This window comes from Devosia sp. Root105 (assembly GCF_001424865.1).
Taxonomy (GTDB): Bacteria; Pseudomonadota; Alphaproteobacteria; order Rhizobiales; family Devosiaceae; genus Devosia_A.
On the sequence record NZ_LMCR01000001.1, the window covers coordinates 461374 to 683388 of the forward strand.

At 65.1% G+C, this 222015-nt stretch carries 230 protein-coding genes and 2 tRNA genes (2 of these 232 cut by a window edge); 124 read left to right on the forward strand and 108 right to left on the reverse strand.

Annotated elements, in window-relative coordinates; all coding sequences use genetic code 11:
• Both ASC68_RS02030 and ASC68_RS02035 read left to right on the forward strand, forming a co-directional pair.
• On the forward strand, window positions 1–344 hold the 3' portion of the coding sequence (locus ASC68_RS02030; protein WP_055873986.1) for a TIGR02301 family protein. 28 nt of this gene lie to the left of the window's left edge; the window shows 344 of its 372 coding nt (coding positions 29–372); its start codon lies beyond the left edge, outside the window; its stop codon occupies window positions 342–344.
• 157 nt (window positions 345–501) lie between these two features.
• The gene (locus ASC68_RS02035; RefSeq protein WP_055873989.1) at window positions 502–783 is read left to right on the forward strand and encodes a hypothetical protein; all 282 of its coding nucleotides are present in this window, start codon (window positions 502–504) and stop codon (window positions 781–783) included.
• Between the two features lie 165 nt (window positions 784–948).
• Here ASC68_RS02035 and ASC68_RS02040 read toward each other — a convergent pair whose 3' ends face one another.
• Window positions 949–2271 (reverse strand): dihydroorotase, encoded by a 1323-nt coding sequence (locus tag ASC68_RS02040; protein WP_055873992.1) that lies wholly within the window; start codon window positions 2269–2271, stop codon window positions 949–951.
• Between the two features lie 45 nt (window positions 2272–2316).
• Here ASC68_RS02040 and ASC68_RS02045 point away from each other — a divergent pair, with 45 nt between their 5' ends.
• From ASC68_RS02045 to ASC68_RS02055, 3 genes are all read left to right on the forward strand, one after another.
• A complete protein-coding gene (locus ASC68_RS02045; RefSeq protein ID WP_055873995.1) occupies window positions 2317–3135 on the forward strand; it encodes a folate-binding protein YgfZ in 819 nt (272 codons plus the stop codon).
• A 165-nt stretch (window positions 3136–3300) separates the two neighbouring features.
• Entirely contained in the window at window positions 3301–3915 is a 615-nt protein-coding gene (locus ASC68_RS02050) for an HD family hydrolase (RefSeq protein ID WP_082527829.1), read from the forward strand.
• Between the two features lie 113 nt (window positions 3916–4028).
• A complete protein-coding gene (locus tag ASC68_RS02055; protein WP_055873998.1) occupies window positions 4029–4544 on the forward strand; it encodes a hypothetical protein in 516 nt (171 codons plus the stop codon).
• 240 nt (window positions 4545–4784) lie between these two features.
• Here the strand turns inward: ASC68_RS02055 and ASC68_RS02060 are convergent, their stop codons facing one another.
• Window positions 4785–5990 carry a penicillin-binding protein activator gene (locus tag ASC68_RS02060; RefSeq protein ID WP_197421010.1) on the reverse strand — a complete coding sequence of 402 codons (1206 nt, stop codon included), beginning with the start codon at window positions 5988–5990 and terminating at the stop codon, window positions 4785–4787.
• Between the two features lie 124 nt (window positions 5991–6114).
• Here ASC68_RS02060 and rsmI point away from each other — a divergent pair, with 124 nt between their 5' ends.
• The 5 genes from rsmI to ASC68_RS02085 are packed head-to-tail and all read left to right on the forward strand — an operon-like array spanning window position 6115 to window position 9636.
• Window positions 6115–6999, forward strand: coding sequence for a 16S rRNA (cytidine(1402)-2'-O)-methyltransferase (rsmI, locus tag ASC68_RS02065; protein WP_055874004.1), 885 nt, complete (start codon window positions 6115–6117; stop codon window positions 6997–6999).
• Window positions 7000–7359: a hypothetical protein gene (locus ASC68_RS02070; protein WP_055874007.1), complete on the forward strand. Its 360-nt coding sequence runs from the start codon at window positions 7000–7002 to the stop codon at window positions 7357–7359.
• Entirely contained in the window at window positions 7349–7714 is a 366-nt protein-coding gene (locus tag ASC68_RS02075; RefSeq protein ID WP_055874010.1) for a YraN family protein, read from the forward strand. The genes ASC68_RS02070 and ASC68_RS02075 overlap by 11 nt, the downstream gene beginning before the upstream one ends.
• Before the next feature lie 42 nt (window positions 7715–7756).
• On the forward strand, window positions 7757–8701 hold the full coding sequence (gene gshB / locus ASC68_RS02080; protein WP_082527915.1) for a glutathione synthase: 945 nt from the start codon (window positions 7757–7759) through the stop codon (window positions 8699–8701).
• Window positions 8702–8706: 5 nt separating this feature from the next.
• Window positions 8707–9636, forward strand: coding sequence for a serine hydrolase domain-containing protein (locus ASC68_RS02085; RefSeq protein WP_055874016.1), 930 nt, complete (start codon window positions 8707–8709; stop codon window positions 9634–9636).
• Here ASC68_RS02085 and ASC68_RS02090 read toward each other — a convergent pair whose 3' ends face one another.
• On the reverse strand, window positions 9637–10335 hold the full coding sequence (locus ASC68_RS02090) for a DUF930 domain-containing protein (protein ID WP_055874018.1): 699 nt from the start codon (window positions 10333–10335) through the stop codon (window positions 9637–9639).
• A 115-nt stretch (window positions 10336–10450) separates the two neighbouring features.
• Between ASC68_RS02090 and ASC68_RS02095 the strand changes: the two genes are divergently transcribed.
• Window positions 10451–11095, forward strand: a complete 645-nt coding sequence (locus ASC68_RS02095; RefSeq protein ID WP_055874021.1) for a MarC family protein — start codon at window positions 10451–10453, stop codon at window positions 11093–11095.
• Between the two features lie 343 nt (window positions 11096–11438).
• Here ASC68_RS02095 and ASC68_RS02100 read toward each other — a convergent pair whose 3' ends face one another.
• Window positions 11439–12269, reverse strand: coding sequence for a GH25 family lysozyme (locus ASC68_RS02100; protein WP_055874025.1), 831 nt, complete (start codon window positions 12267–12269; stop codon window positions 11439–11441).
• Between the two features lie 166 nt (window positions 12270–12435).
• Here ASC68_RS02100 and ASC68_RS02105 point away from each other — a divergent pair, with 166 nt between their 5' ends.
• The 3 genes from ASC68_RS02105 to ASC68_RS02115 all read left to right on the forward strand — a co-directional run bounded on the left by ASC68_RS02105 (window position 12436) and on the right by ASC68_RS02115 (window position 14663).
• Window positions 12436–13404, forward strand: a complete 969-nt coding sequence (locus ASC68_RS02105) for a glycosyltransferase (RefSeq protein WP_055874027.1) — start codon at window positions 12436–12438, stop codon at window positions 13402–13404.
• A gap of 150 nt (window positions 13405–13554) precedes the next feature.
• A complete protein-coding gene (locus ASC68_RS02110; protein ID WP_055874030.1) occupies window positions 13555–14070 on the forward strand; it encodes a hypothetical protein in 516 nt (171 codons plus the stop codon).
• 80 nt (window positions 14071–14150) lie between these two features.
• Window positions 14151–14663 (forward strand): GNAT family N-acetyltransferase, encoded by a 513-nt coding sequence (locus tag ASC68_RS02115; protein WP_055874033.1) that lies wholly within the window; start codon window positions 14151–14153, stop codon window positions 14661–14663.
• Here ASC68_RS02115 and ASC68_RS28180 read toward each other — a convergent pair.
• The 3 genes from ASC68_RS28180 to ASC68_RS02130 form a co-directional block, all read right to left on the reverse strand.
• A complete protein-coding gene (locus ASC68_RS28180; protein ID WP_082527831.1) occupies window positions 14617–15018 on the reverse strand; it encodes a helix-turn-helix domain-containing protein in 402 nt (133 codons plus the stop codon). The two genes, ASC68_RS02115 and ASC68_RS28180, sit on opposite strands and share 47 nt — an antisense overlap.
• Window positions 15019–15126: 108 nt before the next feature.
• Window positions 15127–15531 (reverse strand): GFA family protein, encoded by a 405-nt coding sequence (locus ASC68_RS02125; RefSeq protein ID WP_055874039.1) that lies wholly within the window; start codon window positions 15529–15531, stop codon window positions 15127–15129.
• An 84-nt stretch (window positions 15532–15615) separates the two neighbouring features.
• The gene (locus tag ASC68_RS02130) at window positions 15616–16530 is read right to left on the reverse strand and encodes a LysR substrate-binding domain-containing protein (protein WP_197421012.1); all 915 of its coding nucleotides are present in this window, start codon (window positions 16528–16530) and stop codon (window positions 15616–15618) included.
• 147 nt (window positions 16531–16677) lie between these two features.
• Between ASC68_RS02130 and ASC68_RS02135 the strand changes: the two genes are divergently transcribed.
• A complete protein-coding gene (locus ASC68_RS02135) occupies window positions 16678–17340 on the forward strand; it encodes a glutathione S-transferase N-terminal domain-containing protein (protein ID WP_055875916.1) in 663 nt (220 codons plus the stop codon).
• Between the two features lie 290 nt (window positions 17341–17630).
• Here the strand turns inward: ASC68_RS02135 and ASC68_RS02140 are convergent, their stop codons facing one another.
• The 6 genes from ASC68_RS02140 to ASC68_RS02165 all read right to left on the reverse strand — a co-directional run bounded on the left by ASC68_RS02140 (window position 17631) and on the right by ASC68_RS02165 (window position 23772).
• Entirely contained in the window at window positions 17631–18527 is an 897-nt protein-coding gene (locus ASC68_RS02140) for an NAD(P)-dependent oxidoreductase (protein ID WP_055875919.1), read from the reverse strand.
• A 127-nt stretch (window positions 18528–18654) separates the two neighbouring features.
• On the reverse strand, window positions 18655–19122 hold the full coding sequence (locus ASC68_RS02145; RefSeq protein ID WP_055874041.1) for a VOC family protein: 468 nt from the start codon (window positions 19120–19122) through the stop codon (window positions 18655–18657).
• 230 nt (window positions 19123–19352) lie between these two features.
• A complete protein-coding gene (locus ASC68_RS02150) occupies window positions 19353–20600 on the reverse strand; it encodes an ABC transporter substrate-binding protein (RefSeq protein WP_055874044.1) in 1248 nt (415 codons plus the stop codon).
• Between the two features lie 287 nt (window positions 20601–20887).
• Entirely contained in the window at window positions 20888–21985 is a 1098-nt protein-coding gene (locus ASC68_RS02155) for an ATP-binding cassette domain-containing protein (RefSeq protein ID WP_055874047.1), read from the reverse strand.
• A gap of 6 nt (window positions 21986–21991) precedes the next feature.
• Window positions 21992–22909 carry a carbohydrate ABC transporter permease gene (locus ASC68_RS02160; protein WP_055874050.1) on the reverse strand — a complete coding sequence of 306 codons (918 nt, stop codon included), beginning with the start codon at window positions 22907–22909 and terminating at the stop codon, window positions 21992–21994.
• A complete protein-coding gene (locus tag ASC68_RS02165) occupies window positions 22906–23772 on the reverse strand; it encodes a sugar ABC transporter permease (protein WP_244488384.1) in 867 nt (288 codons plus the stop codon). Before ASC68_RS02165 ends, ASC68_RS02160 begins: the two co-directional genes overlap by 4 nt.
• Window positions 23773–24184: 412 nt before the next feature.
• On the opposite strand from ASC68_RS02165, the gene ASC68_RS02170 reads away from it, so the two are divergent.
• From ASC68_RS02170 to ASC68_RS02185, 4 genes are all read left to right on the forward strand, one after another.
• A complete protein-coding gene (locus ASC68_RS02170; RefSeq protein ID WP_055874056.1) occupies window positions 24185–24631 on the forward strand; it encodes a VOC family protein in 447 nt (148 codons plus the stop codon).
• A 132-nt stretch (window positions 24632–24763) separates the two neighbouring features.
• Window positions 24764–25756, forward strand: coding sequence for a LacI family DNA-binding transcriptional regulator (locus ASC68_RS02175; RefSeq protein ID WP_244488383.1), 993 nt, complete (start codon window positions 24764–24766; stop codon window positions 25754–25756).
• A 12-nt stretch (window positions 25757–25768) separates the two neighbouring features.
• Window positions 25769–26725 carry an aldo/keto reductase gene (locus ASC68_RS02180; protein WP_055874059.1) on the forward strand — a complete coding sequence of 319 codons (957 nt, stop codon included), beginning with the start codon at window positions 25769–25771 and terminating at the stop codon, window positions 26723–26725.
• Window positions 26726–26836: 111 nt separating this feature from the next.
• The gene (locus tag ASC68_RS02185; protein WP_055874062.1) at window positions 26837–28357 is read left to right on the forward strand and encodes a YifB family Mg chelatase-like AAA ATPase; all 1521 of its coding nucleotides are present in this window, start codon (window positions 26837–26839) and stop codon (window positions 28355–28357) included.
• Between the two features lie 137 nt (window positions 28358–28494).
• Here the strand turns inward: ASC68_RS02185 and ASC68_RS02190 are convergent, their stop codons facing one another.
• Complete coding sequence (locus ASC68_RS02190) at window positions 28495–29397, reverse strand: LysR substrate-binding domain-containing protein (RefSeq protein ID WP_055874066.1); 903 nt, start codon at window positions 29395–29397, stop codon at window positions 28495–28497.
• Window positions 29398–29539: 142 nt separating this feature from the next.
• On the opposite strand from ASC68_RS02190, the gene ASC68_RS02195 reads away from it, so the two are divergent.
• The 3 genes from ASC68_RS02195 (at window position 29540) to ASC68_RS02205 (ending at window position 31638) form a co-directional block, all read left to right on the forward strand.
• A complete protein-coding gene (locus tag ASC68_RS02195) occupies window positions 29540–29872 on the forward strand; it encodes a nuclear transport factor 2 family protein (protein WP_055874069.1) in 333 nt (110 codons plus the stop codon).
• Window positions 29869–30648 (forward strand): SDR family oxidoreductase, encoded by a 780-nt coding sequence (locus ASC68_RS02200; RefSeq protein WP_055874080.1) that lies wholly within the window; start codon window positions 29869–29871, stop codon window positions 30646–30648. Before ASC68_RS02195 ends, ASC68_RS02200 begins: the two co-directional genes overlap by 4 nt.
• Before the next feature lie 147 nt (window positions 30649–30795).
• The gene (locus ASC68_RS02205; RefSeq protein WP_055874083.1) at window positions 30796–31638 is read left to right on the forward strand and encodes a catalase family protein; all 843 of its coding nucleotides are present in this window, start codon (window positions 30796–30798) and stop codon (window positions 31636–31638) included.
• Window positions 31639–31800: 162 nt separating this feature from the next.
• On the opposite strand, the gene ASC68_RS02210 is transcribed toward ASC68_RS02205, so the two are convergent.
• From ASC68_RS02210 to ASC68_RS02230, 5 genes are all read right to left on the reverse strand, one after another.
• Window positions 31801–33474, reverse strand: a complete 1674-nt coding sequence (locus tag ASC68_RS02210) for a glycoside hydrolase family 32 protein (protein ID WP_055874086.1) — start codon at window positions 33472–33474, stop codon at window positions 31801–31803.
• Window positions 33471–34883: a NosD domain-containing protein gene (locus tag ASC68_RS02215; RefSeq protein WP_197421065.1), complete on the reverse strand. Its 1413-nt coding sequence runs from the start codon at window positions 34881–34883 to the stop codon at window positions 33471–33473. The genes ASC68_RS02210 and ASC68_RS02215 overlap by 4 nt, the downstream gene beginning before the upstream one ends.
• A 13-nt stretch (window positions 34884–34896) precedes the next feature.
• A complete protein-coding gene (locus tag ASC68_RS02220) occupies window positions 34897–35733 on the reverse strand; it encodes a carbohydrate ABC transporter permease (RefSeq protein ID WP_055874093.1) in 837 nt (278 codons plus the stop codon).
• The gene (locus ASC68_RS02225; RefSeq protein ID WP_055874097.1) at window positions 35726–36604 is read right to left on the reverse strand and encodes a sugar ABC transporter permease; all 879 of its coding nucleotides are present in this window, start codon (window positions 36602–36604) and stop codon (window positions 35726–35728) included. Before ASC68_RS02225 ends, ASC68_RS02220 begins: the two co-directional genes overlap by 8 nt.
• A 67-nt stretch (window positions 36605–36671) precedes the next feature.
• The gene (locus ASC68_RS02230; protein WP_055874100.1) at window positions 36672–37913 is read right to left on the reverse strand and encodes a sugar ABC transporter substrate-binding protein; all 1242 of its coding nucleotides are present in this window, start codon (window positions 37911–37913) and stop codon (window positions 36672–36674) included.
• 172 nt (window positions 37914–38085) lie between these two features.
• Here ASC68_RS02230 and ASC68_RS02235 point away from each other — a divergent pair, with 172 nt between their 5' ends.
• Window positions 38086–39144 carry a LacI family DNA-binding transcriptional regulator gene (locus ASC68_RS02235; protein WP_055874103.1) on the forward strand — a complete coding sequence of 353 codons (1059 nt, stop codon included), beginning with the start codon at window positions 38086–38088 and terminating at the stop codon, window positions 39142–39144.
• A 184-nt stretch (window positions 39145–39328) separates the two neighbouring features.
• On the opposite strand, the gene ASC68_RS02240 is transcribed toward ASC68_RS02235, so the two are convergent.
• Window positions 39329–40357 carry a LacI family DNA-binding transcriptional regulator gene (locus ASC68_RS02240; RefSeq protein WP_055874107.1) on the reverse strand — a complete coding sequence of 343 codons (1029 nt, stop codon included), beginning with the start codon at window positions 40355–40357 and terminating at the stop codon, window positions 39329–39331.
• 204 nt (window positions 40358–40561) lie between these two features.
• Here ASC68_RS02240 and ASC68_RS02245 point away from each other — a divergent pair, with 204 nt between their 5' ends.
• From ASC68_RS02245 to ASC68_RS02270, 6 genes are all read left to right on the forward strand, one after another.
• Window positions 40562–42925 (forward strand): family 78 glycoside hydrolase catalytic domain, encoded by a 2364-nt coding sequence (locus tag ASC68_RS02245; protein WP_349236234.1) that lies wholly within the window; start codon window positions 40562–40564, stop codon window positions 42923–42925.
• A gap of 187 nt (window positions 42926–43112) precedes the next feature.
• On the forward strand, window positions 43113–44402 hold the full coding sequence (locus ASC68_RS02250) for an extracellular solute-binding protein (protein ID WP_055874110.1): 1290 nt from the start codon (window positions 43113–43115) through the stop codon (window positions 44400–44402).
• A 76-nt stretch (window positions 44403–44478) separates the two neighbouring features.
• Window positions 44479–45381 carry a sugar ABC transporter permease gene (locus tag ASC68_RS02255; RefSeq protein WP_055875924.1) on the forward strand — a complete coding sequence of 301 codons (903 nt, stop codon included), beginning with the start codon at window positions 44479–44481 and terminating at the stop codon, window positions 45379–45381.
• A complete protein-coding gene (locus ASC68_RS02260) occupies window positions 45378–46205 on the forward strand; it encodes a carbohydrate ABC transporter permease (RefSeq protein ID WP_055874113.1) in 828 nt (275 codons plus the stop codon). The genes ASC68_RS02255 and ASC68_RS02260 overlap by 4 nt, the downstream gene beginning before the upstream one ends.
• Before the next feature lie 254 nt (window positions 46206–46459).
• Complete coding sequence (locus tag ASC68_RS02265) at window positions 46460–46699, forward strand: hypothetical protein (RefSeq protein ID WP_156387216.1); 240 nt, start codon at window positions 46460–46462, stop codon at window positions 46697–46699.
• A 218-nt stretch (window positions 46700–46917) separates the two neighbouring features.
• Complete coding sequence (locus ASC68_RS02270; RefSeq protein ID WP_055874120.1) at window positions 46918–47658, forward strand: alpha/beta hydrolase; 741 nt, start codon at window positions 46918–46920, stop codon at window positions 47656–47658.
• A gap of 67 nt (window positions 47659–47725) precedes the next feature.
• Here ASC68_RS02270 and ASC68_RS02275 read toward each other — a convergent pair whose 3' ends face one another.
• The 6 genes from ASC68_RS02275 to ASC68_RS02300 form a co-directional block, all read right to left on the reverse strand.
• Complete coding sequence (locus ASC68_RS02275) at window positions 47726–48238, reverse strand: tetratricopeptide repeat protein (protein WP_055874123.1); 513 nt, start codon at window positions 48236–48238, stop codon at window positions 47726–47728.
• Between the two features lie 75 nt (window positions 48239–48313).
• On the reverse strand, window positions 48314–48829 hold the full coding sequence (locus tag ASC68_RS02280) for a GNAT family protein (protein WP_248310473.1): 516 nt from the start codon (window positions 48827–48829) through the stop codon (window positions 48314–48316).
• Between the two features lie 69 nt (window positions 48830–48898).
• Window positions 48899–50014: a cyclopropane fatty acyl phospholipid synthase gene (gene cfa / locus ASC68_RS02285; protein ID WP_055874128.1), complete on the reverse strand. Its 1116-nt coding sequence runs from the start codon at window positions 50012–50014 to the stop codon at window positions 48899–48901.
• 101 nt (window positions 50015–50115) lie between these two features.
• On the reverse strand, window positions 50116–51030 hold the full coding sequence (locus ASC68_RS02290) for an esterase (protein ID WP_055874132.1): 915 nt from the start codon (window positions 51028–51030) through the stop codon (window positions 50116–50118).
• Window positions 51031–51129: 99 nt separating this feature from the next.
• Complete coding sequence (locus tag ASC68_RS02295; RefSeq protein ID WP_055874135.1) at window positions 51130–51363, reverse strand: helix-turn-helix transcriptional regulator; 234 nt, start codon at window positions 51361–51363, stop codon at window positions 51130–51132.
• Window positions 51363–51926: a hypothetical protein gene (locus ASC68_RS02300; protein ID WP_055874137.1), complete on the reverse strand. Its 564-nt coding sequence runs from the start codon at window positions 51924–51926 to the stop codon at window positions 51363–51365. The genes ASC68_RS02295 and ASC68_RS02300 overlap by 1 nt, the downstream gene beginning before the upstream one ends.
• Window positions 51927–52036: 110 nt before the next feature.
• Here ASC68_RS02300 and ASC68_RS02305 point away from each other — a divergent pair, with 110 nt between their 5' ends.
• Window positions 52037–52420, forward strand: coding sequence for a hypothetical protein (locus ASC68_RS02305; protein ID WP_055874140.1), 384 nt, complete (start codon window positions 52037–52039; stop codon window positions 52418–52420).
• Window positions 52421–52475: 55 nt separating this feature from the next.
• Here ASC68_RS02305 and ASC68_RS02310 read toward each other — a convergent pair whose 3' ends face one another.
• Window positions 52476–53426 carry a phytanoyl-CoA dioxygenase family protein gene (locus ASC68_RS02310; RefSeq protein ID WP_055875927.1) on the reverse strand — a complete coding sequence of 317 codons (951 nt, stop codon included), beginning with the start codon at window positions 53424–53426 and terminating at the stop codon, window positions 52476–52478.
• Between the two features lie 167 nt (window positions 53427–53593).
• Between ASC68_RS02310 and ASC68_RS02315 the strand changes: the two genes are divergently transcribed.
• Entirely contained in the window at window positions 53594–54463 is an 870-nt protein-coding gene (locus ASC68_RS02315) for an AraC family transcriptional regulator (RefSeq protein ID WP_055874144.1), read from the forward strand.
• Here the strand turns inward: ASC68_RS02315 and ASC68_RS02320 are convergent.
• Entirely contained in the window at window positions 54460–54945 is a 486-nt protein-coding gene (locus ASC68_RS02320) for a hypothetical protein (protein ID WP_055874147.1), read from the reverse strand. The genes ASC68_RS02315 and ASC68_RS02320 overlap by 4 nt on opposite strands.
• A gap of 140 nt (window positions 54946–55085) precedes the next feature.
• On the reverse strand, window positions 55086–55676 hold the full coding sequence (locus ASC68_RS02325; protein ID WP_055874149.1) for a hypothetical protein: 591 nt from the start codon (window positions 55674–55676) through the stop codon (window positions 55086–55088).
• Window positions 55677–55881: 205 nt separating this feature from the next.
• On the opposite strand from ASC68_RS02325, the gene ASC68_RS02330 reads away from it, so the two are divergent.
• From ASC68_RS02330 to ASC68_RS02345, 4 genes are read left to right on the forward strand one after another with little or no spacing between them, the layout of a single operon-like run.
• A complete protein-coding gene (locus ASC68_RS02330) occupies window positions 55882–56322 on the forward strand; it encodes a MarR family transcriptional regulator (protein WP_055874153.1) in 441 nt (146 codons plus the stop codon).
• Window positions 56319–56876, forward strand: coding sequence for a DinB family protein (locus ASC68_RS02335; RefSeq protein WP_055874156.1), 558 nt, complete (start codon window positions 56319–56321; stop codon window positions 56874–56876). Before ASC68_RS02330 ends, ASC68_RS02335 begins: the two co-directional genes overlap by 4 nt.
• 2 nt (window positions 56877–56878) lie before the next feature.
• A complete protein-coding gene (locus ASC68_RS02340; RefSeq protein ID WP_055874159.1) occupies window positions 56879–57508 on the forward strand; it encodes a DUF1294 domain-containing protein in 630 nt (209 codons plus the stop codon).
• A 58-nt stretch (window positions 57509–57566) separates the two neighbouring features.
• Entirely contained in the window at window positions 57567–58013 is a 447-nt protein-coding gene (locus ASC68_RS02345) for an SRPBCC domain-containing protein (protein ID WP_055874162.1), read from the forward strand.
• A gap of 29 nt (window positions 58014–58042) precedes the next feature.
• On the opposite strand, the gene ASC68_RS02350 is transcribed toward ASC68_RS02345, so the two are convergent.
• From ASC68_RS02350 to ASC68_RS02360, 3 genes are all read right to left on the reverse strand, one after another.
• Entirely contained in the window at window positions 58043–59272 is a 1230-nt protein-coding gene (locus ASC68_RS02350; RefSeq protein WP_156384475.1) for an epoxide hydrolase family protein, read from the reverse strand.
• Window positions 59273–59413: 141 nt separating this feature from the next.
• Window positions 59414–60301 carry a CocE/NonD family hydrolase gene (locus tag ASC68_RS02355; RefSeq protein ID WP_055874167.1) on the reverse strand — a complete coding sequence of 296 codons (888 nt, stop codon included), beginning with the start codon at window positions 60299–60301 and terminating at the stop codon, window positions 59414–59416.
• 290 nt (window positions 60302–60591) lie between these two features.
• On the reverse strand, window positions 60592–61305 hold the full coding sequence (locus tag ASC68_RS02360; RefSeq protein WP_055874169.1) for a YafY family protein: 714 nt from the start codon (window positions 61303–61305) through the stop codon (window positions 60592–60594).
• A 144-nt stretch (window positions 61306–61449) separates the two neighbouring features.
• Between ASC68_RS02360 and ASC68_RS28540 the strand changes: the two genes are divergently transcribed.
• Both ASC68_RS28540 and ASC68_RS28545 read left to right on the forward strand, forming a co-directional pair.
• Entirely contained in the window at window positions 61450–61800 is a 351-nt protein-coding gene (locus ASC68_RS28540; RefSeq protein WP_055874172.1) for a VOC family protein, read from the forward strand.
• A 29-nt stretch (window positions 61801–61829) separates the two neighbouring features.
• On the forward strand, window positions 61830–62093 hold the full coding sequence (locus ASC68_RS28545) for a helix-turn-helix domain-containing protein (protein WP_055874174.1): 264 nt from the start codon (window positions 61830–61832) through the stop codon (window positions 62091–62093).
• On the opposite strand, the gene ASC68_RS02375 is transcribed toward ASC68_RS28545, so the two are convergent.
• Window positions 62090–63217: an epoxide hydrolase family protein gene (locus tag ASC68_RS02375; RefSeq protein ID WP_055874177.1), complete on the reverse strand. Its 1128-nt coding sequence runs from the start codon at window positions 63215–63217 to the stop codon at window positions 62090–62092. The genes ASC68_RS28545 and ASC68_RS02375 overlap by 4 nt on opposite strands.
• Before the next feature lie 152 nt (window positions 63218–63369).
• Here ASC68_RS02375 and plsY point away from each other — a divergent pair, with 152 nt between their 5' ends.
• Window positions 63370–64041 carry a glycerol-3-phosphate 1-O-acyltransferase PlsY gene (gene plsY / locus ASC68_RS02380; protein WP_055875933.1) on the forward strand — a complete coding sequence of 224 codons (672 nt, stop codon included), beginning with the start codon at window positions 63370–63372 and terminating at the stop codon, window positions 64039–64041.
• Between the two features lie 2 nt (window positions 64042–64043).
• On the opposite strand, the gene ASC68_RS02385 is transcribed toward plsY, so the two are convergent.
• Window positions 64044–64577 carry a DUF1697 domain-containing protein gene (locus tag ASC68_RS02385; RefSeq protein WP_055874179.1) on the reverse strand — a complete coding sequence of 178 codons (534 nt, stop codon included), beginning with the start codon at window positions 64575–64577 and terminating at the stop codon, window positions 64044–64046.
• Window positions 64577–65578 carry an aldose epimerase family protein gene (locus tag ASC68_RS02390; protein ID WP_055874182.1) on the reverse strand — a complete coding sequence of 334 codons (1002 nt, stop codon included), beginning with the start codon at window positions 65576–65578 and terminating at the stop codon, window positions 64577–64579. Before ASC68_RS02390 ends, ASC68_RS02385 begins: the two co-directional genes overlap by 1 nt.
• A gap of 100 nt (window positions 65579–65678) precedes the next feature.
• Here ASC68_RS02390 and ASC68_RS02395 point away from each other — a divergent pair, with 100 nt between their 5' ends.
• From ASC68_RS02395 to murJ, 9 genes are all read left to right on the forward strand, one after another.
• Window positions 65679–66713, forward strand: coding sequence for a LacI family DNA-binding transcriptional regulator (locus ASC68_RS02395; RefSeq protein WP_055874185.1), 1035 nt, complete (start codon window positions 65679–65681; stop codon window positions 66711–66713).
• A gap of 68 nt (window positions 66714–66781) precedes the next feature.
• A complete protein-coding gene (gene xylB, locus ASC68_RS02400) occupies window positions 66782–68245 on the forward strand; it encodes a xylulokinase (RefSeq protein WP_055874187.1) in 1464 nt (487 codons plus the stop codon).
• Window positions 68242–69549 carry a xylose isomerase gene (gene xylA, locus ASC68_RS02405; RefSeq protein WP_055874190.1) on the forward strand — a complete coding sequence of 436 codons (1308 nt, stop codon included), beginning with the start codon at window positions 68242–68244 and terminating at the stop codon, window positions 69547–69549. Before xylB ends, xylA begins: the two co-directional genes overlap by 4 nt.
• A gap of 4 nt (window positions 69550–69553) precedes the next feature.
• Window positions 69554–69859, forward strand: a complete 306-nt coding sequence (locus ASC68_RS02410; RefSeq protein WP_055874193.1) for a hypothetical protein — start codon at window positions 69554–69556, stop codon at window positions 69857–69859.
• Between the two features lie 13 nt (window positions 69860–69872).
• Window positions 69873–71501 (forward strand): glycoside hydrolase family 43 protein, encoded by a 1629-nt coding sequence (locus tag ASC68_RS02415; RefSeq protein WP_055874196.1) that lies wholly within the window; start codon window positions 69873–69875, stop codon window positions 71499–71501.
• A 453-nt stretch (window positions 71502–71954) separates the two neighbouring features.
• Window positions 71955–74630: a DNA mismatch repair protein MutS gene (mutS, locus tag ASC68_RS02420; RefSeq protein ID WP_055874199.1), complete on the forward strand. Its 2676-nt coding sequence runs from the start codon at window positions 71955–71957 to the stop codon at window positions 74628–74630.
• Complete coding sequence (locus ASC68_RS02425) at window positions 74611–77412, forward strand: [protein-PII] uridylyltransferase (RefSeq protein WP_055874201.1); 2802 nt, start codon at window positions 74611–74613, stop codon at window positions 77410–77412. Before mutS ends, ASC68_RS02425 begins: the two co-directional genes overlap by 20 nt.
• 141 nt (window positions 77413–77553) lie before the next feature.
• A complete protein-coding gene (locus ASC68_RS28195; protein ID WP_248310474.1) occupies window positions 77554–78063 on the forward strand; it encodes a DUF559 domain-containing protein in 510 nt (169 codons plus the stop codon).
• The gene (gene murJ / locus ASC68_RS02430) at window positions 78060–79622 is read left to right on the forward strand and encodes a murein biosynthesis integral membrane protein MurJ (protein WP_055874203.1); all 1563 of its coding nucleotides are present in this window, start codon (window positions 78060–78062) and stop codon (window positions 79620–79622) included. Before ASC68_RS28195 ends, murJ begins: the two co-directional genes overlap by 4 nt.
• 164 nt (window positions 79623–79786) lie before the next feature.
• On the opposite strand, the gene ASC68_RS02435 is transcribed toward murJ, so the two are convergent.
• Window positions 79787–80356: an XRE family transcriptional regulator gene (locus tag ASC68_RS02435; RefSeq protein ID WP_055875936.1), complete on the reverse strand. Its 570-nt coding sequence runs from the start codon at window positions 80354–80356 to the stop codon at window positions 79787–79789.
• A 105-nt stretch (window positions 80357–80461) separates the two neighbouring features.
• Between ASC68_RS02435 and ASC68_RS02440 the strand changes: the two genes are divergently transcribed.
• The 3 genes from ASC68_RS02440 (at window position 80462) to trpS (ending at window position 84185) form a co-directional block, all read left to right on the forward strand.
• Window positions 80462–81646 (forward strand): glycine C-acetyltransferase, encoded by a 1185-nt coding sequence (locus tag ASC68_RS02440; RefSeq protein WP_055875938.1) that lies wholly within the window; start codon window positions 80462–80464, stop codon window positions 81644–81646.
• Window positions 81647–81788: 142 nt separating this feature from the next.
• Window positions 81789–82814 carry an L-threonine 3-dehydrogenase gene (gene tdh, locus ASC68_RS02445; protein ID WP_082527920.1) on the forward strand — a complete coding sequence of 342 codons (1026 nt, stop codon included), beginning with the start codon at window positions 81789–81791 and terminating at the stop codon, window positions 82812–82814.
• Between the two features lie 327 nt (window positions 82815–83141).
• Complete coding sequence (gene trpS / locus ASC68_RS02450) at window positions 83142–84185, forward strand: tryptophan--tRNA ligase (protein ID WP_055874209.1); 1044 nt, start codon at window positions 83142–83144, stop codon at window positions 84183–84185.
• A 129-nt stretch (window positions 84186–84314) separates the two neighbouring features.
• Here the strand turns inward: trpS and ASC68_RS02455 are convergent, their stop codons facing one another.
• Window positions 84315–84962, reverse strand: a complete 648-nt coding sequence (locus ASC68_RS02455; protein WP_055874212.1) for a cysteine hydrolase family protein — start codon at window positions 84960–84962, stop codon at window positions 84315–84317.
• Between the two features lie 101 nt (window positions 84963–85063).
• Here ASC68_RS02455 and ASC68_RS02460 point away from each other — a divergent pair, with 101 nt between their 5' ends.
• The 7 genes from ASC68_RS02460 to ASC68_RS02490 all read left to right on the forward strand — a co-directional run bounded on the left by ASC68_RS02460 (window position 85064) and on the right by ASC68_RS02490 (window position 89905).
• Window positions 85064–86026, forward strand: coding sequence for a helix-turn-helix domain-containing protein (locus ASC68_RS02460; RefSeq protein WP_055874215.1), 963 nt, complete (start codon window positions 85064–85066; stop codon window positions 86024–86026).
• 63 nt (window positions 86027–86089) lie between these two features.
• Window positions 86090–86575: a universal stress protein gene (locus tag ASC68_RS02465; RefSeq protein WP_055874218.1), complete on the forward strand. Its 486-nt coding sequence runs from the start codon at window positions 86090–86092 to the stop codon at window positions 86573–86575.
• Window positions 86576–86655: 80 nt separating this feature from the next.
• Window positions 86656–87213 carry a NifU family protein gene (locus tag ASC68_RS02470; RefSeq protein ID WP_055874221.1) on the forward strand — a complete coding sequence of 186 codons (558 nt, stop codon included), beginning with the start codon at window positions 86656–86658 and terminating at the stop codon, window positions 87211–87213.
• 291 nt (window positions 87214–87504) lie between these two features.
• Window positions 87505–88110, forward strand: coding sequence for a tRNA (adenosine(37)-N6)-threonylcarbamoyltransferase complex dimerization subunit type 1 TsaB (gene tsaB / locus ASC68_RS02475; protein ID WP_055874224.1), 606 nt, complete (start codon window positions 87505–87507; stop codon window positions 88108–88110).
• Entirely contained in the window at window positions 88107–88583 is a 477-nt protein-coding gene (gene rimI / locus ASC68_RS02480) for a ribosomal protein S18-alanine N-acetyltransferase (protein WP_055874226.1), read from the forward strand. Before tsaB ends, rimI begins: the two co-directional genes overlap by 4 nt.
• 87 nt (window positions 88584–88670) lie before the next feature.
• The gene (locus ASC68_RS02485; RefSeq protein ID WP_055874230.1) at window positions 88671–89108 is read left to right on the forward strand and encodes a Fur family transcriptional regulator; all 438 of its coding nucleotides are present in this window, start codon (window positions 88671–88673) and stop codon (window positions 89106–89108) included.
• Window positions 89105–89905, forward strand: a complete 801-nt coding sequence (locus tag ASC68_RS02490) for a lysophospholipid acyltransferase family protein (RefSeq protein WP_055874233.1) — start codon at window positions 89105–89107, stop codon at window positions 89903–89905. Before ASC68_RS02485 ends, ASC68_RS02490 begins: the two co-directional genes overlap by 4 nt.
• A 14-nt stretch (window positions 89906–89919) precedes the next feature.
• On the opposite strand, the gene ASC68_RS02495 is transcribed toward ASC68_RS02490, so the two are convergent.
• Together ASC68_RS02495 and ASC68_RS02500 are read right to left on the reverse strand one after the other, a co-directional pair.
• Window positions 89920–90291: a VOC family protein gene (locus ASC68_RS02495; protein ID WP_055874237.1), complete on the reverse strand. Its 372-nt coding sequence runs from the start codon at window positions 90289–90291 to the stop codon at window positions 89920–89922.
• Window positions 90288–91475, reverse strand: coding sequence for an aminotransferase class I/II-fold pyridoxal phosphate-dependent enzyme (locus ASC68_RS02500; RefSeq protein WP_055874240.1), 1188 nt, complete (start codon window positions 91473–91475; stop codon window positions 90288–90290). The genes ASC68_RS02495 and ASC68_RS02500 overlap by 4 nt, the downstream gene beginning before the upstream one ends.
• Window positions 91476–91713: 238 nt before the next feature.
• Here ASC68_RS02500 and miaB point away from each other — a divergent pair, with 238 nt between their 5' ends.
• The 4 genes from miaB to ASC68_RS02525 all read left to right on the forward strand — a co-directional run bounded on the left by miaB (window position 91714) and on the right by ASC68_RS02525 (window position 95755).
• Complete coding sequence (gene miaB, locus ASC68_RS02505; protein ID WP_055874243.1) at window positions 91714–93126, forward strand: tRNA (N6-isopentenyl adenosine(37)-C2)-methylthiotransferase MiaB; 1413 nt, start codon at window positions 91714–91716, stop codon at window positions 93124–93126.
• Between the two features lie 39 nt (window positions 93127–93165).
• Entirely contained in the window at window positions 93166–94188 is a 1023-nt protein-coding gene (locus ASC68_RS02510) for a PhoH family protein (RefSeq protein WP_244488381.1), read from the forward strand.
• Entirely contained in the window at window positions 94188–94661 is a 474-nt protein-coding gene (gene ybeY / locus ASC68_RS02515; RefSeq protein WP_055874250.1) for an rRNA maturation RNase YbeY, read from the forward strand. Before ASC68_RS02510 ends, ybeY begins: the two co-directional genes overlap by 1 nt.
• A gap of 182 nt (window positions 94662–94843) precedes the next feature.
• Window positions 94844–95755 (forward strand): hemolysin family protein, encoded by a 912-nt coding sequence (locus tag ASC68_RS02525; protein WP_156384473.1) that lies wholly within the window; start codon window positions 94844–94846, stop codon window positions 95753–95755.
• A gap of 93 nt (window positions 95756–95848) precedes the next feature.
• Here ASC68_RS02525 and ASC68_RS02530 read toward each other — a convergent pair whose 3' ends face one another.
• Window positions 95849–96898: a serine hydrolase gene (locus tag ASC68_RS02530; RefSeq protein ID WP_055874256.1), complete on the reverse strand. Its 1050-nt coding sequence runs from the start codon at window positions 96896–96898 to the stop codon at window positions 95849–95851.
• A gap of 210 nt (window positions 96899–97108) precedes the next feature.
• Here ASC68_RS02530 and lnt point away from each other — a divergent pair, with 210 nt between their 5' ends.
• The 4 genes from lnt to ASC68_RS02550 all read left to right on the forward strand — a co-directional run bounded on the left by lnt (window position 97109) and on the right by ASC68_RS02550 (window position 101611).
• Window positions 97109–98722, forward strand: a complete 1614-nt coding sequence (gene lnt, locus ASC68_RS02535; RefSeq protein ID WP_055874259.1) for an apolipoprotein N-acyltransferase — start codon at window positions 97109–97111, stop codon at window positions 98720–98722.
• A 131-nt stretch (window positions 98723–98853) separates the two neighbouring features.
• A complete protein-coding gene (metK, locus tag ASC68_RS02540; protein ID WP_055874262.1) occupies window positions 98854–100119 on the forward strand; it encodes a methionine adenosyltransferase in 1266 nt (421 codons plus the stop codon).
• Between the two features lie 106 nt (window positions 100120–100225).
• Window positions 100226–100936, forward strand: coding sequence for a tRNA (guanine(46)-N(7))-methyltransferase TrmB (locus ASC68_RS02545; protein WP_055874265.1), 711 nt, complete (start codon window positions 100226–100228; stop codon window positions 100934–100936).
• A 267-nt stretch (window positions 100937–101203) separates the two neighbouring features.
• Window positions 101204–101611 carry a helix-turn-helix domain-containing protein gene (locus ASC68_RS02550; protein ID WP_055874268.1) on the forward strand — a complete coding sequence of 136 codons (408 nt, stop codon included), beginning with the start codon at window positions 101204–101206 and terminating at the stop codon, window positions 101609–101611.
• Window positions 101612–101743: 132 nt separating this feature from the next.
• Here ASC68_RS02550 and ASC68_RS02555 read toward each other — a convergent pair whose 3' ends face one another.
• A complete protein-coding gene (locus tag ASC68_RS02555) occupies window positions 101744–102094 on the reverse strand; it encodes a hypothetical protein (protein ID WP_055874271.1) in 351 nt (116 codons plus the stop codon).
• A 293-nt stretch (window positions 102095–102387) separates the two neighbouring features.
• On the opposite strand from ASC68_RS02555, the gene ASC68_RS02560 reads away from it, so the two are divergent.
• Complete coding sequence (locus tag ASC68_RS02560) at window positions 102388–103065, forward strand: hypothetical protein (RefSeq protein ID WP_055874274.1); 678 nt, start codon at window positions 102388–102390, stop codon at window positions 103063–103065.
• A gap of 213 nt (window positions 103066–103278) precedes the next feature.
• Here the strand turns inward: ASC68_RS02560 and ASC68_RS02565 are convergent, their stop codons facing one another.
• Complete coding sequence (locus tag ASC68_RS02565) at window positions 103279–104496, reverse strand: MFS transporter (protein WP_055874277.1); 1218 nt, start codon at window positions 104494–104496, stop codon at window positions 103279–103281.
• A 126-nt stretch (window positions 104497–104622) separates the two neighbouring features.
• Here ASC68_RS02565 and ASC68_RS02570 point away from each other — a divergent pair, with 126 nt between their 5' ends.
• The gene (locus ASC68_RS02570; protein ID WP_055874280.1) at window positions 104623–105228 is read left to right on the forward strand and encodes a TetR/AcrR family transcriptional regulator; all 606 of its coding nucleotides are present in this window, start codon (window positions 104623–104625) and stop codon (window positions 105226–105228) included.
• Between the two features lie 36 nt (window positions 105229–105264).
• Here ASC68_RS02570 and ASC68_RS02575 read toward each other — a convergent pair whose 3' ends face one another.
• Window positions 105265–105549 carry a hypothetical protein gene (locus tag ASC68_RS02575; protein WP_055874285.1) on the reverse strand — a complete coding sequence of 95 codons (285 nt, stop codon included), beginning with the start codon at window positions 105547–105549 and terminating at the stop codon, window positions 105265–105267.
• Window positions 105550–105707: 158 nt separating this feature from the next.
• Between ASC68_RS02575 and ASC68_RS02580 the strand changes: the two genes are divergently transcribed.
• Window positions 105708–107228: an MFS transporter gene (locus tag ASC68_RS02580; protein WP_055874288.1), complete on the forward strand. Its 1521-nt coding sequence runs from the start codon at window positions 105708–105710 to the stop codon at window positions 107226–107228.
• A 202-nt stretch (window positions 107229–107430) separates the two neighbouring features.
• Here the strand turns inward: ASC68_RS02580 and pnp are convergent, their stop codons facing one another.
• The 6 genes from pnp to ASC68_RS02610 form a co-directional block, all read right to left on the reverse strand.
• Entirely contained in the window at window positions 107431–109563 is a 2133-nt protein-coding gene (gene pnp / locus ASC68_RS02585; protein WP_055874291.1) for a polyribonucleotide nucleotidyltransferase, read from the reverse strand.
• A 345-nt stretch (window positions 109564–109908) separates the two neighbouring features.
• Entirely contained in the window at window positions 109909–110178 is a 270-nt protein-coding gene (gene rpsO / locus ASC68_RS02590) for a 30S ribosomal protein S15 (protein WP_055874294.1), read from the reverse strand.
• 132 nt (window positions 110179–110310) lie between these two features.
• A complete protein-coding gene (locus ASC68_RS02595) occupies window positions 110311–112035 on the reverse strand; it encodes a sensor histidine kinase (protein ID WP_055874299.1) in 1725 nt (574 codons plus the stop codon).
• A 90-nt stretch (window positions 112036–112125) separates the two neighbouring features.
• Entirely contained in the window at window positions 112126–113022 is an 897-nt protein-coding gene (truB, locus tag ASC68_RS02600; RefSeq protein WP_055874304.1) for a tRNA pseudouridine(55) synthase TruB, read from the reverse strand.
• 154 nt (window positions 113023–113176) lie between these two features.
• A complete protein-coding gene (rbfA, locus tag ASC68_RS02605; protein WP_055874307.1) occupies window positions 113177–113584 on the reverse strand; it encodes a 30S ribosome-binding factor RbfA in 408 nt (135 codons plus the stop codon).
• A 140-nt stretch (window positions 113585–113724) separates the two neighbouring features.
• Window positions 113725–114525 carry a TetR/AcrR family transcriptional regulator gene (locus ASC68_RS02610; protein WP_055874310.1) on the reverse strand — a complete coding sequence of 267 codons (801 nt, stop codon included), beginning with the start codon at window positions 114523–114525 and terminating at the stop codon, window positions 113725–113727.
• A 204-nt stretch (window positions 114526–114729) separates the two neighbouring features.
• Here ASC68_RS02610 and ASC68_RS02615 point away from each other — a divergent pair, with 204 nt between their 5' ends.
• The 4 genes from ASC68_RS02615 (at window position 114730) to ASC68_RS02630 (ending at window position 119241) form a co-directional block, all read left to right on the forward strand.
• A complete protein-coding gene (locus ASC68_RS02615; protein WP_055874313.1) occupies window positions 114730–115677 on the forward strand; it encodes an ATP-binding cassette domain-containing protein in 948 nt (315 codons plus the stop codon).
• Between the two features lie 241 nt (window positions 115678–115918).
• Window positions 115919–116668, forward strand: a complete 750-nt coding sequence (locus ASC68_RS02620; protein WP_055874316.1) for an ABC transporter permease — start codon at window positions 115919–115921, stop codon at window positions 116666–116668.
• Window positions 116669–116724: 56 nt separating this feature from the next.
• Window positions 116725–116937: a hypothetical protein gene (locus ASC68_RS02625; RefSeq protein WP_055874319.1), complete on the forward strand. Its 213-nt coding sequence runs from the start codon at window positions 116725–116727 to the stop codon at window positions 116935–116937.
• A 60-nt stretch (window positions 116938–116997) separates the two neighbouring features.
• The gene (locus tag ASC68_RS02630) at window positions 116998–119241 is read left to right on the forward strand and encodes an excinuclease ABC subunit UvrA (protein WP_055874322.1); all 2244 of its coding nucleotides are present in this window, start codon (window positions 116998–117000) and stop codon (window positions 119239–119241) included.
• Window positions 119242–119391: 150 nt separating this feature from the next.
• Here ASC68_RS02630 and ASC68_RS02635 read toward each other — a convergent pair whose 3' ends face one another.
• Entirely contained in the window at window positions 119392–120039 is a 648-nt protein-coding gene (locus tag ASC68_RS02635) for a hypothetical protein (protein WP_055874325.1), read from the reverse strand.
• A 97-nt stretch (window positions 120040–120136) separates the two neighbouring features.
• On the opposite strand from ASC68_RS02635, the gene ASC68_RS02640 reads away from it, so the two are divergent.
• From ASC68_RS02640 to ASC68_RS02650, 3 genes are read left to right on the forward strand one after another with little or no spacing between them, the layout of a single operon-like run.
• Window positions 120137–120448, forward strand: a complete 312-nt coding sequence (locus ASC68_RS02640; protein ID WP_055874328.1) for a metalloregulator ArsR/SmtB family transcription factor — start codon at window positions 120137–120139, stop codon at window positions 120446–120448.
• The gene (locus tag ASC68_RS02645; RefSeq protein WP_055874330.1) at window positions 120445–120786 is read left to right on the forward strand and encodes an SRPBCC domain-containing protein; all 342 of its coding nucleotides are present in this window, start codon (window positions 120445–120447) and stop codon (window positions 120784–120786) included. The genes ASC68_RS02640 and ASC68_RS02645 overlap by 4 nt, the downstream gene beginning before the upstream one ends.
• A gap of 43 nt (window positions 120787–120829) precedes the next feature.
• Window positions 120830–121465, forward strand: coding sequence for an ATP-dependent Clp protease proteolytic subunit (locus ASC68_RS02650; protein ID WP_055874332.1), 636 nt, complete (start codon window positions 120830–120832; stop codon window positions 121463–121465).
• A 188-nt stretch (window positions 121466–121653) separates the two neighbouring features.
• Here the strand turns inward: ASC68_RS02650 and ASC68_RS02655 are convergent, their stop codons facing one another.
• The 7 genes from ASC68_RS02655 to rimP all read right to left on the reverse strand — a co-directional run bounded on the left by ASC68_RS02655 (window position 121654) and on the right by rimP (window position 130454).
• A complete protein-coding gene (locus ASC68_RS02655; RefSeq protein WP_248310493.1) occupies window positions 121654–123402 on the reverse strand; it encodes an ABC transporter ATP-binding protein in 1749 nt (582 codons plus the stop codon).
• A 240-nt stretch (window positions 123403–123642) separates the two neighbouring features.
• Window positions 123643–124161 (reverse strand): hypothetical protein, encoded by a 519-nt coding sequence (locus ASC68_RS02660; protein WP_055874336.1) that lies wholly within the window; start codon window positions 124159–124161, stop codon window positions 123643–123645.
• A gap of 78 nt (window positions 124162–124239) precedes the next feature.
• The gene (locus ASC68_RS02665) at window positions 124240–124719 is read right to left on the reverse strand and encodes a hypothetical protein (RefSeq protein ID WP_055874339.1); all 480 of its coding nucleotides are present in this window, start codon (window positions 124717–124719) and stop codon (window positions 124240–124242) included.
• A gap of 3 nt (window positions 124720–124722) precedes the next feature.
• Window positions 124723–127419 (reverse strand): translation initiation factor IF-2, encoded by a 2697-nt coding sequence (infB, locus tag ASC68_RS02670; protein WP_055874342.1) that lies wholly within the window; start codon window positions 127417–127419, stop codon window positions 124723–124725.
• A 121-nt stretch (window positions 127420–127540) separates the two neighbouring features.
• A complete protein-coding gene (locus ASC68_RS02675) occupies window positions 127541–128158 on the reverse strand; it encodes an RNA-binding protein (protein WP_055874346.1) in 618 nt (205 codons plus the stop codon).
• Between the two features lie 19 nt (window positions 128159–128177).
• The gene (gene nusA, locus ASC68_RS02680) at window positions 128178–129779 is read right to left on the reverse strand and encodes a transcription termination factor NusA (RefSeq protein ID WP_055874349.1); all 1602 of its coding nucleotides are present in this window, start codon (window positions 129777–129779) and stop codon (window positions 128178–128180) included.
• Window positions 129780–130454, reverse strand: coding sequence for a ribosome maturation factor RimP (gene rimP, locus ASC68_RS02685; RefSeq protein ID WP_055874352.1), 675 nt, complete (start codon window positions 130452–130454; stop codon window positions 129780–129782). It lies immediately after the preceding gene.
• A gap of 193 nt (window positions 130455–130647) precedes the next feature.
• Here rimP and ASC68_RS02690 point away from each other — a divergent pair, with 193 nt between their 5' ends.
• Window positions 130648–131775 (forward strand): S-(hydroxymethyl)glutathione dehydrogenase/class III alcohol dehydrogenase, encoded by a 1128-nt coding sequence (locus ASC68_RS02690; RefSeq protein ID WP_055874354.1) that lies wholly within the window; start codon window positions 130648–130650, stop codon window positions 131773–131775.
• 207 nt (window positions 131776–131982) lie between these two features.
• Here the strand turns inward: ASC68_RS02690 and ASC68_RS02695 are convergent, their stop codons facing one another.
• Window positions 131983–132954 carry a 2-dehydropantoate 2-reductase N-terminal domain-containing protein gene (locus ASC68_RS02695; protein ID WP_055874357.1) on the reverse strand — a complete coding sequence of 324 codons (972 nt, stop codon included), beginning with the start codon at window positions 132952–132954 and terminating at the stop codon, window positions 131983–131985.
• Between the two features lie 123 nt (window positions 132955–133077).
• The gene (locus tag ASC68_RS02700; protein ID WP_197421016.1) at window positions 133078–134652 is read right to left on the reverse strand and encodes an MFS transporter; all 1575 of its coding nucleotides are present in this window, start codon (window positions 134650–134652) and stop codon (window positions 133078–133080) included.
• A gap of 439 nt (window positions 134653–135091) precedes the next feature.
• Here ASC68_RS02700 and ASC68_RS02705 point away from each other — a divergent pair, with 439 nt between their 5' ends.
• From ASC68_RS02705 to ASC68_RS02725, 5 genes are all read left to right on the forward strand, one after another.
• Complete coding sequence (locus ASC68_RS02705) at window positions 135092–136081, forward strand: aldo/keto reductase (protein WP_055874359.1); 990 nt, start codon at window positions 135092–135094, stop codon at window positions 136079–136081.
• A 293-nt stretch (window positions 136082–136374) separates the two neighbouring features.
• Window positions 136375–137808: a HAMP domain-containing sensor histidine kinase gene (locus ASC68_RS02710; protein ID WP_055874362.1), complete on the forward strand. Its 1434-nt coding sequence runs from the start codon at window positions 136375–136377 to the stop codon at window positions 137806–137808.
• On the forward strand, window positions 137805–138476 hold the full coding sequence (locus tag ASC68_RS02715; protein WP_055874365.1) for a response regulator transcription factor: 672 nt from the start codon (window positions 137805–137807) through the stop codon (window positions 138474–138476). The genes ASC68_RS02710 and ASC68_RS02715 overlap by 4 nt, the downstream gene beginning before the upstream one ends.
• A 257-nt stretch (window positions 138477–138733) precedes the next feature.
• Window positions 138734–138934, forward strand: coding sequence for a hypothetical protein (locus ASC68_RS02720; RefSeq protein ID WP_055874368.1), 201 nt, complete (start codon window positions 138734–138736; stop codon window positions 138932–138934).
• Between the two features lie 98 nt (window positions 138935–139032).
• On the forward strand, window positions 139033–139461 hold the full coding sequence (locus ASC68_RS02725; RefSeq protein ID WP_055874371.1) for a YciI family protein: 429 nt from the start codon (window positions 139033–139035) through the stop codon (window positions 139459–139461).
• A gap of 4 nt (window positions 139462–139465) precedes the next feature.
• On the opposite strand, the gene ASC68_RS02730 is transcribed toward ASC68_RS02725, so the two are convergent.
• Window positions 139466–139723: a hypothetical protein gene (locus ASC68_RS02730; protein WP_055874375.1), complete on the reverse strand. Its 258-nt coding sequence runs from the start codon at window positions 139721–139723 to the stop codon at window positions 139466–139468.
• A gap of 213 nt (window positions 139724–139936) precedes the next feature.
• Between ASC68_RS02730 and ASC68_RS02735 the strand changes: the two genes are divergently transcribed.
• Together ASC68_RS02735 and ASC68_RS02740 are read left to right on the forward strand one after the other, a co-directional pair.
• Window positions 139937–141001 carry a LacI family DNA-binding transcriptional regulator gene (locus ASC68_RS02735; RefSeq protein WP_055874378.1) on the forward strand — a complete coding sequence of 355 codons (1065 nt, stop codon included), beginning with the start codon at window positions 139937–139939 and terminating at the stop codon, window positions 140999–141001.
• Window positions 141002–141037: 36 nt separating this feature from the next.
• A complete protein-coding gene (locus tag ASC68_RS02740; RefSeq protein WP_055874381.1) occupies window positions 141038–141322 on the forward strand; it encodes a hypothetical protein in 285 nt (94 codons plus the stop codon).
• A 174-nt stretch (window positions 141323–141496) separates the two neighbouring features.
• Here ASC68_RS02740 and ASC68_RS02745 read toward each other — a convergent pair whose 3' ends face one another.
• On the reverse strand, window positions 141497–143308 hold the full coding sequence (locus ASC68_RS02745; RefSeq protein ID WP_082527843.1) for a GGDEF domain-containing protein: 1812 nt from the start codon (window positions 143306–143308) through the stop codon (window positions 141497–141499).
• Between the two features lie 202 nt (window positions 143309–143510).
• On the opposite strand from ASC68_RS02745, the gene ASC68_RS02750 reads away from it, so the two are divergent.
• Window positions 143511–143885: a YciI family protein gene (locus tag ASC68_RS02750; RefSeq protein WP_055874387.1), complete on the forward strand. Its 375-nt coding sequence runs from the start codon at window positions 143511–143513 to the stop codon at window positions 143883–143885.
• A gap of 29 nt (window positions 143886–143914) precedes the next feature.
• Here ASC68_RS02750 and ASC68_RS02755 read toward each other — a convergent pair whose 3' ends face one another.
• The 3 genes from ASC68_RS02755 to ASC68_RS02765 form a co-directional block, all read right to left on the reverse strand.
• Window positions 143915–144415 carry a RidA family protein gene (locus ASC68_RS02755; protein WP_055874390.1) on the reverse strand — a complete coding sequence of 167 codons (501 nt, stop codon included), beginning with the start codon at window positions 144413–144415 and terminating at the stop codon, window positions 143915–143917.
• 84 nt (window positions 144416–144499) lie between these two features.
• Window positions 144500–144892, reverse strand: coding sequence for a cytochrome c (locus ASC68_RS02760; protein ID WP_055874393.1), 393 nt, complete (start codon window positions 144890–144892; stop codon window positions 144500–144502).
• A 25-nt stretch (window positions 144893–144917) separates the two neighbouring features.
• A complete protein-coding gene (locus ASC68_RS02765) occupies window positions 144918–146504 on the reverse strand; it encodes a flavin monoamine oxidase family protein (RefSeq protein WP_248310475.1) in 1587 nt (528 codons plus the stop codon).
• Window positions 146505–146756: 252 nt separating this feature from the next.
• Here ASC68_RS02765 and ASC68_RS02770 point away from each other — a divergent pair, with 252 nt between their 5' ends.
• Window positions 146757–147995, forward strand: a complete 1239-nt coding sequence (locus ASC68_RS02770; RefSeq protein WP_055874399.1) for an RNA polymerase sigma factor — start codon at window positions 146757–146759, stop codon at window positions 147993–147995.
• Between the two features lie 429 nt (window positions 147996–148424).
• Here ASC68_RS02770 and ASC68_RS02775 read toward each other — a convergent pair whose 3' ends face one another.
• Window positions 148425–149378 (reverse strand): D-glycerate dehydrogenase, encoded by a 954-nt coding sequence (locus tag ASC68_RS02775; protein WP_082527921.1) that lies wholly within the window; start codon window positions 149376–149378, stop codon window positions 148425–148427.
• A gap of 154 nt (window positions 149379–149532) precedes the next feature.
• Between ASC68_RS02775 and ASC68_RS02780 the strand changes: the two genes are divergently transcribed.
• Window positions 149533–150105: an SH3 domain-containing protein gene (locus ASC68_RS02780; RefSeq protein WP_082527922.1), complete on the forward strand. Its 573-nt coding sequence runs from the start codon at window positions 149533–149535 to the stop codon at window positions 150103–150105.
• 166 nt (window positions 150106–150271) lie between these two features.
• Here ASC68_RS02780 and irrA read toward each other — a convergent pair whose 3' ends face one another.
• Window positions 150272–150718 carry an iron response transcriptional regulator IrrA gene (irrA, locus tag ASC68_RS02785; protein ID WP_082527844.1) on the reverse strand — a complete coding sequence of 149 codons (447 nt, stop codon included), beginning with the start codon at window positions 150716–150718 and terminating at the stop codon, window positions 150272–150274.
• A gap of 189 nt (window positions 150719–150907) precedes the next feature.
• On the opposite strand from irrA, the gene fabA reads away from it, so the two are divergent.
• Together fabA and fabB are read left to right on the forward strand one after the other, a co-directional pair.
• Window positions 150908–151411 carry a 3-hydroxyacyl-[acyl-carrier-protein] dehydratase FabA gene (gene fabA / locus ASC68_RS02790; protein WP_055874410.1) on the forward strand — a complete coding sequence of 168 codons (504 nt, stop codon included), beginning with the start codon at window positions 150908–150910 and terminating at the stop codon, window positions 151409–151411.
• Window positions 151412–151515: 104 nt separating this feature from the next.
• A complete protein-coding gene (gene fabB / locus ASC68_RS02795; RefSeq protein WP_055874414.1) occupies window positions 151516–152739 on the forward strand; it encodes a beta-ketoacyl-ACP synthase I in 1224 nt (407 codons plus the stop codon).
• A gap of 168 nt (window positions 152740–152907) precedes the next feature.
• On the opposite strand, the gene ASC68_RS02800 is transcribed toward fabB, so the two are convergent.
• From ASC68_RS02800 to ASC68_RS02810, 3 genes are read right to left on the reverse strand one after another with little or no spacing between them, the layout of a single operon-like run.
• Window positions 152908–153477, reverse strand: coding sequence for a nucleoside 2-deoxyribosyltransferase (locus tag ASC68_RS02800; RefSeq protein ID WP_055874418.1), 570 nt, complete (start codon window positions 153475–153477; stop codon window positions 152908–152910).
• Between the two features lie 20 nt (window positions 153478–153497).
• Complete coding sequence (gene guaD / locus ASC68_RS02805) at window positions 153498–154871, reverse strand: guanine deaminase (protein ID WP_248310476.1); 1374 nt, start codon at window positions 154869–154871, stop codon at window positions 153498–153500.
• Entirely contained in the window at window positions 154868–156727 is a 1860-nt protein-coding gene (locus ASC68_RS02810) for an adenine deaminase C-terminal domain-containing protein (RefSeq protein ID WP_055874421.1), read from the reverse strand. The genes guaD and ASC68_RS02810 overlap by 4 nt, the downstream gene beginning before the upstream one ends.
• A gap of 183 nt (window positions 156728–156910) precedes the next feature.
• Here ASC68_RS02810 and ASC68_RS02815 point away from each other — a divergent pair, with 183 nt between their 5' ends.
• Entirely contained in the window at window positions 156911–157888 is a 978-nt protein-coding gene (locus ASC68_RS02815) for a ribose-phosphate pyrophosphokinase (protein ID WP_055874424.1), read from the forward strand.
• Between the two features lie 199 nt (window positions 157889–158087).
• Here ASC68_RS02815 and hemW read toward each other — a convergent pair whose 3' ends face one another.
• Genes hemW through rph form a run of 3 tightly spaced genes read right to left on the reverse strand, consistent with a single transcriptional unit; the run spans window position 158088 to window position 160708 of the window.
• Complete coding sequence (gene hemW / locus ASC68_RS02820; RefSeq protein ID WP_248310477.1) at window positions 158088–159278, reverse strand: radical SAM family heme chaperone HemW; 1191 nt, start codon at window positions 159276–159278, stop codon at window positions 158088–158090.
• Window positions 159268–159936 (reverse strand): non-canonical purine NTP pyrophosphatase, encoded by a 669-nt coding sequence (locus tag ASC68_RS02825; RefSeq protein ID WP_055874431.1) that lies wholly within the window; start codon window positions 159934–159936, stop codon window positions 159268–159270. Before ASC68_RS02825 ends, hemW begins: the two co-directional genes overlap by 11 nt.
• Window positions 159937–159994: 58 nt before the next feature.
• Window positions 159995–160708, reverse strand: coding sequence for a ribonuclease PH (gene rph / locus ASC68_RS02830; RefSeq protein ID WP_055874434.1), 714 nt, complete (start codon window positions 160706–160708; stop codon window positions 159995–159997).
• 115 nt (window positions 160709–160823) lie between these two features.
• On the opposite strand from rph, the gene hrcA reads away from it, so the two are divergent.
• The 3 genes from hrcA to ASC68_RS02845 all read left to right on the forward strand — a co-directional run bounded on the left by hrcA (window position 160824) and on the right by ASC68_RS02845 (window position 163438).
• Window positions 160824–161909, forward strand: a complete 1086-nt coding sequence (hrcA, locus tag ASC68_RS02835) for a heat-inducible transcriptional repressor HrcA (RefSeq protein WP_055875946.1) — start codon at window positions 160824–160826, stop codon at window positions 161907–161909.
• 106 nt (window positions 161910–162015) lie between these two features.
• Window positions 162016–162639 (forward strand): nucleotide exchange factor GrpE, encoded by a 624-nt coding sequence (grpE, locus tag ASC68_RS02840; RefSeq protein ID WP_055874437.1) that lies wholly within the window; start codon window positions 162016–162018, stop codon window positions 162637–162639.
• A gap of 100 nt (window positions 162640–162739) precedes the next feature.
• Window positions 162740–163438, forward strand: a complete 699-nt coding sequence (locus tag ASC68_RS02845; RefSeq protein WP_055874440.1) for a class I SAM-dependent methyltransferase — start codon at window positions 162740–162742, stop codon at window positions 163436–163438.
• A gap of 116 nt (window positions 163439–163554) precedes the next feature.
• Here ASC68_RS02845 and ASC68_RS02850 read toward each other — a convergent pair whose 3' ends face one another.
• Genes ASC68_RS02850 through ASC68_RS02860 form a run of 3 tightly spaced genes read right to left on the reverse strand, consistent with a single transcriptional unit; the run spans window position 163555 to window position 164956 of the window.
• Window positions 163555–163908: a hypothetical protein gene (locus ASC68_RS02850; RefSeq protein ID WP_055874443.1), complete on the reverse strand. Its 354-nt coding sequence runs from the start codon at window positions 163906–163908 to the stop codon at window positions 163555–163557.
• 24 nt (window positions 163909–163932) lie between these two features.
• Complete coding sequence (gene pncA, locus ASC68_RS02855) at window positions 163933–164565, reverse strand: bifunctional nicotinamidase/pyrazinamidase (protein WP_055874445.1); 633 nt, start codon at window positions 164563–164565, stop codon at window positions 163933–163935.
• Window positions 164566–164581: 16 nt separating this feature from the next.
• Complete coding sequence (locus ASC68_RS02860) at window positions 164582–164956, reverse strand: hypothetical protein (RefSeq protein WP_055874448.1); 375 nt, start codon at window positions 164954–164956, stop codon at window positions 164582–164584.
• A gap of 292 nt (window positions 164957–165248) precedes the next feature.
• Here ASC68_RS02860 and ASC68_RS02865 point away from each other — a divergent pair, with 292 nt between their 5' ends.
• The 7 genes from ASC68_RS02865 to ASC68_RS02895 all read left to right on the forward strand — a co-directional run bounded on the left by ASC68_RS02865 (window position 165249) and on the right by ASC68_RS02895 (window position 172323).
• On the forward strand, window positions 165249–165581 hold the full coding sequence (locus ASC68_RS02865) for a hypothetical protein (RefSeq protein WP_055874450.1): 333 nt from the start codon (window positions 165249–165251) through the stop codon (window positions 165579–165581).
• A gap of 269 nt (window positions 165582–165850) precedes the next feature.
• Window positions 165851–167758: a molecular chaperone DnaK gene (dnaK, locus tag ASC68_RS02870; protein ID WP_055874453.1), complete on the forward strand. Its 1908-nt coding sequence runs from the start codon at window positions 165851–165853 to the stop codon at window positions 167756–167758.
• 97 nt (window positions 167759–167855) lie between these two features.
• Window positions 167856–168308 (forward strand): hypothetical protein, encoded by a 453-nt coding sequence (locus ASC68_RS02875; RefSeq protein ID WP_055874456.1) that lies wholly within the window; start codon window positions 167856–167858, stop codon window positions 168306–168308.
• Between the two features lie 302 nt (window positions 168309–168610).
• A complete protein-coding gene (locus ASC68_RS02880; RefSeq protein ID WP_055874458.1) occupies window positions 168611–169636 on the forward strand; it encodes an alpha/beta hydrolase in 1026 nt (341 codons plus the stop codon).
• Window positions 169637–169808: 172 nt separating this feature from the next.
• Window positions 169809–170930, forward strand: coding sequence for a molecular chaperone DnaJ (dnaJ, locus tag ASC68_RS02885; RefSeq protein WP_055874461.1), 1122 nt, complete (start codon window positions 169809–169811; stop codon window positions 170928–170930).
• 207 nt (window positions 170931–171137) lie between these two features.
• The gene (locus ASC68_RS02890; protein WP_055874464.1) at window positions 171138–171713 is read left to right on the forward strand and encodes an NAD(P)H-dependent oxidoreductase; all 576 of its coding nucleotides are present in this window, start codon (window positions 171138–171140) and stop codon (window positions 171711–171713) included.
• A 1-nt stretch (window position 171714) separates the two neighbouring features.
• Window positions 171715–172323, forward strand: coding sequence for a histidine phosphatase family protein (locus tag ASC68_RS02895; RefSeq protein WP_055874467.1), 609 nt, complete (start codon window positions 171715–171717; stop codon window positions 172321–172323).
• A 198-nt stretch (window positions 172324–172521) separates the two neighbouring features.
• On the opposite strand, the gene ASC68_RS02900 is transcribed toward ASC68_RS02895, so the two are convergent.
• A complete protein-coding gene (locus ASC68_RS02900; RefSeq protein ID WP_055874470.1) occupies window positions 172522–172974 on the reverse strand; it encodes a MarR family transcriptional regulator in 453 nt (150 codons plus the stop codon).
• 125 nt (window positions 172975–173099) lie between these two features.
• Here ASC68_RS02900 and pyrF point away from each other — a divergent pair, with 125 nt between their 5' ends.
• The 3 genes from pyrF to ASC68_RS02915 are packed head-to-tail and all read left to right on the forward strand — an operon-like array spanning window position 173100 to window position 175281.
• Complete coding sequence (pyrF, locus tag ASC68_RS02905; protein ID WP_055874473.1) at window positions 173100–173798, forward strand: orotidine-5'-phosphate decarboxylase; 699 nt, start codon at window positions 173100–173102, stop codon at window positions 173796–173798.
• A gap of 48 nt (window positions 173799–173846) precedes the next feature.
• Entirely contained in the window at window positions 173847–174653 is an 807-nt protein-coding gene (gene dapB / locus ASC68_RS02910; RefSeq protein WP_055874476.1) for a 4-hydroxy-tetrahydrodipicolinate reductase, read from the forward strand.
• 13 nt (window positions 174654–174666) lie between these two features.
• Window positions 174667–175281: a 2,3-bisphosphoglycerate-dependent phosphoglycerate mutase gene (locus tag ASC68_RS02915; protein WP_055874478.1), complete on the forward strand. Its 615-nt coding sequence runs from the start codon at window positions 174667–174669 to the stop codon at window positions 175279–175281.
• A gap of 243 nt (window positions 175282–175524) precedes the next feature.
• Here the strand turns inward: ASC68_RS02915 and ASC68_RS02920 are convergent, their stop codons facing one another.
• Together ASC68_RS02920 and ASC68_RS02925 are read right to left on the reverse strand one after the other, a co-directional pair.
• Complete coding sequence (locus tag ASC68_RS02920) at window positions 175525–176388, reverse strand: methylated-DNA--[protein]-cysteine S-methyltransferase (RefSeq protein WP_082527924.1); 864 nt, start codon at window positions 176386–176388, stop codon at window positions 175525–175527.
• 214 nt (window positions 176389–176602) lie between these two features.
• Window positions 176603–177082: a DUF2244 domain-containing protein gene (locus ASC68_RS02925; RefSeq protein ID WP_162247890.1), complete on the reverse strand. Its 480-nt coding sequence runs from the start codon at window positions 177080–177082 to the stop codon at window positions 176603–176605.
• Between the two features lie 39 nt (window positions 177083–177121).
• Between ASC68_RS02925 and nth the strand changes: the two genes are divergently transcribed.
• Window positions 177122–177793 carry an endonuclease III gene (gene nth / locus ASC68_RS02930; protein WP_248310478.1) on the forward strand — a complete coding sequence of 224 codons (672 nt, stop codon included), beginning with the start codon at window positions 177122–177124 and terminating at the stop codon, window positions 177791–177793.
• 74 nt (window positions 177794–177867) lie between these two features.
• On the opposite strand, the gene ASC68_RS02935 is transcribed toward nth, so the two are convergent.
• Entirely contained in the window at window positions 177868–178317 is a 450-nt protein-coding gene (locus ASC68_RS02935) for a DUF2214 family protein (RefSeq protein WP_055874488.1), read from the reverse strand.
• A gap of 146 nt (window positions 178318–178463) precedes the next feature.
• Here ASC68_RS02935 and ASC68_RS02940 point away from each other — a divergent pair, with 146 nt between their 5' ends.
• Window positions 178464–179063, forward strand: a complete 600-nt coding sequence (locus tag ASC68_RS02940; protein WP_055874491.1) for a TetR/AcrR family transcriptional regulator — start codon at window positions 178464–178466, stop codon at window positions 179061–179063.
• Window positions 179064–179141: 78 nt separating this feature from the next.
• Window positions 179142–180143: an adenosine kinase gene (locus ASC68_RS02945; protein ID WP_055874493.1), complete on the forward strand. Its 1002-nt coding sequence runs from the start codon at window positions 179142–179144 to the stop codon at window positions 180141–180143.
• A gap of 137 nt (window positions 180144–180280) precedes the next feature.
• Here the strand turns inward: ASC68_RS02945 and coaA are convergent, their stop codons facing one another.
• The 7 genes from coaA to ASC68_RS02980 all read right to left on the reverse strand — a co-directional run bounded on the left by coaA (window position 180281) and on the right by ASC68_RS02980 (window position 184482).
• Complete coding sequence (gene coaA, locus ASC68_RS02950; protein ID WP_055874495.1) at window positions 180281–181231, reverse strand: type I pantothenate kinase; 951 nt, start codon at window positions 181229–181231, stop codon at window positions 180281–180283.
• Window positions 181231–181560 carry a phosphoribosyl-ATP diphosphatase gene (locus tag ASC68_RS02955; RefSeq protein ID WP_055874498.1) on the reverse strand — a complete coding sequence of 110 codons (330 nt, stop codon included), beginning with the start codon at window positions 181558–181560 and terminating at the stop codon, window positions 181231–181233. The genes coaA and ASC68_RS02955 overlap by 1 nt, the downstream gene beginning before the upstream one ends.
• On the reverse strand, window positions 181557–182363 hold the full coding sequence (gene hisF, locus ASC68_RS02960; protein WP_055874501.1) for an imidazole glycerol phosphate synthase subunit HisF: 807 nt from the start codon (window positions 182361–182363) through the stop codon (window positions 181557–181559). Before hisF ends, ASC68_RS02955 begins: the two co-directional genes overlap by 4 nt.
• Window positions 182360–182584, reverse strand: a complete 225-nt coding sequence (locus tag ASC68_RS02965) for a hypothetical protein (protein ID WP_055874504.1) — start codon at window positions 182582–182584, stop codon at window positions 182360–182362. The genes hisF and ASC68_RS02965 overlap by 4 nt, the downstream gene beginning before the upstream one ends.
• Complete coding sequence (gene hisA, locus ASC68_RS02970) at window positions 182584–183318, reverse strand: 1-(5-phosphoribosyl)-5-[(5-phosphoribosylamino)methylideneamino]imidazole-4-carboxamide isomerase (RefSeq protein WP_055874507.1); 735 nt, start codon at window positions 183316–183318, stop codon at window positions 182584–182586. The genes ASC68_RS02965 and hisA overlap by 1 nt, the downstream gene beginning before the upstream one ends.
• Before the next feature lie 166 nt (window positions 183319–183484).
• Window positions 183485–184135: an imidazole glycerol phosphate synthase subunit HisH gene (gene hisH, locus ASC68_RS02975; RefSeq protein ID WP_055874510.1), complete on the reverse strand. Its 651-nt coding sequence runs from the start codon at window positions 184133–184135 to the stop codon at window positions 183485–183487.
• On the reverse strand, window positions 184132–184482 hold the full coding sequence (locus ASC68_RS02980; RefSeq protein ID WP_055874514.1) for a DUF2628 domain-containing protein: 351 nt from the start codon (window positions 184480–184482) through the stop codon (window positions 184132–184134). The genes hisH and ASC68_RS02980 overlap by 4 nt, the downstream gene beginning before the upstream one ends.
• A 123-nt stretch (window positions 184483–184605) precedes the next feature.
• Here ASC68_RS02980 and ASC68_RS28550 point away from each other — a divergent pair, with 123 nt between their 5' ends.
• Window positions 184606–184764, forward strand: coding sequence for a hypothetical protein (locus ASC68_RS28550; RefSeq protein WP_156387220.1), 159 nt, complete (start codon window positions 184606–184608; stop codon window positions 184762–184764).
• Window positions 184765–184991: 227 nt separating this feature from the next.
• Here ASC68_RS28550 and hisB read toward each other — a convergent pair whose 3' ends face one another.
• On the reverse strand, window positions 184992–185579 hold the full coding sequence (gene hisB, locus ASC68_RS02985; RefSeq protein WP_055874516.1) for an imidazoleglycerol-phosphate dehydratase HisB: 588 nt from the start codon (window positions 185577–185579) through the stop codon (window positions 184992–184994).
• 178 nt (window positions 185580–185757) lie between these two features.
• On the opposite strand from hisB, the gene hslV reads away from it, so the two are divergent.
• The 5 genes from hslV to ASC68_RS03010 all read left to right on the forward strand — a co-directional run bounded on the left by hslV (window position 185758) and on the right by ASC68_RS03010 (window position 190100).
• Window positions 185758–186318 carry an ATP-dependent protease subunit HslV gene (gene hslV, locus ASC68_RS02990; protein WP_055874518.1) on the forward strand — a complete coding sequence of 187 codons (561 nt, stop codon included), beginning with the start codon at window positions 185758–185760 and terminating at the stop codon, window positions 186316–186318.
• Complete coding sequence (locus tag ASC68_RS02995; protein ID WP_055874520.1) at window positions 186305–186823, forward strand: GNAT family N-acetyltransferase; 519 nt, start codon at window positions 186305–186307, stop codon at window positions 186821–186823. The genes hslV and ASC68_RS02995 overlap by 14 nt, the downstream gene beginning before the upstream one ends.
• A complete protein-coding gene (locus ASC68_RS03000) occupies window positions 186820–187329 on the forward strand; it encodes a GNAT family N-acetyltransferase (protein ID WP_055874524.1) in 510 nt (169 codons plus the stop codon). Before ASC68_RS02995 ends, ASC68_RS03000 begins: the two co-directional genes overlap by 4 nt.
• 6 nt (window positions 187330–187335) lie before the next feature.
• The gene (gene hslU, locus ASC68_RS03005; RefSeq protein ID WP_055874527.1) at window positions 187336–188646 is read left to right on the forward strand and encodes an ATP-dependent protease ATPase subunit HslU; all 1311 of its coding nucleotides are present in this window, start codon (window positions 187336–187338) and stop codon (window positions 188644–188646) included.
• A gap of 260 nt (window positions 188647–188906) precedes the next feature.
• On the forward strand, window positions 188907–190100 hold the full coding sequence (locus ASC68_RS03010) for a pyridoxal phosphate-dependent aminotransferase (protein ID WP_055874530.1): 1194 nt from the start codon (window positions 188907–188909) through the stop codon (window positions 190098–190100).
• On the opposite strand, the gene ASC68_RS03015 is transcribed toward ASC68_RS03010, so the two are convergent.
• The 13 genes from ASC68_RS03015 to ASC68_RS03070 form a co-directional block, all read right to left on the reverse strand.
• Window positions 190097–191068 (reverse strand): phosphotransferase, encoded by a 972-nt coding sequence (locus tag ASC68_RS03015; RefSeq protein WP_055874533.1) that lies wholly within the window; start codon window positions 191066–191068, stop codon window positions 190097–190099. The genes ASC68_RS03010 and ASC68_RS03015 overlap by 4 nt on opposite strands.
• Window positions 191069–191096: 28 nt before the next feature.
• Window positions 191097–192839 carry an ABC transporter ATP-binding protein gene (locus ASC68_RS03020; RefSeq protein WP_055874536.1) on the reverse strand — a complete coding sequence of 581 codons (1743 nt, stop codon included), beginning with the start codon at window positions 192837–192839 and terminating at the stop codon, window positions 191097–191099.
• 118 nt (window positions 192840–192957) lie between these two features.
• Window positions 192958–194910 carry an EAL domain-containing protein gene (locus ASC68_RS03025; protein WP_055874538.1) on the reverse strand — a complete coding sequence of 651 codons (1953 nt, stop codon included), beginning with the start codon at window positions 194908–194910 and terminating at the stop codon, window positions 192958–192960.
• Between the two features lie 3 nt (window positions 194911–194913).
• The gene (locus ASC68_RS03030) at window positions 194914–195987 is read right to left on the reverse strand and encodes an FIST N-terminal domain-containing protein (RefSeq protein ID WP_197421023.1); all 1074 of its coding nucleotides are present in this window, start codon (window positions 195985–195987) and stop codon (window positions 194914–194916) included.
• Window positions 195988–196292: 305 nt separating this feature from the next.
• The gene (locus ASC68_RS03035) at window positions 196293–196616 is read right to left on the reverse strand and encodes a low molecular weight protein tyrosine phosphatase family protein (RefSeq protein WP_055874544.1); all 324 of its coding nucleotides are present in this window, start codon (window positions 196614–196616) and stop codon (window positions 196293–196295) included.
• On the reverse strand, window positions 196613–197338 hold the full coding sequence (locus ASC68_RS03040; protein WP_248310479.1) for an alpha/beta fold hydrolase: 726 nt from the start codon (window positions 197336–197338) through the stop codon (window positions 196613–196615). Before ASC68_RS03040 ends, ASC68_RS03035 begins: the two co-directional genes overlap by 4 nt.
• A gap of 139 nt (window positions 197339–197477) precedes the next feature.
• Window positions 197478–197948, reverse strand: a complete 471-nt coding sequence (locus ASC68_RS29090; RefSeq protein WP_248310480.1) for an SPFH domain-containing protein — start codon at window positions 197946–197948, stop codon at window positions 197478–197480.
• Complete coding sequence (locus ASC68_RS29095; protein ID WP_248310481.1) at window positions 197945–198625, reverse strand: SPFH domain-containing protein; 681 nt, start codon at window positions 198623–198625, stop codon at window positions 197945–197947. Before ASC68_RS29095 ends, ASC68_RS29090 begins: the two co-directional genes overlap by 4 nt.
• 454 nt (window positions 198626–199079) lie before the next feature.
• Window positions 199080–199147 (reverse strand) — tRNA-Thr (locus tag ASC68_RS03050).
• Between the two features lies 1 nt (window position 199148).
• Window positions 199149–199222, reverse strand: a tRNA-OTHER gene (locus tag ASC68_RS03055).
• Between the two features lie 234 nt (window positions 199223–199456).
• A complete protein-coding gene (locus tag ASC68_RS03060) occupies window positions 199457–199816 on the reverse strand; it encodes a helix-turn-helix transcriptional regulator (RefSeq protein WP_055874547.1) in 360 nt (119 codons plus the stop codon).
• Window positions 199813–200394 carry a Smr/MutS family protein gene (locus ASC68_RS03065; RefSeq protein ID WP_055874560.1) on the reverse strand — a complete coding sequence of 194 codons (582 nt, stop codon included), beginning with the start codon at window positions 200392–200394 and terminating at the stop codon, window positions 199813–199815. Before ASC68_RS03065 ends, ASC68_RS03060 begins: the two co-directional genes overlap by 4 nt.
• 24 nt (window positions 200395–200418) lie before the next feature.
• A complete protein-coding gene (locus ASC68_RS03070) occupies window positions 200419–201126 on the reverse strand; it encodes a Tim44/TimA family putative adaptor protein (protein WP_055874565.1) in 708 nt (235 codons plus the stop codon).
• Window positions 201127–201285: 159 nt separating this feature from the next.
• On the opposite strand from ASC68_RS03070, the gene ASC68_RS03075 reads away from it, so the two are divergent.
• Together ASC68_RS03075 and secB are read left to right on the forward strand one after the other, a co-directional pair.
• The gene (locus tag ASC68_RS03075; RefSeq protein ID WP_156384465.1) at window positions 201286–201735 is read left to right on the forward strand and encodes an FxsA family protein; all 450 of its coding nucleotides are present in this window, start codon (window positions 201286–201288) and stop codon (window positions 201733–201735) included.
• Between the two features lie 73 nt (window positions 201736–201808).
• Window positions 201809–202306, forward strand: a complete 498-nt coding sequence (gene secB / locus ASC68_RS03080) for a protein-export chaperone SecB (RefSeq protein ID WP_055874567.1) — start codon at window positions 201809–201811, stop codon at window positions 202304–202306.
• 213 nt (window positions 202307–202519) lie between these two features.
• On the opposite strand, the gene dnaQ is transcribed toward secB, so the two are convergent.
• The 4 genes from dnaQ to ASC68_RS03100 are packed head-to-tail and all read right to left on the reverse strand — an operon-like array spanning window position 202520 to window position 205252.
• Window positions 202520–203230 (reverse strand): DNA polymerase III subunit epsilon, encoded by a 711-nt coding sequence (gene dnaQ, locus ASC68_RS03085; protein WP_055874569.1) that lies wholly within the window; start codon window positions 203228–203230, stop codon window positions 202520–202522.
• Window positions 203227–203823: a dephospho-CoA kinase gene (gene coaE / locus ASC68_RS03090; protein ID WP_055874572.1), complete on the reverse strand. Its 597-nt coding sequence runs from the start codon at window positions 203821–203823 to the stop codon at window positions 203227–203229. The genes dnaQ and coaE overlap by 4 nt, the downstream gene beginning before the upstream one ends.
• A complete protein-coding gene (locus ASC68_RS03095; protein ID WP_055875952.1) occupies window positions 203823–204647 on the reverse strand; it encodes a shikimate dehydrogenase in 825 nt (274 codons plus the stop codon). Before ASC68_RS03095 ends, coaE begins: the two co-directional genes overlap by 1 nt.
• Window positions 204648–204652: 5 nt before the next feature.
• Complete coding sequence (locus ASC68_RS03100; RefSeq protein ID WP_197421071.1) at window positions 204653–205252, reverse strand: Maf family protein; 600 nt, start codon at window positions 205250–205252, stop codon at window positions 204653–204655.
• Window positions 205253–205668: 416 nt separating this feature from the next.
• On the opposite strand from ASC68_RS03100, the gene hemE reads away from it, so the two are divergent.
• From hemE to ASC68_RS03140, 8 genes are all read left to right on the forward strand, one after another.
• Window positions 205669–206703 (forward strand): uroporphyrinogen decarboxylase, encoded by a 1035-nt coding sequence (gene hemE, locus ASC68_RS03105; RefSeq protein ID WP_197421025.1) that lies wholly within the window; start codon window positions 205669–205671, stop codon window positions 206701–206703.
• Between the two features lie 3 nt (window positions 206704–206706).
• A complete protein-coding gene (gene hemJ, locus ASC68_RS03110) occupies window positions 206707–207132 on the forward strand; it encodes a protoporphyrinogen oxidase HemJ (protein ID WP_055874578.1) in 426 nt (141 codons plus the stop codon).
• 177 nt (window positions 207133–207309) lie between these two features.
• Window positions 207310–208575 carry a transcription termination factor Rho gene (gene rho / locus ASC68_RS03115; protein WP_055874583.1) on the forward strand — a complete coding sequence of 422 codons (1266 nt, stop codon included), beginning with the start codon at window positions 207310–207312 and terminating at the stop codon, window positions 208573–208575.
• 12 nt (window positions 208576–208587) lie between these two features.
• Entirely contained in the window at window positions 208588–209910 is a 1323-nt protein-coding gene (gene mnmE, locus ASC68_RS03120) for a tRNA uridine-5-carboxymethylaminomethyl(34) synthesis GTPase MnmE (protein ID WP_082527848.1), read from the forward strand.
• Between the two features lie 85 nt (window positions 209911–209995).
• Window positions 209996–211858: a tRNA uridine-5-carboxymethylaminomethyl(34) synthesis enzyme MnmG gene (gene mnmG, locus ASC68_RS03125; protein ID WP_055874588.1), complete on the forward strand. Its 1863-nt coding sequence runs from the start codon at window positions 209996–209998 to the stop codon at window positions 211856–211858.
• Window positions 211858–212508 (forward strand): 16S rRNA (guanine(527)-N(7))-methyltransferase RsmG, encoded by a 651-nt coding sequence (gene rsmG / locus ASC68_RS03130; protein WP_055874591.1) that lies wholly within the window; start codon window positions 211858–211860, stop codon window positions 212506–212508. Before mnmG ends, rsmG begins: the two co-directional genes overlap by 1 nt.
• A gap of 23 nt (window positions 212509–212531) precedes the next feature.
• Complete coding sequence (locus tag ASC68_RS03135; RefSeq protein WP_055874594.1) at window positions 212532–213332, forward strand: ParA family protein; 801 nt, start codon at window positions 212532–212534, stop codon at window positions 213330–213332.
• 10 nt (window positions 213333–213342) lie between these two features.
• Window positions 213343–214215: a ParB/RepB/Spo0J family partition protein gene (locus ASC68_RS03140; protein ID WP_055874597.1), complete on the forward strand. Its 873-nt coding sequence runs from the start codon at window positions 213343–213345 to the stop codon at window positions 214213–214215.
• 258 nt (window positions 214216–214473) lie between these two features.
• Here ASC68_RS03140 and holA read toward each other — a convergent pair whose 3' ends face one another.
• From holA to leuS, 3 genes are read right to left on the reverse strand one after another with little or no spacing between them, the layout of a single operon-like run.
• A complete protein-coding gene (gene holA, locus ASC68_RS03145; RefSeq protein ID WP_055874600.1) occupies window positions 214474–215493 on the reverse strand; it encodes a DNA polymerase III subunit delta in 1020 nt (339 codons plus the stop codon).
• A complete protein-coding gene (gene lptE / locus ASC68_RS03150) occupies window positions 215493–216005 on the reverse strand; it encodes an LPS assembly lipoprotein LptE (protein WP_082527849.1) in 513 nt (170 codons plus the stop codon). The genes holA and lptE overlap by 1 nt, the downstream gene beginning before the upstream one ends.
• A complete protein-coding gene (gene leuS / locus ASC68_RS03155; protein WP_055874606.1) occupies window positions 215992–218625 on the reverse strand; it encodes a leucine--tRNA ligase in 2634 nt (877 codons plus the stop codon). Before leuS ends, lptE begins: the two co-directional genes overlap by 14 nt.
• Window positions 218626–218725: 100 nt before the next feature.
• On the opposite strand from leuS, the gene ASC68_RS03160 reads away from it, so the two are divergent.
• The 3 genes from ASC68_RS03160 to ASC68_RS03170 all read left to right on the forward strand — a co-directional run bounded on the left by ASC68_RS03160 (window position 218726) and on the right by ASC68_RS03170 (window position 221875).
• Window positions 218726–219391, forward strand: a complete 666-nt coding sequence (locus ASC68_RS03160; protein WP_055874609.1) for a YggS family pyridoxal phosphate-dependent enzyme — start codon at window positions 218726–218728, stop codon at window positions 219389–219391.
• Window positions 219388–219915: an HD domain-containing protein gene (locus ASC68_RS03165; RefSeq protein WP_055874612.1), complete on the forward strand. Its 528-nt coding sequence runs from the start codon at window positions 219388–219390 to the stop codon at window positions 219913–219915. The genes ASC68_RS03160 and ASC68_RS03165 overlap by 4 nt, the downstream gene beginning before the upstream one ends.
• A gap of 253 nt (window positions 219916–220168) precedes the next feature.
• Window positions 220169–221875: a phospholipase D-like domain-containing protein gene (locus tag ASC68_RS03170; RefSeq protein ID WP_055874615.1), complete on the forward strand. Its 1707-nt coding sequence runs from the start codon at window positions 220169–220171 to the stop codon at window positions 221873–221875.
• A 53-nt stretch (window positions 221876–221928) separates the two neighbouring features.
• On the opposite strand, the gene ASC68_RS03175 is transcribed toward ASC68_RS03170, so the two are convergent.
• Window positions 221929–222015: the end of an AraC family transcriptional regulator gene (locus ASC68_RS03175; RefSeq protein WP_248310482.1), read on the reverse strand. It continues 768 nt past the right edge of the window; the window shows 87 of its 855 coding nt (coding positions 769–855); its start codon lies beyond the right edge, outside the window; it ends in the stop codon at window positions 221929–221931.

Below are 222015 nucleotides of genomic sequence, written 5' to 3' on the forward strand. Positions count from 1 at the left end.
TGATTGCCCTGCTGCTGGCGGCGGCGCCGGCGCGCGCCATCGATCCGCCCTACCAGGCCGAGATGGAGCGGCTCTCCGAGATCCTCGGCAGCCTCTATTTCCTCAATCCGCTGTGCAAGCCCAGCGCCAGCTCCGACTGGCGCGGCGAAATGGCCGACCTGATCGCGCTCGACGAGCCGGACGACGACCGCAAGCAACGGCTGACCGGCGCCTTCAACTCCGGCTACGAGGCCTATGCGCGGCTCTACCGGGTGTGCACGGTGTCGGCGGAGCAGGCGATGTCGCGCCTGCTGGTCGAAGCCGAGAAAACCGCCCGCGATATCCATTCGCGCTACGCCGAATAGCGCCTGGCGCCCTAGTTTTTGTCGCGCGTTCGAGGGAGAAAAGTCTCACAACTTTTCCTGAAGCGCGCTGCCGGTTAACAATAATTGCAGAGTGCATATTAACCTTTTGGAGACGGATGGGGCGCGCCGTCGGTCGGGTCGTGCTAGGGCCGAGACTATGAAACTCTCGAAGACCCTCAAGGGCGACAATGGCAGCATCGAGCGTCTCGCCGAGGCGGAGCGCGAAGAGCGCCAGGTGGCGCTCGAGTACATCGCCGAGGCCTGGAACACTGCCGAGGATGACGGCATCGCCACGCAGGCGCTGGCGCATGCTTCGCTGTTCGCCGCGATCACCTCGCTGGTCGAGCACCATGGAGAGACGGCGATCGCCGAGCTGATCGCCACCCTGCCCGACCGTATCCAGGCCGGCGAATACAGCCTCAGCCGCTCGCTGCAGTGACGTTCGCGAGGGCCCGGCACCACGGTGCGGGGATGGTGCCAACGCCCCGACGGGGTCGCGCCGGCGCACGGACGACGCTCCGCAAGTTCCTCAAACTCGGTGGGTGGGCTCGCCCGTATGCATCTGTGGGCTCCGCGCCGAGATGACGACGGCAGGAGCGTCCGCCTAAAGCGCTTCCAGAAACCGCATCGGCTGGCCGATGCTCGGGGTCACCAGCTCGCCCTGCCACATCACTTTGTTGCCGCGCACGATCGTCCCCACCGGCCAGCCGGTGACGGTCACGCCATCATAAGGCGTCCAGCCGGCGCGGCTTTTCACCCAAGCGTTGGTGATGGTTTCGCGCCGCTTCAGGTCGACCACCGTCAGGTCGGCATCATAACCCACGGCGATCCGTCCCTTATTGGCGATGCCGAACAGCCGGTTCGGCCCGTGGCTCGACATATCGACGAAGCGTTCGAGGCTCATCCGCCCGGCATTGATATGGTCGAGCATGATCGGCACCAGCGTCTGCACGCCGGTCATCCCGGAGTGCGACTGCGGGTAGGGATGGTCCTTTTCCTCGCGGGTGTGCGGTGCATGGTCAGAGCCGAGCACGTCGGCAACGCCATTGTGCACCCCGGCCCAGATGCCGTCGCGATGCGCCTTGTCGCGCACCGGCGGGTTCATCTGCGCGTAGGTGCCGAGGCGGGTATAGGCGGTCTCATCCAGCGTCAGGTGGTGCGGGGTCACCTCGACGCTCGCCACGTCCTTGTGCGCGGCCAGAAACACCATCTCCTCGGCGGTCGAGATGTGGAGGATGTGGACGCGCTTGCCGGTCTTGCGCGCCAGGGCCACCAGCCGACGGGTTGAGAGCAGCGCCGCCTCTGGGTCGCGCCACACCGGGTGCGAAGAGGGATCGCCGGGCACGCGCAAGGGTTTGCGCTCCTCGAGCCGATACTCATCCTCGGAATGGAAGGCAGCGCGGCGAGAGATGGCGGTGAGGATCGCCTCGACCCCGTCATCATCAGGCACCAGCAGCGAGCCGGTGGAGGACCCCATGAACACCTTCACCCCGGCGCAGCCGGGCAGGCGCTCCAGTTCGGGCAGCTGCGCCACGTTGTCGTGGGTGCCGCCGATATAGAAGGCGAAATCGCAATGCATGCGGCGGGTGCCGAGGCGGATCTTTTCCTCAAAGGTTTCGCGTGTGGTGGTCAGAGGGTTGGTGTTGGGCATCTCGAACACCCCGGTGACGCCGCCCATCACCGCCGAGAGCGAACCGGATTCGAGATCTTCCTTATGGGTCAGACCCGGCTCGCGGAAATGCACCTGGGTATCGATGACGCCGGGGAGGACATGGAGGCCCGTACAGTCGATCGCTTCGCCGGCCGACGCCGCGCCGAGATCACCCAGCGCGACGATGCGCCCGTCGCTGACTGCGATGTCGGTCTGGTGCACCCCGTCATGGTTCACCACCGTGCCGTTCTTGAAGATCGTCTCGTACTGCGCCATGTCTCTAGTCCGCCTGCCTTTCGGCGGGTGTAGCGGAACCATCCCATGCCCACAATCCTCCGTCCGTCCCGTGCCGCCTTCCGGTTTTCCGGTCCCGAGGCGCAGAAACTGCTGTTCGACGTGGTGACCGGGCGATTGCTGGCCGAACCGGGTCCCGCCGTGTGGTGGGCGCTGCTGTCGCCGCAGGGCAAGGTGCAGGCCGAGGGGCTGAGCGGCTGGGCCGAGGACGCCTTCTGGCTCGATGTCGATGCCTCGGTGGCCGATGCGTTTTTGAAGAAGATGAAGCTCTACCGGCTGCGTGCCCAGGTGGAGATCGACGACCTCAGGCAAACACACGCGGTGGGCTGGAGCTTTGACGGCTGGGCCGAGGGGATCGTCCATGCCGACCCGCGCGGGCTCGGCGAACGGGTTATCGCCGAGACTACCGCCACGACCGGCTGGCTGCCGGCCGACGACAGGTTCGCGGCGCATCGGATCAGCGCCGGCATTCCGGAAGAGGGCCCGGACTTCGGCATCGACCAGAATTTTGCCCACGATATCGGGCTCGACCTGCTCGACGGCATCGACTTCATCAAGGGCTGCTATATCGGCCAGGAAGTGGTGAGCCGAATGAAGCACCGCGGCACCGCCCGCCGCCGCCCGGTGATCGTTACTGGCATCGATGCCCCGGCCGGCACGGCGGTGGTTGCAGGCGGGCGCGATGCCGGCCCGATCGGCGAGGTGGTCGATGGTCGCGCCGTCGCCATTCTGCGGCTCGACCGCATTACCGATCCCGCTGCTGTGACCGTCGACGGCAAGCCGGTGACGGTCACCCTGCCGCCCTGGGCCAACTATCAGTTCGGCGAAACGTCGGCCGAGGACTAGAGCAGGATTGCGTTTCGTTGAATCGCACTCCTGCTCCAAGTCGTTTGTTTTGCCGCGAGATCGAACCGGAAAGGTCTGCAACCTTTCCTGATCTCGCTCTAGCCATCCAACTCGCGAATCAGCCCCGTTCCCACTACGTTCCCTTGCTTCGGAACACGGGGAACGATGATGGCGCGTGGCAAGGAGCGGGCGTGGCAGCGTATGCTGTCGGGCAGGCGACTCGATATCCTCGATCCGTCGCCGCTTGATGTCGAACTGAGCGACATCGCGCATGGCCTCGCCCGCGTCGCTCGCTGGAACGGCCAGACCATCGGCGACTATCCGTTCTCGGTGGCGCAGCATTCGGTGCTGGTGCTGGAGCTCTATCGCGCGCTGAACCGCGATGCCGAGCCGCGCGCCCTGCTCTACGCGGTGCTGCATGATGCGCCCGAATATGTGATGGGCGACATCATCTCGCCGTTCAAGGCGGCGATGGGCGGCAATTACAAGGAGGTGGAAAACCGGCTGCTTGGCGCGGTCTATCTGCGCTTCTCCCTGCCGGCGACGCCCCCGGCGGCGCTGCAGAAGCAGATCAAGCGCGCCGACCGCGAGGCGGCTTTCCTCGAGGCGACGCACCTTGCCGGGTTCGAGGCCGAGGAGGCCCGCCGCTATTTCGGCGAGCCGACATTCCCGGTGTTCGAGTTCGAGCCGTTCGAAAAGCTGATCCGCCCGTGGCCCACCCGCGAGGCCTATGACCGCTTCGTCGAGGTCGTCGAAAAGCTGGCCGCCGAGCTGCCCTGAGGGCCGGTCCGGCGGATTGCCCTGGTTAAATTTACCTTAATCACTGTTCCATTTTGACACGCCTTCCGGCGTCATGGTTGATGGTTGGTTAACAAACCGACCGGAGAACGGCCATGGACGCGACCAAGACGATCATGCTTGGGGGAGCAATCGGACTGGGGGCGGCATTGCTGCTGTTGCTGCCGAACGTCCTGCCGCGGGCAGTGGCGGAAGAAGAGCCGATGAAGACGCTGCTCAGCACGCCCAACGAGGTATGGCCGCCAGCCTTCGACCCCGACCGGCTGATGCGCTGGAGCTACTATGTTCAGCCGGGCGTTTCCGTCGAGCCGATCCGGGAAACCGTGGTCCGCAAGATCGGCTACGGGCACAGCACCTTCGTCAATGTCATGGAAACGGCGACCGGCGTCTATTCCACCGACGGGCTTGCCAGTCCGCATATCCAGTATCCCGGGATCATCAAGGAACCCAGGCCGTCGCCAACGGCGCTCCTGTGGTACTGGAGCGGCCGCCAGTGGGTGTCGAGTGCGCCTGATGGAGCCGACTCGTTCATCTCGATCATCCCGCTCGATGGCCTGCCGACCAGCGAGGACGGCAACTGCGTGACGCTCAAGGACAGCGTTTATTGCTGAGCATCCTCACCGTTGGCTGCGTCGGCAGCCGTCCCTTCTCCCCTCAGGGGAGAAGGTGGCCGAAGGTCGGTTGAGGGGTGAGGCGGCCCAACGCGCGCTCACTGAGACGCTGAACCCCTCACCCAAGTTCCGCTAGGGACCTTACGGTCCTAGCTCCACTACCCTCTCCCCTGAGGGGAGAGGGGTCGACTGCCACTCTGGCACGGCCCCCCCGAGCTGGCGATAGAACGTCGCACCGAGCTAAAGCTTGGCGCCCTCGGCGACGCTGGCAGCGCCGATCGACACCTGCTTGATCACCAGCGCGTATTCGCTTCGCCCATCGGGCAGGAAGCGGAACACGCCGTCGCGGCCGTTAAAGCCGGCCGGCAGGGTCAGCTGCGCCCGATCGTATTTCGGCGTGCCATTGGCGAGCGAGCCGGCATTGGCGAGGATGGTCGCGGTATAGGCGATGGTGGCGAACTTGTGCGGCGCCGAGCCGAACTTGGCCTGGTACTCGGGCAATAACGCGTTATAGCCAGTGTCATCGATCGCCGGGAAGATCGCCCCGGCCAGCGTCGTGGTGTTGAGGATCGACGGGTCGCCATCCCAGTCGGCCGAGCCGATGAGCTGCACCTTACCCGGCGCGATGCCGGCCTCGTTGAGGAGGTTGGCAAAGCTCGGCGCCGTCGCCCGGTCGGGGATGAACAACGCATCGATCTGCCCCGCCTGCAGCATCGGCACCAGTTGGGTGACGACGTTGCGGGCTTCCTCTTCCGAGGAGAAATTGTAGACGGCGCGGGCATTGAGCCCGAGGTCGGCAGTCGCCTGGCGGAAGGCGCCTTCCTGGATGCGGCCAAAATCGGTGGTCGGGAACACGCCGGCAAAAGCCTTCTTGCCAAGCTTTTTGGCATAGCCCATCGAGCGCTTCACTTCGCTCTCGGGCAGGATGTTGAGCAGGTAGACACCGGGCGAGGCGGCGCCGGAATTATTGGAGAAGCCGATCACCGGCACGCCGGCGGCCTTCGCCACCTGGCCCGCCGCCGTCACCTGGTCGGCGCGCAGCGGCCCGAGAATCAGGCTCGCGCCTTCGCTCAGCGCCTGCTGCGCCGCCTGCGTGGCGCCGCTGGCGGTGGCGCCGGTATCCTTCAGCACCACGGTGATGTTCTCACCGATATTGGGGTTGGTCTCGACGAAGCTGATCGCCAGTTCCGAGGCATTGGCCATCGAGGTGCCGACGCCGGCGAGGTTGGGATCGCCCGACAGCGGCAGCAACAGCGCCACCCGCACCGGCCCTTTGCCGAAGGTCTTGCCGGTGGCGAGCGGCTGCGACGCGCCGCCGCTTGTGCCGCCACCCGGTCCGAAGTTGAAGTTGCCGGCCGAACAGGCCGACAGCAGCGCCGCCGTGGCAAGGCCGAGGCCCATAAACCTGAGCCCAGTCAGCACGCCCGCGCTACCAGCAATTCTCACTTGCCCAACCTTTATCGAGTCCCGCACTGTGGCGCGCGAGGCGCCACTCCAAGGGTGGTCTATACAGAATCGAGCCCGGCTCATAAAGACCGAGCTTAACCTGGGTTTAACTTTCGGGGGTGGCGTGGACGATCGCCAGAAGAGCTATTTCATTGCTGGGACTGAGTTTCCGGCGCCGCCGCTGGCGGCGGGGCTCTATGTGGTCGCTACCCCGATCGGCAACCTCAAGGACATCACGCTGCGCGCCCTCGAGACGCTGGCGGCTGCCGACCTGGTGCTGTGCGAGGATACCCGTCACTCAGCCACCCTGCTCGATCACTACGGCATCCGCACCCCGCGCAAGTCGCTGCACGAGCACAATGAGCGGGCCCGGATCGGCGAGGTGATCGCTTCGATCGAGGCCGGCCGCGCCATCGCGCAGATTTCCGATGCCGGCACGCCGCTGCTCTCCGATCCCGGCTTTCCGCTGGTCCGCGCGGTGCGCGAGGCGAACCTGCCGGTATTCGCCAACCCCGGCGCATCGGCGCTGCTCGCGGCGCTCGCCAGTGCGGGCCTCCCCACCGATGCCTTCGGCTTTGTCGGGTTCCTGCCCGCCAAATCGGGCGCCCGGGCCAATGCGCTCGCGGCGCTGAAGGCGCGTGCCGATACGCTGGTGTTCTACGAATCGCCGCGCCGCCTCGGCGACAGCCTCGCGGCGATGGCGGAAGCGTTGGGCGATCGGCCCGCCGCCGTGGCGCTCGAACTCACCAAGCGCTTCGAGCGAGTCGAACGCGGCACGCTCAGCGAACTCGCCATGCATTTCGGCGCGGGCGACACCAAGGGCGAGGCAGTGATCTTGGTCGGCGGCGCCGAGGGAGTGGTGGTCGAAGCCGCCGACTGGCAGGCGGCCCTCGACGAAGCGCTGGCAGCCGGACCGCTGCGCGCCGCCGTCGACGACATCACCGCCCGCTTCGGCCTGAAGCGCAAGGAGGTGTACGATGCGGCGCTTGCCAAGAAGGCAGACGATTGAATGGCCTCACGCAGGTACTTCGTCGAGTATACGGACGCACCAAGCGTCGACCTCGATCGAAGGGTGGTACATCTCAACCGCCGCCGGGACCCGCCCCGCGCCCATTTGACAGCGATCGACACGGACCGCCTAGGGCTGAAAGTCGGCGGCCGATACCGATGCCGGGCCATGTTGGTCTACGGCGACGGCAGTGATATCGCGGTCGAAACGACCATGGAGGTATTCGAGTTCGACACCGAACCCGGCTTTCCTCCGTATACGATCACCCTCGCGATCACCCCAATGCTTGATGCGAGTGAGGACTTTGAGCGACTGATACTGACCGAGTTCGTTCCGGAGAGCGACTTCGGTGAGGAGTGAGCGTCGCCTTGCCGCCGAGCTGTTCGGTCGACGGGGCGAAGACCTCGCGGCGTGGTATCTGCGGTTCAAAGGCTATCGCATCGTCGCGACGCGGGTGAAAACGCCGGTGGGCGAGATCGACTTGATCGCCCGCCGCTTCGGCACCACCGCCTTCGTCGAGGTGAAGGCCCGGCAGCACCGCGGCGAGGAGGCCGTGGCGCTCGAGGCGGTCAACACCAGCCGCATTTCGCGCGCCGCGCAGTACTATGTTGCGCGCCACCCGGCCCTCGCCGAAACGCCGCTCCGCTTCGACGTGATTTTCCTTGCGCCCGGCACCTGGCCGCGCCATGTCATGGACGCTTTTCAGGGCGAGTGAGGCACTCCGTCCCGGTGGGTGTTTGAGCGTCGGAGCGTGACCGTGACTTTGAAAATCGCCGTGCAGATGGACCCCATCGCTTCGATCAATCCCAAGGGGGATTCGACCTTCGCGCTGATGCTCGAGGCGCAGGCGCGCCAGCACAAGGTCGACTATTACGTGCCGCAGACCCTGGCGCTGCGCGACAACCGGGTCTCGGCCGAGGTCGCGCCGATCACCCTGTTCGACAAGCCCAAGGGCGAGCATTACGCGCTGGGTGAATTCGCCCGCGTCGACCTCGCCACTTACGACGTGGTGCTGATGCGGCAGGATCCGCCGTTCGACATGAACTACATCACGCTCAGCCACCTCTTGGAGCGCATCCACCCGAAAACCTTCGTGGTGAACCCGCCGGCGGCAGTACGAAACGCGCCGGAGAAGATCCTCGTCACCGAATTCCCCGAGCTGATGCCGCCGACGCTGGTGACGCGCGACCGCGGTCTCATCCATGCCTTCCGCAAGGAGCACGGCAACATCATCGTCAAGCCGCTCTACGGCAATGGCGGCGCCGGAGTGTTCCTGATCCAGGAGGCCGACCAGAACCTCAACTCGCTGATCGAACTGTTCGAGCAGAGCTTTCGCGAGCCGTTCATGGTGCAGAAGTACCTGCCTGATGTGCGCAAGGGCGACAAGCGCATTATCCTCGTCGATGGCGAGCCGGTGGCCGGGCTCAACCGCATTCCGGCCGAGGGCGAAGCGCGCTCCAACATGCATGTCGGCGGCCGTCCGGAACTGTCGCCGCTCACCGACCGCGAGCGCGAGATCTGCGCCACCATCGGGCCGGCGCTGAAAGAGCGCGACATGATCTTTGTCGGCATCGATGTGATCGGCGATTACCTCACCGAGATCAACGTCACCTCGCCCACCGGCATCCGCGAGATCAAGCGCTTCGGCGGGCCGGATATCGCGATGCTGATCTGGGACGCCATCGAGAAGCGGCGGGCCTAGCGCCAATGACCCCGCTCGCGACGCTGGTCGAGCGAGCGGGTTTTGCGGCGGGCACGCCGGTGGCGGTGGCGCGGGTTGCAGGCGACGCCGTCGAGAAGTGCGTGACCGGTGCCTGGCCCAACGGCCAGCCGGTGACGCCGAGCGACCGGTTCTACGTCGCAAGCCTCGCCAAGCAAGTCACCGGCGCGGCGCTGGCGCTGCTGGTGCGTGACGGCCGCATCGATCCGGACCGGCCGGTCTCCGACCATGTCGGCGGCCTGCCACCGTGGTCGGCAGCTGTTACACCGCGCCAGCTTGCCCATCACATCGGCGGTCTGCCTCCTGCCGGCGAACTGGAAGCGCGAATAGCCGGCGACTGGACCGATGCACCCGCGTTCGAAGCGCTGGGCGATCTCGCCGAACTGCCCTCGCTGCCGGGCGGCACCTACAGCTACTCCAACCTCGGCTATATCCTGCTCGCCCGCGTTATCGCGAACGCCAGCGACGTGCCGTTCGCCGAGTTCGCCGCGACGCGGCTGTTCGGTCCGCTCGACCTCGACGGCATCGGCTTTCTCAGCACTCCCGTCGGGCAGCCGCAATTGCCGCTGCTTGGTGCGCGCCTGCCGCTCACCCACGGCGATGGCGGCCTGTGGTCCACCGCCCGCAGCTTCGCGCAGTGGTTGCAGCACCAGAACGCCGATGCGCTCGGTATCGCTGACCTCGTCACCGCGGCCGGCCGCCTCAACGACCACGCGCCGGTCGACTATGGCTGGGGCCTCGGTCTACGCGCGCATCGCGGCGCGGCGCTGCTGATCCATGGCGGCGAATGGACGGGCGCTGCAGCGAAAGCGATGCGCAGCCCGGCATCGGGGATCGCGGTGGTCGGCATGGCGGCGGGCGCACCGTTCGAGACATTGAACCGGCTGGTCAGCGCGGTGCTCGAGGATATCGCCTGATCACTCGTCGCTCTCGGCCGCGGTGAGATAGTGCTCCTCCCACTTATCGTGCGGGATGAAATTGCCAACCGAGAACTCGAAGCGCTGAACCGCCGAGTAGTCTGCCGCCGCGACGCAGCTGAACTTTACCTCGTACCATTCGCGCCGGCTGCGGAAGGCCCCGCCATCGGCGATCAGCGCGCCATCACGGGTCGCCATCTCGGCCATGGCATAGGCGACGACGGTGTCGGGGTCGAACTCCGGTCGGGCGCGGCGGATCTGTTCGATCGCCTCGATGCTGCACAGCTGCACCAGCCGTTCGCTGCCATCGAGCGTCGTCATCGCCGCCCTGAGGTTGGCGCTTTCAGGTTCGGCCAGCAGGCTTCCGGCAAAGAACTCGGTGGCGCGAACGGTACCGCCGGGGACAGACTTTGCAGCAGGCGACGTGTTGCTGGAACTGGGAGAGGCCGCCGCCATCGGCGGAGCGGTGGCGACAGGCGGCGGCACTTCCGCTGGCGCAGTGAGCGCGGCAAACTGCGCGGCGGTCATCAGCTCCACAGCGATGGCCGGCGGTAACAGCGGCTTTGGCTTGTCCTGGTTTGGTCCGAGCAGCAGCAGGCCAAACAGGACCGCGTGAAACCCCAGAGATAGGACCGTGCTCCACGCCGATCGCTGCATCGGCGGCACATCGATCGGGCTGTCGTCTAGGGTGATGGACATGGCGGTGTCCAGTCAGTCGGGCGGCTTTGCGGCTGATTTGCGGAGCTGTGGCGAGGCGGGATGAAATCCTTGCCACCCTCTCGCCTTTCGGCGCCGGCTCAGCCATTGTCCGGCCATGCCGATCGACACGTTCCTGCTTGCGCTGACCACCTTTTTCGCCACCCTCGGGCCGGCGGACCTGCTGGTCGTCTATGCAGCGCTGACGCAGAAGAACACCCAGGCCGAGCGACGCGTCATGGCACTGCGCGGCACCGTCATCGCGGCGGTGATCCTGTTATTCTTCGCGGTGTTCGGCGAAGTACTGCTGCGGCTGTTCGGCATTACCCTGCCGGCGCTGCGTATCGCCGGCGGTATCCTGTTGCTGTTGATCTCGATCGACATGGTGTTCGCCCGCCATTCCGGCGGCACCGGCACGACGCCCGAGGAAGAGAACGAAGCGCAAAGCCGCGCCGACATTTCGGTGTTCCCGCTGGCGACACCGCTGCTCGCCGGCCCCGGCGCGATCAGCGCGGTGATCCTGCTCACCACCGGCTCGGGCGGCTTCAACCTCGAATGGGTGGTGGTGGTGCTGGCGCTGCTGGCAATCCTGTTGCTCTGCTACGTGGTGATGCTGGTCGCTATCCCGATCCAGCGCCTACTCGGCATTACCGGCCTTGCCGTGGTCAGCCGCGTCGTCGGCGTATTGCTCGCGGCACTGGCGGTGCAGTTCCTGCTCGATGGACTGAAATCCAGCGGGCTGATCCCGGGTCTTACGGGCTAAGAGCAAAGGCCGCGGCGGATGCCACGGCCTTCACCAAATTCACGCTAGTCGCCCGGTTACTTCTTCTTGGCCGGTGCGGCGGTGGCGGGGGTCATCCCGGCCGTTGCCAGCACTTTCGGCTTTTCCTTCTTGGGCTTCTTGGCTTCCTTGTTGGATCTGATCTGACCTTTGGCCATCGGCATCCCCTTCCATTGTTGGCCGGCAGCAACTCCGGCAAATCACTACGTGAGGCTAGAACCAAGGCAGAATCCTGACAAGATCACTGCCCTGGTCGAGTCTTTGATTTGTCGCGCTTTCGAACCGGAAAAGTCTGCAACTTGTCCTGAAGCGCTCCGGCGCACCACTACTTGTGGCTCTGGCAGCGGCCTTGCGGGCCCAGCCGGTCGACGGCGCGCGGATCGCAGCCGGTGAGCAGGAACGTCACCCAATCGCCCTCGCTGCCGTAAAAGGCGTTGCGGTCGACCTCGGTGCGAATACCCGACATGGTGCCGGTCTGCGTCCATTGCCAGAAGATCCACGGCCGATCGCCATACTTGGTGTGCGGCTCGGCGGCGGTCGAGCGCAGCCAGAACGAGGAGTCGAAGTGCTCGCCGGCGAGGATGTCGTTGTAGAAGTTCATGTCGGTATAGATGATCGGCACCTTGCCGGTATGCCGCTCCATCTCGGCCAACATGACCCGCACCTTCTCCAGCACATCGGTGCGGTTGAACTTGTTCTTGCAGCTCGACTGGTTGTTCCATTCGAGATCGAGCACCGGCGGCAGCGCGTCGGGATCGTTGGGAACCATGCGCTTGAACCAGGCGGCCTGCTGCGAGGCAAGGCTGCACCAGGTCATGAAATGGTAAGCGCCCCGCGCCATGCCGGCCGCCTGCGCGCCGCGCCAGTTGTCGTAGAAATTGGGGTCGATGTAATCCTTGCCCTCGGTCGACTTGATATAGACGAAGTGCACGCCACCACCACGCGCCGCGTTGAAATCGATGCGGCCCTGGTAGCGCGCCACGTCGAGCCCCTGGATCGGCAGGCCCCAGGCGCGGCGCACCCCGTCATGCGGGTCATTGTCGCCGGGGATGCCGCGATAGTCATGGGTGGGCGAGCGCCCGCAGGCGGCAAGCAGCAGGGTCAGCCCGACCAGCAGCAGGGTTTTGGCAAACGGGAAGGCGGGCGCGGCAAACATGCTGGACGTCTGGCTTTCGGACGGAGTTCTGAAGCCTTTGAATCAACATGGCGCGCTTAACGAAACCTTGCGCTAACCCTTTGTTATTCCAGCATGGTTAACGCGGGGGCTGGATTCGAGCCGGCCGATTGGATAGCTTCGTGCAGCAATCGGTCGGGGGCCAGAATTGCCGGCAAGTGTCGCCATCGTGGTCGAGTGGGAGAACGCGCTGCTGGCCGACGCCGCGCGGGCGCGCCGGATGCTGTCGACGCTCGGTAAGCAGGCGCAGGCCTTTGCCCGCTCGCACAACACGCGCTTCGAACTGCTGATCGCCTATGACCCGGATGAAATCGACGTCGCCGTGCCCCGCTCGTGCGTCGATGACGAGCTCGATCCGACCAACTGGCCGGGAGAGATCCGGTACATCGCCGCTCGCGGGCTGCATTATTATGAGCAGAAGGCTCTTGGCGCCGCATCGAGCGACGCTGAAACGGTCATCTTCCTCGACAGCGACGTGATCCCGGATGCCGGCTGGCTCGGCCACCTGCTCGACGCGATGGACCGGGCAGAGGTGCAGGTGGTCGGCGGCCACACTTACCTCGCCGCGGAACACCTGCTCGATCGCCTGTTCTCGGGCTTCTGGTTCTTCGAGCCCAACCCCAAGCGCAGCGGCGTCAATCCGGCTGGCCATTTCTACGCCAACAACGTCGCCTTCAAGCGGGGGCTGCTCGAGCGCTACGGCTTCGATCGAGCCGACAGCTATCGCGGGCAATGCGTCGAGCTGGCGCGGCGCCTCAGGGCTGACGGAGTACCGATCTGGCGAGCCGCCGAGGCCGCGGTCAGTCATCCGGCGCCCGACGGCCTGCGACACGCCTTCTTCCGCGCTGTCTGCCAGGGCCACGACAATGTCTATTGGCGACGCCGGCGCCCTCTGGGCTGGCTGCACGCCAGCCCGCTCGGCGGCGCCGTCCGACTGCTGCGCAGCATCGGCAAGACGGGAACGACAGTGCTGTCGCGGGCTCGTCCGCTGGGGCTCGACCCACTGACGGCGATCGGCTCGTTCGCTTTTGGCGCAGTTTTTGCGTTGGTGATCTACGGCTCGGAGATCGTCGCTTACGTCGCGCCGGGGCTGATCAGAAACCACGTTCGAATGTAGGCTGATGGCCCTTGGCTGAGTGGCAAGCGGCACCTCGGTTGCGGGGGTGGTGGGCTTTCGCGTATCCGGGCCACCCGTTTCCGCTCCGGCATAGTTGTTGTATTACGGCGCCCGCCAGCGCTAGATATTCGACATTGTGAGGGGGTCGCGATGCGCTTTATTTTGAAACTGCTTCTGGCGGCGGTCGCCATGTCCGTGCTGTTCGCGGCTCCAAGCCACGCCGGAGAGGCCGAAACTGCCCTGCTACGCTCGTATATCGGAAACTGGAGCGGCAGCAGCGTTCTGCGTGGCGGTGACCAGCCCGAGGCCTTTACTTGCCGCCTGAAAGTGACCCAGGGCAGACTGGTCAAGATCAACTACGCCGGGCGCTGCAGCCTGGTGAACATGAACCTGTCCGTATCGGGTACGATCTTTTTCAACGACAACGCAAACCGCTTCGAAGCGACGATGCGCTCCAACGTTGGCCTCTCGGCCGCCGCGGTGGGGGCTAAGCAAGGCAACAGCATCACGTTCAAACTGAGTGAAAAGCAGAGCGACCGGGTCGGCACGCCCATCCAGATCAACTCGGTCCTCGAACTCAGCGGCAAGCAGATTACTGTCGACTTCACGGTCGAACTCAATCGATCCGGACAAACGCTGACGACGACCGTGCCTTTCCAGCGGTAGTGAATTGCCTGCCGCGTCTCGAACGGTAACGTCGTTGCCGAGGTAAGATTCGCCGGTGACGGGGGAGCACTTCAGCCGAAATGACCCCGCGTCTGGTTCTGAGGCCGAGCAGCGCAGGCGATGCCGAGCGGGCCTTCGAGATCCGCTCCGAATGGGAGGTGGCGCGCATGCTGAGCAAGGCGACCTACCCGCCGGATCTGCGGGCGCTCGGCGACTGGTTCGCCGATCACCCGCGCCAATGGGCAGCCGGGGAGGCCTATCGCTTTGCCGTCGAACACGAGGCGCGGTTCGTCGGCCTCGTCGATATCGACGGCATCAGCGACGCAGAGGGCAAGCTCGGCTACTGGTTCGACCGAAGCGTCTGGGGCCGCGGGTTTGCAAGCGAGTCAGCGGCGGCGGTGATGCGCTTCGCCTTTGCCGAGGTCGGGCTCAGGCAGCTGCGGGCCGGGCACGCGGCCGACAACCCCGCATCGGCCAGGGTGCTGCTCAAACTGGGCTTCGAACCGCTGGATGCAGTCGAACTGATGTCGCACTCGCGTGGTGAGCTTATCCAGCAGCGGCGCTATGTGCTGGACCGGCCAAACGCCGGCTGAGGTCGTCGCCTTGCCCGATCTCGCCGAGGGCAAGCATGCGGTGTTCCTGGGCCTTGCCCCAGCGGGACATGACGCCCACGGCCTCGTTGAGGCTCCTGCCCCAAGGGGTCACCGCATACTCGACGTGCTTGACCGCGCTACCGTGGTGTTCCGTGCGGAGGATCAGCCCGTCGGCGACCATTTCGGTCAGCTGGGCGTTGAGAACCTTCTCGCTGATGCCGGCCAGACGGCGGCGCAACTCGCCGAAACGCCGGGGCTGCTCGTTGATTTCCCACAGAATGGCAGTTTTCCATTTACCGCCGATCGCGTTGAGGGCGGTGCCGAAGCCGCAGGAATCGGCGGGATGTCGCTGCATGGCGAACTCCAGACTGGGTAGGGTGCGAAGCGTGGCGGGGGACGTGGTAGGGCGGCCGACCGAAGTCAACCGCCCGGCACCGGTCCGACAGCGAGGGGCGCGAATCGCTCAGCCGGTGACCGGCACGGACAGGTTCAGCCAATGGTGCTTGCGCGAGGCGAAATACAGCATGACCGGGGCAGGGAAAGCCTGATCGCCGAAGCAGCCGACCGAAACCGAGAGGCGGTCGCCCAGTGCCTCACCCTGCTGGTAGACGAGGGTACCGCAATCGGGGCACCTCACATGCTCGATCCAGCGACCCGGACCTTCGCTGCGGTGCCAGCTGAGGGTGCTGCCGTTCCGCGCGACGATGGCGCCTGCTTCAAACATGGCGCGATAGGCGAAGGCCGAGCCGGTGATCCTCTGGCACTCCCGACAGGCGCAGGCATAGGTTCTGATCGGTTCGCCGCGCAGCTCGATCCGCAACTGCCCGCAAGCGCAGCGGGCCGTTCGGGTGGCCGACTTGTCCGCCATGGTGCATCTCCTCAAGACTTGGCGGCACGCTAGTTGGCGGAGGCGAGCGCTGTAAATTACGCACCTTGAGGTGCGTGCTCTGGGTCATGCGAATCGACCCCGTTCACGCGGCGCAATGTCAGCCAGCCACCGGGTGACCTCATCGAGCAGCCAGGTGCGCAACTTGCCGATCGCGGCGAGGCGGCGGCTTGAGGTCGGCCAGACCAGATAGTGGGCATGTACGTCGACGATCTCGTGCGTCCAGAGGCGGCGCAACCGGCCTGAGCGGAGTTCATCCTCGACGATGGAGCGCCGCGCCAGGAGGATCCCCCGTCCGGCGAGGGCGGCCTCTACCGCCAACAAAGTGTCCGAAAACAACACGCCTGCCTGCGGCTCGACGAGATCGAGCCCGGCGGCCTGGAACCAGGGGGTCCACGGTTGGACCGACTGCCGCAGCAGCACGCAATCCGCCAGATCCGCGGGCAGTACCGGGAGGTTGCCGCCGCAATGATCGGGGCTCGCTACAGGAAACACCACCTCGTCCATCAGATGCTCGGCAGCCATGCCCGGCCAGGCGCCACCGCCATAGCGGATGGCGGCATCGATCCCGTCACTGGCGTCCAGCCGGGCGAGCGTGGCGGATGTCTCGATCTCGAGCTCAATTTCGGGGTGGAGGCGCGCGAAGGCGTCGAGCCGCGGCATGAGCCACCTTGCGGCGAAAGCCGGGAGGGTGCTGATGACCAGCCGCTCGCGCCTCTCTGCCGCGCTGCCATGGTCGGTTCGCCGCGGCATCTGGTCGAAAGCCCGGTCGAGCACGGTCAGGCCCTGTCGTATCTGCAACGCCAGCGCCTGCGATATGGGGTTTGGTTCAACACCGCTCGCCGTGCGGACGAACAGTGGGTGCCCCAGGCGCTGTTCCAGTGCCCGGATATGCTGGCTCACCGCCCCCTGGGACAAGGCGAGTTCGGTAGCGGCCGTGGTGAAACAGCGGAGCCGCACCGCGGCTTCGAGGGCACGCATCGTCTGAATGCTGGGAAGCCGCTTTCCGACCATCGGCCATTAGTATCACTAATGGCTGCGGTGGCAAAACAATGGTTTGAGCTTGGAGGCGGGTTCATCGACCCTTGGCTGGAGATCGAACGCAAGCGGCCCCAGGGGCGCGAAGGCATGCAAACAATGTACCAGCTGTTCTACTCCCCGGGCGCCTGCTCGATGGCCGTCCATATCATTCTCGAACAGGTGGGAGCCGAGTTCGAACTGTTCGCGGTATCGGTCGCCGACCGCGACACGCAGCGCGAGCCATACCTCTCGATCAATCCCAAGGGCCGCGTCCCGGCGCTGCGCATCCCCGGCGAAGCGAGGATCCTCACCGAGCTCCCGGCGATCCTTCGCTACCTGGCGAGCCGCTACCCGGAGCACGCACTTGGCCAGGCGGGGGATCCACTGCTCGAGGCGCGCATCACCGAGTGGCTGGCCTGGCTCAGCGGCTGGGTGCACAGCGTTGGCTATGGGCTGATCTGGCGGCCGGAGCGGTTCGACCCGGATCCCCGGCATGCCGCAGCGCTGGGGGCGCAGGGAAACCGGATCGTCGAGGCTGCCAATCAGGACATCGAACGGGCCCTTGCCGACACCCCCACGTGGAGTGTCGGGGAGCGCTTCTCGATCGTCGATCCGTTTTTGCTGGTGCTGTATCGGTGGGGCAGCTCGATCGGCCTTTCGATGCGAGCTCGCTATCCGGCCTGGACCAGGCATGCACAGCTGACGCTGCAGCGGCCCGCGGTGCAGCGAGCCATGGCGCGCGAAGGTCTCTCGCTGCCGGCCGAGGTGTGAAACCTTCCAGCGATAGCAGACCTCCTGCTGAGCAGGTCGCGAGGGAGGGAATGGTCAAGCGTAACCTGCTGCGGCCAGTCTGCACAGCCGGCTGAAATGGAGCGCCTCCTAGTAGCCCGCCGACCGCAGACAGACGTCCATGGCAAGCGCTGCGTACTGATAGTCGGTCGACGCCACTCTAGGCAGATTACAATACTGGCTTGAGTGTGCGTCAGGGCGCCGCTAGCCCGCCCAGCCGCTGGCGTCTCCCATGAGGGCAGGACCGCCTGGTGATCTGGCACCTGGGCGGTTCAGGCACTTGGGAGATACTTGCGCCAGTTGTGCTGTTCCTTGAACCCGAGAATGGTGCGGATCTTGCGGTTCGAGAGGGGGGCTTCGCGCTCGCCCATCGGGCGTGTGATCGGCGTGTTCGGCGCGTATTTGCGCAATATGGTCTCGGTCGGCTCGTTGGCGACGATCTCGTCATTGACCGCGTTGAAGACCTGAAACCCCAGCCCATCCTTGCCAATGCAGAGATCGACGATCTGGCCGAGGTCGCGCGCGTCGATATAGCTCCAGGCATTGCGTTTGCGCGATGGTGGATTGGCGAGATAACCGGGGAAGTTCGCGTAGTCCTCTGGCGACATCACGTTGCCGATGCGCAGGGCGTAGATGTCGGCGCCGGTGCGCGCGGCAAAGGCGCGCGCGGTCTTCTCGTTGACCAGCTTGGAAAGGCCATAGCTGTCCATCGGGTCGATGTCGTAGTCTTCCTCGAGCGGGAACGAGTGGTAGTCCCGGTCGCCTTCTGCAAAGCATACGCCATAGGTGGTCTCGCTTGAAGCGATGACGATCTTCCTGATCCCGAGCTTGGTCGCAGCCTCGATCACATTGTACGTCGAAACGACATTGGTCTTGAACGTCTCGTTGTCGGGCTGCAGGAGCACACGGGGAACGGCACCGAAGTGTACGACGGCATCGACCGGGGCTGGCCCCCTTCCGGTCCTGAAGCCATCGAAGTCGAAATGCATCGAAAGCGCGTTGAACACCTGGCCGCTGTCCGTGAGATCGGCGTTGAGCGTGTTGACGCCCTCGATGTCGAGCGGCTTGAGGTCCAGGTTGAAGACGCTGTGACCCTGGGCAAGAAGATAGGCAACGGCATGCCGCCCGGCCTTCCCACTGCCGCCGGTGAATACTATGCGTTTGCTCACTTGGTTTCCTTGCAGCTGCAGCCCGCGGGTCATCGGCTGATCGGCCTTCCCACTCGGACGATGATGTAGTCTTCCAGCAACGCCGCGGCCAAACCTGTTGCTAGAGCGCTTTCAGCGGTGAAATGCCCTAGATGGGACGGGACAGCGTGGTGGCCCGGCCCGTGTCGCGGAAGGTGTTGATCGCAGCATACTGATCGCAGCTGGGAGCCATCTCCATGATTTCGATCCGATTGCCGTCGGGATCGACAATCCACATGCCGCGATTGCCGTCCACACCGCGTCTGGTGGGATCAAGCGGCGAAACGAGAGCAATGCCGACGCTCGCCAGGTGCGCGGCGGTGTCCTCGATGTTCGTCGTGGTCAGGCAGAGGTGATTGAGGCCGGCGGCCTGCTGGTCACCGGCGCGGCCGGTGCCCCCCGGCAGCAGCTCGATATAGAGCTCATCGGTGATGCGCAGGTAGACGATCCAGGTGCGGCCGTCGGCTTGGGTCAGGCGCAGGAATTCGGGAAAGCCGAGTTTGGCATAGAAGTCGATCGAGGCCTGAAGATCGTTGGTCTTGAGGTTGAAGTGACCGAGGCTGGTGAAAGGCTGCACGTTGTTCTCCAAATCTTGGGGGCGCGAGGCTCAGGCCGCCTTACGCATCGGGTAGGCCACATAGGCGAAGCGCCGGCTGCCGGGGGCCCAGCTGTTGACGTTGATGGTGCCCTATCCGCCGAGGAACGCGACGATGTCGCGCTGCCCGGCGGACCTTGGGGCGCCGGAGCGCCGGTCGAAACAGGGAGGACCGGCAGGGAGTTGGGAGTTCTCCCCGCCGGCCCCCACGGTCAGTTGAACGTCAGGTCGTAGGCGTCCTTGAGGGCAGCGACGGCATCGTCCGTCGTCTGATTCTTGTCACTCCAGAAGTTGTACATTGCCGTCCAGATGCCGTTGTTCCAGTCGCCGGTGATGACGTTGAAGGGGTTCTTCACTGCGCCGTCTGGCTTGTTCATGGCGTCCATGGCCACCTGGTTGCAAGCATCGCGGAACTCGGTCGGAGCGTCGGCACGCGGGCTGGTCGAACCCTTCTGCTGATTGGCCTTGGCCGAGACGATCGGGTCGACGAAGGCAGCGACGAGGTCGAGTTCGGCCTTGTCCTTTTCCGGCGGCTGGCCGCCGAGGATGCCCATGGCGTCGGAGGTCACCGGAACGGCGAGCGCGCCGGGAATGACTTCACAGCCGAAGTCGACCCCCGGGACCTTGCCGGCGGCGAGCCATTCGCCCTTCATCCAGTCGCCCATGATGTGGAACAGGGCTTGGCCGGCGATCACCGTATTGGTGGTCTCGTTCCAGGGACGATTCTCGCTTTCGGGGGTGGCTTCGTTGGAGAAGGCCCGTACGACTTCGATGGCCTTGCGCACTTCGGGCGTATCGAAGGCGGTCGGGTCGGGGGTTTCCGAGTAGATGCGGTCGTAGATGTCCGGCCCGGCTATGGCAGCGACCATGGCATGGAACAGATATCCGACCTGGAAGGCTTGCCCACCGACGGCGGCAGGCACGAAGCCAGCGGCTTTGACTTTGGGGAAGTCGGCGATCATGTCGTCGACGCTCTTCCAGGCTGTCGGATCGACACCGGCTTTTTTGGCGACGTCCATGTTCCAGTAGACCATGCCGTCGATGTGGAGGAAGAGCGGCACCTTCACCATCTTGCCGTCGACCGTGGAGAGTTCCTGCACGATCGGGAAGAAATTGTCGGCCGCGCCGATTTCCTTGTAGTAGTCGGTCAGGTCACGCTCGAGGCCGAGACCGGCAAGGTCGCGGAAGATATGCGGATCGGAGGTGACGAAGGCGTTCGGCGGATCGCCACCAGTCACCATGTTGACGATGGAGACGTTGACGCCGGAGTTGTGCGGAATCGCCAGATCCTTCCAGGTGTGACCCTTTTCGTTAAGGGCAGCCTGGAGGATGTTGAGGGCCGCGACTTCGGCCTTGGACGACCAGCCGTGATAGACGATCAATTCTTCGGCGGTCGCAGCGAGCGGCGCGGCGCTGAGCAGCAGTGTGGCCGCCATGGTCGCCAATGATTTCATATGCATTCGTGTCTCTCCCTTTTGGCTCGCCTTCGGCGAGTCGACGTTTCACGTCCCTGTCTTGCGGCAGGGCCTGCCGGAAGATCCGGCCATCGGTCACGCCCAAGCCCTTCATCAGAACGGCCGCTGACACGGCTCCCCTTCCTCCAAGGCTCGCGTGCGGTCCGCCCGTTACCCGGGAGAACCTGGGTAGGCCGGGCCGGTGAGCCCGGGCATTGGCGTCCCATTACCTTCGGCGGGGTCGCCGCATCGATCACCGCCACCCTCAGCAAGATCGGGGTGCGATGCTCGACCTAGAGTCGGCGCCCGCTCTGGGCGTCGAAGACGTGCAGCTTCCCCTGCGGGAAGGAAATGTTGACCGTATCGCCCTGCTTGAAGCGGCCGATCTGTTCGGGGTCGACACGGGTGGCGATCAGGCCATCGCCGAATTTGAGATAGGCGGTGGCGTCGCTGCCGGTTTTTTCGCTGTGCTGGACGGGGAGCGAGAAATTTCCAGCAGGATCGGTCACGGCCGCGTCGGGCTCGCCGAAATGTTCCGGGCGCAAGCCGATGACGACGCTCTGGCCATCGCGCGGCGAGGTGAGAAAACCATAGTGGCTGACGTCGAGGTCGACGCCGGCGGCACGCGCGGCAACCTTGCCGCCGGCCACCGAAAGGGTGGCGGGGCGCAGATTCATGGCGGGGGAGCCGATGAAGCCGGCGACGAACAGATTTGCCGGGCTGCCGTAGATCTCGTCGGGCGTTCCGAACTGCTGGATGACGCCGGCATCCATGACGGCGATGCGCGTCGCCATGGTCATGGCCTCGATCTGGTCGTGCGTCACGTAGACGATGGTCGACCTGAGCTCGTCATGGAGCTTTTTGATCTCGAGCCGCATCTCGGTGCGCAGCTTGGCATCAAGATTGGAGAGCGGTTCGTCGAAGAGGAACACGCCGACCTTCTTGACCAGCGCCCGGCCGATGGCGACGCGCTGGCGCTGGCCGCCCGAGAGTTGGGCCGGCTTGCGATCGAGCAGCGGCTCGATCTGTAACAAGCGGGCGGCCCAGGCGATGCGTTGCTCGATCTCGGCAGCCGGCAGCTTGTGAGCAGCCAAACCAAACTTCAAGTTTCCGCGCACGGTCTTGGTGGGATAGAGCGCGTAGGACTGGAAGACCATGGCGAGACCACGGTCCTTGGGGTCGAGGTCGGTGACGTCGCGGTCGCCGATGGTAATCCGGCCCGCAGTGACGTCGAGCAGCCCAGCCAGCAGATTGAGCAGGGTGGTCTTGCCGCAACCCGAGGGGCCGAGCAGCACGAGGAACTCGCCGTCGTCGATGGCCAGATCAAGGTTCTTGAGAACCGTCAGCTTTCCGTAGCTCTTGATGATGTCTTCGAAGATGACCCGTGGCATGCCCGCTTACCCCTTGATTGCGCCGGCAGTGATGCCTTGGACGAAGAACTTGCCGAGAATGAAGTAGATGACGAGTGGCGGGATGGCGGTGAGCAGCGCTGCCGCCATGTTCTCGTTGTAGGCCGCCTCGCCGGTGGTGGTGATGACCACATTGGCGAGTACGACACTCATCGGCTGGGTACCGAGGCCGCCAAAGGTCAGGCCGAGCAGGAAGTCGTTCCAGATCGAAGTGACCTGCAGGATCAAAACGACGATGAAGATGTTGCCGCTCATGGGCACTATGATCTCGCCGAAGACGCGCCAGAAGGAGCCGGAGTCCATCATCGCGGCGCTCATGATCTCCTGCGGAATGCCCTTGTAGTAGTTGCGGAAGACCAGCGTCAGGAAGGGCATGGAGAGCACCGCGTGGATGATGGCGATGCCCCAGATGGTGCCGTAGACCTTGAGGCCCGAACTCAGAATGATGAGCGGGATCATGATGATCTGGAACGGCACGAAAGCGCAGATGAAGAGGATGAAAAGGAAGGTGCCGGCCCAGCGCACCTTCCACAGCGCCAGCGCGTAGCCGGTGATCGACGACAGCGTCAGCGACAGCACCAGGCTGGGGAAAAGGATCGCCACCGAGTTCCAGAAGCCGACCTTGAGACCCTCGCAGCGGATGCCGGAGCAGGCATGATCCCAGGCGTTGACCCAGGGCTCGAAGGTGATGGGTGAGGGCAGCGAGAAGATCGCGCCTTCGCGGATCTGTTCCATCGTCTTGAAGGAGGTGGTGACGATGACATAGAGCGGCACGCAGAAGAAGGCAGCGCAGATGCTCAGGAAAACCAGGATGGCGATTGAGCGCCCCGAGATTGACTTACGCTTGCGGGGGAACCGCGGCGCGGCCTCGACGCGGGCGTCGCCCGATAGGAGAGCGGTGCTCATGACGTCCTCGCCCGTTCGCGCCAGGCGGTGAGCAGCACCAGCGGCAGGAAGATCAGCGCCGTGATGCCCAGCATCAGAGCGGCGGCGGCGGAGGCATAGGCGAGGTTGGACTTCACCCAGTAGGCGTTGATGGTGAAGTAGCCCGGCACCCAGGTGGCCTGCCCCGGCCCGCCATTGGTCATGGCCACGACAATGTCGTAGGCCTTGACCACGCCCAGCGAGAGCAGAATTGCGCAGGTGAGGAAGGTAAACTTCATCATCGGGATGATGATCTCGGCGTAGAGCCGCCAGAAGCTGACCCCATCGAGACGGGCAGCGCTCCAGATCTCGGTGTTGATGGATTTGAGGCCCGAGAGCATCAGCGCCATGTAGAAGCCGGCCCCCTGCCAGACCGAGGCGAGGATGATGCCATACATGGCGGTCTCGGGCTTGGAGAGCCAATCGAAGCTGATGAAGGTGAGGCCGATGGAATGCAGCGCACCCTGCAGGCCGAAGCTGGGGTTGAACATCCAGCGCCACGCCACGCCGGTGACGATCAGCGAGACCGCCAGCGGATAGAGGAACACCGTCCGGAAAAAGCCCTCGCCGCGCTTCTCGCGATCGATCAGGGCAGCAAGAATGAATCCGAAGACAATGGCCAGAAAACTGCCGATGCCGAGCACCAGCATGTTCTTGAGCGCAATGGTCCAGCCTTTGTCCTTGAACAGCCGTTCGTACTGGCGGGCCCAGTCGGAAAAATCGATGCCGTAGGTCGCAAAGGCCTTTGATGAGGTGAACGAGACGTAGATCGTCCACAGGATCGAACCGATGAAGGCGACGACCGTTATCGCCACCGCCGGTGTCAGCGCGAGCTGCGGCGACATTCGGCTCCACCGAAAGGCCATGCTTCCCTCCCTGCAGCGCCACCCGGCCTCTGGACCGTGGTGGCGCCTCCCTGACCGTTGAGGTCGTATTATCGCTAATCTAGATACGCGCTGCCGATCTCGTCAATGGTCAATAATCTGAGGAGAGCAGGTCCCCTCGGGTGGGAACGATCGCGCCGTACGACGAAACTTGGCGATATGCGCCGGAATAGTCACCTTGAATATTAAGTAATATCAATATCTTATCCGTACGTTCCTCTGGAGGGCCGACACGAGAGCGGTCTGGCGGCGAAGAAATGCTGATTGACAGGCCCCATGGTTTGGATGATCCATTCGTATTAGCGTTCATACAAATTGCGCGGACGATCGGTTTCAGCCGGATCGACAAAGTCGCTTGAGGGGGAGAAAAATCATGCACGGAATCAATGGTGTCGGCCATGTGGCGATCAAGGTCACCGACCTCGATCGCTCGCTCGACTACTACATCAACAAGCTCGGCTTTCCCGAGATGCTGCGGCTCCACAAGGACGACGGAAGCGTCTGGCTGGTCTATCTGCGGATCACCGACGCACAGTATCTCGAAGTTTTCCCGGGAGCCGAAAACGATCGTGCACCAGGCTGGAACGCCAACGGCATGAACCATATGTGCCTTACCGTTGAGAACATCGACGATACGCTGGCGCAAGTGGCGGCCGCTGGGCTCGAGCTGCTGTTGCCGCTCAAGACAGCGATCGACGGCAACCGCCAGGCGTGGCTGGAAGACCCGGACGGCAACCGGATCGAACTGATGGAGATGGCCGAGGACAGCCTGCAGCTTCAGGCGATCCGCCGGCTGCAGGAAACGGGAGCGATCGCCTGATCGCGATGTCCGTTCCTATGGACGATCGAGCCACGGTGACCAGCGCGACACCGGCATGCTATCGGTGTTGCATAGCGACGGGCGAAGTATCGCCGGTGCAAGAATCGGGTGCCGAACTTGGGTAAGGGGATCGTGCGGTTACGGGACATTGCTGCGCGCACCGGGTTTTCACTTAACACCGTGTCTCTGGCGCTGCGCAACAGCGAGCGAATTCCCGTCGAAACCCGGAACAAGATCCAGTCGGCGGCGCTTGAGCTGCGCTACGTTCCCAACCACGTGGCGCAGTCGCTGGTGAGCCGAGCGACCCGCACCATTGGCCTGGTGCTGACCGACATTCTCAACCCGACGCTGACGCAGACCGCCCAGTCGGTCGAGATCGCGCTGGCGGAGAGGGGTTACGGCACGCTGTTCGCCACCTCGAACAACACGCTCGAGGAGGAAATCCGGGTCGTCGACATGTTCCGCTCCCGCCAGGTGGATGGCATCCTGATCTACCCGGCGCGGCATCGCGACCTCGAACACCTCAGGCCGTTACGCAGCGCCAATTTTCCGCTCGTCCTGCTGATTGCCGATCCTGACGCTGGCATTGACGGGGTAAGCGTCAACGATCGCAGCGGCGGCTACCAGGCGACGCGCTACCTGATCGGCCGGGGCCACAAGCGGATCGGCTTTCTCGACGCCTCGCATGCCAATGGCAATGACGAAAAGCTCGAAGGCTATCAGCAGGCCCTGCTGGAGGCCGGCATCGGCGTCGATGCGGAGCTGATCGCGCCGACCAATGGCCACTATGCGCGGCACGGCTATTTCGCGCTCGACATGCTCATGAACGGGCCGAAGCGGCCGACCGCGGTGCTGACCGACAACGACTCGCTGGCGTTGGGGGCGCTGCGCTGGTGCCACAAGCAGGGCGTGCGCATTCCCGACGACCTCGCCATCATGGGTTATGACAACATCGCCTTCACCGAATTCGGAGAGCCGCCGCTGTCGACGGTGAACTACGACGCCCAGGCCGTCTCGCAAATGGCCGTCGATCGCCTGATGCACCTGATCGCCGCTGGCGAGAAACTACCGCCGCCGCGGGTTACCTTGATCGATCCCGAGCTCATCATTCGCGAAAGTACCTGACCGATCGTGACGATGCTCTCGCCCGCCCTCCGCCCTGCCCCGCTCGCCAATAATCCGTTGCCCCTGCTGCCGATTGCGCAAGGCGGCTCGTGGTACGCTAAAGACGCGACGGACACCGATCTGCTCGGCGCACTGCATGCCGCCTATCTGGCGGGAATACGGCACTTTGATACCGCCGCGGGCTACGGCAACGGCAGGTCGGAAACTCTGCTCGGCCAGTTCCTTGAGGGCAAGCGGGAGAGTGTCTTTCTCGCATCCAAGTCGCACACAGATGACCTGACGGCAGCCGCCGCAATTGCCGAAGTCGAAGGCAGCCTCAACAGGCTCAGTGTGGACTTCATCGACCTCTACTACATTCACTGGCCCCGTGCCGGCAGGGACATGCGCCCGGTCATGGAAGGTCTCGAAACCGCACGCGCTCAGGGCAAGATCGGTGCTGTCGGGGTGAGCAACTTCAGCGTTGCGCAAATGGAGCAGGTTTCTGAGGTCGGCAGCATCGAAGTCCATCAACTGGGCTACAACCTGCTGTGGCGGTATGCTGAAGCTGAAGCCATTCCGTACTGCCTCGCCCACGATATCGCCGTGGTGGCCTACAGCCCGCTGGGTCATGGGATCCTTACCGGCAAGTTCGGCCGCGATCCGGGTCTGATTGCCGGTGACCAGCGTCACTCGATCCTGCCATTCAGGGCTGACATCTGGCCGCATGTGCATGCCGGCGTGGAGCAAATGAAGCGGCTCGCCGCCGAGCTCGACCTGCCGCTTTCGACCCTCTCGATCCGCTGGATCCTCGGTCAGGTCGGCGTCAATTCGGTCGTCGCCGGAGGCCGGACGAGGGAGCAGGTGGCAAGCAACGCGGCGGCACTCGAGGCGGCAATCCCGGCCACGGCGTTCGAAGAGCTTACCGATATCAGCGATGCGATCATGGCGCACATCCCGGACGCCGGAAATCTCTTCAACCACTATCCGTAGGCACTGTGGCAGCCAGCGGGACCCCTGTCATCGCCGATCTGTTCCCTAAATGTTCTTGCTTCGCCCGCAGACCTCCTGCTAGCGTGCCGCGCGGATGTTGGGGGCATAACGATGGTCACGCGGGTCGCCACCGTGGCGTTTCAGGGGATCGAGGCGGTGCCGGTGGATGTGCAGGTGCAGATTGCGCCTGGCCTGCCAAAATTCTTCCTCGTCGGGCTGCCGGACAAGGCGGTGAAGGAATCGGGCGAGCGGGTGCGGGCGGCGCTCTATGCCTCGGGCCTCAGCCTGCCGCCCAAGCGCATCACCGTGAACCTCGCCCCGGCGGACCTGCCCAAGGAGGGCAGCCATTACGACCTGCCGATTGCGCTCGGGCTGATGGCGGCGATCGGCGCCATCCCGTCCGATGCGCTCGAAGGCTACCTGGCGCTCGGGGAACTCGGGCTCGACGGCCAGCTCGCCCCGACCGCCGGAGTGCTGCCGGCAGCGATCGCCGCACTGTCGCGCGACATGGGGATCATCTGCGCCGAGGCCTCGGGGCCGGAGGCGGCATGGGCCGGTGAGGACCTCGAGATCGTCGCGCCACCAACGCTGTTGGCGCTGGTCAACCATCTCGGTGGCTTTCAGCTCTGCAGCCGCCCTGTGGCGCGGCGGCGGGCCGAGCCGGCCGGGCTGCCCGATCTCAGCGAAGTGCGCGGCCAGCAGGTGGCGCGCCGAGCGCTCGAAGTCGCGGCGGCGGGCGGCCATAACCTCTTGATGATCGGCCCGCCCGGCGCCGGCAAATCCATGCTGGCGGCGCGACTGCCCTCGATCCTGCCGCCGCTCAACCCGCGCGAACTGCTCGATGTGTCGATGATCCAGTCGATTGCCGGCGAACTGGCAGGCGGCGCGCTCAGCGATCGCCGGCCGTTCCGCGCCCCGCATCATTCGGCCTCGATGGCGGCGCTGGTCGGCGGCGGCCTGAAGGTCCGGCCGGGGGAAGCCAGCCTCGCCCATAACGGCGTGCTGTTCCTCGACGAGTTGCCGGAGTTCTCGCCCTCGGTGCTCGACAGCCTGCGCCAGCCGCTCGAAGCGGGCGAGACGGTGATCGCCCGCGCCAACGCGCATGTCAGCTTTCCTGCCCGCTTCCAGCTGATTGCGGCGATGAACCCCTGCAAATGCGGGCTCGCCGGCACACCCGGCCATGTCTGCAAGCGCGGCGACCAATGTGCGCTCGACTACCAGGGTCGGGTCTCCGGGCCGTTCCTCGATCGCATCGATCTGCGCATCGACGTGCCCGCTGTCTCGGCCGCCGAGATGATCGGCCCGGCGACGGCCGAACCCTCAGCCGCCGTCGCCGCCCGCGTCGAAACGGCGCGCGAGCGGCAGCGCCGGCGCTACATCGAAGCCGGCCACCCCGATGTCTTCACCAACGCCGCCGCCGGCCCGTCGCTGATCGAAAAGCTGGTCAATCCCGACAAGGACAGCCAGACCTTGCTGCTGCAGGCCTCGGAGCGCTTCAACCTCTCGGCCCGCGCCTACCACCGGGTGCTGAAAGTGGCGCGCACCCTCGCCGACCTCGCCGGCGCCGACAAGGTTACCCGCCCGCATCTGGCCGAGGCGTTGAGCTATCGGCTGAACCTGGCCTTGGGATAGGTTGAGCGCATCACGGTAACCTGGCGCTGTCGGACCTGCCCTAGCCAGCAGCCGCTACGACCCGGCGATCGCGCGAGGGCTGTTTCGCTGGCGGCACGGCCGCTTCTGGCCCGAAGCGGCCATTGCTCCAGGAGCGACTAACTATTGGCGGATGCGAACTCTCTCGCGGCACGCATGAAGGCGCTGAAGGCTGCGGGAGGATTCTTTCGGCCCGGATAATACAGCGCCAGCGGAGCCAACGGAGGGGTCCAATCCTCGAGGACGCGCACCAAGCGCCCGGCCCCAATGTCATCGCGCACGTCCGCTTCCATCACATAGCCCAGCCCAATACCATTCTGCGCGGCTATCTTAACAAGGCTCGACTCGTCGAGGGTAATTGCGCCCTGCACGTCGATCTGAACCGCGCTCCCATCCTTTTCAAATCGCCACCGAAACAGGGCGTTATTGGGAAGACGCGAACGGATGCACCTGAACCGATAGAGGTCCGCCGGGACCAATGGCCTGCCATGTGTCCGGAGAAAGTCTGGTGACGCGACGACAGCGTTGCTGCGCTCTCGGCCGAGCGGCAAGGCTATCATGTCGCTGGGCACTAAATCTGCTGGCCTCAGGCCCAAGTCGAAGCCGGCCGCAACTATATCTACCAGTCGTCCCTCGGTAACCAGATCGATATGCACCCGAGGATATTGCCGCAGGAACAATAGGATGAGGGGTGCCATCACTTCTCTGGCGGCCGACGCAAATGCATTGATGCGCAAGGTACCGGTCGGCGTCTCCTGGAGCGACTGAGCGGCCAGCATGGCGTCGTGGATATCTGTCATCGCGGGCCCAACCCGCTCGACAAAAGTCTTCCCCGCGTCGGTGAGCGAAACGCTGCGCGTCGTTCGGTTGAACAGGCGAATGCCGAGGCGCTGTTCAAGCTTGGCGATGGCATTGCTCAGGGCCGTCGTGGACATGCCGAGCTCAAGCGCTGCGGCTCTAAAGGAGCCTTGGCGGGCAATGCCGAGAACGGCGTCGAGGTCGGCAAGCACAGATCGCGTCATTGTCCCGATTTTCGAAATTCCTCATCCCTATTTGTCCCTGTTATCGGGGCATTCGTCCAGCCCTAGATTATCCCCGCCGGGCCCAAAAGGGGATCGGCCTCGCAGCCGGCAAGGCTGCACAGACCGAGCTGGAGAGCTGAAAATGACTGTTAAGCTGCCTAGGGCCATTAAGGCCTATTTTGCTGCCGACCGTGACGGCGGCCCTGACGAACTCGCCGCTTCCTTCACCGAAAACGCCAAGGTCAAGGATGTCGGCGAAACCATCGTCGGCCACGAAGCCATCCGACAGTGGAAGATCGATTACAGCGGAAAATTCGGTCCCACCACCATCGAGCCGTTCTTCATCACCACTCAGAACGACAAGATCCAGGTGATGGCTCATGTCGCCGGTGACTTCCCCGGCAGCCCGGTCGATCTGAAGTACTTCTTCGTCCTCGCCGGGGACAAGGTTGCTGAGCTGGAAATCACGGTATGACCCCGTTCCTCACATTGCAGGGGCGACGGGCGCTTATCACCGGGGGTACTTTGGGCGCCGGCGCCGCAACGGTGGCGCTCTTCCGGGAGCTAGGCGCGCACGTTCTGACAACAGCGCGACACGAGCCGGCGGATCTTGACGGTGAAGCGTTCGTCGCCGCCGATCTGACCACCCAAGCCGGGGTAAAGGCTGTCATCGATGCGGTGGATGGTGAGCTTGGTGGGCTCGACATCCTCGTCAACGTTCTGGGTGGCTCGTCCGCGCCATCGGGTGGTTTCGTCGCGTTGGACGATGTTGAATGGAACAAGGAGTTCGACCTCAACTTCTTTCCCGCTGTCAGGCTCGATCGCGCTCTGATCCCCGGCATGATCGCCCAGGGCAGTGGCGTCGTCATCCATGTGACCTCGATCCAGAACCGCCTGCCGCTACCGGAGGCGACGACGGCCTACGCGTCGGCCAAGGCTGCGCTCAATACCTATAGCAAGAGCCTTTCCAAGGAAGTCTCGCCCAAGGGCGTGCGAGTGGTACGGGTTTCGCCCGGCTGGATCTCCAGCCCGAACGCCAGTGGTCTCGCACTCCGCATCGCCGAAGAAGCCGGCATCGGCTATGACGAGGCAGTGCAGGTGATTATGAACTCGCTCGGCGGTATCCCGCTGGGACGACCGGCCGAGCCGAAAGAGGTTGCCGACCTGATCGCATTTCTGGCGTCGGATCGCGCAACGTCCATAACCGGGACCGAGCATGTGATCGACGGCGGGACTGTTCCGACAACGTAGTCAGCCGATACGCAGACTCTGAATTATCAACTACCGTTACCACTACGCCGTGAGGTGAAGCCTCACGGTCGCCCTTCCCGAGCCCCGCGCCTAAGAGCGCTTCCACGGGAAGCCGAGAACGATGCGCATCAATGTCATTGAACCCGAGTGGCTACCAATCTCGGTCCCGGGGACATCCGGCCCGACTGGCTGCTCGCTCACTTCGGCATGGCCATCAAGGTACTCGGCGTGGAAGGCCAGCGCGCGATCGGGGATGGTCTGGACACGCAGGATTTCCTCCTCGTCAACTCACCAACCCTGCCGTTCGGAACCGTCAGCGAGTACTTCAAGCTGCAGAAGGCGCTCGAGCAGCAGCCGACCAAGACGGACGATGAGCTTGCCTCGATCGGCAGGAAGGCGCGTCTGGCCGCCAGGGTGCTCAAGGCGCTGGGCCGCCCATTGCCGGCGCCGGTCGAGATCCTTTCACCGGAGAATGCCCATCCGCTCGGCGAGACCTTCCACTCGATGGCCGCTCTGCGATTCGGGGACTATGTCGGCAAGTTTAGCGTGACACCGCTTTCCGACAATGTGCGTGCTTTGACGGGCCATGAAGTCGATCACGCTGGCCGGCCCAGTTCGCCGGTCCGCGACTTGCTGGAGGAGTTCTTCGCGCACAACTCGGCTGACTTCGCCCTGCGCGTGCAGTTGTGCGCGGACATCGGCCGGATGCCGATCGAGGATGCCTCGGTGCTATGGCGCGAGGACCTCTCGCCTCATCAGACGGTGGCGACCCTTCACCTTGCACCGCAGAACGCCGCGAGTGACGCGCGCCGCATCTACGCCGATGATGTGATGTCCTATGCGCCCTGGCACGCCCTGGAGGCGCATCGGCCACTCGGAGCGATCATGCGGTCCCGCAGACCGGCATATCCAGCCTCGAGCGACTTCCGCCATAGCGTGAACAATGTCGAGGCGGCTGAACCGCGCTCGCTCAGCGACCTGCCGGCCTGAAATGAGGGTTCTAGCCGGGAGCCTGGCTCTGCCAGTGGGCGAGCTCGGTCGAAAGGACGATTGGAGTCCCGGAGAGCGCAGCCAAGCAGTCTAGACGAGCCGTCCGGGGTCGTCTGGCGCGTTCGTGCGGGATGAGGGCGGTAGGCCACAGCTGCCCTTGGCTCAGGGTAGTTGAACCGCTCGCCGCTCGGACACGGTGAACCGGGCGGCGGATATCACCTCAACCCGGTCCGGGGCGATGTTGGTGTAGCCGCGCCGCGTGCCGCAGACGGCCCCGTAGTCGGCGAAGATCTCAACGATGCCGCGGTCGTAGACGATGCGGAGATCGGTGGCCGACCCACACCTGGCCTGGTAGCGGATCTTCCCGTCATCCCCAGCCAGTCGAACCGCAAGGCGACCGCCCGATACCGATAGCTCGAAGCAGAGGGCGCCGCTCTCCGTCGCGACGATGCTGGTGCCGTCGAGGTTGCCATCCAGGCGGAGCTCGAACGGCGCGTCCCGCAGCAGGACGCTCCCATCCGGCTCCTGGGCCAGGGGATGAGCCTGCCAGGCGCTATCCAGCTCGGTCACCGGGTGCATGCACAGCCGCCCGGAGCCATCGAGGCTGAGTTCGCGCGGCAGCGACATCTCGCCCGAATAGGGCGAGCCGGCAGGCTTGCGGGATTCCCAGTTGAACAGCCAGGCCAAGGCGATCTGTCGGCCCTCGGCCTCAAAACTCTGCATGGCGTAAAAGTCGGTGCCGAAGTCGAGGACCTGCAAGTCGTCGGCATCAGGCACGAAACGATCGCCCTTGAACTCACCAACCCGGGCGAACAACAGGTTATGACGGCCAGTCGCCGGTTCGGTATAGCCGACAAAGCCCATGACCATCACCCACTTGCCATTTAGCGGGAAGAAGTCGGGGCACTCGACCGCCCGGGCGCCGTTTTCCCGGTAGTGCGCCGGCGCCCGATAGAGCGGGCCCAGATAGGTCCAGTCGCTGAGGTTGTCCGAACCATAGAGCAGCACGGCGGGGTCGCCGTAGAGCGCCGCACCCAGCACCATGCGGTAGGCGCCTGCCGCCTCGTCCCACCAGACCTTGGGGTCGCGGAAATCGTGCTCGACGCCATCGGGGCGCAGTGTAAGCACCGTCTCGGAGCCGGTGGCGTGCAGCACATCCCGCCCCGGCCGGGCCAGCTTCTGCACCTCGCGATAGCCCTGGAACAGGTCATAGGCCGGCAGGCGCTCGGTATAGAAGAATATGCGGCTGCCGTCGCGGTCGGCAAATGCCGAGCCGGAAAAGGCGCCGCCGCTGGCTCCGAGCCGCCAGAGGTTCTGCTCGGGGTGGAGGAACACCGGCAGGTGGGTCCAGTTGAACAGGTCGGTGCTGACCGCGTGCCCCCAGTGCATCGGGCCCCACTCGGTGCTTGCAGGGTGAAACTGGTAGAACAGGTGCCAGGTCTCGCCGATCTTGCAGAGGCCGTTCGGATCGTTCATCCACTGGCGGGGTGGCGAGAAATGCATTGCCGGCCGCGCCGGATCGGACCGCATCGAGGCACCGATCTCAGCCTTGGTGCTGAGCGTCAGCCCGGCGTCGTCGAACTCCCAGAGGGTGATGCCGGCCTCGGCGACATCAGCCGGATCGTAGCCATAAGCCCAGAGGATCGCCTCGGGCCTCTGCCATTCGACGGTGACGCTGCCGGCCTCGCGGTGCTGGTAACCGAAGAAATCCACGTGACCGGAGAATGCCGGGACCTGCCACAGCACGGCATCGGCCTCAGAAATGCGGATCGACCCCGGCCCGCGCGCCCAGAATTCGAGCCGGTAGCCGGCAGGGAGGCTGAGGGAGGATTTCAACTGTCGATCCGAGAGCTGTCTTGCGCTCGGGCCTGCCCCGGCACGGGCGTGCCGCGAAAGGCGTTCACCGACTTATCGATCAGCACCTCAATGTCGCTGCCGGAATCGAGGATGGTGTTCCCGGTGGAGGCCGGTTCGACCTGCACGGCGACCACCTCGAGGGCCGTCAGGTTCCCGGTTGAGAGAATGGCCTCGACCTGCGTCGCAAAGCAGTCGCTGTTGGGCGCGTCGTTGGCCGTGGCCCGCTCGGTCGTCGCCACGATGTGGTTGTTGGCGACATAGTTGCCGGTGCCCGAGACGATGCGGATAATCACCGGTTTCTCGTTGGCGGGCTTCAGGAACCGGGTGTCGATCGAGGCCGAGATATGGTTGGCGATGACCGAATTGTTGTCGCCGCTCAGATGCAGCAGGCCGAACTGGTCATCCAGCCCATTGTCGTAGCGGGTCATCGGGGCCCAGGGCTCGTGATCGCGCAGCAAGTGATTTGAGGCAATGAGGTTCTCGGAGCAATTGCCGGAGAGGACGAGCATGCCGGGGTAGAATGAGTGCAGCCGGTTGCCGGTAATGGACGAGCGGACGACTCCCGAGAACGCGATGCTGCTCCGCCCGCGGGGGAAGACGTTGTTGCCGGAGACCAGCAGGCCACCGAAATTCTCGGCGTAGATCGAGTGTCCGTTGTAGCCCGCGCCGATCAGGTTGTTGGAGATTTTCGAGGCCTGCCCCATGCCCCTGAGCTCGATGCAGTTGCCGCATTCGGCGATGAAGTTGTTGTCGATGGTCGAGGCGTCAGCATGATGGGAGACGACGCCATGCTCCAGGTAGACCAGCCCCATGCCGGTGATGCGAAACGAGTCACTGGCGCTGGCGATGTGAATGCCGGTCTTGCCGTTGCGGTAGGAATTCTCCGCGTCGCCGTTCGAGGCGTCGGTGAAATGCAGGCCATCAATGCAGAAATCGGCAAACTCGACCGAACTGATGCGAGGATTGCCGGCGCGCTGCACCAGGAATGCCGCACCGGCAGCTCCGTCGCCGGCCGGCCCGACGAGATCGACGAGGACGCGGCTGCCGCCGGGCCAGACTTCGTGCCACTGCTCCAGCTCACGCATCGGCGTGTTGAAACGGATGCTGGACGAGGTGAAGCCGTGCCCCGATCCGACGATCCGCAGAAAGCTGATGTCGATGCGGACTTGCGTGCGCAGCCGGAAATCGCCGGGCGGGATGTAGATCACTGCACCGGGCTTGCCACCGTCGTTGACATCGGGCGCCGCCTGCCGCCGCTTGATATCGGCGATGATGCTGTTGATCACCGCTCCGATATCGTCGTGCGGATTGCCGGCTGGCCACTCGGTAACGCTGTAGACGTTAGCGCTGGGCCCGCCATGGCCCCTGCTGAGCTTGTCGAGTTCGATGCTTGCCACGGGACTAGCCTTTCACGGCGCCGAAGGTCAGCCCGCCGACAATCTGCTTTTGCAGGACGAGGGTGACGAGGATGACGGGGAGGGAATAGAGGACGGCGGCGGCGGTCATCGGCCCCCAGGCGAGGCCATAGACGGAGTTGAACTCCGCGATGACGATCGGCGCCGTCTTGCTGCTCTCGGAGGTCAGCAGCAGAGCGTAGAGAAACTCGTTCCAGCTGGCGATGAAGCTGAACAGCGCGGTGATGGCGAGGCCGCTCGGCATCACCGGCAGGACGATGTGCCAGAAGGCGCCAAAACGGGTGCAGCCATCCACCCGGGCCGCTTCCTCCAGCTCCTTCGGCACGCCTTCGAAGAAGGCCGCCATCAGCAGCATGGCAAGGGGAACAGCGGTGGAGGTGTGAGCGAGGACGAGACCGATGGTGGTGTCCAGCAAGCCCAGCGTCTTCATGATCTGGAACAGCGGCACGCCCAGCGACACCGCCGGCACCATGCGGGTGATCAGCGCAAACAGCATGAAGAGCATGGTGAGCCGCCGGCGGTAGAGCGCCGAGACATAGGCGGCGGGAACCGCGATGAGCAACGACAGCAGCGTCGTCAGCACCGCGACGATGGCGGAGTTCAGGAACGCTTCCGGCAGCCCGACGGTCCCGATGACGCTGGTGAAATTCTCGAGGGACAGCCGCTGCGGGAGGAAGGATGGCGGGATCTGCTGGACGTCGACCGCCGGCTTCAGCGCCGTCGAGACGAGGTAGAGGTAGGGCAGCGCATAGGACAGCACCAGCAGCAGCGCCACCGCATGGATGATGAGCTTGCCGAGATCATAGGGGGCGCGATCAGCCACGGTCGGCTCTCCAGATCTTCCAGTAGGCGAGGCCGGCGATACCGATCATCACCAGCAGAAACAGCGTCGCGGTGGCCGAGGCCTGGCCGAGATCGCCATAGCGCACCATCCGCTGATAGATGTTCATCGACAGCACCTCGCTCTGCTGGCGCGGCCCGCCCTGGGTCTGGATCCAGATCAGATCGAAGGTCTTGAGGGCATCGATGCCGCGGACCACCACAACCACCGCCAGCACCGGGCGCAGCATCGGCAGGGTGATGTACCAGAACCGGTTGATGGCGTTGGTGCCGTCGATCCGCGCCGCCTCGAGCACATCGCGCGGGATGTTCATCAGGCCGGCATAGCTGACCAGCGCGACAAACGAGGTGGTCAGCCAGATATCGGCGGCCGCCACCGAGTAGATCACGATGTCGGTGTCGGACAGCCACTTGATGGCGCCGGGGTCAGGGATGATGCCGAGTGCGGCGAGCCCGTAGTTGAGGATGCCGATATTGCCGACGAGGAGAAATCGCCACAGCAGGCCGGCGACGATCGGCGAGATCATCAGCGGCAGGGCGAAAATGGTGCGGTGCCAATGCGAATGCCTGGCGATCGCGGCAAACAGCAGTGCCGCGCCGAGGCCGAACACCAGCTCGGAGAACAGCGCGAAGGCCGAGTATTTGAGCGTCCTCGTGGCGGATTCGAGAATCCGTCTGGACGTCAGCGCCTCGACATAGTTCGCCAACCCCACGAAGACGCGGCTCGCTGGATCGATCAGTTTGACGTCGAAGAACGAATTGTAGACCAGCAGCGCCACCGGATAGACCACAAGGAGCCCCAGGAACAGCATGGCCGGCATCAGCATAAGCAGCACGAACCTGCGTTCGGTCATGCTCCCTCCCCGTTGATCAACTGGGACCAAGGCAGATCGCCGCCTCGGTCCCGCAAGCTGCTGGAGTTTATTGGCCGAGGATGTCGCGCGCGGTGGCTGCCGCATCCTGCAGCAGTTGCGCGACATTGTCCTCGCATTCGAGGGCGCCCTGGAAGGCGGGCATCACGGCTTCATCGACCAGTTCCTGGTAGTGCTCGTTGATCGGCCGGCCCTTGCTTGCCGGCGCCGAAAGCGTCGCCAGCAGCGGCCCGAAATGCTCGTAACCGGGCTTGTCGGTGTAGCTGGCATAGGCCGAGTTGGTGGCAGCGAGCCCGAGTGGCGCTTCAATGCCCAGCGCGTTGTGGGCGATGGCAAAAGCGATGAACTGCCGCGCCGCGTCCTTATGCTGGGAGGTCGATGGAATGACGTTATACCAGGGGCCGGGGATGCCGGCGACGCCGGCCGAACCACCGATCATCGGCGCGACGCCGACCTTGCCGGCGATCTTGCTGTCTTCCGGCGTCATCTTGTAGGCGTGGGCCCAGAACTTCATCATGGCGATCTGGCCCTGGTAGAACAGGTTCTGCGCCTCGCCCCAGTTGATTTCGAGCGCATTGTCGGGCGCTGATTTGTCTTCGCAGAGCGGCGCCCGGTAATTCTGAAGCGCGTCGATATGGGCCTGGTTGTCGAGGATGACCTGACCCGCGTCATCGAGGATCACCCCCGGCGAGCCGGCCTGCAGCACCTCGGCCATCCACTCTTCGGAGGTCGCGCCGATCACGTCGGTGCCGAACATGCCGTCCTTGGTGAAGAACTTGGCCATGTCGCGCCACTGCTGCCAGTTGGCCGGTGGAACGAGGTCGTAGCCATACTGCGCTTTGAAGGCCGCCTGGTTGGCTGGGTCTTCCCACAGGTCCTTCCTATAGAAGACGATCTCGGCGTTGGCCCAGGCGGGCATGGCGATCAGCTTGCCGCCGACAGTGGCGTCGGCGAGCAGGGCCGGCGGAATGTCGGCCTTCACGGCATCGGTGAACAGGTCGCTCAGATCCTCGACATGCGAGGCGAAGGCGGCGTTCCAGACCACGTCGATGGTCGCCACGTCGTAATTCGAGGTCCCCGAAGCGATCTCGGCGGTCAGCTTGTCGAACACCCCCTGATAGGGCACCTCGACGAAGTTGACCTCAATGCCGGTTTCCTTGGTGAAGGCATCGGCAGCAGCCTGCTGCAGCGAATGGCCGCCACCTTCAACCAGTACGGTGATGGCTTCGGCCTGCGCCGCGGAAGTTGCGAGGCAAAGCGCGGCGAGCGCGCTGAATAGCGTCTTGTTCATGTCCCCTCCTCAATTTCGGCTCACGGACAACGACCCGGAGCAGCCGGACCATATTCGGCGATGTCGACGTCGTCAATTGAAATGACATCGTCGACATCGCGAATGTCGACGTTGTCGGTTGCGGCTCACTTGCCGCGCCGTTAGAGTTGCCGGTGGTTGTGGGGGAGAACGAATGGTCAGCATCAAGGATGTCGCTCGGGTGGCCGGCGTCTCGGACAAGACCGTGTCCCGCGTGGTCAACGGCGAGCCGAACGTCACCGCCGACACGATCGAGAAGGTGCAGCTGGCAATTGCCGATCTCGGCTACATCCCGAACCTCGCGGCGCGCAGCATCCGCTCGAACCGCACCAACATCATCGGCATCATCACCGACTTCATTTCGACGACGCCGTACTCGGGCGATATCGTCCGAGGCGTGCAGGATTGGGCCGGCGCCAATGGCCGCACGGTGCTGCTTGCCAACACCGATGGCGACCAGGCGCGGGAAGCCAATGTCTGGCGCACCTTCAAGGCGCACCGCATCGACGGCGTGCTCTATGTCGCGATGTATCACCGTGTCGTGGTGCCGGCGGCAGGCGAGGTGTCGATCCCGACCGTGCTGGTCAACTCGCATCCCGAAGACGGCTATGTCTATCCATCGATCGAGCCGGATGATTTCGGCGGGTCCTATGCCCTCACGGAGCACCTGATCGCGCTTGGACATCGCCGCATCGGCTACATCCGGCTGAACCCCCTGCTGCTGGGCGCCAATCAGCGACTCGATGCCTTCCTTGCTGCGGCACAGGCAGCTGGCATCGCTGAAAGCGATCTGGTCATCCGGCTGGGCATGGAGGGGCCGGTCGGTCGCGAGACCAACTACGTCTATCGGGAGGCCCTCGATATCCTGTCGATGCCCGATCGCCCGACGGCGCTGGTCTGCGGCAATGATGAGATGGCGCTGCAGGCCTATCTGGCCGCGCTATCGCTCGGCCTGCGCATCCCCGATGACCTCACCATTGTCGGCTTTGACGATTTCCGCACGGTGTCGCTCGGCCTCAAACCGGAGCTGACCACGGTGGCCCTACCCTATTACGACCTGGGCTGGCAGGGGGCCGACATGCTGGATCAGCTGGTGCACGACAAGGGCAGCGAAACCGAACGGCGGATCCTCAAATGCCTGGTGGTGGCGCGGCGATCCAGCGCCCAGGCCAGCGAGATGCAGATCGCTGACGCGGCAGGCACTGGTGGTTGAGCACAGCATCGGCTGACCGAGTCTGGCTTTCTCGAACCCTTGCCTCCCCCGGTCTTCTGCAAAGCGCCGATGGCGGCATTCACATAACCTGCTGAGGTTGCGTCAGTTGCAATTTGGCCCAGAGCGGACCTCCTCGTCCAGCCAAGGAGCCGCGAGTTACGTCGGTTTGAGCCAATGTGCCCGTTCATCCGTCAAGGGTGCTGCTGCGACGTACAACCAACCGAGGCTGCAGTAGAATCTGTTCGGTTTCGATCCGCCCCTCGAACCTTTCGACGAGCAACCTCGCAGCATGCGTGCCGATCTGCTCGCCCGACTGATCGACACTCGTCAGGCTGTTTTGATCGAGTGCGCAGTAGACGGTGTTGTCGTGGCCGACGATGGCCAGGTCCTCCGGAACGCGAAGCCCATTTGACCGCGCGTGGCTGATCGCTTCGAAGGCCACGGCATCGCACCAGCAGAAGAGGGCCTGTGGCCGGCTCTCGAGCAGCTTCTCCATGCCGCCATATATCCCTCTTGGGGTCTGTTCGGTGCGGGCGATATTGATGTAGGCGGAGAGCCCCTGAGCCTCCATCTCGTGCCGGTAGCCACTTTCGCGCATCCGCATCGCTGTGGGATGTTCAAGGCTCAGCATGGCGATGCGCTCGGCGCCCTGCTTTGCCAGATGCTGCACGACCAATCGTCCGCTTTGCTCGTCATTGTTGTTTACGGTGTCGAAGGTGGTCTCGACGAGAGGCCGATTGCCGATGGCGACAGCTGGAATACGGCTGCCGAGGTCGGTGAGCTGTTCGGGGGACAGGCTGCTCGAAACGAGTATGAGCCCATCCATCTGCATGTCGATCATCGCCTGGGTGAGGTCGCGCTCGTTTGATTGGGAGGCGATGCCTTGCACCGCCTGGTAGGGGGTGCGCTCGAATCCCGCACTGATGCCGGCAAAGATGTCGGCGAGGAAGGGATTGCGCATATCGGGAAAGACCACGCCGACGACGAATGAGCGTCCGCGCAACCCGCGGGCGGCGGTGTTGGGGGTGTAGCCGAGTTTCTTTATCGACGCGTTCACCCGCTCGCGAAGCGACTCGCTCACCCCATAGGCGTTGCGCAACACCTTCGAGACGGCTGCGAACGAAACGCCGGCATCTGCGGCTACCTGCAGGATAGTGACGCGCTTCGGCTTTCCGTTGGTTTGGCCAGGCCGATTTCGCTCGATTTTGTTCATGTCACGCTCCCTTCAGCTGTCGATAGCAGAACTGTTGGATTCTCGGCAAACGGCGAGGTTCCGCTGCCGATGCCGCCTTATCCTTCACCCGCAAGTCCACTCCCTTCCGTAGAAACAGCCCGTTGTATTGTCGTTCGAACGACGTTACACGACCCCGATGTGCAACCTTGCACGTTTTTTCATTTGAGCGTTGGGAGGTCGGAATTGATCAAAGGGGCTAAAGGCGTTGAGGCCATCGGTTGGGCAGCCAAGATGATCCGCCCCCTGGCCGATGGTGGTGAAGGCGCCCCGGCCAGCCAGATCACCCGAGAGTTCCATGTCGCCCGGCTCAACGGGAACGAGGTACTCCGGATATCGGCCCTCGGGCTCTATCGGGCATTCATCAACGGCCGGCGGGTCGGCGAGGACGTACTGACGCCCGGCTGGACGAACTATGACGCAAGGCTCTCCTATCAGGTCTACGACGTGGCCGGCCTGCTCAAGCAGGGCGCCAATACCATTACGATTTGGATCGGCGATGGTTGGTACCGATCGCCGCTGATGTGGATCGAGGAGCGGCGGAAGAACATCTGGGGCACCAGGGTTTCCGCAATCGCCGAGATCAGAGGCGGGGCAGATCTGGCCGATATCGTGGTGTGTACGGATGAGCAGTGGGGGAGCGGCGAAACACCCGTCCGCAAGTCGCAGATCTATTTCGGCGAGATCTTCGACGCGACCCTGGCCCCGGAAACGCAAGAGGGCGTCGAGGTTGTCGATTTCGATCCTCGCAAGCTCATTGCCCATGAATGCGATCCGGTGCGCGAGCTTCAGCCGCTCGTTCCGGTGAAGCAGTGGCAAGACAGCGAGGGCCGCACCCTTTACGATTTCGGACAGAACACCGCGGGATACGTTCGGCTCAGCCTCGCGGCCGAGGGGCCGTCGGAGGTTCTCATCGAGCACGCCGAAGTGCTCGACAAGCACGGGCAGTTCTACAACGGCAACTACCGCAGCGCCGAAGCCATTATCAAGCTGCACCTCGACGAGCGTGGGCTCGCAGACTATAGCCCGTACTTCACCTATCAGGGCTTCCGCTACGCCCGCGTCACCATCAGCGGGAGCGCGCGTGTCAGGCGCATCCACTCCGTGCCGATCTCGTCCGTCCCCGAGGCGACTGCCTCGTTCTCGAGCGGCAACCAGCTGGTGAACCGCTTTTTTGAGAACGCTATCTGGTCGCACCGCTCGAATTTCATCGATGTGCCGACCGACTGCCCGCAGCGCGACGAGCGGCTTGGCTTCAGTGGCGACGCACAGGTGTTCGCCGGCACCGCCTGCTATCTCGCGGACAGCCACGACTTCCTGGTCAAGTATGTCCGCGAGCTGATGGTCGACCAGGCGCCGGACGGGGCCATCTCGCATACGTCCCCGCATATTGTGCGCGTGAAGCCGGGCAAGCGCATGCAGTACGGCTCGACCGGGTGGGGCGACGCTATCACTGTCATTCCGTGGCGGCTCTACCTGCAATATGGCGACAAAGACATCCTGGCCGAAGCGCTGCCGGCGATGCTCAAGTGGATCGATTTCGTCTGGTCGTTGACCAAGGACGGGATCGTGCGTCCGCCTGCGACGCCTGGAGCGCGCGGCTTCTGCCTTGGCGACTGGCTTCAGCCCAAAGGCCCTAGTTCCAAGCCGCTGCCGACGATTGGCGACGATGCGGCCGCAACGCTCTACCTCTTTATCAGCCTCGGAATCGCAGTCCGAGCCGCCGAGCTCGTCGGAGAACCAGAGATCGCCCGGCGGCTGTCGAAGCTGCGTTCGGAAGTCGAGACTGCTTTCCGCAACGAGTTTGTCACCCCCTCCGGCCGACTCGCCTACGACGACCAGACGTCCTACGCGCTGGCACTGCTCCATGGCCTGGTCCCGAGCGACAAGCTGGCCGCGGCGACGAGATACTTCAGGAGCGCCATCATGCGGACGGGAGGCAGGCTCGGAACCGGCTTCATCGGGACACCGGCTTTGCTTCCGGCCTTGGTAAAGGTCGGTGAGGGGGCCCTGGCCGGTGAGGTGTTCCTGCAGGAGGATGTCCCCGGCTGGCTCTATCAGGTGCGGATGGGGGCAACGACCGTGTGGGAGCGCTGGGATGCCATCCAAGCCGACGGCACGATCTACAATCCGCAGATGAACTCGTTCAACCACTACGCGTTTGGGGCCGTGTGCGAGTGGCTGTTGGAAGGCGTCGCAGGCTTCCGGCCTGACGAGCATGCGCCGGGCTTTGAAAGCGTCATCTTCTCGCCAACTGTCGTGGATGGATTGTCCCCGGTCGCGGCCCACTACGACTCGATACGGGGCCGGATTTCGGCGTCCTGGACGCTGACGGGTGACAAGGTTCGCTACGAGTTCGTCGTGCCCGCAGGAGCGCGGGGCACGCTGCGCCTCTCTCCGGACTATCGGGACGCCGAGCTCGACGGGGCGCCAATCATGGTTGGCGCTCACCCGATCGTCGGGCCGGGTCGGCACGTCGCCGTGTTCAAATACGCTACACCGGCCAAGCAATTGGTTCATGACTCCCCGCTTGCGGCGAACATGCCCTGAGATTGCGCACGTGCAACGTTGAATGTGCAACCTTGCACACAGACAGTTTGTGGGTTAAGTCAGACAGGTATGCGCTCGTTAAGAAGCGCGGGGTGGAGCAGGGAAAGGTGCGGCGGTGCGCCTCCAGCAGACAGTGACTGCGACCAACCCGGCGAACGAGGGCACGAGGAGATAACGGAGGATTTGAATGGCTAAACTATCGATCCGCAACGTGCTGGCGGGCGCCAGTCTGTTTGCGATGGCGCTGATTGCAGGGGGCGCCAATGCGCAGCAGGTGACCCTATCGCTGCTCGTCGACAACTCGCCTGAAGTGCTGACGCGGTTCGAGGCTCTCGTAGCGGGTTTTGAAGCTGCGAACCCCGATGTCAACATCGAGATCGAAACGAGGCCCGGCGGCGAGGAAGGGGGCAACCTCGTAAAGACCCGTCTTGCAACGGGTACGATCACGGACCTTTTTACCTACAACTCGGGTTCGCTGCTCAGGGCACTCAATCCCGGGCAATTCATGGCCGATCTCAGCAACGAGCCATGGCAGGCAGATGTGCAGGAGACGTTCAAGCGCGTAGTCTCGACACCGGAGGGCGCCATCGTAGGGGCGCCATTCAGCACCGCTTCTGCCGGCGGCATCCTTTACAACAAGCCCGTCTATGAGCGGCTTGGTCTCTCCATTCCCAAAACCTGGGACGAGTTCCTCGCGAACAATGAGGCAATTCTCAAAGACGGCAAGGTCGCCCCGATTATCCAGACCTACAAGGACAGTTGGACGAGCCAGATACTGATCCTCGCCGACTTCTACAATGTCCAGGCGGCCGAGCCCGATTTCGCGACGCTCTACACCGAGGGCAAGGCGAAATTCGCGACCGACGCGGCAGCGCTTCGCAGCTTCCAGAAGCTGCAGCAGGTGTATGAGGCCGGCCTGTTCAACAAGGATTTCGCCTCGGCCGGCTACCAGGACGGCATTCGCATGCTGGCAACTGGAGAGGGCGCGCACTACCCAATCATCAGCGGTGCGCTGCGGGCGATGGGAGCAACCTATCCGGATCAGCTGAAGGATATCGGCTACTTCCCGGTGCCGAGCGATGACGCGTCCAAGAATGGCCTCACGGCCTGGATGCCGCAGGCGCTCTATGTGTCGAAGAACACGCCCAATCTCGATGCTGCCAAGAAGTTCCTGGCTTTCGTTGTAAGTCCCGAAGGCTGCGAGATTCTCAAGAGCACCGGCGGCGGCACGGGTCCCTTCCTGGTCAAGGGTTGCGTGCTCGAGGGTGCGGCGCCCGCCGTCTCCGACATGCTTCCCTTCTGGGACAGCGGTAACAACTCTCCGGCCCTGGAGTTCCTCTCGCCCATCAAGGGCCCGGCGCTCGAGCAGATCACCGTCTCGGTCGGTTCCGGCATCATGACGGCCGAAGAGGGTGCCAAGCTTTATGACGAAGACGTCCGCAAGCAGGCCCAGCAGCTCGGCCTCGCCGGCTGGTAATCTCGCCCAATTGCAGCTCCGGAGCAGTCCGGAGTTGCTCCTCGTGAAGCAGTTGGTGACGATGAGTGATTTGTCGATGACGGGGCTTGCGACGCAGCGTTCGACGCCCAGGCCGCGGTTCAAATCCGGTGGGCTGTACCCCTATTGGTTCTATGCCCCGGCGGCGGCCATCTACGTGGTGCTGTTCCTGTTGCCGACCGCGTCGTCCTTCTATTTCAGCCTGATGCGGTGGTCGCTGTTCGACGCCACCTTCATCGGCCTCGACAATTTCGCGCAGTTCCTGCGCGAGCCGTTCCTGCTGCAGGGCCTTGTCAACACGCTGACCTTCGCTGCGATCAGTGCTAGCCTCAAGGTAGTGCTCGGGCTCGGCTGCGCGGTGCTGCTGACCTCGCAGATCATCGCTCGCGGCTACCTCAGGGCGGTGATCTTCTTTCCAGTGGTCGTCTCCACCGTCGGCGTCGGCATCACCTTCACGGTGCTCATGCATCCCACTGAGGGCGCCATCAACCAGGCCCTTGCGGCTATCGGCATCGTGGGCCCCGATTGGCTGACCAACCCGCGCCTTGCCCTCATCTCCGTCGCGTTGGTCGATGTGTGGAAGGGTGTCGGCATGGCGACAGTGATCTACATCGCGGGGATCGTGTCGATTCCCAAGGACTATTTCGAGGCCGCCCGCATCGACGGTGCCTCCAAGCTGCAGAACTTCCTCTACGTGACGCTGCCGCTCTGCCGTCCCGCCACTGTGACGATCGTCACGCTCAGTCTGATCGGAGGTCTCAGGACCTTCGAGCTCGTGTGGACCATGACGCGTGGCGGCCCCGGCTTTTCATCCGACGTCATCGCCTCGGTGATCTACAAGCAGTACCAGTCGGGCTTCTACGGTCTCTCGACCGCCGGAAACGTGGTGCTGTTCCTGTTCATCGTGCTGCTCGTCGTCCCGTTGACGGCCTACTTCAACCGGCGGGAGGGCCACGAATGAAGCTGATCAAGGACTACTGGCTGGGCGTGCTCGCCATCATCGTTACGGCAGTGGTGTTCCTCGTGCCCTTCGCCTTCATCGTGCTGATGGCGTTCAAGGACCAGCAGCAATCGGCCCTTCTCGATTTCTCGTGGCCGCAGGTGAACAACCTGTGGGCGAACATTGTCGAGGTCGCTTCGACCCGCAACTGGATGCTGATCACCGCCTTCGTCAACTCGACAATCCTCACCGTCTCAGGTGTGACACTACTCGTGATCTTCTCGGCAATGGTCGGCTTCGTCCTGTCGCGCCGCCGGAGCCGCTTCAACCGCCTCGTCGAGTTCCTAATCCTCGCCGGGCTGATGATCCCGCCGGCGGTCGTGCCGACCATCTGGGTCCTGCAGGGGCTCGGCCTCTTCGGCAAGCTGCACGGCCTCATCCTGATCGAGGTTGCCTATCACCTCTCGTTCTGCGTGCTGCTCTACAAGGCCTTTATCGCCACGATCCCACGCGAGCTCGACGAGGCCGCGATCATCGACGGCGCGCGGCCGCTCGATGTCTTCTTCCGGGTGATCCTGCCGCTGCTCTGGCCGGTGACGGTGACGATCATCGTCGTGCAGACCGTCACGATCTTCAACGACTTCACCAACCCGCTGTACTACCTGCCGGGCAACCAGTTCGCGACCGTGCAGCTGACGCTCTACAACTTCCAGAGCCAGTTCGAGACGTCGTACAACCTGCTGTTCACAAACATCCTGTTGATCACCATCCCGCCGCTCGTCGTCTTCCTCTTCTTTAATCGGCAGATCATCGCAGGCATGACCGCAGGCGCCGTGAAAGGGTAGGGTTGCGAACGAGGCGAAATCTATCGCGGATCGGTCGAGATCAGCGGCGACTGCTTGCATTGCGCGTGGGCTCGTCGTTAGGCACGATGGGGCTCGTGGCGGACAATCGGGAGCGACTGCTTCTGGCGCAGAGAGCAGCGCGGTTGAACTTCTGACGTTTCATGGTGATAGCTCGCCACCTCGCCCGCCGCGTCGCTCGCAAGAGCGGCTGCCAGGCTTGCCGCCGTCCCAGGGAGAGCACGGAATTCCAGTACATGTTCGGCGATCTCCTGGCCTTTGGTGGCCAGACCGACATGAACCGCAAACTTCTCTTCAGGCTCTCGCTCACCGGCACGGCTGCCGTCCTGTTGTTGCTGGCGCTGGCCTACTGGTGGCGAGGCATTGGTACACGAGGTGGCAGGCACGCTCATGTTCGCGCTGCCGCTCGGGCACAACCTGATCAACCGCCGGTGGTAGGGGATGCTTACTCTTCCGAGGCCACCGCTTCGCACTGAGCTGCGGCATGGCTCCGGGAACAACAGCCTCCAGCGATCTAAGACGGAAGAATCTTTCAGTCTTTTGGCTTTTGGTGTCGAAGACGCCCCGGGCCGATGGAATAGTGGAAAGATACGACGCACCCCGGACCAAAGTTCGGAAGCACCTTTCTCGCCGCTGTGGCTATGATTCAGCATCGATTTTGCAGTTGCGGGTGCCTGCCGAAACTGCGGATCGAATGAAACAGTCATGGGTACGAGAGGAGTCTCCAATGGTTGACACGTCGCATGCCAACTCCGTGAAGAATGTGGTTCTTGTGCATGGCGCATTCGCCGATGGTTCGGGCTGGCGCAGGGTCCACGATGACCTGACGCAGCGCGGGTTTTCTGTGACCATCGTGCAGAACCCGCTGACCTCGCTTGCAGACGACGTCGCCGCAACCACACGGGCACTCGACCGACAGGATGGTCCGGTGATCCTGGTCGGCCATTCCTGGGGTGGAACAGTCATCACGGAAGCGGGCGTCCACCCGCGCGTGGTGGGCCTCGTCTACGTCTCGGCCCTTGCCCCGGACAAGGGCCAGACAACCAGTGACCAGTATGTCGGTTTCGCCGGAACCCCCAACTTCGTGATCGATGTGCAGAGTGACGGCTTCGGCTATCTCAACCCCGAGAAGTTCAAGGCCGGCTTCGCACATGACCTCAGCGATGAGGAAGCCGCCTTCCTGCGCGACTCGCAGGTGCCCATCAACATGTCGGTGTTCGGAACGGCCCTCGCCAACGCCGCCTGGCGGACCAGGCCCAGCTGGGCTGTGATCGCGACCGAAGACCAGTCCTTTGATCAGGCGATGCTCGTTCACATGGCTGAACGCGCCGGCGCTCAGATCACCAGGGTTTCGGCCAGTCACGCGCTCTACATTTCCCAGGCGAGCGTGGTCGCGGACGCCATCCAGGCTGCCGCGCAGGGCTCGGCTCACTGAAGAGCGCGGGCGCAGGTCTGAAGGGTTGCCGGCATCGGTCCTCGACGCCGGCAACCGCTGAGCTGCCTCAGCTCTTGGCAGCGATGAACTTCGCCAGCGTCTGGTATTCCTTGCAGCTCGTGTTGCCGCAGAGCTTTTCGAGGGTCGCCAGCTGCTTGTTGGCTTTCGCCAGCTGGCCGATCTCGACATAGAGCTCGCCCAGATACTCATTGGCGCCCTTGTGCCGAGGGTCGAGCTTCAGCGCCTTGAGATAGAAGCCCTGGGCATTCTTGTAGTCGCCGCTTTTACGCAGCGAGTAGCCGAGCAGGTTGTTGGCCTCAGCGCTACGCGGGTCGGCGCGGACGATCTGCTTCAGCATGGTGGCGGCCGATTTCCACTTCTGGGCCCGGATCAAGGCTCGCGCGTCGTTGAGCGATGGCCCGCTCACTTCGCTGCGCGAGCCGGAATCGGAGCTGCTGCTGTAGCCGCCACCACCCCCACCACCGCCGCCGCCATCCACGGCGAGCACCGGTGCCGCCGCCAGCACACCGGCAACGAGCGTCAACACGGTCAGAGTCTTCGTGAGCAATTTCAATGGCATCTGGGTCTCCCTTTGGCCATGCTCCCCCTAGCCGCCGCAACGGGTGGCTGATGGGACAACACCGGGGACCCGGGTTTATTCCGCTCCTGGGTATTCCCTTGGGAGCTCGTGGCTGAGCAGCCCCATGATCAGGTCATCGCGCCAGGCGCCATCGAGGAGCACCGTCTCGCGTTCCCTGCCCTCGACCTGAAAGCCGCATTTCTCGTAGCAGCGGATGGCCCGTATATTGTTGGCGAGAACGCGCAGCGAAACGCGGTGCAGGCCGAGCTCGTCAAAGCCATATTCGAGCACCCGGCGCACCGCCTCGGTGCCGAGGCCGCGCCCCTGATCCTGTTGCCGCAGCAGGCCGATGGCGAGCGAGGCGCGCTTGTCGACCAGGTCCACCCGGTCGAGCCGAACCGAGCCGAGCAGCGACGCGGCCTCGATGATCCAGGCATGGGGATGCTCGATGAGAGCGCCAACCCAACGCTCAGCTTCCTTACGGCCGAAGGCCGCGCCGTTCGGCTCCACACCATAGAGCCTCAGGTTCTCGTCGGGCTCGGCGCCGAGGGCGTAGCGTTCCTCAACGTCTGTGGCGGTCGCAGGCCGCATTATCAGGTGCTGCGAAACGAGGATGGGCGGCATCTGGCTCCCCAGGCAAGCCGCCCTGTTTAACCGTTCTCAGGACACCCGGCGATAGCCGCCGCGCACGCCGTCGGGGCTCAGCACCAGTTGCCAGAGGTGAATGTTGCGGGCCCGGAACATGGCGGCAAACACCTGCAGGTAGAAGCGCCACATGCGCCAGAAGCGGTCGCCGTACTTGTCACGCAGACTGGGCCAGGCGGCGTCGAAATTGGCCCACCAGGCCATCAGCGTCCTGTCGTAGTCGGCGCCGAAATTGTGCCAGTCCTCCATCACGAACAGCCGCTCGCTGGCGGCGGCGATCTGCTTGATCGAAGGCAGCATGCCGTTGGGGAAGATGTACTTTTCGGTCCACGGATCGCCGTGGGTGGAGGTGAAGTTGTTGCCGATGGTGTGCAGCAGGAACAGCCCGTCGGGCTTCAGCAGCGCGCGGACCTTGCTGAAATAGGCCTCGTAGTTCTTGTAGCCGACATGCTCGAACATACCGATCGAGATCACCCGATCGAACTGGCCCTCGAGTGCCATGTAATCCATCAGCCGGGTCTCGATCGGCAGGCTGCCCTTGCTCGCCTCGGCGAAGGCTGCCTGTTCCTTCGAAATGGTGATGCCGACGCCTTCGACGCCGTAGCGCTCGGCGGCGAACTTCAAAAACCCACCCCAGCCAGAACCGATATCGAGGATCTTCATCCCCGGCTCGAGCCCGACCTTCCTGCAGATCAGGTCGAGCTTGGCCTCCTGCGCCGCGTCGAGCGTCGTCGCCTCGGCCCAGTAGCCGCACGAATAGATCATCCGCTTGTCGAGCATGGCGGCATAAAGGTCGTTGCCGATGTCGTAGTGCCGCTCGCCCACCTCGGTGACGTGGGCGCGCTGCAGGTTGAGCAGCTTGCCGCGCACGAAGCTCAGCGCCAGCCCGATATCGGGCTTCAGATGCGCATAGATGTCGTACTCGAGCAGCTTGTAGATGAACTGGTCGAGCGCATCGGTGTCGAACCAGCCATCCATATAGGCTTCGCCGAAGCCGAGCGTGCCGTGGCTGATGGCGCGGCCCCACAATCGGTCGTCATGCACGGTGACATCGAAGGGCCGGCTGCCGCCGAGTTCGATACCTGCGTCTTTGAGGATGGAGGTGAAATAGGACTTTGGCCCGGCGCTCATCGCGGAACCTCGATAGTTATGATCCTAACGAAATTCTAACGCCACTCCAGCTGCCGGGCAAGCCCCGGCAACGCCATGCTGCCATTCGCTATTCTGGGTTGTCAGCGTGAAAACGCCTCGAACGGATTGCTGACGGTGAGTTGCCGGATCACCGCCTCATCGATCCCCCCGGTGCGCAGCAGCGGCAGCATCACGTCGCTCAAATGGGTGTAGGGGGTCGGGGTGCCGCCGCCGGGGATCGCCGGATCGTACCAGCCGCGGTCGTGGCTGAGCAGCAGCTGCGAGCCGAGGTCGGCATCGAGGGCGCGGAGGATCAGTTCGCTCACCGCGGCATCGGGGGCCCGGCCGACATGGTCGTACTCGATCCAGGCGCCGCGCTGCGCTACGGCGATGTTGAGGCCGAAATCCTTCTCTTCCTGGGTATGGATCGAGATGAAGCGGTCGGCGCGATAGCCCTCGGCCTCGATGATATCGAGCTGGTCCATCACTACCCGGCCCTTGATGGTATGGCTGCCGATCACCGCGCCGGCGCGTTGCGCCGCCCGCGCCGCGGCCCGGAGGATCTTGGCCTCGAGGGGCGTGATGCCGTCATCGCCGGCCGAAATCTTGATCCAGGCGGCTTTGACCCCGGTATCGCCGACCCCCTCGGCGAGATCGCGATACATCTGCGCCTCGAGTTCGGCCTCGCTGGCATCGCGCACCCAGTCGGGGATCCACGGTTCGCGGTAATTGCCGGTGGGGACGACGATCGGCAAGCCGGTGGCGCGGCTGACGGCGAGATCGATATCGACGCGGAGGCCGACGCCGCCGGTCGAGCATTCGACCAGCGCGGTGATGCCGCGCGCCTTGATCGCCTCGATCTCGGGGCTCATCACCCGCACCACGTCCTGAGGGTCGGCCTCGGCATAGCCGGGCTGATCGGGGGTGCGCAGATCGACGAAGACGTGCTCGTGCGGCAGGATCATGCCGAGCTCATCGGCCCGCTTCGGCCCGAGCGTGGTGTGCAGCAGTTTCATGGATGTCTCCTCGGGCCGAACATCCCCGAGTTCGGCGCCAAAGGCAAACCTCCCAAAGCGCTTCAGGAAAAGTTGCAGACTTTTCCGGTTCGAAGCGCGTCAAGTTAAGGACTTCGGCTCGTCGGCCTCGCCGGGCACGAACTTCAAGAGGTCACCCGGCTCGCATTTGAGGTAGATGCAGATCGCTTCCAGCGTATCGAAGCGCATGCCCTTCACCTTGCCCTGGCGCAGCAGCGACAGGTTGGCCTCGGTGATGCCGACGAACTCCGCCAGATCCTTGGACTTGATGCCGCGCTCGGCCAGTAGCACGGCGAGATTGACCTTGATCGGCATCAGATGAACTGCGCGTTTTCTTCGGCGATGGCGGCGGCCTCGGCCAGCGCCCAGCCGACCAGCGTCAGCACGGCGCCGACCAGCAGCATCAGCAGCATGTCGGAGCTCACCGAAATGGCCAGCTGCTTCTGCCCCGCCGGCGCGTTCCAGCTCAGCACCATGCTCAGCAGCGCCCCCGACACCAGTTTCAGCACCGTGCAGGCAAACACCCCAATGGCGAAATCCCGCATCCCGGTCGCGGCGACCAGCCCGAACGGCCGGCCCTGCCGGAAGGCTTCGAGCGCCGAGGCCAGCCGCAGCAACCCCCAGCTGAGCGGCAGCACCGGCAGCAGGGCCAATGCCGTCGCGAGCAGGCGCTGGCCCAACCCGAACTCGGTGAGCCAGGCGGCCGGCACCAGCGCGGCGCCAGCCAGTGTCTCTGCCGGCGCAAAGCCCCAATAGGTCAGCCCGGCCAGCGGCAGTGCCACCGCAATGACCAAAGCGGCGACGCGCGTCACCTGGCTCAGGGTGGCAATCCGCTGGCGGCGGGCGGCGTCGGAAGCGGCTGGTCGGGCGGTCGTCATCGATGGCTCCTCGGGATCGGCATGCAAATCCTACAGCAAGAAATTATCGTTGCACAATAAGAAATCGCCGTGTAACAAGCTCGCCGTTCGCTTTTCAACAGGAGCCTCGCATGTCTCATATCCGCTTATCCCTCCTCGCCCTGCTGCTCGTCGCGACCGCTGCACCGGCGCTTGCCGCCACCGCCAGCACCTCGAAAGGGCAGATCTCCGTCGCGCAGGTGATGCAGATGCTTGATCGCGCCGGCAGCGACCAGCATGCCGGGCAGCTGCTGCAGGCGTATCTGGGCGGAGTCGGCGAGTCGGCCGGCGTGCTGCTCAACGCCACCGATGCCAAGGGCAAGCCGTATGTCAGCTGTTCGAAGCCGATGGCGCTCAATGCCGGGCTGGTGCGCGACGTGCTGGCCAATGGCGCGCCCAACGCCAAGAGCTGGGGCGAAACCGCGGCGACGCCGCTGCTGGTCAACGCCTTGGTCAGCATGGCCGACTGCCGCTGAAAACGTGGCGAGGCGGCAGTCGCCTGCCGCCTCGCCGTTCTCTCGCTCGGACGCCTCAGCCCCAGCTGCGCAGCCCGAGCAGCTTCTCGCCCAGTTCGGTGAGCGTGGCGGTTTCGGCGTGCTTTTTCTCCCACTCGCGCGGGTCGCCGGGGAAGGCGTCACGCTGGGGGTGGTCCAGTTCGCGCCACAGCCGTACCCGCTCGGCCCGCTCGAGTACGTCGTCCTCGTTGGCCGGGAACATCGAGATGTACTGCGCCATGCGCACGCGGTTGCCCGAGTTGATCGAGTGGTTGGGCCTGACGCCGTGCGCCAAGAGGGTATTGAAGATCATCAGGTCGCCCGGCTCCATCTCGATATTGGTGATCGTGAGGCCGGTAGTATCGGGATGCATCGGATCGCGGTCGGCCGGCTGGGTCTTCACCCAGGTGTCGAAATCGTAGAACAGCTCCGGAATGCACTGAAAACCGCCGATGTCGCCGTCCTGCTTGACGAGGCTCAGCACGCCCTGCACGCCGATCGGCAGCGGGTCGAGCGAGGTATCGCTGTCCCAGTGGATGAAGCCGTTCTGGTTGGGACCCGGCACCTGTTTGGGCGGGTTGAGGTTGGCGCGGTCGATCGACACCCACAGCTCCTCGATATCCCAGATATCGACGAAGGCATCGTAGACCCGCTGCTGCTGGCGGTTATCCCACAGGTACTGGTGGTTGTAGATCTCCACCATGCCGGTGCCGTTGAGCTCGGTCATGATGTGGTCGCGCCGTTGCGGCGTGTACCAGGTCGCGGGATCGTTGGGGTCCTTCTCCTCAAATTCCCAGAGCAAGGCCTTGAGCCGCTCGACATGCGCCGCGTCGACTGCGTTGCGAACAATCACGTAGCCGCGTTCCTGCCAGTGCTTGAAATCCGCTTCGCTCAGCACCCTAAGCGGCAGGGTCTTGTTGATGTCCTTGAGCTGCGTCGTGACCTTCTGCGTGGTGGGATGCGAATCCCGCTTGATCCCAGCCGCCATGCCTTGCGGTGCCATGCCCTGAGCCATCGACATCATAATCCTCCATCTGATGCTCCCCTCGGGGATTGCTTCGATGCGAGGAGGCTAAGCCGGTAGAGGCGGCCGATGTTGCCGCGCTTCGGCGAATTCTGATACTATTCTGGCGTTGATGGAACCACGATGGCGCGATGAAGCCGCTTCTTGAGAAGGTGATGCCGCCGGATGACGCCTCCTGGGCCTGGCTCGATCGTCGGCTCGAGGATGCCATCCCGTTCCAGTGGCACCACCACCCGGAATTCGAGCTGACGCTGACGCTCAACTCGGTGGGCCAGCGCTTTATCGGCGATCACATCGGCGACTATGACGACGGCGACCTGGTGCTGATCGGCCCCAACCTGCCGCACACCTGGGCCAGCCGCGACAAGCGCAACCCCGCCGCACCGCACGTGGCGCGAGTGATGTGGTTCCATCCGAATTGGGCCGCCGGGCTCACCGCGTTGCTGGCCGAATTGCGTGGGGTCGCCGAGTTGCTGGCGCGGGCGCAACGCGGCCTTCGCTTTTCGGATGGAGCGGCGGCGGCGGTGCGGCCACTGATCGACGAGCTGTTCGCCCGTCCTGCCGCCGACCGGCTCTCGGTGCTAATCGATATCCTGCGCCGGCTGGCCGATGACGGCGACGCCACGCCGCTGGCCAGCCCGATCGCTGCGGTGCCACAGCACTCCGCCGATCGCACCCGGATTGATCGCGTTCTCGATGTCATCCATCAGCGCTACACGGAACCACTGGCGATCGGCGAACTGGCTGACGTCGCGGCGCTCTCAGCCTCGGGCCTCCATCGGATGTTCGTGCGCCATGTGCGCAGCCCCGTATCGGTCTACATCACCCGCCTCAGGCTCGGGGAAGCCTGTGCTTTGCTCTCGGCTACGACACGGCCGATAGCCCACGTCGCTTCCGACGTGGGCTATGACTCGCTTGCCAATTTCAACCGCCAGTTCAAGGCGATGAAGCAGATGACGCCGCGCCAGTACCGGCAGAGATTCGCGGCCGGCCGCCGCTAGAGCCCGGTCGGCTTGACCGAGCAGGGCGCGCCAGCCTTGGCCGCCGCGTTGAGCACGTCAGCAACGCGCACATCCGCACCGGCCTGAAGGCCGCGCTTGAGCTGAACATAGCCCTGGGCGCCATGTTGCTTGACGCTCCAGCGCAGCTTGGTGCCGGCCGGAACATCGATGGTGCCGACATTGGCGACCAGCAGATCGGCGCCACCGACGCGACAATCGAGGGCGAGACTGCCGTTCCGTACCGCCAACCGCAGCTTTGCGCCGCGAAGCACGGCGTCGTTGAGGCCGGCCTCGGGGTTGGTGAGGACCGCCCGGTTGATATGATCTTCGGTCGTCGGCATCACCGCTTCGTTGAGGCTGTCCTGCGGCGAGGGACTGATTTCGCTATTGAGGCCACCGATCGGATCGTAGGCCGAAGCAACGCCGGTGCCGAGCAACAGCGTGGTGATCGCCGCGAGGGCGATACAGTTCATCTTATGCATTGGGATTTCCCTTAGAGCGGCAGGGGTTGCCGCCTCGTTGGGCGCCGTATCGCTGCCGCGGCTTGAACCCGGATTGAGCAGCATGTTCAGGCGAAGTTCACAGGCTGAGGTCCCGGCGACGACCGGGACCTCGCCGTCGGTCAAAGCCCGATTGCCTTGGCCGAGCAGACGGTGCCGGCTTCGACGCCGCCCGGCAGCACGTTGCTGAGCTTGAGCGCCTTGCCCGGCTGCAACGTCTTGCCGAGGCTGGCGACGCCGCTGATCCCCGCCGCCTTCCACTTGAACTGGGTGCCAGCCGGCAGCGCCACCACGCCGGCATTGGCAATACGCAGGTCGTCCGGGAACTCGCTCGGCGTCCCCGAGACGACGCAGTTGAGCGCCGCGCCGAGCTTCACGTTGGCGCTGAGCTGGCTGCCCTTTGCCTTGCCAGCTTTGCCGGGCGCGCCGTTGCCCATGTCGATGCCCAGATCGACGACGTCGAGCGGCGGATTGAGCACCTCGAAGAGGTCTTCATTGACGGTGACCTCAAGCTCAGGCTGCGGGTTGAAGATGCTGCCGAAATCTGGCGGATCACTATCCGGCCTCGCATCGTCGAAGATGTCGATGGAGTGCGAGTCGTCGCTCGAACCCGAGTCGCCGAGGCCCGGGATGTGAATACCACCCGCCGAAGCGAGGCTGGTGCTGAGAAGGATCGCCGCGAGGGCAAGGCTTGCCGATCTGGTCACGTTCATTTCAGTCTCCTGGTGCCGGGAGGGGACGGCGCCGGTCATTCGGTCGCCGGTCCAGTATTCCCGGTGGATGACTGGACGGCGGCCTTATGACGGGCTTCCACTGAACCGCCTTTGAGTGCAGTGTTTATTGCGCATTCATAATAGTTGTGGATTTGCAATGGTTCCAAATGTGCAAGTAATAGCTGCCGCCGACCCGCAAAGCCCGATGGCGCAGTTCCTGCGGCTGATGTCGGCGCAACTGCTGTCGAGCACCGCCCGTGACCTGCGGCACGAGAATATGTCGCTGGCAGAAGTTGCCTCGCTCTACCTGCTCGATCGCGACAAGGCCCTGAGGATCAACAGCCTCGCTACCGCCCTGGCGCTGTCGCTGCCGGCGGCGAGCCGGGTCGCCAGCACCCTGGTGGAGCGCGGCTTCGTCGCGCGCGCCGAGGACCCGGATGACCGCCGCGCCAAGGTGCTGACCCTCACCGCCGAGGGCACCGGGCTGCTCAACACCCTGAGTGGGAACCTCGTGGGCGAAGTGTCGCGCGTCCTCGCCACCGCCAACACGCCGGTCAGTAACCGGTTGGCGCAGCTGTTCGGCAGCATGGTCGCAGACGGCATGGCGGCGCCGACGAAGCCCGCCGAACCCGGAGACAGGCGATGAGCACCGCCACCCGCATCATGCGCAAGCTGGCGCAGAACAACCGGCTCGCCAACCACCGGCTGCTTACCGCGTGCCTCAAGCTGCAGCCCGGCGAGTTCGAGGCGATGCGGACGAGCTTCTTTCCCACCCTGAAGATGACGCTCAACCACATCCTCACCATCGATTGGTTCTACGTCGATGCGCTGGAAGGCGGCACGCTCGGTCCCAAAGCCTGGGATCCGGAGGAGCCGTTCGACGCCATTGGTCCGCTGGCGGCAGCGCAGTTCGCGGTCGACCAGCGCCTGCTCGCCTTCTGCACCGGCCTCACCGATGCGCGTCTCGCCGCCGAAACGCGGGTGCATCGCACCGGACGCATCCAGGTGGAACGCACCGACGACCTGCTGCTGCATCTGTTCATGCACCAGACCCACCACCGCGGCCAGGTGCATGCCATGCTGGCGGGTAGTTCGGTGAAACCGCCGCAGCTCGACGAGTTCCTCACCGCCAGCGATTTCCGCGACCGGGTCGACGACATGGCGGCGCTCGGGTGGAGCGAAGCGGAGCTCGGCGCGTAACGATGGCTCGGCAGCATGGCGAACTGGTGCAGTGGAACGACGAGCGCGGCTTCGGCTTCATCGCGGCAGACGATGGCGAGCGGCGCTTCGTGCATATCAGCGATATCGGCCGGATCGCCACGCGACCGCGCGCCGGCGATCGGGTGTCGTTCGCACTGGGCCGTGGCAGCGATGGACGGCTGGCTGCCAGGGAGGTGAAGATCGCCGGCGCCAACCCTCTCAACGCGGAGGCGAGACGCCGTAGCGCCCCAACGCCCGCCACACCGAGCATCGGCGTGCGCGGGGTGACAGCCGGCATCATCGTTTTGCTCGCCTTCGCCGATTATCTGCTTGGTCGGGCGCCCGCCTGGCTGCCCATCGCCTACCTGGTGCTCGGGGTGGTCGGCATCACCGTCTACTGGTTCGACAAGCGGGCGGCCAGAACGGACCGCTGGCGGGTCACAGAGCAAAGTCTTCACATCATCGATGCGATCGGTGGCATCGCTGGCGGGCTCGTCGCGCAGCAGCTGCTCCGCCACAAGACCAGCAAGCAGAGCTTCATCGCGGTCACCGTGCTGATCGCCGTCGTGCACGTCGCGGTTCTGGCGAGCCTCGGCCTCGGGTGGTGGACATTCGCCAAAGTCCTGGCTTAGCCCATTGACCGTGGCGGCGCCCGCACTTACTAAAGCCGTGACTTAAGTGAGACTCGTGATGGACGATCTGGCATCCGTGCACGACCACCGCTTCGACATCGTCACCAGCCGGGTGCTGAACGCCTCGCCTGCGGCGGTGTTTGCGGCCTTCGCCGATCCGGCCGTACTGTCCACCTGGTGGGGACCCAAGGGGTTTCGCGACACCATCCATGCCTTCGATTTTCGCGTCGGCGGCATCTGGCGGCATACGCTGCACAATCCCGATGGACGCGAGCATGAGAACGAAGCGCGTTTCACCGCGATCGAGCCCGATGCGCGCGTCGAATTCGACCACAACTCGGGCAAGCATTTCACCTTGAGCTTCAGGCCGGCACCGGGCGGCAAGACGCTGTTCTCACTCGGTATGACGTTCGAGAGCGCCGAGGCGCAGCGCGCGGCGCGGGAGCTGGTCAGCCGCTCCAATGACGAGAATATCGACCGGCTGGCAGCGGTCCTCAGACAGTAGGGCAGACCCGAAGGCCTGCCCCGCCAGCTCTAGATCAGCTTCCCGAAGAACGTCCTGATGTCCTCGACCAGGAGGTCCGGCGCGTCTGTCGCGGCGAAGTGGCCACCCGAGGGCATCTCGGTCCAGTGCACGATGTTGTTGGCCCGCTCGGCAAAACTGCGGACCGAGCGGAAATCCCACGGGAACACTGCGACGCCGGTCGGCGTGTCGTTGCGTTCCTCGCGATAGCCCGAGCCGGAGCGCGCATCCTCGAGATAGATGTTGCCGGCGGAGCCGCCCGAGGCGGTGAACCAGTAGACCGAGACATGCGCGAGGTAGCGGTCGCGATCGACATACTGCACCCCTTCGCCCTCGAAGCCGAAGAACAGCTCGGTGTTCCAGGCCAGCTGGCCGATCGGGGAATCGACGAGGCCATAGCCGAGCGTGCCGGGGCGCTTGGACTGGATGTCCTGGTAGCCGTTGTATTTGAGGAAGCCGTCGAGATTGGCGAAGCCCTCCTTCTCGAAGGGCGTGAGCTTCTCCATCTCGCCCGGCGCGCCGGTCGGGAAGGCGAAGATCTGCTGCAGGTGGGTGCCGACCAACCCTTCCGGCGCGAGGATGCCGAGCTCCTTGCCGACGAGCGAGCCGACATCGCCGCCCTGCGCGCCATAGCGGCTGTAGCCGAGCCGCTGCATCAGCGTATCCCAGGTCTTGGCCACCCTGGCGGTATCCCAGCCGGGCGCCGCCAGCGGCGTCGACCAGCCATAGCCGGGGAGCGAGGGGATGACGAGATCGAAGGCCAAAGCCGGATCGAGCCCATGGGCGCGCGGATCGCTCAGCGGACCGATCACCTCGAAGAACTCGATGACGCTCGAGGGCCAGCCATGGGTGAGGATCAGCGGGAAGGCGTTGGGTTCCTTCGACTTGATGTGGAGGAAATGGATGGTCTGCCCGTCGATCTCGGTGAGGAATTGCGGGTAGGCATTGAGCTTGGCCTCCCAGGTGCGCCAGTCGAACTGGTTCAGCCACTGGTCGGCCAATTCCTTGATGAAGGCCACCGGCTGGCCGCGGCTCCAGTCGGTGGTCGTGGCATGCGGCCAGCGCGCCATGGTCAGGCGTTCCTTCAGGTCCGCGATCTCGTCGTCGGACAGCTGAACCTTGAACGGGGTGATGGTCATTTCGTCTGCTCCGGTTGCATGGGAAACAAAGGCGCCGAGCGCCGGGACGACTGCCGCCGCAGCTGCGGCCTTCAAGAAGCTCCTGCGATCCAGATCGGTCATTGTCGGCTCCCGTTTCGCGCCGAACCACCATGGCCCGGCGTCTGAGGAGACCTTGCGCCCATCCTGCTGACAGGGCGTGGCAGCAGCGTTATCTCGTTGTGATGAAACAAAAATCCCCGCACGAGGCGGGGATTTCGAGAGTCATCGGCGCAGCAGGCGCGCCTCGAGAAAATCGCCGGTGGCGACGATCAGGGCATCGAGGGTTTCCGGCCCCGCCTCGATGTTGAAGACGTGGTCCATCGCCGCCGTCCACACCAGCTCGTCGCCCGCATGCGCATCGATCAGCCGCTCGACGCCGTCGGCGCTGACCAGCACGTCGTTGCTGCCCTGGGCGACCAGCAGCGGGCCGGCATAACCACTGAGTTCGGTCGCCGGATCCAGCGCCCGGAGCTCGGCGATCATCGGCCGGCCCAGCTGGATCGGCTGACCCCAGGGCATGGTCACATCGAGCGGGGCGCCTTCCGGCTCCGCAGCCATCACCTCGTTGCCGAAGAAGCCGGTGAAAGTTGCCATAGGATCGTTGACGCCGTTCCACAGCACCAGCGCGTCGGGCTGGCTTGTCCTCGCCACTGCCGATGCCACAGGACCGCCGAGGCTCCAGCCGAGGACGGCGAGGCGCTCGCCGTCGAGACGCGGATCGGCCTTGAGAAAGGCGATGGCGCCGATGCCGTCGGCGGCTTCCGAACTGACGGTCGCCTCGGCGAAGCTGCCGGCGCTGTCGCCCGAGCCGCGATAGTCGATCCTGAGGCTGGCGATGCCGCGGTCGGCCCAGAGCCTGGCAGCGCGCGCATAGGGCCCTTCCTCGGTCCCGGTGATCGCCCACTCGCCGCGATGCCCGAGAAAGCCGAACAGCATCAGCACCACCGGGGCGGGCTCGTCGGTCTCGGGCAAGGTGAGCGTTCCGACCACCGTCTGCCCGTCGACCTCGAACCGCACCACTTCCTCGCGCGATGCAGCTGCTGCCGGCAGGGCGGCGGCAATCAGGGTCGCGGCAAGCGCGGCTGCCAGCGTCTGTTTCATCTTCGTCATTTTGAAAGTCCCTCAGTTCTGGCGGGCCAGTCCCGCCGTTGAGGGAGGTTGTCGGCCAACCCTGCTGACAGAGTGCGGCAGGAGCCGAGAGAACTTGATCGGGGCGAACACCACGGCGCAGAAGGCACCCCCCACCCTGTCCCTCCCCCGCAAGGGGGGAGGAGACCAAAACACTGACGCTGGTGGTGGCGTCTCCCTCCCCCTTGCGGGGAGGGGACAGGGGTGGGGGTGCTCTTCCCGCACCGATCTGTCCACCCTCGGCGGGTTGTCACCCGGCGGCAGAAGACGGCCTACGGTCCCGGCTGGCTCGCCCAGTCCGGGTGCTGCCGAGCCCATTCCTCGCGCCATTCCTTGGCCAGTTGCAGGCGGCGGCGGCCGTAGCGCTGCTCGGTCTCGGCGGCCGAGACGATGCGGTCGGTGCGGAAATTGCGGAAGGCTTCGCGCATGCAGCACCAGCCGGCGACGATCTGCTTGCCTTCGTAATAGGCGAGCTGCACCGGCCAGATGTCGCGCTCGGACTGCCTGCCGCTCTCATCGGCATAGCCGATGTGCAGCGCCTTCTCGTTGCGCATCGCGGCGCGCACCAGCCCGAGCACCGGGGTCGGCTCCTGTGGCCCGCGCATCAGCACCGGCCAGAGCCCGGTATCCTTGATGCGGTCGCGCAGGTCGTCCGGCGAGGCGGTGGCGATTTTGGCCAGGGCGTTCTTTGCCGCGCCGGCAAGGCCCGCATCGGGCTGCGACTGCACCCAGCGGCCGCCCAGCACCAAAGCCTCGAGCTCCTCTGGCGTGAACATCAGCGGCGGCAGGAAGAAGCCGGGCCTCAGCATGTAGCCCACCCCGGCCTCGCCATCGATCGGCGCGCCCAGCCCGATAAGCGTCTGCACGTCGCGATAGAGCGTGCGTACCGAGACGCCCTGCTCCTCGGCCAGCGCCGCCGCGGTGACCGGGCGGCGGTGACGGCGCAGCGCGTCCATGACGGAAAACAGGCGTTCGGTCTTGTCCAAGCAATCATCTCCCAGGTCCTTCGGTTCTACCGATATTCGGCGCGCTGCACCATGCGACGGTGCTGCTGCCAGAGCCTGTCAGCAGCAGCGATTGACATTTCGGTATGTCCCGAAATATGTTGATGCGAACGACAGGAGATCCCGATGAGCGGCAAACCGCACAGCCTCAACGGCATCGGCCATTTCGATATTGCCGGTCCGGATTTCGGGGCGTTGCAGAGCTTTTATTCCGGCGTGCTCGGCTGGCAGGTGACGCCACGCGGCCCGGGCTACGGCAGGATCGCAACGCCCGCGGGCGGACCGGATGGCGCGCTGGTCGAGGCGGAAACCGCTTCGCTGACCCTCGGCATCGTGGTGCCCGATCTCGGCAAGGCGCTCGAAGCCGCCGAAGGCGAGGGCGGCGCCATTGCCATGCCGGTGGTCGACAACGGCTGGGTGAAAAAGGCGCAGGTGCGCGACCCCGCGGGGAACCTCCTCACCCTGATCCAGGGCTGACTGAGATCGACGATTTCGACCTCGACGAAGTGCTGCGCGCCCTGTCGCATCCCGACCGGCGCGAATTCGTTGCGGCCTGCAAGGGCGAGGCGAAGGCGGCCGGCGAGCTCGCAGCGCTCTCCGCGCTTTCCCTCGCGACCGTCTCGGAGCACCTCAAGGTGCTGAGGAAATCCGGCCTGCTGGTGCTCGAAAAACGTGGCCGCTTCTGGTTCTACCGCACCGATGCGGCGGTGGTGGAGCGGGCGGCGAAAGAGGTGGCCGCGCTGACGACCACCCCAGACGAAAAGCGCTAGCTGCGCGGTGTGATTTCGCGATGGAACGCCCGGATGTCATCGGCCAGCACGTCGGGCACTTCCAGCGCCGGAAAGTGCCCGCCCTGCCGCGCTTCGTTCCAGTGGAGGAGGTTCTGGAGGTTCCGCTCGCCCCAGGCGCGCGGCGCCGGCAGGTCGCAGTCGGCCGGCACCAGCACGCCCTGCGGCACGTCGTGCCGGGGCATCGGCGTCATGATCTCCTGATCGGCGAAGGCTTCCTTGTAGAGCCGCACCGAGGAGCCGATGGTCTGGGTGAACCAGTAGACCGAGAGCAGCGTCGCCAGCGTTTCGAACGGGAAGACGCGTTCGATGTCGCCGCCCGTATCGCCCCAGCGATGGAATTTCTCGAGGATCCACGCGGCAAGCCCGGCGGGCGAATCGTTCAGCCCCATCGCCAGCGACGTCGGCTTGGTGCCGTGCACCAGGGCGTAGGCGCCTTCAACGAAGCCGGTATAGGCGACCTGCTGAAAATACCGGGCCTCCTCCGGCGTCGGATCGTCCGGCTTTGGATAGCCCGAAAAGACATTGCAGTAGTGGGCGCCGAGCAGCCGGTCAGGATGGTGCCGCACCAGGCCCAGCATCGCGCCGGTACCGAGATCCGAGCCCGAGGTGAGAAAGCGCGGGTAGCCGAGCCGCTGCATCAGCCTGGCCCAGAGCTCTGCCGTCCGGGTCATGTTCATGCCCTTGTGGCTGGGTCGGCCGGAAAAGCCGTAGCCGGGCAGCGAAGGGATGATCACGTCGAACGACACACCGTCGATCTCGGCGGTCAGCCGGTCGACCAATGGCAGCAGCTCGACGAAATTGCTCGGCCAGCCATTGGTCAGCAGCAGCGGCACGGGGTCAGCGCCCTTGCCGCGCCCGTGGACGAAATGCACGGTCTCGCCGTCGACCAGTTCGGTGAACTGCGAATAGCGATTGAGTCGCGCCTCGGCGGCGCGCCAGTCGAACTCACTGACCCAGTAAGCGACGAAGCGGCGGAGAAAGGCGAGGCTGGTGCCGTAATCCCAGCCGGCATCCGCAACTTCATCGGGAAAGCGGGCGTGTTGCAGCCGGCTCTTGAGGTCAGCGATGTCGGCGTCGGCAATGGCGATGGTGAAAGGGGTCATGCACTCGTCTCCATATTGGGTATGCGGAGATCGATGCCTGAAGCCTGCTGCCAGATGCTGTCAGCAGTGCGGTCAATGCCGGCGCGGAACTGTTGCGCCGGAGGCGGGCAAGCGGCGATGATGGGCCGAACCGGAGCGTCACAGTGGATCAGATGGTTTTCTGGATGGCGAGCGCCGCTGGGCTGGCGGTCGCCTATCTGCTGGGCGCAACGCCCACCGGTTACCTCGCCGGGAAGCTGCTCAAGGGCATCGACATCCGGCAGCACGGCTCGGGATCGACCGGCGCAACCAATGTCCTGCGCATACTGGGGAAATGGCCGGCGCTCGCGGTGCTTGTGGTCGACGTGCTGAAGGGTGCGGCGGCAGTCGCCTTTGCCGGCTGGTTCACCCAATGGCTGTCATCGGCCGTGGCACCTGCCGATCTCGATCTCAAAAACCTGCTGCCCTGGGCAATCTGCCTTGCCGGCCTCGCCGCGTTGCTGGGACACAGCCGATCGGTGTGGCTCGGTTTCAGCGGTGGCAAATCCGTCGCAACGGGGCTGGGCGTGGTGCTGGCGCTGTCGTGGCCGGTCGGCCTCGGCGCGCTGGCAGTGTTCGGCGTGGCGCTGGCCGCCTCGCGAATCGTCTCGCTCAGCTCGGTGCTGGCGGCATCTGCCGCGATCGTCCTGGTCCTGGTGCTGGAGCAACCGCTGCCCTATCGGCTGCTGGTGATCGCCGGCGGCCTCTATGTGATCGTGCGGCATCGGGCCAACATCCGGCGGCTCCTCGCCGGTACCGAGCCCCGCCTGGGGCAGGCCAGTCCGATGCCGAGGGCGGAGCTGTAGGCTCAGGCCTTCGCCAGCGCCGCGCCCTTGCCGGCGAGGCCGGCGAACACCGTCCAGTTGCGCTGCGTCATGCGGGCGCCGAGGCGCTTTTCGATATTGAGTTTCGTCGTGCTGATGCCCTTGGGATAGGCAACGATCAGCTGTGCGCCGACCATCGCCAGGAGCTCCGGCCCGCCCCAATCGCGGAGCGGCGTCCAGTCGGGCGCCTTGTGGAAGGAGCAGACGCCGAGTTCGTGCGGACGCTCTGCCGCCACCTCGGGGAACGGGTTGGCCGCGACCACCGCCGCCATATCCTTCGGCTTGACGACAAACACCTCGTTGGCCGGGCCGAGCCCGAAACCATCGACCGCGCCCTGGACGAGCTTCCGCACCGCGGCCAGGGTCTGGGTGGAACGAAGGATAATGTTGCCGGTATTGCCGATGGTCGAGACCTCATCGAGCCCGGCGGCGGCGCAGGCATCGCGCAGCGCCGCCATCTTCATTTTGGCGTGCGTCACCGGACCGATCGCACGGATCAGGGCAACGTAGGCCGCCATCAGGCGATCTCGATATCGACGCGGTGACTGTAGTCGCGGTCCGGCCCGTAGATGGTCGAGGGGAAGTGCGGGTGGTTCACCGCATCGGGCAGGTCCTGGTCTTCGAGGCAAAAGCCGCAATGGTTGCCATAGTGCTTGCCCTCGGCCGAGACGTCAGTGGTCACCGAGTTGTAGACCTGCAGCCCCGGCCGGTCGGTATAGAGTTTCAGGGTCAGGAGCTTGTCCGGCCCGGTCACCACCGCCACCGGATCCTCGAAGCGGCGGTCGGTGTTGAGCACTACGTTGCCGTCATAGTCGATCGGCTTGCCGGCGGCGTCGCGCATGCTGCGCCCCTGACGGAAATCCCAGATGGTGCCATCGACCGGCAGGATGGCGCCGGTCGGGATCAGCGGGCCGCCGAGCTCGGTATAGGCGGCAGCATCGATCTTGTAGCTGTGGTCGAGCACGTCGGGGCCGGTGCCGAGGTTGAAATACTGGTGCTGCACCACGTTGATCGGGGTGCGGCGGTCGGCCTTGGCGGCAAGATCGAGGCGCAGCCGGTTGCCGGTGAGCGTATAGGTGGCGGTGAATTTGACGTTGCCGGGAAAGCCCATGGCGCCGTCGGGCGAATCAAGGGTGAAACGCACGGCGTTGTTGGCGCTGTCCGCCTCACCATCCCACACCAGCCGGCCGATACCCTCCGGCCCGCCATGCAGGGTATGGCCGACGAAGTTGGTCTTCAGCTGGTAGGTTTTGCCGTCGAGGGTGAATTTCGCATCCTTGATGCGGTTGGCGACTCGGCCGGCGAGCGAGCCGAAATACGGCGAATGGGCGGGATAGCTGTCGAATTTGTCGTAGCCGAGCACCACCGAACGAAGACCGCCGGCCACCGGCACGCGCCAGTCGCGCACCAGCACGCCCCACGAAATGATGTCGACTTCGACCCCGGTGTCGCTCCGAAGCTTGAACTGCTCGACCCGCTTGCCATCGAAGCTGCCGAACTCTTCCACCGCGACGCTCATTGCCGTTATCTCCTCTTTCGTGCGACGGGTTGATAACCGCAATCCGCAAGAAGCGGAAGACTGAGCGGAACTACGAGCGGAAGCCGGAGAGGGGGAGGCGATGGACGAAGTGAAGCGGCGGGCCACCGTGCACGATGTGGCGCGCGAGGCCGGCGTGTCGCTGGCGACGGTCGATCGCGTGCTCAACGGTCGCCCCGGCGTGCGCACCGAGACCGCCGACAAGGTGGCCGAGGCGATCAAGGCGCTCGACTTCCGCCGCGACCTCTCGGCCTCGCTGCTGGCCCGGGCCCGCGATCTCGGCGTCACCTTCCTGATTCCCGATGGCCGCAACGAATTCATGCTGGGGCTGGTCGACGCCATCGCCCGGCGGGCCCGCACCACCAAGGGCGAGCGCCTGTCGATCACCACCAAACTGGTGCATGCCTTCGACGCCTCGGCGCTGGCCGGCGCGCTCGGCAGCCTCGACCCCAAGAGCTGCGACTGCGCCGTGGTCGTCGCCACCGAGGACGATAAGGTGCGGCGCGCCATCGACCAGGCGTCGCGCCGCGGCATCGCTGTGGTGACGCTGGTCTCCGACCTGCCCGGCTCGGCCCGCCGGCATTTCGTCGGCATCGACAATGTCGCGGCAGGACGGACCGCCGGCTCGCTGATCGGCCGCTTCTGCCCGGCAGGTGGGATCGGTCTCATTGCCGGCTCGCTCAGCCTCGCCGACCACCACCAGCGGCGCGAGGGGTTTGAAGCGGTGCTGCGCGCCGAATTCCCCGGGCACGAGATCGTCGGTCCGTTCGAGGGGTTTGACGATGATATCAAGACCGAAGCAGCGGCGATCGAGCTGCTGAAGCAGCCGCTCACCGGCATCTACAATATGGGCGGCGGCTATGCGGGGCTGCTCAGGGCGCTCGAGCGCACCGGCAAGACCGGCAAGGTGCGCGTCGTGGCGCACGAACTCACCGAGGCTACCCGCATCGGGCTCGCCAGCGGCGCCATCGACGTGGTGATCGACCAGAACCCGGATGGCGAAATCGCCGCGGCGCTCGCCGTCGCCCGCGCCCTGGCGCTGGGGCAGGACGTAGAGCGGCGCCCCGCCCCCATTGAAATCGGTCTCTATCTGCGCGACAATCTCCCCAGAGGGTAATCCATCATAACGACGCCCCGGGAGGACTACGGCATGTTCTGTCTGCGCGGTCTTGAGGTACGTGCCTCATGACCTATCTCGGCATTGATATCGGCACTTCGGGCGTCAAGGCGCTGCTCATCGACCGGGCCGGCCAGCCGCTCGGCGAGGCCACGGCGAAGGCGGTCGAACCTACCCGGCCGCACCCCGGCTGGTCCGAACAGAACCCGGCCGACTGGTGGAACGCCACGCTCGAAGCCATCGACAAGCTGTCGAAGGCCCATCCATCGGAACTGGCCAAGGTCCGCGGCATCGGACTTTCGGGCCACATGCATGGCGCCACGCTCGTCGACAAGAATGACCAGGTGCTGCGCCCGTGCATCCTGTGGAACGATGGCCGCTCGGCCGCCGAATGCGCCGAGATGGAAGCGGCGCTGCCGGCGCTGCGCGACATCGCCGGCAACATCGCCATGCCCGGCTTCACCGCACCGAAGATCGCCTGGGTCAGGAAGCACGAGCCGGAGATCTACGCCAAGATCGCCAAGGTGCTGTTGCCTAAGGCCTATATCCGGCTGCTGTTGACCGGCGAGCATATCGAGGAGATGTCGGATGCCTCGGGCACGCTGTGGCTCGATGTGGGCAAGCGCGACTGGTCGGACGAACTGCTGGCGCTCACCGGGCTCAACCGCTCGCACATGCCGCGACTGGTCGAAGGCTCCGCCCCCTCAGCCAGGCTGAAGCGCGAGTTCGCCAGCCGTTGGGGCATGGCTGATGACGTCGTGGTCGCCGGCGGCGCCGGTGACAACGCCGCCGCGGCCTGCGGTATCGGCGCCATCCAGCCGGGCGAGGGTTTTGTCTCGCTCGGTACCTCCGGCGTGCTGTTCGTCTCGAACGATCGCTTCCGCCCCAACACGAAGGGCGCGGTGCACGCCTTCTGCCACGCCATCCCCGACACCTGGCACCAGATGGGGGTGATCCTTTCGGCCACCGACAGCCTCAACTGGCTGGCCAAGATCACCGGCCAGGATCCGGCGAAACTCGCCGGCGCCGCCGAGGCCGGGTTCAAGGGCCCGGGAGAGGAGATTTTTCTGCCGTATCTCTCGGGCGAACGCACGCCGCACAACAACGCCGCGGCGCGCGGCAGTCTTACCGGCCTCAGCCATTCCACCGATCCGGCCTTGCTGGCCCAGGCGGTGATGGAAGGCGTCGCCTTTGCCTTCCGCGATTGCCAGCGCGTGCTCAAGGACGCCGGCACCGAGATGGGCCAATTGCTCGCCGTCGGCGGCGGTTCGAAATCCGAACTGTGGCTGAAGCTCATCGCCACCAATCTCGATACCGAGATCGCGCTGCCCGAGGACGGCGATTTTGGCGGGGCGCTGGGCGTCGCGCGGCTCGGCCTCTGCGCCGCCGAAGGCGCCGACCCCACGGAGATCATGACCATGCCGGCGATCAAGCGGGTGATCACACCCGACGCCGGCTTGAAGACTGCCTATGCCGATCAATATGCGCGCTACCGCGCTCTTTACCCCGCCATCGAGGAGGCCCGTAAGTGACTGATTTCTTTAAGGGACTGAAGCCCGTAAAGTTCGAAGGACCCACATCCGCAAACCCGCTCGCCTACCGGTTCTACAACAAGGACGAACTGGTGATGGGCAAGCGGATGGAGGATCACATCCGGCCGGCCATCGCCTACTGGCACACCTTCGCCTGGGAAGGCGGCGACCCGTTCGGCGGCCGCACCTTTGACCGTCCGTGGTATGACAAGGGCCTCGAGGGCGCCAAGATCAAGGCCGACGTCGCCTTCGAGTTGTTCGACCTCCTGGATGCACCGTTCTTCTGCTTCCACGACGCCGACGTCGCCCCCGAGGGCGCGACGCTCAAGGAGAGCAACAAGAACCTCAGGACCATCACCGACATCTTCGCCAAGAAGATGCAGAGCTCGCGCACCAGGCTGCTCTGGGGCACGGCGAACCTGTTCTCCAACCGCCGCTACATGGCGGGCGCCGCCACCAACCCCGACCCCTACGTCTTCGCCTATGCGGCCGGACAGGTGAAGGAGATGCTGGAGATCACCCATGAGCTGGGTGGCTCCAATTATGTGCTGTGGGGCGGTCGCGAGGGCTACGAGACGCTGCTCAACACCCGCATCAAGCAGGAGCAGGACCAGGCGGCCCGCTTCCTGTCGCTGGTCATCGAGCATGCCAAGAAGATCGGCTTCAAGGGGCAGCTGCTGATCGAGCCCAAGCCGCAGGAGCCGACGAAACACCAGTATGACTACGACGTCGCGACGGTCTACGGCTTCCTCAAAACCTACGGCCTCGAAAAGGACGTGAAGGTCAACATCGAGGTCGGCCACGCCTTCCTCGCCGGCCACAGCTTCGAGCACGAGCTGGCGGTTGCCGGCGGGCTCGGCATCCTCGGCTCGGTCGATGCCAACCGCAACGACCTGCAGTCGGGCTGGGACACCGACCAGTTCCCCAACAACCCCGGCGAGATGGCGCTGGCCTTCTACCAGATCCTCAAGGCCGGCGGCCTCGGCAAAGGCGGCTTCAACTTCGATGCCAAGGTGCGGCGCCAGTCGATCGAGCCGGCCGACCTGCTCTATGGCCATGTCGGCGGCCTCGATGTGCTGGCCCGCGGCCTCAAGGCGGCCGCCGCGATGATCGAGGACGGGACTTTCGACAAGGCGCAGGATGCGCGCTACGCCGGCTGGAACGAGAAGGGCGCCGCCGCGATGCTGAAAGGCGAGCGGACGCTCGCTGAGATCGCCCAGTGGGTGGATGCCGACAACATCAACCCCGAACCCCGGTCCGGCCAGCAGGAATATCTCGAGAACCTGGTCAACCGGTTCGTGTAAGCCGATGGCCGAGTCAGCTGAGGAGTTTAGTCGCAAGCTCGCAAGGCAAGCCTTGCTGAAGTCTCTTGGCAAGCAAGCCGAGCCGCAGTTCTCAGCGGTCCGGATGCATAGCTGGACCATACCTGGCCTCGGCAGTGGCTATGGCTTCAGCGGCATCGTGGCAATCACAGGTAAGGATGGAACGCACCGATCGGTGCGTTTCATGGCCGCCCCGGGTGGGGCTGGCACCGAGGACCAGATGGCCGCGTCAGACTTCGATACCCTTTGCGACACGTACTGCCCGGGTGCGGGCGAACCGTCCACCTTCTAGAGTTCCATTCAGCATGCCCACCATCCGCAATCCCATCCTCCCCGGCTTCAATCCCGATCCCTCGATCCTCAGGGTCGGCGACGACTATTACATCGCCACCTCCACCTTCGAGTGGTACCCGGGCGTGCAGATCCATCACTCGAAGGATCTCGCCAACTGGGAGCTGGTGACCCGGCCGCTGACCCGCAAATCGCAGCTCGACATGCGGGGCGATCCGGATTCGTGCGGGGTGTGGGCGCCCTGTCTCAGCCATGACGGCGAGCAGTTCTTCCTCATCTACACCGACGTGAAGCGCAAGGACGGCTCGTTCAAGGACGCGCATAACTACCTCGTCACCGCGCCCACCATCGACGGGCCGTGGTCCGACCCGGTATATATGAACTCCTCGGGGTTCGACCCGTCGCTGTTCCATGACGACGACGGCAAGAAGTGGTTCGTCAACATGCTATGGGACCATAGGACCCGGCCGCTGCTGTTCGCCGGCATTGCGCTGCAGGAATATGACCATCACCAGCGAAAGCTCGTCGGGCCGATCAAGAATATCTACGAGGGCACCGACCTGAAGCTGGTCGAGGGCCCGCATCTCTATAAGCGCAACGGCAAAGACGGGCGGCCCTGGTATTACCTGCTCACTGCCGAGGGCGGCACGGGCTACGAGCACGCCGTCACCTTCGCCCGTTCGCGCCAGATCGACGGGCCGTATGAGACGCACCCGATCAAGCACATCCTCACTGCCAAGGATGCGCCGCTCAACCCGGTGCAGCGGGCGGGCCATGGCGATATCGTCGAGACGGCTGACGGCAAGACCTTCCTCGTCCACCTGATGGGTCGCCCGACCACCCAGAAGCGCCGCTGCGTGCTCGGCCGCGAGACCGGCATCCAGGAAGCCTATTGGGGCGCCGATGACTGGCTGTGGGTGAAGAACGGCCCGGTCCCCTCGCTCGAGGTGGAAATCCCGGGAGCCCGCGACGACAGCGGCTACTGGGCCGAGCAGCGCTACCAGTTCGATACCCTGCACCCGGATTTCCAGTGGCTCCGCACGCCGGAAACCGAGCGCATCTTCTCGGTGGGCGACAACCAGCTGACCCTGTTCGGCCGCGAGTCGATCGGCAGCTGGTTCGAGCAGGCGCTGGTCGCCCGGCGGCAGACGCACTTCTCCTACGATGCCGAAGTGACGCTCGATTTCGCGCCGGTGGATGAGCGCCAGTTTGCGGGCATAACGGGTTATTACGGCCGCTACAATTTCCACTATCTCACCGTCACCGCGCATTCGGACGGCAAGCGGGAGCTCCTGATCATGAGCTCACTCGCCAGCCACCCCGACGGCAAGCTCACCTACCCAGCGGCCCCGATGCCGCTGCCGCAGGAGGGGCCGGTGCGTTTGAAGATCGAGATCCGTGGGCCGAAGCTGCAGTTCTTCTACGCCACGGGCGATGCCAGGGCGGCCGGCAACTGGCAGCCGGTTGGCGGCGCGCTCGACGCTTCGATCCTCTCGGACGAATGCGGCGGGCATGCCGAGCATGGCAGCTTTACCGGAGCGTTTGTCGGCATGGCGGCGTCGGATCTGAACGGGACAGCGAAGCCGGCGGTGTTTTCGGACTTCGTCTACCGGCCGGTGCGGGATCCGAGCGATCGGTATTGAGGGCTGGCGCCGAGGCCGGTGCGGGCTGACCCCCACCCCTGTCCCCTCCCCCTCTAGGGGACGCGTAGCGCCCCGGAATGGGGAGGGAGACCAAAACACTGGCATTCGTGGGGAGCGTCTCCCTCCCCATGTTTAGGGCAGGGCTATCGAATATTGAGCACTGACAGTAGTTGGATGGCCTTCTCCCCTTGTGGGAGAAGGTGGCCGAAGGCCGGATGAGGGGTTCTCTCCGCGTACTCATCGTCTGTCGCTTCGCTCCGGCCGCGCTACACTTCGTTGCGCGGACCCCTCATCCGCCCTTCGGGCACCTTCTCCCACAAGGGGAGAAGGCAAGAGGTGCCCAGCGCCGTCATATGCGATAGCCCTGTCATTGTGGAGCGCGACCCCGACTCAGTTGCTCGCTCCACCCAAACCCCCTAACGTCCCGGCCTCCCTGTCTTTGCTGCCGAGCCGATGGACCAAGCGCCCTATTCCGCCCCCAATGCCCTAGAAAGCGCGCCCATCACGCCGATGATGTCGCAGTTCCTCGAGATCAAGGCGGTCAATCCGGGGTACCTGCTGTTCTACCGGATGGGCGATTTCTACGAGATGTTCTTCGAGGACGCCGAGATCGCCAGCCAGGCGCTCGGCATCGTCCTCACCAAGCGCGGCAAGCACCAGGGGGCGGATATCCCGATGTGCGGGGTGCCGATCCACGCGGCGCAGGATTACCTCAAAAAGCTCATCGGCTTGGGGCACCGGGTCGCCATCTGCGAGCAGGTGGAAGATCCGGCCGAAGCCAAGAAGCGTGGCTCGAAATCGCCGGTGAAGCGCGACGTGGTGCGCCTGGTGACCCGCGGCACCATCACCGAGGACGACCTGCTGCCGACCCGCGGCTCGGCCTACCTCGCCTCGCTCAGCATGGTGCGGCACGGCGAGACCGATTTCGCCCTCGCCTGGGCGGACGTGTCGACCGGCGAGACCGCGGTGCTGGACGTCTCGGCGCTGGCGCTCGGCGACGAGCTGGCCCGTATTGCTCCGGCCGAACTGCTGCTCACCGACGCGACCCGCATCGCCCTCGCCGAGTCGAAAATCCCGCTGCCCGATGCGGCGCTGGTCAGCCTCGACGGCGCCCAGTTCGACAGCGAGCTGGCGAGCAAGCGCATCGCCGCCGCCTTCCCTGGCGGCGAGGTCGACCCCACCGCCTATTCCCGCGCCGGCCGCGCCGCGCTTGGCGCGCTGCTCGACTACATCAGCGACAGCCAGAAGGGCGTACCCGTCGCGCTCCGCCCCCCGGCTGCCGAGCGGCTCAGTGCCCATATGGCGATCGATGCGGCGACCCGCGTATCGCTCGAACTCCTCGAAACGCAGCGTGGCCAGGAGAAGGGCTCGCTCCGCCACGAGATCGACCTCGCGGTCACCCCGCCCGGCTCGCGCCTCCTGGCGCGCCGGCTGGCGGCGCCGCTCTGCGACGCCAACCAGATTAACGCCCGGCTCGATGCGGTCGAGTGCCTGGTCGCCGATGGCCTCCTCACCCAGCGGCTGCGCAGCGATCTCAAATCGGTGCCCGATCTCACCCGGGCGCTGACCCGGCTGGCGCTGGGCCGGGGCGGCCCGCGTGACCTCCGCGCCACTGGCGGCGCCATTGCCGCCGCCATCGCGCTGGCCGAGCGCCTCGCCACCCTCGACCGGCCGCCGGCCGAGCTCAAAGCCATCGCTGCCCGCCTCGCCGATGCGCCGGCGGCACTCGCCGCCGAACTGGGCGGGGCCATCGATGACGAGCCGCCGCTGCTGGCGCGCGACGGCGGCTTCGTCAAACGCGGCTATGATGCGGGGCTCGATGCCGAACGGGCGCTGGCCACTGAAACCCGCGGTGTGGTGGCGGCGCTGCAGGCCCGGCTGATCGAGGAGACCGACGTCCGGTCGCTGAAGATCCGCCATAACGGCGTGCTCGGCTATTTCGTCGAAGTGCCGGCCGGGCATGGCGGCAAGCTCCTCGAAACTCCGCACCGCGAAACCTTCATCCACCGCCAGACCATGGCCAATGCCATGCGCTTCACTACGGCGGAACTGGCCGAGCTCGAGGGTCGTATCGCCAAGGCGCACGATGCCTCGCTCGCCATCGAAGCAACGATCTTCACCCGCCTCGCGGGCGCTGTCGCTGCGGAGAACACCCGGCTCAGGGCCATCGCCGATGCGCTGGCCGAACTCGATGTCGCCGCGGCTTTGGCGCAGCTGGCGATGACCCGCAATTTCTGCCGCCCCACCATCGACGACAGCCTCGCCTTCTACATCGAAGGCGGCCGGCATCCGGTGGTCGAAACCAATGTGCGGGCGCAGCACGAGGTATTCGTCGAGAACGGCTGCGATCTGACCGGCGGGGCGCTGTGGCTGGTCACCGGCCCGAACATGGGCGGTAAATCGACCTTCCTGCGCCAGAACGCGCTGATCGCCATACTCGCGCAGATGGGCAGCTATGTGCCGGCCTCGGCCGCGCATATCGGCGTCGTCGATCGGGTGTTCTCGCGCGTCGGCGCCTCGGACGATATCGGTGGTGGCCGCTCGACCTTCATGGTCGAGATGGTCGAAACTGCCGCCATCCTCAACCGCGCCACGCAGCGCTCGCTGGTGATCCTCGACGAGATCGGCCGCGGCACCGCCACCTTCGATGGACTCTCGATCGCCTGGGCGGCGGTCGAAGCCCTGCACGACCAGACCGGCTGTCGCGCCCTGTTCGCGACGCACTTCCATGAGATGACGGCGCTTTCGAAGACCCTCAGGCGCGTTTCCAACCACACCATGAAGGTGCGCGAGTGGGAGGGGGAAGTGGTGTTCCTGCACGAAGTGGCCGATGGCGCTGCCGATCGCAGCTACGGCATTCAGGTGGCCAAGCTCGCCGGCCTGCCCGAATCCGTCCTCGCCCGGGCCCGCCAGGTGCTGGGGGTGCTCGAACAGCGCTCTTCCGGCGGAAAAGCCGTCGTGCTAGACGATCTGCCGCTCTTTGCGCATCAACCGCCCACCCCGAAGGCGGCCGTTAATCCCATCCATGACATGCTCGATCAGGTGCGCCCCGACGACCTTACGCCCCGCGCGGCCATCGACCTGATCTACGAGCTTAAGAAAATCCGCGATGCAGCTCGCCGAAATTGACGCCCGACCGCGAAAACCGGCCTTCCAGTTGACTTCGGCCGAGACCATTCTCGGCGACATCCGGCGGCTCGTCGCTGGTCAGGACCCCAAGTCCGCCGCGAGCCGCGGCATCGTGCTCCAGCATGTCCGCTCCGTCCTCGCCGACGCCCGCACCGGCGCCGAGGCCGAGCTGATGGCGACCGGCAAGGGCACGCGCTGCGCGATGAACCTGAGCGCCGCCGAAGACGAGATCATTCGCGCAGTGCACCATTTCGCGGTGCGCGACGTCTACCCGGTCGACAACCCCTCCGGCGCCGAGATGATCTCGATTGCCGCGGTCGGCGGCTATGGCCGCGGCACGCTGGCCCCGGGCTCCGACATCGATCTCTTATTCATCCTGCCCTACAAGCAGACGCCCTGGGGCGAGCAGATCACCGAATACATCCTCTACATGCTGTGGGACCTCGGCCAGAAGGTCGGGCACGCCGTGCGCTCGGTCGACGACTGCATCCGCATGGCCCGCTCCGACATGACGGTGCGCACGGCGACGCTCGAGGCACGCTACCTCACCGGCGACCGGAAGCTGTTCGACGAGCTGGTGCGCCGGTTCGAAAGCGAAATCATGCCCAAGACGGGCCCCGAGTTCATCGCCGCCAAGATGGCAGAGCGCGACGAACGGCACCGGCAGATGGGCAACACCCGCTATGTGGTCGAGCCCAATATCAAGGACGGCAAGGGGGGCCTGCGCGACCTCCACGCGCTGTTCTGGATCGGCAAGTATTTCTACCGGGTCAAATCCAGCGCCGAACTGGTGGGCAAGGGCGTCTTGAGCGCCGAGGAATACCGGCTGTTCCAGCGGGCCGAGGACTTCCTCTGGGCGATCCGCTGTAACCTCCACTTCCTGACCGGCCGGGCCGACGAAAAGCTGACCTTCGACGTGCAGCCCGACCTTGCCCAACGCCTCGGTTACAATGACCGTGCCGGCATGCTCGGGGTCGAGCGCTTCATGAAGCGCTATTTCCTCGTCGCCAAGGATGTCGGCGACCTGACCCGCATCTTCTGCACTTCGCTCGAATTCGACCACGCCAAGCCCCTCGACATGGTCGGGCGGGTACTGGCGCCGTTCAAGCGCGGCAAGGTGCCGATCAAGGGCGAGACCGATTTCGTCATCGAAGGCGGTCGGCTGAATGTCGCCGGGCCAGAGGTGTTCCAGAAGGACCCGCGCAACCTGATCAAGGGTTTTATGCTGGCGGGGCGGCACGATGCGCACCTCCACCCCGACGCCATCAAGCTGATCCGCCGCTCGTTCAAGTTGATCGGCCATGACCTGAGGAACGACAAGCAGGCCAATGCCTGGTTCCTCGAGATCCTGACGGCGCCGACCTATGTCGAGCGCATCCTGCGCCAGATGAATGAAGCCGGCGTGCTCGGCCGCTTCGTGCCGGAATTCGGCAAGATCGTCGCGCTGATGCAGTTCAACATGTACCACCACTATACGGTGGACGAGCACCTGATCCGCGCTGTCGGGGTGATGGCCGACATCGCCAATGGGGGCCTGCGTGAACAGCTGCCGCTGACGCATGAACTGCTGCCGCATCTCAACGATACGCGGCTGCTCTACGTGGCGCTGTTCCTCCACGATATCGCCAAGGGCCGGCCCGAGGATCACTCGATCGCCGGGGCGCGCGTCGCCCGCCGCTTCTGCCCGCGGCTCGGGCTCGATCCGGCCGAGACCGACACCGTCTCATGGCTGGTCGAACATCACCTGTTGATGAGCGAGATCGCCCAGAGCCGCGATATCCAGGACCCCGAAACCGCCCGCTCCTTCGCCGACGTGGTGCAATCGCCGCAACGGCTGGCGCTGCTGATGATCCTCACCGCCTGCGACATCCGCGCCGTCGGCCCCGGGGTATGGACCGGCTGGAAAGGCTCACTGCTGCGCGCCCTCTACTACGCCACCGAGCCGCTGCTCTCGGGCGGCCACAGCCAGGTGACGCAACGTGACCGCATCGAGGCGGCAAAGACCGTATTGCGCGGCGCGCTTTCAGCCTGGCCGGCGCCGGAAGTCGATACCTATGTCGGCCGCCACTACGACCATTACTGGCTGCGCGCCGAGCCCGAACTGCAGGTCGAGCATGCCCGGATGATCCGCGCCGCCGACCAGGCCGGGCAGATGTTCGCCGGCTCGATCCGGGTCAAATCCTTCGAGTCGATCACCGAGGTCAGCTTCTACACCCCGGACCACCCACGGCTCTTGTCGCTGATCGCCGGCGCCTGCACCATGGCCGATGCCTCGATCATCGGGGCGCAGATCTTTGGCACTCGCGACGGCCGCGCCGTCGACACTTTTAGGCTGCGCCGCTCCTTCACTTCGGACGAGGACGAAAAGGTCCGCGCCACCCGCATCATCGATACGGTGAAACAGCTGCTGCAGGGCAAGCGCCAGGTGCTGATCGACCTCGGCAAGGAAAGCCGCCACAACAAGCGGCTCAAACCCTTCACCCTGCCGGCACAGGTGGCGGTGTCGAACACCATCTCGGAGAAGTTCACCGTCATCGAGGTGATGGGGCTCGACCGCACCGGCCTCTTGCATCAGCTGACGCGGCAGATCTCCGACCTCAACCTCACCATCGGCTCGGCCCATATTGGCACCTATGGCGAAAAGGCCGTCGACGTCTTCTACGTCACCGACCTCACCGGCCATAAGATCGAGTCGAAATCGCGCCAGAAAAAGATCCACGACGCGTTGCTGGCGGTGTTCCAGGGCGGAGACGAAAAGGCGGCCAAGGTGGCGAATGGGTAGCCTTTCGCGCGGAGAGATCTGCGCAGGCAGATACCCCCTCCCCTGTCCCCTCCCCGCAAGGGGGAGGGAGACGCCAACACTGCCGTCAGTGGCTAACGAAGACTTGCGTGCCCTGGTCCCCTCCTCCCCCAGGGGGTCTCTTTGAGCATCGCCCGGGCCAAATCCCTTCGCCACAACCAGACCGGTCCGGAGCGCGCCCTGTGGCGCCTGCTATGGCAGTTTCGTGAAGATGGTTGGCACTTTCGCCGGCAGCAGCCGATCGGGCCCTACTACGCCGACTTCGCCTGCATGCATGCCAAACTCGTCATCGAGGTCGATGGCGAGACCCATGTAAGCCCCGAACGCGAAGCTGCTCGCGACGAGTATATGCGCGGTCGAGGCACTCACGTCCTCCGCTTTACCAACGATGACGTACTGACAAACGAGAGCGGTGTGTACGAGGTGGTCGCCGGTTTGCTCGGGGCAATATCCAAGGTCTCAAATACCCCCCACCCTGTCCCTCCCCCGCAAGGGGGGAGGAGACCCTCCCTACCTGCGAGCGCCTCCGCACCACCGAGCGAAGTGTTGGCGTCTCCCTCCCCCTTGCGGGGAGGGGACAGGGGAGGGGGTACTCTTCCCGCACAGATCCCTCCCGACGGGGAAAGCCGTTGAGCCTCTACCGCAACTTCCTCTCGGTCGGCGGGCTCACTCTCGTTTCGCGCATCTTCGGCTTTGCCCGCGATGCGCTGATGGCGGCGGTGCTTGGCATCTCACCGGTTTCGGATGCGTTCAACGCGGCGTTCCGTTTCCCCAACCTGTTCCGCCGCCTGTTCGCGGAGGGGGCGTTCAACACCGCATTCGTGCCGATGTTCTCGACTGCGCTCGAAACCGAGGGCAACGAGGGGGCCAAGGAGCTGGCCGGCCGGATCATGAGCTGGCTGGTGGCGGCGATCCTCGTCGTTACCATCCTCGTCGAGATTTTCACGCCGCAGATCATGGTGCTGTTCGTTCCCGGCTTTGTCGGCGATCAGGCGAAGTTCGACCTGACGGTGTTTCTCACCCGGATCATGTTCCCCTATCTCGCCTGCATGTCGCTGATGGCGGCCTATGCGGCGATCCTCAACAGCCTGGGGCGGTTCTTTGCCGCCGCCTTCGCGCCGATCGTGCTCAACATCGTCAATATCGGGGCGCTGATCCCCCTGGCGATCCTGACGCTCGAGGCGCCGGACACGGCGTTCTGGGTGGCGATCGCCACCATGCTCGGCGGCATCGCGCAGCTGGCGCTGGTTTACTGGGCGATCCGCCGCGCCGGCTTCGTGCCGAAACTGCGGTGGCCACGCTTCGATGGCGAGGTCAGGCGGTTCTGGATCCTCGCCGTGCCGGCGATCATCGCGGGCGGTATCACGCAGATCAACATCTTCGTCGGCACCATCATCGCCTCGGGCGCCGACGAGGTGATGTCGATCATCTACAATGCCGACCGGCTGTACCAGCTGCCGCTCGGCATTATCGGCATCGCCATCGGCACGGTGCTGCTGCCCGAACTGAGCCGCCACCTCAGCGCCGGGCGCGAGCTCGAGGCGCGGCAGAGCCAGAGCCAGTCGCTGTTCCTCTCGATGCTGCTGTCGATGCCGGCCGCCGGAGCGCTGATCGCGCTCTCCCTGCCGGTGGTGCGGGTGCTGTTCGAGCGCGGCGCCTTCGGGCCAACCGACAGCGTCAACGTCTCGCATGCGCTGATCGCCTTCGCGGTGGGCCTCCCTGCCTTCGTGTTGATCCGCGTGCTGCAGCCGGGGTTCTTCTCGCGCAAGGACACCAAGACGCCGACCTGGTTCGCCTTCGTCTCGCTGATCATCAATATCGTGTTGTCACTGGCGCTGTTCCCGACCCTGAAGCATGTCGGCATCGCGCTCGCCACCTCGATCGCCGCCTGGGCCAACGTCGTGCTTCTGGCCATTTTCCTCGCCCGTCGCGGCCATTTCACCATCAGCGGTGCGGAGTGGCGGCAGGAGGGCATGATCGTGCTGCTGACGCTGGTGATGTCCGGCGCGCTCTACGGCCTCGTGCTACTGCTCGGGCCGGTGTTCGACCCAGGGTACTTCTTCCCGGTACAGGCTCTGGCGCTCTTGGCGCTCTGCGTGTTCGGGGCGGGGCTCTACTTCGCGCTGGCGCACCTCACCGGGGTGCAGCGGCTGGGTGGGTTGTTGCGCCGGTTGCGGCGGCGGCGCAGCTAGCCCTGTGGCTGTGGCCCCCCACCCTTGATCCCTCCCCGCAAGGGGGACGCGGTAGCGCCCCGAGGGGAGGGAGACGCAAACTGAGATGTTGGTGTGACGGTCTCCCTCCCCCCTGCGGGGAGGGGACAGGGGTGGGGGTCAGCCCACACCGGACAGCGAGCGACTTACTCGTACACCACGACCATCAGCGCCCGGGCCGGCAGCTTACCGTCATTGGCGATCTCATGCTCGACATCAGCCCGGTAGCGGGCTGTTTCGCCGGCGCCCAGCAGTTGTTCGCCCAAAGCCGTCTTGACCCGCAGCCCGTCGGTCTGCGCCGTCAGGTGCTCGTAGGTGCCGACGGCATGCGGGGCGCTGTGCAACCGGCTGCCCGGGGCAATCTCGACCTCGTACCACTCGACGCGGCCCGCCATCGAGGTGGGGCTCAGGATGCGCAGCCGCCAGTGCCCCTCGGGGCTGTTGATCTCGGGCGTCAGCGGCACCGTCACCACATCGACCGGCGCCGCGCGCCGATGCGCCACGCCGCCGGCGATCAGGTCGGCGAGGTCGATCTTCAGCGCCTGGGTCAGCCCCCAGAGCACCGCAAAGGTCGGGTTGGATTCGCCGCGCTCGATCTGGCTCAGCATCGAGCGCGACACACCCGAGAGCGCTGCCAGCCGCTCCAGCGTCAGGTGCCGGGCCTTGCGCTCACGCTGGATGATCGGGCCGATATCGGGGGCTTCGGTGCTTGCCATGCTGCCTTTATCGCCAAGTAGGCTCTGGCTGCCAAGCGGAAATTCCGCGATCACTTGACTATCTGTCCGTTATAGCGGAATTTCCTCCATATCGGAGGAATGACCATGCAGACCGGATATCTCGATCACCTCAGGACCGTGCTTGATGACATCGAGGCGCAGGGCCTGATGAAGCGCGAGCGCCAGATCACCTCGCCGCAGGGCGGCCAGGTGACCGTGGCAGGGCGACAGATGGTCAACCTCTGCGCCAACAATTATCTCGGCCTCGCCGACCATCCGGCGATCGCCGACGCCGCCGCCGCGGCGCTCGAGCAGTATGGCTTCGGCATGGCTTCGGTCCGTTTCATCTGCGGCACGCTCGACCTGCACCGCGAGCTCGAGACCGCCATAGCGCGTTATCTCCAAAAGGACGACGCGATCCTCTTTGCCGCCTGTTTCGACGCCAATGGCGCGCTGTTCGAGACGCTGCTGACCGAAGACGACGCGATCATCTCCGACAGCCTCAACCACGCCTCGATCATCGACGGGGTGCGGCTGAGCAAAGCCAAGCGCTATCGCTTCCAGACCTCGGACATGGACGATCTCGAGACCCAGCTCAAGCAGGCGATCACCGACAAGGCCCGCTTCCGGCTGATCGTCACCGACGGGGTGTTCTCGATGGATGGCTATATCGCCAAACTACCGGAGATCCGCGCGCTGGCGGAGAAGTATGGCGCCATAATTGCGGTCGACGATTGCCACGCCACCGGGCATCTCGGCCCCGAGGGGCGCGGCACCGGCGCGCTCACTGGCGCCGAGCCCGACATCATCACCGGCACCTTCGGCAAGACGCTTGGCGGCGCGATGGGCGGCTTCATCACCGGCCCGCAAGCGGTGATCGACCTGCTGCGCCAGCGGGCGCGGCCATACCTGTTTTCCAACGCCCTCGCCCCGCCGGTGGCGGCCGGCTCGCTCAAGGCGATCGAAATCGCCCGAGGAGCGGACGACCTGCGGCAGAAGCTCAAGGACAATACCCGGACCTTCCGCCAGCGCATGGGTGAACTCGGCTTCGATCTCCTCCCCGGCGAGACCCCGATCATTCCAGTGATGCTGGGCGAAGCAACGCTGGCGCAGAACCTTGCCGCCGCCCTCGACCGGCGCGGCGTCTATGTCGCCGGGTTCTTTTTTCCGGTGGTGCCCAAGGGCAAGGCCCGCATCCGCACGCAGATGTCGGCCGCCCTGTCGGCCGCCGATATCGACTTCGCCATCGGCGCCTTTGCCGAGGCCGGCAGGGAAGTGGGGGTCATATGAGCGAGCAGTCAGGTCTCCCTCCCCCTTGCCGGGAGGGGACAGGGGTGGGGGTCAGCCCGCACCGCTGGTGGTTGAGGCCCCCCCCCCCCGGCCCCTCCCCGCAAGGGGGAGGGGAGTCCAAATCCGCTGCAGAGGTGATGAGATAAAAGCCCTGGTCAAAGCCAAATCCGAGCCGGGCATCTGGATGGAAGAGCGGCCGATCCCTGAGATCGGCCCCGAGGACGTACTGGTCAAGGTGCACAAGACCGGCATCTGCGGCACCGATATCCACATCTACAACTGGGACGACTGGGCCAAGAAAACCGTACCGGTGCCGCTGGTCACCGGCCATGAGTATTCCGGCGAGATCGCCGCCATCGGCGCCGAGGTCCGGAACCTCAAGGTCGGCCAGCGCGTCTCGGGCGAAGGCCATGTCGTCGGGATGAAGAGCCGGGCCTCGCGGGCCGGCAAGTTCCACCTCGACCCCGACACCAAGGGGATCGGGGTGAACCTCCCTGGCGCCTTCGCCGAGTTCGTCCGGATCCCGGCCTTCAACATCATCCCGCTGCCCGACGCGATCGACGACGAGTTGGGCGCTATCCTCGATCCGCTGGGCAATGCCGTGCACACGGCGCTGGCCTTCGACATTGTGGGCGAGGACGTGCTAGTCACCGGCGCCGGGCCGATCGGCATCATGGGCGCGGCGGTCGCCCGGCATGTCGGGGCGCGCCATGTGGTGATCACCGACGTGAACCCCGAGCGGCTCCGGCTCGCCACTGAAGTCGCCGACGTGGTGCCGGTCAATGTCGCGACCGAGGACCTCCGCGCCGTGATGAACAAGCTCGGCATGAAGGAAGGTTTTGATGTTGGCCTCGAGATGAGCGGCGCGCCGGCGGCGCTCGACCAGATGATCGACCACATGGTGATGGGCGGCCGCATTGCGCTGCTCGGCGTGCCGGCCCGGCCGTTCATCTTCGACCTCGGCAAGATCGTGTTCCGGATGATCACGCTGCGCGGCATCTATGGGCGCGAGATGTTCGAGACCTGGCACAAGATGCTGGCAATGCTCGAGTCGGGGCTCGATGTCCGGAAGGTCATTACCCGCCGCATGTCGGCCGACGACTATGCCGAGGCGTTCAAGCTGGCGGCCGGGGGCGAGAAGGGCAAGATCGTTTTGGAGTGGAGCTGAGGCACCCGGGCCCTCCACCCGCAGCAAGGCAGTGCGCAGCGATAGCTGGGTGCGCACAGAGCACCCCCCACCCTGTCCCTCCCCCGCAAGGGGGGAGGAGATCAAAACACCGGCGTCCGAGTTTGCGTCTCCCTCCCCCTTGCGGGGAGGGGACAGGGGTGGGGGTACTCTGTACGCATCGGCCTGTCAGCCGCGTTGCCACGATATGCGGCACCGCCGGTGAGTGACGCACCGACCGAGCCACGGGCACGAAACGGCACCTCCCCCCTTGCGGGAGAGGTTGGGAGGGGGGTAGAGGCAAACGCCTGATCTCTAGGGACTCCCCTCATGGCTTTCACCCCGCGCGTCTTTTCCGGCATCAAGCCGTCCGGCGACCTGCATCTCGGCAACTACCTGGGCGCCATCCGGCGCTTTGTGCCGCTGCAGCAAACGCACGAGACGATCTACTGCGTCGTCGACATGCACGCGATCACGGTGTGGCAGGACCCCGAGGATCTCAGGCGCTGGACCTATGAGATCGCCGCGGCCTACATCGCCGCCGGGCTCGACCCCAACAAGTCGATCATCTTCAACCAGAGCCAGGTGGTCGAGCATGCCGAGCTCGCCTGGATCTTCAACTGCGTGGCGCGCGTCGGCTGGATGACGCGCATGACCCAGTTCAAGGACAAGGCCGGGGCCGAAGGCGGCGAAAACTCCGAGGCGGTGTCGCTGGGGCTGTTCGCCTACCCCTCGCTGATGGCGGCCGACATCCTGCTCTACAAGGCGACGGGCGTGCCGGTGGGAGACGACCAGCGCCAGCATCTCGAGCTGACGCGCGATATCGCCAAGAAGTTCAACCACGATTTCAAGAAGCAGATCAAAGGCCTGGGGGTGAAGGACGACTTCTTCCCGCTGACCGAGACGCTCTCCACCGGCCCGGCAATGCGGGTGATGTCGCTGAAGGACGGCAAGAAGAAGATGTCGAAATCCGACGCTTCCGACATGTCGACCATCTACATGATGGATGACGCCGATACGATCGCCAAGAAGATCAAGCGCGCCACCACCGACGCCGATGCGCTGCCGACCGAGGCCGCGGGTCTCGCCGGGCGGGCCGAGGCGGAAAACCTCGTCGCTATCTACGCCGCGCTCTCCGACACCTCGGTCGATGGCGTGCTGGCCGAGTTCGGCGGGAGCGGCTGGGGCAAGTTCAAGCCAGCGCTGGCGGAGCTCGCCGTGACCGTGCTGTCGCCGATCGCCAACGAGATGAAGCGGCTCGTCGCCGACACGGGCGAAATGGACCAGATCCTCCGCCGCAATGCCGACCGGGCTCGCGCCATCGCCGTGCCGGTGATGGACGACGTGCGCAAGATCGTCGGCTTCGTCCGCTAGAGTCTTTGATTTGGTCGCGCTTTCGATCCCCGGATCAAGTCCGAGGAGGAAAAATCTGCAACTTTTCCTGAAAGCGCTCCAGAACATCTCACCGTTCCGTTGAAACGGTGAGATGCCCGTAAAAGCGCGCTAGGCGGCCGCTTGCCGATCTGCGACTGCCCGCTGCCACGAGGCATAGGGCGTGTCGCGCTCGGGCGCCGTTCCAGCCCTGAGGTGGCCGGCCCATTCTGCCGTGCTCAGCACCGCCGCGAAGCGCGACTGGAACACCACGCTCATCACGCGATGGATCTCCTCGGCGGTCACCGCACCGGCCCGGTTGGCATAGGCGAGCGATCCGGACGCATCGGCGAGGAACTCGACACCGAACCCCATGTGCAGCGCGTGCACCACCGTTGACATGTCGCAGTTGTGGCTCATGTAGCCGGCGATGGTCACGGTCTCGATGCCGCGGCTGCGCAGCCAGTATTCGAGATCGGTGCCGGCAAAGGCGCTGGGCAGGGTCTTTTCGATCAGGTGGTCGCGGTGGCGGCGCGCGACCTCGGGATGCAGTTCCGCCCCGTGCGTGCCCGGCCGGAACACGTTCCCGGTCGCCATTCCCAGCATCCTGATGACGATCACCTTGACGCCGTTCGCCTGCGCCTCGTCCATGGCGCGGGCGACATTCGGCAGCGTCTCGGCGAACGGCGGGTACTCGATCTCGAGATTGCCGCCGTGGTCGTAGTCGTTCTGCACGTCGATAACGATCAGCGCCCGCCGGGCATTGTCTGTGCTGGCCATGTCACTCTCCTTGCTGGCTTCAGGCGGCAGTTCTGCGCCGCGATCCGTTTGGCAACCAGTGGCCCGATTGACATTGGTCGAAACAATTGGGACAAACCGGCATGCACAAGCCGGTCGTCGCCGCCATCGCTTTCGATGGCATCAGTCCATTTCACCTGTCGGTGCCCTGCCTGGTGTTCGGTGAAGACCGCACGGCGCAGGGGCTGCCGGCGTTCGAGTTCCGCGTTTGCGCCCTCGAGCGGGGCACGACGCTGGCGACGCAGTCCGGCCTCGGCCTTGTCGCCCCCCACGGCCTCGAGGGGCTCGACGGCGCCGACATCGTCATCGTGCCCAGCTGGCGCGACATCGACGAGCCGGTGCCCACAGCCCTGAGCGCTGCCGTGCGCACCGCCCACGCCAGCGGCGCGCTGGTCGTCGGCCTCTGCCTCGGGGCCTTCGTCCTCGCCGCCGCAGGGCTCCTCGATGGTCGCGAGGCAACCACTCATTGGGCCTCGGCCGGGCGGCTCGCCGAACTCTATCCCGCCATCCGCCTCCGGCCCGATGTGCTCTATGTCGATACCGGCGACGTCATCACCTCCGCCGGCGTCGCCGCGGCGCTCGATTGCTGCCTCTATGTCGTGCGTCGCCACTACGGCGCCGACGTCGCGCAGCGGCTGGCCCGGCGGATCGTCCTGTCGCCCCACCGGCAGGGCAGCCAGGCTCAGTTCATCGAGCACCCCGAGCCTCCCGCCCCGCGCGTCGACGGACTATCCCGTGCGCTCGACGGCGTGCTCGCCGATCTCGCGGCGAACCACGATCTCGATTCGGTTGCCGCCGCGGCCAACCTTACGCGCCGGACTTTCACCCGGCATTTCTCGAAGCGCACCGGTCTCAGCTTCTCCCATTGGCTCGCCGCCCAGCGCGTGGCGCGGGCCCAGGAACTGCTCGAAACCACCACCGCCTCGATCGAAGAGGTTTCGATGCTGGCCGGCTTCGGTACGGCCACCTCGCTGCGGCAGCATTTCACCAGCCAACTGGCGACGACACCGGCACAATACCGCCGCGAGTTCACCCGGCGCGGCTGAGCTTGCCAGCCCCGCTGCCCAATGGGAGAATATGGCCTTGTTCAAACTCTGGCGCGGCGGCCCGTGATTTCTACCGACGAATACAAACGCAAGTTTCTCGTTGTCATCGACGAGAGCAAGGAAGCCGATCGCGCCATCACCTTCGCCGCCAACCGGGTGAAGCGGACCGGCGGCACGGTGGTGCTGCTCTCGGTGATCGACAGCCAGGATTTCACCCAGTTTCTCGGCGTCGAGGAAGTGATGCGCGCCGAGGCGCGCGAGGAAGCCGAGCGGCTACTCGATACCAAGCGCGCCCGCATCGGCCAGATCGGCGAGGGCATCCGCACCGAGACAGTGATCCGCGAGGGTGACCTGGTGAGCGAGATCGAGCGGCTGGTGGCCGAGGACGCCGGCATCGCTATCCTGGTGATCGCCGCCGCCGGCGGCAAGGAAGGCCCGGGCCCGCTGGTCAGCAGCTTCGCCACCCGCGCCGGCCAGGCGGCGCTGCCGGTGATCGTCACCATCATCCCGGGCACCATGACCGACGAGCAGATCGTCGCCGTGACCTGATGGCACGTGCCCAGACCCTTGCATTTCGGGCTCCAAAACACTAGTTTGGAATTGTTCTAACACGAGTCCGAACCCTTCAGATGTTCATCCAGACCGAAGCGACGCCGAACCCGGCGACCCTGAAATTCCTGCCCGGCCGCGATGTGCTGGTGGGTGAACCCCGGGATTTCCGGCAGGCCGAATCGGCCGCCATCTCGCCGCTGGCCGCGGCGCTGTTCGACGTTCCCGGCGTCGAAGGCGTGTTCCTCGGCTCGGATTTCATTTCGGTCACCAAGGACACGGCCGAGTGGAGCCACATCAAGCCGGCGATCCTCGGCGTGATCATGGAGCACTTCCTGTCGGGCAAGCCGGTGCTTGCTGACGGCACCGCGGAAGTCGTCGCCGGCGAAGAGTTCTTCGAAGAGTCCGACGCCGAGACCGTCGAAGTGATCAAGGAGCTGCTCGCCACCCGCGTGCGCCCCGCCGTCGCCATGGATGGCGGCGACATCACCTTCAAGGGTTTCAAGGAGGGCACGGTGTTCCTCCACATGCAGGGCGCCTGCTCGGGCTGCCCGTCCTCGACCGCGACGCTGAAAAGCGGCATCGAGAACCTGCTCCGGCATTTCGTGCCGGGCGTCGAGGCCGTGCAGCAGGTCTGAACGCTGCGAATTGAGTTTTGAATCGCCCGGCCCTGTGCCGGGCGATTTGTTTTTGAGGGCGGGCGCAAGCGGCCACCCCCACCCAGCTTCGCTACGGGCTACGCCCGAGCTGCGCTACCCTCCCCACAAGGGGGAGGGAGATCCGACTGCATGCTGCGGTTCTATCGTCTCCCTCCCCTCGATGGGGAGGGTAGTGGAGCTTGGCGGCTTGCCGCCTAGCGTAACTGGGTGGGGTGGGGCCCACACACCAGCCCCCGTGACAACCCACCGCCGAACCCCTATCTCTCCCACATGTCCAGCGTCCTTCTCGCCATCGATACCGCCGCGCCGCGCCTGCAACTGGCGCTGCTGGTGGACGATCATGCCGACACGCTGGTCGAGGAGATGGCGCAGGGACAGGCCGAACGGATCTTTCCCGCGATCGACGAGCTGCTGGGGCGCAACGGCGTTGCCTACAAGGACCTGACCCGCATCACGGTCACTACCGGCCCCGGCTCGTTCACCGGGCTCCGGATCGGGCTCAGCGCGGCGCGTGGGCTCGGCCTGGCGCTTGGTATCCCGGTGGTCGGCGTGCCGTCGCTGCTGGCGCTGTCGCTTACGACGCAATGCGAGGCCACCGCGGTGCTGCTCGATGCACGGCGTGAGGAGGCCTATTTCCAGCTGTTCAGCGGGCCGGCCATCCCGATCGGCGAACCGCAGGTGCTGCCGATGGACGAAGCGCGTCGCCGTGTGCCCGCCGGCGCCGGGCTGATCACCTCGCCGCTGGTCGATATCGCGGCGCTGGCGCGTTTCGCGGCCGGTGCCGACCCCAAGGGCTACCCGCCCGAGGCGGCCTATATCCGCGATGCCGATGCCAAGCCGCAGGAAAAATTCCGCGTCGCGAGGGTCGGACAATGAACTTCTGGCTGTCGCCGAATACGCTGCATGTCGAGCCGGCCCGCGGCGCCGATACCGAGACCATCGCGCGGCTCCACGCCGAGGGGTTCTATCGCGGCTGGACGCGTGAAGAGTTCGCCGCCTATGTCGCCGGCAAAGACACACCGGTCTATGTCGCCTGCGACAGCCGCCGCCGTATTGCCGGCTTCGCCATGCTGCGGCACCTGGGCGAAGAGGTCGAGCTGATCAGCATCGCGGTCGATCGCAAATGGCGGAACAAGGGCGTCGGCGCGCTGCTGATGCGGGCGCTGTTCGAGGCGGCGCGGATGAGCCCGGCCAAGCGCATGCTGCTCGAAGTGGCCGCCGACAATACCGCGGCGCTGAAGCTCTACGGCAAGTTCGGCTTCACCACTGTCGGCGAGCGCAAGGGCTATTATCCGCGTCCCGACGGCACGCCGGCCACCGCTATTGTCATGGCGAGCGATCTTGGCTAACCGGGATGTAGAGCGTGATCAGGAAGAGTGGCAGACTTTTCCACCTCCAGAGCGCGACCAGACAAATTTCGTAACGGGGGACGCCCGATGAGCAAACCCGGCATTCAAACTCTCGAAGAGCAGTGCGCCCAGAAGGGCATGCGGATGACCGACCAGCGTCGGGTCATCGCGCAGGTGATCGAGCAGGCGGTCGACCACCCCGACGTCGAGGAGCTGTATCGCCGCGCCTCGGCCATCGACGCGCGCATTTCGCTCTCCACCGTCTACCGCACGCTCAACCTGTTCGAGGAAGCGGGGCTCGTCACCAAGCACGACTTCAAGGATGGCCGGGCGCGCTTCGAGCTGATCCCGGATGAGCACCACGATCACCTGATCGATATCCGCTCGGGCAAGGTGATCGAGTTCCGCAACGAAGAGATCGAAGCCATCCAGGAGGTGATCGCCAAGCGCCTGGGTTACCGGCTGGTCGACCATCGGCTGGAGCTCTATGCTGTGCCGCTCAAGTCGGACGAGAACAAAAAATGATCCTGCGCGTCCTGTTCTTCGTCTTCTGCTACGTGCCGTTCCTCATCGTGTTCGTGCCGCTGCAGTTCCTCGTTTCGCGCAGCCCATGGTTCAACAACCAGATCCCGCGCTGGTTTCACTGGTTCGGCTGCACCTTCCTCGGGATGAAGGTGAACGTCATCGGCACGCCCTCCACCGACCGGGCGACGCTGATCGTTTCCAACCACATCTCGTGGACCGACATCATCGCCATCGGCTCCAAGGCCGACGTCACCTTCGTCGCCAAATCGGAGATCCAGAAATGGTTCTTCGTCGGCTTCATGGCCTCGTTGCAGCGCACGCTCTATGTCGATCGCAAGAAGCGCAGCGACGCCAAGCGGGTCAGCGAGGAGATGGGCAAGCGCATGGCCTCAGGCGGCGCGGTGCTGCTGTTCGCCGAGGGCCAGTCCGACCTCGGCACGCACGTGCTGCCGTTCCGCTCGGCGCTGATCGGCGCCGCCCAGCACGCGATGGAGGAAGCCGGCGCCGGCGAGGTGATGATCCAGCCGCTGACCATCGCCTATACCAAGCTGCAGGGCCTGCCGGTCGGCCGCACCGACCGTTCGTTCATCGCCTGGATCAAATCCAAGTCGGTGAAGCAGAACATCAAGGAAATCCTCACCGGCGGCACCCGCGAGGTGACTCTCGCCTTCGGCACGCCGCGCCCGCTCAGTTCCGGCACCAACCGCAAGGAACTGGCCAAGCAGACCGAGAACGAGGTCCGCCGCATGCTGGTGGCGCTCAACCGCGGCACGCCGCTGCCGGTCGCGGCGGAATAGGCTTCAGCCCAAGGCTAGTCGACGAGGCAGAAGTGGTTGCCTTCGGGGTCAGCCATGACGGTGTAGCCGTCGGCTTCGCGCAGCACGGCGGCGCCGAGGCCGATCAGCCGGGTGCGCTCGGCCGGCCGATCCGCCACTTGCAAATCGAGATGGATGCGGCCCTGCACCCGGCCGCGTTCGATCTCGTGGAAGCAGAGCGTCGGACCGGGGCCATCGACCATTACCACCGGATCGGTTTCGGGGGTGAGGCCGAGCGCGGCGAGCCGGGCGATCTCCTCGTCGTCATAGGGGCGCACCGCATAGCCCTGGATCACCTCTGTCCAGAATCGGGCCAGCGGCGCGGCCCGGGTGCAATCGAAGACGATCTCCTTCAGCGTACCGCTCATTTCAGCGCCTCATCGAAATCGGCGATGATCGCGTCGGCGTCTTCGATACCGACCGAAACGCGGAACACTCCCTCGCCGGCCCAGTCGCGATAGTTCCGCTCGTCGGCAAGGGCGAAGGAGGAGCGCAGGATATCCTCGGTCGGGATGTAAAAGCAGAGCGACTTGGTCTTGCCCAGCGACACGGCGTAGCTCACGAGCTTCAGCCGTTCGGCCAGCTGCCGCGCCATGCCGGCGCTGTCGGAGTTGACCGAAAAGCTCAGCAGCCCGGAGAAATTGCGCATCTGCCGCCGCGCCAGCTCCGCCTGCTCGTGGCTGGCGAGCCCTGGCCACAGCACGCGCCGCACTTTCGGGTGCCGCTCCAGCCACTCGGCCACAGCCCGGGCATTGGCCTGGTGCTTGTCCATCCGTAAGCCCAGCGTCTCGATACCGCGGAGGATCAGGTAGGCGGAGAATGGCGACAGCACCGCGCCGTGGTGGATCAGCACCTCCTTGCGCAGCGCGGCGATCGGCACGGCGCGGCCGATCACCGCCCCGCCCAGTGCGTCGCCGTGGCCGCAAAGATATTTGGTCAGCGAGTTGCAGACATAGTCGGCGCCCAGCGCGATCGGGTTGGTACCGACCGGCGTGGCGATGGTCGAATCCACCGACAATTCGGCCCCGCCGGCATGAGCGATGGCGGCGACCGCGGCGATGTCGGTGAGCTTGAGGATCGGGTTGGCCGGGGTCTCGATATGCACCAGCCGGGTGTTGGGGCGCAGCGCGGCCGCGACATTGTCGGGGTTGGAGCTGTCGGCGAACGACACTTCGATCCCCTGCCGCGGCAGGGCATGCCGGGCATATTCTGCGACCCCGGCATAGCAGACGTCGGAGAGCACCAGGTGATCGCCGGCCTTGAGCAGGCCGGCAAACAGTCCGGTGATTGCCGCCATGCCCGAGCCGAAGCTCAATGCCGCCTCGCCACCCTCGAGCAGCGCCAGGCGCTTTTCCAGGAGCTCGAGCGTCGGGTTGCTCCAGCGGGTGTAAAAATGCGGCGCATCGGCCTCGAGGTCCGAAGCAGAAAAGCCCACCGCATCGGGGTGGGTGAAATAGGTGGTCGACAGCACCGGCGCCGGCGCCAGTGGTTCGCCGACGACGCGGGCGCCATCGCCGCCATGCAGGGCCAGAGTATTGAGGTGGTTGGTCATGGTGGTTTTCTCCGAGCAGGGAACGTGCCTCAATCCGGCGCGTGGGGCCACCCCCACCCAGCTTCGCTATGGCTTCGCCGAGCTGCGCTACCCTCCCCACAAGGGGGAGGGAGGATGCGAGAACCGAAGCTTCAGTCGTCTCCCTCCCCCTTGTGGGGAGGGATCAAGGGTGGGGGTGGCCAGGCGCACCAGCCCAGTGCTTTTGCACTCCACCCCACTTCGGTGTATTCACCCGCCCATGACCGAGCACACGCCCAAGAAGCTGTTCATCAAGACCTACGGGTGCCAGATGAACGTCTACGATTCCGACCGCATGGCGGATGCCCTGGCGCCGCACGGCTATGAGCCGGTGCAGGTGATGGAAGATGCCGATCTCGTCGTGCTCAACACCTGCCACATCCGCGAAAAGGCCTCCGAGAAGGTGTTCTCCGAGCTCGGGCGGCTGCGTGACCTGCGCGAAGAGCGCCGGGCCAATGGCCAGGACCTGATGATCGGCGTCGCCGGCTGCGTGGCGCAGGCCGAAGGCGACGAGATCGTCCGCCGGGCGCCGGCCGTGGACCTGGTGTTCGGCCCGCAATCCTACCACCGCCTGCCCGAGCTCATCGCCCGCGCCCATAATGGCGCGAAGGTCGTCGACACCGACTTCCCCGAGGAAGACAAGTTCGAACACCTGCCGGCGGCGAAAAAGGAAGTCACCCTCGCCCGCGGCCTTACCGCCTTCCTCACCGTGCAGGAAGGCTGCGACAAGTTCTGTTCGTTCTGCGTCGTGCCCTATACCCGTGGCAGCGAAGTGTCGCGCCCCCTCGAGCAGGTGCTGCGCGAGGCGCAGAACCTTGCCGAAGCCGGGGTGCGCGAGCTCACCCTGCTGGGCCAGAACGTCAACGCCTATCACGGCCTTGATGCGCGCGGCCGTAGCGTCGGGCTCGGCGAACTCTGCCATCGGCTGGCCGAGATCCCCGGCATTGCCCGCATCCGCTACACCACCTCGCACCCGCTCGACATGACCGACGAGCTACTTGAGGCGCATCGCGATCTCGAGGCGCTGATGCCCTATCTGCATCTGCCTGTTCAGGCTGGCTCCGACCGCATCCTCAAGGCGATGAACCGCCGCCACACCCGCGCCGACTACATGCGGGTGATCGAGCGCATCATGGCGGCCCGGCCGGACATGGCGCTGTCAGGCGATTTCATCGTCGGCTTCCCCGGCGAAACCGATGCCGATTTCGAGGAGACAATGCAGGTGGTCAAGGATGTCGGCTATGCCTCGGCCTATACCTTCAAGTACTCGATCCGCCCCGGCACGCCCGGTGCTTCGATGGACGACCAGGTTGCCGAAGCGAAAAAGACCGAGCGCCTGCAGCGGCTCAACGACCAGATCAACGCCCAGATGCATGCCTTCCATCGCTCGGTGGTCGGCCGCACCCTGCCGGTGCTGATCGAGAAGGCCGGCCGGCAGCCCGGCCAGATCGGTGGCCGCTCGCCCTATCTGCAGGCCGTGCATATGGATGGCCCGACCCGGTTGATCGGCCAGATCATTCCGGTCGAGATCGTTGAAGCCCGGAATAATTCCCTCATCGGCAAGATTGTCACAGTCGCGGAACCGAATCCTGCTAGCGTTATTGAGTCTCAAGCCATCGCGGCCCATATCTGAGAGGCCGCCCTTAGGAGCCCCAGAGATTTGAGCAGGCATTTGCCCCCGTCTACCGACCACGGCCCGTCCTCCCAGCTTGAACTCGCCTTCGAAGACAACAAGCTCGCCGCGCAACTCTACGGCGATTTCGACCAGCACCTGGCTTTGATCGAACAGCGATTGTCCGTACAGGCGACGCCGCGCGGCAACCACGTGATGCTGAAAGGCGGCGCCACTTCCGTCGACCAGGCGCGGCGCGTCCTCGAGTCGCTCTATGAGCAGCTCGAAGAGGGCCAGCAGATCGAGGTGTCGACCGTCGACGGCGTCATCCGCATGATCGAGACCGAGGACAGCCAACTGAGCCTGCCCACGCTCGAGAAGAAGGGCAGGGTGCGCATGGCGCAGATCGCGACTCGCAAGGCCACCATCGTCGCGCGCACTCCGGCGCAGGACGCCTATATGCGCGCCATGGACCGGAGCGAACTGGTGTTCGGCGTCGGCCCGGCCGGTACCGGCAAGACCTATCTCGCCGTCGCCCACGCCGCGACGCTGCTGGAGCGCGGCGATATCAACCGGATCATCCTTTCCCGTCCGGCTGTCGAAGCCGGCGAGCGTCTCGGGTTCCTGCCCGGCGACATGAAGGACAAGGTCGATCCGTACCTCCGCCCGCTCTATGACGCGCTCTATGACATGATGCGCCCCGAACATGTGGAGCGCTGCATCACCTCGGGCATCATCGAAGTGGCGCCGCTGGCCTTCATGCGCGGCCGCACCCTCGCCAATGCCGTGGTGATCCTCGACGAAGCGCAGAACACCACCTCGATGCAGATGAAGATGTTCCTGACCCGCCTGGGCGAGAACAGTAAGATGATCGTCACGGGCGATCCGACCCAGGTCGACCTGCCGCGCGGCGAGAAATCCGGGCTGATCGAGGCGGTGCACCTGCTCGATGGCGTCGAGGGCGTGCATATCTCGCGCTTCAACGATAAGGACGTGGTCCGTCACGCGCTGGTGGGCCGGATCGTCCGCGCCTACGAAGCCGATACGGCGCGCCGGCTGGCCGAGAACAACACGAAGGCCTGATGCAAGCCCCATTATCAATCGCCTTCGCGGTCAACGCGGAGGGCTGGCCCGAGAGCCTCGAGGCCGTGGCCGAAACCGCCATTCGCGCCGCGCTGAAGCAATCGGAAGCCGAGGTCATCGGCGTCACCGAGGTCTCGGTGGTCTTGACCGACGATGCCGAGCAGCGCGAGCTCAACCGGCAATGGCGCGGCTTCGACAAATCCACCAACGTGCTGAGCTTCCCGCAGATCGAGCCGTTCGCGCCGGTTTCAGGGCTGCTCGGCGACATCACGCTGGCGCGCGAGACGGTGGAGAAGGAGGCCGAGGAGATGGGCATTTCCTTCGAAGCGCATTTCACCCACCTGGTGGTGCACGGTTTCCTGCACCTGTTGGGCTACGACCATATCGAGGAAGAGGACGCCGAGGAGATGGAGGGGCTCGAAACCGAGATCCTCGCGAGCCTCGGCATTGCCGATCCCTACGCCGATAGCTAAATTACACCCTCCGATGAATTGAAGGCCGCACGCGGCCATACCCGATGAACGACTCCGACAGTCCGTCCGCGCCGCCCAAAAAGCCGGCGCAAACCAAGTCCAACAACGAGCCTCCTTCTAGTCCCGCCCCCGCGGTCACGTGGGGGCAAAAGATCTGGAATCGCCTGCGCGGCCTCATCGCCATGCGCACCGTGTCGCTGCGCGATGACCTCGAGGTGGCGCTCGAGAGCGAGAACAATGGCGGCACCGCCGATTTCACCCAGTCCGAACGCACGATTTTGAAGAATGTGCTCGATCTCGCCGAGAAGCGGGTCGAGGACGTGATGATCCCGCGCGCCGATATCGAGGCGATCGAGACTTCCGAGACGCTCGGCGTGCTGGTCACCCGCTTCCGGCAGGTCGGCCACTCGCGCATGCCGGTCTATTCCGACAGCCTCGACAACATTACCGGCTTCATCCACGTCAAGGACGCGTTGCGCCGGATCACCGAGCCGGCGACCGACCCCGAAGCGACGGTGCCGGTGAAGCTGGTTTCGACGCCGCTGCGCAGTAGGCTCGAAAAGCTCGACCTGGTGCGCCAGGTGCTGTTCGTGCCGCCGCTGATGCCGGTGGGCGACCTGTTGCAGCAGATGCAGCTCAAACGCGTGCACATGGCGGTGGTCATCGACGAATATGGCGGCACCGACGGCCTCGTCACCATCGAGGACCTGCTCGAAGCGGTGGTCGGCGAGATCGAGGACGAGCACGACGACGACGTGGCGCTGGTGCGCAAGGTCAACTCCAACGTCTTCATCGCCTCGGCCCGCGCCGAACTCGAGGAAGTGCGCGAGGTGATCGGCCCGGATTTCGACCCCGGCAGCCATGCCGACGAAGTCGATACGCTGGGCGGCCTGGTGTTCGAACTGGCCGGCCACGTCCCGGCCAAGGGCGAGCACGTCAACGGCATCAAAGGTTTCGAGTTCGAAATCCTGCAGGCCGACAGCCGGCAGGTCAAACGCGTCAAGATCAAGCGGCTGAAGCAACCGAAACCGCGGCCGCCCAAGCCGCCGGTGGCAAAGGCGCCGGAGGATACGCCGGCGCCGGCGGCGGAGTAGGCTCGCTGAGGGATATCCCTGTCCGCCGACGCTTGCAGTCGGGCGCCCTCTCCCGTTTACGGGGGAGGGGTGCCGACTGCCTGCTTCACGGGCTCACGCCCGCACCAGGTTCCCCACCACGATCTCGCGCCAGATCCGCACCGGCGTTACCCAGCGATCGAACTTGTTGTAGTCGCCGGCGTTGATGACGCAGGCGATGCCGGCTTCGGGGGCCAGCCAGAGCCGCTGGCCGCCATTGCCGAAGGCGCCGACCCAGCGCAGCGGCTTGTCGTAGCCGGGTGCCGGCGCTTCGTGGATGTACCAGAGCCGGCCATAGCCCAGCCCGTCCCAGGTCTGGATGGCGGGCGTCCATGAGGCTTCGATCCACGCCGCCGGCACCACCTGCCGGCCTTCGTGGCGCCCGCCATCGACCAGCATGGCGCCGATCCGCAACAGGTCCGGCGCGGTGAGGCGGAGGCCGGAGGCCGGCGACACCACGCCGTCGCTTCCCGCCATCCAGTAGAAATCGGTGATGCCGAGCGGCGCGAACAGCGCTTCACGCGCGAAGTCGGGGAGCTTCTGGCCGGAGCCGCGTTCGATCAGCGCACCGATCAGCGCCACGGCGCCGCCGGAATAGACCCATTTCTCGCCCGGGGCGCCGGTGACCGGCCGATCGAGGATGAAGCGATAGCGATCCGGCGCCATTTCCATGGCGATCTCGGAGTTGGTCGGGTCGGTATAAGGTTTGTTCTCATCCCACTCCATGCCCATTGTCATGTTGAGGGTATGCGCCACCGTCACCTTGCGCCGCTCGGGATCGGCGACGAGATCGGGATACTCGGGGAAGCCGTCGATCACCGGCGCATCGAGCGCCGGCACGAGGCCGCGCTCGAGCGCGACGCCGTAGAGCAGCCCGACAATGCTCTTGGTCACCGAGCGGAGGTCGTGCAGCACCTCCGGCCCGAACTGCACGCGGCCCAACGAATCACCCCAGCTTTCGTCTTCGCCTTCGAAATACTGCTCGAGCACCAGCTTGCCGGCGCGGCTCACCAGCAGGGCGTGGATGGGCAGCAGCAGCCCCGATTCGAAGCCCGCCGCCAGCTTCCGCTCGAGGTTGGCGGCAAAGCCCGCCGCTTCGGGCGTTGCCCTGTTCCAGTTGGTCACCGTCGTCTCCTCTTTTTTCTGTCGGGCGCGATGCTGGGGCCCGGCCGGGCAGCTCGCTTGATCACGGTTGCGCTAGCGCGGTCATTGAGTTTGTCGCGCTTTCGAACCGGAAAAGTCTGCAACTTTTCCTGAAAGCGCTCCGGCGTTGTCGGCTTGACCCGGCGCGCCCACCTCGCGACGTTGCCACATGCCCTGTGATTCGAGCGCCGCATGACCTGGCTGGCCGAGACCGTGATGCTGAGCCATGGCTGGCGACGCTTCCTCATCGTCGTCGTGGCCGGGGTGATCGCGGCGGCTTCGGTGCCGCCGTTCTTCCTCCTGCCGGCGCTGTTCCTTGCCCTTCCCGTCTGGGTCTGGGCGCTCGATGGCGCGGAACATCGGCGTCAATGGCGCCGGCTGGTCGGCCCGGCATTCCAGATCGGCTTTGGCTTCGGGCTCGGCTATTTCACGGTGGCACTGCACTGGCTCGGCGCGGCGTTCCTCCAGGAAGGCGGCGTCTTCCTCATCCTGATGCCGTTCGCCATCGTCGGGCTGGCAGCAATTCTCGCCATCTTCTGGGGGTTGGGCAGCGCACTGGCGCACCTCGTCTGGTCGGGCGGCGCCTTTCGTATCGTCACCCTGGCCAGCTTCCTGGCGCTGGCCGAATGGGCGCGCGGGCACCTGTTCTCGGGCTTTCCGTTCGATCTCATCGGCTACGCGCTGACCGCCAATGACGAGATGCTGCAGCTCGCTTCGGTGGTCGGCAGCTATGGGCTCACCTTCATCGCCGCACTGATCGCCATGACGCCGGCGCTGATCTGGCCGGCCGACCAGCGCGGGCTGGTGCGCCGGCTGATCCCGATCTTTCTCGCCATCGCGCTGATCGCGGCGCAGGTCGCCTATGGCAACTGGCGGCTCACCAGCACCACCCTCACGGCGCGCACCGATATGAAGGTGCGCATGGTGCAGCCGATGGTGCTCGAGCACGCCGACTGGTCGGTGGCCGATCCCGATGCGATCATCAACCAGCTGATCGGCCTCTCCGAAAGCAAGCTGACCCCCGCCGATCCGGGTCTCAGCGGCATCACCCACCTGGTGTGGCCGGAATCGGTGTTTCCGTTCTTCCTTACCAACTACCCCGATGGCATCGCCCGCATCGCCCGCATGCTGCCCGACACCACGCTGCTGCTCACCGGCGCGCCGCGCGAACCGATCGGCGACGACGGCCTGCCGATCCCCGACAACCCGGGCTACAACTCCATCCTCGCCATCGACAGCAGTGGCGAGGTGGTGGCGAGCTACGACAAATCGCACCTGGTGCCGTTCGGCGAATATCTGCCGTTCCAGAGTTTCTGGCGGCTGTTCGGCATCAACCAGTTCGTGCCGGGCACCAATGGCTGGGCCGCCGGCGACGGCCGCCGGCTGATGACGCCGCCTGGCACGCCGCCATTCCTGGCGCTGGTCTGCTACGAGGCGGTGTTCCCCGGCGATATCGGCGACCCCGCGCAGGCGCAATTCATCCTCAACGTCACCAACGATGCCTGGTTCATGGGTTCGATCGGCCCGGCCCAGCACGCCCACCATGCCCGGATGCGGGCCGTCGAGACCGGGCTGCCGATGCTGCGCGCCGCCAATACCGGGGTGACGCTGAGCGTCGATCCACTCGGCCGCGTCGTCGCGCAACTGGCCGAGGAGCAGGTCGGGGTGCTCGACGTGGTGCCGTCCGAGCCGCTGCCCGGCGGCACGCTGTTCAACCGGATCGGCGACTTGCCGTTCTGGGTAGCGGTGGTTCTCGGCATCCTCGGCTCGCTGGTTGCGGCGCGGCGCCCGCGTCGCATCGCATGAATTTTCTGCAACAGCGCCCTGGGGGACATAAAGCTTCCTTTATATGACTTGACCGCGCGATGCCCGAGTGGCAAAACACCGCTCAACTGTGCGAATTTCGCACTTTTTGACCAATTTTCGGGGGTTTCGCCTTGGCTCGGTCTTCTTATCTGTTCACCTCGGAGTCGGTTTCGGAGGGTCATCCGGACAAAGTTTGTGACCGGATTTCCGACGAGATCGTCGATCTGGTGTTCCGTGAGGCCAAGAAGGCCGGCATGGATCCGGCCAAGGTGCGCATCGCCTGCGAAACGCTGGCGACCACCAACCGTGTGGTGATCGCCGGTGAAGTGCGCGTCCCCGAGACGCTGCTGAAGCGTGGCAAGGACGGCAAGGTGCTGCTCGACGCGGCCGGCCACCCGGTGGTCAATCCGGCCAAGTTCAAGTCGACTGCCCGCAAGGCGATCAAGGCGATCGGCTACGAGCAGTCGGGCTTCCACTGGAAGACCGCCAAGATCGACGTGCTGCTGCATGGCCAGTCGGCCGATATCGCGCAGGGCGTGGACGAATCGGGCAACAAGGATGTCGGCGCCGGCGACCAGGGCATCATGTTCGGCTATGCCAGCCGCGAGACCCCGGAACTGCTCCCTGCTCCGATCTACTACGCCCACAAGATCCTCGAGGCACTGACCATCGCGCGCAAGGCCGGCGAAGGCGCGGCGATCAAGCTCGGCCCCGACGCCAAGAGCCAGGTCACCATCCGTTACGAGAACGGCAAGCCGGTCGCCGTGACGCAGATCGTGGTCTCGACCCAGCATGTCGATGCGAGCCTCTCGTCCGAGGACGTGCGCAAGATCGTCGAGCCCTATGTCCGCGCCTCGCTGCCCGAAGGCTGGATCTCCAAGGACACCGTCTGGCACGTCAACCCGACCGGCAAGTTCGTGGTCGGCGGCCCGGATGGCGATGCCGGCCTGACCGGCCGCAAGATCATCGTCGACACCTATGGTGGCGCGGCCCCGCATGGCGGCGGCGCCTTCTCGGGCAAGGACCCGACCAAGGTCGACCGCTCGGCGGCCTATGCGGCGCGCTATCTCGCCAAGAACGTCGTCGCCGCCGGCCTCGCCGACCGCGCCACCATCCAGCTGAGCTACGCCATCGGCGTCGCCAAGCCGTTGTCGATCTATGTCGACCTGCACGGCACCGGCAAAGTCGCCGAGGACAAGCTGGAGATCGTGCTGGGCGAGGTGTTCGACCTGTCGCCCCGCGGCATCCGCACCCACCTCGACCTCAACAAGCCGATCTACGCCAAAACCTCGGCCTATGGCCATTTCGGCCGGAAGCCCGGTCGCGACGGCTCGTTCAGCTGGGAAAAGACCGACCTGGTCCCGGCGCTGAAGGCCGCAGTGAAGGCGGCTGCCTGACGACTTCGGCGCTACGCAGACTCCTCCAATCAACCAGGCCATCCCCGCGAAAGCGGGGATTGCTGTTTTTGGCAGCCGGGGCCGGAACGCCGTGCTAGTGGACCCCATGACCTCCAAACCCCACCATCCCCTCAACGTCGATGGCGAGCCGCGAGCCTTTTTCGGCCGGCGCTCGGGCAAGCGCCTGCACAAGGGGCAGGACCAGCTGTTCAAGGAGTTGCTGCCTGAACTGGAGATCGCGCTCGGCGATGAGGTGCTCGATCCCACGGCGCTGTTCCCCGAGGCGAGACGGCGCGAGATCGAGATCGGCTATGGCGGAGGCGAACACCTGTCGCTCGAAGCCAGCCGCCATCGGGATACCGGCTATATCGGCTGCGAGGTGTTCTCCGGCGGCATCGCCAAACTGCTGCAGCAGATCGACGAGGAGGAGCTCGGCAATATCCGGCTCTACACCGACGACGCGCTGAAGCTGTTGCAGAAGCTGCCCGACGCCAGCCTCGATGGCGCCTTTTTGCTCTATCCCGATCCGTGGCCGAAGACCCGCCACCACAAGCGGCGCTTCATCTCGCCTCTGACGCTCGCGCAACTCGGGCGGACCCTGAAGCCCGGCGCACCGTTTCGCTTCGCCACCGATATCGAGGACTACGCGAACTGGACGCTGGCGCATATTTTGCGCGCGCCCGACTTCATTTTCGCGCCGGAGCGACCGCGAGTCTGGCACGAGCCTTATGCTGGCTGGGAGCCGACGCGATACGAAGAAAAGGCCCGCGCTGCCGGCCGGACCACCAGCTTCTATCTGAGCTTCCGACGCCGCTAAAGCGCGTCGCGATCTCCAGGATTCGCGCTTTAGCTCTTTGTTTTCACGCATGTCTTTGTCCCGAAACCGGCGCCCGCTTTCGGGAGACATGCTCTAGAACGCTGCAGGCCCGCCCTCACCTGCCGAGCGTTAATAGAACGTTCAGGCAACCGAGCACTGAAATCTGGCCGCTGCCTCTGGTAAACGGCGCCTCGTGAACGATATGCGACGATGGGGATCTCGCGCCATCCGGTAACGGCTGGCCACCATTGTGCGTGGAGTTGGCGTATGCGTCAGCAGAACCGTTCGCCCGTCAACCAAGCCGTGATCGAGGAACTCTTGACCACTCGAAACAGCAAGTGGACGCTGACCGTTGTGCTGCATCTCAGGCATGACACACTGCGGTTTTCCGAGCTGCAGCGTGAGATCGGCAGCATTTCGCAGAAAGCCCTGACATCAAGTCTCAGGGCGCTGGAACGCGATGGCTTCGTCAGCCGCACCAGCTATGCGACGATACCGCCGCGGGTCGATTATGCGCTCACCGAGCTCGGTGCCGAGGCGCTGAAAGCTTTCGAGGCCTTCGAGGCTTTTGCGGCGCGCCACTGGCATCGGGTGCTGGAGGCGCGGCAGCTGTTCGACGCCCGTGACGCCGATCAGCTCGAGCCTCCGGTGCTGCGGATCAGCACCGGCCGTTGATCCCCGGGTCTTAGCCTCTGTCACGCTTTCAAGGTAGAAAGTCTCACAACTTTTCCTGAAAGCGCTCGACGGCAGTTTGCCCGGGATCAGCGAGCCGGCAGGCACGTAGCCCGCCGGCTCGGGGGGTCGTCATCAGTCGAAGAAGTTATCGACGAGGAGCGAGCCCTCGTTGACCGGAGCCTTGCGGGCGCCAGTGTCAACCTTGCTCAGCACGCGGGTGTTACCGCCCACCGAAGCCTTCACCGGGGTCAGCGTATCCTTGTAGAAGTACTCGAAGGTCGAGGAACCGTCGGCCTGCTTGACCACGGCGCGGATGACGTTGTCGGTGTTCTCGTACACGTCGGTGGCTGCAATGCCCTTCTGGTTGAGCTGGGTCACCAGGAAGTCGCTGTCGAAGCTGGAATCCTCAGACGCCGCAAAGGCGGGAACCGAGAGACCGCCGACGACGAGCAGAGCGGCAAGGCCAAGAGCAGAAGTCTTCATTTTTCATGTCCCTTTCGTTTTCTGGACAACAGGGAGATCGGACTCCACCGGCCAACTCGCAAGGCACTAAATCTGCACTCATGGCCCTTGAAATTCGATAATGCGTGCAGAGGGTTACACCAGGGAATGCCACCATCTTGTGAGAAACCCACCTCCCTCGAGGGGGGTTGGTTGCCTAAAGGAAACCATTGGTGGAAGCTGGCTTTGAGGATGATTTTGCGCGCCGATTGACCATGGTTTGATGGGAACCGGCGGCGCATTTTCAGCGTCTCAGAGCGACAAGGAGACGTGTCGTGCACCACACCGTGAGAATCCTAAATATTCAGCAGGTGACGCATAATGTGCGCCGCTACGTGCTGGAAAAGCCCGCCGGCTACCGGTTCGAACCGGGTCAGGCCACCGAGCTGTCGCTCGATGAGGAGGGTTGGCGCGACAAGAAGCACCCCTTCACCTTCACCGCGCTCAACGACTGGGACGATCTCGAGTTCACCATCAAGAGCTACTTCAACACCGGCGGCGACGGCATGACCGAGCGGCTGTTCGGTTACGGCCCCGGCCAGAAGCTGGTGCTGCGCGACCCGTGGGGCACCATCACCTACAAGGGGCCGGGCACCTTTATTGCCGGCGGCGCCGGGGTGACGCCATTCATCGCCATCCTGCGTCAGCTCCACCAGGACGGTAAGCTCGCCGGCCATCGGCTGATCGCGTCCAACCGCAAGGCCGAAGATATTATCCTGCGCGACGAGTTCGAAGCGATGGCGGGGCTCGAGGTCACCTGGACGGTCACCGACGAGCCAAATGCTACGGGGGTCCTGCACGCGCGGATCGACGAGGCCTTCCTCAAGCGCCACGTGCACGACATCAGCCAGAACTTTTACCTCTGCGGTCCGGATCCGATGGTTGCCGACCTCAAGGCGGCGCTGGGCGGGCTCGGGGCGGCGGCGGAAGCGCTGACCTGGGAGAAGCCCTAGGCCACCCGGGTATGTTGTTGAGCAAGCCCCATAGGCTGGCGCGGGCCGCCCCACCCTTGATCCCTCCCCGCAAGGGGGACGCGGTAGCGCCCCGAGGGGAGGGATACGCAAACTGAGATACTGGTGTGAGCGTCTCCCTCCCCCTTGCGGGGAGGGGACAGGGGTGGGGGTCCGCCCGCACCGGCGTTTCGGTTAGGGGCTCAGCCCTGCGGCTTATTCGGCCGGCTGCGGTTCTGCCTCTGCCGGGAGGCGACTGCGACCGGCGAGGGTGCGTTGCCCCAGCAGCACGGTGAGCAGCGCCAGGGCGCCCGACACCACCGAGACGACGAAGCCGTTGCTGGCGCCATAGCTATCCACCACCCAGCCGGTGACGAACGAGCCCAGCGCCATACCGATGCCGATGCCGGTCATCACCCAGGTGATGCCTTCAGTCAGCATCGCCGCCGGCACCCGGCGCTCGATCAGGCCGAAAGCCGTGATGAAGGTGGGCGAGATGGCGACGCCGCTCGCGAACACGGCGAGCGCCAGCATCGGCACACTGTCGACGAACAGCAGCGGCCAGGCGGTGACGGCGATGACGGCCAGTGCGATCGCCAGTTGCTTTTCGAGCGCCAGCCTGAGGTTGAGCGCCCCGACGATCAGGCCGACGACGAACGAGCCGACGGCATAGACGCCGATGACGAGGCTGGCCGCGCCGGGCTCGCCCAGCTTTTCGGTGATCGCCACCGCGCTCACTTCGGCCGTGGCGAAGATCGCGCCGACGAAGATCAAGGCAAGGGTGATGATCTGCACCGGCCGCTGCCGGATGGCGGACTGCCCGCCGCCCGCCATGGCGCCGCTGGGCTTGGGCTCGGTGCGACGCTGGGCGATGAAGGCCAGCCCGCCCAGCCCCAGGAACAGCGTGCTGGCGAGCAGGCCCGCCTCGGGGAACAGCGCCACCGCGAGACCCACCGACAGTGATGCGCCGGCAATATAGACCAGCTCATCGGCCGAGGATTCAAAGGCGAAGGCGGTGTTGAGTTCGGGCCGATCGCGGAACAGTTCGCTCCAGCGCGCCCGAATCATCGCCGGAAAGCTCGGCATCAGCGCGGCGGCAAGCGCCGCGGCGAACAGCGTCCAGATCGGCCAATCCTGATAGGCCGCCAGCATCAGGACGATGAAGGCGGCCAGAGCGATGAGCGTCGTCGGGATCAGCACGCGTGACTGGCCCAGCCGGTCGACGACCCGTGAGATCTGCGGGGCGAATAGTGCATTGGCAAGCGCGTAGGTGGCGGACACCGCACCGGCGAGCCAGAACTCGCCATGCGTCTGCGACAGCATGGCGACGATGCCGATCGGCGCCATCGCCATGGGCATGCGGGCGACGAAACCGGCGGCGGCAAAGCCCTTGGCGCCGGGCGCCCGGAAGATCTCCAGATATGGATTCGGCATGACGATCCCTCGACATTTCGGAAGCCGCGGATTACATGATTGACATACGCGGCGTATGTGAGACATCTAGTTACATACGTAGCGTATGTCAATTAGCATACGTGACGTATGTAAGATAGGCAGAGCATGGCCCAGAGAACCCGCAGTGAAATGATCGTCGAAACCCGCGCCAAGCTGATGGCGGCAGGTCGCAAGGCCTTTGCCGAAGTCGGCTATGCCGAAGCCTCGATGGATCACTTCACCTCCGATGTGGGGCTGACGCGCGGCGCGCTGTACCACCATTTCGGCGACAAGCGCGGGCTGTTCGAAGCCGTGGTCACCGAGATCGACAGCGAGATGACGGTGCGGCTCAAGGCGCGTGCTGCCAAGGCGCCGAACGCCTGGGAGAGTTTTGTCGAGGAGGGCATCGGCTATATCGAGATGGCGCTCGAGCCCGAGATCCAGCGCATCATGCTGCGCGACGGTCCGGCGGTGCTCGGCGACCCTTCCTCATGGCCCAGCGCCAATGGCTGCATCACCGCGATGCGGCAGAGCCTCGAGGGTCTGCTCGAGGCCGGGGTGATCGCCGATGTCGATCCCGAGGCCACCGCCCGGATGATTAGCGGCGCCTCCTGTTATGCGGCGCAGTGGATCGCCAATGCCGACGACCCGGTGGCCATTTCCCACCGCGCCACCGCTGCCTACCGGCGCCTCGTCGAAGGGTTGCTGCGCAACGCGCCGCTCCGCCACTGACGGCGGCCGCCGGTCTTTGATTTCGTTGCGGGCGAACTACTCGACCGCGGCTCCGGCAACGAACGCCGTCACCTTGTCGACCGGCATCTCGCAGGGTTTCAGTGCCGGCTCCATGCTGCTGGGCGGGCGGTAGATATTCAGGCTGATGCGGTCGCTGCCACCCAGCTCCTCGGCATAGAGCTTGAAGCTCTTGCCATTGGCGTGCGCCGTGTTGGTCACGCCGTAGCGCCGGCCCTGATAACGGGCCGTGAAGTAGCCGCGCGGCCACGATGTCAGGATCGTCCAGACCGCGACCGGCGAAACATCCAGGGAAATCGTCATGCCCCTGATATGGGGTCGCCCGGCGCACTCGCCAATTCCCATAGGCCACGAGGTGCCAGTATTGGTGACCAGGCCATGGCGGTATAGCCTGACAGCAGCTGGCAGCCTTACCGTCGTACCATCCTGCCCAACGATGGACGAGTTGAAAGGAACGCCGCATGTCAGGCACGACGCCAATGCGCGCAACACGCCGCGAGTGGATTGGTCTCGCGGTCATTGCCCTGCCCTGCATCCTCTATGCCATGGACCTGACGGTCCTCAACCTGGCGGTGCCGTCGCTGACGGCTTCGCTTAATCCCACGGCGGCGCAGCTGTTATGGATCGTCGATATCTACGGCTTCTTCGTCGCCGGCTCGCTGCTGACCATGGGGACGCTGGGCGACCGGATCGGGCGGCGGAAGCTGTTGCTGATCGGCGCCGTCGCCTTCGGCGCAGCCTCGATCCTCGCCGCCTTCGCCCCGACGGCGGAGACGCTGATCTTTTCCCGGGCGCTGCTCGGCATTGCCGGCGCGACGCTGGCGCCCTCGACGCTGTCGCTGATCACCAACATGTTCCGCGACGACCGCGAGCGGACCATCGCCATCAGCGTCTGGGTCGCGAGTTTTTCGACCGGCGGGGCGATCGGACCGGTAGTGGGCGGCATACTGCTCAACTATTTCTGGTGGGGCTCGGTGTTCCTGATCGCGGTGCCGATCATGGTGGTGCTGCTGCTCGTCGCACCGCGGCTGTTGCCCGAGTACAAGGACCCGCGGGCCGGCCGGCTGGATATCCTCAGCGCCGCCCTGTCGATGGCCGCGGTGCTGTCGATCATCTACGGCATCAAGTCGCTGGCCGAAGGCGGCGAGCTGGCGATCAGCCTCGGCGCCATCGCGCTGGGGCTGGCGGTCGGCATCGTTTTTGCCTGGCGGCAATTGCGCCTCACCCACCCGCTGCTCGACTTGAGCCTGTTCGCCCGCCCGGCGTTCAGTGCGGCGCTCAGCATCAACGTCTTCGGCTTCTTTGCGCTGTTCGGCATGTTCCTCGTGGTGGCGCAGTACATGCAGCTGGTGCTGGGGCTGACTCCGTTCGAAGCGGGCATCTGGAGCCTGCCGGTCGGCCTCGGCTTCGTTGCCGGCTCGTTGCTCACCCCGCTGCTGCTGAGCCGGATGCGCCCGGCCTATGTGCTGGCGCTGGGGCTGACCGTCGCGGCCCTAGCGCTGCTGGTCATCGGGCTCACCGCCCCGTCGCGCGACCTGATCACGCTGATATCAGCCGACACCTTGCTGTCGCTCGGGCTCGCCCCGGTGGCGACGATCGCGGCGGACCTGGTGATGAGCTCGGCGCCGCCGGAGCGGGCCGGCGCTGCGTCCGGGCTCAACGAAACGAGCTCGGAGTTCGGCGGGGCGTTTGGCATTGCGCTGCTCGGCAGCATCCTCACGGTGCTGTATCGCGGCGGGCTCGGTGAGACCCTGCCGCATGGCCTGTCGGGTGAAGCGGTGGCGATGGCGCTGCGTGGCATCGGTGGCGCCCACAGCGCCGCGGAGACTCTGCCGGAGGGCGGCGCGGCGCTCTTGGAAGCGGCCCGCGTCGCCTATGCCGACGCCATGCTGGTGACCTCGCTCTTGGGCGCTGCGATCGTCTTCATCGCGGCGGTGACCACCATCGCGATGTTCCGCGGCATGCGACCGGCGACGGCGTAGAATAGGACCAGCGCGCTCGCCCCGTCGCCTGGGATTGAGGGAGGGGGTGGTCCGGTGATCACCGATGGACCCCCACCCCAACCCCTCCCCTCCTGGGGGACGCGTAGCGCCCGTGGGGGAGGGAGGCGACCGTGCCAGGGGGGCAAACAAAGAAGGCCCGGGATCGCTCCCGGGCCTCTTTGCATTGGAAGAGTGCTGCCGATTACTCGGCGGCTTCCTCGGCGATTTCCTTGCCGGTCGCCTGGTCGACGACCTTCATCGAAAGGCGGACCTTGCCGCGCTCGTCGAAGCCGAGCAGCTTGACCCACACCTTGTCGCCTTCCTTGACGACGTCGGTGGTCTTGCCGACGCGCTGGGCGGCGAGCTGGGAGATGTGCACGAGGCCATCCTTGGCGCCGAAGAAGTTCACGAACGCGCCGAAATCGGCGGTCTTGACCACGGTGCCCTGGTAGATGGCGCCGACTTCGGCTTCATCGGTGATCGACTTGATCCACTTGATGGCCGCATCGATCGAGGCGCCGTCCGAGGACGAGACCTTCACCGTGCCGTCATCGTTGATGTCGATCTTGGCGCCGGTCTTCTCGACGATCTCGCGGATCACCTTGCCGCCGGTACCGATCACTTCGCGGATCTTGTCGGTCGGGATAGTGATGGTCTCGATGCGCGGAGCGAACTCGCCCACGGTGGCACGCGAGGTGTCGAGCGCCTTGGCCATCTCGCCCAGGATGTGCTCGCGACCGCCCTTGGCCTGACCGAGGGCGACCTTCATGATCTCCTCGGTGATGCCGGCGATCTTGATGTCCATCTGCAGCGAGGTGATGCCATCGGCAGTGCCCGCAACCTTGAAGTCCATGTCGCCGAGGTGATCTTCGTCACCCAGGATGTCGGAGAGCACCGCAAAGCGGTCGCCTTCGAGGATCAGGCCCATGGCGATACCGGCCACCGGCTTCTTCAGCGGCACGCCCGCATCCATCAGCGCCAGCGAAGTGCCGCAGACGGTCGCCATCGAGGAGGAGCCGTTCGACTCGGTGATCTCGGAGACGACGCGGATGGTGTAGGGGAACTCTTCCGCCTTGGGACGCATCGGGTTGATGGCGCGCCAGGCGAGCTTGCCGTGGCCGATCTCGCGACGGCCGGGCGAGCCCATGCGGCCAGCTTCACCGACCGAGTAGGGCGGGAAGTTGTAGTGCAGCATGAAGTTCACCTTGCCGGTGCCTTCGAGGCTATCGACGAACTGCTCGTCGTCGCCGGTACCGAGCGTGGCAACGACGAGAGCCTGGGTCTCACCGCGGGTGAACAGCGCCGAACCATGGGTGCGGGGCAGCACGCCGACTTCGGCGACGATCGGGCGGACGGTGGTCAGGTCACGGCCGTCGATGCGCGACTTGGTGTCGAGGATGTTCCAGCGGACGATCTTGGCCTGGAGGTTATGGACGACTTCGCCCAGGTCCTCGGCCGAGACGGTGCCGGCTTCGATCTGCGACGCGTAGTGCGCCTTGACCTTGGCGTTGGCGGCATCGACCGCAGCGTAGCGCTGCGCCTTGTCGGTGATCTTGTAGGCGGCGCGGAGGTCGGCCTCGGCCACCTTCAGCACGTCGGCTTCGAGCGCCGAGTAATCCGGAGCAGTGAAATCACGCGGCTCTTTGGCGGCCAGTTCGGCCAGCTTGATGATGGCGTCGATGACCTTGCGCGAGGCTTCGTGACCGAACATCACGGCGCCGAGCATGATCTCCTCGGAAAGCTCCTGGGCTTCCGATTCCACCATCAGCACGGCGTCCTGGGTGCCGGCCATGACCAGATCGAGCTTGGACTCGGCGCGACGATCGACGGCGAGGTTGAGGACGTATTCGCCATCAATATAGCCGACGCGGGCGGCGCCAATCGGGCCCATGAAGGGCACGCCCGAGATGGTCAGGGCCGCGGAGGCGGCGACCATGGCGAGCACGTCCGGATTGTTTTCCATGTCGTGCTGCAGAACGGTGACGACCACCTGGGTCTCGTTCTTATAGCCATCGGGGAAGAGCGGGCGGATCGGACGGTCGATCAGGCGCGAGGTCAGCGTCTCGTTTTCAGTCGGACGGCCTTCGCGCTTGAAGTAGCCGCCCGGGATCTTGCCGGCGGCGAAGTACTTTTCCTGATAGTTGACCGTCAGCGGGAAGAAGTCCTGACCGGGCTTGGCGGATTTCGCCGAAACGACGGTGGCGAGCAGCACGGTCTCGCCGAGCGTGGCGAGCACGGCGCCGTCGGCCTGGCGGGCGATCTTGCCGGTCTCGAGGGTGAGGGGCTGGCCGCCCCAGTTCAGCTCAACTTTGTGGTAGTCGAAGTTGATGGGCATAGCATTGTCTTTCCATTCTGCCGGAAAGAGCGGGAACGCGGGGGCGTAGCCACCCCGCGAACTCTTCCGGTGTGCCAGCCGCCCGCCGCACCCCATGTGCGACTACGGCCCAAAATCGGCACGGTTCCGCGCTGACACCCTCCGGTCGAGGAGGGGCGGAACATGGACAAGACGATGAGCCGCTCATGTCTCCGGGAGAGGGCACCCGCTGGTGCCGTGAGCGGCCGATGATCTCGCCATGCTCCGCGTAGTTCGTCAGCCTACGCTGGTATCCGGCATAGCTGCCGGAGTGGACCCGCGAGGCGTGCCTCGTGGGTCCGGGTAGTCGTCGTAACCGACCCAGCCTTAACGGCGCAGGCCCAGACGCTCGATGAGCGCCTTGTAGCGCGCTTCGTCCGACTTCTTGACGTAGTCGAGGAGACGACGGCGCGTCGAAACCATCTTCAAGAGGCCACGGCGGGAATGGTTGTCCTTGCCATGCAGCTTGAAGTGTTCGGTGAGATTGGCGATGCGTTCGGAGAGGATCGCGACCTGGACTTCCGGCGAACCGGTATCGTCCTTCTTGGTGGCGTAATCCTTGATGAGCGCAGTCTTCCGCTCTGCGGTAATCGACATCGGAAAGGTCCTTTCAAACAGAGGATCATCGGGACGCTGCCGCCCGGGATGTCGTCCAGGTGGAGCCATGAATAAGCGCCGGCCGGGCCGGAACTCGCGCGCTCTATAGGGGAAAGGGGCTGAGAACGCCAGTTATTTGTCGGTCGCCGGGGTTTCGGCCGCGCCGTTGAGACTGTCGGAGGGGTCGAGCGAGCTCAGCGGAATAGTGAAGCGCCACTCGATGCCGAGCTCATGCACCTCGCGCTCGACCTCGCCATTGAGCGAACGGCCGACCATGTTCTCGAGCACGGTGGTGCCGAAGCCACGGCGCGGGGAGGTTTCGGCGGGGGTGCTGCCGCTTTCGTGCCAGATGAAGCTCACCGCATCGCCAAGCCGTTTCCAGGTCAGCTCGAGCCGGCCGCCATCCTTGGCGAAGGCGCCGTATTTCACCGCGTTGGTCGCCAGTTCGTGCGCCGCCATGCCGAGGATCTGCGCCGCCTGGGCGTTGAGCCGCAGCGCGGGGCCGTCAACGATCACCCGTTCGCCATCGACCGGGCAGAACGGATCGATCTGGCTGACCAGCAGCTCCTTGAGATCGACGCCGGCGACGCCATGCGCCAGCAGCAGATCGGTGGAACGGGCGAGCCCGAAGATGCGGCGCTCGAAGTTCGAAACGAACTCGGGCACCGTATCGGCACCGCGCGCCGTCTGCTTGGCCATGGCCGCGATCACCGTCATCTGGTTCTTCGAACGGTGCGCCAGCTCGCGCATCAGGAAGCGGACCTCGGTCTCAGCGGCCTGGCGTCGGCGCGAGGCATCGCCCAAGGCGCTCGATACGGTTTCGATCTCTTCGATCGGGAAAGGCCGCGCCTCGACCGGCTGGCCGGCGCCGAGCCGCTTGGCATCGGCCTCGAGGCCATGCACCGAGCGGCCGATCTGCAGGCTCACGCCATAGACCACCAGCACCACCAGCGCCGCCAGCAGCACACCGCCAGCGAGAAGTGACCAGAACGCATCGGCCAAGGGCTTGGCTACGACGCCGCGATCAGCCCAGGCCACCAGGGTCCAGCCGGTGAGGGTCGAGCGCTGCGCGACAACGAGGTAGTCCTTGCCCTCGGAGACAAGGCTGCGCCAGCCGGCCGTCGAGCCGAGTTCGCCGATCGGCGCCAGGTTGAAGGCGTCGCCGGTGTTGCCGCCCTGGTCGGCGGCGGCGATGATCACGCCTTTCCTGTCGACCAGCGCCACATGCCAGCCCTCGGGCATGCGGCTCGCCAGCAATGTGTTCGACAGCTGGCTGGCGGCGCGGCTGAAGCCGAGGATCAGCGGCTGCTGGTTGGCCGGAAAGATCGGCTGCAGGATGTTGACCACCCATTGCTGCGAGACACGTCCGAACACCGCATCCGAGATCGCCACATCGCGACTGTCGAAAGCCCGTTGCGCGGTTTCGACATCGCCGATCGGATTGGCCACCTGCTCGGATATCGGGACCCGGGTGGACAAGTCCGAGGTCATGTCGGGGTGGACGAGGTAGACGTAGGATGCGGTGTTCTCGAGCGCCACGCTGACCCGGGCGTGAAACTCGGGATAGTCGGCGGGGTTGAGCGGCGGGGTGGTGGCAAGGACGCGCAGCGTCGTGATGTTGGCGTTGATCTCGCGATCCACCGCCTGGACGATCGAGCGGGCATTGCCGGTGATCAGCGTCTCGACGACGCGCTCCTGCGCCTCGTTGTTGCGTTGCAGCAGAATGGCCGAGAAGACGAATGCAGGGACCAGGGCCACCAGCGCCAGGACGAAGAGGTAGACAGCAATCGGCCGCGCCGTCGGGCCACGCCGACGCGCAATAGCACTGCTCTCAGCCGGGCCCGGCCCGTCAGCCATAACGCACCCCGGCGAAAATCAACCCAAACCCCTGCTGTCTCAGAGCACGAGAACGCCCGGTTGGGCTATTGGTTCCAATGGCATCCAGCGCTAGATGATAACGCGCTGGGGCTTGAACATGCCGGCTTCAACCCGCCCCAGCGCCACGGCGACGCCGGCGCTGCTGGCCCAGGCGCTGTCCAGCGCGATCGGCGCCGATGCGCCGCCGAGCAGCACGGGGTTGCCGTGCCGGACGGCGCTCACCTGGTCCGGGGTGAGGCGGATTTCGGGCAGCAGCGACAGCCCGGCGGAAACCGGCAGCAGCAGCGCATCGCGATCCGCGGCGGCTTCCAGCGCTTCGAGCGTCACCGCCCGCGCCTCGGTGAACGGGCCGACGGCGGTGCGACGAAGTTCGACCACGTGGCCGCAGGTGCCAAGCTGGCGGGCCAGGTCGCGGGCCAGGGCCCGCACATAGGTGCCCTTCTCGCAGGTCATTTCCAGCCGGCTGATTTCGCCGGCATGTTCAATGAGCCGGAGGGCTTCGACGTAGACCGGGCGAGCCGCCAGCTCGACCACCTCGCCGGCGCGCGCCAGGTCATAGGCGCGTTCGCCGTCGACCTTGATCGCCGAAAAGGCCGGTGGGGTCTGCATGATCTCGCCGGTGAAAGCGGGGAGCGCAGCGAGGATTTCGGCCTCCGATGGCCGCACATCGGAGCGGGCGCTGACCTCGCCCTCGGTGTCGTCGGTGGTGGTCTCCTCGCCCCACTTGATGGCGAAGCGATAGACCTTGGTGCCGTCCTGCACGGCGGGCACGGTCTTGGTCGCCTCGCCCAGGGCGATCGGCAGGATACCGGTCGCCAGCGGGTCGAGCGTTCCGGCATGGCCGGCCTTCTTGGCGCCGAACAGCCAGCGGAGCTTGCCCACCGCCTGGGTGGAGGTCATGTCATAGGGCTTGTCGAGAACCAACCAACCGGAGACGTCGCGCTTTAGGGATTTTGTTTGGGACACTGGACGTGGCCTCTTTCGCCTCCCTCCCCTTGTGGGGAGGGAATGAGGGTGGGGGTGGCCACTCGCGCCGGAGCGTGGGGCTCCACCCCACCCTTTATCCCTCCCATCAAGGGGAGGGAGACGACTGCGAGCGCAGGCTTGTTCCGGCAGGACGCTACTCTTCGTCCTCATCCTTCAGGATGTCGCGCTGTACGCGGTCGGAACGCAGCAGGGCGTCTATCTTGCCGAACTCGTCAAAGGTGTTGTCGACGAAAAAGCGCAGATCCGGCGCGAACTTCAGGTCGAGCTCGGGCGCCACGCGGCCGCGGATGAAGCGGTGGTGGCGGTTGAGCGCCGCGACGATCTCCTCCGCCCCCGCGCCGCCGAGCGGCATGATGTAGGCGTTGGCGAGCTTCAAATCCGGGGTCATGCGGACTTCGGGCACGGTGATGACCTTGCCTTCGAGCAGCGGATCCTCGATCTCGCCGCGAGCGAAGACACCGGAAAGAGCATGGCGCACCAGTTCGCCGACGCGCAGCATGCGCTGGCTGGGACCGGTGGGCTTGTGGGTGTCGCGTTTCATCGGGCTGAGTTAGGCGCTTGGCGCGTTTCCGTCAACGGTGGGGGCCTATCCGGTACGAACTCACGCTACCATCGGCGTCATTCCCGCGTAGGCGGGAACCCAGTGCGATCTCTCCGCATCGCCGGCCCCGAAACATCCCACTAGGTTCCCGCCTTCGCGGGAATGACGTCCGTGCCGGAGGCCTTGCCTTCGACCAGCCGCTCCAGCCCGTCGAGGATGCGTTCCAGCCCGAAATCGAAGGCCAGATCGGGGTCGCCGAGGCCATAGAGTTCGCCGACCACCGCGCCGACCCGGCTCGCCACCGGATAGGGCGAGAAATCCATGGTCGAGAGGAACGGCTCGATGGTGTACCACCACTCATCGTCGCTCATGCCGGTCTGCGCCTTGACCATGTTGGCGCGCACCACGTCGCGTACCGCGCCATGCACATAGTTGGCGACGAGGATGACACAGAGATCCATCTCGACTTCGCCGAGGCCGAGCCCGTCGAAGACGCTGAGGAAGTTGTCATAGGCGCGGATGGTGTTGGGGCCGAGCACCGGCCGGTGCGTGCCGATCTGCAGCGCCCAGGGATGGGCGAGGTAAAAGCGGCGAAAGCTGCGCGCCACCAGGGTCACGTTGGCCCGCCAGTTGGCCGGGTGAAATTCCGGCGTCTCCTCGCCGGCCTGTCCGGTGGCGACGGCATCGAGCATCAGGTCGAGCAGCACCGCCTTATCCGGGATGTGAGTGTAAAAGCTCATCGGCGAGATCCCGACCGCTTCGGCAACCCGGCGGGTCGAGACGGCATCGATGCCCTCGGCGTCGGCGATGGCAACGGCGGCAGCCACCAGCTCGGCGACGCTGACGCGCGATTTGGGCCCGCGCCTGGGCGCCGGGGCCCTGCCCCACATCAGTTCCAACGTCCGGATCGGATCGCCCCGACCGACAATTTCCTCGGCCATCCGGCCTCCACAAAATAACTCTTTACAGTGTACGGGATTGGGTCTATCCAAACCCCGTACACTGCACAACGTTATATCCGCGCCCCGCGAAAGTCGAGATATCCATTCGGACATCCGGCGCGCGTGTCGAAAACCAGTCTGCTGACACGTCATGTCAGCAGGGCTGGTTAGGCTTGTCCAATGTAAGCACTGAGGAGTGAAGCAATGATCCATGCCCGCGGACTGAAGCGCAGCTTCAAGACCAAGGAAGGTGTGGTGGAGGCGGTGCGCGGCCTCGACCTCGACGTGGCGGAGGGTGAGCTGGTGGCGTTCCTCGGCCCCAATGGCGCCGGCAAATCCACCAGCGTGCGCATGCTGACGACGCTGCTGCCGCCCACCGAAGGCGCGGCGAGCGTCGCCGGTCATGATGTGCTGCGCGACGCCAACGCGGTGCGCCGCCGCATCGGCTATGTCGGCCAGGGCGCCGGCGCCGGCGGCTACAACAAGCTGTGCGACGAACTGCTGACCCAGGGCGCAGCGCAGCGCATGAGCAAGACCGACTCGGCACGGCGCGCCGACGAACTGATCGGCATGCTGGAGCTCACCGGGCTCGAAAAGCGGACCGGCATGAGTCTCTCAGGCGGGCAGAAGCGGCGCGTCGATATCGCGCTCGGGCTGATGCACAGCCCGAAAGTGCTGTTCCTTGATGAGCCCTCCACCGGGCTCGACCCGCATAGCCGCGCCAACCTCTGGGAACACATCCTCAAACTGAAGAAGTCGACCGGCATGACGATCTTTCTCACCACCCACTATCTCGATGAGGCCGATCAGATGGCCGAGCGGGTGATGATCATGGACAACGGCCTGGTCATTGCCAACGACACGCCGGAGCGGCTGAAGGCCAACCTCGCCGGCGACCGCATCACCATCGACGCGGACAATGCCGAGCTTGCCGCCGAACTCGCCGCGAACCTGCCCGAGGCGCGGGAGATCAGCCGCGACGGCGCCCGCGTCGGGGTCACGGTGAAAGGCGGCGAGGCGGTGCTGCCGGAGTTCATCCGGGCACTGGACCAGCGCGGCGCACGCGTGCTGGCGGCAAATGTGCGCCGACCGACGCTGGACGATGTGTTCCTCGGATTGACCGGCCGCTCGCTCAGGGAGACCGCGGCATGAAAGGGCCATTCACACCGATAAGAGGGCGAGGCTCAAGCAGCGTTGCCGCTCCTCGTTTCACTCGGATCGCGCAGCCACTGGCTGCGGACCCCTCATCCGGCGTTGCGCGCCACCTTCTCCCTGAAGGGGAGAAGGAAGAGTGGTGGGTACGGATCGCGCCATCGCCTCCCTCTCCCCTTGAGGGAGAGGGTGCCTCGCGTAGCGAGGCGGGTGAGGGGCAGTATCAAATGGAGATTCACCTATGACCTTCTTCCGTGACGTCGCCACCTCGTTTACCCGCGAGATGAAACCCACCCTCGCCGATCCCTCGTGGATGGCGTTCGGGCTGGTGCAGCCCATCCTCTACCTGGCGTTCTTCGTGCCCCTGCTCAATGTCGGCGGCTCGACCGCCGAGGCGCTGCAATGGTTCGTGCCGGGGATGATCGTGATGCTGACGCTGTTCGGCACCGCGATGGTCGGCTGGAGCCTCACCGAGGAGCTGATGAGCGGGGTGCTGGAGCGCTTCCTCTCCACCCCGATGAGCCGGCCGGCGCTGATCTTCGGCCGCTCGCTCAAGGAGATGTTCCCCTTGGCGCTGCAGGCATTGGCGCTGATTCTCCTCGCCTGGCCGTTCGGGCTGGCGCTCCATCCGATCCAGATGCTGTTCGGGCTCACCCTGCTGGCTCTGTTCGGCGCCGGGGTGGCGGCGCTCTCCTATGCGCTGGCAATCGCGGCGCGGCACAACACGTCGCTGTTCTACATGGTGAGCCAGTCGGTGGCGCTGCCGCTGATGCTATTGGGCGGGGTGCTGCTGCCGATTGAGAACGGTCCGAGCTGGCTCTATATCGCCAGCCGTTTCAACCCGTTGACCTACCTGATCGAGGCGGAGCGGGCGCTGTTCGCCGGCGAGCTGTTCACCAGCACCGTGCTCTGGGGCGTGCTGGTGGCGCTCGGCACCGCGGTGGTCGGGCTCAGCATCGGCGCGCGGGCGATCCGCAAGGCGAGCCTCTGACATCTCCGGGCGCCTGCGGGCGCCCGGTCCTCCTTTCCAGAACCGAGGCCATAGTGATGAACCAGGAAATCACCATCCCCGTCCTCACCGCTGCGATCCGCAGCGGCGACGACGCCCGCGCGCTCGCATCGCGGATCGAACTGGCAATCGCCATGGGTCAGCATCAGGTCGCGACGGACCTCTATCGCCGCTTCCAGGCGCTGCCGCTCTCCGACAGCGAGCGCCGCCGTGTGCACCAGGAGTTCGCGGTGCTCGACCGGCTGCCGTGAGGGGTTGCCAACGTTCAAAAGTCTATTTAACTAACTGGTAAAGTACGAAAGAGGGTTCGCATGTACGGTTCGATCAAGATCCGCGGGGCGCGGGAGAACAATCTCAAGAACGTGTCGCTCGATATCCCGAAGCGGAAGATCACGGTGTTCACCGGGGTGTCGGGCTCAGGCAAATCCTCGCTGGTGTTCGGCACCATCGCGGCGGAGAGCCAGCGGCTGATCAACGAAACCTACCCGGCGTTCGTCCAGCAGTTCATGCCGCATTACGGCCAGCCCGACGCCGACGAGCTCGAGAACATCTCGGCCGCCATCATCGTCGACCAGCAGCGGCTGGGCGGCAACTCGCGCTCCACCGTCGCCACCGTCACCGATGCGGCGCAGATGCTGCGGGTGATCTTTTCGCGCGCCGCGGAACCGAAACTCGGGGCGCCGGGGCTCTACTCCTACAACGACCCGCGCGGCATGTGCCCCGACTGCGAAGGCATCGGCCAGGTCGCGGCGATGGACATGAGCGCGGTGGTCGATGAGAGCAAATCGCTCAACCAGGGCGCCCTGTTGCCCAAGGATTTTGCCGTCGACAGCTGGTGGTGGGAGATCTTCAACAATTCCGGGCTGTTCGACATGGATAAGCCGATCAGCAAGTACAGCGCCGAGGAGCGGGAGAACCTGTTCAACCTCGACGATGGCCGCAAGATCAAGGTCGGCAAGATCGGCCTCACCTACGAGGGCGTGGTCGCCAAGCTGAAGAAGGGGCTGGGGAGCAAGGACCCGGAGAACCTGCAGCCGCATGTCCGGGCCGAGTACGACAGGATCTTTACGCGCAAGACCTGCCCGGCCTGCGGTGGCGCCCGGCTCAATGCCGCGGCGCTGGCGAGCAAGGTCAACGGCAAGTCGATCGCCGAGTGTTCGGCGATGCAGGTCTCAGACCTCGCGCCGTTCGTCCGCTCGATCGAGGCGCCCTCGATCAAGCCGATGATCGCGGCGCTGGCAGCGCGGCTCGAGAACCTCGTCACCATCGGGCTCGGCTATCTGAGCCTCGACAGAGAGAGCTCGACGCTCTCCGGCGGCGAAAGCCAGCGGGTGAAGATGGTGCGCCATCTTGGTTCGTCCTTGACCGACATCACCTATGTGTTCGATGAGCCCAGCGTCGGGCTCCATCCGCACGATGTCGCTCCGCTGGCCGGGCTGATGCAGCAGCTCAGGGACAAGGGCAACACGGTGCTGATCGTCGAGCATAAACCCGACATGATCGCCATTGCCGACCATGTGGTCGATATGGGCCCATTCGCCGGCTCAAAGGGTGGCGAGATCGTCTACGAGGGCGATTTCGACGGGCTGCTCAAATCCGGTACGCTCACCGGCAACCACATGAAGAAGCACCAGGCGATCAAGGCCGATGGCCGCAAGGCCAGGGGCCAACTGAAGATCGCCAATGCCAAGACCAACAACCTGCGCGACGTATCGGTGTCGATCCCCGAGGGCGTGCTGACGGTGGTCACCGGCGTCGCGGGGGCCGGCAAGAGTTCGCTGATCCAGGGCTCGCTGCCGGCCGCCTATCCCGACACGGTGATCATCGACCAGAACCTCAACCGCGGCTCGTCGCGCTCCAACACCGCCACCTATACCGGCATCCTCGACACGGTTCGCAAGACCTTCGCCAAGGCCAATGGCGTCGACGCGGCTTTGTTCTCGGCCAACTCGAAGGGCGCCTGCCCGGACTGCAAGGGCCTGGGGGTCACCTATACCGACCTCGCGCACATGGACCCGGTGGCGAGCGTCTGCGAGACCTGCGAGGGCAAGCGCTTCACCGAGGAAGTGCTGCAGCACAAGCTGCGCGGCAAGGCGATCAGCGACGTCTACGAGATGAGCGTCGGCGAGGCGACCGAGTTCTTCACCGAGCCTGTTATCGCCAAGATTTTGAGGGGGCTCGATGATGTCGGGCTCGGCTACCTCACCTTGGGACAGCCGCTCTCGACCCTCTCGGGCGGTGAACGCCAGCGCCTGAAGCTCGCGGCAGAGCTGGGCAAATCCGGCAATATCTACGTGCTGGACGAACCCACCACCGGGCTCCACATGAACGACGTCGACACGCTGATCGGGCTGTTCGACCGGCTGGTCGATGCCGGCTCGACGGTGATCGTCATCGAGCACAATCTCGACGTGATCAGCCGGGCCGACTGGGTGATCGACCTCGGGCCCGGCGCCGGCAACGACGGCGGCAGCGTGGTGTTCGAAGGGACGCCGACGGGCTTGCGGGGGGCGAAGGGGAGTCTCACGGGGGCGGCGCTGGCGGCTCGGGGGTAGTCACGCGCCAGTGCGTGGGGCCCCACCCCACCCTTGATCCCTCCCCATAAAGGGGAGGGAGAGACGACTGATGGTGCAGCGCACTCGATAGACCTCCCGCCCCCTTGTGGGGAGGGAATGAGGGTGGGGGTGGCCCCACGCTCCAGCCGATCAGTCCGCTACCGCCTCCAGCTGCACCACGTCCTGCAATTCCTTGGCCCGCGCCTGGAACGCCTTCGCGTCCACCGGCCAGGTCGTGGGGTTGGACGGATCGAACGCCCGGCCCTTCCATTCCTGGTAGACCATAGCGATGCCGGTGTCGGTTTTGCGGAACACCGCGACCATCACCTCGCCCAGCCCGCGCAGCTTGCCATTGTCCTTGTAGGCGCCGCAGGCCATGCCGAGGGCGGGAAAGAACGTGTCCGTCTCCTCGCCGAAATTGAAGAAGCCCAGCGCCTCGTCCTTACAGATCTGCGAGTAGCCATACATGGTGGCGCGCCGGTAATCGTCGAGGCTGCGACCGGGCTGCAGCGTCAGCCGCGCCGCGTAGGTGGTGGTCCAGTTGTCGACCGACTCGCCCTTCGGGAAGAATTCGACAAAAGCCTGAGTGGCGTCGCCATAGGTGTTCGATTCGACCAGCGGCAGCAGATCGGCTGACAGCCGCTCGGCCGGGCTCAGCCAATCCGGCGTCGGCAGCACGAAGCGATGGCCCAAAGCCTCGAAACTGAGGTTCACGCCAGCGCGGCCGAGCGTCGGCGCCTCCTCGGCCAGGGTGGGCGAGGCGGCCATGAGGGCCAGGATAAGCAACAGGCTGCGCATCGACATCCTCCCGACGAAGCGGGCGGAACCTATGCGCGCACGGCTCGGGAGTCGAGCGGGCTTGCGCGACTCATAAGTATTGGCTTATGTGTTGGATATGGAAGCAGATATCTTCAAGGCGCTGGCCGACCCCAATCGCCGCGCCATGCTGGAGCGGCTGGCCTCCGGTGAGCTGACGGGCTCGGCGCTGGGCGAGGGCTTTGCCATTTCGCAGCCGGCAATGTCGCAGCACATCGCAGTGCTGCGCGGGGCTGGGCTGATCCGCGAACGGCGCGAGGGGCGCAGCGTCCACTACGCAGTGAACCCCGACGGCATGGCGCCGCTGCATGACTGGCTGAGCCGCTACCAGGCGTTCTGGCCCGAGCGGCTCGGCCGCCTCAAGGACTTCCTCAAGGAGATGGATCAATGAGCGAATCCGAAGCCGAGCGCGTGACGGTCGAATGTGGGCTCGACGCCGCGCCGGAAAAGGTGTGGCGGGCGCTGTCGATCCCGGCCTATCGCGATGCCTGGCTGCTGCCCGACGGTGATGGCGAACGCTTCACCGCCGAAGTCGTGGAGGCGGTGCCGCCCCATCGGCTGCGGCTCAGCTGGCGCGAGGGCGATGCCGAAGGAGAGCTGGTGACCTTCACGCTCGAGGCGACACCCGAGGGCGGCACCTGGCTGCGGCTGGTGCACGACCGGGTGGCGACGCCAATGCAGGTGCCGATCCCCGCCAATACCAACACTATGATGCTGCGGGCGGCTTAGCCCGTTCATTCCATACTCAAAGCCGTTCTGAAGGAGGTTGCCGATGCGCGACATGATGCAGCTCGTCCCTATGGTCATCGAACAGTCGAGCCGCGGGGAGCGTTCGTTCGATATCTTCTCGCGGCTGCTGCGGGAGCGGATCATTTTCGTCAATGGCGAGGTCGAGGATCAGATGGCGGCGCTGATCTGCGCGCAGCTGCTGTTCCTTGAATCCGAGAACCCGGGGAAGGAAATCTCGCTCTATATCAACTCGCCCGGCGGGGTGGTGACGGCGGGGCTCGCCATCTACGACACCATGCAGTTCATCAAATCGCCGGTGTCGACGCTCTGCATGGGCACCGCCTACTCGATGGGCTCGTTCCTCCTCGCCGGCGGCGCTCCGGGCCGCCGCATGGCGCTGCCCAATGCCTCGATCCTCGTGCATCAACCCTCGGGCGGTGCGCAGGGCAAGGTCACCGACGTCTTGATCCACGCCGAGGAGAGCCAGAAGGTGAAGGCGCGGATCAACCGCATCTATTCCAAGCACTGCGGCCGCACCATCGAGGAAGTCGAACGCACCCTCGACCGCGACCGCTACATGTCGCCGGAAGAAGCCCGCGACTGGGGGCTGATCGATTCGATCTTCACCGAGCGAGCGGAGCTGGCGATGCCGATGCCGGAACTGCCGATTGGGCGGTAGAAATTGCGCCTGGCGGCGCCACACCGCCCCCTCGCCCCTCTGGGGAGAGGGCTGGGGTGAGGGGCGCCAAGCACGCTGACATCGAGCATTTGGTTAGCAAGGCAGCAGAGGTCGGTGTGCTTGGCTGCCCCTCACCCTGACCCTCTCCCCAAAGGGGCGAGGGGACGCGAGACCACCGACGGTGCACTTCACCGATACCCCTGTGCCTGCAGCTCGAACAGCTCGGCGTAGCGCCCGCCATTCGCCATCAGCTCGGCGTGGGTGCCCTGCTCCTCCACCTTGCCGTCGGCGAGGACGACGATGCGGTCGGCCATGCGGACGGTGGAGAAGCGGTGCGAGATCAGCACTGCCGTAGTGCCCTCGGCGAGGTTCTTGAAGCGGGTGAACACCTCGGCCTCGGCGCGCGCATCGAGCGCCGCGGTCGGCTCATCGAGGATGATAATCTCGGCATTGCGCATGTAGGCGCGGGCAATGGCGATCTTCTGCCATTCGCCGCCTGACAAATCCTGGCCCTTCAGAAAAGTGCGGCCGAGCATCTGGTCATAACCCTCGGGGAGTTTGCGGATCACCGGGTCGGCAAGACTCTGCTCGGCGGCCGAGACGATGCGGTCGCGGTCGCCCGCCACCTCGATGCGGCCGACCCCGATATTGTCCGAGGCAGTAAAACTGTAGCGCAGGAAATCCTGAAAGATCACGCCGATATGGGTGCGGAGATCCGCCGTGGCGAACTCCTTGAGATCAATGCCATCGAGGGTGATGCGGCCCTCGTCGGGGTCGTAGAGCCGGGTCATCAGCTTGACGATGGTGGTCTTGCCGGCGCCGTTCTCGCCCACCAGCGCCAGCGTCTCGCCGGCCGGTACGGCAAAACTCAGGTTGCGCACCGCCCAGTTTTCCGAGCCCGGATAGCGGAAGCCGACATTCTCGAACACCAGCCCCTGCTTCACCGGCAGCGGGAAAGGTTTTGGGTGTTTAGGGTCGAGGATGGTCGGCTTGATCTCGAAGAAGCTGAACAGGTCGTCGAGATAGAGCGATTGCCCGGCGATCTGGGTGAAGCCAATCAAAATCTGCTGCAGGTAGCCGTTGAGTTGCGAGAAGCTGCCCGACAGGAACACCAGCGTGCCGATGGAGAACTCGCCATGGAGGGTCCGCCAGACGATATAGGCGTAAGCGGCATAGTAGGTGAGGGTCGAGATCGAGGCGAGCAGCCCGGTCTGCAGGGCGCGCTTGATCGAGAGGTTCCGGTTCTCGATCAGGATCTGGTCACTCAGCCCCTTGAAGCGGCCGGAAAGGAACTCGCCGAGCCCGAACAGCTTGATCTCCTTGGCGCTGTCGGCGCTGGCACCGATCTGGCGCAGGTATTCGAGCTGCCGCCGCTCGGGCGAGCGGTTATGCGAGATCCAGTAGGCCAGCCGATTGAAACGGAACTCGCCCCACACGGCCGGGATCAGCGCCAGCGCCAGCAGCCCGATCAGCAGCGGCGCATAGACGAAGAGCCCGGCGGCGAGCGCAATGGCGGTGATCATCGCCTGCGCCTGGCCGAACACCTGCGAGATGACGGTCGAGCGGCTCGAGGCCTGGCGGCGCGCCCGCTCCAACCGATCCTGGTATTCCGACTGCTCGAAGTGCTTGAGATCGAGCTTCGCGGCATGTTCCATCAGCTCGAGGCTGACGGCGTTGGAGTGGCTCTCGCCGAGGATATTATCGACCACGTTGATGGCGCGGTTGAACGCATCGCGGGCGAAGACCAGCACGAACTCGCCGGCCAGCAGCGCCATCAGGAAGCTGAGCCGGCCGCTCGCCAGCCAATCGCTCAGTTCCGGGCCGGGCACGCCGAGGCTGGTCTGGTGCACTACCTCATCGATGATCAGCTTGGTGAGCAGCAGCACCAGCGGCGGCTGGATGGCGACCACCAGCCGAAGCGCGATACTCAAGCCCATCAACCAGGGGCTGGTGCGCCACATCTGAGCGAACAACCGCCCGAGGTGGCGGAAAGTTTTGAGCCGCTCGCCCTTATCGAACGGCAAGGCATCGGGGATGTCCGGGCCGTTCGCCCCACGTCCCCCGCCCCCGACTCTACCGCCAACGCCACGCATCGAAAATCATCCTGAAATCGAGAACAACTCTAGGGTGGAGCGCGTTGCGGCGAAACCAGCAATTCGGGCAGGTAGGCGAGCGGGTCAGGGGGCGGCCTGGTGCGACAGCCGGTCGATGTCCTCGCCAAACGCCGTCATCTCATCCCGATCGGAGAACGCCGTAAGCGGCACGATCAGCGCCTCGGGTGGCGCGGTGATGAAGACGTGGGACTTGCCGATGGCGACATCGGCGATGGTTTCGTAGGCGATGAACAGCTGCAGCTCGGCCGTTGTCACTGCAAGATGGTCACCCCATTGCTCCAGCGTTGCGACCATAGGCGCCGGTACGCGACGACGCGCCCGGCGGTGCGTTGCCAGCGTCATCGCTGCGGTGGCCAATCCATAAGCGATACCGACCAGCGCCAGCGCAACGAGCCAGAAGCGCCAGCCCCATTCCGGCCCGATCCACTCCGCCGGCAGGAACGCCACCAGCCCGCCGGCGACGGCGAGCCAGACCAGCAGCAGCCATTTGCGCCAGCCAACCATCTCGCGCGGCAGGGCTTCATAGGCCAGCGCGTCGGCGGCGGTCAGGGTGTAGGTGAGCGTGAGGACGGGTTCGGTCATGGCCAACAGTGACGGTTCTCAGCCTGTTCGTGCAACTGGCTAAGGGCAGACCCCCACTACCGATGTTGCCGCGGCACCTCATAGGCAACTAGGCGTCCCGTTAAAGGTGCTTTCAGCCGTCACCAGGCGCTTTGATGCGTCGAAGGTCACTCGAACATTGTAGTAACTGCTGCATGGGAATGGCGACATCGCAGCGCCAGACTGCGCATAGTGCTCTTCAGGCTGGTCGGTTACCCAACCGTCGAAGCCTGCTGCGCGCAGCCGCTTAACGACCTGATCTCTCGGCTCGCCGATAGCGAATATCTCCGGCACCATCGATTTCCAGCCAGCCACGTCGGCCGGGCAGCGTCCTCCGTCGCGGCATTCGAGAAATCCAGTGTGAACATGTCGGCTAATCGGGTCGAAAAGGAGGTCCGGGCGATACCACCACCAGGCCAGCCAGCCGCCGATCAGCACCACCAGCACTGTTACGATGACGACAACCGCCTTCGCACCCGCCAAAAGAAAAGAGAGCGCCGGGCTTCCACCAGGCGCTCTCTTTGATTGCTTGTCGACCATCGCCTAGAGCGAACGGACCACGCTCTCGACACGGAAGCACTCGATGACGTCGCCGGCGCGGATGTCTTCGTAGTTCTCGAAGGCCATGCCGCATTCCTGGCCGACCGGGACTTCCTTGACTTCATCCTTGAAGCGCTTGAGCGTCTTCAGCTTGCCCTCGTGGATCACCACGTTGTCGCGCAACAGGCGCACGCCGGCGCCGCGTTCGACGATGCCCTCGGTGACCTGGCAGCCGGCGACCTTGCCGACCTTGGTGATCTGGAACACTTCCTTGATCGAGGCGTAGCCGATAAAGGTCTCGCGACGCTCCGGCTTGAGCAGGCCCGACATCGCTGCCTTCACGTCATCCACGAGGTCGTAGATGATGTTGTAGTAGCGGATTTCGATGCCCTCGCGGGTGGCGAGATCGCTGGCCTGCTTGTTGGCGCGGACGTTGAAGCCGATGATGATGGCGTTCGAAGCCGAAGCCAGCGTCACGTCGGATTCGGTGATGGCGCCGACGCCGCTCATCAGAATCTGCGCCGACACTTCGTCGGTCGAGAGCTTGTTGAGCGAGGCGTTAATCGCTTCGACCGAGCCCTGCACGTCACCCTTGATGATCAGCGGGAACTTGGCGATGCCCGAGGCCTTGAGCTGATTCATCATCTGCTCGAGGCTGGTGGCGCCGCCGCCTGCGGTCTTCTCACGGATCAGGCGCTGACGATACTCGGTGACTTCACGGGCCCGTGCTTCGGTCTCGACCACCGAGAAGCGGTCGCCGGCCGACGGCACGCCGGTAAAGCCCAGCACTTCCACCGGAATGGACGGGCCGGCTTCCTTCACCTGCTCGCCCTTGTCGTTGATCAGCGCACGGACGCGGGCAAACTCGGTGCCGGCGACGACGATGTCGCCGATCGACAGCGTGCCGCGCTGCACGAGGACCGTCGCCACCGCACCGCGGCCGCGATCGAGCTTGGCTTCGATGACCAGGCCCTCGGCGCGCCCATCGCGGGCCACCTTGAGCTCGAGCACTTCGGCCTGCAGCAGGATGGTCTCGAGCAGCTTGTCGAGGCCGGCCTTGGTGACCGCCGAGACTTCCACGTCGAGCACATCGCCGCCCATCGATTCGACGAACACTTCATGCTGCAGCAGTTCGGTACGAACGCGCTGCGGATTGGCGCTCGGCTTATCCATCTTGTTGATGGCGACGATGATCGGAACCCCGGCCGCCTTGGCGTGCTTGATGGATTCGATGGTCTGCGGCATGACGCCGTCATCGGCCGCCACCACCAGCACCGCGATATCGGTGGCCTGGGCGCCGCGGGCTCGCATGGCGGTGAACGCCTCGTGGCCCGGGGTGTCGAGGAAGGTGATCTTCTGGCCGTTCTTTTCGACCTGATAGGCACCGATGTGCTGGGTGATGCCGCCGGCTTCACCGGAAACCACGTTGGTCTCGCGGATGGCGTCGAGCAAAGAGGTCTTACCGTGGTCGACGTGACCCATGATGGTCACCACCGGCGCGCGGTTGGTCAGGTCCTCGGCCTTGTCGTCGGCCGGGATGTCATAGAGACCCTCTTCCACGTCGGCGTCAGAGACGCGTTTGACGGTGTGGCCGAGTTCGGTGGCGATCAGTTCGGCGGTATCGCTGTCGATGACGTCGGTGATCTTCACCATCTGGCCCTGGGCCATCAGGATCTTGATAATGTCGACGGCACGTTCGGCCATGCGGTTGGCCAGTTCCTGGACGGTGATCGCCTCAGGAATGGTCACTTCACGGCTGAGCTTAGGCGCCTGCTGCTGGTTGCGGCCCATCTTCTTGTCGCGACGGCGACGCATGGCGGCCAGCGACGGTCCCTTGTCGCGATCGGATTCCGAGCCGGCATTGGTGACGGTCAGGCGGGCCCGGGCGAAGGCTTCCTCGCCGGCACGCCGGGTCGGACGCTCGGGCGTTGCTGCAACGCGGGCAGCGCCGCCACGACGGGCGTTCTCGAGTTCGGCGGCATTGACCAGCGGGCGCGCCGCGGGAGCCGTACGAGTCTTGCGGCCATCGGCTTCGGAGGGCGGCGTCGGCGGCAGGTCAGCTGCGGGAGCGGCCGGACGGGCGCCCGGCGTTGCCGCGGCGCGACGTGCCGGAGAAACGCGCGGCTCACGCGACACGGTCGAGATTTCCGACACGGCCTCGAGAGCACGCTCGCCTTCAGCGGCCAGCTGCTTTGCCTCTTCGGCCTTCTGCGCTTCCTCGCGGAGGGCGCGGCGACGCGCGTCTTCCTCGATGCGGCGAGCCTCTTCGGCGCGGGCGCGGGCTTCGTCCTCAGCCTGGCGGCCGGCGGCTTCACGCAGGGCGCGGGCCCGGGCATCGGCCTCGGTGGCGCTCAGCCCACCACCCGGACGCGGTGCGGCGCCCGAACGGAGCGGCGGCCGGCCCTGGTTGGACTGGTACGGGCGATTGCCCGACGGCGCACCCGACGAAGCGGGGCGACCCGAACCCTGGGACGGAGCACCGCCACCACCACCCTGCGGCGGGCGGGGCGTGTGTGGGGTGTGCGGCGTGTGCACCGGCGCGCCGGGCGGCACGAAACGGGTGCGCTTCTCGACGACCACAGTGTTCCGCGACGAACGTGCCACATTGGGGCGCGCCCCCATCGAGGGGCCTCCCTTCAATGACAGCGTCTTCTTGCCGCCGGCACCAGAATCTTCGCGCTTGTCGTCGTTATCAGCCATGTAACTCGCGTCTTCCTTCACGAAACTTGTCCACGAAAGCGCGGCTTCGCGCTCTCTGACCAAGTCCGATTGTAGGGCTCAGGGGGCGGCATAGCGCTGCTGCGCCGCTCAAACAACCCGTCTAGTTGGCGATGTAACGAGCCAGCCTTTCAGCTCGTTGCACCGCCGCCTGGGCCGCGCCCCCCTTGATGAGCGCAGCATGTATCACATTTTCGATCCCGAGTGCCAAACCCATTTGACCCGAATCGAGCAATTCGAAATGCGGAGTTAAGACGGGCTCAAAACCCGCCTCTTCCGCCGCCATCGTGTAGCCCTTGAGCGAACCCAGGAGCTTGTTCCTGCCGTCCTCGGCCGCGTCGGTCGCGGTGAGGAGAGCCTGCACTTCACCCGCCTCGATCGCCGCCTTGACCTTGGTCGAGCCGGTCACCAGCTGCCCCGCCTTGCGCGCCAGGGAGAGCGAACTGAGCAGTCGCTCCTCCAGCCGGCGCCGGGTCAGACCGGCGAGATCGTCGGGCACCTTCACCTCGGCCTTGAGGCTTTTGGCGAAGGCCTTCTTCTTTTGCGCCTCGGCCACAGTCTTCAGGCCAAGGGTAATCCAGACGCCGCGCCCTTCGGCCTTGCCGTCGGTATCGGGCACCACCTCGCCGTCGGGTGAGACGGCGAAGCGGATCAGTTCGGCAATCGGCTTCACCTCACGGGTGAGGGCGCATTGCCTTTCGGTTTCTTCGCGACGCGGCACCGGGTTCGAGACCTCCCGATTACGCGGGCGCCCCTTCTTCCAGCTCGGTGGCCTCGTCGGCCACCGCGAGATCGGCTTCAGTGATCCAGCCGGCCTTGAGACGGGCCTGCAGGATCATTTCCTCGGCTTCCTCACGGCTCACCGGGAAATCCTTGAAGGTGCCCTCGAACCGCTTGGTCTCGCCGTCCTTGCGTTCGGTCCAGCCCACCAGGTCGTCGGCGGCGCAACCGGCAAAGTCCTCGACGTTCTTGATCTCTTCCTTGCCCAGCGCGACGAGCATCGCCGCATTCAGGCCCGGGATCTCATAGAGCTCGTCCTCGACGCCGAGCTTGATGCGCTCGTCGTCATTGGCCTTCTCGATCGCCGCCAGGTAGTCGGAAGCGCGCTGCTGGATTTCCGCCGCGGTCTCTTCGTCAAAACCCTGGATCGAGGCGATTTCCGAAGCGTCGATATAGGCGAGCTCCTCGACCGAGGAGAAGCCTTCGGAAGCCAGTAGTTGGGCAACCATCTCGTCAACATCAAGGGCCTGCATGAACAAAGCAGAGCGCTCGGTGAATTCCTTCTGGCGGCGCTCGGACTCTTCGGCCTCGGTGAGGATGTCGATATCCCAGCCGATCAGCTGCGAGGCGAGGCGCACGTTCTGGCCACGGCGGCCGATGGCGAGGCTGAGCTGCTCGTCAGGCACCACGACTTCGATGCGCTCGGCCTGCTCGTCGAGCACGACCTTCGCCACATCAGCCGGCTGCAGCGCCGACACGACGAGGTCGGCGATCGATTCGGTCCACGGGATAATGTCGATCTTTTCGCCCTGCAGTTCGGCGACCACCGCCTGGACGCGCGAGCCGCGCATACCGACGCAGGCGCCGACCGGGTCGATCGAGGAATCCGACGAAGTCACGGCGATCTTGGCACGGCTGCCCGGATCGCGGGCGATCGAGCGGATGGCGATGATGCCATCGTAGATCTCCGGCACTTCCTGCATGAACAGCTTCGCCATGAACTGCGGATGGGTGCGGGACAGGAAAATCTGCGGGCCACGCTGCTCGCGGCGCACGTCATAGATATAGGCGCGGACGCGGTCGCCGTAGCGATAGAGCTCGCGCGGGATCAGTTCGTCGCGGCGGATAATGGCTTCGCCACGGCCCAGATCGACGATGACATTGCCGTACTCGACGCGCTTGACCGTACCGTTGACGATCTCGCCGACGCGGTTGATGTACTCTTCGTACATGCGGTCACGCTCGGCATCGCGCACCTTCTGCACGATCACTTGCTTGGCCGACTGGGCGGCGATGCGGCCGAACTCGATCGGCGGCAGCGGCTCGGTGAGGAAGTCGCCGAGCTTGGCGGCATCGTTCTTGGTCTTGGCGTATTTGAGCTCGACCTGACGCCCGGGCTCTTCCACCGCCTCGACCACTTCGAGCAGCCGCCACAGGCGCAGCTCGCCGGTCTTGGGGTTGATCTCGGCGCGGACATTGGTCTCGGCGCCGTAGCGGGTCTTGGCCGCCTTTTCGATCGCGTCCTGCATCGACTCGATGACGATCATGCGATCGATCGACTTCTCGCGGGCGACGGCATCAGCGATCTGGAGCAGCTCCAGGCGGTTCGCGCTAACGGCCATTTAGTTTGTCTCCTCAGTGGAAGCGTCTTTTTCAGATACAGATTTTGACTGGTCGGCGTCCTCGGCCGTATCGGCCTCCGGATCGTCCGAGAGTTCGACGGTCTCGATGTCTTCATCGTCGTCGATGGGGAATTCTGCCTGGTCGACCTGCGCCATGTTCATCAGCTTGTCGGTCATCACCAGCTTGGCTTCAGCCAGCATGGTCAGCGGCAGCCGAAAATCCGGATCGGTGCCCTTGGGGACGTCCGGCAGGGTGATGACGACATGGTCGCCATCGACCGCCTTGATCAGCCCGCGGAAGCGGCGGCGGCCATCGAGCAGGTCGGATAGTTCGACCTTGGCCTCGTGGCCGATATAGGCGGCAAAATCGCGGGCGCGGACCAGCGGCCGGTCGATGCCGGGCGACGACACTTCGAGGTGATACTCGCGGTCGATCGGATCCTCGACGTCGAGCACCGGCGAGACGTCCTTGCTCAGCCGCTCGCAGTCGGTGATGGCAAAGCGGCCATTACCGTCTTCGGCCATGATCTGCAGCGTCAGGCCGTTCTCCTGCGTCATCTTCACACGCACGAGGCTGTAGCCGAGATCATTGGCGACCGGCTCGACGATGCGGGCGATCCGCTGCTCGAGGCCGGTCTCCTTGATGTAGCGCTTTTCGGTGAGATCGAAGGTCATGCTGTTGCGATGGGTCTCAAGAAAACAAAAAGAGCGGGGGCCCGGTCGGCACCCCACTCTCGCTTAGAGCCAGAGATGTTGTTGGCGCTCATATAGCGCCGATGGCCCTCCGACGCAAGGTGATGCGTCCGGACTGTGCTTGCCGCCTCGAGCGGCTATGGTGCGCAACAGGATTCGAGCTGGAGCAGGACTGATGAAGACACGGGCGGCAGTGGCATTCGCGGCAGGCAAGCCGCTCGAAATCGTCGAGCTCGATCTCGAGGGCCCCAAGGCCGGCGAAGTGCTGGTCGAGATCAAGGCCACCGGCATCTGCCACACCGACGCGTTCACGCTGTCAGGCGCCGATCCCGAGGGGTTGTTCCCCTCGATCCTCGGCCACGAGGGGGCCGGCGTGGTGCTGGAGGTCGGCGCCGGCGTCACCAGCCTCAAGCCGGGCGACCACGTGATCCCGCTCTATACGCCCGAATGCCGGGAGTGCCCGAGCTGTCTGAGCCGCAAGACCAACCTCTGCACGGCGATCCGCGCCACCCAGGGCAAGGGCCTGATGCCGGACGGCACCTCGCGCTTCTCCTACAAGGGCCAGACCATCTACCACTATATGGGCTGCTCGACTTTTTCGAACCACACGGTGCTGCCCGAGATCGCGCTGGCGAAGATCGATCCCAGGGCACCGTTCGACAAGGTGTTCTATATCGGCTGCGGCGTCACCACCGGGGTCGGCGCGGTGCTCAATACCGCCAAGGTCGAGGCCGGCGCCACCGCCGTGGTGTTCGGGCTGGGCGGTATCGGGCTCAACGTGGTGCAGGGGCTGAAGCTTGCTGGCGCCGACATGATCATCGGTGTCGACATCAATAACGACAAGCGCGCCTGGGGCGAGCGCTTCGGCATGACGCACTTCGTCAACCCCAAGGAAATCGAGGGCGACATCGTCCCGCACCTGGTCAACCTCACCAAGCGCGGAGCCGATCAGATCGGCGGCGCCGACTACACCTTCGATTGCACCGGCAACACCACGGTGATGCGGCAGGCGCTGGAAGCGAGCCACCGCGGCTGGGGCAAATCGGTGGTGATCGGGGTGGCCGGCGCCGGGCAGGAGATCTCCACCCGTCCGTTCCAGCTGGTCACCGGCCGCACCTGGATGGGCACGGCCTTTGGCGGCGCCCGCGGCCGTACCGACGTGCCGAAAATCGTCGACTGGTACATGAGCGGCAAGCTCGAGATCGACCCGATGATCACCCACACGCTCAGGCTCGAGGACATCAACCAGGGGTTCGAGCTGATGCACCACGGCGAAAGCATCCGCAGCGTGGTGTTGTTCTAGGGGGACTCGACCACCGGCCGCGCCCTCCCCTCGCCCTTGAGGCATGGCTATCGCATATGGAAAGCCACCGGCCGTTGTGTGAGTGCCTTCTCCCCTTGTGGGAGAAGGCCACCCAACTACTGTCAGTGCCCCATATGCGATAGCCCTGCCCCTTGAGGGGAGGGAAGCGATAGATCGAGTTTGAGGCGCCCAAAGCTCCAATCGTGACTAAAGCCCCAACCGCGCCCGCAGCTCCGCCTCGCTCATGCTGCCCGGCTTGGCCCCCTTCGCCACCAGCTCGTGGCCGATCGTGACCAGCCCGGCGTTGAGCGGGGTCGGCACCCCGTACAACCGGCCGAGCAACACGATCTCGCCATTGAGGTAATCGGTTTCGATGGTGCCGGCGCCGCGTTTGAGGCTCTGGATCGAGGAGCCGCCGGTGCGGGTGACGCCGGCGACGGCGCCCATTTCCATCAGGCCCTTGCGGCGCGGATCGGCATTGCCGACCGCCACCCAGTCGATGCCGGCGGCGGCATAGACCGCTTCGGCCTCGGCCTGGATCGCATCCAGCAGCGGGCCGGAGCGGCTCCCGTGGCCGAGCGCCGCCTCGACCACATTGCCGAGATTGTCGCGCAGCTTGCCGTATTTGGAGCGCATCACCTGCTCGAGCGGAAAGGCAGCAAAGCCGGCGCTGTCGAAGGCAGTGGCGATCGCCGCGACGTTGTCGTCGAGCCCATGAGGATAGCGGCCGAGGTCGATGAGCCCACGCTTGGGCGTGCCGTAGCAGATCACTTCGCCCGGCGTCACGTAATCGGCCGGCAGCATCACCGTCATGGCGTAGACATTGGGAAACAACCGCAGCGCCAGCCGTTCGTTGTTGACGCCGTTCTGGGCGCAGACCACCGCCTGGGTACTGACGCCGGCGGCCCGCAATTCCTCGAGCGCAGGAGCGGTGTGCTGCCCCTTCATGGTGAGGAAGATGACGTCGTCAGGCCGGAATTCGAGCTCGCCAGGCGCGCCGACCACCGGGAAGTTCACCAGCTGCGCAGTCGTGGTGGTGCGGAACAGCAGCCCGCCATTGTTCCGGATTGCCGCCAGCATATCGCCGCGGGCGATGCCGACCACATCGTGGCCGGCGCTGGCGAGGGACGCCGCGAAGGTGCCGCCGATGGCGCCGACGCCGTAGATGATGAACCGCATGCTGAACTCCTTTGGCCCAGCTTGGCGGTAATGGGCGGCCCGAACAAGGCAGCCCATCGTAGCGTGAGATAGCCGGCGGCGGGGTTCACGTACCCAGCGCTTGTCCCACCGCCGGCCGGACCGTCACTGGGCAGCAGCCAGACGGTCTTTGCTATCCGCCTCAGGCGGAGTGGGGTGGGCGCCGGCTCCGGCGCCCAGGGGTTTGACACCGCGCAAAGCGGTAAGGGCGACAATGGCGATCAGCAGCAGCACGCCGGCCTCCACCGTCGCCACCAGCTGCAGCGCCGCGGTGAAGGCAGCACTGGCGGCGGCGAGCAACGGCGCGCCGTCGGGGAGGCTGGCAGCGACACCAGCCGCGCCGGCCAGCGTTTCGGTGGCGAGATGCGTCTGCGCCTCGGTCAGCCCGGCCGGCAGGTTGCCGCTCAGCAGGCTGCGATAGACCAGGGTGCCGAGGCTGCCGAGCGCGGCGATGCCGAGCGAGAAGCCGAACTCGGACGAGGTCTCCTGCAGGGCGGCGGCGGCGCCGGCGCGTTCCGGGGCGACAAAGCCCATCATGATGCCGGTGCCGAGCGTCACCATCGGCGCACAGCCCAAATTGAACAGGGCGAAGCCGACGATCACCGCGGGCACGCCGTAGCTCTCAATGAGGAACACGACGATCAGCAGGCCGATTATGGCGACGCCCATGCCGGAGGCGATGAGCAGGCCGGGGCGGATGGTCTGCGCCAGCTTGGGCGCCAGCATGAAGGCGACGATCATCAACAGGATCGCCGGCAGGCCGCAGAGCCCGGCCCAAAGCGGGGTAAGACCGGCAACGAGCTGAAAATACTGCGCCGTCAGCACCATGATGGCGCCGGTGACGGTGATGAGGAACATCGCCCCGATCACCGCGGTGAAGGCGCCGTTCCTGAACAGCTTCAGATCGACCAGCGGATGAGCCAGCGTCACCTGGCGACGGATAAAGACGATGGCCAGCAGCAGCCCGAAAGCGATGGCGCCGAACGGGGCAAGCGACACATCGCCCTTGGCCAGTTCCTTCAGCCCATAGACCATGGGCAGGATGGCGCCGAGCGACAGGATGACGCTCACCAGGTCAAGCCGGCCGGCCTGCGGCGCCTTGTATTCGGGCAAGAGCGCCGGGGCGGTGACCAGCAGCAGCAGCATCACCGGCACGCCGAGCAGGAACGGAGCGCCCCACCAGAAATGCTCGAGCATGACGCCGCCGACCAGCGGGCCGAGCAGCATGCCGCCCATGAAGCAGGTGAGCCAGATCGAGATGGCGAAGCCGCGCTGCCGCTCGTCGTGGAACATGTTGGTGATGAGCGCCAGGATCGAGGGCGAGAGCGTCGCGCCGGCAATACCGAGCAGGCCGCGCGCCGCAATCAGCATCGTCGCCGAGGTCGAGAAGGCGGCCAGCACCGAAGCGGCGGCGAAGGCGGCGCCGCCGATCATCAGCAGCTTCCGCCGCCCGATGCGATCGCCGATGGTCCCCATGGTGATGAGGAAGCCGGCGAGTAGGAAGCCGTAGATATCCATGATCCAGAGCTGCTGGGCGCTGTCGGCACCGAGCGTTTCGCTGATCTTGGGGAGGGCGAGCAGAATGACCGAGACGTCGATGGAAATCAGCAGCGTCGGCAGGGCGAGGACGGCAAGACCGGTCCATTCGCGGGCCGTGGCGCGGGAGTTCGGGGCTGACATGGCGGCTCCTTTCACTTAAGGTGTGACTTAAGTAATCGAGCACGATGCTTAAGTCAACGCTTTAGTGATGGCATCGCAGATCCCAACTGGGCGTCATTCCTGCGAAGGCGGGAACCTTTGTTTTCCTGGCCGATGCACGATCGCAAACGGAGGTCCCCGCTTTTGCGGGGATGACACCGAGTTTGGGGGACTTTCAGAGCCTCGTTCGCAGACCCAGCGACACCCCATGCTGGCTGAGGCGGCGTGCATCAGGGCAACCGAAGTCCCTGACTTAACGCCTGTGCGCCTTCGGGGGGATGACCCCCGGTGGGAACGGCAGGGGTTGGTTGTGGCGCGACGCGGATTATCAATAAACCGTCATGCCCCGGTTGTATCCATCGGCAACCGACGATAGTTTGCCGGCCTCCTTCCCCGACTCCCCAACCACGGACATCGACACATGGAATACCGCCGCCTCGGCAAGGCTGGCCTGCGGGTCAGTGAATTTTCTTTTGGCGCCTGGGTGACCTTCGGCAAGCAGGTCGGCGAAGACGCCGCCGCTTCGATCATGGGTTACGCATACGACAACGGCATCAACTTTTTCGATAATGCCGAAGGCTACGAGCAGGGCAATGCCGAGATCGTCATGGGCGAGGCGCTGAAAGCGCTGAACTGGAGCCGCGACAGCTATGCGGTGTCGTCGAAAGTGTTCTGGGGCGGCGCGAAGCCGACACAGAAAGGGCTTTCGGCCAAGCACGTCACCGACGCCGCCCATGCCGCGCTGAAGCGCCTGCAGGTCGACTATCTCGACCTCTATTTCTGCCACCGCCCGGATATCGATACGCCGATCGAAGAGACGGTGCGGGCGATGCACAACCTGATCACCCAGGGCAAGGTGCTGTACTGGGGCACCTCGGAATGGTCGGCGCAGCAGCTCACCGAGGCCTACGCCGTGGCCCGCCAGGAGCACCTGACGCCGCCGACGATGGAACAGCCGGAATACAACCTGTTCCGCCGCGAGAAGGTCGAGGCCGAGTTCCTGCCGCTCTACAGCCTGTTCGGGCTGGGGACGACGATCTGGTCGCCGCTGGCCTCGGGCATCCTCACCGGCAAGTATAATGACGGCATCCCCGCCGACAGCCGCATGAACCTGCCCGGCTACGAGTGGCTGAAGGCGCGGCTCGACAGCGACAAGGGCCGCGACGAACTGGCGAAGGTGAAACAGCTGGCCAAGCTCGCCGACGAGGTGGGCCTTCCCATCCACCACCTGGCGCTGCTCTGGTGCAACGCCAACCCGAATGTCTCGACGGTGATCCTCGGCGCCTCGAAACTCAGCCAGCTCAAGGACAACCTGAAGGCGCTCGACTCGAAGTCGAAGATGACGCCGGACGTGCTGGCGAAGATCGAAGCGATCATGGGCAACGCGCCGGAAGCGCCGCGTCGGTTCTGAGATCTGACGGGCGGGGCCAAGGCTCCGCCCCTCTTCTCTATTTGAATGGGCTCCACGCACTGCGTCTCCCAAACCACGGGCTGTCATCCCAGCGAAAGCTGGGACCCAACTATCCGCTGGCACGGGCTGAGAAATGGGTCCCAGCTTTCGCTGGGATGACACCGAGTGTGGGGAGATTGCGGGGGCACAGTCGATAGAGCGCCCGCGACCAATGCGCAGCATTGCGGCCGCGCCCTTTCATCAGCGCCCCCCGCACACTAGACATAGCGCACTGCTATTGGAGGCATGATCGGGTGACGGTGCGCTGGCGCATTGTGGGACTGGCGCTGGCAAGCCTCGTGTCGATCGTCGCGATGACCGGGGTGATGGCCTATGGGCTGTGGCTCGCCGATCATTTCGTGCAGCGGATCGATGCGGTGCACCGGCGCTTCGAGGTGATCGCCGAGCTCGACGGCCGCGCCAATGCCTATGCCAAGCAGGTGGCGAGCGTGCTGTTGCTCGGGCGCGCCGAAATGCCTGCGGTACAGACCGCGCGCATCGACATGGAGCGCACCTTCGCCCGGCTCAGCCGCGCCACCCGTGACGAGCTGACCACGCTGGGCGGCATCGCCGAAATGGTGCCGGAGCTCGAGCAGCTCGAGGACGTCCGGCGGATGATCGAGCTCTACCACGCCATCGATGCCTCGGCGGCCAGGGCGCTGGCGGCGGCCCGCGACGGCAACACGGCCGAGGCCACGCGGCTCTATGGTCGCGACGTCGCCTTCCGCCTCGCCAACGAGCTGCAGCCGCTGATCGACCGGGCGCTGGCCGAAGAGCGCAACGAAGTAGCGGCCGAGCTGAAGCAGGTGCAGCAGACACAGGGCACCATCCTCGTTGTCGCCGGGATCCTGGCGCTGCTGTCACTGGCGGTGCTGAGTCTCCTGGGCGTGCTGCTCTACCGCGCAGTGCGTCGCTCCGGCGAGCGGCTCGAGGCTGAGATCGAGACGCGGACCAGCGAGCTGCGCGACGCCAATGCGCGGCTGCGTGCCGTCGATGTCAGGCGCACGCAGTTTCTTGCCGATGTCAGCCATGAGCTGCGCACCCCGCTCACGGTGCTGCGCGGCGAGGCCGACGTGGCGCTGCGCGGCCAGCCTGAGATCAATGACCTCCGCCAGTCGCTCGAGCGCATTCGCGGCCAGGCGGTCGACATGTCAGGCCTGCTCGACGATCTCATCGCCTTCGCCCGCACCGATGCGGAAAGCCAGCAGCACCTGCCCGCCGATATCCGGCTCGACGAGATCGTCGGCGCGGCCGCCGAGGAGGCGCAGGTGCTGGCCGAACCGCGCGAGGTCAGCGTCATCACTGAGCTCAGCGACAACGGTGTGCATGTCGACGCGGATTTTCGCCGGCTGAAGCAGGCGCTGATGATCGGGCTCGACAATGCAGTCAAGCACTCGCCGCCCGGCAGCCGCATCACCATCAGCAGCAGCCGCGGTGCTGCGTCGGCAACGGTTGCAATCGCCGACCAGGGGCCAGGTGTCAGCGATGAGGACCGGCCGCGGGTGTTCGAGCGGTTCTATCGCGGGCACGGCGAGGGCGACCTCGAGACCCAGGGGCTGGGCATCGGCCTCGCCATCGCCAAGGATATCGTCGAGCGTCACGGCGGCAGCATCCGGCTCGACAATGGCGCTGATGGCGGCGCGGTGCTCACACTCGAGTTGCCGCTGGCGAAAGGAGGGGCACGATGAAGGTTCTGGTGGTCGAGGACGATCGGCGCATCGCCTCGTTCCTCGAGCGCGGTCTGGCGGCCGAGGGCTATCAGGTCAGCGTCGAGAATGATGGCCGCGACGGGCTGGAGCGGGCCCGGCAGGACGATTTCGAGCTGATCATCCTTGACCGCATGCTGCCCTATGTCGACGGGCTAGAGATCACCCGATTGCTGCGCGAAGAGCGCCGGCCGGCAATGATCCTGATGCTCACCGCCAAGGACAGCCTCCAGGACAAGATCGAAGGGCTGAAGGGCGGCGCCGACGACTATCTGACCAAGCCCTTCGCCTTCGACGAACTGCTGGCCCGGCTCGTGGCGCTCCGCCGGCGCCGCAGCGAGATCGACCATGAGAGCCAGCTCGCCATCGGGCCGTTGACGCTCGACCCGCAGTCGCGCCGGGTCAGCCGCGACGGCGAGCCGATCAGCCTCACGGTGCGCGAGTTCGACCTGCTGCGCTACCTGATGAGCAACCCGGACAAGGTGGTCAGCCGGCAGCGGCTGCTGAACAGCGTCTGGGAATATGGCTACGACCCGGGCACCAAGATCGTCGACGTCTATGTCCGCTATCTCAGGGCCAAGATCGATACCGAGGGCACACCGTCGCTGATCCAGACGGTGCGTGGCGTCGGCTACATGATGCCGAGCTAGCGAGGTCCCGGGCTCTCGATGATCCTTCCCCGTGGCACGGGGGAAGGGGACCGCCGAAGGCAGTGGCGGGGGAGGCCACACGCGCCGAGTCCAGTCTCGCCCCCTCCACCAGCTTCGCTGGTCCCCCTCCCCCGCTTCGCAGGGGAGGATCACCGAGAGGCCAGTGTCTCTCTCCAAATTCTAACCAAGCGCTCAACCCTGTCTAATTTCACTGGCCTAGCCTCCTCGCTGCTTTTCGAAGCGACGAGGAACGTTCGATGTCCGACGAAATCTGGCCCGCCATCAAGGTCGAGCGCTTCTATGACGAGCCGCTGGCGCATTACGAAGCCCGCCGCCGCGAGATCGTCAGCATTATCACCGGCTTCCGCAACGGCCGCTACGAAGGCGCCGTCGCCGAGCGGATGGAACAGCGCCTGATGGCGCTGCAGGATGGCATGGTGGTTCCCGCTGTCGCCTGACCCGATTTTGCCACCGTCGAGGAGAAGGCCCGGTTTGACCGGGCCTTTTGTTTTGGGCCAAGCTCTGCTCGAAAGGCCACCAAACGAGGAGACCCGCCATGCGCTACATGATCATCGTCAAGACCACCGAACCGGCGCCGCCGCCAAGCTCGGAAATGCTGGCGGCGATGGGCAAGCTCAACCAGGAAATGATCGAGGCCGGGGTGCTGCTGGGCGGCGAGGGCCTGCAGCCGTCCAAGACCGGCGCCAAGGTGGCGATGCAGGGCGGCAAGCTGGTGGTGAAGGACGGCCCGTTCACCGAGGCCAAGGAGCTGATCGGCGGCTTCTGGATCATCAAAGCAGACTCGCTCGACGAGGCGATCGGCTGGGTGAAGAAGATTCCGATGTGGAACGAAGGCGAAGAAGTGGAAGTCCGCCGCGTCTCCGAGGTCGAAGACTTCGCCTATGCCTATGACGAGGTCTCGGCCGAAGCGCTGGATCGCGAGAAGGCGCTGCGTGACAGCGGCCAGTGGCCGGAGCAGCGCTAGAGCGTCACCGCGACAGGCCCAGACGGCGATCGGTGGCTTCGGGGCAATGACGCCCCGAAGCTTCAGTTTCATCCGCGGCTGCCGCGCGGCTCGAGGCGAACAGGCGGCCGACGAAGCCGCCTATCGCGCGCCAGAGCGACGGCTTTTCCCACAGACCGGCGTCCGGATGCGCCTCCCATGGCGCTTCGCCGGTCCGGCGGGCGAAATCTTCGCCCCAGTGCTGCTTGTAGGCGTTCTTGTAGAGATAGCTGGCGGGGATCATCACAAGTCTCCTTTCGACTTGAACCGATTCAATTGATCAACGCATGATCGCTTGAATCGGTTCAAATATACGCTTCGATGCCAGAGAGTCAAGCGGAATTTGAACCGATACAAAAGCGTGCTATATGACTAGGAGTTGGCTAGGATGCCCTCAGGCAATCGAGACGATTGTCCTCGGGGCGGCAGACGAGCCGCAAAAACTGGAAAGGTTCGGATGGCACGCGATCTGGTGCGCTTGAGCGATGTGGCAAAGGCGGCGGGGGTGTCGCAGGGCACGGCGTCGAACGTGTTCAGCCGGCCGGACCTGGTGCGACCGGAGGTGCGCGAGCGGGTGCACCAGACGGCCCGCGACCTCGGCTATGCCGGACCCGATCCGCGCGGCCGGCTGCTGCGCGCCGGCAAATCCAACGCCATCGGCGTCGCCACCGCGGAGCCGCTTTCCTACTTCTTCGAAGATCCGTTTGCCCGCGTACTGATGCAAGGCATCTCGGAGGCCTGCGATGCGCGCGGCGCCGGCCTGGCGCTGGTGTCGGCCCGCAACAGCGAGCGGCTCAGCTGGAATATCCAGAGCGCGCTGGTCGACGGATTCGTGCTGCTCTGCATCGAGAATGGCGAAAAGCTGGTGGAGCTGACGCGCGAGCGGCAGCTGCCCTTCGTGGCGCTGGCGCTCGGCAAGCCCGACGACACTATCTCGGCCATCGGCGTCGACGACTATGCCGGGGCGCAGATGGCCGCCCGGCATCTGGCGCAGCTCGGCCACCGCCGCTTCGGCATTCTCGGGCTCGAGCTCGACGACGCGCATGAGGGGCCGGTCGGCAGCGCCGCAATCGCCGCCGCCACCTACTCCACCTCGCGCGACCGCGCCTATGGCTATTTCGAGGAGCTGGCGCTCTACGGCATCGACCGCGAGACCATCCCAATCTACGAAACCCGCAGCACCGCCGAGAGCGTCAGGCGCGGGCTCGACTACATCCTCACGGCTGGCGAGCGGCCTACCGCCATTCTGGCGATGTCGGACCGCGTCGCCATGTTCGCGCTCGAAATCCTCGCCGAGCGCGGCCTCAGCGTCCCCGACGACATCTCGATCGTCGGTTTCGACGGCGTGCCGGAAGCCGCCACCGTCAACCCGCCGCTGACCACTGTGGTGCAGCCGATCGCCGAAATCGGCCGCCGGGCGGTCAAGACCATCCTCGAGCACGATGGCGGAGTGCACCGCGAAAGCCTGCCGCTCGAGCTGCTGGTGCGAAACAGTACCGCAGGCCCAAGCGCGCGATCGTGACTTGATCCGGGGGACGTGAATGCCCAGATTCTGGCTATGCGGATTTTGCTCGCCACCGTCGCGGCTATTGCCCTCAGCTCGGGGGCGCTAGCCTATTGCCCTCCGGTGCCCGATGTCGCCAAGGACGGGTACCAGGGCAACGACTTGCAACGCACGCTGTGCCTGCAGAACGAGCTGGCGCAATCGGCCCAGGATCGCGCCATCCGGAGCGAGATTGATGCAACGCTGTCGAAACTGCAGCGCGACCTGCAGCAGCAGAAAATGCTGCAGCAGCAACTGCAAACCGAGCTGATGCGGACCAAGCCGAGCTATTTGCCTTAGGGCGTGGAGACACTACTCGCCGCCGGGTGCGGGCTGCCCCCCACCCCTGTCCCCTCCCTGCAAGGGGGAGGGTGACCAAAACACTGGCCTCGCAGTCTGCGTCTCCCTCCCCCTTGCGGGCAGGGATTAAGGGTGGGGGTCCACAGCCACCAGCGGTAGCGGCACGAGCCCGAGCTACTCCGCCGCCGCCCGCGAAAATTCCTCCAGCGCGGCCAACTCGTCGCCCATGCGGTCCGGCCGGTACGGGCGCAGCGGCGCTTTGGCGACCTGGTTGCGTCCACTCTGCTTGGCCTTGTAGAGCGCCTGGTCGGCGGCCTGCAGCAGGTCGGTGACGCTCTGCGAGGTGTGCGGCACCGAGGCAACGCCGAACGAGGCCGAGATATCGGTGCCGTGCGTGTTGCTCAGCTCCTCGATCCTGAGCCGCAGCAGTTCCGCCTTGTCGGCGGCCCGCTCCAGCGGGCAATCGGGCAGGATCACCACCAGTTCCTCGCCGCCGAAACGGCAAACGATATCGGTCTCGCGCAGCGAGCCGGTCAGCGTCAGCGCGGCATCGCGCAGCACCTGGTCGCCAAAGCTGTGGCCATGCTCGTCATTGAGCCGCTTGAAGTGATCGAGATCGACCATGATCAGCGAAATCTCACGGTTCTCGCGCTCGGCCAGCCGGACGAAGCGCTGCAGGCAGTCTTCCATGTAGCGGCGGTTGTAGAGCCCGGTCAGCGGGTCACGCAGCGCCTGGTTCCGGAGCTTTTCGCGCAATGCCATGTTGGCGAGCGCCAGACTCATGCCATCGGCCAGGGCCGAACCCAGCGCGGTGATGTGTTCCAGCCGCTGCTCGGCGCTGACGCCGGAAGCGAACAGCTGCAGCAGCCCGACGATTTCGCCCCGCGCGATCATCGGGATTTCGAGCGAGGTCTCGTTGCCGACATGGTGGCTGCAGCACAGCTTGGCGGAATCGGCGCGGTTGAGGTGCGGCTTGCCGCGCTTCACCGCCCAGCAGGCGGTGGGGTTGATGGTTTCGGGCAGCGCGTCGTTCTCCGAACGCCCCCAGGTGGTCGAGAGCACCAACCGGTCGCGGGAATTGTTGAACACATAGAGCGCCCCCGAGAAGCCGGGCACCAGCTCCATCGCCGTCGCCTTCAGCACGGCATTGGCGTCGGCATGGTCCGAAGCGCTCTGCAGCACGTCCGCCATCTCGAACAACCGCCCCACCTGCTGGCGCGCCCTGTCGGCCGCCTCCACCGCCGCGGCGCGGCCATCGGCCTCGGTGGCCGAAGACCGGAAAGCATAGAGCAGGCCGAGGATGGCGAGCAGGCCCGCTCCCAGCTGCATCACCAGCACCAGCATGGTACCGGCCTGGATACGGACATCGTGCGTGCGTACCCTGAGGTCAGTATCGCCGAGCACCCGGCCGACGCCAGCACCGATGGCCGTTACGGTCTCGCCGGTACGGCGGCTCGCCAACAGGTCGAGCCCGGCTTGCCGGTTGCCGGAAGTCGCGAGGTCGATCGCTTCGTTCCAGTTGTTGACCAGCCCGGCGACAAGTTCGCGCAGGCGCTGTGGTTCGGCCGATGGCGAGGCCGCGATCGGGCTTACCACATCGAAGATCGCAGCATCGGCGCTGCTCAAGCGCTCGACCTGGGACAGGTAGGTGCGCAGCGCACCCGCTTCCCCGGTGAGGAAGTGCATGATGTCGGCATCGGCGTCGGCCACGGCCTGGGACATGGCGCGCAACTGGTCGGCCTCGCCCCTGAGCTCGGTCATGGCGCGCTGCTGGCCACCGACATGCATGAACCCGGCGATCGCCGTCACCACCAGCGTGACCACCAGCGCAACGGTGGCGAGCGACAGCAGGCGCGAACGAGCCCGCACCGGCAGCGGCTTGGGCTCAGTCACAGCGGTGAGGCCGGCGAACATCGGATTGGAAAGCCCCCAGGCTCCTCGATTGGGGGCATAATGCCAAAGATCGGCATTGCTGCGTTCGGCCATCGGGAGAAGCGCTTAGCGGGCGATGAAACGGTGTGGTGAAGACGGAGGCAAGCAAATCGCTAAAAATGCGTCCGCGCCCCACCCGTTCGACAGTCCCGCGGGAATCTGGCTCGATTCGCATGAACCCATGTCGAAACCCGGCGGCGGCGTTCGATTAGCTCACGACCCCAAGCCAGCGCACCATCGCAAGCGGAGAACCACCATGCTCTACATCTGCCTCGTCCATTTCGACGACAAGGAAGTGTTCCGCCGGATGAGTGAAACGGAAAAGCGCGAGCTCGACATCGCCTCGACCGGCTATGACCGCGAGCTCGAAGCCAGCGGCAACCTGATCCGGGCGCAGGCGCTGCAGGCGCCCGAGAGTGCAGTGCTGGTGCGGGTGCGGGACGGCAGGATCTCGGTGACCGACGGCCCGTTCCTCGAGACCAAGGAGCAGCTGGGTGGCTTCATCCTGATCGAGGCGCGTGACCTCAACGACGCGATCCGCATTGCCGGCGGCATTCCGCTGGCCCAGCACGGCACCATCGAGGTACGACCGATCTACCAGGTGCCGAAACACCAGGACGCGGCCAGATGAGCAGCCGCGCCCTGCAGTTCGAATCGGCGTTACGGCCGGACGGCAGTGACTTCGATCTCGACCAGCCAGCCAGGGCTGACAAGGCCGGCGACGGTCATCACCGAGCGGGCCGGCAGGTTGGGCTGCGCCTCGGTGCCGAAGAACTTGGTGTAGCCCTTCATGAAACCCTCGAAATCGAGCTTGCCGTCCGGAGCCACGAGATAGGCCTGCATCTTGACCACATCGCCGAGCCCGAGACCGAGATCGGCCAGGGTCTTCTCGATCGATTGCAGGACGCTGGTGGTCTGGGTCTCCATGTCGCCATAGGCGGCAGGGGTGGCCCGATCGGCGCTCTCGTCAACGACGCTCGGAACGGCGCCGCTCAGATAGATGGTGGTCTTGCCAGCCGGAATTTCGACGGCGCGGGCGATCGGGAAATTGGAGTTGGGGTTGGTGTGGCGGATCACATCCTCCGCCAGCACCGGGCCGGCTACGAGGATGGCGAGGCCGAGGGCCAGGGCAAATGTCTTGGTGCTGAGGAGTCTGGTCATGCTGGTCTTCCCAATAGATGGAGATACAGGTCCCAAAGGGACGCACCGTCCGGACAGAGCCCGGACGGCGGGGTCACCGCGCGCTTAGCGCGCGTCGGTCACTTCCTCGACCGTCACCGGCTCGGCGAAGTCATTGCCGAAACTGGTGCGGATATAGGCGACGACGTCGGCGATCTGCTGGTCGTCAAGCACGGAGCCGAGCGCCGGCATCGCCTTCTGGCCGTGGATGATCAGGTAGATCGGGTAGCCGGCAGATTCGAGGTTGGCGTTATTGGCGAGCGCCGGGTACTTGCCGGCGCCCACCGCGCCCTGCCCCTCAGGCATGTGGCAGCCGGCGCAGATAGCCTTGTAGATGTTCTCGCCGCCGGTCTGGGTCAGCTTGCTGGGCGAGGCGAACATGGCCGCGTCCTGCGCCATGGCCGGTGCCGTCAAGAACAGGGCGAGGGCCGCCGCCGCGGCAATCGTGAGCTTTGTCATGTCAAAGTCCTTTCTGAAACGGCGGTCAGGCGGCGGTCACATGCGCATGCAGGCGCTTGATCGCATCGATGGCGGAGAGGATGGCGCCTTCCTGCCAGGCCGGCAGGTAGGAGATGTGCTCGCCCGCCATCAGGGTGCGGCCATCCATTGCCGCGGCGGTGGCATACTGGTTCTCTTTGTCGGCCCAGATGCCGAAGCAGCCCAGCACCCACGGCACCCGGTGCCAGGTGACGGCCACGCCGTTGGAGAACTCCTCGGTGTATTGCGGATGGATCTGCGCCCCATATTCGACGGCCTTCTTCACCCGATCCTCGGGCGACATGGCGTTGAACTGGTAGGCCGTGGCGCCCCACGAATAGCCGCCCAGCAGCACGCCCGGACCATCGCTGAAATAGTTGGTGGAGGGGTAGGAGATCAGCGAGATCGGCAGGTTGGTGTAGGTGATACCGCCATAGATGCGCTCGTCCTGCTCCCAGAAGCGGCGCTTGAACTCGAGGCCGAACTTCACCGAACCGGCATAGGACATCGAGTCGATGACCGCGGTCATCTCGCCCGACAGGTTGTGCTCGATCTGGCCGAGGATGGAGAACGGGATGGTGCAGATGCAGTAGTCGGCGCTCGCCGTCTCAGCGCCCTCGCCGCTCTGGCTGTCGACATAGGTCACCGTCACGCTGGTATCCGACTGGTCGATCTTGGTGACCTTGGCGTTGTAGGTGATGAGATCGCCGACTTCCTTCTCGAACCCCTTGGCGATCATGTCCATGCCGCCGACCGGCTGGAAGATGGTCGACTGGTGCTCGATGCTGTCGCCGTCGACGAGGTGCTGCCAGACGCGCGACTGCAGCACGTCGGAAAGCGTCATCGGCTCGGACGGCACCGGCGCGCCATCGACGCCGCCGCCCGGCTCCTTGGCCCAGCCGCGGAACTCCGAGGTGTCGTTGCTCTTCACGTAGGCATAGTTCTCGTCGAGCACGCCCCAGGTCTTCAGCGACTCCAAGAGGAGCTTGGCATCATCGGCGCTGACCGTTTCGTCGAGGGCGTTCTGGTTGACCACCTTGGCGAGCAGTTCCGAGACATGACCGCGATAGTCGGTCAACGCCTCGCGGAAGCGGACGGGCTTGCCCCCGAAGGCGTCGGTGCGGTGCAGGTAGGCGTTGAAATTGGTCTGGATGAAGGGCTCGAGCTTGACGCCGAAGCGCTTGCAATAGTCGAGCACGCCATAGTGGTGGTGCGGGATGCGCCACGGGCCCGGGTTGATGTAGTTGCCTTCGGCGAACTTCACCTCCTGCTCGAAGCCACCCAGCTCGACATATTTGTCGCCGCCGCGCAGCGTCCAGCAGCGGCCGCCGGCCTTCTCGCGATACTCCAGCACCTGAACCTTGTAGCCGACGGCACGCAGCTCGAGCGCCGCGGTCATGCCGGCAAGACCGGCGCCCAGGATCAGCACCGAAGCGCCCTTGGGGTCGCCTTCCAGCTTCACCGGGCCGTCATAGGTCGAGGCCTGGGCGAAGCCGAGCGTCGTCATGGCGTTGTACATCGCGACACTGCCGGCCACAGTACCGATCATCGCCAGCAGGTCGCGCCGGCTCATTCCAGACTTGAATTCAGTCATGATATTCCTCCGAAGGACGACGTTTCCTTCCGCTTCCCATTCGGTCAGGCCGTCACTTCGAGGCTAAGCTTGAGCATATGAGGCTGGCAACGTGATTACTCGCGACAATTCAATCTATAGATCGCCTAAGCTTTGGCACGAATTTGCTGAAAGGCCCGGGTTGCCAAGGGTTTTAGCCACGCTAAAGCCGACGCCGGCTGGCGGCGCGGAGGCATCAGACTTTCGTCTAGTCAGCATGTGGGTGCGTACCTCATGACCCGGCCAATCGACATCGAGGCGGTATGGCGCACCGAATCGCGCCGGGTGCTGGCGACGCTGATCCGGCTGCTCAGGGATTTCGACCGCGCCGAGGAAGCGCTCAACGACGCCTTCCTCGCTGCCGCCGAGCAATGGCCGCGCGACGGCATGCCGGCCAACCCGCGCGCCTGGCTGGTTTCGGCCGGCCGCTTCAAGGCGATCGACCGGCTGCGCCGCAAGGCGCGGTTCGACGTGGTCGCAGCCGAACTGGCGCTCGAAGAGGAGGCGCAGATGCCGCCCGAAGCCGAATCCATCGCCGATGACCAGCTGCGGCTGATCTTCGTCTGTTGCCACCCGCAGGTGCCCGCCGACGCGCGCATCGCCATGACGCTGCGCGAGACCTGCGGGCTCATGACCGAGGAGATCGCCGCCGCCTTCCTCGCCAAGCCCACCGCCATCGCCCAGCGCATCGTCAGGGCCAAGAACCGCATCCGTGAGCTCGAGCTGCCCTATGAGGTGCCCGAGCCGCAGGATCTGGCCGAGCGGCTCGATGCGGTGCTCCGCACCGTCTACCTGATCTTCAACGAAGGCTACGCCGCCAGCCATGGCGACAACCTGCTGCGGGCCGACCTCTGCGCCGAGGCGATCCGGCTCGGGCGGCTGCTGATTGCGCTGCTGCCCAACCCGGACGCCGAGGTCGAGGGGTTGCTGGCGCTGATGCTCCTGCAGCACTCGCGGCGCGACGCCCGCACCGATGCGGCCGGCGACCTGGTGCTGATCGCCGACCAGGACCGGCGGCTCTGGGACCGGGCCGAGATCGCCGAGGGCATTGCCCTGGTCAACCGGCTGATGGCGCGCCCCGAGCTCACCGCCTACGGCATCGAGGCCGCCATCGCCGCCCAGCACGCCATCGCCGCCTCGCCCGACGCCACCAACTGGGGCGAGATCGTAAAACTCTACGACCTGCTGCTGCGCGCCGATGCCTCGCCGATCGTCATGCTCAACCGCGCCGTCGCCATCGCCATGCGGGACGGGCCGGAAGCGGGGTTGAGCGAAATCGAGACCATACGCCAGGCTGGCGCACTCACCGAGTTCCGCTACCTGCACGCCGCCCGCGCCGACCTGCTGCGCCGGTTGGGCCGGACGGAGGAGGCCCGGGCAGCGTATGTGGCCGCACTGGAACTGACGCACCAGGCGGCGGAGCAGCGGTTTCTGGAGGGGCGGCTGCGGGCGCTGGGCTCCCCTGCGCCTTGAGGGGCAACCGCGCATCGCGGCAAGCAGCTGACGGGCCGGTGCGGAAAGAGCACCCCCACCCCTGTCCCCTCCCCGCAAGGGCAGGGCAATCGCATATGGGTTTTGGGCGGAGAACTTCGTTCTCCAATGGCCGAAGAGTGGATTGCGACCGTATCCGCTGTTCCGCTTTCGATTCTGTTTGGTTCTTGTTCCGATTCAGAGACCAGAGGACCGCCCTGGGCGACGTTCGCTCCGAAACAGAACCGGATTCTACCGGCAAAGTCATATGCGATTGCCCTGCCCGCAAGGGGGAGGGAGACGCTCTCGCTGACGCCAGTGTTTTGGTCTCCTCCCCCCTTGCGGGGGAGGGACAGGGTGGGGGTGCTCTTCCCGTACGGAACTATCGCTCCGACATAGCCGCCCCTTCACATAGGGAAGCGCTTTCGACCATCACCCGCGCGCCAGCTTGCCCCGCCCTTCCGGCAGCACGCGGTGCGGGGGCTGGGCGCCGTCGATGAAGGCGCGGATGTTGACGATCACCGTCTCGCCCATCTCGAGCCGCGCTTCGAGCGTGGCCGAGGCCATGTGGGCGGTGAGCACGACGCGGTTGTCGCGCGCCAGCTGCAGCAGCCGCGGATCGATGCCGTTGCGGCTCTCGAACACGTCGAGCGCGGCGCCCGAGAGGTGCCCGCTCTCGATCTCGGCGATCAGCGCCGCCTCGTCGACCAGTTCGGGCCGCGACACGTTGACGACGAAGGCATCCTGCCGCATCCGCCTCAGCCGTTCGGCGCTGAGGATGTGGTGGGTCGAGCGGCTGAGCGGGGTGTGCAGGGAGACGATATCGACCTCGCCGACCATCTCGTCGAGCTCAGCCCAATAGGTGGCGCCCAGCGCTTCCTCGACCTGTGGCGGCCGGCGGTGGCGGGAGAAATAGTGGATGTTGAGGCCGAAGCTGCGGGCCCGGTTGGCGACGGCGGTGCCGATCCGCCCCATGCCGACAATGCCGAGCGCCTTGCCGCGCAGCCGCCGCCCCAGCATCCAGGTCGGCGACCAGCCGGGCCACTCGCCGGTGGCGGGCAGCACCTGGGCGCCTTCGACCAGCCGGCGCGGCAACGCCAGCATCAGCATCACCGCCATGTCGGCGGTATCCTCGGTCAACACCGACGGGGTGTTGGTGACGGTCAGGCCCGCGGCATAGGCCGCTTCGATGTCGATATTGTCGAAACCGTTGCCGAACTGGGCGATCAGCTTCAGCTCCGGTGGCAGCCGGGCGATCAGCGCCGCATCGATCGGATCGTTGATCGAAGAGACCAGCACATCCTTGCCCTGAACGCCTTCGATAATGGCATCGGCGCTCAACACGCCATCGACCGGTTTCGAGGTCACCTCGAACAGCGTCGCCATGCGCGCCTCGATCTGTTCGGGCAGGCGTCGCGTCACGAAAATCTTGGGTCGGCTGAGGGTCAAATGAAGCGCTTTCAGCGACCATTAAGGTCTTTTGCATAAGTGTAGAAAAAAAGCACACCCCTGCAAAGTCATGTTCGGCAAAGTCAGCTCCATGCTCCTCACGAGGCGCTCCCACGGGCGGCAGATCAAGACGATTCTGCGCGCCGCACTCCTCACCGCGATCACCGCGGCCGGCCCCGTTATGCCGGCGCTGGCGACGGCCGCCGAAGGGCCGAGCGGCTTGCCGCTGCCGCGCTTCGTCACCACCCGCTCCAACCCGATCAACGTGCGGGTCGGACCGGGCACCAAATACGGCGTCGCCTGGGTCTATGTGAAAGCCGGCACGCCGGTCGAGATCATCCAGGAGTTCGACACCTGGCGCAAAATCCGCGATGCCGACGGTTCCGAAGGCTGGCTGCACCAGAACCTCTTGCAGGGCAAACGCGCCGGCCTCGTCGCCCCCGCCGCCGCCGAGCCGGTGGCGCTGCGCCGCGACCCCAATGACCAGGCCGGCGTGCGCGCCTGGCTGACCCCGAGCTTCCGCGTCGACATCAAGGAATGCGACGGCAAGTGGTGCAAGGTGATCGCCACCGCGCATCCGGTCAACGGCAGCCCGCAGAGCTTTGACGGCTGGGTACACCAGGGCGACCTGTGGGGCGTCTACAAGGACGAAGCCTTCGACTGAGGGGCGGTGCCTTCACACGATCCGGTGCGGGCTGCCCCCCCACCCTTAATCCCTCCCCGCAAGGGGGAGGGAGACGACAGTCTCGATATCGGTGAGCGTCTCCCTCCCCCTTGCGGGAGGGGACAGGGGTGGGGGTCAGCCCGCACCAGCCCAGCTACAGGAAACCCTAGCTCCGAACCTTCCGCACCCGGACCACCACGTCGACATGCGTGATGTCCATGCCGCGGGGCGGCTCGGGCAGGTTCTGGATGACGATGGACGAGGCCGGAATATCGATCACCCGCTGCTCGTCCTCGAGGTAGAAATGGTGATGGTCCGAGGTGTCGGTGTCGAAGTAGGAGCGCGACGCATCCACCGCCACTTCGCGCAGCAGGCCCGCTTCGCGGAACTGGTGCAGGCTGTTGTAGATGGTGGCGAGCGAGACGTTGACCCGTGCCGAGGCGGCTTCGGCATGCAGCTGCTCGGCGCTGACATGCCGATGCGCGCCGGCGAACAGCAGTTCGGCGAGGGCCACACGCTGACGTGTCGGCCGCAGGCCCGCCATGCGCAACACTGCCGTCAAGCACGGTCGGCGAGACGGAACGGTCCTTGCGGTGAGGCTGCGGTCGGTCATCTGGTCCTTGGCAACGAGGCGTATCAGCTTGCAGCTTATAACTTTCGCGCCTCTTCTGCACAAGCGGCGGTCGGTCGCGGCCGGCGCTCGCGACGGTGGGTCGCGGCGCGCACTTCCTTGGGCGCGCTTGACCCCCCGCCCCCCGCTCTCTAGTAACGGTCTCAACTGACCGACGGAGAAAGCCGGCCGATGACGGATCGGAAGAACGCCTACGGGTATGACGACCTGATCCGCAGCGGAACGGGGGAGCTGTTTGGCAAGGGCTATGCCCAGCTGCCCGCCCCGCCGATGCTGATGTTCAACCGCATCACCGAGATCAGCCGCGAAGGTGGCGCGTATGGCAAGGGCCTGGTGCGCGCCGAACTCGACGTGGACCCCAGCCTGTGGTTCTTCCAGTGCCACTTCATCGGTGACCCGGTGATGCCCGGGTGCCTCGGCGTCGACGCCGTCTGGCAGATGCTGGGGTTTTACCTGTGCTGGGACGGCTCGCCCGGCAAGGGTCGGGCACTCGGCTGCGGCGAGGTGAAATTTTCCGGCCAGATCACTAATGACGTCAAAATCGTCGAGTATGGCATCGACCTGAAGCGGGTGATGAAGTCCAAGCTCGTGCTCGGCATCGCCGACGGCTGGGTGAAGGCCGACGGCCAGATCATCTACGAGATGTCCGGCCTGCGCGTAGGCCTGTTCACCTAATGGTTTCTTGATTTGCGCGCTTTCGAAGCGGAAAAGTCGCACAACTTTTCCTGGAAGCGCGACGCCCGCCGCCGGACCTGAGCCGCGGCCATAGAGGAGGCAATATGAGGCGCGTTGTCGTCACCGGCATGGGGATCGTCTCCTCTATCGGAAACAATCTCGATGAAGTGATCGTGAGCCTCAAGGAGGCCAAGTCCGGCATTGTCTTCGCCGAGGACTACGCCAAGTACAACTTCCGCTGCCAGGTGCATGGCGCGCCCAAGCTCGATCCGTTCGCAGTGCTCGACCGTCGCACGACCCGCTTCATGGGCAAGGGCGCGGCGTGGAATTACATCGCCATGCAAGAGGCGATCGCCAATTCCGGGCTCGAAGAAAAAGACATCAAGAACCCGCGCACCGGCATCATCATGGGCTCGGGCGGCCCCTCCACCCCCACGCTGATCGAAGCGGCCGACATCACCCGCGAACGCGGCCCCAAGCGCATCGGGCCGCTGGCCGTACCCAAGGCGATGAGCTCGACCGCTTCGGCGACGCTGGCGACGCCGTTCGGGATCCAGGGCGTCAACTACTCGATCACCTCGGCCTGCGCGACCTCGAAGCACTGCATCGGCGCCGGCTACGAACAGATCCAGTGGGGCAAGCAGGACATCGTGTTCGCCGGCGGCCACGAGGATCTCGACTGGTCGCTCAGCAACCTGTTCGACGCCATGGGCGCCATGTCCACCGATTTCAACGCGACGCCCGAGAAGGCCTCGCGCGCCTATGATGCAAAGCGCGACGGCTTCGTCATCGCCGGCGGCGCCGGCGTCCTGGTGCTCGAAGAGTACGAACACGCCAAGGCGCGCGGCGCCACCATCCTCGCCGAACTGGTCGGCTATGGCGCGACCTCGGATGGCTACGACATGGTTGCCCCCTCGGGCGAAGGCGCCATCCGCTGCATGCGGCAGGCGCTGTCGACGGTGAAGGGCAAGGTCGACTACATCAACCCGCACGCCACCTCGACGCCGGTTGGCGATCTGAAGGAAATGGAAGCGATCCGCACGGTGTTCGGCAATGGCGAGAGCTGCCCGCCGATCTCGGCCACCAAATCGCTCACCGGCCACTCGCTCGGCGCCACGGGCGTGCAGGAATCGATCTACTGCATCCTGATGATGCGCGAGAAGTTCCTGTGCGAAAGCGCCAATATCGAGGAACTGGACCCGGTGTTCTCGGACATGCCGATCCTGAGGCAGCGCCGCGACAACGTCGATATCGGCATCGCGCTCAGCAACAGCTTTGGCTTCGGCGGGACGAACGCTACGCTGGTGTTCCAGCATCCGGACGCCTGATCCCGCGGGGGCTTCGTGCCCGCCTCACACCCCCTCCCAACCTCCCCCGTCCAGGGGGAGGTGCCGATCCAGTACTGGTCTTCGATCGTGCCACAAGCACCGGCAGACACCCTCCCCTCGACGGGGAGGGTTGGGGAGGGGTGCGCAGCGAGCTGGATGTAGCTGACGTTACCCCAGCATCTCCACCGCCAGCGCCAGCACGCGCTTGAACGCCGTCATATCGGTCAGTTCCTGCCCGACCGCCGCGTCACCCACCACCACGGCGCCGCCGCGGTTCACTACGCCGCCATGCAGCATCAGGTTGTCGATGAAGCCGAGATCCTCGATCAGGATATGATCGGGGCCGCGCGGCTTGCCCTCGGCATCGGCGTACCACTCGCCATTGAAGTGGTCGCGGGTGCGGGCGCCGTGGTCGGCCTTGACGTTGGTATAGGCGAAGGCGGGCTTGCCCTGGGCGCACATGAAGCCGAGCTCGAAACAGGTGCCGGTGTCCGCGGCGATGCCGCGGAACGGCGTCAGGTTGGCGATGATCGCATCGGCCGAGTGCATCAGCTTTTCATCGATGGCGCTGATCGCCAGCCCGAGCTCCCATTTGCTGTTGGTCGGCGGGAACTCGAGGTCGCCGGGCGACACCGGCACGAGACCCGCCTCGCGGGTCAGCGCAATCTTCAGGTCGAGGATTTCGCGGGCATTGGGCAGAAAGACTTCCGGGCCGGCGAGATAGACGGATTTGGGCATGATGGCTCGTTCAGATGGCGTCAGTGACTGGAATGGCCGGCTTGCGGGGCAGCCCCGCTGACCCCGAGGTCAGCTCCGCTGACCAGGTCGCCGCCGACAAAAGTCGCGGCGATGTTCGGCCGGCTGGCAGTGTAGAGGATTTGCTCAAGCCGTTCAGCCGGTTCGGCCCCGAACAGCCGGACTGTCCCCGCCTCCGCGGCGGGGTCGATGAGCAGCGCATCGAAGTGATAGCCGGGGCGGAACATGCCGACCGGCAGATCGAGCGCCTCGCCGCCACCTGCGGTGGCGAGGTGGAAGGCGGTGAGCATGTCGATGCGCGAGTTGGGGACGCCGCGCGTTTCACGTGAATCCCTCGCGTCGACCCCGTCCTCGAGCAGGCGGGAAGCCTGGGCGGTGGCGCGACAGGCCTCCAGCATCGAGCCGGAGGGCCCACCGGAAATATCGGTGCCGAGCCCGACATAGAGGCCCTTTTCCAGCGCCCGACGCAGCGGGAAGACGGCGTTGCCGAAATACATGTTGGAGAGGGCGCAATGCGCGACGCCGGCCCCAGCGGCGCGGACCATCGCCATATCGTCGTCGGTCAAAAACACCGAATGGGCCAGCACGGTCTTGCGGCCCAGCAGCCCGAAGCCGTCGAGCGCCGCGGTGTCGGTCTCGCCGTAGCGATCGAGCGCATAGCCATGCGCCCAGTCGCTCTCCGAACAATGGGTCTGCACGTGGCAACCGCACTCCGCCGCCAGCTTGCCGAGGCCGGCGAGCGCTGCGTCGGTGCAGGACGGAATGAAGCGCGGGGTGATCACCGGCAGCACCCGGTCATTGTCGGGCAGCGCCCGGATATGGTCGATGACCGCCCGGGTATCGGCGACCGCCAGCTCGGCCGAGGCGTCGCGGTAATAATCCGGGCAACTCGCCGGATCATCCATCACCACTTTGCCGACCAGCGCCCGCTGGCCCTGCTCGAGACAGATCTGCGCCAACAGCTCCGTGGCCTCGCGGTGCACGGTGGCGAAATAGAGCGCCGTGGTGGTGCCCGAGGCGAGGAGATCGGCGACCAGTGTTTCGTAGCGCTCCTGGGCGAACGCGAGGTCGGCGTATTGCGCCTCGAGCGGGAAGGTGTATTTGCCCAGCCAGACTTCCAGCGGCACGTCGAGCGCCATGCCGAGCTGCGGGTATTGCGGCGCGTGGATGTGGAGATCGACAAAGCCCGGCAGCATCAGCTGTCCGGCCGGCAGTTCGATGGTTCCCTCCGGCACACCGTCGGCGGCCCGGCCGACGCTGGTGATGGTGCCGTCGCTGCCGATGGTGATCACCGCATCGCGCAGCACCTCGAGCTCGCCGCGCACCGGCGCATGGACGAAGCTGCCACGGACGCTGCGCCCACGCAGCCCGCTCACCAGACCACCTTGTGCTGTTCGCCGGTCTGCACGTTGACGAAGCCTTCGGGCGCCAGTTCGCTCGGCGCCACCAGCACCCAGCGCCAGGGCGAGCAGGTGAGCGTCGCGAATTTCAGGAATTCCGGAAAGCCGGGCTTCCAGAGGTTGAGCGCCGAAGGCTTGTACATCCACTCGACCGCTTCGGCCGCGCGGTAGAAGGCCTGCATGTCGGCATCGAAGGCTTCGGCCGAACGCGCCGTCATCAGCCCGCCGATCTCGAAGCGCATCTCGGCGACCACTTCGCCCTTGTGCACCAGCACCCAGCCGCCATCGATCTCCTGCAGCCGGTTCACCGCCTTGGCCATCCCCGCGTCGGAGGAGCCGATGCACCAGACATTGTGGCTGTCATGCGCCACCGAGGAGGCAAGCGCGGTGTCGGGATCGGCCGGACCGCAGCCGGTCCAGAACATCTTCGCCACCGCGCCATCGCCGCGATAGCGGTCGACTAGCGCCCATTTGGTGATCAGCCGCTCGGTGTCGCGCTGCACCAGCCCATCGACCACCGGCAGCGCTTCGACCAGGAAATCCTCGTTCCAGTGGAATGGCCTGAGGATAGCCGCCTGCATGGTGTGGCGGCCCGGCTCGGCCCGGATGGCGAAATCCTCGGCGGCGAGGACGCGCCCGATGTTCATGGTCTTCCTCGCCCAGTCCGGCCAATCGATCGCGGCCAGCGGGCCGAGGAACTGCTTGCCCTCGGAGACCAGCTGGCCATCGGCGTAAACGTGCCGGATCGACAGTGTCTTGACGTCGTCGAGCAATACTATGTCGGCATAGCGTCCCGGTGAGATCGAGCCGACCCACTGGTCGATGCGCATGTGCCGCGCCGGGTTGATGGTGGCGCACTGGATGGCGATCTCGGGCGCGAGACCGTACTCGATGGCGTGCCGCACGTTGTAGTCGGCGGCGCCTTTCTCCAGCGTTTCGGAGGCCGAGCGGTCGTCGGTGGTGAAGGCGATGTTCGACCAATCGGTGAGCCGCTCGATCAGGCCCGGAAGTATGACGTCATAGGAGAACGGACGGAGCTCGGTGAAGATGCCGTGGCTCAGCCGTTCCCAGGCTTCCTCCAGCGCCCAGACCTCATGGTCGGACGAGATGCCGGCAGCGGCGAAAGCCGAGAGATCGTGCGGATCGATCAGGCCGGAGCCGTGCCCCTCGACCACGCCGCGCATCTCCATGGTGGCGCCGATCATGCCCCACATGCGGATGTAGCCGGGGTTTTCGGGGTTCCATACCGAGGGCCAATCCATCACCTCGTCGAGGCTGACGGTGCCCATGTCATGGGCGAGGAACTCGCGCTGCTCCTCGTAGCCATAATAGCCGCCCGACTCTTCCCAGGCGCTGGGCGGCACGGCCGAGCCGGGCTGGATGAAGATCTTCAGCGGCGAGCCAGCAAGGCGGGATTTCTGCCAGAACTCCTGGTTCTTGCCGCCGTTGACATTGGCGAACTCATGGCTCGCCTCGCAGGTCCAGGTATTGCCGCGCGGCAGCACCAGGGCCGCCTCGAACTCCGGGGTGATGTGGGTCGATTCGATGTGCTTATGCACTTCGCCGAAGCCCGGCACGGCGCTCAGGTTCGGGTAGCTCACCCGCGCTCCCACCTCACCCTTGTAGCTGCCGCGTGGGCCGACAAAGGCGATGCGCCGACCGGAGACGACGATCTCCTGGTCCTCCAGCCAATGCCGCGAATGCACCGAGAGCAGCCTGCCGACCTCGATCACCAGATCCGCCGGGCGTTTGGTCAGCGCCACCAGCGTCAGATGCTGACGAATGGAAACTTCGTCCTCGGCGTTGAGGATCAGGTCGTCGGGTAGGTGCATAGGCGGATTCCGGGTGGCGCAACCGCATTAGTAAAGCGGTTTACGAGATGGAGTGCAATGCGCCGCAGTGAGGGACGTACGGCAAAGCGGTGAGCAATCTCTGTCCAGCGCCGACGCTTGCTCGCGGCAGTGCATTTTGCCATAAGCTGCCGGCCTCGATCCCACGCAGCGAGGACAGCCGCGATGAGCCAGATTGCCATTTTCAGTGGTAGCTCTCATCCCGAACTCGCGGCTCAGATCTGCGCCGAACTCGGCGTGCCGTTGCTGCCCACGCGTGTGAAGCGCTTCTCCAATGACTGCATCGAAGTGCAGCTGCAGGCCAATTGCCGCGAGCAGGACGTGTTCCTGATCCAGACGCTGAGCGCGCCGGTGCAGGACCACCTGGTCGAACTGCTGCTGATGCTGGACGCGGCGCGCGGCGCTTCGGCGGCCCGCATCACCGCAGTGATCCCGCATTACGCCTATGCCCGCTCCGACAAGGAGGATGCGCCGCGCATCTCGATCGGCGGGCGCATGGTCGCCGACCTCTTGCAGACCGCCGGCGCCAACCGGGTGCTGACGATGACGCTGCACTCGCCGCAGGTGCATGGCTTCTTCAGCGTGCCGGTCGATCACCTGCACGCCTTGGGCGAACTTGCCGAGTACTTCCAGCGCTACGACATGGGCAATGCCGTCGTGGTGTCGCCGGACCTCGGCAACGCCAAGAACGCCGCGGCCTTCGCCAAGCGGCTCGGCGTGCCGGTGGCGGCGGGCGCCAAGGAGCGGATCAGCGACAGCGAAGTGCGGATCACCGCGATCATCGGCGAGGTCGAGGGGCGCGACGTCATCGTCCTCGACGACGAGATCGCCAGCGGCGGTTCGATGGTCGAGCTGCTGCGGCATTTGCGGCAGCACGGCGCCCGCTCGGTGCGCATCGCCTGCACGCACGGCATCTTCGCCAACGATGCGATCGGGCGGCTGGCGGCAGAGCCCGATGTGCTGGAGATCGTCTGCACCGACACCCTGCCGATCGCCGCGGCGCGCCGCCACCCCAAACTGACCGTGCTGTCGATCGCCCCGGCGCTGGCCGAGGCGATGCGCCGGATCAACAGCGGCGAATCGGTCAGCACGCTGTTCCACGCCGAGCAATCGACGCCGACAGTGACGCGGCTTCGGGCTTAGGCGGGCGCGAGCCACCCTTCCTGCGGGTGGCTGACCCCAAACGTCCCTCCTCACCGGTGTCATCCCAGCGAAAGCTGGGACCCAACTATCAGCTGGTGCGGGCGGTGAGATGGGTCCCAGCTTTCGCTGGGATGACATCGAGTCTGGTGATGCTGCAGTGGCCAATTGCTACCGCAGGGGGGATAGAAGCAGACCTAGCTTAAGCCGCCAGATCGGCGACGACTGCATCCAGCACCGGCCAGCCTTTGTCGGTGACCCGGATAAAACCGTTGGGCAGGGTTTCGACGAAGCCGATCGAGCGCAGCTCGTTGATCTGGCGTTCGGAAATGGCGCGGCCGGAGATCTTCTGGAAGCGGCGCGGGTCGATGCCTTCGCGCAGCCGCAGCCCCATGACCAGCAGTTCGTCGCCTTCTTCTTCCCAGGTCAGGATATCGTCGGTGACCATGCCGTGGCCGCGCGCCTGCACGCGCTTCTGCCAGTCGAACGGCATTTTCTCGGTCGCCGTGGCGTGGCGCTGGTTGTTGATCAAGAGCCGCCCATGCGCACCGGGCCCGACGCCGACATATTCGCCGTAGCGCCAGTAGATCAGGTTGTGGCGGCTCTCCTGGCCAGGGCGGGCGTGGTTGGAGATTTCATAGGCCGGCAGACCCGCCTGCTGGGTCAGCTCCTGCGTCATCTCGTAGAAGTCGGCGCTCAGGTCCTCGTCCGGCATCTTCAGCTTGCCGGCGCGGAACAGGTCGTAATAGCGCGTGCCCATCTCGATGGTCAGCTGATACAGCGAGACGTGCCCGGCTTCCGCCAGCCACAGCGCTTCGGTCAACTCATCCTGCCATTCGTCCAGCGTCTGGCGCGGGCGGGAATAGATCAGATCGAAGCTCGAGCGCGGGAAGATCGACTGCGCCAGGCGCACCGCGGCGATGGCTTCATCGACCGAGTGCCGGCGGCCGAGTTCGGCCAGCGGCCCCTCGCGCAGCGATTGCACGCCGAGCGAGACGCGGTTGACGCCAGCCGAGCGATAGCCGCGAAAGCGGTCGGCTTCAACCGAGGTCGGGTTGGCTTCGAGGGTGATTTCCGCCCGCGGGTCGATCACCCAGTGCCGGGCGATGGCATCGATGATGCCCTCGACCGAGCGCGGATCCATCAGTGAGGGCGTACCGCCGCCAAAAAAGATCGACTGCACGGTGCGGCCCGGCGTCTGCTTGGCGAAGTGCGCCAGCTCGGCAGCGTAGGATTCGACATAGGTCTGTTCGTCGAACTCACCGCGGTGCACATGCGAGTTGAAATCGCAGTACGGGCACTTAGCGGCGCAGAACGGCCAATGCACGTATACCCCGAACAGGCCGTTGGAGCGCGGATCGACGGAGTTGTGGCCGAACGTTTCAGTGCTCAACGCCACCTCCCAGTGCATCGTCGACGAAGCAGGCGAAGGCGCGGGCCCGATGCGACAGACCGACCTTGCCCGGGGCCCAGGAGTGCTTGGCCTCGGACGGCATCTCGCCGAAGGTGATGTCGTAGCCGTCGGGCATGAACACCGGATCGAAGCCAAAGCCCTTGTCGCCGCGCGGCGGCCAGACCAGCGTGCCCTCCGCCTTGCCCACGTAGATCACCTCACGCCCATCGGGGTGGGCGAGGCAGAGCGTAGCGTTGAAAGCGCCGCGGCGCTCACCTGGCGTGGTGGCGCCGACGGCCTGCAGCGCATCTTCGACGCGGCGCATGCCGACCATGTAGTCGCGCCCGCCATGCGCCGAGGAGCCGGCCCAGTTGGCGGTGTAGACGCCGGGCTGGCCGCCGATGGCATCGACCGACAGGCCGGAATCGTCGGCCAGCGCGATAGTGTTGGCAGCGGCCGCGGCGGCATGCGCCTTGATCCGGGCGTTCTCGATGAAGGTGGTGCCGGTCTCTTCCGGCTCGGGCAGGCCGAGCTCGCCGGCCGAAACCAGGTCGAGCCCGAACGGCGCCAGGAGTTCCTTGAACTCGGCGAGCTTGCCCGCATTGTGGGTCGCCAGCACCAGCCGGTCGCCGCGCCGCAATGTGAGCTTGTCTGCCATTATGCGGTCTTTCCTTGTGGCATGACCTTTGTTCGAAAACCGTTGCCGCTTTTCGGGGTCATGCCAATGCCGCCTGCTGCATGGTGGTGAGCTCGCCGATCCCCTGCTCGGCCAGCCGCATCAGGCTGTCGAGCTCATCGCGGCTGAACGGCACCTGTTCGGCGGTGCCCTGGATCTCGACGAACTTGCCGGTGCCGGTCATGACGAAATTGGCATCGGTGTGCGCTTCGACATCCTCGAGATAATCGAGATCGAGCACCGGGGTGCCGCGGTAGATGCCGCAGGAAATAGCGGCGACCGAATCGCGCAGCACCGGGCCCTTGGTGAGGCCACGGGCTTCGAGCCACTTGATGGCATCGGCCAGCGCCACATAGGCGCCGGTGATCGAGGCGGTGCGGGTGCCGCCATCGGCCTCGAGCACGTCGCAATCGAGAGTGATCTGGTTCTCGCCCAGCGCCTGCATGTCGACCACGGCGCGGAGCGAGCGGCCGATCAGGCGCTGGATTTCCTGGGTGCGGCCGGATTGCTTGCCCTGCGCGGCTTCGCGCTTGGTGCGCGAGCCGGTGGCGCGCGGCAGCATGCCGTATTCGGCGGTGACCCAGCCCATGCCGGAGCTGCGGCGCCAGGAGGGGAGCGTGGTTTCGACCGAAGCGGTGACGAACACCTTGGTCGAACCGAAACTGACGAGGCAGCTGCCTTCGGCCTTGGGAGCGACATTGCGTTCGAGCGTTACGGCCCGCATCTGGTCTGGCTGGCGTCCGGAGGGCCGCATATGGTCAAATCACTCGTTCTTGGAAAAAGCTGTTAACCGCCTCTTAACCCTGACCGCCCCCTCGAACAAGCAGCGCTAGCTTGGCGGCACAAGCCTTTCCGCCTAAATGGTGAACATGGCCGATCGCACAAAAGCCCCCGAAGACGTGCTCGCGGTGCTCAACGCCCGCAGCCAGGACATCTTTCGCAAGCTGGTGGAGCGCTATCTCGACACCGGCACGCCGGTGGCGTCGCGCGACCTGGCGCGCATGCTGAGCGTGGGCTTAAGCCCCGCGTCGGTGCGTAATGTGATGGCCGATCTCGAGGATCTGGGGCTGATCGCCTCGCCACATACCTCGGCCGGCCGGCTGCCGACGCAGCAGGGGCTGCGCTTCTTCGTCGACGCCATGCTGGAAGTGGGCGCGGTGAACGAGGACGAAAAGGCGGCAATCGCCAAGCAGATCCAGGGTCCGGCGGTGCACGGCCAGATCGAGGATCTGCTGACCGAGGCGAGCCAGCTGCTCAGCGGGCTCAGCCACGGCGCCGGGGTGGTGATCGCGCAGAAATCCGACCTGGTGCTGAAGCATATCGAGTTCATCCGGCTCGATGCCGAGCGCGCCATGGTGGTGCTGGTGGGCGAGGATGGCTCGGTCGAGAACCGCGTGCTGCCGCTGCCGCCGGGACTGACGGCGAGCGCCCTGACGCAGGCCTCGAACTACCTGGCGCATTTTGCGGTGGGGAAGACCTTGAACGAGACGCGGAAGGCCCTGCAGACGCAGCGCGAAGCCACCGTGCATGAGCTCGACGAACTGACGCACAAGCTGGTGGATGCGGGGCTCGCGACGCTTTCCGGCTCAGGCAGCGCCTCGCCGCCGACGGTGATCGTGCGCGGCCGGGCCAACCTCATCAACGACACCATGGCGTCGGAAGAGCTGAGCCGGGTGCGGCAACTGTTTGACGAGCTCGAGAGCCGCGACGGACTGATCGAGCTGCTCGGCGATACCGAGACGGCGCAAGGGGTGAAGATCTTCATCGGTTCGGAGAACAAGCTGTTCTCGCTCTCGGGTTCGTCGGTGATCCTCTCGCCTTATAAGGACGCCAACCAGAAGGTGGTGGGGGTGCTCGGCGTCATCGGGCCGACCCGGCTCAACTACGCCCGCATCGTGCCGGTGGTCGATTACACCGCCAATGTTGTTTCGGCGATGATGGCCAGAAAGAGCTGAGCGCAGGGGCTGAGGCCGGACACGGAACCTTTCCTAGGCTTGAATCTTATCGCTCATTGGCCGATATGCGGGGCAAACGCGATCAGCGACAAAATCCAAGGTCCCAATGAACGACGATACGAACAAGCCCGAGGACGACAAGGCCGCTCCCACCGCGACCGAGACCCAGGCCACCAAGCCAGACGAGAAGACTGCCGACGCGGCAACGACGCCCGATCCGATCGAGGCCCTCAAGGCCGAGAACCAGGACATGCGCGACAAGTTGCTGCGCACCATCGCCGAGATGGAAAACCTGCGCAAACGCACCGAGCGCGAGATCTCCGACACCCGGTCCTATGCCATCGCCGGCTTTGCCCGCGACATGCTGACCGCTACCGATTCGCTTTCCCGCGCCTTGATGGTGCTGCCAGCCGAGGCGCGCGACAGCTCCGATGCGACCACCCGGTCGCTGATCGAGGGCATCGAGATGACCGAGCGCGAGATGCAGCGGCTGCTCGCCAAGCACGGCGTCAAGCCGATCGAGGCGGAAGGCCAGAAGTTCGACCCGCACAAGCACCAGGCGATGTTCGAGGTCCCCGACCCGTCGCGCCCGGAAGGCACCGTGGTGCAGGTAGTGCAGGCCGGCTTCGCCATCGGCGACCGCGTGCTGCGTCCGGCCATGGTCGGTGTGGCCAAGGGCGGCGGCGCCAATGGCGCCCCGGCCGAGGGCACGATCGACAAGAGCGTCTGATTTCACCTTACCGGTGATGTCGAAAAGGGCGCTCCGGCGCCCTTTTTCTTTGCCCACCACTTCTGCCCCCCGACTTCTTGTCCGACGACGGAGGACCGCGATGGACAGCCTCTACGACGATGCCGAGCTCTACGACCTCGTGGCGCCACCGGACGCTGCGATGGAGCGCTTCTACGTCGAGGCGGCGGGTGGGCCTGGACAGCGTGTGCTGGAGCTCGCCTGCGGCTCTGGCCGCTTCACCGCGCCGCTGGCGGCGAGCGGGGCGCTGGTGATCGGCGGCGATCTCGCCGAACCCATGCTGGCACGAGCGCGGGCCGCCGTGGCGGAACGCGGCGCGTCGGCCGATCTCGTGCAACTCGACATGCGGGACTTCGTGCTCGGCCGGCACTTTGACGCCATCGTCATCGCCGCCAACTCACTGATGCATTTGCACAGCCGCGCCGATTTCGCGCGCGCCTGCTCGACCATCCGCCAGCACCTGGCGCCCGGCGGCCGGCTGCTGTTCGACGTGTTTGTGCCGAGTGCGCGGCTGCTCAGCCTGCCGGCCGGCCAGCGCGAGCTGCTCGGGGTGTTCCAGCATCCGCAGCTGGGCGAGGTCAGCATCGAGGAAACCATCAGCTACGATCCAATCACCCAGGTGAGCCGGGCCGACTGGTACTGGTCCACCGCCGAGCGCCGGGATTTTCGCCACACCCCGCTGGAGCTGCGGCAGATCTTTCCGCAGGAACTGCCACTGCTGCTGGAAGCGGTGGATTGCGGCTGGTGGAGCGGTTCGGCGATTTCGACCGCACCCCGCTGACGGCGGCGAGCCATCGGCAGGTTTGTATCTGTTCGGCAATGGTGTGAACGCTGGCGGCGCCCCATCACCCGGCGCTGCCCGCCGACCTCTCCCCCCAAGGGAGGGGTGATCCAGAGCTAGTTCGCCGCCGAAACCACCAGGTCAGGGCAGGTCGTGACGTCGTATTTGGCGCCGGGCTTGCCCATCTCATCGACGACGCGGCTGTCATAGGCGTCGCGCAGCGCGGTGATCGCCACGTCGTCGTTGCCTTCGGCTTCCAGCATCATGTCGGCGCGGGCGGCGAGGTCGTCGGACCAGGCGCCGTACTCGTCGCCTTCGGCGTCGTTGCCCGAATCATAGGCGTCGGTGGAGAGCCAGTAGAAGGCGCTGCCGCACCAGAGCAGCCGGTCGGCGGCGGCCGAGGGCTCGCCCGCCGCGGCCGGCAGGGCCAGCAGCCCGATCAGCAATCCCCCAAGCGCAGCCCGCAGCATATTGTCCTCAGGCCAATCTCTTCCTCAAGCGATATCGCCGGCGACGATCCGCTTGACCCCGGCGGCGTTCATATCGGCCCAGGCCTGGGCCAGCGACCCCGAGGTATCGATGGCGCGGCAGGCGTCCTCGATCACGTAGGTCTCAAAGCCCGCATTGGCCGAATCGACTGCCGTCCAGTTGACGCAGAAATCGGTGGCGAGGCCAGCGATGAACAGCCGCTTGAATTTTCGCTCGCGCAAGTAGCCTTCGAGCCCGGTCTTGGTCCTGCGGTCGGCCTCCTGGAAGCCGGAATAGGAATCGACCACTTCGTGGTAGCCCTTGCGGATCACCAGCTGGGTGTGCGGCAGCTCGATATCGGTCGAGAATTCCGCGCCATGCGTATCCCAGACGCAGTGGTCGGGCCACAGCACCTGCGGGCCATAGGGCAATTCCATGATCTCGAACGGGGTGGCGCCGGCATGACTCGAGGCGAACGAGATGTGGCCGCGCGGATGCCAGTCCTGGGTCATGGCGACGTTTTCGAAACGCCGGCCGAGCCGGTTTATCGGGATGATGATCTCGTCGCCGCCGGCAACGGCAAGCTTGCCGCCGGGGAGAAAATCATATTGCAGGTCGACCACGAGGAAGAGGTCGTCGGAACGGGGCGTGAGGGCCATGCGGGTCTTATCTATCTCATTGGCCGATGAGGGCCGAACAATCCTGAAATGAATAGGCGGCGCCATCGCTGGCCCTGCCAGTGCCGTTGACGACGCGACCGATGGAGTCTTCGAGGTCGCCCCGGTAGTCGGCCAGCGCGTCGTCGGTGTAGCCGGCCTCGAGGTAGATCGGGATAGCGCGCTGCAGCAGCAAGGCCCCGCCATCGGCATAGACCTTGGCGGAGGCGAGCTTTTCCGGCGTGGCATCAGCCGGCGCGTCGCGGGTCATCAGTTCGAAGGCGGTGCCGCACCACATGTCCATCTGCGCCTCGGCCGGCACTTCCTGCGCCAGCGCGGCGACGGGGAGCAGCGGGACCGCGAGCAGCGGGGCGATGACAAGGAACCTCAGCACAGTCGTGTTCCCTTGGGCGGTAACGAGAGTTGGGCGGCAACGAGAGGCGGCAACGAGCGCTTCTTAGACCATAACCGGGGCTGCAACGACAAGCCGCGTCGGCGCTCCGCCGCACCCGGCGGCGGCTGGTGAGATTTCTCTAACCATGGCGATAGCCAGCCTTTGAGACATAATAGACTAAATTGCTAAGTGAGGCTCGGGCGCCGCTTCCGTGCGCCTGGGTTTCGGTGATCGCGGGGTCGAACCGGAAGTTCCCCCGAGCATGCCGACCCCGCATTTTCTGGGGGTTCCATTGAAATTGTCGATCCTGGGTGGCGCTGCTGCCCTGCTGCTGGTGCTGCCGGGCGCCGCACTGGCCGAAGACCTGACCTTCACCTTGACCAACAATTCGTCCTATGCGGTCAAGAGCCTGTTCACCTCGCCGGCCGATGTCGAAACCTGGGAGGAGGACGTGTTCGCCGACAAGTACCTGCCGGCCGGCAACTTCGTCGATGTCACCATCGGCGATGGCCGCGAGCAATGCGTCTACGACATGAAGTTCATACTGGAGGACGATTCCGAGTTCATCGAACCGGCGGTCGACCTCTGCGAGCTGGGTGAATACACCCTCAGCGACGCGACCTGACGGCATTCGGCCGGGCGCAGTGGTGCTGCGCCCGCCACCAGACGTTTCTGTAGATCCGGGACGACAAAGCGAACTGGCGAGGGTGAGTTCCCGCCAAAAGCCGGGACTTTGTGCCCGGACTACGCTTGCACCCCCAAAAGCCCCCTCCTATATAGCGCTCAAGGCCCGGTGACGGGTCAATTTCAACACGGGAACCCGGACACCCGCGAGGGATCAGGAACTGCCGGATGGGGTTTCATCCGGGTTCGCCAGGAAAGAGGCAGTAGGTAATGGGTAAAGTCATCGGAATCGACCTCGGTACGACCAACAGCTGCGTCGCCGTCATGGACGGTGCGACGCCGAAGGTCATCGAGAACGCGGAAGGCGCGCGCACCACGCCGTCCATGGTCGCATTCACCAAGGACGGCGAGCGCCTCGTCGGCCAGCCGGCCAAGCGCCAGGCGGTCACCAACCCGGAAGGCACGCTGTTCGCGGTCAAGCGTCTGATCGGTCGGCGCTACAACGACCCGATGGTCGAAAAGGACAAGGGCCTGGTGCCCTTCAAGATCGTCAACGCCGACAACGGCGATGCCTGGGTCGAGGTCGAGAGCAAGAAGTACTCTCCCTCGGAAGTCTCGGCGATGATCCTGACCAAGATGAAGGAAACCGCCGAATCGTATCTCGGCGAGAACGTCACGCAGGCGGTGATCACCGTTCCGGCGTATTTCAACGATTCGCAGCGGCAGGCCACCAAGGACGCCGGCAAGATCGCCGGGCTGGAAGTGCTCCGCATCATCAACGAGCCGACCGCGGCAGCGCTCGCCTACGGGCTCGACAAGAAGAACACCGGCACCATCGCGGTCTATGACCTGGGCGGCGGTACCTTCGATATTTCCGTGCTCGAGATCGGCGACGGCGTGTTCGAGGTGAAGTCGACCAATGGCGACACCTTCCTCGGCGGCGAAGATTTCGACATGCGCCTGGTCGACTACCTGGCGGCCGAGTTCAAGAAGGACCAGGGCATTGACCTCAGGAGCGACAAGCTGGCGCTGCAGCGCCTGAAGGAAGCGGCTGAGAAGGCCAAGATCGAGCTCTCGAGCTCGACCCAGACCGAAATCAACCTGCCGTTCATCACCGCCGACGCTTCCGGCCCGAAGCACCTGACGCTGAAGCTCACCCGTTCCAAGCTCGAGAGCCTGGTCGAGGACCTGATCCAGAAGACGGTCGATCCGTGCCGGCAGGCGCTCAAGGATGCGGGCGTTTCGGCCGCGCAGATCGACGAAGTCGTGCTGGTCGGCGGCATGAGCCGCATGCCCAAGGTGCAGGAAGTCGTCAAGCAGCTGTTCGGCAAGGAGCCGCACAAGGGCGTCAACCCGGATGAAGTGGTTGCCATGGGCGCCGCCATCCAGGCCGGCGTGCTGCAGGGCGACGTCAAGGACGTGCTGCTGCTCGACGTGACCCCGCTGTCGCTCGGCATCGAAACGCTGGGTGGCGTGTTCACCCGCCTGATCGACCGCAACACCACGATCCCGACCAAGAAGAGCCAGACCTTCTCGACCGCCGAGGACAACCAGAACGCGGTGACCATCCGCGTGTTCCAGGGCGAACGCGAGATGGCCGCCAACAACAAGCTGCTCGGCAATTTCGACCTCGCCGGCATTCCTCCGGCGCCGCGCGGCGTGCCGCAGATCGAAGTCACCTTCGACATCGACGCCAACGGCATCGTCAACGTCTCGGCCAAGGACAAGGGCACCGGCAAGGAGCAGCAGATCCGCATCCAGGCCTCGGGTGGTCTTTCGGACGCCGACATCGAGCGCATGGTCAAGGAAGCCGAGCAGAACGCCGACGCCGACAAGAAGAAGCGTGAAGCGGTCGAAGCCAAGAACCAGGGCGAGTCGCTGATCCACTCGACCGAGAAGTCGCTGAAGGACTATGGCGACAAGGTCACCGCCGAGGAGAAGGCCGCCATCGAGACGGCGATCGCCGAGCTCAAGGGCGTGCTGGAAGGCGACGATGCCGAGGCGATCAAGGAGAAATCCGCGACGCTGGCCGAAGCTTCGATGAAGCTGGGCGAGGCGATGTACAAGCAGAGCCAGGCGGAAGCCGAGGCCAAGGCGGAAGGCGGCGAACAGCCGGCCGATGATGATGTGGTCGACGCCGAGTTCGAAGAGGTCAAGGATGACAAGCGGTCGGCCTAACGCCGACAAGACGTCGCCCTGATTGCTTGGCGCAACAGAATTAGAAAGGCCCGGCAAATGCCGGGCCTTTTTGTTTGCCGATGTGCTAGAGTGACGGATGTTCCCAGATCTCAGCAAATTCTCCGAACCGGAAAAACTCCGGAAACTCCTGTTCAACGCCCGCCGGCTCGGGCATCACGACTATGCGTTTCAGATCCAGATGCGGATCGCCGAGCTCGCCGGTTTGCCCTTCAGCGACGCGCTGGAGCGCGAGTTCTGGACGGCGGTCAGTTACGCCGAAGAGGTCAAGACCGAGGCGACCGGCAAGACCACCCGGCTGTCCGGTACCCGCACCAAGCACAAGAAATACGGCACGATCCGCTGCCTCGGCGACTGGGCGATGGATCCCAACCCCAGCGAAGGCCTCGGCAGCCTGGTGGAGCACAAGCGGGCCGAGCTCAGCGGCGAAGCGATCGTGTTGCGCCACGCCGACAAATTCCCGGCGGAGGCTGTGGCCAGCGCTGCGGCGAAGCTGGCGGCGCTCGGGGTCAGCCGCGAGCAGGTCGTATAAGTCACGGCCACCGCTGCCGTTTCACGTGAATCACCCGAGAAATCAAAGGGCTCCGGAATTGTTCCGGAGCCCGGTGTTTTTCCGCATTGCTGCCGCACCCCCGCCCAAATGTCTTCACATCCGCCAATGATGTTGGATCGGTTGAAGTGGGCGTCTCTGACCTGGTCACGCTTTCGAGGTGGAAAAGTCTCGCAACTTTTCCTGAAAGCGCTCCAACCGTCAGCAGCGGGACGCCTTGAGGAAGCAGCCGAAACCCAGGGCCGGGGAACGGATGCTGAGGGCGGACTTCGAAAGGACTATAGATGTCATCGGTTGAGGTGCGGAGGTTCGCCGAGAACGGCGATCTCCATGCAGCAGATTCCGCGCCTGTCGAGCGGCTCGACGCCGACATGCGCCACGTCCTCAACGTGCTGCAATCGATGGGCGGCAAGCGCATCGACGCGTGCCGTTCGCCCGAGGCGCGGGCGCTGCCCACGCTCGACATGGCGTTGCGCCGGATCCTGCGCGATCAGGTCGACGACATGGGCGTGGGCATGGAGATGCGACTGATCCAGGGGCCGACGGACGAGATCCGCGCCCGCATCTACATCCCGCAGAGCGACATCGTCACCGGCCTGAGGCCGATGGTCCTGTTCCTGCATGGCGGCGGGTTCGTGCTCGGCGACGTCGACAACTACGACGCAACGCCGCGCGCGCTGGCGGCCCGCACCGGCGCGGTGGTGGTTTCAGCGCACTACCGGCAGGCGCCGGAGCACCGCTTCCCGGCGGCGCACGAAGACGCCTATGCGGCGTGGATCTGGCTGCTCGAGCATGCCGAATCACTGGGTGGCGATGCGAAGCGCGCCGCCATTGTCGGCGAAGGCTCGGGTGGCAACCTCGCCGTCAACGTGGCGCTGCGGGCGCGGGCCGAAGACAAGCCGCTGCCGATCCACCTGGGCCTCGTGACGCCGATGGCGGCCATGCTGTTCGACCTGCCCTCGCACCTCCAGAACGCCGATACCTTCCCCTATTCGACCGCGACGCTCGAATGGGCGGCGCGCAAACTGTTCCGCAAGAAGGACGATGCGCAGGATGCGCGGATGAACATTGCCGGCCGGGTCGACCTTGCCGGGCTGCCGCCGGCGACCATCATTCTCGCCGATGCCGACCCGCTGCGCTCGGAAGGCGAAGCCTTGGCCGATGCGCTGCGGCGTTCCGGCGTCTGGGTCGACATGACGACCTATGAGGGTGTCACGCACGGTTTCTTCGGGCTCTACCGCATCGTCAACAAGGCGATGTTCGCGCAGGGCCAGCTCGGCCGGAACCTCGCAGCGGCCTTCGGCGCCTAGCTATTCTCGTTACAGCTCGCCCTCGCGAGGTCGGCGCCCGGCGACTGGTGGAAAAGTCACACCGGGCACGTACGTCGGCCCGCGACCCTCGATAGTGTTGCCGTCGGGCACCAGAGTACTTATCTAGGCCGGATGCCTGATGCGGGGCGCAGGCAACCAAGGACAAGGCCGATTGGCGAAACGCGATTTTTATGAAGTGCTCGGGGTGCCCAAGGGCGCCGACGAAGCGGTGCTGAAAGGCGCCTACCGCAAGCTTGCGATGCAGTTCCACCCGGACCGCAACCCGGGCAATGCCGAGGCCGAACACAAGTTCAAGGAGATCAGCGAGGCCTACGACACGCTGAAGGACCCGCAGAAGCGCGCCGCCTATGACCGCTTCGGCCATGCCGCGTTCGAGAATGGCGGGCGTGGGCCGGCTGGGTTCGGCCCCGAGTTCACCTCGTCGATGTCCGATATCTTCGAGGACATTTTCGGCGACTTCATGGGCGGCCGCGGCCGCGGCGGCCAATCCCGCCTGCGCGGCTCGGACCTGCGCTACAATCTCGAAATCAGCCTCGAAGAGGCGTTTGCCGGCCGCACCGTCGATATCGACGTGCCGACGCTCGCCACCTGCGACACTTGCGAAGGCTCGGGCGCCAAGCCGGGCACCGGCATGTCGACCTGCCGCCACTGCAATGGCCAGGGCAAGGTGCGTGCGGCGCAGGGCTTCTTCACCATCGAGCGGACCTGTCCGATCTGCAACGGCCGCGGCCAGATCCTCGAGCAGCCCTGCACCGATTGCGGTGGCCAGGGTCGCCGGCAGCAGAACCGGACGCTTTCGGTCGACATCCCCAAGGGCATCGAGGACGGCACCCGCATCCGGCTCGCCAATGAGGGTGAAGCAGGCCTGCGCGGTGGACCGCCGGGCGATCTCTACATCTTCATCTCGATTAAGCCGCACGACCTGTTCCAGCGCGACGGCGCCGACCTTTACGCGCGCGTGCCGATCGCCATGACCACGGCGGCCCTGGGTGGCGAGTTCGAAGTGCCGACGCTCGATGCCGCGCGGGCCCGGGTGAAGGTATCGTCCGGTACCCAGCCCGGCCAACGGGTCCGGCTCAAGGGCAAGGGCATGCCGGTGCTGCGCTCCAAGGATTTCGGCGACCTCTACGTGCAGCTCGACGTCGAGACGCCGCAGAGCCTTTCGAAGCGGCAGCGCGAACTGCTGGAGGAGTTCGAACGCGAATCGACCCGCGAGAACTCCCCGACCTCCGAAGGCTTCTTCGCCAAGCTGAAGAGCCTGTTCGAGAACTAGGGCGGCTCACCCCTCACCCGTCTCGGCCTTCGGCCGATCCACCCTCTCCCCGACGGGGAGAGGAACAAGGCGGTGCCATTCGCTCGCTCTGTTCTTCTCCCCGTCGGGGAGAAGGTGGCCCGAAGGGCCGGATGAGGGGTGATTGCCCCGATGCAGATGACGATCCGGTGTCTTTCGACTGCAAATGGAATGCGCTAGCTCTAGCGCATGACCATCGACACCCCTCCCCCCAAGACTGCCATCACCATCTGTGGTTCGCTGCGAAAGGACTCGATCAACGAGCCGCTGCGCCGGCACCTGTCGGCCAAGCTCCGCGAAGCAGGGGTGATCGTCACCGATCTCGACCTGCGCGAGTTCGAGATGCCGATCTTCAACCAGGACATCGAGGATGCCGGCGAGACGCCCGAGGCAGCCAAGCGCCTGGCGGAGATTTTCCGCAGCCACGACATCGTGCTGATCATCAGCCCGGAATACAACGGTGGCATCACGCCGCTGATCGCCAACATGATCTCCTGGGTCAGCCGTGAGAAGCCCAACCCATTCAAGCACGCGGTGTTCGGCATCGGCGGGATGAGCGACGGCAAATACGCCACCATCTTCGCGCTGTCGCACCTGCGCGACTCGCTGAGCAAGATCGGCGCCCTGGTGGTGCCGACGCTGCTCGGGCTCGGCCCCTACCCCGATGTGCTGGACGAGGACGGCGCGCCGAACGAGGGCAATATCAAGTGGAAGGTCGGCCAGATGGTGCGCGAGCTGACGCATTTCTCGCGCGGCGGCATCTGAGGTGTACGCGCTCTACGTCACCCACCCCGAAGTGGTGATCGACCCCAACGTCGCGACGCCACGCTGGGGGCTGTCCAGCCTTGGCAGGTCGCGAGCAGAACGTTTTGCGAACCACCCACTGGTCGAGAGCCTGACCCGCCTCGTTTCGAGTACGGAAACCAAGGCTCTCGAACTGGCGACGATTCTCGCTGGGGGTTGTGGCGCGCCTGTGGACAGCGGGGATAAGTTCGACGAGAACGACCGTCGCAGTACCGGCTTTGTTCCGGCGGCGCGGTTCGAGGCGCTGGCGGACGCGTTGTTCGCCCACCCCGATGAGTCGGCCGAGGGCTGGGAGACAGCTCGCGACGCGCAGCGCCGGGTGGTCGCCGGCTTCGACGAGGTGCTGGCGGGCCACGATGCGACCAAGCCGATCGGCTTTGCCGGGCATGGAGCGGTGGGGACACTGCTGAAGTGTCATCTGGGCGGGCTGACGATCGCCCGCTCCGAGGACCAGCGCCGCATCGGCAACCCGGGCGGCGGCAACGTCTTCGTGGTGCGGCTCAGCGACCGGAAGCTGTTGACCGACTGGATTGCGATGGAGGAGCTGCCGGCGAGGATCGACGGGCTTTAGCTCTGACCGTGCCACACCGCCCCCTCGCCCCTTTGGGGAGAGGGTTGGGGTGAGGGGCGCCAAGCACATCGATACTAATCGCGATCCCACTTAGTTGTAGCCGCCTGGCCGGTGTGCTTGGCGCCCCTCACCCTGGCCCTCTCCCCAGAGGGGAGAGGGGACGCACTTTGCGCCCCGGTGCCACGACCAGACGAACGCCTAAGCCCCATCCTTCCGACCCGGCACCCACTCGCCCAACCCGAACAGCTCCACTGCGTCTTCGAGCGCCAGCTTCAACCGGTCGAGCCGCGCCACCTCGTGGTCGATCTCGCGCAACCGGGTCGGGCCGGCGAGCGGCGCCTTGGCCAGCAGCGCAGTTCCGGCCTCGGTCAGCCCGACCAGCCGGGCGCGGCGATCGCGAGGGTCGGTCTTCACCGTCACCAGATCCATGCGGCGCAGTTCGTCGATCGATTGGCCGAGCGTTGCCGGGTGCATCACCAGCGCCTTGCGCAAGGCGGCGAGCGGCAGCTGCGGGCGTTCGGCGCAGATGCGCAGCACGGCAAGCTGCAGCCCGGTAATGCCGAAGCGCTTCTTCAGGTCGGCGTGGAAGGCCTCGGTGGCACGCTCGAGCCGCACCCAGGCGACAATGGCGGAAAGCGCCTGCTGCTGCATGATTGATCTATGATTCCATCGTGTTGCGCGGACGCTATGGCGCCATAGCATCGCGCGCAAGCGGGCATTTCTGCTTGCCCGATTCGTTCCGCTATGGCACTGACCGGAAAATCCGGAGACATCTGATGGCAGGCACCCTGATCGTCGCACTCGATCTCGATACGCGAGACGAGGCGGAACGCTTGATCGCGCAACTGGGCGATGCGGTCGACTTCTACAAGATCGGCTACCAGCTGTTTTATGGCGGCGACGGCCTCAACCTCGGCAAGGCGCTGCTCAACGCCGGCAAGCGGGTGTTCTTCGATCTCAAAATGCTCGATATCGACAACACCGTCGAAAAGGGCGTCGCGGCGATCGCCAGGACCGGCGCCACCATGGTTACGGTGCACGCCTACCCCAAGACGATGCGCGCCGCAGCAAAAGCCGCCGCGGGCTCCGGGCTCACCGTGCTCGGCGTCACCGTGCTGACCTCGATGGACGATGCCGACCTGACCGACGCCGGCTATGCCCGGGATGCGGCCGGGCTGGTGGCGCTGCGTGCGGAACAGGCGAAAGATGCGGGGATCGGTGGCATCGTCTGCTCGCCCAATGAGGCGCAGATGGTGCGCGCCATCGTGGGGCCCAAGCTCGCCATCGTCACCCCGGGGATCCGCCCGGCCGGCAGCGCACATGGCGACCAGAAGCGGGTGACCGGACCGGCCGAAGCGCTGGCGGCCGGCGCCAGCCACCTGGTGGTCGGCCGGCCGATCACTGCCGCAGCGCATCCAGTGAGCGCGGCGCAGGCGATCCTCGCCGAGATGGCCGGCGGCACCCGGCTGGCATGACCGCGCCGGCTGGGCTATAGGCGTCGCACGGGTTCGGTAGGAGCAAGCATGTCTGACCTCAAGGTCGCCATCGCCGGTGCAGGCGGCAAGATGGGCGCGGCGAACATCCGCGCCATCGCCGCGACAGCGGGCATCAGGGTGGTTTCGGCATTCGATCGCGCTGGGGCGCCGGTGATCGGCAAGGACGCAGGCGAACTCGTGGGCCTCGAGCCACTCGGTGTTTCGATCACCGACGACGTCGCGGCTGCCCTCGACGCCGCCGAAGCGATCCTTGATTTCACCGCGCCCGCCAATTCGGTGGCGCTGGCGCAGGAGGCCGCAAAGCGCGGGCTGGTCCACATCATCGGCACCACTGGGTGCAGCGAGGTTGATGACGCAGCGATCCGCGAAGCGGCTGCCCGGGCCCGGATCGTCAAGGCAGGCAATTTCTCGCTTGGCGTGAACCTGCTGCTGGGCCTCGTGAAGCAGGCGGCCGCGGCGCTGCCGGGCTTCGACATCGAGATCCTCGAGATGCACCACAACAGGAAGGTCGACGCCCCCTCCGGCACCGCGCTGATGCTGGGCGAAGCGGCAGCCCGTGGCCGTAACCTCGATTTGAAGACCCACTCGGTCCGCGTCCGCGACGGCCATACCGGGCCGCGCGAAGAAGGCAGCATCGGCTTTGCCGCGCTGCGCGGCGGCAACGTCATCGGCGAGCACAAGGTGATCCTTGCCGGCCCATCGGAGCGCATCGAGCTCAACCACATCGCCGATAACCGGGCGCTGTTCGCCGACGGCGCGGTGCGCGCCGCCCTCTGGGTGCGCGACCAGCGGCCCGGCCTCTATTCCATGGCCGACGTGCTCGGCTTCAACTGACAAGGATTATTCGATGACCGGGACGCTGATCCTCGTTCGCCACGGCCAGAGTGACTGGAACCTCAAGAACCTGTTCACCGGCTGGCGCAACCCCGACCTCACCGAGCAAGGCATCGGCGAGGCGCGCCAGACCGGCAAGCAGCTGAAGGCGGCCGGCTACGTGCCCGACGTCTACTTCACTTCGGCGCTGCGCCGAGCCCAGCACACGCTCGACCTGATCCTCGAAGAGCTCGACATCACCGAGGTGACGATCACCCGCTCGAAGCTCTTGAACGAGCGCGACTATGGCGATCTCAGCGGCCTCAACAAGGATGACGCGCGGGCCAAGTGGGGCGAGGAGCAGGTGCTGATCTGGCGCCGCTCGTTCGACGTACCGCCGCCGGGCGGCGAGAGCCTCAAGGACACCGCGGCCCGCACCCTGCCCTATTACGACGCCGAGATCGTGCCGCTGTTGAAGGCCGGGAAGACCGTTTTGGTCGCCGCGCATGGCAACTCGCTGCGCTCGATCGTCATGGCGATCGAAAACCTGACGCCGGAACAGATTCTGAAGCGCGAACTCGGAACGGGCGAACCGGTGATCTACAAGATCGGCGCGGACGGGAAGCTGGCGGAGAAAGTGGCGATCTGAAGGTCGCGTGATTGAGAGAGACGGCCCCCTCCCTCGCCATTCGAGCATAGCTCTCATGGCCTTCTCGCCTCAAATCGCTCCACTGGAGCGATTTGCCCTACGGGACGGCTCGAAGTCCCCCATAAAGGGGAAGGTGAAGAGTCGAGGCTGTTGCTCGATCGTGCCCCGCACACCGGCAGGGCACCTCCCCCTTTAAGGGGGAGGATGGGAGGGGGCCGTCTGCTGCAGTCGGCCCTTACGCCCCTAAGCCCCCACTACTCCGCTTTCCCAACCCAGAATCGCCCGCTTGCGCGGCACGCCCCAGTGGTAGCCGGTGAGCGCGCCGCTGGTGCCCACGACGCGGTGGCAGGGCACGACGAAGCTGATCGGGTTCTTGCCCACGGCGCCGCCGACGGCGCGAGCCGCGGTCGGGCGGCCGATATGGTTGGCGACCTTCTGGTAGGTGGTGGCCTTGCCCACCGGGATCTTCAGCAGCGTCTCCCAGACCTGCACCTCGAAATCGGTGCCGATCAGGACGACCCGCACCGGCTGCTCGGGATCCCAGCGGTTGGGATCGAACACCCGGGCGGCGACCGGCGCCACGGCCTTGTCGTCGCGGCGATAGTTGGCATTGGGCCAGCGGTTGGCGAGATCCTCGAAGGCTTCCTCGACCGACATGTTCTCGTCGGCGAAGCCGATGCCGCTCAGCCCGTATTCGGTCATGGTCAGCACTGCGGTGCCGAACGGCGATGGGGCGGCGCCCCAGACCATCTCGAGGCCTTCGCCGCGAGCGCGGAAGGCGCCGGGCGGCATGGCCTCATGGGTGACGAACAGGTCGTGCAGCCGCGAGGTCGAGGAGAGGCCGACCTCATAGGTGGTGTCGAGCACGCTCTGCTGGTCGGCGAGGAGTTTTTTGGCGTGATTGAGCGCCACGGCCTGGGCGAAGCTTTTCGGGCTCAGCCCGCACCAGCGGCGGAACAGGTCGGTGAGCTGCCGCTCGGTCAGCCCGATGGCACGGGCAAAACGCGGCAGATCGGTTTCGTCGGGCAGCGTCTCGCTCAGATAGGCGATAGCGGCCTGGACGGTCTCGTAATCCGAGTTGGCGATGATGGTTTCGTGCTTGCTCATGAGGCGGAACATAGGCGCGCCGAGCCGCCGTTGCGACCCGGTTTTGACGTTTGATGGGCGGGTATCAGAACCACCGACACTTCCACATGCGCGATGTCATCCCAGCGAAAGCTGGGACCCAACGCTCAGCTAGCACCAGCGGATAGATGGGTCCCTGCTTTCGCAGGGATAACATCCGTGGGGAGGAGGGGTTAGCGGCAAATTCGCCCGGCGGTCAAACCCGTGCCCGCTTCAGCGCGGTGCCGAAGGCCTTGGCGAAGCTGGACTTTTCGTCCTGGTTGAGGAACTGGCCGAGCACGACGTCGCGGTCACGGGTTCTGAGGTGCAGCCCGACGGTCCGCTCGTTGTAGTCGCGGTCGACCACCAGCTTGACGAAATAGGGGTTGAAGCGGCTCAGGGTTTCCTTGCCCGTGCCATCGACCTGCTTGATTTCGAGCTGGTCCGGCCACAACGTCACTTCCTCATAGCGCTTGCCGTCGCGCTGGCTCGAGCGCATCGCCCACCAGATCAGCGCGATATCGAGGCCGAGGAAACCGACGATCGGCCAGGCGCCCATCGAAAAGAAGATAATGCCGGGAATGGTGGCGAGCACCGCCAGAAGGACGATGACAACGCGAAAACCCTTGCGTCCCAGCGATCGATGGGGCGTCAGCTTTGCCGCGAATAGCGGCCTCGCTTGCGTTTGGGTCGTCATCTTGGGCATCAGTATAGGCTCAGAATCAGGATGACGGAAATGGCGCAGCAAAAAGTGAAGCGACTGCCGAAAGCAGATGTCGAAGCCATTTTCGGCGCTTTTGCGGCAGCCGAGCCCGAACCGAAGGGCGAGCTCGACTACGTGAACCCCTTCACGCTCCTGGTGGCAGTGGTGCTTTCGGCGCAGGCGACCGATGCCGGCGTCAACAAGGCGACCAAGCTGTTGTTCCAGCTGGCGGATACGCCAGAGAAGATGGTGGCGCTGGGGCCGGCCGAGATCGAGGACAAGATCAAGACCATCGGGCTGTTCCGCAACAAGGCCAAGAACGTCTTTGCGCTGAGCCAGCAGCTGATCGAAAAGTTCGATTCGAAGGTGCCTGAGGATCGCGAAGCGCTGGAGAGCCTCCCCGGTGTCGGCCGGAAGACGGCGAACGTGGTGCTGAACATTGCGTTCCGGCAACCGACCATCGCGGTCGACACCCACCTGTTCCGCGTCGCCAACCGCACCGGGCTGGCCCCGGGAAAGACCCCGCTCGAGGTCGAGACCGGGCTATTGAAGATCGTGCCGGATGAATACCTGCTGCACGCGCACCACTGGCTGATCCTGCACGGCCGCTACATCTGCAAGGCGCGCAAGCCCGATTGCTGGCGCTGCATCATTCGCGACTGGTGCCGGTTCGAGCCAAAGACGCCGGTGCCGAAGGGGAGTTGATGCGAGAGCCGGCCCATCAGTCAGACCTTCTCCCCTTGTGGGAGAAGGCGCCGACCGACAGTGCAAAGCTCAGGTTAGACCCCGTAGCCCCGCGCCATGGCGGCGGCAAAGCTCGGGATGAACACCAGGAGCGCTCCCTGCAGATAGAGGAAGCGACGTGACCCCGAGACCTCGGCCGGCGACGGGCTGAACCCAGCATCTGCCATCGCCGCCTTGCGCCAGCGCATGATCGAGACTGTCGGCTGGATCGAGGCGAGGCCGACGCCGAGGAAGGCGATCATCTTGGCCCAGAACACCCAGTTGCCGACATAGTATTCCCAGCCGGCCGAACCGAAGATCACCCGGACAATGCCGACGACGATGACCAGCATGGCCGTGGCGCCATAGGCGCGATCGAGCGAAGCAAGCTGGCGGAGCCGCTTGCCCTCGAGTCCCGGCCGCAGCAGGGCGAACTCGGCGGCGAAGATCGCCACCAGGGTGAACACGGCAAGGTGGTGGGCAATGGCGAGGATCAGGTCGGTCATCATGTCGCTCCCAGTTCGGACTTGTTTGGCCGCGAGATCGAACCGGAAAAATCTGCAACTTTTCCTAATCTCGCTTTGTCGCGCCTCGACCGGTGCGAGGCAGCATGTTAACACTGTTCGCATCGAGATAATCTTCAATGTGAGCAATGTCAACATCTGAACCCTCCGACCGCTATCACCATGGCGACCTGCGCCGTGCGCTGGTCGAAGCGGCGCTGGAACTGCTGCTCGAAGGCGGCACCGAGGCACTGGGAATGCGCGAGCTGGCGCGCCGGGTCGGGGTCTCCTCAGCGGCGCCGTACCGGCATTTCCGCGACAAGCAGGCACTGATCCAGGCAGTGGCGGCGGCCGGGTTTGCACTGTTCCTCGAGGCGGTCGAGGCGGCCAAGGCCGGCGTCGCGGTCGATGAGCAGTTCGGCGCCATGGCCGAGGCCTATGTGCAATTCGCGCTGCGCTACCCGCGGCTCTATAAGCTGATGTTCTCGTCGGAGCTCGGCAAGTTCGAGGACAAGGACCTGCGCCGCGCTGCAGATGCCGCTTACGCCAGCCTCGCGGTGGCAGCGGCGAAGCAAGATCCGGAAGCGCCGGGCGAGGCGGCGATCAGCGCCTGGGCCTTCGTGCATGGTCTCTCCATGCTGCTGCTCGACGAGCAGTTGCTCGGGGTTTCCGCTGCCACTGCCGAGCCGCTGGTGCGCAAGCTGACCCGCCGGCATGCGCAGCGCTTCGGCAAGCCGCACTCGGGCTGAGGTTGGCGTTGCGCGCGAGCGCAATCTCCTCTATTTCCGGCGCGGCTCAATTACCCCATTTTCATCGAAGGATCGCCGATGGCCGAGGCCCGGTTTGACGTTCTCACCATCGGCAACGCCATCGTCGACGTCATAGCTCCCATCGATCCCGGCTTCCTCGAACGCGAGGGATTGTCGGAAGGCATCATGCACCTGGTCGATGCCGAGCGTTCCGCTTACCTCTACGAACGCATGCCAGCCGACAAGCGCCAGATCTCCGGCGGCAGCTCGGCTAACACCGCGGCCGGCGTCGCCTCGCTCGGCGGCAAGGCCTCGTTCGTCGGCAAGGTGGCGGACGACGAGCTGGGCGACGTGTTCGCCGACGACCTCAAGCGCATTGGCGTGCATTACGGCGTCTCGCGCCTCAGCGATGGCCCGGCCACCGCCCGCTCGATGATCCTCCTCTCGTCGGATGGCGAGCGGACGATGAACACCTATCTCGGCGCCTGCCATCAGCTGACCACCGCCGATATCAAGGAAGACGAGATCGGCGGCGCCACGGTCACCTATATGGAAGGGTTCCTGTGGGATCCGACCGAGGCCAAGAAGGCCTTCGTGATGGCGGCGCATTACGCCCACAAGCACGAGCGCGCCGCCTCGTTCACGCTGTCGGACCCGTTCTGCGTCAACCGCTACCGCGACGAGTTCCTCGACCTGATCCGCTCCAAGACCATGGATATCGTGTTCGGCAATGTCGAAGAGCTGAAGTCCCTGTACCAGACCGACCTGCATGGCGCAGTGCAGGCGATCGCCAAGGACGCGGAACTCGCGGCCATCACCATGGGCGCCGACGGCGCCATGGTGGTGCACGAGGGCGAGATCATCACCGTCCCCGCCTATGCGGTGAAAGAAGTGGTCGACGTCACCGGCGCCGGCGACCTGTTCGCCTCGGGGTTCCTGCTGGCGATCGCACGGGAGCGCGACTTCCGAACCGCATTGCAGGCGGGGTGCCTCGCGGCCAGCGAAGTGATCTCGCATATCGGCGCCCGGCCGGTGGCGGATTTGCAGGCGCTGGCGGCTGAGAAGAGCATCGGGATTTAGGCCCGGCAGGTGCGTTTGGCGCCCCTCACCCTAGCCCTCTCCCCAGAGGGGCGAGGGGACGCACTTTGCACCGACTGTGCCACACCGCCCCCTCGCCCCTTTGGGGAGAGGGTCGGGGTGAGGGGCAGCCAAGCGCACTAAACCTTCCGCAGCGCTACCCGTTCAATCGCGTGGCTGGGGCCCTTGGTCAGCACCAGGTCGGCGCGGCTGCGGGTTGGCTGGATGTTGTCGCGCAGGTTCGGAAGGTTGATTTCCTTCCACGCCCACATGCCGAAAGCCTCGGCTTCCTCCGCGCTCATCTTGGTGAAGCGGTGAAAGAAGCTCTTGGGGTCGGCGAAGGCGGTTTCGCGCAGCCGCCGGAAGCGTTCCATGAACCAGGTGGTCAGGTCGTTCTCGTCGGCATCGATGAAGATGGAGAAATCGAGGAAGTCGGAGGCGAACAGGATCGGCTTTCCGGATTTCGGCAACTCGCCCGGCTGCAGGATGTTGAGCCCCTCGACGATCAGGATGTCGGGCCGATCGATGGTGATGAACTCGCCATCGATGACGTCGTAGACGAGGTGCGAGTAGACCGGCACCTTGACGTCGGGCTTGCCCGACTTGATGTCGGAAAGAAAGCGGATCAGCGCGCCGCGATCGTAGCTTTCGGGAAACCCCTTGCGGTCGGCGAGCTGCAGCGCATCGAGCCGCTGGTTCGAATAGAGGAAACCGTCAGTGGTGACGAGGTCGACCTTGGGCGAGCTCGGCCAGCGACTGAGCAACGCCTTCAGAATGCGCGAGGTGGTGGATTTCCCCACCGCCACCGAGCCGGCGACGCCGATGATGTACGGCACCTTGCGGCCATCGGCGCCGAGGAATTTCGTCGAGGCGCGGTGCAGCTCCTGCGTCGCCTCGACATAGAGCGAGATCAGCCGGCTCAGCGGCAGGTAGATTTCTTCCGCCTCGGTGAACGAGATCGGATCGGTGAGGGCGCGCAGGCGTTTGACGTCATCGGCGTCGAGCGTCATCGGCTCGTCGGCGCGAAAACCGCTCCACTCGGCCTTGCTGAAATAGTGGTAGGGCGCGAGCTCGAGCTTTTTGACCCCCATCAGCCCTGTACCTTCCCGCGCGACGCCTTCTCTTCGAGGCCCGATTGCGCGGTGCGGCGCTCGAGCTGCGCCATCACGTCGGCGAGCGGCACGCCGGCGGCGCGGAGCAGCACCAGGAGGTGGTAGATCACGTCGGAGGCTTCGCCTTCGGTGCCCTTCCTGTCCTTGGTCACCGAGGCAATGATGATCTCGGCGGCTTCCTCGCCGAACTTCTTGGCGCAACGCTCGACCCCGCCGGCCAGCAGCTTTGCCGTGTAGCTCTCATCGGGCGAAGCGCCGGCGCGGGCGGCGATGCGCTTATCCAGGTCTTCGAGGCTGAAGCTCATCAAATTTCTCCCGCATTGCTGTCGCGCCGCATCGGAATGCCGTGACGCTCCATGTAGTCCTTGGCTTCGCCCACCGTGTAGGTACCGAAGTGGAAGATCGAGGCGGCGAGCACTGCCGAAGCGTGCCCCTCCTTGACCCCGTCGACCAGATCACCGAGCGAGCCGACGCCGCCGGAAGCAATCACCGGCACATGCACCGCATCGGCAACGGCGCGGGTGAGCTTCAGGTCGAAGCCCGACTTGGTGCCGTCGCGATCCATCGAGGTGACCAGCAGTTCGCCGGCGCCCCGCTCGACCATTTTCGCGGCGAACTCGACGGCGTCGAGCCCGGTCGGATTACGGCCGCCATGGGTGTAGATTTCCCACTCATCCATGTTCTGCTGCCCCGGCGCCTGGATCTGCCGCCGCCGCGCATCGACCGAAACGACGATGCACTGGTCGCCGAACTTGTCGGCGGCGCGGGCGATGAAATCCGGGTCGTTCACCGCGGCCGAGTTGATCGACACCTTGTCCGCGCCGGCGAGCAGGAGTTTTCGGATATCCTCGAGCTTCCTGATGCCGCCGCCTACCGTCACCGGCATGAAGCAGTGCTCGGCCGTGCGCGCCACCACATCGAAAATGGTGTCGCGGTTCTCGTGGCTCGCGGCAATGTCGAGGAAGGTCAGCTCGTCGGCGCCGGCGGCGTTATAGGCGATGGCGGCTTCGACGGGATCGCCGGCATCGATCAGGTCGACGAACTGCACGCCTTTGACAACGCGGCCGTCTTTGACGTCGAGGCAGGGGATGATGCGGGTTTTCAGGCTCATTGGCGCGGTTCCGAGGGTGGGCGCTTCACCCTCGCATAGATGGCGAAACCGAAGGAGAACACCCAGAAAATGAAGGCGAACAGCCCGGCGAGGCCGAACAGCGTGGGCAGGATGCCGGTAAAGCCGGCATAGAACAGCGCCAGGATCGGCACCAGCGCCAGCGGATACCACCAGAGGCGGACCCGCTCGACCAGGATCGGCTTGTTCTTGAGCTCAGCCATCAGGCAGCTCGCTGTTTCAGCAGCGCTATTGCTTCACGTGAATCAATGCGCCCGTCATAGAGCGCGCGGCCGGAGATGGCGCCTTCGAGCAGCTGGTAGCGCGGCTCGGTCATGGTGCGGATGTCGTCCATTGAGGCGAGCCCACCCGAGGCGATCACCGGGATCGACACGGCTTCCGCCAGCTCCAGCGTCGAGGGCCAGTTGATGCCCTTCAGCACACCGTCGCGGTCGATATCGGTGTAGATGATCGCCGCCACCCCTGCCCCCTCGAAGCGCTTCCCGAGTTCGATGGCAGTCAGCTCGGAGGTTTCCGCCCAGCCCTCCACCGCCACCTTGCCGCCGCGCGCATCGATGCCGACCGCCACCCGACCCGGAAACAGCCGCGCCGCCTCGCGCACCAGCGCCGGATCACGCACCGCGACGGTGCCGAGGATGACGCGGGCGAGGCCGCGGCCCAGCCACTCCTCGATATGGGCGATGCTGCGGATGCCGCCGCCCAGCTGCACCGGAAAGCTCACCGCAGCGAGGATCGCCCCGACGGCGTCGCCATTGACGCTGTGGCCGGCGAAGGCGCCGTTGAGATCGACAACGTGCAGGTACTCGAACCCCTGGTCCTCGAACGATTTGGCCTGGGCGGCCGGATCGTCATTGAAGACGGTGGCCTGCTGCATGTCGCCCAGCTTCAGCCGGACGCACTGGCCATCCTTCAAATCGATGGCGGGGAAGAGGATCATAGTGTTTCTCCAGCCAACATCGAGCGTGTGGCACACCCCACCCCATCCCTCCCCGTCAAGGGGAGAGTGTCTGCCGGTGCATTTTGCTGGATCGAGCCACGCAAACGGAACGGCGCCTCCCCCCTTGCGGGGGAGGTTGGGAGGGGGGGGGCAGTCAGCACGGAGCTCACGGCTTCCACCCCAGAAAATTGCGGATCAGCGTCAACCCGAGGGTCTGGCTCTTTTCCGGGTGGAACTGGGTGCCCAGCAGATTGTCGCGGCCGACGATGGCGGTGACCTGCTGGCCGTAATCGGCGCTGGCGACCAGGGTCTCCGGACGGTCCACCGCCAGGTGATAGGAATGGACGAAATAGGCATGCAGCCCATCGGGGCCATCCGGAATGTCGGCGAGCAAAGGGTGGGCCTGCCGGATGGTCAGCGTGTTCCAGCCCATGTGCGGCACTTTGAGGTTGCCTTTGGGCTCGAGCCTGACCACCGCTCCGGGGATCCAGCCGAGCCCTTTGGTGATGGTCTTTTCACGGCCTTCGGTGGCCATCAGCTGCATGCCGACACAGATGCCGAGGAACGGCACGCCGCCCTTGATCACCCGCTCCTCGAGCACCTCGACCATGCCGGTCACCGCGTCGAGCCCGGCGCGGCAATCGGCAAAGGCGCCGACGCCCGGCAGGACGATGCGGTCGGCGCGGCGTACTGCTTCGACGTCGTCGGTGACGACGATGTCGTCGCCGGTCCCGGCTTCCCGCGCAGCGCGCTCGAAGGCTTTGGCGGCCGAGCGGAGATTGCCCGAGCCGTAATCGATAATGGTAACTGTGCTCATCGGGTCTGCCGCTTCAGGTAGTCGACCAGCGCCAGGTCTTCATCGGCGGCGACGATTTCGGTGCGATAGCGGCCGCCGCGCTTCGCCGTCTTCACCCGGCGGAAGCTCCCGGCCTCGAAGCCGATCAGTGTGGCGAACAGCACATAGAGCCAGAACGCCGCCTCACCGCCGATCACGAGGCTCAAGCCAGTGATCGCGACCGTGCCGGCAACCCAGATCCCGAGCAGCAGCCAGAGCCCGTGGACGAGCGCATGCACCGGCGGCAGCAGGGCTGCGGACCAGGAGAAGCGATCGGCCACCGCAGTGGGCGCATCGCTCGGGCGCTCGTAGACGGAATAGAGGGTCACGGTTATCCTCGTTTGGATCGGCGTGGTTGCGGGTTCGCCTTAGAGCAAAACCCGCACGGTTGGAAGATGAGGGAACCGACCGCCTGCCATGCCGTTGGTTCAACCGGCTTTGAGGAGAGCTTTATGACGCATGATTCCCACGACCCGCATGGCGATGGAACGATGGGTTCCGAACCGACCCAGGGCATTTTCATCGGCTGGCTCGCCGTCGGGCTGCTCGTCGTCATGGCGATCTTCACCCTGACGGTCATCAGCGCCGGCGCCAACTACGGCTTCAAGTAAGCTGTTCGGCCGGCGCAACCCGTCCCGTGCCCCACCCACCGGGTCATTCCCGCGAAAGCGGGAACCTCTGCCTTCTTGGACTTTGCACGATCGCAAACGGAGGTCCCCGCTTTCGCGGGGATGACACCGAGTTTGGGGGACTTGCAGAGCGTCGGTTCGCGATAGCGTGGACTTGATTTTGTCGCGCTTTCGAACCGGAAAAGTCTGCAACTTTTCCTGAAAGCGCTCTAGAGCGTACCCTTGGTCGAGGGGATGGCATCGGCGGCGCGCGGATCGATCTCCACCGCCGAGCGCAGCGCCCGGGCCAGCGCCTTGAAGGCGCTTTCGGCGATATGGTGGTTGTTGTCGCCGTAGAAGGTTTCGACGTGCAGCGTGATGCCGGCATTCATGGCGAAAGCCTGGAACCACTCACGGAACAGTTCGGTATCCATCTCGCCCACCTTGTCGCGGGTGAACTCGACCTTCCAGACGAGGAACGGCCGACCCGAGACGTCGAGGGCGACGCGGGTGAGCGTGCCATCCATCGGCAGGTCCGAAGAGGCATAGCGGCGAATGCCCCGCTTGCTACCGAGCGCCTGCTTGATCGCTTCGCCCAGCGCGATGCCGACATCCTCGGCGGTGTGGTGAAAATCGATGTGCAGGTCGCCCTTGGCGACGACGGTCATGTCGATCAGCGAGTGTTTCGACAGCTGATCCAGCATGTGATCGAGAAAGCCGATGCCGGTCTGCATCTCATGCTTGCCCGACCCATCGAGGTTCACCGACACTTTGATATCGGTCTCGTTGGTCTTGCGGGCGATCTCGGCGGTGCGCATCTCGGCAGTCCCTATCGTGGCGCGGCGGCTGTAGCAGATAGCGCCGGAGCGGTGAAGATGCGGTGAAGGCGCGACGGACCTCGGTAACATCGCGGAAACTACCCGACCGGCTAGGCCGGTTTGCATTCGCCCGCCCCGTGCCTAAATAGGGACCAACAGTTCTGGAGTTTTTCCCAAGATGTCGAAGGACAACGAGTTCCCCGGCTGGCACGGCACGACGATTGTCGCCGTCCGCAAGGGCAACAAGGTGGTGGTGGCCGGTGACGGACAGGTCTCGGTCGGCAACACCGTGATGAAGCATACCGCCAAGAAGGTGCGGCGCCTCGCCGACGGCAAGGTAATCGGCGGCTTCGCCGGCGCCACCGCCGACGCGTTCACGCTGTTCGAGCGGCTCGAAGCCAAGCTGATCCAGTATCCGGACCAGTTGATGCGCGCCTCGGTCGAGCTGGCCAAGGATTGGCGCACCGATCGATACCTGCGCCGGCTCGAGGCCATGATGATCGTCGCCGACAAGGATGTCACCCTGGTGCTCACCGGCACCGGTGACGTGCTCACCCCAGACCACGCGACCATCGCCATCGGCTCGGGTGGCAACTACGCCTATTCGGCGGCGCTGGCGCTGAGCGAAAACACCGAGCTCGACGCAGAAGAGATCGCCCGCAAGGCGATGAAGATCGCCGCCGAGGTGTGCATCTACACCAACGAGAACGTGACGGTCGAAACGATTGAAACCGTCTGACGCTCAGTTTCAGTACGGCTTCCGGCCGGTGACCCGAGCTGACCTGCCGCTCCTCGGGCGCTGGCTGGCCGAGCCCCATGTGAGGAAATGGTGGGCTGAGCCCGCCAAAGCGCTGCAGTCGATCGAAAGCCATATCGACAGCATTTCGGTCGAGCCCTTTATCGTCGAACTCGACGGAAAGCCGATCGGCTACATCCAGAGTTACGATCCGCATCTCGAAGATGCGCACCCGTACCAGGACCAGCCAACCGGCACCCTGGGGATCGACCAGTTCATCGGCGAGGCCGCATTGATCGGCAAGGGCCATGGTACGCGGCTGATCGAAGCGTTCGTTGAGCAGCTGTTCGAGGAAGGCGCCATCCGGGTGATCATCGATCCCGATCCGGCCAACGCGGCGGCGATCCGCGCCTATGAGAAAGCCGGGTTCGAACGCTTCGACACGCGGCACTCGAAATATGGCCCGGCGCTGATGCTGGCGCGGAACGCCGACGGAGATTTTGCATGAACTGGACCACCCGCCGGCTGACTGCTTCTGACGCGGAGGCCTATAGAACGCTCCGCATCGAGGGGCTGACGCTGTCGCCGGCGTCGTTCGGCTCGAGCCTTGCCGAAGAGGGGACGCAGCCGATCGAGGTCTTTGCCGGACGGCTGGAACGCAGCTTCATCTTCGGGCTGTTCGACGGCGCTGCGCTGGTCGGCACGGCTGGCTTTTACCGCGAAACCAACAGCAACTCGGCGCACCGCGGCCATCTCATCGGCGTCTATCTCAGTCCAGCCTCGCGCGGCCGCGGCGGCGCGGACCTGGTGATCGCGGCGGTGATCGCCGAAGCGCGCAACCACGTGCTGCAGCTGCATCTGGCGGTGACGCAGGACAACCCCACAGCCCGCCGGCTCTACGAGCGGCACGGCTTTGTGACGTATGGCGAAGACCCGCGCGGCCTCAAGGTCGATGGCGTCTTCTACGATGACTATCTCATGGTGCTGCGCCTCGATGAGGGCAGCGGAAAGTGACGGATTATGAGTGACAGCAATTTCTCCCCGCGCGAGATCGTCTCCGAGCTCGATCGCTACATTGTCGGCCAGCACGACGCGAAACGCGCCGTGGCCGTGGCGCTGCGCAACCGCTGGCGCCGGCAACAGCTGCCGGACGATCTGCGCGCCGAGGTGACGCCGAAGAACATCCTGATGATCGGGCCCACCGGCGTCGGCAAGACCGAGATCAGCCGGCGCCTGGCGAAGCTCGCCCAGGCGCCGTTCATCAAGGTCGAGGCCACCAAGTTCACCGAAGTCGGCTATGTCGGCCGCGACGTCGAGCAGATCATCCGCGACCTGGTCGAAGCGGGCATTTCGCTGTTGCGCGACAAGAAGCGCGCCGAGGTGCAGGCGCAGGCGCATCACAATGCCGAGGAGCGGGTACTCGACGCGCTGGTCGGCTCGTCCGCCTCGCCATCGACCCGCGACAGCTTCCGCCAGAAGCTTCGCACCAACGAGCTCGACGACAAGGAAATCGAGATCGAGATGCAGCCGACCGGCAATTCCGGCGGCTTCGATATCCCCGGCATGCCGGGCGCCAATATCGGCGTGATCAACATCCAGGACATGCTGGGCAAGGCCTTTGGCGGCCGCGGCGTCAAGCGCAAGGTCAAGGTGAAGGACGCGCACCAGCCGCTCTTGGCGGAGGAGGCCGACAAGCTGCTCGACCAGGACCAGCTGAACAAGGAAGCGGTGGATCTGGTGGAGAACCACGGCATCGCCTTCATCGACGAGATCGACAAGATCGTGAACCGAGAAGGCGGCTACGGTGGCGGCGTCTCCCGCGAAGGCGTGCAGCGCGACCTGCTGCCGCTGATCGAAGGCACCACGGTTTCGACCAAGTACGGCCCGGTGAAGACCGACCACATCCTGTTCATCGCCTCGGGCGCCTTCCATGTGGCCAAGCCCTCGGACCTGTTGCCCGAACTGCAGGGCCGCCTGCCGATCCGGGTCGAGCTCAAGGCGCTGACCCGGCAGGACCTGATCGGCATCCTCAACGACACCGACGCGAGCCTGATAAAGCAGTATGTGGCGCTGATGAAGACCGAGGGGCTGACGCTCGACTTCACCCCCGATGCGATCGAGGCGATCGCCGACGCGGCGGTGCAGGTCAACTCGACGGTCGAGAATATCGGCGCCCGCCGGCTCGCCACCATCCTCGAGCGGCTGGTCGAAGACATTTCGTTCGATGCGCCTGACAAGGCGGGCGAGACGATCCGCATCGACAAGGAGTATGTCGACGAGCGCATCGGCAAGATGGCGGCCGACACCGACCTCAGCCGGTTCGTGCTGTAGGGAAGCACCCGAGTGGGTTGCACGGGCGAAACTGGTCGGGCTCGACCTAACCCAACCACCGGCTGTCATCCCAGCGAAAGCTGGGACCCATCTATCAGCTGGTGCGGGTGGTGAATTGGGTCCCTGCTTTCGCAGGGATGACATCGAGTGGGTGGCGCGAATTGTGCAATCGAATGATCCGCGTTCCCGACTGGTGAGCGCCTCATCTATGCAGTACCAAGGCCGGGAACCCGTTCCCGGCCTTTCCATTGGAGCCGCCTTTGCTCGCCGCCACGACCAACTCGCCGATCCACACCGTCGCGGCACGCCATGAAGTGCAGGCGCTGTCGAGCTCGCTGATCCGCGACGTCGCCAATGCCGGGATGGGCCGGACCGACGTGCTGCCGTTCTGGTTTGGCGAGTCCGACCAGCCGACGCCGCGCTTCATTCGCGAGGCGGCGATGGCGTCATTGGCCGAGGGCGAGACGTTCTACTCACAGAATCTCGGTCGGCCGTATCTCAGGCAGGCGATCGCCGGCTACCTCAGCGAGCTGCACGACACGACCGTCGCGCCGGGCCGCATCGCGGCGGTGGGGTCAGGCGTCTCGGGGCTGATGATCGCGGCGCAGATGGTGCTGTCACCCGGCGACCGGGTGGTGGCAGTGACACCGCTCTGGCCCAATATCGTCGAGATCCCCAGGATTCTCGGTGCCGAGGTGGTGCGGGTACCGCTGACAATCAGGAACGGCAAGTGGTCGCTCGATCTCGACCGGCTGCTCGCAGCGCTGACCCCGGACACCCGGCTCGCCGTCATCAACTCGCCGAACAACCCGACCGGCTGGACCATCGAGGAAGATGAAGTCGACGCGGTGCTGGCGCATTGCCGCAAGCACGGCATCTGGGTGCTGAGCGACGATGTCTACGAGCGCCTGGTGCATGACCCGCGGCGCCGCTCGGCTCCGTCGTTCCTCCGCCGCTATCAGACTGGCGACCGGATCATCTCGGTCAACAGCTTCTCGAAAGCCTGGTCGATGACCGGCTGGCGCGTCGGTTGGCTGGCAACGCCAGAGACGCTGTCGAACGATCTCACCAAGGTCATCGAGTACAACACCTCGTGCATCCTCGAGCCGGTGCAGCGCGCCGCGACGGCTGCGCTGACCGATGGCGAGCCGACGGTCATGAAGCTTCGGGCCGAGCTCACTGCTACGCGAACCCTCCTGGTCGCCGAGCTGAGCCGCATCCCCGGCGTCGTCATCCCCGATGCCGGCGGCGCGATGTATGTGTTCTTCCGCATCGAAGGCTATCCCGACACGCTGGGGCTGGCGAAGCGCCTGGTCGAGGCAGCGGGGCTCGGCCTCGCGCCAGGCGGCGCATTCGGAGCGGAAGGCGACGGGTGGCTCCGCTGGTGCCACGCCGTCGCTCCCGAAAAGCTTCGCGACGGGGTCAGCCGGCTCAGGAGCTTCCTCGGACGCTAAGCGAGCGGCGAGCCGAACCGTGCGGCGCGTTCGGTTTTCCCGTCCTCGAGGCGGCCGCGCAGACCGGTCATCCAGTCCGGCTCGTCCGGCCAGGTTTCGCTGAGCGCGTCGGCAACCCGGGCGTACCAGTAGAGATCGGCGAAGCGACGGCATACCGCCCGCAACGCCGGGTCGGGCAACGGGCGGACCGCGGCGTAGCCCGCGAGGAACACCGCCTCCCGCGCCGCGGCCAGCTCCGGCTCAACCTCGTCGGCAAGGCTGTCGACGGCCTGTCCGATGTCCATGGCGAACCAGTGGTACATGGCGTCATCGAAATCGATGGCGAAGCAGCGTCCGCTCACTGCGTCAAAGAAGACATTGTCGCACTCGAAATCGTAGTGGACGAGGCCGTAGCTCTCGGGGTCTCGCGGCAGTTCGGACAGGCGAGCCTCAATCAGATCGGCTTCGGCCATAGCGCCTTGCGTGCCGGGCAACTCGCGCAGCACGGACCGGATCCAGTCCAGCACATCGCTTTCATTCCAGCGTGGCGGCCCCTCAGGCCGATAGACCTGGGACAGCTGATGCAACTCGGCCAATGCCCGCCCATAGCTGGCAATGATGATGTCGCCCAGATCGGTCCGGCTCAGCTGAACACCGGGCACCGCATGGAAGGCCGTTGCGTGATAGCTGCCCCACGGCGTGGCTTTTGACACAAGGTGTTGGCCGCTCTTTGCGGCGATCGGCACTGCGGCGCCGTAACCGGCCTTGCCGAGGTAGGACAGAAACTCCAGCTCCGCCGCGATCGTCTCGGCACGCTTTCCGGCCGCCGGAGCAAAGCGCAGGAAACGCTGCTCGCCTTCGAAGGTGAACGGATAGATGGCGTTGGACGAGATCCGGTACCAGGCGAACGGGGCCGGATCGGCATCCCAATCAGCGCGCAGCAGCTCGGCCAGCGGCCGGTTGTCCTCGAGAAATCTCAGCTTCAGCATCGTCCCATCCCCCTCGGTCGATCCGGCATCAGGTCGCCGTCACCGGCTCGGCGAACTGTGCGCCATGCAGCCGGGCATAGGCGCCGCGGCGCTCCAGCAGCTCGGCATGGCTACCCTGTTCGACGATCCCCTCGCTGCCCACCACCACGATCCGATCGGCATTGCGGATGGTGGCGAGGCGATGCGCCACGACCAGCGTCGTGCGTCCATCCGACAGCGCGGCGAGCGCCTGCTGGATGGCGTATTCGGTGGCGGTGTCGAGCGCCGAAGTGGCCTCGTCGAGGATGAGGATCGGCGGGTTCTTCAGGAAGATGCGGGCAATGGCGAGCCGCTGCTTCTGGCCGCCCGACAGTTTTACGCCGCGTTCGCCGGTCGGGGTATCGAGCCCATCGGGGAGTGACAGCACGAACTCGTCGAGCGAGGCGCGACGGAGCGCATCCATTACTTCGTCGTCGCTGGCGCCGAGGCGGCCATAGGCGACGTTCTCGCGGATGGTCGAGCCGAACAGGAAGACGTCCTGCTGCACGATGCCGATCTGGCTGCGCAGCGAGGCCTGCGTCATGTCGCGGATATCGACGCCGTCGACGGTGATGGCACCAGCCGTGACGTCATAGAAGCGCGGCAACAGCGAGCAGATGGTGGTCTTGCCGGCGCCGGACGGGCCAACAAAGGCGACGGTCTCACCGGCCGCGATAGTGAGGTTCAGCCCATCGAGCACCTTGTCCTTCGAAGCCGGATCGCCCGAATAGGCAAAGCTCACATCCTTGTAGACGATATCGCCCTTGAGTCCCTCGACCGCCTTGGCGCACGGCCGGTCGGCAGTATCGGGCTCGGTATCGATCAGCGTGGTGAAGCGGCGGAAGCCGGCAATGCCCTTGGGGTAGCTCTCGAGCACCGAGGTGATCTTGTCGATCGGGCGGAAGAACACGTTGACCAGGAGAAGGAAGCTGACGAAGCCGCCATAGCTGAGCTCGCCGGCGATGACGAACCAGGTCCCGGCGACCATCACCACCAGCTGCACGAAGCGGGTGCTGAAATAGCTTAGCGCAATCGACGCCGTCATGATGGCATAGGCGCTGAGCTTGGTAGCGCGATAGCCTTCGTTGTTCTTGGCGAACAGCCCGCGCTCATAATCCTCATTGGCGAACGCCTTCACCACGCGGATGCCACCGACGCTTTCCTGGACGCGGGTGTTGAAATCGCCGACCTGGCGGAACAGCTGCTGCCAGGTGGTGGTCATCCGCGCCCCGTAGCGGCTCACCAGCCAGGTCATCAGCGGCACGATGATGGTGGTGAGCAGCGCCAGCTGCCAGTGCACGGTGAACATCAAGAGGAACGCGCCGATGAAGGTCATCACCGCGATGAACAGGTCCTCGGGGCCGTGATGGGCCACCTCCCCCACCTCCTCGAGATCCTTGGTGACGTGGGTGATCAGCTGGCCGGTCTTGTTGTTGTCGAAGTAGCGGAAGCTCAGCTTCTGGATGTGATCGAAGGCCTGCCGGCGCATATCGGTCTCGATCGAGATGCCGAGCGCGTGACCCCAGTAGTTGACGATGGCCGAGAGCACCGTGTTGAGCGCAAACACCGCCAGCAGCAAGGCTGCCGTCCCCGCGATCAGCCCCCAGTTCTGCCCCGGCAGCAGGTCGTCGACGAACAGTTTTACCGCCAGCGGAAAGCCAAGCTCGAGGAGCCCGGCGAGCACGGCACAGCCAAAATCGAGAAAGAACAGGTGCTTGTACGGGGCATAATAGGCAAAGAACCGGCGCAGCATGAAACTTGTCCGCAGAACTCAGAATATAGGGGGTAGCGCATAGGCCGGTTCAGCCGGGCTGTCCACCCGGGCGGGATGTTCCACGTGAATCCACGGGGGAGCCCAGCAGCCGGGGAGACTACGCCCCGCCTGTACCGGTGGCGGCCTTCGGTTTCACCGCCATGGGCACCTCGCGCATGGGGTCGCTCGCCAGATCGAGCAACTGGCGGGCTGCATCCCGGCTCATCGGCCTCGCGATCAGGAAGCCCTGGGCTTCGGTGTAATCCAGCGCGCGCACGTTCCTCAGCTGCTCCGCCGTCTCGATGCCCTCGGCAGTGGTGACAATTCCCATGCGCCGCCCGATGCCCGCGACGGCCCCCAGAATGATGTGGGCCCCCGCCGTGTTATCCAGGGCGCGAACGAACGAGCCATCGATCTTGATCTTGTCGAAGGGAAACGCCAGCAGGTAGTTCAGCGCTGAGAAGCCAGTACCGAAATCGTCGAGCGCCACCTTCAGCCCCAGCGCGTGCAGTTGGTGCAGGATATCAAGGTTCGTCTCGCTCTGCTCGAGGAACAGCGTCTCGGTGATCTCGACCTCGACCCGATTCGCCGCCAGGCCGCTTGCGGCCAGTGCATTGCTCAGCACGTCGATGAGGTTGCCCCGTTCGAACTGCACCGTCGAGACGTTCACCGCGATCCGCATCGATGCCGGCCATCGGGCAGCTTCGGTAAAGGCCTCGCGGATCACCCACTCCCCGATTGGCATGATCAGGCCGAGCTCCTCGGCCAGGGGTACGAAATCGCCTGGCAGAATCAGGCCCTCGGTCGGATGGCGCCAACGCAGCAGAGCCTCGAAGCCGACGATCTTCTGGGCCGCGAGGTTGAGCACCGGCTGGTAGAACAGCTCGAACTCCCCGTTGGCGAGGGCGCGCCGCAGGTCGTGTTCCATGCTGGAGCGGGCACTCAGCGTCTGCGCCAGGTCAGGCTCGAAGAAACTGTAGCCGCCGCGGCGTCCCCGCTTGATCGAGTACAACGCCAGGTCGCCGCTCTTGAGCAGCGCGTCGGCCCCTGCACCGTCCTCGGGCGCCAGAGCGATGCCGATACTCACGCCCACCAGCACGGCGTGGTCGTCGATATCGAAAGGCCGCCGGATCGCATCGAGGATGGTGCGGGCCAAAACGAGTGCGCTATCCCGCGTTCCACCGGGAAGCAGCACGGCGAATTCGTCGCCGCCCATGCGCCCAACGACACCTGCCCCGGCGGTGCAATCGGAAAGGCGCGCCGCAACCTGCCGCAGCAGCTTGTCACCGCTGGCATGACCCATCGAATCGTTGATCGCCTTGAACCCGTCGAGATCGAGGCAAAGCACCGCAAAGCCAGTGCCAGAGCCGAGCGTCTCGAACGCCTGCCCCAGCCGCTGGTAGAAGAAGTTGCGGTTCGGCAGTCCGGTGAGCGCATCGTGGTAGGCTTGGTGAGCGAGCTCGGCCTGCATGCTGTGCAGCTCGGTGATGTCCTTGTGCATGGTCACCCAGCCGCCATCGGTCATCGCCTTGTGCGCGACGGACATCACCCGGCCGTTGGCGAGCTGGTGGACCGCCGATGAACTCACCCCTTCTGCCGCCACGAGCAGCCGCTCGCGCAGATAGGCCGTCGGATCGTCGCCGCCGGAGGTGCCGGCGGCGATGCGCGCTTTGAGGATGGTGACCAGATGCGTGCCGACCCGCCCCAGGTGGCGCGGCAGGTTGTACATCTCGAGATACTGATGGTTGCAGACCACCAGCCGCTGGCGCGCATCGAACATGGCGAGGCCCTGTGACATGTTCTCGAGCGCAGTGAGGAAGCGCGTGTTCTGGGTCCTGAGCTTCCGCCGGCTCCGCGTCAGCTGCGCTGTGCGCTTGTCGATCTCAGCTTCGAGCCCGACCTGGAACGCCGTCAACTCGCCGATCATCAGCTCCATCGAGCGATCAGTGCGGGTCCGGTCCAGCTCGGTTTCCTCGTAGGCTGCCGTGACCAGCCTTTCCAGCGCCGCCAGGTCGACCTGACCGGCGGCATCCGTCGATTTCTCCAGCTGCCTGTCAAACAGCTTGCGCAACGCTCACGCCGCCTCTTCGGTCAACACGGTCACCGTCATGGTCTGGTTATGCAGCTGACAGAAACCGGACCCCTCGTCGGGGGAAATCTCGCCGTAGGAATAGAATCCGACCGGCAGGCACCGCTCCGACAGCTCGGCTGTTGCTGCCTCGATTTCCTCGTCGATCCGCTGGCCCATCAGCAGGCGCCGCCCGATGCAGCTCACGAAGATCGCGGCACTCTGAGTATCGCGGGCCGGCCCGGCGCCCAGCACCGCCCGCTGGGTGGCTTCGGCCGCCCCGGCGCAAAGCCGATGGAAATTGCCGCGCATGAGTTGGGCGGACCAACCGGTCGGCATGTCGCCGGCAAAGGTCATGGACCCAGTATCGTGATCGACAGCGAGAATGGTCCGGACCACGCTGCGCTCCGGATGCCGCGGGTCGAATATGCGCAGCGGGAAGAGCAGCGCCGAGCCCGGCAGGTTCTGGCTCTCCTCGGGACCCAGATAGAGCTTGTAGAGGTCGAGCGCCGGCTTGCCATCAACTTCGTACAGCACATTGCCATCGGCGCGGCTAATCCGCCGCATCGGCCCGAACACATCCCAGCCGCCGGCGCTGCCATGACCGATGCGGATCGCATCGCCATAAAAGCCGACCGCGGCGATCGCATTGGGCATCGGCGGGCCATCGCAGCCGACGAGGGTCTCGACAAAGTCAGCGCCATCTCCGGCGAGGCCACCGCTCACCGGTACGCCACGGCCGACCTCATCGACGATGCCTTCGACCAGCGCGCTGCCATTGACGTGCAGCCCATCGGAAAGGACGAACACCCCGGCAAGACCATCGCCCTTGAGGCCCGCGCCGATCGCTTGGCCGGTAGCGCGCGAGTTGGCGGATCCGGCGATATCGGCGCGCATGACGCGCAACGTGGTGGCGTCGAAATCGAGCGCCAGGGCGCAGGCCATATCGTCGCTGACATCAGTACCGGCAAGCTGACCGCCAGTCGAACACCCCAGGACGTGTGCCTCGGGGAAGCGCTGGCGCAGGCTGTCATAGATCGCACCATCAGCAAGCATCTGCCGGGTGCCGAAGTAAAACACCAGGCCAGCCCGATCCAGGCTGCCCGCGTGCTCCAACCAGCGCGAAGCATCATGCCAAAACAGTTGTGAGGCCCGCATATCGCTTTCTCCCAACAGCAGCGAGGCGACCGATTGTCCGCAGTAAACCTTAACACTTCGACGACTCGTCGAACTTGCTTTGCTTGTATGGCGCAACTACCAACAACTACCGATGGCGCAAACCTGCCATGTACCATTGCGCTGGACGTGGATGGCGCACGGGTCTCTTGGGCCGCTTATCGCCTCGTTGCTGAGTAAGCCCGAGTTTCCGGCGCAAGCCAAGCGGTTCAGCGGAGATAGCGACCGACCTTGCTGTTGAGCAGCGCCACCAGCTCGGGCGCCATGAAGGCGTAGTCGTCGGGAATACCGAGGACGATGACGCGTTTGCCTTTCAAATGCTGGCGAAACTGCTTGCCGAGCTTGTTGCGATGCGATGCCTCCATCACAAAGATGAGGTCGGCCCATTCGATCTGTTCGGGCGACAGCCGAACGATTGCATCGTTGTCGAGACCCGCGGAGTCGGTTTCTACGTCCGGCCAGGTCGCGAAGACCGCCTCTGCGGTCGGGCTGCGCAGGCGATTGCCGCTGCAGATGAAAAGGACGTTCTTCACTGCTGAGGATCCGTCGCCGGCCCGGTGGCCGCCCTCGGTTCAGCCGGGCTGTCCACCCGGTGGGCGAAGCCACCGTGCCGAATGAAATGCAGCACCTGCCGCTGCACCTCGGGCGCGCGCATGATGAAGCTGTGGGTCGCCGGGACGACAAGATGGTCTCGCATGCCGTCGACTCGCGTGCGTTCGACCGAAACGCGGCCGTCGTGCGGCCGCGGCAGCAGCAGGTTGCCGAGCAGGTACGGCCAACCTGTCGCACCGGCGATGATGCCCAGCTCGAAGTCGGGGCTCGTTCGCCAGATGCCGCTGCGGTGGCTGGTGGTCAACTGTTGGCCGGCCGGACCATAGAGCCAGCGGTAGGGCGGCAGTGGCGCGAGAAAGTCCGCGACCTCGCTGCCGGCACTGGGCGGCGCCAGCATCACCACCCGGCCGATCCTGGCGTGGGTCGGGCGATCACCAAGCAGCAGCTGTCTCGCAACCAGTCCGCCCATCGAATGAGTGACGAAATGCAGTTTCGGCGCATCCCAGGCGCCGGCGGCGGCAAGCTGCTGTCCAACGATGTCGGCCAGCCCGGCAAGGTCATGGCGTCGGGACGGGTAGTCGAGGTTCAGCGTGCAATAGCCGGCGCCGCGGATAGCGGCCTTGATCGGCCGCATGCTGCGGCTGGTCCGGGCAATGCCGTGCAGCAGCACGACGATTTCCGTTTCGCGGTCGCGGTGTTCCACGTGAATCCCTGCCCGGTCAGGCCCAGCGAACCGCAGACCTGGCGCACACGAAAGCATCGAACCACCAGCAAAAGGTCAACCCCGGCCGGCGTGGAACGCATCGGTTTGACCGCCGGAGTTGCCCCCGGCGGCCGGCTTGTCACTCGTCGCGGAGCTTGACGAGGTCGTTCATCAGGCCCGCCGTGCCGTTGTGGATGGTCAGGCGCTCGACCTTGCCGGCGATCTCCGACAAGGCCTCGAGCTCCTTCAGCCGCAGCATCACCGGGTTCTCGGCCATCACCCGCGCGGTGTTGAGCAGCGAACGGGTGGCGTTCGTCTCCTCGCGCCGGCGGATGACGTTCGCCTCGGCTTCCTTCTCGGCCGCGACAACCTCGTTGAGGATGTCGCGCATCTCACCGGGCAGGATCACGTCCTTGACCGCGATCTCACCGACCGTGAGACCAATCGCCGCCATCTGCGTCCGCACCTCGGCAATCGCCTCGGCCTCGGCCGTCACCTTGTCGGCGAGGATCTCGTCGAGACTCTTAACACCCAGCGACTTGCGGAACGCAAACTGCAGGGCGCGGTAGAGCGCGTCGGCAAAATCCTTGACGGTGGTCGCAGCCTTCACCGCATCCACCACCTGGCACCGGCGGCGAGGTTCACCCGGAGCGTGACACGGTCACGCGTCAGGATTTCCTGGCCGGTCACGTCGAGCGACTGGCGGCGCAAGTCGATGACCTTCACCACGACCTTGCGGGTCACCGCCCAGAACATGTGCGCACCCGCCTCGAGCTCGCCGACGAACTTGCCGTCTACGAACAGCAGGCCGACATGACCTTCGGCGACGTCGACCGAAGTGACGAGGGCGAGCTTGGCCACACCGGTCAGGCGCTTCTGCACCTTCTCCGGCACGGCGAGATCACCCGCGACGTCGAAGCGCTCGGCGGTCCAGGGACCAGCTTCGGTCCAGTAGACCGCACGCTCCTCCGGCTTCAGCACGGCATGCAGGCGCTTGTCGCGAGACACCACAACCACCTCGTCGGCGCCGGCGCGGATCTCGGTCAGGTACTCTTCCGCCACCTCAGCGTGGTCGCGGAACAGCGCCTTGTCGAAGATCGAGACGAACTCCGGACGTGCGAGATCGTGCCATTCGATCTCGAGCCGGCCGCGGTCAGCCCGCAGCACGTGCTCGCCCGGGGTGAGGACCCCATGGAACTTGCCCTTGTACAGCGCAATGACGCGCTGGTTTTCCTTGACGATCAGGCGCTGCACACCGCGCACCCGATCCAGAATTTCGATCACCATGGTCGTCCTCCTTGTAACGTCTCTAGGTCATGCCCTGAGCTCGTCCTTCACTGGTCTGGGCCGGCTGGGCCCGGTGGTTCGCCGGCTCGCACCCTGCGGGACCGGTCGAATGGCAGCGGAGCGTTTTCAGGAAAAGTTGAGAGACTTTTCCGGTTCGAAAGCGCGACCACTCAAAGTCAGGTTCCGGGGCGGCCGACCGACCAGGGGGGCGGGCAGGCCGGCGAGCGGGATGTCGATGGGAACGGCGAAGCCATGGCGCAAGCGAGTGCGCGGGCCGGGCCAGAACCATGTTCATCCTTCAGCCGGCGCCGGAGCACCCCTCGAAGGGCGGTCCCGGCTTTGGCAGGCAAGGGAGCCGAAGCCGCCTCGCTGCCGCGACCGGTCCCACATGACCGGCCCCAGAACCCTTAGTCTCAGTAACCAGCACCCTAAGCTGGCGGCCGTTGAAGGGCCGTGATGGAGGGAATCGAACCCTCTACCCTCAGATTACAAGTCTGATGCTCTACCCAAATGAGCTACATCGTGGAGCACATAACGGGAGTCGAACCCGCGACCTCCGGATCACTCCGGCGCTCTGCCTGGCTGAGCTATATGCGCAATCCCGGTTTCCAGTGGCCGGCGGTACACGGGGTGGCAATGCCATCCGCGCCAGGCGAGAGCTCACGAGCTCGACCCTTTGCCAGTCACCGGCGCGTCGCCGGGAGCGGGCGTTTAGGCCTGTTGCTGGAGCGGAGCAAGCAGCAATTGTTGCGTAACTTTCGGTACGGCTGTTGCGCGGCATTTATGCAACAGCAATTGTTACGCGTACTTGGCGTTACGCATGGCGCGTAACTATTTCAGCCGGCGGGCCACTTCATTGCTGAGAAAGCTCAAGTCATCGGGCGCGAGCCTGCCGATATCGCGGGCGAGGCGGTTGGCGAGCTCGGTGGCTTCGGGCGACATGCCGGCGGTGTCGATGGTGATTTTCGGATCGCTCATTTCGGCGAGGCGCTGCAATTCCTCGGCGTCGTCCCAGATGACGTTGAAATAGGCGATGATCTTCTGCAGCAGCGCGAAGGTCGGCTTGCCGCGGCGGCCGTGCTCAAGGGCGCTGAGATAGGCGCTCGAGACCCGCAGCGCCTTGGCCATGTCCTTGAGGGTCAGTCCACGTTCTTCGCGCATGGCGCGCAGTTTGAGGCCCAGTGGTGTCATCGGTAATCCCGCTCTCGCCGCAAGCGAACATAGAAGGCGCCATCACCGCCATGCCCCTGGGCCGCGGTATCCCATCCGGCCACCAGCGGGGCGAGGTTGGGCTCGGACAGCCAGACCGGCAGCATGGCGCGCAGCACGCCGCGCTCGACAATCACCGCCGCATCGTCGCCGAGCTTTTTCAGCCCCTTGCCGGTGATCACCAGGAGGGTGCGATCGCCGCGCGCCGAGCGGGCATGGATGAAACGGGTCAGCGCCGCATGGGCTTCGACCTTGCGCATGCCGTGCAGGTCAATCGTGCCGTCGATCTCCTCGCGGCCGCGCTGCAGGCGCTGCTTCAGATTGGGCTCGATCCCCGGCCGCGGGGCCTTCTTGCCCGGCCGGCCATCGGATTGATATGGCGCCATAGCAGGCAACAACCGGTGCCGTTTGGGCACCGGCGGCGCCGGAATCGGCAGCGGCTCGGATTCGAGATTGACGAGCGCCCTTTGGGGCCGCAGCGGCGACACCGTCTGCGACACTTCGAGCCAAAGGTGCCAGTCGGGGAGCTGGCCCTTTCCATCCGACCGGCGCTTGGCCATCGCATCGCCCCCGAGCGCGGCCTGCTATTCGAGCTGGCTGGTGGCGACGAGCTTCCAGTTCGGATCGCGCGACTTGGGGTTGCGCGCAAAGGTCCATTCGTCGGCGATGTTGGTGACCTGGTCGGCATTGCCCTCGAGCAGGTTGCCGTCCTTGTCGCGGGTGGCGGAAACCACCTCGGCGTGGAAGCGGATGGTGACATTGGCGGCGCGCTTGTCGAGCTCGGCGTCCGAGATCTCGACCTTGGGCAGGCCGACGAAAGTGAAATCGACCTTGTGGCCAGCGGTCTCACGGTCCTTGATCACCCGCTCGAAGCCGTCATAAACGTCCTTTTCGAGCAGGTTCTTCAGCGTCTGACGGTCACCGGCGGCGAAGGCCGTAACGATCATCTCGTAAGCGGATTTGGCGCCTTCCATGAAGCTCTTGGGCGAAAAGCTCGGGTCGGCGTCGGCAACCGCCTTGAGCCCGGCCGCTACCTTCTCGTCGCCATGCGCGAACTGGGTAACCTCGGCCTCGAGCTTGCGGGCAGCACGTGCCTGATCCTCATCGGTCTCGGGCGCCGGGCGCGGCCGCATCTGCACGACGTTCTCTTCCCCGGCTTTTGCCGGCGCGGCCTCGCGCTGCGGCGTCCGCTCGCGGCCCGTGCGGGTGCCAAGCACCTGACGCAGGCGGAACAGCACGACGATCGCCAGACCAATGACGATGAGCGTGGGGATATCGAAGAATTCATCCATCGGACGTGCTACTCGCGCCAGAGAAAGGGGGGCGCCCGGCTCGCGGAGCCAGGAATGTGCCCTATATATAGGGAAACGCTCAGCCGGAAACCAGTTCACGTTTGGCTGAGGGGCCTGCCGAGGCCTTTATGACGCAGCGCTTTCGAAAGGGTTACCCCATTGGGCCGCCTGTTGTTCCTGTTCTTCCTCGTGGTGCCGTTGATCGAGATCGCGTTCTTCGTGGTGATCGGCAATGCCATCGGGCTATGGCCGACGCTGGCCGGCGTGGTGCTGACGGCGCTGATCGGTTCGCTGGTGATCCGCATGCAGGGGCTGTCGCTGCTCAACGAGATGCGCTCGACCGTCGGGCGCGGCCAGTTGCCGGCCCGCGCCCTGGCCGATGCGATGATGATCGGCTTCGCCGGCCTCCTGCTGCTGTTGCCCGGCTACTTTTCCGACCTTGTCGGCATCCTCTTGCTGATCCCGCCGGTGCGTTCGGCAATCTACGCGTTCCTCAAGTCGCGGGTCACCGTGGTGACGACGACCACCGGGGCCGGCCCCGGCTTTACTCAGCGGCGTGTCGACGACGGCACGATCGACCTCGATTCCGATGAGTGGCGGCCGCGCTGAGGCCGGAATGCTTGTGGCTCGGGGCCAAAGGTGCTAGCCAGCCGGCCACCGAAAGCTCGAGGAATTTTCGACTATGGCTGACCAGACCCCGCCCGAAGCCGCACCCGCGAACGCCGGCACGGCGCCCAGCTACAGCCTCGTTGGGCAGTACACCCGCGACCTGAGTTTCGAGAACCCGGGCGCACCCGGCTCGGTGATGCTCGGCGGCACCAACCCCAACTTCACCGTCGGAATCAATGTCGGCGTCAAGAAGCAGGCCGACGACCTCTATGCGGTCGAAATCAGCCTCAACGCCAAGGCCGAGCGCGACAAGACCGTGCTGTTCAATGTCGAGCTGGTCTATGGCGGGGTGTTCCGGGTCAAGAACGTGCCCGAGCAGCAGCTGCCGGCCCTGTTGATGGTCGAATGCCCGCGGATGATCTTCCCGTTCGCCCGCCATGTGCTGGCCACCATCGTCCAGCTCGGCGGCTTCCCGCCGCTGATGATGGAGCCGGTGGATTTCCAGGCGCTCTACATCCAGAACGTCCGCAACCTGCAGGCCCAGCAGGCCGCCAACACGCAGCCGAACTAGTCTAGCTGGAGGCCAGCAGCCGGTGGGTTGGTGGCGCTGCGCGGTACGCACAGTTCTTGCCCTACCCACGGTATCATCCCCGCGAAAGCGGGGACCTCCATTTGAGATGGTGCCGCAAGCAAGAAGACAGAGCTTACCGCTTTCGCGGGAATGACCCGGCGGCTGGGGCACGGCCATAGCTTAGGACGTAGCGGCGTTTGCCTGGGCCCAAGCCTATTCGGCTGCCACCTGCTCGGTGGGATAATTGCTCCACAACGCGTCGGCGCCCAGGGTGCCGACGAGTTTCAGATGCGCGGCGAACTCGCTATCGCTGAGGCGGGACGGCAGCGGCACCGGTCGCTGCCGCGCCGGCACGATGGTGACGGTAATGCCGGGCTCGACATGCGTCTCGGCCACCAGCGCCAGCGCCACCTGCCGGCCACCGATCAGCTCCAGATAGACATCGGCGAGGATCTCGCTGTCGAGCAGCGCGCCGTGCAGCACGCGCTTCGAATTGTCGATGCCATAGTGCTTGCAGAGCGCATCGAGGCTGACCCGGGCGCCCGGATGACGCTCGCGCGCCACCATCACGGTATCGATCACCTCGTTGGTGAGACTGGGGCGGCCGAGCTTTTCGAGCTCGTAGTTGAGAAACCCCATATCGAACGGCGCGTTGTGGATGACCAGCGTCGCATCGGTGATGAACTCGAGGAAGCCGTCCACCTCGGCGCGGAACAGCGGCTTGTCTCGCAGGAACTCGGTCGACAGCCCGTGCACCCGGAACGCCTCGTCCGGCACGTCGCGCTCGGGATTGAGGTAGATGTGGAAGTGCCGCCCGGTCGGGATGTGGTTGATCAGCTCGACGCAGCCGATCTCGACGATGCGGTCGCCCGTCACCGGAGACAGGCCGGTGGTTTCGGTATCGAGGACGATCTCGCGGGTCATCTGGCCTGAGCTTCTTGACGCAGCCTCTGCACCAGTTCGGCAACCCTCTCTCGGGTCGCATCGATGGTATCGGAGGTGTCGATTATGTAGGTGGCGCGTTTCACCTTTTCAGCCTGCGGCAGCTGTCGGGCAAGGATGGCCTCGAGCTTTTCCACCGTCATCCCCGGCCGGGCCAGAGCCCGCCGGCGCTGCTCGGCTTCGTCGACTACCGTGACGATCACCGCATCGAGGCCCCAGTCGACGCCGTTCTCGAACAGCAGCGGGATATCGACCACCGCAATTGCTTCGCCGCGTGCCGCGGCATCGGAAAGAAACGACCTGATCCGCGCCCGCACCAGCGGATGAACGATGGCCTCGAGCTGCTGCAACCGCTGGGGATGACCGATCAGCTGCCGGCTGAGTCTTTCACGATCGATGACGCCATCGACGCTGACCCCGGGGAAGGCCGCTTCGACCGGGGCCACTGCCGCCCCACGATAGAGCTCGTGCACCGCCTCGTCGGACGAAAAGGTCGGCACCCCCAGATCGGCGAAAGCCTTGAGAGCAGTGGACTTGCCCGTGGCGATCGAACCGGTAAGGCCGAGCTTCAGCATCAGAGCGTCGCCTCGATCCTTGCCCGCAGCGCCGGCGTCACCACCGGGCGCACGCCGAACCAGGCGGCAAAGCCCGGAACCGCCTGATGCAGCAGCATGCCGAGGCCATCGACGGTGCGCAGCCCCAGGGCCCTGGCGTCGGCGAGCAGCGGGGTGACCAACGGCACGTAGACGATATCGGTGACCAGCGCGGTCCGTGGCAGCAGCGTTAAGTCGAGATCCTCGAACCGGGTGTCGTGCATGCCGATCGAAGTGGTGTTGACCACGAGGCCGGCGCCGGGAGCGTAACGGGCATAGTCGGAGAGCGCGCCCGGAACGAACGGCCCAGAGATTTCCGTCGCCAGGGCCGCGGCCTTTTCCGGCGTGCGGTTGAGCAGCACGATTTCGGGGACCCCCTGCTCCCGCAAGGCCACGAGGATGGCGCGGGCTGCCCCGCCGGCGCCGAACACGATGGCGCGCTCGAGCCCCTGAGCCCAACCGGCGGCGTTCTGATCGAGATTGCCGAGAAAACCCATATAGTCGGTGTTGAACCCGTGGATACGGCCATCGGGCTGACGCACCAGAGTGTTGGCCGCGCCGATGGTCCTGGCCAGCGGATCGACGCTGTCGCAGAGCGCGAACACCGCTTCCTTGTGCGGGATGGTGACGTTGCCGCCGACAAACTCGCCTTGGCGCAGCCGCTCGACAAAGGCCGGCAGATCCTCCGGCGCGACGTCGATCGCCTCGTAGCCGCCATCGATGCCATACTCGGCCAGCCACGTACCGTGGATCAGCGGCGAGCGGGAGTGCTTGATCGGATGGCCGATGACGAAGGCTTTTTTCACGTGAATCACTGGCTCAGGTTTTCCGGCGCATGCTGACGCAAGGCCTGGAGAAGAGGCAACAGCGGCAGCCCCAGAATGGTGAAATAGTCGCCCTCGATCCGCTCGAACAACCGGATCGAGGGACCTTCGAGCCGGTAGGCGCCGACCGAGCCGAGAACATCGACCCCCTCCAGCGCAAGCACCAGGTCGCGCTCCGCCGCATCGAAGCGGCGCATGGTCAGCGCGGCGGTTTCCGTGCTCGACCACAGCAGACTGCCATTGGCGGCGAGCGCCACACCGGCGTGCAGATGGTGCGTTCGACCAGCCAGCCGATCGAGCTGCGCTGCCGCCGCGGCGAGGCTTTCCGGCTTGTGCAGCAGCTCGCCGTCCAGCGCCAGCACCTGATCGGCACCGATGACGATGCCCGGACGGGAGCCGGAAACGGCAAGTGCCTTGGCTTCGGCGAGGCGGCGCGCCACCTGCGGCGCAGCTCCGCCTTTCCCCAGCACATCGGCTTCGAGCGCTCGTTCGTCGATTGGCGCTGGACTCGTCTCGAATCGCAAGCCGGCTCCCGCCAGCAGGGCTTTTCGCGTTGGGCTCTTCGAAGCGAGGATCAGCATGGTCAGGGGTTTTCCACACTGTCCTTGTTCGCTCAAGTCCACCGGCGGTGGAAAAGCCGGCGAGGCCGGTGACCGGCCGAGTTCTCCCCGCTGGGACGAAATCCTTCAACAGCCCGGCCCCCGGGGAGAGTTAACGAAGGCTTAATGTGAGCTACGGGGATAACCGCTTGCGTCTGGCACGCCATCATCCACAGGCTCGTTAACGGTTCGTTAGCGATTGTGACATGGTTAAGACTTAGTAAACCGGACGACTCCGGGGACGCCCGGCTTTGTCTACAGACGACGATTCACAGCCTCGGCTTAGCCCCCGCGCCGCGCGCTTCTGTCGCCGCCATGCGCGTTGTGGGCAAAGCGGAATTCCTGCAAAACACCGCCATGATAATGATGATTAAGAATCTAGAGTCTTTTGGGTTGGTTGGGCGATGACCGCGACGCCGGTGCTGAAACCGCTGCTTGAGACAGTGCTCGGGCAGCGCCAGGAGCGGTTGCCGATCTGGATCATGCGCCAGGCTGGACGCTACTTGCCGGAGTATCGGGAGCTCAGGGCCAAGGCCGGCAGCTTCCTCGATCTCTGCTACAACCCGGAACTGGCTGCCGAAGTGACGCTGCAGCCATTGCGGCGCTTTGATCTCGATGCGGCGATCCTCTTTTCCGACATCCTGGTGATCCCCGATGCACTCGGCCAGTATGTCCGTTTCGAAGCCGGCGAGGGACCACTGCTCGAGCCCTTGACGACAGAGTCGATCCCGCGGCTCGATCCCAAAGGGGCTTTGGAGAAGCTCAGCCCCATCATCGAGACCGTTCGACGGGTTCGAGCTGGCCTCAGTGCCGATAAGACCCTGATTGGCTTCTGTGGCTCGCCCTGGACGGTTGCGACTTACATGATCGGCGGACGTGGCTCGTCGGATCAGACGGCGGCGCGAGTGTTCGCCCTGACGCAGCCTGAGGCTTTTGCGAAGCTGATCGATATTCTGGTCGAAACCAGCATCGACTACCTGGCGGCGCAGCTCGGCGCCGGCGCCGATGTGGTGCAGCTGTTCGAGAGCTGGGCGCTGAACCTGGATGAGGTGGCGTTCCGCAACTGGGTGATCGAACCGAACCGGAGGATCGTCGAAGGGCTTAGGAAGCTTGTTCCGGGGGCGCCGGTGATCGGCTTTCCGCGTGGTGCCGCGGGCAATCTGCCGGCCTATGCCAAGGCGACCGGCGTGAACGTGCTCGGGCTCGACTATGCGACGCCGCTTGGCTTTGCCGCCGAGTTGCCGGCAGGGCTCGGGGTGCAAGGCAATCTCGATCCGTTGCGGCTATTGGCCGGCGGCGAGCAGATGGATGATCGCGTGCGCCAGATCGTTGCGGCATTCCGCGGCCGTCCGCATATCTTCAACCTGGGGCACGGCATCGTGCCGGAAACGCCGATCGGCCATGTCGAGCGGCTGATTGCAGTGGCGCGAGGAGCTTGAGGGATGGAATGGGTCAAGGCGCTGCATATCCTGTCGGTCATCGCCTGGATGGCCGGGATGCTCTACCTGCCCCGGCTGTTCGTCTATCACGCCGATGCCGAGAAGGGGTCGGTGCAATCGGAGACGTTCAAGGTGATGGAGCGCCGGCTCTATCGGGGAATTACCACCCCGGCGATGATCGCCACCTGGGTGTTCGGGCTGTGGCTGGCTTTCGGCTTCGGGATCGTCGATTTCAGCCAAGGCTGGATGTGGCTCAAGGCCCTGATGGTGATCCTGCTGAGCGGCATTCACGGCTTTTATGGCCGGGTGCTGCGCGACTTCGCCAATGACCGGAACACCAGGCCGGCGAAGTTCTTCCGCATGATCAACGAGGTGCCGTTCGTCATCGCCATCGTCATCGTGATCTCGGTTGTGGTGAAGCCGTTCTGATGCGCGCCGTGAGCAGCCGTTGTTCCACGTGAATCCGCATTCCGCTTGAATGTGGCGAAGCTTTTAGCTATCTGAAGCGCACTGCCTGATCGATGGGCGCCTCCCCGGCGCTTTCCGGGCGAACCCCCCTCTCCGTACATTCCCGCCACTCACGATTGCCCAAGGGTCTTCCGCGCAATGGAAAATATGAAGCTCAGCGAGCTCAAGGCCAAGACGCCTGCTGAATTGCTTGAATTCGCCGAGACTTACGAGGTCGAGAACGCCTCGACGATGCGTAAGCAGGAACTGATGTTCGCCATCCTCAAGGAACTGGCGGCGCGTGAAGTCGACATCACCGGCGAAGGCGTGGTGGAAGTCTTGCCCGACGGTTTCGGGTTCCTGCGCTCGCCGGACGCGAACTACCTGCCCGGCCCCGACGATATCTACGTCTCCCCTTCGCAGATCCGCCGCTTTTCGCTCCGGACCGGCGACACGGTCGAAGGCCAGATCCGGTCTCCCAAGGAAGGCGAGCGCTACTTCGCGCTGCTCAAGGTCAACACCATCAATTTCGAGGACCCGGAAAAGGTCCGTCATAAGATCAACTTCGACAACCTGACGCCGCTCTACCCTGATGAACGGCTCCGCCTCGAGCTGCCGGACCCGACGGTCAAGGACAAGAGCGCCCGGATCATGGATCTGGTGGCGCCGCTCGGCAAAGGCCAGCGCGCGCTGATTGTAGCGCCGCCGCGGACTGGTAAGACCGTATTGTTGCAGAATATTGCACAGTCGATCGCCATCAATCACCCCGAGTGCTACCTCATCGTGCTGCTCATCGACGAGCGGCCTGAGGAAGTCACCGACATGCAGCGCTCGGTGCGCGGCGAGGTCATCTCCTCGACCTTCGACGAGCCGGCGTCGCGTCACGTCCAGGTCGCTGAAATGGTGATCGAGAAGGCCAAGCGCCTCGTCGAACACAAGCGCGACGTGGTGATCCTGCTCGATTCGATCACCCGTCTCGGCCGCGCGTACAACACCGTGGTGCCGAGCTCGGGCAAGGTGCTGACTGGCGGTGTGGACGCCAATGCGCTGCAGCGCCCCAAGCGCTTCTTCGGTGCTGCCCGCAACATCGAAGATGGCGGCTCGCTGACCATCATTTCGACGGCGCTGATCGATACCGGCTCGCGCATGGACGAAGTGATCTTCGAAGAGTTCAAGGGCACCGGTAACTCGGAAATCGTCCTCGACCGCAAGGTCTCGGACAAGCGCGTATTCCCCGCGATGGATGTCACCAAGTCCGGCACCCGCAAGGAAGAGCTACTGGTCGAGCCGGATATCCTCAGGAAGATGTACGTGCTGCGCCGCATCCTCAACCCGATGGGCACGGTCGACGCGATGGAGTTCCTGATGGACAAGATCCGCCAGACCAAGACGAACTCCGACTTCTTCGACTCGATGAACACCTAAGCCAGGGCGTCGATGCGCGACGACGATACTATCGTCGCCCTCTCCTCCGGCGCCGTTCCCTCTGGAGTGGCAGTCATTCGGCTGTCCGGCCCGCGGGCGGGAGGTGTGCTGAGCGACATGCTCGGCGCCCTGCCCGCACCCCGGCAGCTGAAGCTGGCGGATATCCGGATCGGCGAGGAAACGCTGGATCGCGGTCTCGTCGCCTGGATGCCGGGGCCGCAGAGTTTTACCGGCGAGGATTGTGCCGAGCTACAGGTGCATGGCTCGCCGGCCGTGGTGCGGGCCCTGCTCCGCAAGCTCAGTTCACAACCGGGTATCCGGGTCGCCGAGGCTGGCGAGTTTACTCGTCGCGCTTTCGAGAACGGCAAGCTCGACCTGGTGGAGGCTCAGGGGCTCGGCGATCTGATCGAAGCCGAAACCGAGAACCAGCGGGCCCTTGCCTATGCGCGGCTGGAAGGCGGGCTGACCCGACAGGTCGAAGGCTGGCGCGAACAGCTGCTGGACCTCCGAGCCGAGATCGAAGCGCAGATCGACTTTTCCGACGAAGGCGACGTCGGTGCGCTGCCGGAAAGTTTTGGCGCCGAGGTCGAGGCCTTGCGTGACGCCATCGGCGACGTGCTGGCAACTCGCGGTCAGGGCCGGATCCTCCGCAGCGGCTTCCGCGTCGTGCTGGCCGGACCGCCCAACGCCGGCAAATCGAGCCTGCTGAACGCGCTGTCGCGCTCCGACGTCGCGATCGTTTCGGACGAAGCCGGCACCACGCGCGATCTGAAGGAAGTGCCGCTGGACGTCAGGGGGCAGTTGATCATCCTGATTGATAGCGCAGGGATCCGCGACACCACATCGAAGGCCGAGGCGATCGGCGTTGAACGGGCGAGGCAAGCCATGCTCAGCGCCGATCAGGTGCTGTGGTTGCGAGCGCCGGACGTGGCCGCTGATGACGTTCAGGAACCTGAGTTCGCCGGGGAGCCAGGCCCCAAGCCGCCGGTCGCCATAATCGGCACCAAGAGCGATCTTGGTTCGGTGCCCGGCGCCGACCTTGCCGTGTCCGTCAACACCGGCGTTGGCATCGCCTCCCTGCTCGACCGGCTCTACGAGGCCTCGGGTGCTGGGTCCGTGCAGGCATCGGAGTTGCTGGTCAGCCATGAACGAGACCGTGAAGCCCTGCTGGCGGCGGTGATCAGTCTGCACCAGGTGGCAGGTCACCTCGAGAGTTCGGAGCTTGCGGCGGAAGACTTGCGCCAGGCGTCGTTCGCCCTGGAGCGGCTACTCGGTCGGATGGATGCCGAATCGGTGCTGGATCGGCTGTTCAGTGCCTTCTGCATCGGGAAATGATTCACGTGGAACATTGCCGGCGGCGGCCGGACGTTGATTCACGTGAAACATTGGACTAGACCCGCGCTCCAAAGGATTTCCTGAAATGAGCGACTTCGGCGTCATTGTTGTTGGTGGCGGGCATGCAGGCAGCGAGGCAGCTGCGGCCGCGGCGCGGCTTGGCGTGCCGACGGCGCTGATTACCCACAGGTTCGCGACCATCGGCGAGATGAGCTGCAACCCGGCCATCGGCGGCCTGGGTAAAGGCCATCTGGTCCGCGAGATCGACGCCATGGATGGCCTGATGGGCCGGGTGGCCGACGCGGCCGGCATTCAGTTCCGGGTGCTGAACCGGCGGAAGGGCGCTGCGGTGCGTGGTCCCCGCGCCCAGGCTGATCGCAAGCTTTACCGGCAGGCGATGCAGGCGGCGATCCTCGCGCAGCCCAACCTCACCGTGATCGAAGGCGAGGTCGATGACCTGATCGTCACCAATGGTCGGATCGCCGGCGCGGTGCTGCTCGATGGGCGTCGCTTCGCGGCAAAGGCGGTGGTGCTGACCACCGGAACCTTCCTCCGTGGCCTGATCCACCGCGGCGAGGAGACGGTCCCGGCCGGTCGCGTCGGCGAGAAGCCGGTGCTTGGGCTGTCGACGCGGCTCGAGGCGCTGGGGCTGACGCTCGGGCGGCTGAAGACCGGCACGCCGGCCCGGCTGGATGCCACCTCCATCGACTTCTCTGGGCTTGAGGAGCAGCGCGGCGACGACCCGCCGGAGCCCTTCTCTGCCCTCACCACGGCGATCACCACGCCGCAGATCAGTTGCTATATCACTCGAACCACGGCCGACACGCACCGCATCATCTCGGACAACCTGCATCGTTCGGCGATGTATTCCGGCCGGATCAAGAGCCGCGGCCCGCGCTATTGTCCCTCGATCGAGGACAAGGTGGTCCGCTTCGCCGACCGGGACAGCCACCAGATCTTCCTCGAGCCCGAAGGGCTTGATGACAACACGATCTATCCGAACGGATTGTCGACCTCCCTGCCGGCTGAGGTGCAGGAGGCTTTCCTCAAGTCCATGCCTGGGCTGGAGAATGTCCGGATCATCCGCCCGGGCTACGCGATCGAGTATGACTATGTCGATCCTCGCGAACTCCGCCCGACGCTGGAACTGCGGCGACTGCCGGGTCTCTATCTGGCCGGCCAGATCAACGGCACTACCGGCTATGAAGAGGCGGCAGCGCAGGGCCTTTATGCCGGCGCCAATGCCGGCCTTGCCGCGAAGGGCGCTGGGACCTTGCAGCTATCGCGGACCGAGAGCTATCTGGGGGTGATGGTCGACGACCTGGTGACGCGGGGGGTCAGCGAACCTTATCGGATGTTCACCTCGCGGGCCGAGTTCCGCCTGCATCTGCGTAGCGATAATGCCGACCAGCGGTTGACCCGGATCGCTGCTTCCGTCGGTCTCGTCGGCGGGGCGCGGCAGCAGCATTTCGAGGCTCGTTCGGCGGCCCTGACTGAGGGACGGGCGACGCTCGATCGGCTGCGGACCACGCCAACGGCGGCGCGCAAGGTCGGCCTGGCGGTGAACGCCGATGGGCACGAACGCAGCGCGTTCGAGTTGCTGTCCTATCCCAATGTTGAGGCGTCCAACCTGGTGCCGCTGTGGCCTGAGATCGCCGAGATCGCGCCTGGGATCCTCGATCAGCTGACGGTCGACGCTCAGTACGCCGTCTACCTGCAGCGCCAGGAGGCCGATATCGCTGCAGTGAAGCGCGATGAAAGCCGCGAGATCCCGGATTGGCTGGACTACGCGGCGCTGCCGGGGCTCTCGATGGAGATGCGGCAGAAGCTCGGGCAGCAACGGCCCGCAACGATTGCCCAGGCGCAGGCGATTGATGGTGTCACCCCTGCGGCGATCACCCTGATTCTGTCAGTGGTCCGGCGCGGCAGTCTGCGCCAGGCGAGTTGATGGACGATCTTGCGCCCTATTCCGGTGCGCTTGCTCGCCCCCAAGCCGCGGTGCGTCGGGATCTGGAATCGTTTGCTGCGCTGCTGAAGAAATGGAACGCGGTGCAGAATCTTGTTTCACGTGAAACAGAGAATGCCCTGTGGACGCGACACGTCGTCGATTCGCTGCAGGTTCTGCCATTGCTTCGACCCGGAGATCAGCTCTTCCTGGACGTTGGCTCAGGTGGTGGCCTGCCGGCGCTGCCCCTGGCAATCGCCCTCAAGGGCGGCCCGGCAAGCTTCACGCTGGTCGAGCCGATCGGCAAGAAGGTCGCCTTCCTCAGGCAGGTGATCCGGGAGCTTGGTCTGGCCGCAGCGGTGCATGCCGGACGGACCGACAGCTTTGATTCACGTGAAACACTCGGCGACCGCTCCGGCTTCGATGTGATCACTTCACGAGCGCTGGCGGCGCTCCCGCTGTTGCTGGAACTTATCCACCCCTTCTTTGGGCCGGAAACCCGCGCGATCCTGCATAAGGGCAAGGATCATGCTGTGGAGGTTGAGGAAAGTCGTTTGGCGTGGGAGTTCGACGTGGTAGTAATCAAGAGCGCCACCGACGAGGCCGGCGTGTTGCTGGAGATCAGCAATTTGCGACGGAAATCAAATAGTTAGCGGAAACGCTCGGAGGCCGTGCCTTGGCTCCTCGAATCCTGACCCTCGCCAATCAGAAGGGTGGGGTCGGCAAGACCACTACCGCAATCAACCTGGCCACGGCGCTCGCGGCGATTGGCGAGCGTGTGCTGATCGTCGATCTCGACCCGCAGGGCAACGCCTCGACGGGCCTCGGCATCTCGCGCGTCGACCGTGACGTCTCGAGCTATGATCTGCTGGTGGGCGACGCCAAAGTGGCGGCGGCCGCGGTGATGACCAGCGTGCCGAACGTGGCTATCGTGCCGTCGACCCTCGATCTGCTCGGCGTCGAGCTCACTATTGCCCAGCAGGCGGACCGCGCTTTCCGGCTGCGCGATGCCTTCCGGGCGATGAGCGACCTGACCATCAATGGCCAGGCGGTCAGCTATGTGCTGATCGACTGCCCGCCGTCGCTCAACCTCCTCACCATAAATGCGCTGGTCGCCGCCGATGCCGTGCTGGTGCCGCTGCAGTGCGAATTCTTCGCGCTCGAGGGTATGAGCCAACTGCTTCAAACTATTGAGCAAATTCGCACGACCCTGAACCCGCGCCTGTCGATACAGGGTGTTGTGATGACCATGTTCGATCGCCGCAACAACCTCAGCGAACAGGTGCTGGCCGATGTGCGCTCGGAGATGGGGTCGCTGGTCTATGATACGGTGATACCTCGCAATGTTCGGCTGTCGGAGGCCCCGTCCTACGGCAAGCCGGCGCTGCTCTATGACCTCAAATGTGCCGGCAGCCAGGCCTATCTGCGTCTGGCTACCGAAGTGATCCGGCGTGAGCGCCAGCTCATGGCCGCATAAGGAAGTTGGAATGAACGAGAAACCATCACGGCTCGGGCGTGGCCTCGCGGCGCTGATCGGCGACATGGCGACGATGGAGGGAGCGCGGCTGGCCGACGGCAGCAGCTCCAAGCGCCTGCCGGTCGACTTCCTGATCGCCAACCGCGCCAACCCGCGGCGCGACTTCGACCCGGCTCAGCTGGAAGAGCTGACCAGCTCGATCCGCGAGAAGGGCGTGATGCAGCCGCTGCTGGTGCGGCCGACCAATGATCCGAACCAGTTCGAGATCATTGCCGGCGAGCGCCGCTGGCGCGCTTCGCAGCGCGCCGGGCTGAACGATGTTCCGGTGATCATCCGCGATGTCGACGACAAGGAAGCGCTTGAGCTCGCGATCATCGAGAACGTGCAGCGTGTCGACCTCAATCCGCTCGAAGAAGCAATGGGTTACGGTCAGCTAATCGAGCAGTTTGAGTACACCCAGAACGACCTGGCGCAGGTGATCGGCAAATCCCGCTCGCATGTCGCCAATACGCTGCGGCTCCTAAAGCTGCCCGACGACGTGCGCGGCATGCTGGCGAGCGGCGAACTGACGGCTGGCCACGCGCGCACGCTGATCACGGCGGACGATCCGGTGGCGTTGGCGAAGCGCATTGTTGGCGGTGGCCTGTCGGTGCGCGAAGCCGAGGTGCTGACGCAGCGCGAGATCAACGCGCCCAAGAAGAAGCCGGCAGCGCCCGAGCAGAAGGATGCCGATACGGCAGCGCTCGAGAAGCGGCTCTCGGACGTGCTGGGGCTGCATGTGGCGATCGATCACAAAGACCAGGGTGGCCGGCTCGAGATCCGCTACCGGACGCTGGAGCAGCTCGACGGCATCTGCATGAAGCTCACCGGGTACGGGGTGTAGACGCCGCCGCGTGTTTCACGTGGAGCATGGGCGATAGGCTGGGGAGCGCGCCACACCGCCCCCTCTCCCCAGAGGGGCGAGGGGACGCGAGACAAACGGGCGGAGCCACACTGCTGGCGCCAGGAAATGGGGTGCCCACTTCCAGCATCGTTGCCATTCGAGCGTAGCTCTCATGGCCTCCTCACCTGAAATCGCTCCACCGGAGCGATTTCGCCGCTGGCGCGGCCGGTTCGGAGTGTTTCACGTGGAACGCTGGGGCTAACGTTCTGCAGCCATTGTACAAATCGCCAACAGCGCGCGGCGGCTGATGGTGTCGGCAAGGCCATAGCGCTTGCGGCTGTCGGCGACGGCGAGTTGCAGGCGATCGAGTGCGGCGCTCAGCGCGTCGTCACTCCACAGCCTCAGCTGGCGCTCGATGGCGGAGCGGCGCGAGAAGTGCGGCTTTGGTCGGGCATTGTCGAGCACGGCCCCGGGCGACTTGCCGCCGTCGACCTCGACGCGCCAGCGGCGCAGGGTGGTGAAATGACCCATGGCGCTGGCGAGAATCTGCTGGGCGTTGACGCTCTGGGCGATTGCCCGCTCGAGCGCGGTATCGAGGTTGGCAGCGTGACCCGTCCCGGTGGCGTCGACAACTTCATCGAGCACCAGGGCGGCGTTGTCGGCGCAGAGCGTCAGCACGTCCTCGCGGGTGAGGAGCTTGGTATCGGCGGCAAACAGCACCAGCTTTTCCAGCTCACGGCGGGTGATTTCGCGGTCGTTGCCCAGGCTGTCGCGGATCGCTGCGACGGTGTCCTGGTCGGCGCGGATGCCGGCTTTGGAGAAGGTTTCCGAGATCAGGCGCCCCAGCGATTCGTCGTTATCCGGGTAGCAGGGCAGGGCCCGGCCGAGCTTTGCCGCTTCCACCAGGGCGCGCAGCGGGTCCTTCGGGGTAAGGTTGCCGGCCTCGAGGATGATGATGGAACCTGGATCGTCTCGCAGTTCGGTCAGCGGCATCACCAGGGACTTGCCGGCGCCACGCACCCGAATCACCCGGCGATCGCCGAACAGCGAGGTGGTCTTGGCCTCCACGGCGAGACGCGACGGATCGGCATCGAGTTCGGCGCCGTCGAGCACGACCAGGTTCATGCTGTCGGCATCGTTGCCGGCGTAGCGACGGGCGAGGCGCTGGGCGGTTTCGCGGACGAGACCGGTATCGGGGCCGTAAGCGAGAATAATGCCGGCTTCGAGATCGGGGCGATCGACGAAGCGGGAAACCTCGTGCGCCTTCAGCGCCCCCATCAGCTGGCCGATTGGGCGAGGGCGCCGAGCAAGGTCAGTCGCACCGTCTCGGCCAGCTCGCGCGCTGCACGTTCGGTGGCCTCGCGCTCGGCCTCGCTGGCGGCGAGGGCCTGACTGTCCGTGGTGTAGAGCGCGGCGGCCGAGCGGCTGGTCGAGAGGATGACCGAGCCATCCGTGCCGATCAGCTCGATCTGCGCGGTGACCACCATTTCCCGCTGTTCGGACGGACGAACCACGCTGGAGCGGGTGAGCTTGCGGCCGGCGTTCGAGGTGGTGATGCGAACCGTCGGGCTTGCGGCGTCAGCGGCTTTGCCGAAGCGGAGCGCCAGCTCCTGATAGATGATCTGCTCGGCCCGGCTGTTGGGCTTGGCGTAGTTGAGCGGATGCCGCTCGGTGCCGATGCCGCGTTCACCATAGACCGGAGTCAGCCCGGTGCAACCGGCAAGGGCCGTCGCGCCAAGCAGGCTCAGCGCGAAAACCGCATTACGAAGCAACAGCTTAGATGACCACATTGACGATCCTGTCGGGGACGATCACCAGCTTCTTGGGCGGCTTGCCTTCCAGCATGCGGGCAACCGCTTCGAGTGACAAGACCTCTTTCTCGACCAGCTCCTTGGCGGCGCCGACCGGCACGGTGATCTCGCCGCGGCGCTTGCCGTTGACCTGCACCGGCAGCACGACAGTGCTGTCGACCAGCAGCGACTGGTCGGCGACCGGCCAGGGGGCGTCGACCACGAGACCAGTCTTGCCGAGCGCCGCCCAGCAGGTTTCGGCGAGGTGCGGCATCATCGGGGCGACGAGTTGCACCAGGCGCTCCACCGCTTCGCGGAAGGCGTCACGCTGCGCCGGGGAGACGCTTGAGGCGACCGACTGCGAGAACTTGGCGATGGCATTGGACAGCTCGTAGATCTGGGCGACGGCGCGGTTGAAGCGCAGGCCTTCGATCTCGCCGCCGACATTGGCAACGGCGCGGTGTACCACCTTGCGGAGCTCAAGCACGCCGGCGTCGCTATCGCCCTTGAGGCGGGCCGCGATGTCGTCCTCGAGGTCGAGGAAATCGCCGACCAGCTTCCAGACGCGCTGCAGGAAGCGGCTGGCGCCTTCGATGCCGGCCTCGGTCCACTGCACGTCGCGCTCCGGCGGCGAGTCGGAGAGCATGAACCAGCGGGCGGTATCGGCGCCGTAAGTCGAAACGATCTCGTCGGGGTCGACGACGTTCTTCTTGGATTTGCTCATCTTTTCGATGGAGCCGATGGCAACGGCTTCGCCGGTTTGCCGCATGCTGGCGCGGCGTTCGCCATCGACCTGTTCGATCCGGATGTCGGCCGGCGAAACCCATTCGCCATTCGGACCGGTGCCGAGCTGGTAGGTCTCATGCACCACCATGCCCTGGGTGAACAGCCCCTTGAACGGCTCATCCAGATTGAGGTGGCCGGTCTGCTTCATGGCGCGGGTGAAGAAGCGCGAATAGAGCAGGTGCAGGATCGCGTGCTCGACGCCGCCAATATACTGGTCGACCGGCAGCCAGGTGTTGGCGATCCCCGGAATCGTCGGCGTGTCGGCATGCGGCGCGGTGAAGCGGGCAAAGTACCAGGAACTGTCGACGAAGGTGTCCATGGTGTCGGTTTCGCGCGTCGCCGGTCCCGCGCATTTCGGGCAGGCGACATGCTTCCAGCTCGGGTGGTGGTCGAGCGGGTTGCCGGGGCGGTCGAAGCTCACGTCCTCAGGCAGGACCACCGGCAGGTCCTTGTCGGGCACCGGCACGGCGCCGCAATTCTCGCAGTGGATCACCGGGATCGGACAGCCCCAGTAGCGCTGGCGCGAGACGCCCCAGTCGCGCAGGCGATAGTTCACCTCGACCTTGCCCTGCGGCAGGTTGTCGACGGTGCGCTCGGCGAAGTGCGCGGCAATGGCTTTCTTGGCGGCATCGATCTCGAGCCCGTCAAGGAACTCGGAGTGGTAGATGCGGCCTGGGCCGTTGTAAGCCTCTGAATCGACTTCGAAAGTTGCTGGGTCAGCGCCCTCTGGCAGCACCACCGGGAGCACCGGCAGGTCGTAGCGACGGGCGAAATCGAGGTCGCGCTGGTCATGCGCCGGGCAGCCGAAAATGGCGCCGGTGCCGTAATCCATCAGCACGAAGTTGGCGATGTAGACCGGCAGCGTAGCGCCGGGCTTGACCGGGTGCTTCACGTGCAACCCGGTGAAGATGCCGAGCTTTTCCGCCTTGTCGATGGTCTCGGTGGCCGTGCCGTGGCGGCGGGTCTCGGCGATGAAGGCCGCGACCTCAGGGTTGCCCGCGAGGCTCTGGGCCAGCGGATGATCAGCCGAGATGGCGATGAAGGAGGCGCCGAAGATAGTGTCGGGGCGAGTGGTGAACACCTCGATCGAGCTGAATTTCTGCCATTGCTCGGTCAGCTCGAACAGCAGGCGCAGGCCCTCGGATTTGCCGATCCAGTTGCGCTGCATGACGCGCACCTTTTCGGGCCAGTGGTCGAGGGTATCGAGCGCTTCCAGCAGATCTTCGGCGAAATCGGAGACCTTGAAGGCCCACTGGTTGAGTTCGCGCTGTTCCACAACCGCACCGGAGCGCCAGCCGCGGCCATCGACGACCTGCTCGTTGGCGAGCACGGTCATATCGACCGGGTCCCAATTGACCTTGGATTTCTTGCGGGTGACGAGCCCCTCGCGCAGGAAATCGAGGAACAGTTTCTGCTGCTTGGAATAGTACTCGACGTCGCAGGTGGCGAACTCGCGGCTCCAGTCGATGCCGAGACCAATCGACTTCAGCTGTTTGCGCATCGCGGCGATGTTGGCATAGGTCCAGCTCTTGGGGTGGACCTTGTTCTGCATGGCGGCGTTCTCGGCCGGCAGGCCGAAGGCGTCCCAGCCCATCGGGTGCAGCACATTGCGGCCCATGGCGCGCATATAGCGCGCTAAAACGTCGCCCATGGTATAGTTGCGCACGTGCCCCATGTGGATGCGCCCCGAGGGGTAGGGGAACATCTCGAGCACGTAGTAGGGCTTGCGGCTATCATCGTGTTTGACCTCGAAGGACTTGCCGTCCTCCCAGGCCTTCTGCCAGCGTGGCTCTTCGACACGCGGATTGTAGCGCTCGGTCGTTCTACCAGTCACTTCGGGAAGTCCTTAAAGCCGCAGATTACGTTGCGTTATTGGGGGTTTTTGGCTACCGGACCTTCATCAGAATTCCGTTAACCGGTCAACAGAGAGGGCCATGCAGAACGCCCCGGAAAGTCTCGAAATCATCCGCGCCCGGATCGAGCGGGCGCACCAGCGCTTCGGCCCGCCGCCGGATCGGGTGGAGCTGGTCGCTGTCTCCAAAACCTTCGATGCCGCAGCAATCCGGCCGTTTCTTGACGCTGGGCAGCGGGTGTTCGGGGAGAACCGCGTGCAGGAGGCCAAGGAAAAGTGGCCGGAGCTGCGGGCTTCCTATGACGGCATAGAATTGCATCTGATCGGCCCGCTGCAGACCAACAAGGCGCGCGAAGCGGTGGCGCTGTTCGACGTGATCCAGACCGTCGACCGCGACAAGCTGGCGGGTGTGCTGGCGGAGGAGATGAAGCGGGCGAGCCGGCGCCTGCCGGTTTTCGTGCAGGTCAATATCGGGCTCGAGGAGCAGAAGGCCGGGATCGCGCCTTCCGACGCCGCGGCGTTCGTCGGCCGTTGCAAGGATCTGCATGGCCTCGATGTGATCGGGCTGATGTGCATTCCGCCCGAGGCCGATCCGGCCGGGCCGTATTTCGCGCACCTGGCGTCGCTGGCGCGCGACGCTGGGGTCGAGAAGCTGTCGATGGGGATGAGCAGCGATTTCGAGACGGCGATCGCCATGGGCGCGACGCATGTGCGGGTCGGCAGCGCGCTGTTCGGGCATCGGGGATGAGTGCCGGCCGGCTCGGCCTCGCCGAGGCGGAGCAACTGGTGGCCGAGCGGCTGGGCGCGAGCCCAAGAGCTGCACATTCGCGCTTCGTTGGCCTCCTGATGCAGTGTCTGGCAACCGAACTCGGCGCCGATGCCGGGCTGTGGCGGATCGTCGGGCTGGCGCACGATCTCGACTATTTTGCCGTCGACGGCGACTGGCGCGGGCATGGCGTGCTGGCGGCGGAGTGGCTGAAGGGGCGGCTGCCGGATGAGGCGCTGATGGCGATCGCGGCGCACGACCATCGCACCGGGCTGGAGAGCGCAGCACCGATCGCCGAGTGCCTCAGGTTGGCGGACGGTCTTGCCGTGCTGGATGAGGATGCCGGCCGGGATCGCACGCTTGCCGCGCTGGCTGGCGGATCCATCGCCGATATCGTCGGCCACCGCCGGTTTCTGATCGAGATCATCGCCGGCAACGCGGCGAGGCGCGGCGTGGAACTGGCCAGGCTCGGGCGGCTGCTGACGGGGCTGCCAAGGCAGGGCTAGCCGCGGTTCCCGAGCTGCTATGATGCCATAGCACCGCACTGCGACCCTTCTGGGAAGCAATACTTCATGCAGAATTACTTCGTATGTCGGCGTCGATATTCGGAGTGTGAAGCTTACATGACACTGCTTTTCGTTGTCGTCGGGTCGTGATAGCGTCCGCGTCTCTGCCGATACTTACGATCCACATGTCTCTGTCCGAGGTGAGTGTCTGCCATGGTGGCAAGGCGCCGCTTGTGCTTTCGGGAGCAGCGGAATGGCTGGCGAGTTTCAGGTTACGGGGAAGAATGCCGCGGCACTGTTTACGCTGAAGGTGCACCGCGGTGACGGCATGGCGCTGCTGGCCATGAATTGGCGCAACGGCAAGCCACCTGAGGACTTTGTCGGCTTTGCCATCGAGTACCGGGTGCCCGGCGGCACGCGCTTCCTCGCCGTGCATAACCGGATCGCCTTCCCGGGGCCGGGCGGTGCGGTCAATCCCAACAAGCTGTCGTCACGGCTCTCGCCGATCCAGAAGTTTCGTTGGGTGCACTTCCCCTTCAATGCCGAGATTCCGGGCGAGTACACCTACATGGTGACGCCGGTGTTCATGGCCGACGATGGGCAACTCAGCTACGGCGAGCCGCAGCTGGCCGATATCGAGCTCAGGCGAGAGACCTATCCGGGGGCGATCAACATTGCCTATACACGCGGCTTCGTCTCCTCGCAGGCCTTCGTCGATCGGTACGAGAAGCATGGGGCGATCTCGACGCTGCTGCCCGCGAGTGCCGATGACGGGCTGACCTTCACGCCGACCCATCCCAACACCGAGGAGGCGCTCACCTGGATGGGGTTCGAAGGGCGCCACGCGATCTACGAGACCCTCGACGAAGCGATCGCCGACCCGAGCGCCAAGGTATTCGTCGTCGCCTACGACCTCAGCGAGAAGGGCTTCGTCGATAAGCTGCGGCAGCTGGGGCCGCGACTGCGGATCATCATCGACGATGAGGGCGATCACGGGGACGCGCATTCGGGAGAAACCCAGTCGGCTGACCTGCTCATCGCTTCGGCGGGGGCGGCCAACGTCAGGCGCCAGAATATGGGCAGGCTGCAGCACAACAAGATGATCGTGGTCGATGGCGCCCAGGTGAAGAAGGCCATCGGCGGCTCCACCAATTTCAGCTGGCGCGGCTTCTATGTGCAGTCGAACAACGCCATGATCTTCACCGGCGCGGTGCCGGTCACGGTGTTTCGCGAGGCGTTCGAGGACTTCTGGACCGAGGCCGGTTTTGCCACCAGCCGCTCGGCCCTGTGGCGGGACCTGGGGATCGCCGGGGTCGACGTCAAAGCGACGTTCTCGCCGCATGCGCCAGCCAATGCTCAGCTCAAGAAGATCGCCGCCGATATCGACAGCGCCAAGTCGAGCCTGCTGTTCTCGCTGGCTTTCCTCTGGCAGACGCCCGGGGTCATTCGGGACGCCGTAGGGCGGGTGCGCGACAACAACCAGCGGTTCGTCTACGGCATCTCCGACAAGAAAGTCGGTGGGCTCGATGTGCAGAAGCCGGACGGCAACCCGCCCGCGGTGTTTCCCACCGCGCTGCTGAAGGGCAGGACCCCGGCGCCGTTCAAGGCAGAGCCGGTGGGCGGCAGTGGCAACCGCATGCACCACAAGTTCGTGGTGATCGACTTCGACAAGCCGACGGCCCGGGTCTATCTCGGCTCCTATAATTTCTCGAAAGCTGCAGACGACACCAATGGCGAGAACCTGATCCTGGCGCGCGATCGGCGGATCGCGGTGTCCTACATGGTCGAGGCGTTGCGGATGTTCGACCACTATCACTTCCGCATCGCCCAGCAGGAGGCCAAGGCCGCCGGCACCAAGCTGCAGCTGAAGTTTCCGCCCGCCGCCCCGGGACAGGACCCCTGGTGGCTGCGCGACTATACCGACGTGCGCCGGATCAAGGACCGCCTGATGTTCTCCTAAGGGCAAGGCGGATGCTATGGCGTCATAGCGTCCGCCCGGCATGCCGAGCCGCTTCAGGCCGCAATGACCAGGCGCTGCCAGCGGCCGGGGGTCATGCCGAAGGCCTTGAGGAAGTGGCGGTGGAAGTGGCTCTGGTCGGC

What these genes read in the sequence shown, in the direction of transcription:
- ASC68_RS02310 (WP_055875927.1), bottom strand. Translation starts at nt 53,426, where the DNA reads ATGGCGGCTGGGATCAAGCGGGATTCGCATCCCACCACGCAGAAGGTC.
- ASC68_RS28540 (WP_055874172.1), top strand. Translation starts at nt 61,450, where the DNA reads ATGAGCGGCAAACCGCACAGCCTCAACGGCATCGGCCATTTCGATATT.
- fabA (WP_055874410.1), top strand. Translation starts at nt 150,908, where the DNA reads ATGACGGATCGGAAGAACGCCTACGGGTATGACGACCTGATCCGCAGC.
- ASC68_RS02655 (WP_248310493.1), bottom strand. Translation starts at nt 123,402, where the DNA reads ATGGGCTTGAGTATCGCGCTTCGGCTGGTGGTCGCCATCCAGCCGCCG.
- ASC68_RS02165 (WP_244488384.1), bottom strand. Translation starts at nt 23,772, where the DNA reads ATGTCGCCGCAGCTCGCGCTGACACCGGCGGTGGCGATAACGGTCGTC.
- ASC68_RS02660 (WP_055874336.1), bottom strand. Translation starts at nt 124,161, where the DNA reads ATGACCGAACCCGTCCTCACGCTCACCTACACCCTGACCGCCGCCGAC.
- ASC68_RS02125 (WP_055874039.1), bottom strand. Translation starts at nt 15,531, where the DNA reads ATGGCGGACAAGTCGGCCACCCGAACGGCCCGCTGCGCTTGCGGGCAG.
- ASC68_RS02235 (WP_055874103.1), top strand. Translation starts at nt 38,086, where the DNA reads ATGGTCAGCATCAAGGATGTCGCTCGGGTGGCCGGCGTCTCGGACAAG.
- ASC68_RS02100 (WP_055874025.1), bottom strand. Translation starts at nt 12,269, where the DNA reads ATGTTTGCCGCGCCCGCCTTCCCGTTTGCCAAAACCCTGCTGCTGGTC.
- ASC68_RS02570 (WP_055874280.1), top strand. Translation starts at nt 104,623, where the DNA reads ATGGCCCAGAGAACCCGCAGTGAAATGATCGTCGAAACCCGCGCCAAG.
- ASC68_RS02700 (WP_197421016.1), bottom strand. Translation starts at nt 134,652, where the DNA reads ATGTCAGCCCCGAACTCCCGCGCCACGGCCCGCGAATGGACCGGTCTT.
- ASC68_RS02490 (WP_055874233.1), top strand. Translation starts at nt 89,105, where the DNA reads ATGATCCTGCGCGTCCTGTTCTTCGTCTTCTGCTACGTGCCGTTCCTC.
- ASC68_RS02845 (WP_055874440.1), top strand. Translation starts at nt 162,740, where the DNA reads ATGGACAGCCTCTACGACGATGCCGAGCTCTACGACCTCGTGGCGCCA.
- ASC68_RS02410 (WP_055874193.1), top strand. Translation starts at nt 69,554, where the DNA reads ATGGCCGAGTCAGCTGAGGAGTTTAGTCGCAAGCTCGCAAGGCAAGCC.
- ASC68_RS02195 (WP_055874069.1), top strand. Translation starts at nt 29,540, where the DNA reads ATGACTGTTAAGCTGCCTAGGGCCATTAAGGCCTATTTTGCTGCCGAC.
- grpE (WP_055874437.1), top strand. Translation starts at nt 162,016, where the DNA reads ATGAACGACGATACGAACAAGCCCGAGGACGACAAGGCCGCTCCCACC.
- mutS (WP_055874199.1), top strand. Translation starts at nt 71,955, where the DNA reads ATGGACCAAGCGCCCTATTCCGCCCCCAATGCCCTAGAAAGCGCGCCC.
- ASC68_RS02500 (WP_055874240.1), bottom strand. Translation starts at nt 91,475, where the DNA reads ATGACCAACCACCTCAATACTCTGGCCCTGCATGGCGGCGATGGCGCC.
- ASC68_RS02350 (WP_156384475.1), bottom strand. Translation starts at nt 59,272, where the DNA reads ATGACCGATCTGGATCGCAGGAGCTTCTTGAAGGCCGCAGCTGCGGCG.
- ASC68_RS03070 (WP_055874565.1), bottom strand. Translation starts at nt 201,126, where the DNA reads ATGGATGAATTCTTCGATATCCCCACGCTCATCGTCATTGGTCTGGCG.
- trpS (WP_055874209.1), top strand. Translation starts at nt 83,142, where the DNA reads ATGGCTTTCACCCCGCGCGTCTTTTCCGGCATCAAGCCGTCCGGCGAC.
- ASC68_RS02390 (WP_055874182.1), bottom strand. Translation starts at nt 65,578, where the DNA reads ATGAGCGTCGCGGTGGAAGAGTTCGGCAGCTTCGATGGCAAGCGGGTC.
- ASC68_RS02180 (WP_055874059.1), top strand. Translation starts at nt 25,769, where the DNA reads ATGCTCTCGCCCGCCCTCCGCCCTGCCCCGCTCGCCAATAATCCGTTG.
- ASC68_RS02090 (WP_055874018.1), bottom strand. Translation starts at nt 10,335, where the DNA reads ATGTCCATCACCCTAGACGACAGCCCGATCGATGTGCCGCCGATGCAG.
- ASC68_RS02580 (WP_055874288.1), top strand. Translation starts at nt 105,708, where the DNA reads ATGTCAGGCACGACGCCAATGCGCGCAACACGCCGCGAGTGGATTGGT.
- ASC68_RS03160 (WP_055874609.1), top strand. Translation starts at nt 218,726, where the DNA reads ATGCAGAACGCCCCGGAAAGTCTCGAAATCATCCGCGCCCGGATCGAG.
- ASC68_RS02875 (WP_055874456.1), top strand. Translation starts at nt 167,856, where the DNA reads ATGTTCCCAGATCTCAGCAAATTCTCCGAACCGGAAAAACTCCGGAAA.
- ASC68_RS02810 (WP_055874421.1), bottom strand. Translation starts at nt 156,727, where the DNA reads ATGCACCTACCCGACGACCTGATCCTCAACGCCGAGGACGAAGTTTCC.
- ASC68_RS02770 (WP_055874399.1), top strand. Translation starts at nt 146,757, where the DNA reads ATGACCCGGCCAATCGACATCGAGGCGGTATGGCGCACCGAATCGCGC.
- rho (WP_055874583.1), top strand. Translation starts at nt 207,310, where the DNA reads ATGGAAAATATGAAGCTCAGCGAGCTCAAGGCCAAGACGCCTGCTGAA.
- ASC68_RS02615 (WP_055874313.1), top strand. Translation starts at nt 114,730, where the DNA reads ATGATCCATGCCCGCGGACTGAAGCGCAGCTTCAAGACCAAGGAAGGT.
- hslV (WP_055874518.1), top strand. Translation starts at nt 185,758, where the DNA reads ATGTCGAAGGACAACGAGTTCCCCGGCTGGCACGGCACGACGATTGTC.
- ASC68_RS02715 (WP_055874365.1), top strand. Translation starts at nt 137,805, where the DNA reads ATGAAGGTTCTGGTGGTCGAGGACGATCGGCGCATCGCCTCGTTCCTC.
- ASC68_RS02155 (WP_055874047.1), bottom strand. Translation starts at nt 21,985, where the DNA reads ATGCCACGGGTCATCTTCGAAGACATCATCAAGAGCTACGGAAAGCTG.
- ASC68_RS02550 (WP_055874268.1), top strand. Translation starts at nt 101,204, where the DNA reads ATGCGTCAGCAGAACCGTTCGCCCGTCAACCAAGCCGTGATCGAGGAA.
- ASC68_RS02085 (WP_055874016.1), top strand. Translation starts at nt 8,707, where the DNA reads ATGACCCCGCTCGCGACGCTGGTCGAGCGAGCGGGTTTTGCGGCGGGC.
- ASC68_RS02240 (WP_055874107.1), bottom strand. Translation starts at nt 40,357, where the DNA reads ATGAACAAAATCGAGCGAAATCGGCCTGGCCAAACCAACGGAAAGCCG.
- ASC68_RS02755 (WP_055874390.1), bottom strand. Translation starts at nt 144,415, where the DNA reads ATGACCAGACTCCTCAGCACCAAGACATTTGCCCTGGCCCTCGGCCTC.
- ASC68_RS03020 (WP_055874536.1), bottom strand. Translation starts at nt 192,839, where the DNA reads ATGCTGCGCCGGTTCTTTGCCTATTATGCCCCGTACAAGCACCTGTTC.
- ASC68_RS02595 (WP_055874299.1), bottom strand. Translation starts at nt 112,035, where the DNA reads ATGGCTGACGGGCCGGGCCCGGCTGAGAGCAGTGCTATTGCGCGTCGG.
- ASC68_RS02435 (WP_055875936.1), bottom strand. Translation starts at nt 80,356, where the DNA reads ATGGCAAGCACCGAAGCCCCCGATATCGGCCCGATCATCCAGCGTGAG.
- ASC68_RS02115 (WP_055874033.1), top strand. Translation starts at nt 14,151, where the DNA reads ATGACCCCGCGTCTGGTTCTGAGGCCGAGCAGCGCAGGCGATGCCGAG.
- ASC68_RS02225 (WP_055874097.1), bottom strand. Translation starts at nt 36,604, where the DNA reads ATGACCGAACGCAGGTTCGTGCTGCTTATGCTGATGCCGGCCATGCTG.
- ASC68_RS02525 (WP_156384473.1), top strand. Translation starts at nt 94,844, where the DNA reads ATGCGCACCGTGTCGCTGCGCGATGACCTCGAGGTGGCGCTCGAGAGC.
- ASC68_RS02415 (WP_055874196.1), top strand. Translation starts at nt 69,873, where the DNA reads ATGCCCACCATCCGCAATCCCATCCTCCCCGGCTTCAATCCCGATCCC.
- ASC68_RS02925 (WP_162247890.1), bottom strand. Translation starts at nt 177,082, where the DNA reads ATGACGACCCAAACGCAAGCGAGGCCGCTATTCGCGGCAAAGCTGACG.
- ASC68_RS02045 (WP_055873995.1), top strand. Translation starts at nt 2,317, where the DNA reads ATGCCCACAATCCTCCGTCCGTCCCGTGCCGCCTTCCGGTTTTCCGGT.
- ASC68_RS02290 (WP_055874132.1), bottom strand. Translation starts at nt 51,030, where the DNA reads ATGAAACTGCTGCACACCACGCTCGGGCCGAAGCGGGCCGATGAGCTC.
- ASC68_RS02725 (WP_055874371.1), top strand. Translation starts at nt 139,033, where the DNA reads ATGCGCTACATGATCATCGTCAAGACCACCGAACCGGCGCCGCCGCCA.
- ASC68_RS03000 (WP_055874524.1), top strand. Translation starts at nt 186,820, where the DNA reads ATGAACTGGACCACCCGCCGGCTGACTGCTTCTGACGCGGAGGCCTAT.
- dnaK (WP_055874453.1), top strand. Translation starts at nt 165,851, where the DNA reads ATGGGTAAAGTCATCGGAATCGACCTCGGTACGACCAACAGCTGCGTC.
- ASC68_RS02055 (WP_055873998.1), top strand. Translation starts at nt 4,029, where the DNA reads ATGGACGCGACCAAGACGATCATGCTTGGGGGAGCAATCGGACTGGGG.
- mnmE (WP_082527848.1), top strand. Translation starts at nt 208,588, where the DNA reads ATGCGCGACGACGATACTATCGTCGCCCTCTCCTCCGGCGCCGTTCCC.
- rsmG (WP_055874591.1), top strand. Translation starts at nt 211,858, where the DNA reads ATGGACGATCTTGCGCCCTATTCCGGTGCGCTTGCTCGCCCCCAAGCC.
- hslU (WP_055874527.1), top strand. Translation starts at nt 187,336, where the DNA reads ATGAGTGACAGCAATTTCTCCCCGCGCGAGATCGTCTCCGAGCTCGAT.
- infB (WP_055874342.1), bottom strand. Translation starts at nt 127,419, where the DNA reads ATGGCTGATAACGACGACAAGCGCGAAGATTCTGGTGCCGGCGGCAAG.
- ASC68_RS03015 (WP_055874533.1), bottom strand. Translation starts at nt 191,068, where the DNA reads ATGCTGAAGCTGAGATTTCTCGAGGACAACCGGCCGCTGGCCGAGCTG.
- ASC68_RS02270 (WP_055874120.1), top strand. Translation starts at nt 46,918, where the DNA reads ATGAAACAGTCATGGGTACGAGAGGAGTCTCCAATGGTTGACACGTCG.
- ASC68_RS03065 (WP_055874560.1), bottom strand. Translation starts at nt 200,394, where the DNA reads ATGGCCAAGCGCCGGTCGGATGGAAAGGGCCAGCTCCCCGACTGGCAC.
- ASC68_RS02190 (WP_055874066.1), bottom strand. Translation starts at nt 29,397, where the DNA reads ATGACGCGATCTGTGCTTGCCGACCTCGACGCCGTTCTCGGCATTGCC.
- ASC68_RS02110 (WP_055874030.1), top strand. Translation starts at nt 13,555, where the DNA reads ATGCGCTTTATTTTGAAACTGCTTCTGGCGGCGGTCGCCATGTCCGTG.
- ASC68_RS02915 (WP_055874478.1), top strand. Translation starts at nt 174,667, where the DNA reads ATGACCGGGACGCTGATCCTCGTTCGCCACGGCCAGAGTGACTGGAAC.
- nth (WP_248310478.1), top strand. Translation starts at nt 177,122, where the DNA reads ATGGCGCAGCAAAAAGTGAAGCGACTGCCGAAAGCAGATGTCGAAGCC.
- lnt (WP_055874259.1), top strand. Translation starts at nt 97,109, where the DNA reads ATGACCTGGCTGGCCGAGACCGTGATGCTGAGCCATGGCTGGCGACGC.
- mnmG (WP_055874588.1), top strand. Translation starts at nt 209,996, where the DNA reads ATGAGCGACTTCGGCGTCATTGTTGTTGGTGGCGGGCATGCAGGCAGC.
- ASC68_RS02630 (WP_055874322.1), top strand. Translation starts at nt 116,998, where the DNA reads ATGTACGGTTCGATCAAGATCCGCGGGGCGCGGGAGAACAATCTCAAG.
- ASC68_RS02395 (WP_055874185.1), top strand. Translation starts at nt 65,679, where the DNA reads ATGGACGAAGTGAAGCGGCGGGCCACCGTGCACGATGTGGCGCGCGAG.
- ASC68_RS02460 (WP_055874215.1), top strand. Translation starts at nt 85,064, where the DNA reads ATGCACAAGCCGGTCGTCGCCGCCATCGCTTTCGATGGCATCAGTCCA.
- nusA (WP_055874349.1), bottom strand. Translation starts at nt 129,779, where the DNA reads ATGGCCGTTAGCGCGAACCGCCTGGAGCTGCTCCAGATCGCTGATGCC.
- ASC68_RS02890 (WP_055874464.1), top strand. Translation starts at nt 171,138, where the DNA reads ATGACCATCGACACCCCTCCCCCCAAGACTGCCATCACCATCTGTGGT.
- ASC68_RS02760 (WP_055874393.1), bottom strand. Translation starts at nt 144,892, where the DNA reads ATGACAAAGCTCACGATTGCCGCGGCGGCGGCCCTCGCCCTGTTCTTG.
- ASC68_RS02040 (WP_055873992.1), bottom strand. Translation starts at nt 2,271, where the DNA reads ATGGCGCAGTACGAGACGATCTTCAAGAACGGCACGGTGGTGAACCAT.
- ASC68_RS02690 (WP_055874354.1), top strand. Translation starts at nt 130,648, where the DNA reads ATGAAGACACGGGCGGCAGTGGCATTCGCGGCAGGCAAGCCGCTCGAA.
- ASC68_RS02340 (WP_055874159.1), top strand. Translation starts at nt 56,879, where the DNA reads ATGGCTCGGCAGCATGGCGAACTGGTGCAGTGGAACGACGAGCGCGGC.
- plsY (WP_055875933.1), top strand. Translation starts at nt 63,370, where the DNA reads ATGGTTTTCTGGATGGCGAGCGCCGCTGGGCTGGCGGTCGCCTATCTG.
- ybeY (WP_055874250.1), top strand. Translation starts at nt 94,188, where the DNA reads ATGCAAGCCCCATTATCAATCGCCTTCGCGGTCAACGCGGAGGGCTGG.
- ASC68_RS28180 (WP_082527831.1), bottom strand. Translation starts at nt 15,018, where the DNA reads ATGCAGCGACATCCCGCCGATTCCTGCGGCTTCGGCACCGCCCTCAAC.
- ASC68_RS02440 (WP_055875938.1), top strand. Translation starts at nt 80,462, where the DNA reads ATGCAGACCGGATATCTCGATCACCTCAGGACCGTGCTTGATGACATC.
- ASC68_RS03140 (WP_055874597.1), top strand. Translation starts at nt 213,343, where the DNA reads ATGAACGAGAAACCATCACGGCTCGGGCGTGGCCTCGCGGCGCTGATC.
- ASC68_RS02640 (WP_055874328.1), top strand. Translation starts at nt 120,137, where the DNA reads ATGGAAGCAGATATCTTCAAGGCGCTGGCCGACCCCAATCGCCGCGCC.
- ASC68_RS02705 (WP_055874359.1), top strand. Translation starts at nt 135,092, where the DNA reads ATGGAATACCGCCGCCTCGGCAAGGCTGGCCTGCGGGTCAGTGAATTT.
- ASC68_RS02345 (WP_055874162.1), top strand. Translation starts at nt 57,567, where the DNA reads ATGGACGATCTGGCATCCGTGCACGACCACCGCTTCGACATCGTCACC.
- hisH (WP_055874510.1), bottom strand. Translation starts at nt 184,135, where the DNA reads ATGAGCACAGTTACCATTATCGATTACGGCTCGGGCAATCTCCGCTCG.
- ASC68_RS02880 (WP_055874458.1), top strand. Translation starts at nt 168,611, where the DNA reads ATGTCATCGGTTGAGGTGCGGAGGTTCGCCGAGAACGGCGATCTCCAT.
- ASC68_RS02620 (WP_055874316.1), top strand. Translation starts at nt 115,919, where the DNA reads ATGACCTTCTTCCGTGACGTCGCCACCTCGTTTACCCGCGAGATGAAA.
- ASC68_RS02920 (WP_082527924.1), bottom strand. Translation starts at nt 176,388, where the DNA reads ATGAGCAAGCACGAAACCATCATCGCCAACTCGGATTACGAGACCGTC.
- dnaQ (WP_055874569.1), bottom strand. Translation starts at nt 203,230, where the DNA reads ATGACCCGCGAGATCGTCCTCGATACCGAAACCACCGGCCTGTCTCCG.
- ASC68_RS02495 (WP_055874237.1), bottom strand. Translation starts at nt 90,291, where the DNA reads ATGAGCGGTACGCTGAAGGAGATCGTCTTCGATTGCACCCGGGCCGCG.
- secB (WP_055874567.1), top strand. Translation starts at nt 201,809, where the DNA reads ATGGCTGACCAGACCCCGCCCGAAGCCGCACCCGCGAACGCCGGCACG.
- hrcA (WP_055875946.1), top strand. Translation starts at nt 160,824, where the DNA reads ATGGCCGATCGCACAAAAGCCCCCGAAGACGTGCTCGCGGTGCTCAAC.
- hemJ (WP_055874578.1), top strand. Translation starts at nt 206,707, where the DNA reads ATGGAATGGGTCAAGGCGCTGCATATCCTGTCGGTCATCGCCTGGATG.
- ASC68_RS02355 (WP_055874167.1), bottom strand. Translation starts at nt 60,301, where the DNA reads ATGACGAAGATGAAACAGACGCTGGCAGCCGCGCTTGCCGCGACCCTG.
- ASC68_RS02255 (WP_055875924.1), top strand. Translation starts at nt 44,479, where the DNA reads ATGACGGGGCTTGCGACGCAGCGTTCGACGCCCAGGCCGCGGTTCAAA.
- pnp (WP_055874291.1), bottom strand. Translation starts at nt 109,563, where the DNA reads ATGCCCATCAACTTCGACTACCACAAAGTTGAGCTGAACTGGGGCGGC.
- fabB (WP_055874414.1), top strand. Translation starts at nt 151,516, where the DNA reads ATGAGGCGCGTTGTCGTCACCGGCATGGGGATCGTCTCCTCTATCGGA.
- ASC68_RS29095 (WP_248310481.1), bottom strand. Translation starts at nt 198,625, where the DNA reads ATGGTGATCGAAATTCTGGATCGGGTGCGCGGTGTGCAGCGCCTGATC.
- tsaB (WP_055874224.1), top strand. Translation starts at nt 87,505, where the DNA reads ATGTCCAGCGTCCTTCTCGCCATCGATACCGCCGCGCCGCGCCTGCAA.
- ASC68_RS02375 (WP_055874177.1), bottom strand. Translation starts at nt 63,217, where the DNA reads ATGACCCCTTTCACCATCGCCATTGCCGACGCCGACATCGCTGACCTC.
- ASC68_RS02070 (WP_055874007.1), top strand. Translation starts at nt 7,000, where the DNA reads ATGGCCTCACGCAGGTACTTCGTCGAGTATACGGACGCACCAAGCGTC.
- ASC68_RS28550 (WP_156387220.1), top strand. Translation starts at nt 184,606, where the DNA reads ATGACGCATGATTCCCACGACCCGCATGGCGATGGAACGATGGGTTCC.
- ASC68_RS02610 (WP_055874310.1), bottom strand. Translation starts at nt 114,525, where the DNA reads ATGGCCGAGGAAATTGTCGGTCGGGGCGATCCGATCCGGACGTTGGAA.
- ASC68_RS02625 (WP_055874319.1), top strand. Translation starts at nt 116,725, where the DNA reads ATGAACCAGGAAATCACCATCCCCGTCCTCACCGCTGCGATCCGCAGC.
- cfa (WP_055874128.1), bottom strand. Translation starts at nt 50,014, where the DNA reads ATGAGCGCCGGGCCAAAGTCCTATTTCACCTCCATCCTCAAAGACGCA.
- ASC68_RS02900 (WP_055874470.1), bottom strand. Translation starts at nt 172,974, where the DNA reads ATGCAGCAGCAGGCGCTTTCCGCCATTGTCGCCTGGGTGCGGCTCGAG.
- ASC68_RS02135 (WP_055875916.1), top strand. Translation starts at nt 16,678, where the DNA reads ATGCAAACAATGTACCAGCTGTTCTACTCCCCGGGCGCCTGCTCGATG.
- ASC68_RS02800 (WP_055874418.1), bottom strand. Translation starts at nt 153,477, where the DNA reads ATGCCCAAATCCGTCTATCTCGCCGGCCCGGAAGTCTTTCTGCCCAAT.
- ASC68_RS02575 (WP_055874285.1), bottom strand. Translation starts at nt 105,549, where the DNA reads ATGACGATTTCCCTGGATGTTTCGCCGGTCGCGGTCTGGACGATCCTG.
- ASC68_RS02745 (WP_082527843.1), bottom strand. Translation starts at nt 143,308, where the DNA reads ATGGCCGAACGCAGCAATGCCGATCTTTGGCATTATGCCCCCAATCGA.
- dapB (WP_055874476.1), top strand. Translation starts at nt 173,847, where the DNA reads ATGTCTGACCTCAAGGTCGCCATCGCCGGTGCAGGCGGCAAGATGGGC.
- ASC68_RS02850 (WP_055874443.1), bottom strand. Translation starts at nt 163,908, where the DNA reads ATGCTGCGGGCTGCGCTTGGGGGATTGCTGATCGGGCTGCTGGCCCTG.
- ASC68_RS02325 (WP_055874149.1), bottom strand. Translation starts at nt 55,676, where the DNA reads ATGAACGTGACCAGATCGGCAAGCCTTGCCCTCGCGGCGATCCTTCTC.
- ASC68_RS02555 (WP_055874271.1), bottom strand. Translation starts at nt 102,094, where the DNA reads ATGAAGACTTCTGCTCTTGGCCTTGCCGCTCTGCTCGTCGTCGGCGGT.
- ASC68_RS02425 (WP_055874201.1), top strand. Translation starts at nt 74,611, where the DNA reads ATGCAGCTCGCCGAAATTGACGCCCGACCGCGAAAACCGGCCTTCCAG.
- ASC68_RS02160 (WP_055874050.1), bottom strand. Translation starts at nt 22,909, where the DNA reads ATGAGCACCGCTCTCCTATCGGGCGACGCCCGCGTCGAGGCCGCGCCG.
- ASC68_RS02295 (WP_055874135.1), bottom strand. Translation starts at nt 51,363, where the DNA reads ATGCCGATCAAGGTCAATCTCGCCGTGCTACTGGCCGAGCGCGGCATC.
- ASC68_RS02780 (WP_082527922.1), top strand. Translation starts at nt 149,533, where the DNA reads ATGCTCCTCACGAGGCGCTCCCACGGGCGGCAGATCAAGACGATTCTG.
- ASC68_RS02965 (WP_055874504.1), bottom strand. Translation starts at nt 182,584, where the DNA reads ATGGCTGAGCTCAAGAACAAGCCGATCCTGGTCGAGCGGGTCCGCCTC.
- ASC68_RS02385 (WP_055874179.1), bottom strand. Translation starts at nt 64,577, where the DNA reads ATGGCGGCCTACGTTGCCCTGATCCGTGCGATCGGTCCGGTGACGCAC.
- ASC68_RS02050 (WP_082527829.1), top strand. Translation starts at nt 3,301, where the DNA reads ATGATGGCGCGTGGCAAGGAGCGGGCGTGGCAGCGTATGCTGTCGGGC.
- ASC68_RS02275 (WP_055874123.1), bottom strand. Translation starts at nt 48,238, where the DNA reads ATGCCATTGAAATTGCTCACGAAGACTCTGACCGTGTTGACGCTCGTT.
- ASC68_RS02455 (WP_055874212.1), bottom strand. Translation starts at nt 84,962, where the DNA reads ATGGCCAGCACAGACAATGCCCGGCGGGCGCTGATCGTTATCGACGTG.
- ASC68_RS02720 (WP_055874368.1), top strand. Translation starts at nt 138,734, where the DNA reads ATGTCCGACGAAATCTGGCCCGCCATCAAGGTCGAGCGCTTCTATGAC.
- hisA (WP_055874507.1), bottom strand. Translation starts at nt 183,318, where the DNA reads ATGATCCTCTTCCCCGCCATCGATTTGAAGGATGGCCAGTGCGTCCGG.
- rbfA (WP_055874307.1), bottom strand. Translation starts at nt 113,584, where the DNA reads ATGAAACGCGACACCCACAAGCCCACCGGTCCCAGCCAGCGCATGCTG.
- ASC68_RS02035 (WP_055873989.1), top strand. Translation starts at nt 502, where the DNA reads ATGAAACTCTCGAAGACCCTCAAGGGCGACAATGGCAGCATCGAGCGT.
- ASC68_RS02185 (WP_055874062.1), top strand. Translation starts at nt 26,837, where the DNA reads ATGGTCACGCGGGTCGCCACCGTGGCGTTTCAGGGGATCGAGGCGGTG.
- ASC68_RS02095 (WP_055874021.1), top strand. Translation starts at nt 10,451, where the DNA reads ATGCCGATCGACACGTTCCTGCTTGCGCTGACCACCTTTTTCGCCACC.
- xylB (WP_055874187.1), top strand. Translation starts at nt 66,782, where the DNA reads ATGACCTATCTCGGCATTGATATCGGCACTTCGGGCGTCAAGGCGCTG.
- lptE (WP_082527849.1), bottom strand. Translation starts at nt 216,005, where the DNA reads ATGTGGTCATCTAAGCTGTTGCTTCGTAATGCGGTTTTCGCGCTGAGC.
- ASC68_RS02250 (WP_055874110.1), top strand. Translation starts at nt 43,113, where the DNA reads ATGGCTAAACTATCGATCCGCAACGTGCTGGCGGGCGCCAGTCTGTTT.
- ASC68_RS02320 (WP_055874147.1), bottom strand. Translation starts at nt 54,945, where the DNA reads ATGCATAAGATGAACTGTATCGCCCTCGCGGCGATCACCACGCTGTTG.
- ASC68_RS02260 (WP_055874113.1), top strand. Translation starts at nt 45,378, where the DNA reads ATGAAGCTGATCAAGGACTACTGGCTGGGCGTGCTCGCCATCATCGTT.
- ASC68_RS03060 (WP_055874547.1), bottom strand. Translation starts at nt 199,816, where the DNA reads ATGACACCACTGGGCCTCAAACTGCGCGCCATGCGCGAAGAACGTGGA.
- ASC68_RS02485 (WP_055874230.1), top strand. Translation starts at nt 88,671, where the DNA reads ATGAGCAAACCCGGCATTCAAACTCTCGAAGAGCAGTGCGCCCAGAAG.
- hisF (WP_055874501.1), bottom strand. Translation starts at nt 182,363, where the DNA reads ATGAGCCTGAAAACCCGCATCATCCCCTGCCTCGACGTCAAAGACGGC.
- ASC68_RS02650 (WP_055874332.1), top strand. Translation starts at nt 120,830, where the DNA reads ATGCGCGACATGATGCAGCTCGTCCCTATGGTCATCGAACAGTCGAGC.
- ASC68_RS02945 (WP_055874493.1), top strand. Translation starts at nt 179,142, where the DNA reads ATGGCCGAGGCCCGGTTTGACGTTCTCACCATCGGCAACGCCATCGTC.
- ASC68_RS03165 (WP_055874612.1), top strand. Translation starts at nt 219,388, where the DNA reads ATGAGTGCCGGCCGGCTCGGCCTCGCCGAGGCGGAGCAACTGGTGGCC.
- ASC68_RS02545 (WP_055874265.1), top strand. Translation starts at nt 100,226, where the DNA reads ATGACCTCCAAACCCCACCATCCCCTCAACGTCGATGGCGAGCCGCGA.
- ASC68_RS02750 (WP_055874387.1), top strand. Translation starts at nt 143,511, where the DNA reads ATGCTCTACATCTGCCTCGTCCATTTCGACGACAAGGAAGTGTTCCGC.
- ASC68_RS02315 (WP_055874144.1), top strand. Translation starts at nt 53,594, where the DNA reads ATGAAGCCGCTTCTTGAGAAGGTGATGCCGCCGGATGACGCCTCCTGG.
- irrA (WP_082527844.1), bottom strand. Translation starts at nt 150,718, where the DNA reads ATGACCGACCGCAGCCTCACCGCAAGGACCGTTCCGTCTCGCCGACCG.
- ASC68_RS02300 (WP_055874137.1), bottom strand. Translation starts at nt 51,926, where the DNA reads ATGACGACCGCCCGACCAGCCGCTTCCGACGCCGCCCGCCGCCAGCGG.
- pyrF (WP_055874473.1), top strand. Translation starts at nt 173,100, where the DNA reads ATGGCAGGCACCCTGATCGTCGCACTCGATCTCGATACGCGAGACGAG.
- coaA (WP_055874495.1), bottom strand. Translation starts at nt 181,231, where the DNA reads ATGGGGGTCAAAAAGCTCGAGCTCGCGCCCTACCACTATTTCAGCAAG.
- ASC68_RS02330 (WP_055874153.1), top strand. Translation starts at nt 55,882, where the DNA reads ATGGCGCAGTTCCTGCGGCTGATGTCGGCGCAACTGCTGTCGAGCACC.
- ASC68_RS02665 (WP_055874339.1), bottom strand. Translation starts at nt 124,719, where the DNA reads ATGGTCGACAAGCAATCAAAGAGAGCGCCTGGTGGAAGCCCGGCGCTC.
- ASC68_RS02730 (WP_055874375.1), bottom strand. Translation starts at nt 139,723, where the DNA reads ATGATCCCCGCCAGCTATCTCTACAAGAACGCCTACAAGCAGCACTGG.
- ASC68_RS02335 (WP_055874156.1), top strand. Translation starts at nt 56,319, where the DNA reads ATGAGCACCGCCACCCGCATCATGCGCAAGCTGGCGCAGAACAACCGG.
- ASC68_RS02815 (WP_055874424.1), top strand. Translation starts at nt 156,911, where the DNA reads ATGAGCCAGATTGCCATTTTCAGTGGTAGCTCTCATCCCGAACTCGCG.
- ASC68_RS02695 (WP_055874357.1), bottom strand. Translation starts at nt 132,954, where the DNA reads ATGCGGTTCATCATCTACGGCGTCGGCGCCATCGGCGGCACCTTCGCG.
- ASC68_RS02130 (WP_197421012.1), bottom strand. Translation starts at nt 16,530, where the DNA reads ATGCGTGCCCTCGAAGCCGCGGTGCGGCTCCGCTGTTTCACCACGGCC.
- ASC68_RS02935 (WP_055874488.1), bottom strand. Translation starts at nt 178,317, where the DNA reads ATGACCGACCTGATCCTCGCCATTGCCCACCACCTTGCCGTGTTCACC.
- rimI (WP_055874226.1), top strand. Translation starts at nt 88,107, where the DNA reads ATGAACTTCTGGCTGTCGCCGAATACGCTGCATGTCGAGCCGGCCCGC.
- ASC68_RS02765 (WP_248310475.1), bottom strand. Translation starts at nt 146,504, where the DNA reads ATGACTGAATTCAAGTCTGGAATGAGCCGGCGCGACCTGCTGGCGATG.
- ASC68_RS02170 (WP_055874056.1), top strand. Translation starts at nt 24,185, where the DNA reads ATGCACGGAATCAATGGTGTCGGCCATGTGGCGATCAAGGTCACCGAC.
- pncA (WP_055874445.1), bottom strand. Translation starts at nt 164,565, where the DNA reads ATGGCCCTCACGCCCCGTTCCGACGACCTCTTCCTCGTGGTCGACCTG.
- miaB (WP_055874243.1), top strand. Translation starts at nt 91,714, where the DNA reads ATGACCGAGCACACGCCCAAGAAGCTGTTCATCAAGACCTACGGGTGC.
- ASC68_RS02470 (WP_055874221.1), top strand. Translation starts at nt 86,656, where the DNA reads ATGTTCATCCAGACCGAAGCGACGCCGAACCCGGCGACCCTGAAATTC.
- ASC68_RS02740 (WP_055874381.1), top strand. Translation starts at nt 141,038, where the DNA reads ATGCGGATTTTGCTCGCCACCGTCGCGGCTATTGCCCTCAGCTCGGGG.
- rpsO (WP_055874294.1), bottom strand. Translation starts at nt 110,178, where the DNA reads ATGTCGATTACCGCAGAGCGGAAGACTGCGCTCATCAAGGATTACGCC.
- ASC68_RS02735 (WP_055874378.1), top strand. Translation starts at nt 139,937, where the DNA reads ATGGCACGCGATCTGGTGCGCTTGAGCGATGTGGCAAAGGCGGCGGGG.
- hisB (WP_055874516.1), bottom strand. Translation starts at nt 185,579, where the DNA reads ATGCGCACCGCCGAGATCGCCCGCAAGACCAACGAGACCGATATCAAA.
- ASC68_RS03170 (WP_055874615.1), top strand. Translation starts at nt 220,169, where the DNA reads ATGGCTGGCGAGTTTCAGGTTACGGGGAAGAATGCCGCGGCACTGTTT.
- ASC68_RS02940 (WP_055874491.1), top strand. Translation starts at nt 178,464, where the DNA reads ATGTCAACATCTGAACCCTCCGACCGCTATCACCATGGCGACCTGCGC.
- ASC68_RS02230 (WP_055874100.1), bottom strand. Translation starts at nt 37,913, where the DNA reads ATGAACAAGACGCTATTCAGCGCGCTCGCCGCGCTTTGCCTCGCAACT.
- ASC68_RS02825 (WP_055874431.1), bottom strand. Translation starts at nt 159,936, where the DNA reads ATGGCAGACAAGCTCACATTGCGGCGCGGCGACCGGCTGGTGCTGGCG.
- coaE (WP_055874572.1), bottom strand. Translation starts at nt 203,823, where the DNA reads ATGCTGAAGCTCGGCCTTACCGGTTCGATCGCCACGGGCAAGTCCACT.
- hemE (WP_197421025.1), top strand. Translation starts at nt 205,669, where the DNA reads ATGACCGCGACGCCGGTGCTGAAACCGCTGCTTGAGACAGTGCTCGGG.
- ASC68_RS02775 (WP_082527921.1), bottom strand. Translation starts at nt 149,378, where the DNA reads ATGGCGACGCTGTTCGAGGTGACCTCGAAACCGGTCGATGGCGTGTTG.
- rph (WP_055874434.1), bottom strand. Translation starts at nt 160,708, where the DNA reads ATGCGGCCCTCCGGACGCCAGCCAGACCAGATGCGGGCCGTAACGCTC.
- holA (WP_055874600.1), bottom strand. Translation starts at nt 215,493, where the DNA reads ATGGGGGCGCTGAAGGCGCACGAGGTTTCCCGCTTCGTCGATCGCCCC.
- rimP (WP_055874352.1), bottom strand. Translation starts at nt 130,454, where the DNA reads ATGACCTTCGATCTCACCGAAAAGCGCTACATCAAGGAGACCGGCCTC.
- ASC68_RS02635 (WP_055874325.1), bottom strand. Translation starts at nt 120,039, where the DNA reads ATGCGCAGCCTGTTGCTTATCCTGGCCCTCATGGCCGCCTCGCCCACC.
- ASC68_RS02150 (WP_055874044.1), bottom strand. Translation starts at nt 20,600, where the DNA reads ATGCATATGAAATCATTGGCGACCATGGCGGCCACACTGCTGCTCAGC.
- ASC68_RS02265 (WP_156387216.1), top strand. Translation starts at nt 46,460, where the DNA reads ATGTTCGGCGATCTCCTGGCCTTTGGTGGCCAGACCGACATGAACCGC.
- ASC68_RS02645 (WP_055874330.1), top strand. Translation starts at nt 120,445, where the DNA reads ATGAGCGAATCCGAAGCCGAGCGCGTGACGGTCGAATGTGGGCTCGAC.
- ASC68_RS02305 (WP_055874140.1), top strand. Translation starts at nt 52,037, where the DNA reads ATGTCTCATATCCGCTTATCCCTCCTCGCCCTGCTGCTCGTCGCGACC.
- ASC68_RS02565 (WP_055874277.1), bottom strand. Translation starts at nt 104,496, where the DNA reads ATGCCGAATCCATATCTGGAGATCTTCCGGGCGCCCGGCGCCAAGGGC.
- ASC68_RS02280 (WP_248310473.1), bottom strand. Translation starts at nt 48,829, where the DNA reads ATGCGGCCTGCGACCGCCACAGACGTTGAGGAACGCTACGCCCTCGGC.
- ASC68_RS02200 (WP_055874080.1), top strand. Translation starts at nt 29,869, where the DNA reads ATGACCCCGTTCCTCACATTGCAGGGGCGACGGGCGCTTATCACCGGG.